At 69.4% G+C, this 230,686-nt stretch carries 208 protein-coding genes and 1 pseudogene (2 of these 209 cut by a window edge); 103 read left to right on the forward strand and 106 right to left on the reverse strand.

Annotation, left to right across the window (positions count from 1 at the left end; genetic code table 11):
* The 3 genes from ACZ6SF_RS23160 to ACZ6SF_RS23170 form a co-directional block, all read left to right on the forward strand.
* Positions 1-110, forward strand: the final stretch of a protein-coding gene (locus ACZ6SF_RS23160; protein ID WP_466064375.1) for a bifunctional o-acetylhomoserine/o-acetylserine sulfhydrylase. 1,213 nt of this gene lie to the left of the window's left edge; 110 of the gene's 1,323 nt are visible here — the last part of the coding sequence; its start codon lies off the left edge, out of view; it ends in the stop codon at positions 108-110.
* 606 nt (positions 111-716) lie between these two features.
* Positions 717-3,254, forward strand: coding sequence for a sensor histidine kinase (locus tag ACZ6SF_RS23165; RefSeq protein ID WP_466064377.1), 2,538 nt, complete (start codon positions 717-719; stop codon positions 3,252-3,254).
* Entirely contained in the window at positions 3,251-3,958 is a 708-nt protein-coding gene (locus ACZ6SF_RS23170; RefSeq protein WP_466064378.1) for a response regulator, read from the forward strand. The genes ACZ6SF_RS23165 and ACZ6SF_RS23170 overlap by 4 nt, the downstream gene beginning before the upstream one ends.
* 2 nt (positions 3,959-3,960) lie before the next feature.
* Here ACZ6SF_RS23170 and ACZ6SF_RS23175 read toward each other — a convergent pair whose 3' ends face one another.
* Together ACZ6SF_RS23175 and ACZ6SF_RS23180 are read right to left on the reverse strand one after the other, a co-directional pair.
* Positions 3,961-4,371 (reverse strand): DUF7144 family membrane protein, encoded by a 411-nt coding sequence (locus tag ACZ6SF_RS23175; protein ID WP_466064380.1) that lies wholly within the window; start codon positions 4,369-4,371, stop codon positions 3,961-3,963.
* A 227-nt stretch (positions 4,372-4,598) separates the two neighbouring features.
* Positions 4,599-6,416 (reverse strand): alkyl/aryl-sulfatase, encoded by a 1,818-nt coding sequence (locus ACZ6SF_RS23180; RefSeq protein ID WP_466064927.1) that lies wholly within the window; start codon positions 6,414-6,416, stop codon positions 4,599-4,601.
* Positions 6,417-6,701: 285 nt separating this feature from the next.
* On the opposite strand from ACZ6SF_RS23180, the gene ACZ6SF_RS23185 reads away from it, so the two are divergent.
* Positions 6,702-6,932, forward strand: coding sequence for a LapA family protein (locus tag ACZ6SF_RS23185; protein ID WP_466064382.1), 231 nt, complete (start codon positions 6,702-6,704; stop codon positions 6,930-6,932).
* 18 nt (positions 6,933-6,950) lie between these two features.
* On the opposite strand, the gene ACZ6SF_RS23190 is transcribed toward ACZ6SF_RS23185, so the two are convergent.
* The 6 genes from ACZ6SF_RS23190 to ACZ6SF_RS23215 all read right to left on the reverse strand — a co-directional run bounded on the left by ACZ6SF_RS23190 (position 6,951) and on the right by ACZ6SF_RS23215 (position 13,171).
* Entirely contained in the window at positions 6,951-8,663 is a 1,713-nt protein-coding gene (locus tag ACZ6SF_RS23190; RefSeq protein WP_466064384.1) for a SulP family inorganic anion transporter, read from the reverse strand.
* Positions 8,660-9,319 (reverse strand): GAP family protein, encoded by a 660-nt coding sequence (locus ACZ6SF_RS23195; RefSeq protein ID WP_466064385.1) that lies wholly within the window; start codon positions 9,317-9,319, stop codon positions 8,660-8,662. Before ACZ6SF_RS23195 ends, ACZ6SF_RS23190 begins: the two co-directional genes overlap by 4 nt.
* Positions 9,320-9,373: 54 nt before the next feature.
* Positions 9,374-11,065, reverse strand: coding sequence for a SulP family inorganic anion transporter (locus ACZ6SF_RS23200; protein ID WP_466064387.1), 1,692 nt, complete (start codon positions 11,063-11,065; stop codon positions 9,374-9,376).
* Positions 11,066-11,102: 37 nt separating this feature from the next.
* Positions 11,103-11,531: a DUF7144 family membrane protein gene (locus ACZ6SF_RS23205; RefSeq protein WP_466064389.1), complete on the reverse strand. Its 429-nt coding sequence runs from the start codon at positions 11,529-11,531 to the stop codon at positions 11,103-11,105.
* A 93-nt stretch (positions 11,532-11,624) separates the two neighbouring features.
* Positions 11,625-12,761, reverse strand: a complete 1,137-nt coding sequence (locus tag ACZ6SF_RS23210; protein WP_466064929.1) for an AI-2E family transporter — start codon at positions 12,759-12,761, stop codon at positions 11,625-11,627.
* A 35-nt stretch (positions 12,762-12,796) separates the two neighbouring features.
* Positions 12,797-13,171, reverse strand: a complete 375-nt coding sequence (locus tag ACZ6SF_RS23215; RefSeq protein WP_466064391.1) for an SHOCT domain-containing protein — start codon at positions 13,169-13,171, stop codon at positions 12,797-12,799.
* 222 nt (positions 13,172-13,393) lie between these two features.
* Here ACZ6SF_RS23215 and ACZ6SF_RS23220 point away from each other — a divergent pair, with 222 nt between their 5' ends.
* The 3 genes from ACZ6SF_RS23220 (at position 13,394) to ACZ6SF_RS23230 (ending at position 17,368) form a co-directional block, all read left to right on the forward strand.
* Positions 13,394-16,027, forward strand: coding sequence for a winged helix-turn-helix domain-containing protein (locus ACZ6SF_RS23220; protein WP_466064393.1), 2,634 nt, complete (start codon positions 13,394-13,396; stop codon positions 16,025-16,027).
* 170 nt (positions 16,028-16,197) lie between these two features.
* Complete coding sequence (locus ACZ6SF_RS23225) at positions 16,198-16,395, forward strand: hypothetical protein (protein WP_466064394.1); 198 nt, start codon at positions 16,198-16,200, stop codon at positions 16,393-16,395.
* A 7-nt stretch (positions 16,396-16,402) separates the two neighbouring features.
* Entirely contained in the window at positions 16,403-17,368 is a 966-nt protein-coding gene (locus ACZ6SF_RS23230; protein WP_466064395.1) for a TIGR00341 family protein, read from the forward strand.
* 12 nt (positions 17,369-17,380) lie between these two features.
* On the opposite strand, the gene ACZ6SF_RS23235 is transcribed toward ACZ6SF_RS23230, so the two are convergent.
* A complete protein-coding gene (locus tag ACZ6SF_RS23235; RefSeq protein ID WP_466064397.1) occupies positions 17,381-18,376 on the reverse strand; it encodes a polysaccharide deacetylase family protein in 996 nt (331 codons plus the stop codon).
* A gap of 135 nt (positions 18,377-18,511) precedes the next feature.
* Here ACZ6SF_RS23235 and ACZ6SF_RS23240 point away from each other — a divergent pair, with 135 nt between their 5' ends.
* The 3 genes from ACZ6SF_RS23240 to ACZ6SF_RS23250 all read left to right on the forward strand — a co-directional run bounded on the left by ACZ6SF_RS23240 (position 18,512) and on the right by ACZ6SF_RS23250 (position 22,504).
* Positions 18,512-20,092, forward strand: a complete 1,581-nt coding sequence (locus ACZ6SF_RS23240; RefSeq protein WP_466064398.1) for a putative glycoside hydrolase — start codon at positions 18,512-18,514, stop codon at positions 20,090-20,092.
* 103 nt (positions 20,093-20,195) lie between these two features.
* Entirely contained in the window at positions 20,196-21,914 is a 1,719-nt protein-coding gene (locus ACZ6SF_RS23245; RefSeq protein ID WP_466064400.1) for a cutinase family protein, read from the forward strand.
* Between the two features lie 104 nt (positions 21,915-22,018).
* Positions 22,019-22,504 (forward strand): nucleoside deaminase, encoded by a 486-nt coding sequence (locus tag ACZ6SF_RS23250; protein WP_466064402.1) that lies wholly within the window; start codon positions 22,019-22,021, stop codon positions 22,502-22,504.
* Here ACZ6SF_RS23250 and ACZ6SF_RS23255 read toward each other — a convergent pair.
* From ACZ6SF_RS23255 to ACZ6SF_RS23265, 3 genes are read right to left on the reverse strand one after another with little or no spacing between them, the layout of a single operon-like run.
* Positions 22,474-23,193 carry a methyltransferase domain-containing protein gene (locus ACZ6SF_RS23255; RefSeq protein WP_466064404.1) on the reverse strand — a complete coding sequence of 240 codons (720 nt, stop codon included), beginning with the start codon at positions 23,191-23,193 and terminating at the stop codon, positions 22,474-22,476. The two genes, ACZ6SF_RS23250 and ACZ6SF_RS23255, sit on opposite strands and share 31 nt — an antisense overlap.
* On the reverse strand, positions 23,190-23,897 hold the full coding sequence (locus ACZ6SF_RS23260) for a TIGR04282 family arsenosugar biosynthesis glycosyltransferase (protein ID WP_466064405.1): 708 nt from the start codon (positions 23,895-23,897) through the stop codon (positions 23,190-23,192). The genes ACZ6SF_RS23255 and ACZ6SF_RS23260 overlap by 4 nt, the downstream gene beginning before the upstream one ends.
* A complete protein-coding gene (locus ACZ6SF_RS23265) occupies positions 23,894-24,565 on the reverse strand; it encodes a glycosyltransferase family 2 protein (protein ID WP_466064407.1) in 672 nt (223 codons plus the stop codon). The genes ACZ6SF_RS23260 and ACZ6SF_RS23265 overlap by 4 nt, the downstream gene beginning before the upstream one ends.
* Positions 24,566-24,687: 122 nt before the next feature.
* Between ACZ6SF_RS23265 and ACZ6SF_RS23270 the strand changes: the two genes are divergently transcribed.
* Genes ACZ6SF_RS23270 through ACZ6SF_RS23280 form a run of 3 tightly spaced genes read left to right on the forward strand, consistent with a single transcriptional unit; the run spans position 24,688 to position 27,770 of the window.
* Positions 24,688-26,040, forward strand: coding sequence for a hypothetical protein (locus ACZ6SF_RS23270; RefSeq protein ID WP_466064931.1), 1,353 nt, complete (start codon positions 24,688-24,690; stop codon positions 26,038-26,040).
* Positions 26,041-26,047: 7 nt separating this feature from the next.
* The gene (locus ACZ6SF_RS23275; RefSeq protein WP_466064408.1) at positions 26,048-26,752 is read left to right on the forward strand and encodes a response regulator transcription factor; all 705 of its coding nucleotides are present in this window, start codon (positions 26,048-26,050) and stop codon (positions 26,750-26,752) included.
* Positions 26,745-27,770 (forward strand): sensor histidine kinase, encoded by a 1,026-nt coding sequence (locus tag ACZ6SF_RS23280; RefSeq protein WP_466064410.1) that lies wholly within the window; start codon positions 26,745-26,747, stop codon positions 27,768-27,770. The genes ACZ6SF_RS23275 and ACZ6SF_RS23280 overlap by 8 nt, the downstream gene beginning before the upstream one ends.
* Before the next feature lie 43 nt (positions 27,771-27,813).
* Here the strand turns inward: ACZ6SF_RS23280 and ACZ6SF_RS23285 are convergent, their stop codons facing one another.
* On the reverse strand, positions 27,814-28,860 hold the full coding sequence (locus ACZ6SF_RS23285) for an NAD-dependent epimerase/dehydratase family protein (protein WP_466064412.1): 1,047 nt from the start codon (positions 28,858-28,860) through the stop codon (positions 27,814-27,816).
* Positions 28,861-29,051: 191 nt separating this feature from the next.
* Here ACZ6SF_RS23285 and ACZ6SF_RS23290 point away from each other — a divergent pair, with 191 nt between their 5' ends.
* Positions 29,052-30,050 (forward strand): zinc-binding dehydrogenase, encoded by a 999-nt coding sequence (locus ACZ6SF_RS23290; protein WP_466064413.1) that lies wholly within the window; start codon positions 29,052-29,054, stop codon positions 30,048-30,050.
* Between the two features lie 10 nt (positions 30,051-30,060).
* Here the strand turns inward: ACZ6SF_RS23290 and ACZ6SF_RS23295 are convergent, their stop codons facing one another.
* From ACZ6SF_RS23295 to ACZ6SF_RS23310, 4 genes are all read right to left on the reverse strand, one after another.
* The gene (locus tag ACZ6SF_RS23295; protein WP_466064415.1) at positions 30,061-30,618 is read right to left on the reverse strand and encodes an SRPBCC domain-containing protein; all 558 of its coding nucleotides are present in this window, start codon (positions 30,616-30,618) and stop codon (positions 30,061-30,063) included.
* Position 30,619: 1 nt separating this feature from the next.
* The gene (locus tag ACZ6SF_RS23300; protein ID WP_466064417.1) at positions 30,620-30,973 is read right to left on the reverse strand and encodes an ArsR/SmtB family transcription factor; all 354 of its coding nucleotides are present in this window, start codon (positions 30,971-30,973) and stop codon (positions 30,620-30,622) included.
* Positions 30,974-31,054: 81 nt separating this feature from the next.
* Positions 31,055-31,894 carry a nucleotidyltransferase domain-containing protein gene (locus ACZ6SF_RS23305; protein ID WP_466064419.1) on the reverse strand — a complete coding sequence of 280 codons (840 nt, stop codon included), beginning with the start codon at positions 31,892-31,894 and terminating at the stop codon, positions 31,055-31,057.
* Positions 31,895-32,111: 217 nt separating this feature from the next.
* Positions 32,112-32,600 carry an FBP domain-containing protein gene (locus tag ACZ6SF_RS23310; protein WP_466064421.1) on the reverse strand — a complete coding sequence of 163 codons (489 nt, stop codon included), beginning with the start codon at positions 32,598-32,600 and terminating at the stop codon, positions 32,112-32,114.
* 260 nt (positions 32,601-32,860) lie between these two features.
* Between ACZ6SF_RS23310 and ACZ6SF_RS23315 the strand changes: the two genes are divergently transcribed.
* Together ACZ6SF_RS23315 and zapE are read left to right on the forward strand one after the other, a co-directional pair.
* Positions 32,861-34,327: a flavin-containing monooxygenase gene (locus ACZ6SF_RS23315; RefSeq protein WP_466064423.1), complete on the forward strand. Its 1,467-nt coding sequence runs from the start codon at positions 32,861-32,863 to the stop codon at positions 34,325-34,327.
* Between the two features lie 93 nt (positions 34,328-34,420).
* Positions 34,421-35,488 carry a cell division protein ZapE gene (gene zapE, locus ACZ6SF_RS23320; protein ID WP_466064425.1) on the forward strand — a complete coding sequence of 356 codons (1,068 nt, stop codon included), beginning with the start codon at positions 34,421-34,423 and terminating at the stop codon, positions 35,486-35,488.
* On the opposite strand, the gene ACZ6SF_RS23325 is transcribed toward zapE, so the two are convergent.
* The 3 genes from ACZ6SF_RS23325 to ACZ6SF_RS23335 form a co-directional block, all read right to left on the reverse strand.
* The gene (locus ACZ6SF_RS23325; protein ID WP_466064427.1) at positions 35,482-35,943 is read right to left on the reverse strand and encodes a hypothetical protein; all 462 of its coding nucleotides are present in this window, start codon (positions 35,941-35,943) and stop codon (positions 35,482-35,484) included. The genes zapE and ACZ6SF_RS23325 overlap by 7 nt on opposite strands.
* A gap of 80 nt (positions 35,944-36,023) precedes the next feature.
* Positions 36,024-38,333, reverse strand: coding sequence for an esterase-like activity of phytase family protein (locus tag ACZ6SF_RS23330; protein ID WP_466064428.1), 2,310 nt, complete (start codon positions 38,331-38,333; stop codon positions 36,024-36,026).
* A 123-nt stretch (positions 38,334-38,456) separates the two neighbouring features.
* Positions 38,457-39,497, reverse strand: a complete 1,041-nt coding sequence (locus ACZ6SF_RS23335) for a PQQ-dependent sugar dehydrogenase (RefSeq protein WP_466064430.1) — start codon at positions 39,495-39,497, stop codon at positions 38,457-38,459.
* Positions 39,498-39,721: 224 nt separating this feature from the next.
* Between ACZ6SF_RS23335 and ACZ6SF_RS23340 the strand changes: the two genes are divergently transcribed.
* Positions 39,722-40,246, forward strand: coding sequence for a VOC family protein (locus ACZ6SF_RS23340; protein WP_466064432.1), 525 nt, complete (start codon positions 39,722-39,724; stop codon positions 40,244-40,246).
* 81 nt (positions 40,247-40,327) lie between these two features.
* On the opposite strand, the gene ACZ6SF_RS23345 is transcribed toward ACZ6SF_RS23340, so the two are convergent.
* Positions 40,328-43,240 carry a M48 family metallopeptidase gene (locus ACZ6SF_RS23345; protein ID WP_466064434.1) on the reverse strand — a complete coding sequence of 971 codons (2,913 nt, stop codon included), beginning with the start codon at positions 43,238-43,240 and terminating at the stop codon, positions 40,328-40,330.
* A complete protein-coding gene (locus tag ACZ6SF_RS23350) occupies positions 43,237-43,788 on the reverse strand; it encodes a hypothetical protein (protein WP_466064436.1) in 552 nt (183 codons plus the stop codon). Before ACZ6SF_RS23350 ends, ACZ6SF_RS23345 begins: the two co-directional genes overlap by 4 nt.
* 265 nt (positions 43,789-44,053) lie before the next feature.
* On the opposite strand from ACZ6SF_RS23350, the gene ACZ6SF_RS23355 reads away from it, so the two are divergent.
* Positions 44,054-45,106, forward strand: coding sequence for a phosphotransferase family protein (locus ACZ6SF_RS23355; protein WP_466064438.1), 1,053 nt, complete (start codon positions 44,054-44,056; stop codon positions 45,104-45,106).
* A 13-nt stretch (positions 45,107-45,119) separates the two neighbouring features.
* Here ACZ6SF_RS23355 and ACZ6SF_RS23360 read toward each other — a convergent pair whose 3' ends face one another.
* From ACZ6SF_RS23360 to ACZ6SF_RS23375, 4 genes are all read right to left on the reverse strand, one after another.
* Complete coding sequence (locus ACZ6SF_RS23360; protein ID WP_466064440.1) at positions 45,120-45,527, reverse strand: hypothetical protein; 408 nt, start codon at positions 45,525-45,527, stop codon at positions 45,120-45,122.
* On the reverse strand, positions 45,524-46,618 hold the full coding sequence (locus ACZ6SF_RS23365) for a molybdopterin-dependent oxidoreductase (protein ID WP_466064442.1): 1,095 nt from the start codon (positions 46,616-46,618) through the stop codon (positions 45,524-45,526). The genes ACZ6SF_RS23360 and ACZ6SF_RS23365 overlap by 4 nt, the downstream gene beginning before the upstream one ends.
* 217 nt (positions 46,619-46,835) lie before the next feature.
* Entirely contained in the window at positions 46,836-48,071 is a 1,236-nt protein-coding gene (locus tag ACZ6SF_RS23370; RefSeq protein ID WP_466064444.1) for an acyl-CoA dehydrogenase family protein, read from the reverse strand.
* Positions 48,068-49,189, reverse strand: a complete 1,122-nt coding sequence (locus tag ACZ6SF_RS23375) for an acyl-CoA dehydrogenase family protein (RefSeq protein WP_466064445.1) — start codon at positions 49,187-49,189, stop codon at positions 48,068-48,070. The genes ACZ6SF_RS23370 and ACZ6SF_RS23375 overlap by 4 nt, the downstream gene beginning before the upstream one ends.
* Positions 49,190-49,425: 236 nt before the next feature.
* On the opposite strand from ACZ6SF_RS23375, the gene ACZ6SF_RS23380 reads away from it, so the two are divergent.
* Positions 49,426-50,796: an NERD domain-containing protein gene (locus tag ACZ6SF_RS23380; protein WP_466064447.1), complete on the forward strand. Its 1,371-nt coding sequence runs from the start codon at positions 49,426-49,428 to the stop codon at positions 50,794-50,796.
* A 74-nt stretch (positions 50,797-50,870) separates the two neighbouring features.
* On the opposite strand, the gene ACZ6SF_RS23385 is transcribed toward ACZ6SF_RS23380, so the two are convergent.
* On the reverse strand, positions 50,871-51,392 hold the full coding sequence (locus ACZ6SF_RS23385) for an MmpS family transport accessory protein (RefSeq protein ID WP_466064448.1): 522 nt from the start codon (positions 51,390-51,392) through the stop codon (positions 50,871-50,873).
* Between the two features lie 272 nt (positions 51,393-51,664).
* Between ACZ6SF_RS23385 and ACZ6SF_RS23390 the strand changes: the two genes are divergently transcribed.
* On the forward strand, positions 51,665-53,827 hold the full coding sequence (locus ACZ6SF_RS23390; RefSeq protein ID WP_466064450.1) for an elongation factor G-like protein EF-G2: 2,163 nt from the start codon (positions 51,665-51,667) through the stop codon (positions 53,825-53,827).
* Here ACZ6SF_RS23390 and ACZ6SF_RS23395 read toward each other — a convergent pair.
* Together ACZ6SF_RS23395 and ACZ6SF_RS23400 are read right to left on the reverse strand one after the other, a co-directional pair.
* On the reverse strand, positions 53,815-55,107 hold the full coding sequence (locus ACZ6SF_RS23395; RefSeq protein ID WP_466064452.1) for an RNA polymerase sigma factor: 1,293 nt from the start codon (positions 55,105-55,107) through the stop codon (positions 53,815-53,817). The genes ACZ6SF_RS23390 and ACZ6SF_RS23395 overlap by 13 nt on opposite strands.
* A 9-nt stretch (positions 55,108-55,116) precedes the next feature.
* Positions 55,117-55,536, reverse strand: coding sequence for a YciI family protein (locus tag ACZ6SF_RS23400; RefSeq protein WP_466064454.1), 420 nt, complete (start codon positions 55,534-55,536; stop codon positions 55,117-55,119).
* A gap of 262 nt (positions 55,537-55,798) precedes the next feature.
* Between ACZ6SF_RS23400 and ACZ6SF_RS23405 the strand changes: the two genes are divergently transcribed.
* The 3 genes from ACZ6SF_RS23405 (at position 55,799) to ACZ6SF_RS23415 (ending at position 58,071) form a co-directional block, all read left to right on the forward strand.
* On the forward strand, positions 55,799-56,272 hold the full coding sequence (locus ACZ6SF_RS23405; RefSeq protein ID WP_466064455.1) for a DUF7144 family membrane protein: 474 nt from the start codon (positions 55,799-55,801) through the stop codon (positions 56,270-56,272).
* A gap of 97 nt (positions 56,273-56,369) precedes the next feature.
* Positions 56,370-57,602 (forward strand): cation:proton antiporter, encoded by a 1,233-nt coding sequence (locus tag ACZ6SF_RS23410; RefSeq protein WP_466064456.1) that lies wholly within the window; start codon positions 56,370-56,372, stop codon positions 57,600-57,602.
* Positions 57,603-57,780: 178 nt separating this feature from the next.
* A complete protein-coding gene (locus ACZ6SF_RS23415) occupies positions 57,781-58,071 on the forward strand; it encodes a hypothetical protein (protein ID WP_466064458.1) in 291 nt (96 codons plus the stop codon).
* Between the two features lie 35 nt (positions 58,072-58,106).
* On the opposite strand, the gene ACZ6SF_RS23420 is transcribed toward ACZ6SF_RS23415, so the two are convergent.
* Both ACZ6SF_RS23420 and ACZ6SF_RS23425 read right to left on the reverse strand, forming a co-directional pair.
* Entirely contained in the window at positions 58,107-58,967 is an 861-nt protein-coding gene (locus tag ACZ6SF_RS23420) for an SAM-dependent methyltransferase (RefSeq protein WP_466064460.1), read from the reverse strand.
* Positions 58,964-59,248: a hypothetical protein gene (locus ACZ6SF_RS23425; RefSeq protein WP_466064461.1), complete on the reverse strand. Its 285-nt coding sequence runs from the start codon at positions 59,246-59,248 to the stop codon at positions 58,964-58,966. Before ACZ6SF_RS23425 ends, ACZ6SF_RS23420 begins: the two co-directional genes overlap by 4 nt.
* Before the next feature lie 240 nt (positions 59,249-59,488).
* Here ACZ6SF_RS23425 and ACZ6SF_RS23430 point away from each other — a divergent pair, with 240 nt between their 5' ends.
* From ACZ6SF_RS23430 to ACZ6SF_RS23440, 3 genes are read left to right on the forward strand one after another with little or no spacing between them, the layout of a single operon-like run.
* Positions 59,489-59,821, forward strand: a complete 333-nt coding sequence (locus tag ACZ6SF_RS23430) for a hypothetical protein (RefSeq protein ID WP_466064462.1) — start codon at positions 59,489-59,491, stop codon at positions 59,819-59,821.
* The gene (locus tag ACZ6SF_RS23435) at positions 59,799-60,320 is read left to right on the forward strand and encodes a DUF6879 family protein (RefSeq protein WP_466064463.1); all 522 of its coding nucleotides are present in this window, start codon (positions 59,799-59,801) and stop codon (positions 60,318-60,320) included. Before ACZ6SF_RS23430 ends, ACZ6SF_RS23435 begins: the two co-directional genes overlap by 23 nt.
* Complete coding sequence (locus tag ACZ6SF_RS23440; RefSeq protein ID WP_466064465.1) at positions 60,317-61,159, forward strand: helix-turn-helix domain-containing protein; 843 nt, start codon at positions 60,317-60,319, stop codon at positions 61,157-61,159. Before ACZ6SF_RS23435 ends, ACZ6SF_RS23440 begins: the two co-directional genes overlap by 4 nt.
* Before the next feature lie 189 nt (positions 61,160-61,348).
* Here ACZ6SF_RS23440 and ACZ6SF_RS23445 read toward each other — a convergent pair whose 3' ends face one another.
* The gene (locus ACZ6SF_RS23445; RefSeq protein WP_466064467.1) at positions 61,349-61,612 is read right to left on the reverse strand and encodes a hypothetical protein; all 264 of its coding nucleotides are present in this window, start codon (positions 61,610-61,612) and stop codon (positions 61,349-61,351) included.
* A 251-nt stretch (positions 61,613-61,863) separates the two neighbouring features.
* Here ACZ6SF_RS23445 and ACZ6SF_RS23450 point away from each other — a divergent pair, with 251 nt between their 5' ends.
* Positions 61,864-62,796, forward strand: a complete 933-nt coding sequence (locus tag ACZ6SF_RS23450) for an LLM class flavin-dependent oxidoreductase (RefSeq protein WP_466064468.1) — start codon at positions 61,864-61,866, stop codon at positions 62,794-62,796.
* 35 nt (positions 62,797-62,831) lie between these two features.
* Here the strand turns inward: ACZ6SF_RS23450 and ACZ6SF_RS23455 are convergent, their stop codons facing one another.
* The 6 genes from ACZ6SF_RS23455 to aztA form a co-directional block, all read right to left on the reverse strand.
* Entirely contained in the window at positions 62,832-63,611 is a 780-nt protein-coding gene (locus ACZ6SF_RS23455; RefSeq protein WP_466064469.1) for a crotonase/enoyl-CoA hydratase family protein, read from the reverse strand.
* A 10-nt stretch (positions 63,612-63,621) separates the two neighbouring features.
* Positions 63,622-66,930, reverse strand: a complete 3,309-nt coding sequence (locus ACZ6SF_RS23460) for a carboxyl transferase domain-containing protein (protein WP_466064471.1) — start codon at positions 66,928-66,930, stop codon at positions 63,622-63,624.
* An 8-nt stretch (positions 66,931-66,938) separates the two neighbouring features.
* Positions 66,939-68,225 (reverse strand): acyl-CoA dehydrogenase family protein, encoded by a 1,287-nt coding sequence (locus ACZ6SF_RS23465; protein ID WP_466064472.1) that lies wholly within the window; start codon positions 68,223-68,225, stop codon positions 66,939-66,941.
* 8 nt (positions 68,226-68,233) lie between these two features.
* Positions 68,234-69,235, reverse strand: coding sequence for a phosphotransferase family protein (locus tag ACZ6SF_RS23470; RefSeq protein WP_466064474.1), 1,002 nt, complete (start codon positions 69,233-69,235; stop codon positions 68,234-68,236).
* Complete coding sequence (locus ACZ6SF_RS23475; protein ID WP_466064475.1) at positions 69,232-69,528, reverse strand: DUF6285 domain-containing protein; 297 nt, start codon at positions 69,526-69,528, stop codon at positions 69,232-69,234. The genes ACZ6SF_RS23470 and ACZ6SF_RS23475 overlap by 4 nt, the downstream gene beginning before the upstream one ends.
* Before the next feature lie 182 nt (positions 69,529-69,710).
* Positions 69,711-70,382 carry a zinc ABC transporter ATP-binding protein AztA gene (gene aztA, locus ACZ6SF_RS23480; protein ID WP_466064477.1) on the reverse strand — a complete coding sequence of 224 codons (672 nt, stop codon included), beginning with the start codon at positions 70,380-70,382 and terminating at the stop codon, positions 69,711-69,713.
* A gap of 58 nt (positions 70,383-70,440) precedes the next feature.
* Between aztA and aztB the strand changes: the two genes are divergently transcribed.
* From aztB to ACZ6SF_RS23530, 10 genes are all read left to right on the forward strand, one after another.
* Positions 70,441-72,480 (forward strand): zinc ABC transporter permease AztB, encoded by a 2,040-nt coding sequence (gene aztB / locus ACZ6SF_RS23485; RefSeq protein ID WP_466064479.1) that lies wholly within the window; start codon positions 70,441-70,443, stop codon positions 72,478-72,480.
* On the forward strand, positions 72,477-73,394 hold the full coding sequence (gene aztC, locus ACZ6SF_RS23490) for a zinc ABC transporter substrate-binding protein AztC (protein ID WP_466064481.1): 918 nt from the start codon (positions 72,477-72,479) through the stop codon (positions 73,392-73,394). The genes aztB and aztC overlap by 4 nt, the downstream gene beginning before the upstream one ends.
* 58 nt (positions 73,395-73,452) lie before the next feature.
* Complete coding sequence (gene aztD, locus ACZ6SF_RS23495) at positions 73,453-74,610, forward strand: zinc metallochaperone AztD (RefSeq protein ID WP_466064483.1); 1,158 nt, start codon at positions 73,453-73,455, stop codon at positions 74,608-74,610.
* Between the two features lie 79 nt (positions 74,611-74,689).
* On the forward strand, positions 74,690-75,493 hold the full coding sequence (locus ACZ6SF_RS23500; protein ID WP_466064485.1) for a class I SAM-dependent methyltransferase: 804 nt from the start codon (positions 74,690-74,692) through the stop codon (positions 75,491-75,493).
* Between the two features lie 184 nt (positions 75,494-75,677).
* Positions 75,678-76,064, forward strand: coding sequence for a hypothetical protein (locus ACZ6SF_RS23505; protein ID WP_466064487.1), 387 nt, complete (start codon positions 75,678-75,680; stop codon positions 76,062-76,064).
* 24 nt (positions 76,065-76,088) lie between these two features.
* Positions 76,089-76,727 (forward strand): type VII secretion target, encoded by a 639-nt coding sequence (locus tag ACZ6SF_RS23510; protein WP_466064489.1) that lies wholly within the window; start codon positions 76,089-76,091, stop codon positions 76,725-76,727.
* Positions 76,728-83,480, forward strand: a complete 6,753-nt coding sequence (locus tag ACZ6SF_RS23515; protein WP_466064491.1) for a putative T7SS-secreted protein — start codon at positions 76,728-76,730, stop codon at positions 83,478-83,480.
* Positions 83,481-83,519: 39 nt separating this feature from the next.
* Positions 83,520-83,834 carry a hypothetical protein gene (locus tag ACZ6SF_RS23520; RefSeq protein WP_466064493.1) on the forward strand — a complete coding sequence of 105 codons (315 nt, stop codon included), beginning with the start codon at positions 83,520-83,522 and terminating at the stop codon, positions 83,832-83,834.
* Between the two features lie 53 nt (positions 83,835-83,887).
* Positions 83,888-84,556 carry an SMI1/KNR4 family protein gene (locus ACZ6SF_RS23525; RefSeq protein WP_466064495.1) on the forward strand — a complete coding sequence of 223 codons (669 nt, stop codon included), beginning with the start codon at positions 83,888-83,890 and terminating at the stop codon, positions 84,554-84,556.
* A 94-nt stretch (positions 84,557-84,650) separates the two neighbouring features.
* Positions 84,651-85,784: a TerD family protein gene (locus tag ACZ6SF_RS23530; RefSeq protein ID WP_466064497.1), complete on the forward strand. Its 1,134-nt coding sequence runs from the start codon at positions 84,651-84,653 to the stop codon at positions 85,782-85,784.
* Between the two features lie 12 nt (positions 85,785-85,796).
* Here ACZ6SF_RS23530 and ACZ6SF_RS23535 read toward each other — a convergent pair whose 3' ends face one another.
* Positions 85,797-86,621 carry an SDR family NAD(P)-dependent oxidoreductase gene (locus tag ACZ6SF_RS23535; RefSeq protein WP_466064499.1) on the reverse strand — a complete coding sequence of 275 codons (825 nt, stop codon included), beginning with the start codon at positions 86,619-86,621 and terminating at the stop codon, positions 85,797-85,799.
* 48 nt (positions 86,622-86,669) lie between these two features.
* Between ACZ6SF_RS23535 and ACZ6SF_RS23540 the strand changes: the two genes are divergently transcribed.
* Positions 86,670-87,092 (forward strand): winged helix-turn-helix transcriptional regulator, encoded by a 423-nt coding sequence (locus ACZ6SF_RS23540; protein ID WP_466064501.1) that lies wholly within the window; start codon positions 86,670-86,672, stop codon positions 87,090-87,092.
* A gap of 137 nt (positions 87,093-87,229) precedes the next feature.
* Positions 87,230-88,036 carry a FadR/GntR family transcriptional regulator gene (locus ACZ6SF_RS23545; RefSeq protein WP_466064502.1) on the forward strand — a complete coding sequence of 269 codons (807 nt, stop codon included), beginning with the start codon at positions 87,230-87,232 and terminating at the stop codon, positions 88,034-88,036.
* 1 nt (position 88,037) lies between these two features.
* On the opposite strand, the gene ACZ6SF_RS23550 is transcribed toward ACZ6SF_RS23545, so the two are convergent.
* The 13 genes from ACZ6SF_RS23550 to ACZ6SF_RS23610 form a co-directional block, all read right to left on the reverse strand.
* Complete coding sequence (locus tag ACZ6SF_RS23550) at positions 88,038-88,940, reverse strand: acyl-CoA thioesterase (RefSeq protein WP_466064504.1); 903 nt, start codon at positions 88,938-88,940, stop codon at positions 88,038-88,040.
* 71 nt (positions 88,941-89,011) lie between these two features.
* Positions 89,012-89,416, reverse strand: coding sequence for a DUF427 domain-containing protein (locus ACZ6SF_RS23555; RefSeq protein ID WP_466064505.1), 405 nt, complete (start codon positions 89,414-89,416; stop codon positions 89,012-89,014).
* Between the two features lie 34 nt (positions 89,417-89,450).
* Positions 89,451-90,035 (reverse strand): carboxymuconolactone decarboxylase family protein, encoded by a 585-nt coding sequence (locus ACZ6SF_RS23560; RefSeq protein WP_466064507.1) that lies wholly within the window; start codon positions 90,033-90,035, stop codon positions 89,451-89,453.
* Positions 90,036-90,092: 57 nt separating this feature from the next.
* Positions 90,093-90,644 carry a nuclear transport factor 2 family protein gene (locus ACZ6SF_RS23565; protein ID WP_466064508.1) on the reverse strand — a complete coding sequence of 184 codons (552 nt, stop codon included), beginning with the start codon at positions 90,642-90,644 and terminating at the stop codon, positions 90,093-90,095.
* Positions 90,645-90,675: 31 nt separating this feature from the next.
* Entirely contained in the window at positions 90,676-91,539 is an 864-nt protein-coding gene (locus tag ACZ6SF_RS23570; protein ID WP_466064509.1) for an SDR family NAD(P)-dependent oxidoreductase, read from the reverse strand.
* A gap of 10 nt (positions 91,540-91,549) precedes the next feature.
* Positions 91,550-92,083: a nuclear transport factor 2 family protein gene (locus tag ACZ6SF_RS23575; RefSeq protein ID WP_466064511.1), complete on the reverse strand. Its 534-nt coding sequence runs from the start codon at positions 92,081-92,083 to the stop codon at positions 91,550-91,552.
* Between the two features lie 30 nt (positions 92,084-92,113).
* Positions 92,114-93,550, reverse strand: coding sequence for an aldehyde dehydrogenase family protein (locus tag ACZ6SF_RS23580; protein ID WP_466064513.1), 1,437 nt, complete (start codon positions 93,548-93,550; stop codon positions 92,114-92,116).
* Complete coding sequence (locus ACZ6SF_RS23585; protein ID WP_466064515.1) at positions 93,550-95,256, reverse strand: thiamine pyrophosphate-binding protein; 1,707 nt, start codon at positions 95,254-95,256, stop codon at positions 93,550-93,552. The genes ACZ6SF_RS23580 and ACZ6SF_RS23585 overlap by 1 nt, the downstream gene beginning before the upstream one ends.
* Before the next feature lie 2 nt (positions 95,257-95,258).
* Positions 95,259-96,173 carry an SDR family NAD(P)-dependent oxidoreductase gene (locus ACZ6SF_RS23590; protein ID WP_466064517.1) on the reverse strand — a complete coding sequence of 305 codons (915 nt, stop codon included), beginning with the start codon at positions 96,171-96,173 and terminating at the stop codon, positions 95,259-95,261.
* A gap of 28 nt (positions 96,174-96,201) precedes the next feature.
* The gene (locus tag ACZ6SF_RS23595) at positions 96,202-98,025 is read right to left on the reverse strand and encodes a flavin-containing monooxygenase (RefSeq protein WP_466064519.1); all 1,824 of its coding nucleotides are present in this window, start codon (positions 98,023-98,025) and stop codon (positions 96,202-96,204) included.
* Between the two features lie 45 nt (positions 98,026-98,070).
* The gene (locus ACZ6SF_RS23600; RefSeq protein WP_466064521.1) at positions 98,071-99,447 is read right to left on the reverse strand and encodes an aromatic ring-hydroxylating oxygenase subunit alpha; all 1,377 of its coding nucleotides are present in this window, start codon (positions 99,445-99,447) and stop codon (positions 98,071-98,073) included.
* Between the two features lie 58 nt (positions 99,448-99,505).
* A complete protein-coding gene (locus ACZ6SF_RS23605) occupies positions 99,506-100,351 on the reverse strand; it encodes an SDR family NAD(P)-dependent oxidoreductase (RefSeq protein ID WP_466064523.1) in 846 nt (281 codons plus the stop codon).
* A gap of 7 nt (positions 100,352-100,358) precedes the next feature.
* On the reverse strand, positions 100,359-101,966 hold the full coding sequence (locus tag ACZ6SF_RS23610) for an SMP-30/gluconolactonase/LRE family protein (RefSeq protein WP_466064525.1): 1,608 nt from the start codon (positions 101,964-101,966) through the stop codon (positions 100,359-100,361).
* A gap of 478 nt (positions 101,967-102,444) precedes the next feature.
* Between ACZ6SF_RS23610 and ACZ6SF_RS23615 the strand changes: the two genes are divergently transcribed.
* The 9 genes from ACZ6SF_RS23615 to ACZ6SF_RS23655 all read left to right on the forward strand — a co-directional run bounded on the left by ACZ6SF_RS23615 (position 102,445) and on the right by ACZ6SF_RS23655 (position 114,911).
* Complete coding sequence (locus tag ACZ6SF_RS23615; RefSeq protein ID WP_466064527.1) at positions 102,445-104,013, forward strand: ABC transporter substrate-binding protein; 1,569 nt, start codon at positions 102,445-102,447, stop codon at positions 104,011-104,013.
* A complete protein-coding gene (locus ACZ6SF_RS23620) occupies positions 104,010-104,963 on the forward strand; it encodes an ABC transporter permease (protein WP_466064529.1) in 954 nt (317 codons plus the stop codon). The genes ACZ6SF_RS23615 and ACZ6SF_RS23620 overlap by 4 nt, the downstream gene beginning before the upstream one ends.
* Positions 104,963-105,835 (forward strand): ABC transporter permease, encoded by an 873-nt coding sequence (locus ACZ6SF_RS23625; RefSeq protein WP_466064932.1) that lies wholly within the window; start codon positions 104,963-104,965, stop codon positions 105,833-105,835. Before ACZ6SF_RS23620 ends, ACZ6SF_RS23625 begins: the two co-directional genes overlap by 1 nt.
* Positions 105,832-107,589, forward strand: a complete 1,758-nt coding sequence (locus ACZ6SF_RS23630; protein ID WP_466064531.1) for an ATP-binding cassette domain-containing protein — start codon at positions 105,832-105,834, stop codon at positions 107,587-107,589. Before ACZ6SF_RS23625 ends, ACZ6SF_RS23630 begins: the two co-directional genes overlap by 4 nt.
* Positions 107,586-108,599 carry a hypothetical protein gene (locus tag ACZ6SF_RS23635; protein WP_466064533.1) on the forward strand — a complete coding sequence of 338 codons (1,014 nt, stop codon included), beginning with the start codon at positions 107,586-107,588 and terminating at the stop codon, positions 108,597-108,599. Before ACZ6SF_RS23630 ends, ACZ6SF_RS23635 begins: the two co-directional genes overlap by 4 nt.
* A 30-nt stretch (positions 108,600-108,629) precedes the next feature.
* On the forward strand, positions 108,630-109,883 hold the full coding sequence (locus ACZ6SF_RS23640; protein ID WP_466064535.1) for an acyl-CoA dehydrogenase family protein: 1,254 nt from the start codon (positions 108,630-108,632) through the stop codon (positions 109,881-109,883).
* 5 nt (positions 109,884-109,888) lie between these two features.
* Positions 109,889-111,196 carry an LLM class flavin-dependent oxidoreductase gene (locus tag ACZ6SF_RS23645; protein ID WP_466064537.1) on the forward strand — a complete coding sequence of 436 codons (1,308 nt, stop codon included), beginning with the start codon at positions 109,889-109,891 and terminating at the stop codon, positions 111,194-111,196.
* 165 nt (positions 111,197-111,361) lie between these two features.
* Positions 111,362-114,181, forward strand: coding sequence for an FAD-binding and (Fe-S)-binding domain-containing protein (locus tag ACZ6SF_RS23650; protein WP_466064538.1), 2,820 nt, complete (start codon positions 111,362-111,364; stop codon positions 114,179-114,181).
* An 85-nt stretch (positions 114,182-114,266) separates the two neighbouring features.
* Positions 114,267-114,911 carry a pentapeptide repeat-containing protein gene (locus ACZ6SF_RS23655; protein ID WP_466064540.1) on the forward strand — a complete coding sequence of 215 codons (645 nt, stop codon included), beginning with the start codon at positions 114,267-114,269 and terminating at the stop codon, positions 114,909-114,911.
* Between the two features lie 10 nt (positions 114,912-114,921).
* Here the strand turns inward: ACZ6SF_RS23655 and ACZ6SF_RS23660 are convergent, their stop codons facing one another.
* Complete coding sequence (locus ACZ6SF_RS23660; protein ID WP_466064542.1) at positions 114,922-115,557, reverse strand: TetR/AcrR family transcriptional regulator; 636 nt, start codon at positions 115,555-115,557, stop codon at positions 114,922-114,924.
* Positions 115,558-115,696: 139 nt separating this feature from the next.
* On the opposite strand from ACZ6SF_RS23660, the gene ACZ6SF_RS23665 reads away from it, so the two are divergent.
* A complete protein-coding gene (locus tag ACZ6SF_RS23665) occupies positions 115,697-116,392 on the forward strand; it encodes an SRPBCC family protein (protein WP_466064544.1) in 696 nt (231 codons plus the stop codon).
* Positions 116,393-116,404: 12 nt separating this feature from the next.
* Here the strand turns inward: ACZ6SF_RS23665 and ACZ6SF_RS23670 are convergent, their stop codons facing one another.
* Complete coding sequence (locus tag ACZ6SF_RS23670) at positions 116,405-117,334, reverse strand: AraC family transcriptional regulator (protein ID WP_466064546.1); 930 nt, start codon at positions 117,332-117,334, stop codon at positions 116,405-116,407.
* Positions 117,335-117,467: 133 nt separating this feature from the next.
* Here ACZ6SF_RS23670 and ACZ6SF_RS23675 point away from each other — a divergent pair, with 133 nt between their 5' ends.
* Positions 117,468-118,556 (forward strand): aldo/keto reductase, encoded by a 1,089-nt coding sequence (locus ACZ6SF_RS23675; RefSeq protein ID WP_466064548.1) that lies wholly within the window; start codon positions 117,468-117,470, stop codon positions 118,554-118,556.
* Here the strand turns inward: ACZ6SF_RS23675 and ACZ6SF_RS23680 are convergent, their stop codons facing one another.
* The 4 genes from ACZ6SF_RS23680 to ACZ6SF_RS23695 all read right to left on the reverse strand — a co-directional run bounded on the left by ACZ6SF_RS23680 (position 118,557) and on the right by ACZ6SF_RS23695 (position 121,551).
* A complete protein-coding gene (locus ACZ6SF_RS23680) occupies positions 118,557-119,675 on the reverse strand; it encodes an epoxide hydrolase family protein (protein WP_466064550.1) in 1,119 nt (372 codons plus the stop codon).
* A gap of 251 nt (positions 119,676-119,926) precedes the next feature.
* Positions 119,927-120,367 (reverse strand): MarR family winged helix-turn-helix transcriptional regulator, encoded by a 441-nt coding sequence (locus ACZ6SF_RS23685; RefSeq protein ID WP_466064552.1) that lies wholly within the window; start codon positions 120,365-120,367, stop codon positions 119,927-119,929.
* Positions 120,368-120,442: 75 nt separating this feature from the next.
* Complete coding sequence (locus tag ACZ6SF_RS23690; RefSeq protein ID WP_466064554.1) at positions 120,443-120,967, reverse strand: DUF1990 family protein; 525 nt, start codon at positions 120,965-120,967, stop codon at positions 120,443-120,445.
* The gene (locus tag ACZ6SF_RS23695; RefSeq protein ID WP_466064555.1) at positions 120,964-121,551 is read right to left on the reverse strand and encodes a TetR/AcrR family transcriptional regulator; all 588 of its coding nucleotides are present in this window, start codon (positions 121,549-121,551) and stop codon (positions 120,964-120,966) included. Before ACZ6SF_RS23695 ends, ACZ6SF_RS23690 begins: the two co-directional genes overlap by 4 nt.
* A 142-nt stretch (positions 121,552-121,693) precedes the next feature.
* On the opposite strand from ACZ6SF_RS23695, the gene ACZ6SF_RS23700 reads away from it, so the two are divergent.
* Entirely contained in the window at positions 121,694-124,171 is a 2,478-nt protein-coding gene (locus ACZ6SF_RS23700; RefSeq protein WP_466064557.1) for an FAD-dependent monooxygenase, read from the forward strand.
* A gap of 13 nt (positions 124,172-124,184) precedes the next feature.
* Here the strand turns inward: ACZ6SF_RS23700 and bla (ACZ6SF_RS23705) are convergent, their stop codons facing one another.
* Together bla (ACZ6SF_RS23705) and bla (ACZ6SF_RS23710) are read right to left on the reverse strand one after the other, a co-directional pair.
* Entirely contained in the window at positions 124,185-125,138 is a 954-nt protein-coding gene (gene bla / locus ACZ6SF_RS23705) for a class A beta-lactamase (protein WP_466064558.1), read from the reverse strand.
* Between the two features lie 102 nt (positions 125,139-125,240).
* Complete coding sequence (gene bla / locus ACZ6SF_RS23710) at positions 125,241-126,194, reverse strand: class A beta-lactamase (protein WP_466064560.1); 954 nt, start codon at positions 126,192-126,194, stop codon at positions 125,241-125,243.
* Between the two features lie 163 nt (positions 126,195-126,357).
* On the opposite strand from bla (ACZ6SF_RS23710), the gene ACZ6SF_RS23715 reads away from it, so the two are divergent.
* The 3 genes from ACZ6SF_RS23715 to ACZ6SF_RS23725 all read left to right on the forward strand — a co-directional run bounded on the left by ACZ6SF_RS23715 (position 126,358) and on the right by ACZ6SF_RS23725 (position 128,702).
* The gene (locus ACZ6SF_RS23715; RefSeq protein ID WP_466064562.1) at positions 126,358-127,233 is read left to right on the forward strand and encodes a LysR family transcriptional regulator; all 876 of its coding nucleotides are present in this window, start codon (positions 126,358-126,360) and stop codon (positions 127,231-127,233) included.
* Entirely contained in the window at positions 127,230-128,126 is an 897-nt protein-coding gene (locus ACZ6SF_RS23720) for a serine hydrolase (RefSeq protein WP_466064564.1), read from the forward strand. The genes ACZ6SF_RS23715 and ACZ6SF_RS23720 overlap by 4 nt, the downstream gene beginning before the upstream one ends.
* Positions 128,127-128,231: 105 nt before the next feature.
* Positions 128,232-128,702, forward strand: coding sequence for a DIP1984 family protein (locus ACZ6SF_RS23725; protein ID WP_466064566.1), 471 nt, complete (start codon positions 128,232-128,234; stop codon positions 128,700-128,702).
* Between the two features lie 378 nt (positions 128,703-129,080).
* Here ACZ6SF_RS23725 and ACZ6SF_RS23730 read toward each other — a convergent pair whose 3' ends face one another.
* Together ACZ6SF_RS23730 and ACZ6SF_RS23735 are read right to left on the reverse strand one after the other, a co-directional pair.
* A complete protein-coding gene (locus ACZ6SF_RS23730; protein ID WP_466064568.1) occupies positions 129,081-129,917 on the reverse strand; it encodes a mycofactocin-coupled SDR family oxidoreductase in 837 nt (278 codons plus the stop codon).
* 63 nt (positions 129,918-129,980) lie between these two features.
* Positions 129,981-131,249, reverse strand: a complete 1,269-nt coding sequence (locus tag ACZ6SF_RS23735; protein ID WP_466064570.1) for a cytochrome P450 — start codon at positions 131,247-131,249, stop codon at positions 129,981-129,983.
* A gap of 390 nt (positions 131,250-131,639) precedes the next feature.
* On the opposite strand from ACZ6SF_RS23735, the gene ACZ6SF_RS23740 reads away from it, so the two are divergent.
* The 5 genes from ACZ6SF_RS23740 (at position 131,640) to ACZ6SF_RS23760 (ending at position 138,195) form a co-directional block, all read left to right on the forward strand.
* Positions 131,640-132,224, forward strand: coding sequence for a TetR/AcrR family transcriptional regulator (locus ACZ6SF_RS23740; protein WP_466064571.1), 585 nt, complete (start codon positions 131,640-131,642; stop codon positions 132,222-132,224).
* 219 nt (positions 132,225-132,443) lie between these two features.
* Positions 132,444-134,006, forward strand: a complete 1,563-nt coding sequence (locus ACZ6SF_RS23745) for an AMP-binding protein (protein WP_466064933.1) — start codon at positions 132,444-132,446, stop codon at positions 134,004-134,006.
* 35 nt (positions 134,007-134,041) lie between these two features.
* Positions 134,042-135,238 carry an amidohydrolase family protein gene (locus tag ACZ6SF_RS23750; protein ID WP_466064573.1) on the forward strand — a complete coding sequence of 399 codons (1,197 nt, stop codon included), beginning with the start codon at positions 134,042-134,044 and terminating at the stop codon, positions 135,236-135,238.
* Positions 135,239-135,254: 16 nt separating this feature from the next.
* Entirely contained in the window at positions 135,255-136,685 is a 1,431-nt protein-coding gene (locus tag ACZ6SF_RS23755; protein WP_466064575.1) for a FadD3 family acyl-CoA ligase, read from the forward strand.
* 250 nt (positions 136,686-136,935) lie between these two features.
* Positions 136,936-138,195, forward strand: a complete 1,260-nt coding sequence (locus ACZ6SF_RS23760; protein ID WP_466064577.1) for an amidohydrolase family protein — start codon at positions 136,936-136,938, stop codon at positions 138,193-138,195.
* Positions 138,196-138,352: 157 nt separating this feature from the next.
* Here ACZ6SF_RS23760 and ACZ6SF_RS23765 read toward each other — a convergent pair whose 3' ends face one another.
* The 5 genes from ACZ6SF_RS23765 to ACZ6SF_RS23785 all read right to left on the reverse strand — a co-directional run bounded on the left by ACZ6SF_RS23765 (position 138,353) and on the right by ACZ6SF_RS23785 (position 146,379).
* Positions 138,353-139,882: an alpha/beta hydrolase gene (locus tag ACZ6SF_RS23765; RefSeq protein WP_466064579.1), complete on the reverse strand. Its 1,530-nt coding sequence runs from the start codon at positions 139,880-139,882 to the stop codon at positions 138,353-138,355.
* Positions 139,883-140,079: 197 nt separating this feature from the next.
* Entirely contained in the window at positions 140,080-141,468 is a 1,389-nt protein-coding gene (locus ACZ6SF_RS23770) for a serine/threonine-protein kinase (RefSeq protein WP_466064581.1), read from the reverse strand.
* 79 nt (positions 141,469-141,547) lie between these two features.
* Positions 141,548-143,287: an ABC transporter ATP-binding protein gene (locus ACZ6SF_RS23775; RefSeq protein ID WP_466064583.1), complete on the reverse strand. Its 1,740-nt coding sequence runs from the start codon at positions 143,285-143,287 to the stop codon at positions 141,548-141,550.
* On the reverse strand, positions 143,284-145,107 hold the full coding sequence (locus tag ACZ6SF_RS23780; RefSeq protein WP_466064585.1) for an ABC transporter ATP-binding protein: 1,824 nt from the start codon (positions 145,105-145,107) through the stop codon (positions 143,284-143,286). Before ACZ6SF_RS23780 ends, ACZ6SF_RS23775 begins: the two co-directional genes overlap by 4 nt.
* A gap of 78 nt (positions 145,108-145,185) precedes the next feature.
* Positions 145,186-146,379: an erythromycin esterase family protein gene (locus ACZ6SF_RS23785; protein ID WP_466064587.1), complete on the reverse strand. Its 1,194-nt coding sequence runs from the start codon at positions 146,377-146,379 to the stop codon at positions 145,186-145,188.
* An 80-nt stretch (positions 146,380-146,459) separates the two neighbouring features.
* Here ACZ6SF_RS23785 and ACZ6SF_RS23790 point away from each other — a divergent pair, with 80 nt between their 5' ends.
* On the forward strand, positions 146,460-147,221 hold the full coding sequence (locus tag ACZ6SF_RS23790; RefSeq protein WP_466064589.1) for a MerR family DNA-binding transcriptional regulator: 762 nt from the start codon (positions 146,460-146,462) through the stop codon (positions 147,219-147,221).
* Positions 147,222-147,286: 65 nt separating this feature from the next.
* Here ACZ6SF_RS23790 and ACZ6SF_RS23795 read toward each other — a convergent pair whose 3' ends face one another.
* The gene (locus ACZ6SF_RS23795; RefSeq protein WP_466064591.1) at positions 147,287-147,769 is read right to left on the reverse strand and encodes a (R)-mandelonitrile lyase; all 483 of its coding nucleotides are present in this window, start codon (positions 147,767-147,769) and stop codon (positions 147,287-147,289) included.
* Positions 147,766-148,788, reverse strand: coding sequence for a zinc-dependent alcohol dehydrogenase family protein (locus tag ACZ6SF_RS23800; RefSeq protein ID WP_466064592.1), 1,023 nt, complete (start codon positions 148,786-148,788; stop codon positions 147,766-147,768). The genes ACZ6SF_RS23795 and ACZ6SF_RS23800 overlap by 4 nt, the downstream gene beginning before the upstream one ends.
* 263 nt (positions 148,789-149,051) lie before the next feature.
* Between ACZ6SF_RS23800 and ACZ6SF_RS23805 the strand changes: the two genes are divergently transcribed.
* A complete protein-coding gene (locus ACZ6SF_RS23805) occupies positions 149,052-149,927 on the forward strand; it encodes a helix-turn-helix domain-containing protein (protein WP_466064594.1) in 876 nt (291 codons plus the stop codon).
* 33 nt (positions 149,928-149,960) lie between these two features.
* Here the strand turns inward: ACZ6SF_RS23805 and ACZ6SF_RS23810 are convergent, their stop codons facing one another.
* The 3 genes from ACZ6SF_RS23810 to ACZ6SF_RS23820 form a co-directional block, all read right to left on the reverse strand.
* Positions 149,961-150,398 (reverse strand): TIGR03667 family PPOX class F420-dependent oxidoreductase, encoded by a 438-nt coding sequence (locus tag ACZ6SF_RS23810; protein WP_466064596.1) that lies wholly within the window; start codon positions 150,396-150,398, stop codon positions 149,961-149,963.
* Positions 150,399-150,660: 262 nt separating this feature from the next.
* Positions 150,661-151,869 (reverse strand): CaiB/BaiF CoA transferase family protein, encoded by a 1,209-nt coding sequence (locus ACZ6SF_RS23815; RefSeq protein ID WP_466064598.1) that lies wholly within the window; start codon positions 151,867-151,869, stop codon positions 150,661-150,663.
* 109 nt (positions 151,870-151,978) lie between these two features.
* Positions 151,979-153,445 (reverse strand): aldehyde dehydrogenase family protein, encoded by a 1,467-nt coding sequence (locus ACZ6SF_RS23820; protein ID WP_466064599.1) that lies wholly within the window; start codon positions 153,443-153,445, stop codon positions 151,979-151,981.
* Positions 153,446-153,683: 238 nt separating this feature from the next.
* On the opposite strand from ACZ6SF_RS23820, the gene ACZ6SF_RS23825 reads away from it, so the two are divergent.
* The 8 genes from ACZ6SF_RS23825 to ACZ6SF_RS23860 all read left to right on the forward strand — a co-directional run bounded on the left by ACZ6SF_RS23825 (position 153,684) and on the right by ACZ6SF_RS23860 (position 161,122).
* Positions 153,684-154,391, forward strand: a complete 708-nt coding sequence (locus tag ACZ6SF_RS23825; protein WP_466064601.1) for an SDR family NAD(P)-dependent oxidoreductase — start codon at positions 153,684-153,686, stop codon at positions 154,389-154,391.
* A gap of 47 nt (positions 154,392-154,438) precedes the next feature.
* Positions 154,439-154,633 carry a ferredoxin gene (locus ACZ6SF_RS23830; RefSeq protein ID WP_357237425.1) on the forward strand — a complete coding sequence of 65 codons (195 nt, stop codon included), beginning with the start codon at positions 154,439-154,441 and terminating at the stop codon, positions 154,631-154,633.
* A gap of 17 nt (positions 154,634-154,650) precedes the next feature.
* Entirely contained in the window at positions 154,651-156,003 is a 1,353-nt protein-coding gene (locus ACZ6SF_RS23835; RefSeq protein ID WP_466064604.1) for a cytochrome P450, read from the forward strand.
* Positions 156,004-156,146: 143 nt separating this feature from the next.
* A complete protein-coding gene (locus ACZ6SF_RS23840) occupies positions 156,147-157,832 on the forward strand; it encodes a thiolase C-terminal domain-containing protein (RefSeq protein ID WP_466064606.1) in 1,686 nt (561 codons plus the stop codon).
* Positions 157,833-157,874: 42 nt separating this feature from the next.
* Positions 157,875-158,846: an alpha/beta hydrolase gene (locus tag ACZ6SF_RS23845; protein ID WP_466064607.1), complete on the forward strand. Its 972-nt coding sequence runs from the start codon at positions 157,875-157,877 to the stop codon at positions 158,844-158,846.
* A gap of 2 nt (positions 158,847-158,848) precedes the next feature.
* A complete protein-coding gene (locus ACZ6SF_RS23850; protein ID WP_466064609.1) occupies positions 158,849-159,370 on the forward strand; it encodes a DoxX family protein in 522 nt (173 codons plus the stop codon).
* A 21-nt stretch (positions 159,371-159,391) separates the two neighbouring features.
* Positions 159,392-160,231: an NAD(P)-dependent oxidoreductase gene (locus ACZ6SF_RS23855; RefSeq protein ID WP_466064611.1), complete on the forward strand. Its 840-nt coding sequence runs from the start codon at positions 159,392-159,394 to the stop codon at positions 160,229-160,231.
* A gap of 90 nt (positions 160,232-160,321) precedes the next feature.
* Positions 160,322-161,122 (forward strand): NAD(P)-dependent oxidoreductase, encoded by an 801-nt coding sequence (locus ACZ6SF_RS23860; protein WP_466064613.1) that lies wholly within the window; start codon positions 160,322-160,324, stop codon positions 161,120-161,122.
* A 47-nt stretch (positions 161,123-161,169) separates the two neighbouring features.
* Here ACZ6SF_RS23860 and ACZ6SF_RS23865 read toward each other — a convergent pair whose 3' ends face one another.
* Entirely contained in the window at positions 161,170-161,772 is a 603-nt protein-coding gene (locus tag ACZ6SF_RS23865) for a TIGR03086 family metal-binding protein (RefSeq protein WP_466064615.1), read from the reverse strand.
* A gap of 67 nt (positions 161,773-161,839) precedes the next feature.
* Here ACZ6SF_RS23865 and ACZ6SF_RS23870 point away from each other — a divergent pair, with 67 nt between their 5' ends.
* On the forward strand, positions 161,840-162,286 hold the full coding sequence (locus ACZ6SF_RS23870; RefSeq protein ID WP_466064617.1) for a MarR family winged helix-turn-helix transcriptional regulator: 447 nt from the start codon (positions 161,840-161,842) through the stop codon (positions 162,284-162,286).
* Positions 162,287-162,372: 86 nt separating this feature from the next.
* Here ACZ6SF_RS23870 and ACZ6SF_RS23875 read toward each other — a convergent pair whose 3' ends face one another.
* From ACZ6SF_RS23875 to ACZ6SF_RS23890, 4 genes are read right to left on the reverse strand one after another with little or no spacing between them, the layout of a single operon-like run.
* On the reverse strand, positions 162,373-163,224 hold the full coding sequence (locus ACZ6SF_RS23875) for an SDR family NAD(P)-dependent oxidoreductase (protein ID WP_466064619.1): 852 nt from the start codon (positions 163,222-163,224) through the stop codon (positions 162,373-162,375).
* Between the two features lie 11 nt (positions 163,225-163,235).
* Positions 163,236-164,153 (reverse strand): LLM class F420-dependent oxidoreductase, encoded by a 918-nt coding sequence (locus tag ACZ6SF_RS23880; RefSeq protein ID WP_466064621.1) that lies wholly within the window; start codon positions 164,151-164,153, stop codon positions 163,236-163,238.
* A 31-nt stretch (positions 164,154-164,184) separates the two neighbouring features.
* Positions 164,185-165,414, reverse strand: a complete 1,230-nt coding sequence (locus ACZ6SF_RS23885; RefSeq protein ID WP_466064623.1) for an acyl-CoA dehydrogenase family protein — start codon at positions 165,412-165,414, stop codon at positions 164,185-164,187.
* Positions 165,415-165,448: 34 nt separating this feature from the next.
* Positions 165,449-166,600, reverse strand: a complete 1,152-nt coding sequence (locus ACZ6SF_RS23890) for an acyl-CoA dehydrogenase family protein (protein ID WP_466064624.1) — start codon at positions 166,598-166,600, stop codon at positions 165,449-165,451.
* Positions 166,601-166,742: 142 nt separating this feature from the next.
* On the opposite strand from ACZ6SF_RS23890, the gene ACZ6SF_RS23895 reads away from it, so the two are divergent.
* The 4 genes from ACZ6SF_RS23895 (at position 166,743) to ACZ6SF_RS23910 (ending at position 169,467) form a co-directional block, all read left to right on the forward strand.
* Positions 166,743-168,032 carry a cytochrome P450 gene (locus tag ACZ6SF_RS23895; protein ID WP_466064626.1) on the forward strand — a complete coding sequence of 430 codons (1,290 nt, stop codon included), beginning with the start codon at positions 166,743-166,745 and terminating at the stop codon, positions 168,030-168,032.
* A 5-nt stretch (positions 168,033-168,037) separates the two neighbouring features.
* Positions 168,038-168,241: a ferredoxin gene (locus tag ACZ6SF_RS23900; RefSeq protein WP_450003663.1), complete on the forward strand. Its 204-nt coding sequence runs from the start codon at positions 168,038-168,040 to the stop codon at positions 168,239-168,241.
* A gap of 140 nt (positions 168,242-168,381) precedes the next feature.
* Positions 168,382-168,978, forward strand: a complete 597-nt coding sequence (locus ACZ6SF_RS23905) for a sugar O-acetyltransferase (protein ID WP_466064628.1) — start codon at positions 168,382-168,384, stop codon at positions 168,976-168,978.
* Between the two features lie 75 nt (positions 168,979-169,053).
* Positions 169,054-169,467 (forward strand): TY-Chap domain-containing protein, encoded by a 414-nt coding sequence (locus ACZ6SF_RS23910; protein ID WP_466064629.1) that lies wholly within the window; start codon positions 169,054-169,056, stop codon positions 169,465-169,467.
* 4 nt (positions 169,468-169,471) lie between these two features.
* Here ACZ6SF_RS23910 and ACZ6SF_RS23915 read toward each other — a convergent pair whose 3' ends face one another.
* The 3 genes from ACZ6SF_RS23915 to ACZ6SF_RS23925 are packed head-to-tail and all read right to left on the reverse strand — an operon-like array spanning position 169,472 to position 172,674.
* Positions 169,472-170,242: an enoyl-CoA hydratase/isomerase family protein gene (locus ACZ6SF_RS23915; protein WP_466064631.1), complete on the reverse strand. Its 771-nt coding sequence runs from the start codon at positions 170,240-170,242 to the stop codon at positions 169,472-169,474.
* The gene (locus tag ACZ6SF_RS23920; RefSeq protein ID WP_466064633.1) at positions 170,243-171,514 is read right to left on the reverse strand and encodes an acetyl-CoA hydrolase/transferase family protein; all 1,272 of its coding nucleotides are present in this window, start codon (positions 171,512-171,514) and stop codon (positions 170,243-170,245) included.
* On the reverse strand, positions 171,511-172,674 hold the full coding sequence (locus ACZ6SF_RS23925; RefSeq protein WP_466064635.1) for a CaiB/BaiF CoA transferase family protein: 1,164 nt from the start codon (positions 172,672-172,674) through the stop codon (positions 171,511-171,513). The genes ACZ6SF_RS23920 and ACZ6SF_RS23925 overlap by 4 nt, the downstream gene beginning before the upstream one ends.
* Positions 172,675-172,755: 81 nt before the next feature.
* Between ACZ6SF_RS23925 and ACZ6SF_RS23930 the strand changes: the two genes are divergently transcribed.
* The 10 genes from ACZ6SF_RS23930 to ACZ6SF_RS23975 all read left to right on the forward strand — a co-directional run bounded on the left by ACZ6SF_RS23930 (position 172,756) and on the right by ACZ6SF_RS23975 (position 185,349).
* Entirely contained in the window at positions 172,756-174,309 is a 1,554-nt protein-coding gene (locus ACZ6SF_RS23930) for a class I adenylate-forming enzyme family protein (RefSeq protein WP_466064637.1), read from the forward strand.
* Positions 174,306-175,082 carry an SDR family NAD(P)-dependent oxidoreductase gene (locus ACZ6SF_RS23935; RefSeq protein WP_466064638.1) on the forward strand — a complete coding sequence of 259 codons (777 nt, stop codon included), beginning with the start codon at positions 174,306-174,308 and terminating at the stop codon, positions 175,080-175,082. The genes ACZ6SF_RS23930 and ACZ6SF_RS23935 overlap by 4 nt, the downstream gene beginning before the upstream one ends.
* Positions 175,083-175,252: 170 nt before the next feature.
* Positions 175,253-176,236 (forward strand): acrylyl-CoA reductase (NADPH), encoded by a 984-nt coding sequence (acuI, locus tag ACZ6SF_RS23940; protein ID WP_466064640.1) that lies wholly within the window; start codon positions 175,253-175,255, stop codon positions 176,234-176,236.
* A 12-nt stretch (positions 176,237-176,248) separates the two neighbouring features.
* A complete protein-coding gene (locus tag ACZ6SF_RS23945; protein ID WP_466064641.1) occupies positions 176,249-177,442 on the forward strand; it encodes a MaoC family dehydratase in 1,194 nt (397 codons plus the stop codon).
* Positions 177,443-177,494: 52 nt separating this feature from the next.
* Complete coding sequence (locus tag ACZ6SF_RS23950; protein WP_466064643.1) at positions 177,495-179,195, forward strand: class I adenylate-forming enzyme family protein; 1,701 nt, start codon at positions 177,495-177,497, stop codon at positions 179,193-179,195.
* A gap of 119 nt (positions 179,196-179,314) precedes the next feature.
* Complete coding sequence (locus ACZ6SF_RS23955; RefSeq protein ID WP_466064645.1) at positions 179,315-183,181, forward strand: RHS repeat-associated core domain-containing protein; 3,867 nt, start codon at positions 179,315-179,317, stop codon at positions 183,179-183,181.
* Positions 183,174-183,539, forward strand: coding sequence for a hypothetical protein (locus tag ACZ6SF_RS23960; RefSeq protein ID WP_466064646.1), 366 nt, complete (start codon positions 183,174-183,176; stop codon positions 183,537-183,539). Before ACZ6SF_RS23955 ends, ACZ6SF_RS23960 begins: the two co-directional genes overlap by 8 nt.
* 76 nt (positions 183,540-183,615) lie before the next feature.
* Entirely contained in the window at positions 183,616-184,140 is a 525-nt protein-coding gene (locus ACZ6SF_RS23965) for an AAA family ATPase (RefSeq protein ID WP_466064648.1), read from the forward strand.
* Between the two features lie 106 nt (positions 184,141-184,246).
* Positions 184,247-184,738, forward strand: coding sequence for a DUF3237 domain-containing protein (locus ACZ6SF_RS23970; protein ID WP_466064650.1), 492 nt, complete (start codon positions 184,247-184,249; stop codon positions 184,736-184,738).
* Positions 184,735-185,349 carry a TetR/AcrR family transcriptional regulator gene (locus tag ACZ6SF_RS23975; RefSeq protein WP_466064651.1) on the forward strand — a complete coding sequence of 205 codons (615 nt, stop codon included), beginning with the start codon at positions 184,735-184,737 and terminating at the stop codon, positions 185,347-185,349. Before ACZ6SF_RS23970 ends, ACZ6SF_RS23975 begins: the two co-directional genes overlap by 4 nt.
* Positions 185,350-185,358: 9 nt before the next feature.
* Here the strand turns inward: ACZ6SF_RS23975 and ACZ6SF_RS23980 are convergent, their stop codons facing one another.
* From ACZ6SF_RS23980 to ACZ6SF_RS24005, 6 genes are all read right to left on the reverse strand, one after another.
* Positions 185,359-186,474: an acyl-CoA dehydrogenase family protein gene (locus ACZ6SF_RS23980; RefSeq protein ID WP_466064653.1), complete on the reverse strand. Its 1,116-nt coding sequence runs from the start codon at positions 186,472-186,474 to the stop codon at positions 185,359-185,361.
* Positions 186,474-187,670, reverse strand: a complete 1,197-nt coding sequence (locus tag ACZ6SF_RS23985) for an acyl-CoA dehydrogenase family protein (protein WP_466064654.1) — start codon at positions 187,668-187,670, stop codon at positions 186,474-186,476. The genes ACZ6SF_RS23980 and ACZ6SF_RS23985 overlap by 1 nt, the downstream gene beginning before the upstream one ends.
* 11 nt (positions 187,671-187,681) lie before the next feature.
* Positions 187,682-188,461, reverse strand: coding sequence for an enoyl-CoA hydratase/isomerase family protein (locus ACZ6SF_RS23990; RefSeq protein ID WP_466064656.1), 780 nt, complete (start codon positions 188,459-188,461; stop codon positions 187,682-187,684).
* Positions 188,462-188,467: 6 nt separating this feature from the next.
* The gene (locus ACZ6SF_RS23995) at positions 188,468-189,412 is read right to left on the reverse strand and encodes an acyl-CoA dehydrogenase family protein (protein ID WP_466064935.1); all 945 of its coding nucleotides are present in this window, start codon (positions 189,410-189,412) and stop codon (positions 188,468-188,470) included.
* A 292-nt stretch (positions 189,413-189,704) separates the two neighbouring features.
* Entirely contained in the window at positions 189,705-190,931 is a 1,227-nt protein-coding gene (locus tag ACZ6SF_RS24000; protein ID WP_466064658.1) for an acyl-CoA dehydrogenase family protein, read from the reverse strand.
* An 85-nt stretch (positions 190,932-191,016) separates the two neighbouring features.
* The gene (locus ACZ6SF_RS24005; protein WP_466064660.1) at positions 191,017-191,694 is read right to left on the reverse strand and encodes a TetR family transcriptional regulator; all 678 of its coding nucleotides are present in this window, start codon (positions 191,692-191,694) and stop codon (positions 191,017-191,019) included.
* A 36-nt stretch (positions 191,695-191,730) separates the two neighbouring features.
* Here ACZ6SF_RS24005 and ACZ6SF_RS24010 point away from each other — a divergent pair, with 36 nt between their 5' ends.
* The 4 genes from ACZ6SF_RS24010 to ACZ6SF_RS24025 are packed head-to-tail and all read left to right on the forward strand — an operon-like array spanning position 191,731 to position 195,798.
* Positions 191,731-193,032 (forward strand): acyl-CoA dehydrogenase family protein, encoded by a 1,302-nt coding sequence (locus ACZ6SF_RS24010; RefSeq protein ID WP_466064661.1) that lies wholly within the window; start codon positions 191,731-191,733, stop codon positions 193,030-193,032.
* A 26-nt stretch (positions 193,033-193,058) separates the two neighbouring features.
* Positions 193,059-194,051, forward strand: coding sequence for a phosphotransferase family protein (locus tag ACZ6SF_RS24015; RefSeq protein ID WP_466064937.1), 993 nt, complete (start codon positions 193,059-193,061; stop codon positions 194,049-194,051).
* Entirely contained in the window at positions 194,048-194,824 is a 777-nt protein-coding gene (locus ACZ6SF_RS24020) for an enoyl-CoA hydratase-related protein (RefSeq protein WP_450000958.1), read from the forward strand. Before ACZ6SF_RS24015 ends, ACZ6SF_RS24020 begins: the two co-directional genes overlap by 4 nt.
* Positions 194,821-195,798 (forward strand): NADPH:quinone oxidoreductase family protein, encoded by a 978-nt coding sequence (locus ACZ6SF_RS24025; protein WP_466064663.1) that lies wholly within the window; start codon positions 194,821-194,823, stop codon positions 195,796-195,798. Before ACZ6SF_RS24020 ends, ACZ6SF_RS24025 begins: the two co-directional genes overlap by 4 nt.
* On the opposite strand, the gene ACZ6SF_RS24030 is transcribed toward ACZ6SF_RS24025, so the two are convergent.
* The 4 genes from ACZ6SF_RS24030 to ACZ6SF_RS24045 are packed head-to-tail and all read right to left on the reverse strand — an operon-like array spanning position 195,795 to position 200,610.
* Positions 195,795-196,520, reverse strand: coding sequence for an ABC transporter ATP-binding protein (locus tag ACZ6SF_RS24030; RefSeq protein WP_466064664.1), 726 nt, complete (start codon positions 196,518-196,520; stop codon positions 195,795-195,797). The two genes, ACZ6SF_RS24025 and ACZ6SF_RS24030, sit on opposite strands and share 4 nt — an antisense overlap.
* On the reverse strand, positions 196,513-197,358 hold the full coding sequence (locus ACZ6SF_RS24035) for an ABC transporter ATP-binding protein (protein ID WP_466064666.1): 846 nt from the start codon (positions 197,356-197,358) through the stop codon (positions 196,513-196,515). The genes ACZ6SF_RS24030 and ACZ6SF_RS24035 overlap by 8 nt, the downstream gene beginning before the upstream one ends.
* Positions 197,355-199,343: an ABC transporter permease gene (locus tag ACZ6SF_RS24040; protein ID WP_466064668.1), complete on the reverse strand. Its 1,989-nt coding sequence runs from the start codon at positions 199,341-199,343 to the stop codon at positions 197,355-197,357. Before ACZ6SF_RS24040 ends, ACZ6SF_RS24035 begins: the two co-directional genes overlap by 4 nt.
* Before the next feature lie 25 nt (positions 199,344-199,368).
* Complete coding sequence (locus ACZ6SF_RS24045) at positions 199,369-200,610, reverse strand: ABC transporter substrate-binding protein (protein ID WP_466064670.1); 1,242 nt, start codon at positions 200,608-200,610, stop codon at positions 199,369-199,371.
* 399 nt (positions 200,611-201,009) lie between these two features.
* Here ACZ6SF_RS24045 and ACZ6SF_RS24050 point away from each other — a divergent pair.
* Both ACZ6SF_RS24050 and ACZ6SF_RS24055 read left to right on the forward strand, forming a co-directional pair.
* Positions 201,010-201,222: pseudogene (locus ACZ6SF_RS24050) on the forward strand (LLM class F420-dependent oxidoreductase); the annotation flags it as partial.
* A gap of 28 nt (positions 201,223-201,250) precedes the next feature.
* Positions 201,251-201,895, forward strand: coding sequence for an LLM class flavin-dependent oxidoreductase (locus ACZ6SF_RS24055; protein WP_466064672.1), 645 nt, complete (start codon positions 201,251-201,253; stop codon positions 201,893-201,895).
* Positions 201,896-201,903: 8 nt separating this feature from the next.
* Here the strand turns inward: ACZ6SF_RS24055 and ACZ6SF_RS24060 are convergent, their stop codons facing one another.
* From ACZ6SF_RS24060 to ACZ6SF_RS24115, 12 genes are all read right to left on the reverse strand, one after another.
* On the reverse strand, positions 201,904-202,443 hold the full coding sequence (locus ACZ6SF_RS24060) for a hypothetical protein (RefSeq protein WP_466064674.1): 540 nt from the start codon (positions 202,441-202,443) through the stop codon (positions 201,904-201,906).
* Between the two features lie 181 nt (positions 202,444-202,624).
* Positions 202,625-203,773 carry an acyl-CoA dehydrogenase family protein gene (locus ACZ6SF_RS24065; RefSeq protein WP_466064676.1) on the reverse strand — a complete coding sequence of 383 codons (1,149 nt, stop codon included), beginning with the start codon at positions 203,771-203,773 and terminating at the stop codon, positions 202,625-202,627.
* A gap of 7 nt (positions 203,774-203,780) precedes the next feature.
* Positions 203,781-204,944 (reverse strand): thiolase family protein, encoded by a 1,164-nt coding sequence (locus ACZ6SF_RS24070; protein ID WP_466064677.1) that lies wholly within the window; start codon positions 204,942-204,944, stop codon positions 203,781-203,783.
* A complete protein-coding gene (locus ACZ6SF_RS24075) occupies positions 204,945-205,751 on the reverse strand; it encodes an enoyl-CoA hydratase/isomerase family protein (RefSeq protein ID WP_466064939.1) in 807 nt (268 codons plus the stop codon).
* Positions 205,752-205,791: 40 nt separating this feature from the next.
* Entirely contained in the window at positions 205,792-207,042 is a 1,251-nt protein-coding gene (locus ACZ6SF_RS24080) for a CaiB/BaiF CoA transferase family protein (protein WP_466064678.1), read from the reverse strand.
* Positions 207,042-207,809: an SDR family NAD(P)-dependent oxidoreductase gene (locus ACZ6SF_RS24085; RefSeq protein ID WP_449999598.1), complete on the reverse strand. Its 768-nt coding sequence runs from the start codon at positions 207,807-207,809 to the stop codon at positions 207,042-207,044. Before ACZ6SF_RS24085 ends, ACZ6SF_RS24080 begins: the two co-directional genes overlap by 1 nt.
* Positions 207,809-208,975, reverse strand: coding sequence for an acyl-CoA dehydrogenase family protein (locus ACZ6SF_RS24090; protein WP_449999607.1), 1,167 nt, complete (start codon positions 208,973-208,975; stop codon positions 207,809-207,811). The genes ACZ6SF_RS24085 and ACZ6SF_RS24090 overlap by 1 nt, the downstream gene beginning before the upstream one ends.
* 193 nt (positions 208,976-209,168) lie before the next feature.
* Positions 209,169-209,546: a hypothetical protein gene (locus tag ACZ6SF_RS24095; protein WP_466064680.1), complete on the reverse strand. Its 378-nt coding sequence runs from the start codon at positions 209,544-209,546 to the stop codon at positions 209,169-209,171.
* The gene (locus ACZ6SF_RS24100) at positions 209,543-210,250 is read right to left on the reverse strand and encodes an ABC transporter ATP-binding protein (RefSeq protein WP_449999602.1); all 708 of its coding nucleotides are present in this window, start codon (positions 210,248-210,250) and stop codon (positions 209,543-209,545) included. Before ACZ6SF_RS24100 ends, ACZ6SF_RS24095 begins: the two co-directional genes overlap by 4 nt.
* Positions 210,247-210,960 (reverse strand): ABC transporter ATP-binding protein, encoded by a 714-nt coding sequence (locus ACZ6SF_RS24105; protein ID WP_449999604.1) that lies wholly within the window; start codon positions 210,958-210,960, stop codon positions 210,247-210,249. The genes ACZ6SF_RS24100 and ACZ6SF_RS24105 overlap by 4 nt, the downstream gene beginning before the upstream one ends.
* Complete coding sequence (locus ACZ6SF_RS24110) at positions 210,938-213,064, reverse strand: branched-chain amino acid ABC transporter permease (RefSeq protein WP_466064682.1); 2,127 nt, start codon at positions 213,062-213,064, stop codon at positions 210,938-210,940. The genes ACZ6SF_RS24105 and ACZ6SF_RS24110 overlap by 23 nt, the downstream gene beginning before the upstream one ends.
* Before the next feature lie 6 nt (positions 213,065-213,070).
* Complete coding sequence (locus ACZ6SF_RS24115) at positions 213,071-214,447, reverse strand: ABC transporter substrate-binding protein (RefSeq protein ID WP_466064683.1); 1,377 nt, start codon at positions 214,445-214,447, stop codon at positions 213,071-213,073.
* 346 nt (positions 214,448-214,793) lie between these two features.
* Between ACZ6SF_RS24115 and ACZ6SF_RS24120 the strand changes: the two genes are divergently transcribed.
* From ACZ6SF_RS24120 to ACZ6SF_RS24150, 7 genes are all read left to right on the forward strand, one after another.
* Positions 214,794-215,324 carry a carboxymuconolactone decarboxylase family protein gene (locus ACZ6SF_RS24120; RefSeq protein WP_449999817.1) on the forward strand — a complete coding sequence of 177 codons (531 nt, stop codon included), beginning with the start codon at positions 214,794-214,796 and terminating at the stop codon, positions 215,322-215,324.
* A 4-nt stretch (positions 215,325-215,328) separates the two neighbouring features.
* Positions 215,329-216,591 carry an aromatic ring-hydroxylating oxygenase subunit alpha gene (locus ACZ6SF_RS24125; protein ID WP_466064685.1) on the forward strand — a complete coding sequence of 421 codons (1,263 nt, stop codon included), beginning with the start codon at positions 215,329-215,331 and terminating at the stop codon, positions 216,589-216,591.
* On the forward strand, positions 216,581-216,916 hold the full coding sequence (locus ACZ6SF_RS24130) for a hypothetical protein (RefSeq protein ID WP_466064687.1): 336 nt from the start codon (positions 216,581-216,583) through the stop codon (positions 216,914-216,916). Before ACZ6SF_RS24125 ends, ACZ6SF_RS24130 begins: the two co-directional genes overlap by 11 nt.
* Before the next feature lies 1 nt (position 216,917).
* Entirely contained in the window at positions 216,918-218,132 is a 1,215-nt protein-coding gene (locus tag ACZ6SF_RS24135; RefSeq protein ID WP_466064689.1) for a metal-dependent hydrolase family protein, read from the forward strand.
* Positions 218,116-218,532, forward strand: a complete 417-nt coding sequence (locus ACZ6SF_RS24140; RefSeq protein ID WP_466064691.1) for a nuclear transport factor 2 family protein — start codon at positions 218,116-218,118, stop codon at positions 218,530-218,532. Before ACZ6SF_RS24135 ends, ACZ6SF_RS24140 begins: the two co-directional genes overlap by 17 nt.
* A 146-nt stretch (positions 218,533-218,678) precedes the next feature.
* Positions 218,679-219,782 carry an acyl-CoA dehydrogenase family protein gene (locus tag ACZ6SF_RS24145; protein ID WP_466064693.1) on the forward strand — a complete coding sequence of 368 codons (1,104 nt, stop codon included), beginning with the start codon at positions 218,679-218,681 and terminating at the stop codon, positions 219,780-219,782.
* 50 nt (positions 219,783-219,832) lie between these two features.
* Positions 219,833-220,654 carry an acyl-CoA dehydrogenase family protein gene (locus tag ACZ6SF_RS24150; RefSeq protein ID WP_466064941.1) on the forward strand — a complete coding sequence of 274 codons (822 nt, stop codon included), beginning with the start codon at positions 219,833-219,835 and terminating at the stop codon, positions 220,652-220,654.
* 119 nt (positions 220,655-220,773) lie between these two features.
* On the opposite strand, the gene ACZ6SF_RS24155 is transcribed toward ACZ6SF_RS24150, so the two are convergent.
* The 4 genes from ACZ6SF_RS24155 to ACZ6SF_RS24170 all read right to left on the reverse strand — a co-directional run bounded on the left by ACZ6SF_RS24155 (position 220,774) and on the right by ACZ6SF_RS24170 (position 224,244).
* A complete protein-coding gene (locus ACZ6SF_RS24155; RefSeq protein ID WP_466064695.1) occupies positions 220,774-221,316 on the reverse strand; it encodes an MTB12 C-terminal domain-containing protein in 543 nt (180 codons plus the stop codon).
* Between the two features lie 305 nt (positions 221,317-221,621).
* A complete protein-coding gene (locus ACZ6SF_RS24160; RefSeq protein ID WP_449999808.1) occupies positions 221,622-222,131 on the reverse strand; it encodes an MTB12 C-terminal domain-containing protein in 510 nt (169 codons plus the stop codon).
* Between the two features lie 203 nt (positions 222,132-222,334).
* A complete protein-coding gene (locus tag ACZ6SF_RS24165; protein ID WP_466064697.1) occupies positions 222,335-223,123 on the reverse strand; it encodes an enoyl-CoA hydratase in 789 nt (262 codons plus the stop codon).
* A gap of 122 nt (positions 223,124-223,245) precedes the next feature.
* Positions 223,246-224,244, reverse strand: coding sequence for an acyl-CoA dehydrogenase family protein (locus ACZ6SF_RS24170; RefSeq protein ID WP_466064699.1), 999 nt, complete (start codon positions 224,242-224,244; stop codon positions 223,246-223,248).
* A gap of 184 nt (positions 224,245-224,428) precedes the next feature.
* Here ACZ6SF_RS24170 and ACZ6SF_RS24175 point away from each other — a divergent pair, with 184 nt between their 5' ends.
* The 6 genes from ACZ6SF_RS24175 to ACZ6SF_RS24200 all read left to right on the forward strand — a co-directional run.
* Positions 224,429-225,085: a TetR/AcrR family transcriptional regulator gene (locus tag ACZ6SF_RS24175; protein WP_466064701.1), complete on the forward strand. Its 657-nt coding sequence runs from the start codon at positions 224,429-224,431 to the stop codon at positions 225,083-225,085.
* A gap of 48 nt (positions 225,086-225,133) precedes the next feature.
* The gene (locus ACZ6SF_RS24180; RefSeq protein ID WP_466064702.1) at positions 225,134-225,985 is read left to right on the forward strand and encodes an acyl-CoA thioesterase; all 852 of its coding nucleotides are present in this window, start codon (positions 225,134-225,136) and stop codon (positions 225,983-225,985) included.
* Positions 225,986-226,021: 36 nt separating this feature from the next.
* A complete protein-coding gene (locus ACZ6SF_RS24185; protein WP_466064704.1) occupies positions 226,022-227,098 on the forward strand; it encodes an NAD(P)H-dependent amine dehydrogenase family protein in 1,077 nt (358 codons plus the stop codon).
* Between the two features lie 2 nt (positions 227,099-227,100).
* Positions 227,101-227,514, forward strand: a complete 414-nt coding sequence (locus ACZ6SF_RS24190) for a nuclear transport factor 2 family protein (protein ID WP_466064706.1) — start codon at positions 227,101-227,103, stop codon at positions 227,512-227,514.
* Between the two features lie 456 nt (positions 227,515-227,970).
* A complete protein-coding gene (locus ACZ6SF_RS24195; RefSeq protein WP_466064708.1) occupies positions 227,971-229,566 on the forward strand; it encodes a GMC oxidoreductase in 1,596 nt (531 codons plus the stop codon).
* 11 nt (positions 229,567-229,577) lie between these two features.
* A protein-coding gene (locus tag ACZ6SF_RS24200; protein ID WP_466064710.1) for a GDSL-type esterase/lipase family protein crosses the window boundary here: on the forward strand, positions 229,578-230,686 show its 5' portion. Its footprint extends 241 nt past the window's final position; only the first 1,109 of its 1,350 coding nucleotides appear in the window; it begins with the start codon at positions 229,578-229,580; the stop codon falls past the right edge of the window.

Here is a 230,686-nt window from a genome sequence, read left to right on the forward strand (position 1 = left end):
AGCAGCTCAGCTCCGGGGTCACCCCGGGCCTGGTGCGGCTCGCCGTGGGGATCGAGGGTATCGAGGATATCCTCGCCGACCTGCGCGCCGGATTCGACGCCGCCGGATAACCGCGGCACAGCCCTCGTCCGGAAGCCGGGCCCGCCACCGCGGCGGGCCCGGCTTCTTCGCTGTCACCGGCCGGGCGGCGGGGTCCCTCAGACGGGCACGCAGGGGGTGCCCGAGGAGTAGACGTGCAGCACGCACCGCACGGCCAGGATCACGGCCTGGATCAGGTCGAGCGGCTGATAGTCGAATGGGTGCATGGACGGTCCTCCGCGGGCTGTCGGCGGATCCGGACCGGTGCCGGTCCGGTGCGAGCGGGTCTGGCCTACAGCGTGCGCCGCCCGATGCCACCGCGGCCGCGATTCGAGGTCACGATCCGGCCATGCCCGCGAACCGGAGAACGCGGCCGGTGTGCGCAAGGAACGCGTCAAGGCCGGAGGCGAGGACGTAAAGGAGCCGTCAAGGGCGGCGATGCCGGGGTCGCGCGGCTCGTAGTTTCGATCCGGTTCGGCAACCGCAGCCGGTTCGATCGTGTCGTGCTGCCGCTGCCGCGGATTCTCGGAACGGAGGCGAAGTGTCGATCCCGGCCCCTCGCGTGGTCACGGTCGCGGTATCCGGTGTCCGGCAGCGTCGCCAGGCGTGTGAACCGTGCTCGGTGACATGATGCCGGAGTGAGCACCACACACGACCGCACCCCGGGTGAACTGCGCATCTATCTCGGCGCCGCCCCCGGAGTCGGGAAGACCTACGCCATGCTCGGGGAGGCGCACCGCCGCCTGGGCCGCGGGCAGGACGTGGTGGCCGCGGTGGTCGAGACGCACGGTCGCGCGCAGACCGCGGATCTGCTGGAGGGCATCGAACAGCTGCCCCGCCTGACCATCCCCTACCGCGGCACGGTGCAGTACGAGCTGGATGTGGACGCCGTGCTGGCGCGCCGGCCCGATCTGGTGCTGGTGGACGAACTCGCGCACACCAACACCCCGGGCAGCCGCAACGCCAAGCGGTACCAGGACGTCCAGGAACTGCTGGCCGCCGGGATCGACGTGGTGTCCACCGTGAACATCCAGCACCTCGAGGGCCTCAACGATGTGGTGGAGCAGATCACCGGCGTCACCCAGCGCGAAACCGTGCCCGACGCGGTGGTGCGCGCCGCCGGCCAGATCGAACTCGTCGACATCACCCCGGAGGCCCTGCAGCGCCGGATCTCGCTGGGCAATGTGTACGCGCCCGAGAAGGCCGACGCGGCGCTCGCGCACTACTTCCGGCGCGGCAATCTCACCGCGCTCCGGGAACTGGCCCTGCTGTGGCTCGCCGACCAGGTGGACGCCGCGCTCGCCAGATATCGTGCCGACCACCGGATCACCGAGACCTGGGAGGCCCGGGAGCGGGTGGTGGTGGCGGTGACCGGCGGCCGGGAATCGGAAACGCTCGTGCGCCGGGCGGGGCGGATCGCGGCCAAGTCCAGCGCCGAGCTGATCGTCGTCCATGTGGTGCGCGGCGACGGCCTGGCCGGGGTGGCGGCACCGCAGATGGCCGCGGTGCGCGCGCTGGCCGCCCATCTCGGCGCGGAACTGCATACCGTCGTGGGTGACGATGTCCCGGCGGCCCTGCTGGATTTCGCCCGCTTGGTCAACGCGACCCAGCTGGTGCTGGGAACATCGCGGCGTTCGCGCTGGGCCCGGATGTTCGACGAGGGTATCGGCGCCGATGTGGTGCAGCGCTCCGGGGCGATCGATGTGCACATGGTGACCCATGAGGAGGCGGGGCGACGACGACGACGGTGGCGGCCGGTGCGCCGCCGCACCGCCGCCTGGATCGCGGCACTGGCCGTGCCCTCGCTGATCGCGGGGCTGATCGCGGTATGGCTGGACCCCTACCTCGATCTGGTGAGCGAGGGCGCGCTGTTCTTCGTCGCGGTGCTCGCGGTCGCGTTGTTCGGCGGGGTGCTGCCCGCGATCGCCGCGGCGCTCATCGCGGGCGTCCTGCTCAATGTCCTGTTCACCGATCCCCGCTACAGCGTCAGCGTGTCCGAGCCGAACAGTTTCCTGCCCGCATTGCTGCTGCTGGTCGTGGCCGTCGCGGTCGCGGTACTGGTCGATACCGCCGCCCGCCGGGCCGAACAGGCCGGACAGGCCTCGCGCGAGGCCGAGTTGCTCGCGTTGTTCGCGGGTTCGGTACTGCGCGGCGCCGATCTGACCGCGCTGCTCGAGCGCCTGCGCCAGACCTACGGCCAGCGCTCGGTATGCCTGCGGCACGGCGACGGCTCGGTGATCGCGTCCGTCGGCGACGACCCGCCCGGCGGCAGCGGCGAAGCCGATACCGCGGTGGAGGTCCACGACGGTGACTACCGGCTGCTGCTTGCCGGGCCGACCCTGCGGGCACGCGACCGCCGGGTGCTGGAGGCGGTGGCCAACCAGGCCGCCGGACTGGTCCGCCAGCAGCAGCTGGCCGAGGAGGCGAACAAGGCGGCCGCATTGGCCGAGGCCGACCGGCTGCGCCGCGATCTGCTGTCGGCGGTGAGCCACGATCTGCGCACCCCGCTGGCGGCGGTGAAGGCGGCGACCTCGAGCCTGCGGTCCGACGATGTGGAGTTCTCCCCCGAGGACCGGGCCGAATTGCTGGCCACGGTGGAGGAATCGGCCGATCAGCTCACCGCGTTGGTGGGTAACCTGCTCGACTCCTCTCGCCTGGCCGCGGGCGTGGTGCGCCCCACGCTGCGCCCGGTGTACCTGGACGAAGTGGTGCACCGGGCACTGGTCAGCGTGGGGGTCAGCCCGCGCGGCGCGCGGCGGGGAGCGCTCGACCGGGTGACGGTGCGGGTGGGACCGGCGGCGGTACAGGCCGATCCGGACCTGCTCGAGCGCGTCCTGGCCAATCTCGTCGACAACGCCCTGCGCTACGGTGCGGAATCGGAGGTGCGTATCGACGCCGCGGCCTCGGACGGGCGGGTATTCGTCCGGGTCGTCGATCACGGTCCCGGCCTCCCGGGCGCCGACCCCGAGCGGATGTTCGACCCGTTCCAGCAGCTGGGCGACCGCGACAACACCAGCGGACTCGGATTGGGCCTGTCGGTGGTGCGCGGTTTCGCGGTCGCCATGGGCGGGTCGGTGGCCGCCTCTCCCACCCCGGGCGGTGGGCTCACCGTCACCGTCGACCTGGCCGCGGCCGGAGTCGGCGGAGATTCGACCCCCACGGAGGTATCACGATGAATACCGGACCGCAGCCGGGTCGGGGGACCACCGTTCTGGTGGTCGACGACGAACCGCAGATCCTGCGCGCCATGCGGATCAACCTGTCGGTGCGCGGCTACGACGTGGTCACCGCGTCCACCGGGGCGGGCGCCCTGCGCGCCGCCACCGAACGCAAACCCGATGTGGTGGTGCTGGATCTGGGCCTGCCCGATATCGACGGGATCGAGGTGCTGGCCGGATTACGCGGCTGGACCCGGGTCCCGGTGATCGTGCTCTCGGCGCGCACCGATTCGGCGGACAAGGTGGACGCCCTCGACGCCGGCGCCGACGACTATGTCACCAAACCCTTCGGGATGGACGAGTTCCTGGCCCGGCTGCGCGCCGCGCTGCGCCGGGCCGCGGAATCCGCGGAGACCGGCGAACCCGTGGTGGTGACCGATTCGTTCACCGTCGACCTGGCCGCGAAGAAGGTGGTGAAGGCGGGCCGGGAAGTCCACCTCACGCCCACCGAATGGGGTGTGCTGGAGATGCTGGTGCGCAACAGCGGCAAACTGGTCGGCCGCCGCGAACTGCTGCGCGAGGTGTGGGGTCCCGCGTATCAGGCCGAAACCCACTACCTGCGGGTCTATATGGCCCAGCTGCGCCGCAAACTCGAGGACGATCCCTCCCATCCGCGGCATCTGCTCACCGAACCCGGGATGGGACACCGCTTCCGGGAGTAGCGCTACATCTGCTCCGGGCGCCACGCGGTGACCGCCCAGATCGTGAACGCGCACCCGGCGATCACGATGATCGACCAGAGCGGCGCCCGGGGCAGCCACAGGAAGTTGATCGCGATGGTCACCACCGCCAGGACGACGGTCGCCACCCGGGCCCAGGTGATCCCGGCGATCAGCCCGATACCCACCACGGTCAGCACGATGCTGTCGACGATATGGATCCAGGTCCAGGTGGTCGTGGAGAAACGGTAGCGATACCGCGGTACCGAGGAAAGCCAGTCGGCGCCCCGGGCCACCGCGATCCCCTGCACCAGTTCCAGCACCGCCAGGCCGAGCAGCAGCACCGCGACCGCCACGGAACCGGCGGCGGCGAAAGCCCGTCCGGTCGGTGGCCGCTCCCGGAACTTCGACTGCATCTGGGCGCCTTCCTCGTGTGCGCTGCCGTGGACTGCACCGGCGCGCCAGGACCTGGGCACCGGCGCGCCGGGTGCCCTCAGCCTGCCGGGAGGGACGGCGGAGATGATCACCCGCCGGGGGTGAAGCCGCGTCCGCCCGGCCCGGCGCGACACCGCCCGCGCGCGACCGGGGCCCGCGCTGCCGCCGGGGCGGGACGCGGCCGGGCGCGCGGGCACCGCCCCGCCTCTCACGGGGTGACGATCGGGAAGCGCGGATCCGGGGTGTCGAGCAGCCCGACGAACCACTCCAGCAGGCTCTCCTCGCCCTTCATGGTGATCCCGTCGAATCCCTGCCCGGCCACCGCGCCCAGCAGTTGCTGTTTGGTGAGCGACAGCGTGAGATCCGCGGGTTCCGGGGCGGGCGTTTCCGGGGTCGGGGTGCGATGGGTGAGCGCGCCCCGCGACACCGTGAGCCGGTGCACCCGGTTCTCGTCGGTGAGATCCCAGTCCATGACGAAATCGCGTTCGGCCGCGCGCAGCCCGTCCAGGCGGACCGCCAGGGAATCGACGATCATGTCCAGGGTCAGCGCCGACAGCATCTCGGCACTGGCCGTCTGGGCCGCGATCGGGCTGGGCCCGCCCCGTAGTTCCGCGGCGCCGACGAGATAGAAATTGCGCCAGGTACCGTTCTCGGCACCGTGGCCGAGGGTCTCGTACACCCGCGCCAGCGCTTCCTTGGCGCCGGTGTGGCCGGGTTCGGCGAAGACCGCGTGCCCCAGCAGGGTGGCGGCGAACCGCGTATCTCCGGCGCCGGCGTACTCCCGGCCCTTCGCGACGATCGCGTCGATACCGCCGTAGTCGGCGACATAGCGCCGGGCCTGTTCGACCGGCGGATGCTCCCACAGATGCGCCGGGTTACCGTCGAACCAGCCCATATAGCGCTGGTAGATCGCCTTCACATTGTGGTTGGTGGAACCGTAGTACCCGCGATTGGCCCACAGCTTGTCGAGCGCGGGCGGGAACTCCAGCTGTTCGGCGATCTCCGGTCCGGTGAAACCCTGGTTGGTCAGGCGCAGCGTCTGATCGTGCATATAGGAGTACATATCCCGCTGCCCGGCGAGCCAGGCCGTCCAGTTCTCGCGGCCCCAGGTGGGCCAGTGGTGCGAGGCGAAGGCGATATCGGCCTTGTCGCCGAATCGCGCGATGGCCTCGTCGAGGTACCGGGCCCAGATCCGGGAATCACGCACCACCGCGCCGCGCAGGGTCAGCACATTGTGCATATTGTGGGTCGCGTTCTCGGCCATGCAGAGTGCGCGCCGATCGGGGAACAGGAAGTTCATCTCGGCCGGTGCCTCGGTGCCCGGGGTGAGCTGGAAGACGATCCGCACCCCGTCGATCTCCTCCTCCTGGCCGGTATGGGTGATATCGACCGTGGGCGGGATCAGGGTGACGGTGCCGGTGGATGTCGTCATCCCGAGGCCGGCGCCGATCTGCCCGTCGGGAGCCTTCGCCAGGACCGCCCCGTACATGAAGACCGCGCGCCGGCTCATCGCGTTACCGGCGTAGACGTTCTCGGAGACCGCGTGTTCGAGGAAACCCTCGGGCGCGAGGATCGGCACCGCCGGATGGCCCTCCGGGAGGATCCCCTCGGCGCCGCCGAAATGGTCGACATGCGAATGCGTGTAGATCATCCCGGTCACCGGTTTGTCGCCGCGATGACGGCGGTAGAGGGCCAGGCCGGCGGCGGCGGTCTCGGCCGAGATCAGCGGATCGATGACGATCACGCCCTCGCGCCCCTCCACGAAGGTCATATTCGACAGGTCCAGGTTGCGCACCTGATAGATGCCCTCGGTCACCTCGAACAGGCCCGCGATATTGCAGAGTTTGCTCTGCCGCCACAGACTCGGGTTCGCGGTCGGCGGGCAGTCCCCGTCCAGGAAGCGGTAGGCGTCGATATCCCAGATGACCCGGCCGTCGGCCGTGCGCACCTGGGGACTCTCGAGTCCGGCGACGAAACCGCGTGACGCGTTGTCGAAATCGGTGGTGTCGTCGAAGTCCACCTGCATGGTCATCGTTACCTCACTTCGCGAGATCGGCCGGCCTTCCGGTCGCCGGCGTGGGATCCGGCCGCCGCCCGGACGGGTGGGGGCGGCGGCGGCACACCGGTTGCGGCCGACGCTAACCATCCGGCGTGCTCCGGCAATCGCCTGTTGCGGGTGATATCCCGCCCCGCCGCCGCCGGGATGGCCAGGGCGGCGGCACCTCATCCGCCGCGGGTGAGGTACCGGCGTGCCGCGGCGGCGCACACTTCGGGCAGTCCGCACCATCCGAGACGTACCCGGAGGACCGCCATGACCGACCAGCCCGCGCCGAAGAAGTCGCTGCTGTCCCGGATCACGCTGAATCAGTGGCTGGCACTCGTCGTCACCGTTCTGGCGGTGGTGTTCATCCTCGCGAACCGCGACCGGGTGAATATCGAATTCCTGCTGGTCACGGTCACCTCGCCGATGTGGCTGATCCTGTTGATCATGTTCCTGGCCGGTATGGTCGCGGGCTGGCTGTTCCGGCGTTCGCGCCGCTGAGGACCGGGCTGTTCAGCCCTACCCGCCCGGTGTGGTGGTATCCCCCAGCGCGGCGGCGATGGTCGGGTACACCGCGATGCTGTGGCTCCCCGCCTCGGCGGCCGTGAGTTCCTCGCCGAACTGCCCGATCGAGCGGGCGATCCGGAAGTCGATCCGGCGCCGGGCCAGGGTGTCGCGCAGGTCCAGCAGCATGGTCGCCGCCGTCACGTCGATCGCCGGGGAGGTTTCCGCGTCGAGCACCACCAGCCGGGTCCGGTCGGTGCACAGATGCTCGACTCGGTGGCGCACGAAATCGGCGTTCACGAAATACAACCCCGACTCCACCCGCACCACCAGGACATCGGGCCGTCCGCTCAGGCCGGGATGCCGGGCGGTGTCGAGCCACAGCCCGTCGCTCGGCGCCAGCGTCGCGATATGCGGCTGCGAGGTGCGGTATACCAGCAGCAGGATGGCGATTCCCGCGCCGATGAGCAGTCCGGGCAGCGTATCGAAGAGCAGGACGCCCAGCATCGCGGCCAGTGCGGCGACGAAATCCGCGCGCGCGGCCCGGCCGTAGATACTGCCCAGCCACCGCGACCACACCCGGTAGAGCCGGCGCAGCGCCGCGATATCGACCAGTTCGATCACCGCCGCGATCACCACCGCGGCCAGTGTCGCCTCGGGCAGTTGTTCGAACAGGCCGGTGAGCAGCAGCAGGGTGACTATCGTCAGGGCCGCCACCACCAGCCCGCTGACCTGACTCTTGGCGCCCGCCGCACCGTTCACCGCGGTTTTGGACAGACTGCCGTTGACGACCATGCCGGCATTGAGCCCCGATCCCAGGTTGGCGGCGCCCAGGCCGATCAGCTCCCGGTTGGGGTCCACCTCGTAGCCCTCCCGGGCCGCGTAGGTCTTGGCCGCGCCCAGCCCTTCCGCGAAACCGATCAGCAGGACACCGACGGCGGGGCCCAGCAGATCCAGGTAGTCGTGGAATCCCGCGTCGGGCAGGCCGGGAACGGGCAGCCCGGATTCGATCGTCCCGACGATCTCGACCCCGTGGTCGTCCAGATCGAACAGCGCGACCGCCACGATCCCGGCCACCACGGCCACCAGCGAACCGGGAACCAGCGGCAGCCAGCGTTTCAACCCCAGCACCAGCGCCAGGCTCAGACCGCCGACCAGCAGTGTCCGCCACCGGGTATCGCCCAGACCGGTCAGCACACCCCACGTCTGTGCGAAGAAATCACCCTCGTGTTTCTCGATTCCCAGCAGTTTCGGCACCTGCCCGATGATGATCACCAGCGCCAGCCCGATGATGAACCCTTTGAGTACCGGTTCGGAGATGAACGCGGCCACGAACCCGAGGCGCAGCAGTCCCGCGATCAACCCCACCACCCCGGTCGCGATGGCCAGCGCGGTGGTCAGCGCGATATAGCGCCCACCGTCCGCCCCGGCGAGCGGGGTGATCAACGCCGCCGAGAGCGCCGCGGTGGCCGACATGGGCCCCACCACGAGATGGCGCGAACTACCCGCCAGGGCGTACAGCACCAGCGCGGGCACCGCCGCGTACAGCCCGACCACCGGTGGCACTCCGGCGATCGTCGCGTAGGCCAGTGCCTCGGGTACCAGAACGGCCCAGACGGTGAGCCCGGCGATCACATCGGGCCGCAGCCATGCTCTCCGGTACCCGCGCAGCGACCCGAACAGCTGCCACCGCGAGCCCGCGGCGGGTGCCGCCCGCCCCTCGCTCACAGCCCGCCGATTCCCTTGCCGAACACCACCGCGCCCATGACCAGCAGCACCATCGCCATGACCATCCGGTTGTTGGCCTCCAGCCAGTCCCGGGTCCGGTCGAGCACCGGCCGCAGCGGTTCAGCCGCCACGGCATAACCCAGGACCACGGCCAGCACACTGCTCGCGGCGAGCACCGTGAACACCACCAGGGCGACGACCTGCCCGCCCGCGCTCAGCCCGGCGGCGCCGATGACGACACCGGCCGAGGCGCACAGCAGCAGGTTCTTCGGGTTCACCCCCGACAGCAGCGCACCCAGCCCGACGGCCTTACCGGTGGTCAGTTCATCGAGACCCCGCATCCAGCCGGGGGTCGAGGTCTCGGCCCGCTGCCGCCACTGGACGAACCCCGCCGCCAGCAACAGCACCCCGAGAACGATCTCGGTCCAGGCCGCGGCGGCGCCGGGCCCGGTATCGGAGTCCAGGCCGAACAGAGCGGCCAGCACGATGAACACCTCGGTGGCCACGATGATCCCGAGCGTCCAGCCGAGGGCGAACCCGCCCGCCGCCGCCGACGCGTGCTTGGACAGGAGCATGAGAATGGCCGCCACGATCGGGATGGGTGAGATCGCCACTCCCACCGCCAGGGGAAGAAGATCACCGATCACTGTGCCCATACCCGTCACGCTAGGCAGTCCGGCCGCGGCGACCGTCATACGTAACGGGTGAAATCAGCCCGGATCCGCCGGGCGGTCATGATCCCGCAACCAGACCCGCGCCTGGGCGTAGGCGGCCAGCGTCGATTCACCGATCGTCGCGGTGGCCGGGAAGAACTCCAGCCGCACCCCCTGCGCCGCCAGCAGATCATCGGTCCAGAAGTCGCGGACCCGTGGGTCGACTCCGCTCAGATAGAGCCGGCCGTCGTGTTCGGCCAGCCGCCGCGCGTACGCGGCCACGACCACGAAGAAGGTGGCACTCACCGTGGTACGGCCGCGCAGGCGCAGAATCACCACCGGAGCGTGGGCGCCGGCGGGATCGGGTAACTGGGCCTGCAGGGTCCGGGCACCGGCGTAGAACAGGCTGCCGTAGACATCCAGGATCACGATCTCGTCGTCGGAGACCGTCGCCGGCAGCGGCGCTTCACGGAGCCGGTGGCCCTCGGCGCGCAGCCGTACCACTTTCAGATCCATGGCCTCCCGGTTGAGCTGGAGCAGGAGCGACAGTGCCACGCCCACGCCGACGGCCGCGGCGACCGGGAGCACCAGCGTGGCGACGAAGGTCGTTGTCAGCGCGATCCGGGAGGTGGAGCCGCTACTCCAGATGGCACTGATCCGGGCCTGCGAAATCGACCCCACCGCCGCGACGATCAGGACGGCGGCCAGGGTCGGCATGGGCACCCGGCCGACCGCCGGCGCGAACGCGGCCAGGATCGCCAGGCCCCAGATCCCGGACCAGATCCCGCCCCAGCGGGTGCGGGCGCCGGCCACCTGATTGAGCGCGGTCTGCCCCATCGAACCGCCGACGGGCATACCGCGTACCAGCGCGGCGGCGATATTCCCCACCCCCTGCGCGGTGAAGTCCCGGTTCACGTCCACCCGCGACCCGTCGAGGTTCGGTGCGGCCTCCGCCACCCCGGTGCCCTGGACCAGCACGATCACCGCCACCGCCAGCGCACCGCTGATCAGGGCGGGACTGAGCAGGGTGAGATCGGGTGGGCCGAGGCTCGGCAGGCCCGCGGGAATCTCCCCGCTGCTCGACACCCGTTCCACCGAATCCCAGCCGAAGGCGACCACCAGCGCCGTCGGTACCGCGAGCGCCGCCAGCGCCGCCGCCATCCGCAGGCGCGTGCGGGCGAGCCCGAGCATGAGGGCGATCGCGGTGAGGCCGGTGATCAGCGACGGCAGGTCGATCCGGCCCGGATGCACGAAAACCTGAACGGCCCGCGCGACGGCGATATCGGCGTCGGTATCGGACCCGGTGAGGTCGGCGAGCTGGCCGAAGGCGATATTCGCCGCGATTCCGGCGAGGAACCCCGTCATCACCGAATGCGAGACGAATCGCGTGTAGCGGCCCAGCCGCAGGACCGCCGCCAGGATCATGAACATCCCGGCGAGCAGCGTCAGCAGCGCCAGTCCCGCCGGACGGTTGTCCTCCGGGACCGCCAGCAGCGCCGAACCCGCCGCCAGCGCGGACGCGCTGGTCGCGGTGACGACCATCCGCCGGGTGCCGGTGGCGAATCCACCCGCGATCCGGCCGGCGATACCGGCATAGAGCCCGTGCACCGGGCTGACCCCGGCCAGCACCCCGGCCGCCATACCGTCCGGGATGCTGCCGATGGCGCCGGCCAGCCCGGCGAACACATCGTCGCGCCGCATCCGTTCGTCGGGCAGGACCGCGCGCAGCCACCGGGCCCGGCGCTTCATGGATACCGGCGGTCCCGGCGGGCGCCGGAGTACCGGATCAGGTGGTCCGTGGCCGCCACGTGGCGATGGCCCAGATCACGACGATATCCAGCACGATGACCAGCGTCGACCACCACGGGTAATAGGGCAGCCAGAGGAAATTCGCCAGGATCGACAGCGCCAGGATGCCGATGGCCAGACCGCGGCCCCAGGCCGTACCGGTCATCAGGCCGAGCGCGCTGATGATCAGGACCGCGCCGAGCACGATATGGATCCAGCCCCAGGTGTTCAGGTCGAATTCGTAGATGTAATCGGTCCCGACCACGAACAGCCCGTTGTCGGCGAGCGCCGCGATACCTTGCAGCAGGGACAGCACGCCGACGGTGAGCAGCAGGATCGCGGCCCCGATCGAGGTGCCGGCGGCCACCCCCTGCCGGAGCGGCGATTCGACGGAGGTGCGTGCCCTCTGGTCCGGTGCTGTTGTCATCTCCACTCCTTCCGAGCACAGGTGTGGCACGACTCTCGCGCCCGGCGATACCGCCGCGCCTCACCCGGCGCGGGTGAATCCGGCCGTCCCGGCTCAGGCGTCCGGCTTCGCGGGCGGGCCGTCTCCGGGGCTCCCGCGCCCGGGGCCGGCGCTCTTTCCCGGCTCGGGCTCGCCGGTGTCCTCCCGCCGGGGCCCGGAGGTGTCCGGGTGATCGGGGGCGCGATCGCTGATGAGCACGGTCAGCCAGCGGGTGGACGGATCGATATCGATCAGCAGCGCCTTGGCCAGCAGGGTCAGCGGGATCGCCAGCAGCGCGCCCAGCGCGCCCAGCACCCAGGTCCAGAACACCAGGGACAGGAAGGTGACCGTGACGCTGAGGCCGACCGCGTCGCCGACGAATTTGGGCTGGATCACCGATTGCACCACCACGTTGAACACGCAGTACAGCACGATGACCCAGATCATCTTGGTGAACCCGCTGTCCAGCAGCGCCAGCAGCGCGGGCGGCACCAGGCCCACCACGAACCCGATATTGGGGATGTAGTTGGTGATGAACGACAACAGCGCCCACAGCAGCGGGAACGGGACCGCCAGCAGCCACAGCGCCACCCCGTCGAGCACGGCGACGATCAGCCCGAACACGGTGGACACGATGAGGTACTTCCGGGTGCCGGCGGCGAAGGCGCCCAGCGCCCCGGCGATATCGGGCCGCATGGTGGCCAGCACCCCGGTGCGGCGGCCGATACTCATCCCGTCGAAGGCCATGAACAGCAGCAGCGCGAGGATGAACACCAGATCGGAGAAGATCCCGCTGAGCCCGACCAGCAGCGTTTCGAGCAGGTCGATCGCCTTGGTGAAATCGAAACCGCTCAGCGCGTGCTCGATCCGCTCCTTGTCGATATCGAAGTTGTGCAGCAGGGTCCGGATCTGATCGAGCAGATCGGCGAACCGATCGGTGTAGTCCGGGAGCGAGGTGGCGAGCTGGGCCACCGATACCGCCAGGGCGGCCACCAGTCCCAGCAGTACGAGGTACACCACGACCAGGGCCGCCAGCATGCCCAGCCAGGGCGGCACGCCCCGGCGCTGGAGCCGGGTCTGGATGGGCTGCACCGCGACGGCGAGCATGAGCGCCAGGAACACCGGGCCCAGTACCCCGGAGAAGATCTTGGTCCCGCCGATCGCCACGACCCCGGAGGCCGTGGCGAGCAGCACGATGAGTCCGCGCGGCATCGACCATCCCGACGCCGCGCCTGCGGCGGAATCGGTCACGACATGGCCTTGGCCTTGAGTCGTTCGTATTCGGCCTCGGTGATCGTGCCGTCGGCGAGAAGCCGTTTCGCGTCCGCTATCTGCGTCGCCGGGTTGGTCCCGGCGGTCTGCTGGATGTACTGCTTCTCGGCCGTCTGCATCTGTTCGGCGGCGGCGATCGTTCGCTGGGTCATGCCGCGGCCCCGCACGATCAGGTACACCAGCGAGGACACCAGCGGCAGCAGGATCAGCAGCACCACCCACAGTGCCTTGACCCACCCGGAGGTCTCCCGGTCGCGCAGCAGGTCACCGATGATGTGGAACAGCAGGAGCAGATACGCGATGAACGCGAAGCTCACCACGACCAGCCAGAGCGCTTCCCAGAACGACATGGCCCACCTCGTTTGCCTCGGATACAGGGGTCCCCGCGGGCGGCGACAGCCGCCACGCTAGGTCGCGCGCACCGGCTTCCGGCTCACCCGTCACGGATGAATCCGGCCGGATACGCCCTGGTAACAGGTTGGTTCAGGACCGCTCGGCCCCGGTCTCGCCTCGGGTAGGCTCCCGCTGAGTGCGTGCTAGTGCTGTTTCGGACATCTTCGTCGGGAGGCACCGTGACCACTTCGCCAACACTGGATCTGACGGGCCGCCCGGTATCGCGAGCTCGGTCGCGATCACCTATCCCGCTCTTCCCGTTCACCCCGGTCGCCCGGCACCGATTGCATACCGCGCTGGACTCGGTGGTCGATCGCGGTCACGGCGGGGTGCTGCTGATCCGCGGAGCGGTCGGTATCGGCAAAACCGTCACGGTGGCCGACTGGGCGGCGAGCCATCTGCCGCGGACACACCCGGATACCCGCACGGCGTGGATCACGATCCGCGATCAGATGTCGCTGTGGGCCGAACTGCGGACGCGCCTGCACCTGCGCGGTATCGTCGCCGCGCGGCCCGCGGCCGGGATCGGCGAAGCGGACGCGCTCCTCGCGGCCCTGGCCGCCCAGCCGACGCCGACCGTCCTGGTCATCGACGACGCGCATCTGATCACCGACCCGCTGGCACTGGCCGGGCTGGAGTACTTCCTGCAGAACGCGCCCGATTCGGTGACGACCGTGCTCTGCGCGCGGTTCGATCCGCCGATCCGCTGGCATCTGCTCGATCTGCATTCCCGGCTCACCCGGTGGAGTGCCCGGGATCTCGCGCTGTCCCCCGGTGAGGCCGCCCAGCTCTGCGACGGCCACGACTGCGCACTCGACGACGGCGATCTCGACACCCTCATGTCGCTGACCGAGGGCTGGGCCGCACTGGTGCGGATCGCCGCGATCTATCTGACCACCAACACCGTCGACCACACCGACGCGCTGGCCGCGCTGGCCCGGCCCCCGCACGCGTTCGCCGATATCCTGGTCGGTGAACTCATCGACACCCTCTCACCCTCACTGCGCCAGTTCCTGACCTGCACCAGCATCCCGGAGGAGTTCACCGAGCAGCTCGCCGACGATCTGGTCGGCGGCGGTGCGGCACACCAGCTCTACGAGCTGAACCGGCTCGAGTTCCCGATGACCTCGCTCTCGCGCGGCGGCACGGTCTGGTTCTCCTACCATCCGATGTTGCGGGCCTACTTCCTGGCCGAGGCGAACCGCCTCGGCCAGGATCTGTGTGCGGACCTGCATCTGCGGGCCGCCCGCCAGCTCACGGCCACGGGTGAGTTGTGGGCCGCGCTGCGGCATCTGCTGGCCGTGCCCGACCGGCGCCCACTGGCCTCGTTCCTGGCCGACCACGCACTGGCACTGGTCCTGGCCGACCACGGCGAGGCGCTGTTCGACGCGCTGGCCGGGACCGTACCCGAGGTGCTGACCGACCCGTTCCTGCGATTGCTGCAGGCGACCGACGCGCTGCTGCACGGCGACAGCGGATCGGCGCTGGCCTACCGCGACAGCACCCGGCTGCAGGCCGACGACGAACCGGTATCGCTGGCGGGCCCGTACCGGCTCGAGGCGCTGGGCACTGCCGTGGACGCCGAACTCGCGGTGACCACCGGGGTCGCGCCGGAATCGATCGTGCTGCCGGAGCGGCTACCGCCGGCCGACCGGCCCGATCTGGACGGCTATCTCGCCGTCACCACCGGAACGGTGCTGGTGCTGCGCGGCGAACTCGCCCGCGGCGAGGAGCGGTTACGGGTCGCGCTGACCCGCACCCGGTCCCGCTGCCATCCACGACTGCGGCTGATCGCGGTGACCCGGCTGGCCGTCACCGCCGGACTGGCCGGATCGATCACCACCATGCGGCAGCGGGCCGAACGCGCCCGCGCCATCGCCCGCGACCACGATCTGCTGGATCTGCCCGAGGCCGTGCACGCCACCGCTCTCGAGGCCTACGGCGCCTACCTGCAGGGCACCGATCCGCAACCGGGCCGGATCGAAATCCTGTGCGCCGAACGGATCCGGCGCGACGGAACACCGGGCCCGGTGGCGGGCTGGCTACCGCATACCGTCGGCACGCTGCTGCATTGCCAGTGCGCCACCGACCGGGCCACCGCCACCGACCGGCTGCGCCGCAGTATCGGCCGGGTGCTCGACGCCGATCCGCCGCCGGCGCTCAGCGGCGGTCTGCTCGGCGCCGCGGTGTGGACCCTGCTGGGCGTGAACGAGGCGCCCACCGCGCAGCGGCTGGTCGAACGGGCCCGCGCGGTCCTGGGCCGGACACCCGACACCGTGCTGGCCGGCGCGGCGCTGGCCGCGTTCGCCGGGAACCATCAGGCCGTGGTGACCCAGGTGGAACCGCTGCTGACGGCCACCCCCGCCGCCCATCCGGTGAGCCGGCTGACCGCGCTGCTACTGGATGCCCGCGCCCATCACCAGCTGGGCAACGACCCCAAATCCCGGGAGGCGGTGGAGCAGGGGTTGCGGCTCGCCGCCAGCCACCAGATCACCCGGCCGTTCTTCGATGTGCCGGGCGCGGTCGAACTGCTCGACTACTACGCCGGATGCTTCGGTCACCACAGCGCGTTCGCCGATACCGTGCGGGCCAGCCGGCACGCGCATCGCCGGGCCGATCACCCGCCGCTGACCGCGACCGAGGCGACCATCCTGCGCCAGCTCCCCTCGGGCCGCACCACCCAGCACATCGCCGACGATCTCGGCGTTTCCATCAATACGGTGAAAACCCATCTGCGCGGGATCTACGCCAAGCTGGGGACGAGTTCGCGGATGGAAACGCTCGAAGAGGCCCGCCGCGCCGGCTTGCTCTGACGGCCCGGACCGGCCGCGGCGGCGAGTTCCCCGCGCCGCGGCCGTCTTTCACCCGATGCGGACGAGGTGCCCGCCCCGGGCGCCGGGCGACACTGGATCACCGGCACCCGGACCGCTTTCTCCACGCCCGGAACGCCGCCCACCCGAGCCGCGACCAGCAGGAGATGGCGATGCGATACCAGTTCACCATCGACGGCGAACTCTCCGAGCGTGCGCTCGCCGCCTTCCCCGAACTCACCGGGAACCTCGACCAGGGCACCACGGTGCTGTCGGGCCCGGTCACCGATTCCACCGGTGTCCGCACGATCCTCGCCCGTATCGACAATCTCGGCCTCACCGTGCTCGAGATGCACCGGCTGCCGGACTGAGACGGCGATGTCCGCGCTGGTCCCCGCGAGCCAACGCCGCACCCTCGACGAGGTCACCGAACGACTGAACCTCTCGACCGGCGATTCGCGCGCGAAACGGTCGGCGTTCTGGATCATGCTGGTGCTGTCGGGGGTGATCGCGGTATCCGGGGTGGTGGGCGATTCCACCGCCACCGTGATCGGCGCGATGATCGTGGCGCCGCTGTCGGTGCCGATCCTGGGCGTGGGTCTGGGTATCGCCACCAGCGACGCCCGGCTCGTCGCCCGCAGTCTGCTCCTGGTGGCGGCCGGCGCCGCCACGGTGATCCTGCTGGGATTCCTGGTCGCGCAACTCCTGCCGATTCCGACCGATGTGCTCGGCAACTCGCAGGTCCTCGGCCGCACCTCGCCCCGGATCGTCGATCTGTCCGCGGCCCTGGCCACCGGGCTCGTCGGCGCGGTGGCCATCACCCGGCGCGATGTGGGTGATGTGCTGCCGGGGGTCGCGATCGCCATCTCGCTGGTGCCGCCGCTGGCGGTGGTGGGAGTCTGCCTGGGTTCGGGGGCGCCCGCGCTCGGCCTGGGCGCGTTCGTGCTGTTCGCCTCCAATATGGTGGCGATGATGATCACCGCCGCGGTGGTCCTGGTGTTCACCGGGTATGCCCACGAAGCCGGGGCGGGCGCCGCGCGGCGCGGGCGCGCCTACGCGGTCCTGGCCGCGGCGCTGGTCGTGGTCGCGATTCCGATGGTGGTCAATTCACTCACCTCGCTGTGGGCCGACCAGATCGCCGACGCGACCCGGCAGTGGTTGCGTGATATCCCGGGCGCGCAGGTCACCGACGTGACGCTGCACAGCGATACCGCCACCATCGAGATCCGCGCGCCCGAGGAGCTGCCGCCCGTCGACGAGCTGAAACGGTCCGTCGATTCGCTGGTGCCGTGGAGCCCGGAGGTGGTCCTCGTGCACACCGTCGGATCCCGGGTCACGGACTGAACCGGCTCCGGGTCAGTAGGGCCGCGCCTGCCCGGCCCACCGGCCGGCGGGCCGGTCCGCCGACTCCGCGGGGAACGAGATACGGTCCGGATCGCCGTCGGAGGTGTAGCGGGCACCGGGATCCGCGGCCAGCTGATCCAGCCAATACGCGCTGTCGAACGGCACCGCGCCCAGACCGGACCTGATCCGCGGCACCTGACCCGGGTCCACCGCGCCGAACGGCGACGGCGCCGGATTCGCGCCGACCAGCATGACCGCGTCGAACCGGTACGACGTGCCGCCGGAACTGCCGGCCCGCGCCAGTGCGGGATCGCCGGGCGCCATACCCAGCGGCAGGGCCAGCGTGGTCACCGCGGTTCCGGGCGCGGCGGCGCCGATGGCGGCCACGTTCGATGCCAGTTCGCGCTGGATCCGCGCGGCGTCGGAGTCGGCGAGATTCGCGTGGCTCGCGGTATGCGAACCGATCTCGTGACCGTGCGCGGCCAGATACGGCAGCGCCCGCGCCTCACCGCCGAAGGCGTCGTTGGTGACGTAGAAGGTCGCCCGGGCCGGGAAATCCGGATGGGCGGCGGCGAACTCCTCCAGGATCGCGACGGCGCAGTCGCGGGCGGGTCTGCCGTCGGGTCCGAATCGCAGCTGGCTCGTGGTCGAATCGTCGAAGGTGAGCACCACCGGATGGGTCCCGGCGGGGATATCGATATCACCGGCGATGTACTGGGCGGCGGTGATCGGGCGGTAGCCCTCCCGGTAGAGCCGGTCCAGTTCCGCTCGGAACTCCGCCGGCGTCTGGTCGTATTCGCCGGCCGGGCGCGCGAACAGCTGGTGGTACATCAGGATCGGGACCTGCCCCAGTTCGTCGGCGCCGACCGCCGCGGGATCGGGTCCCGGGGTGGTGGTCACCGTGGGCGGAGGCGGCGGCGGTGGGGCGGGCGCGGTCTCGGCCGTCGCACCGCAGGCCGCGGCGCCCACCGCGCACAGCGCCGCCACGACGACCCGAACAATGCTCACCGGGTATCGAACCATCGGACGAATGTTACGTGCCGACAACGATTTACGGTTCATCTCCACGAAACAGATTGGTGACGCCGCGCACTGGCCATCCTGTCCGGGAACGGTGTTGTCGGAAGTTGGTGTGCTGTGCTCATGCGGGTACGGGGCCTCGGCCGGAAGCGGTCGGTGGTCCTGGTTTTCGGTGTAGTCCTCGCGGTTGTCCTGGTGTCGGTGGGGGTCGGCGCCGCCCGGCAGCCGGTCGAAAGGCTCCCGCTGAGCGGGTTACCGCCCGGTCCGGTGGGTGCGGCGGCGCTACCGGATCTCACCCTGCGGGTGGACGCCGCCGGACACGATCCCGGTGCGGTCCGGCTGACCTTGGACGGCGCGCCCGTCGAGGGCCGGGTGGAGGGCGAGAGCGTGCTCTACCACCCGGAGAACCTGGCCGACGGTGAGCACACCTTCGCCGCGGAGATCCCGGCCGGCTGGCTCCGGCGCGACCCCGCGGCCGCGGCGACCTTCACCGTCGATACGGCGGCCCCGGAACTCGAGGTGGCGCAGCCGGAGACCGCCGGCTCCTACCGCGACCCGGTGACGGTGCGCGGCCGCGCCCCCGACGCCGCGCGGGTGTCGATCGGCGAGCACGCGGTGGCCCCCGGCCCCGACGGCAGTTTCGAGACCGAACTGCCGCACAGCCCGAGCGGTTCGGAGGTGGTCGCGGTGGACGCCGCGGGCAATGCCACCACCCGGGCGCTCACCACGGGGATCGATCTGCCGCGGATGCGCGCCGTGCATGTCACCGCGCACGCCTGGTCCCACGACGGGATGCGGGAGGCGGTGCTGGACCTGGCCCGGCAGGGCCGCATCGATACGGTGCAACTCGATATCAAGGACGAGGACGGGGTGGTCGGCTACGACTCGAAGGTGCCGCTGGCCCGCACCACCGGCGCCGCGTCGCCCATCTACGACGCCCGGGCCGCCCTGCGGCGACTCCACGATATGGGCGTGCAGGTGGTGGGCCGGATCGTCGCCTTCCGCGATCCGGCACTCGCCGAATGGGCCTGGCATCACGGCCGGCCCGACTGGGTGATCCAGAACCCGGCGGGACAGCCCTACTCCAGTCACTACGGCGCGATCGCGTTCACCAATTTCGCCCATCCCGAGGTCCGCGGCTACAACATCGCGCTCGCGGTGGAGGCCGCCGAACTCGGGTTCGACGGCGTCATGTACGACTATGTCCGCCGCCCCGACGGCCCGCTCACCAGTATGCGGTTCCCCGGGATCAAGGGTCCCGCGACCGTCGCGGTGGCCGAATTCCTGCGGCAGAGCCGGGCCCCGGTCCAGGCCGCCGGCGCCCATCAGAGCGCGGCGGTCTACGGGATCGCCGCCACCCGCCCCGATCAGATCGCGCAGGACATCGGCCTCATCGCGAAGCAGGTGGACTATGTGGCCCCGATGATCTATCCGTCGCACTGGGGCCCCGGTGAGTACGGGGTGGCCGATCCCAACTCCCAGCCCTACGACATCGTGGCCGCCTCACTGCGCGACTTCCAGACCGTGACCGAGGGCACCGGCGCCCGGGTGATTCCCTGGCTGCAGGATTTCAGTCTCGGCGTCGACTATGGAGACGCGCAGGTCAGAGCACAGATCGATGCCACCGCGAAGGTGGGGATCGATAGTTTCTTCCTGTGGAGTCCGTCCGTGAGCTACCACGGCGGGGCCCTGCCTGTGAAGTGACGCCGTAACGCCGCGGACCCGCGCGGCGACGTCTCCGGTGACGTAATGGCCCGTCGGGGGGCCGGCCCGTCCATTTATCGGGTTGTGGAATGGAGCTGGGGACATGGCTTTCCGGAGTGGTTACCTCGTGCGCTGTCGCGACTATCTCGCGCAGCATCGTCTCGCCGCGGCGATCGCGGCACCGGCCACGCTGGGCGTGGTCGCGGCCGTGGGCGCGGCCTACTCGGTGACCGCGCCGCAGCAGGTGGACACCCAGCTGCGGGCCTCGGTCACCGAATGCCACGATATGGTCACCATCTCGGTGGCCGGCCGTGGCGACACACCGGCCGCGGGCACGACGAAACTGCTGGTGGACGCCAACGGGAACCCGCTGCCCGCGGCCCTGTCCGGCGACCACAGCAGCGAATGGGTCGACCCGGTGGTCAACGCCCCCTCCGACGATGTGGCCCCGGGCTCCTATGCCGCCGTCTACATCGCCTATCCGGCGAATATGGCCACCTACGAGGACGCCGTCACCACCGGTGCGGCCAACACCAAACAGGTGATGCGCGAGATCGCGCAGGCCTGCCCGGACACCCGGTTCGCGATCGTCGGCTACAGCGAGGGCGCCGATGTGGTGCGCCGGGTCGCGATGGAGGTCGGGCATCAGGAGCAGACCGACGGCGGCTACGCCATCGTCGACCCCGGCAAGGTGACCGGCGTGGTCATCCTGGCCGACGGCGGCCGCACCGCCGGCGACGGCCCCTTCCCCGGCGCGGAGAACCCGTTCGGCAACCCGGACGGATTCGATCAGGTCTATCAGAACGGCAAGACGCCGGTCCCGGGACAGGGCGCGCTGCCCGGCACCTCCGGCGATTTCGGCTCGCTGAACGGCAAGATCGCCTCCTTCTGCTCCGACGGTGACCTCACCTGCGCGGCGCCGGACAATATCGCGCTGCTGCAACTGGTGGTCAATGTGGCGCGGCAGGTGAACGCCGACGCCCTGGAACGCGAAGGCCTGACCCCGGCCACCGGACAGGATGTCGCGGTGGCGCTCAGCCGGGTCGCCCTGCTGGCGCTGGCCGATATCCGGTCGCAGCCGAACTGGATGGCCAGTGACGAAACCTTCCTGGAGGTGCTGCTGCGGGTCTCCGATCCGGCCTACGACCCCGCCGCTCCCGCGCCGGCCCCGGAGCAGCCCGCGGAGAACATCTCCACCGACGAGATATCGCCGCTGGCCTATTTGCCGCAGAAGGTGCTCAACGAGATCGTGGGTCTGATCGTCACCAACCAGAACACCATTCCGGTGATCCTGTCCGACCCCTACAAACTCACCCTCGGCCCGAACGCCACCGGACACCACTTCGACTACTGGCGTGATGCCGACCCCGGTAACGGCAAACCGCTGACCTCGGCCGAGTACGCGGCGGCGTGGCTCACCCATCTGGCGAAGCAGGCGCAGGCCGGCGAGCCGGTGAACACGAAGTCGACGCCCACCGCCGAGGATCTCGACGACGCGTACCGGGCAGCGGCGGAGACCTCCACCACGGCCGTGCCCACGACCTCGGAGATCGCGCCGGCCGGTACCACCACGCCGTCGGCGTCGAGCACCACGACCCGCGGCACCACGACCGAACCGTCCGGCACCACGCCGAGCACCACCGCGGGAACGAACGCACCGTCGGAGGTCGCGGCGCCCGGACCTGCACCGGCCACCCCGTCCAGCACGGAACCGGCCGCGCCGACCACCTCGGCGGCCCCCACCACCACCAGCGAACCTACTCGGACCACCGAGCCCACCGCGACACCGTCGACGGGCTCACCGGCCGAAACGGCTCGCTGATCCGGTGGACGCGCCCGTCCGCCCGGACGCGTCCACACGCCGCGCGGGCGGTGATCCCCCACCGGGTCACCGCCCGTCGCCGGTTCATGGGCGAGGATGCGTGCATGACGATCACCTCGCACGATCTCGACCATCTGCGCCGCTGCGTCGCCCTGGCGCGCGAGGCACTCGCCGCCGGGGACCAGCCGTTCGGGTCGCTGCTCGTCGGCGCCGACGGCTCGGTGCTGTTCGAGGACCGCAACCGGGTCGCGGGCGGTGACGCGACCCGGCATCCGGAATTCGAGATCTCCCGCTGGGCGGCCGCCCATCTCGACCCGGAACAGCGGGCCGCGGCCACCGTCTACACCTCCGGCGAGCACTGCGCGATGTGCTCGGCGAGCCACGGCTGGGTGGGCCTGGGCCGCATCGTCTTCGCGGCATCGGGCCGTCAGCTCGCGGACTGGTTACACGCCTGGGGCGCACCGGCGTCCCCGGTCGCCACGCTGTCGATCCGGGAGGTGGTACCCGGCGCGGTCACCGACGGTCCGGCGCCCGAGCTCACCGCGGAGATGGAGTCGCTCTACCGCGCGAGTTTCGCACCGACCCGGTGATCCCCGGCCGCGGGGTCCGGCGCCGGAACCGGGGCGGTATCGGCCGGGCCCGCACCGGTCCGGCGCAACCACGCGAGATGCCGGCCGGCGATCTCGGCGACGGTGAGCAGTTCGAACCCGGTCTCGGCCGCGAGCGCATCCGCCCGGTCGATACCGGCCTCGGCCCACGGGAACCAGTCCCCCGCGTGATCTCGCGTCTCGAGCCGGATCTGCCTGACCACGATTCCCTTTCCCGGACAGTCGAATTCGACCACCGCCAAACCGTCGGGCCGTAACAGCCGGGCCACCCGGCCCAGTAGCCGGCGGGGATCGCCGCCGATTCCGATATTGCCGTCGGCGAGTAACGCGTAGTGCCAGCGCCCGTCTCCCGGCAACGGGCCGAAGACATCCCGCGCCACCGCCGGCGCGCCGCGGTGCCGGGTGACCGCGATGGCGACGGGTGAGATATCCACGCCGAGCGCCATCACCCCGCGCCGGCACAGCGCCGTGACGAGCCGGCCGGGGCCGCAGCCGAGATCGACGGTCGGCCCGTCGCAACAGCCGACCAGCGCCGAATCCACCTGCCGGTCGGCCTCGGTGATGCGGCCGCCGCCGAGCCAGCGGCGGGTCGGCAGCCGGGTCCGGTCGCCGTCGGCACTGCGGATCCAGCAGTCGCCGCCGGTGAGAGCGGGATCGAAGCGCCCGATCACCGGATCGTCTGCCCGGCCGTCAGCGCGGCCATTTCCGCGGCGAACCGGCCGGCGCAGTCGCCCGCCACCCGCAGCGCGTCGTCGTAGTGGTCGACGTCGGTGAGCAGCGGGAGCGGCCCGACGCGGTACCCGCAGGTCCGCAGAGCGCGCCGGGTGTGGTCGCCGGTATCCGGAGTGGACATGGGCACCTCGGCCAGTAGTCGCGCCGCCCGGGGATCGGGCAGCCCCAGCCCCCACCACCCACCGTCGGTGGCCGGGCCGAGAAGAGCGTCACCACCGGCCACCAGGGCGCGGGATGCCTCGGTGAGCATGCGGGAGGTGAGCTGGGGGGTGTCCATCCCGATCTGCAGCACCGGCAGCCCGGCCCGGGCGGCATCGGCGTGCGCGTTCGCCAGGCGCACCCCGAACCCGCCGCCCCGCTGCGGCCGCACGTCGAAGGCCGCCAGTGCCGCGGCGATCTCGTCACCGTATTCGGCGGCGCCCAGATCCCCGGTGAGCGCGACCATCCGGTGCGCGAGCGGGCACTCCCGGACCGCGGTCAAAGTGTCCAGCAGGGCGGCGGCGGCCAGCCGGGCCGCCTGCACTGCCGACAGCGGCGGTGTCAGGCGGGTTTTCGCGAATCCCGCGACCGGCGCCTTGGCGACGATCAGCACGGTCGCCGGCAGCACCCCCCGGGCACGACCATCGGCCCCGGTGCGGCTCACCGCAGCACCGCCAGGAAATCCCGGGTGGCGCGCAGCGAACCCCGCGCCGAACCGGACACTTTGGAGGTCCCGCCGGCCCGGGGGTGATAGCTGATATCGATCTCGCGGACCTCCCAGCGCGCGTCCGCCGCGCGCACCAGCAGTTCCAGCGGATAACCGAACCGGTCGTGCAGGCGGCCCAGGGATTCCAGCCGCTCCCGGCCCGCGACCCGCATCGCGCCGATATCGTGCACCGGCAGTCCGTAGCGGCGCCGCAGGCGATGGGCGACCACCCGGTTGCCGAGCCGGGTATGCCACGGCCACACCCCGCGCGCCACCGGACGGCGCCGCCCGACGGCGAGATCGGCGCCCGCGCGGACCGCCGCCACCAGCAGCGGGAGTTCGGCCGGATCCATCGATCCGTCGCCGTCGAGGACAGCGACGAGCCCGCTGCCCGCCGCCGCGATCCCGGCCTGCACCGCGGCGCCGTAGCCGGGGCGCGTCTCGTGGATCACCCGCGCCCCGCAGGAGGCGGCGACGGCGGCCGTGCCGTCGGTGGAGCCGTTGTCCACCACGATCGGCCGGTATCCGGGCGGTAGGGCGGCCAGCACGCCGGGCAACGCTTCGGCTTCGTTGCGGCACGGGATCACGACGGTCACACCGGCCGCGTCGGGAGGGTCAGTCGCCATGGGTGTCACGCTAGGCCGGAATCCGCCGGAAACCTGTGACAAAAGCATGACGTCGTGTCCCGGGTCGCGATGAATCCGCTGTTCACCGGGCCGACCGGCATAGGGTGGCCTCTGTGCCGGATCTGATCGACCTCACGAAACCCCGGACCCGGGTCCGCGGCGAACTGCTCGGCGCGGGCCTCGCCGCCGCGCTGGTGACGACGGCCTTCCTCGTCCCGCAACTGGCGAGCGAATCCTGGCGGGACAAGGTTTTCGCCGCCGCGGCCCCGATATTCGGGCACTGGGCCCCGCGCCTCGGCTGGGGCACCGTCCCGGCGCTCGTCCTGGCTGTGGCGGTGGTGCTGTGGGGCCCGGACCTCGCGCGCCGCCTGGCCTGGCCGCGGCTGCTGGCCGTCGGCTACCTGACCGCGCTCGCGTGGGCATTCGCCCTCGCGTTCGTCGACGGCTGGAAGCGCGGAATCACCTCCCGGCTCGCCGACGGGCACGAATACCTCGCCGAGGTGCCCGGTGTCACCGATATTCCGGCCATGCTGCGCGGATTCGCCGATCGGATCCTGGACGGACAGCCCGATTCCTGGACCACGCATGTCTCGGGGCATCCGCCCGGAGCACTGCTGTTCTTCGTGCTGCTGGACCGCCTCGGCCTGAGCGGGCCGGCCTGGGCGGGGGTCGTCTGTGTGCTGATCGGCTGTACCGCGCCGATCGCGGTGGCGGTGGCGTTGCGGGCCCTGGGCAGCGCGGACCGTGCTCGCGCCGTGCTGCCGTTCCTGGTGCTCGCACCGGCGGCGATCTGGATCGCGGTCTCGGCGGACGCGGTGTTCACCGCCGTTACCGCATGGGCGGTCGCGCTCCTGGCGGTCGCGGCGGGGCGCGCGAAGGCGGTATCGGGCGACCGGCACAGCGCGGCGACGGCGTTCGCGGCGGGAATGCTGTTCGCCCTGGGGATGTACCTGAACTACGGGCTGGTCCTCATGGGTTTCCTCGCGATCGCCGTCCTGCTGGCGGCGCGGACCGCCCGACCGCTGGTCCCCGCGATCGCGGGCGCGCTGGTGGTGGTCGCCGCGTTCGCCCTCGCGGGTTTCTGGTGGTTCGACGGGTATCACCTGGTGGTCGAGCGCTACTACCAGGGGATCGCCCTGGACCGGCCGTACGGATACTGGTGGTGGGGCAATCTCGCCGCCACGGTCTGCGCCGTCGGTCTCGCGACCGCGGCCGCGCTGGCGCACGCGCTCGCGCCCGCCCGGCTCCGCGCACTGGAACCGGGGTCGCTGCTGGTGGCCGCCGCGCTGTGCGCCGTCGCGGCCGCCGATATCAGCGGGCTCAGCAAAGCCGAAACCGAACGGATCTGGTTACCGTTCGATATGTGGCTGCTCGTGGCGACGGCCTTCCTGCCGGCGGCGCGAACGCGCCCCTGGCTGGCGGTGCAGGCCGCCGGCGCCTTGGTCCTGGTCCATCTGCTGAAGACGAATTGGTGAGGCGCCCATGTGCATTCTCGTAGCCGACGACGACCCGGTGGTCCGGGAAGTGGTGCGCCGCTATCTCGAACGCGACGGCCGCATCGTGCTGGAAACCGGTGACGGCCGCACCGCCCACGACGCGCTGACCCGCGGCGCCGGCCAGGTGGAACTGGCCGTCCTCGATGTGATGATGCCGGCCCCCACCGGAATCGACCTGTGCCGCACCATCCGCGCGGGCGAGCACCCGGACACCCCGATCATCCTGCTCACCGCGCTCGGCGACGAGGACGACCGGGTTCTCGGCCTGGAGGCCGGCGCCGACGATTACGTCACCAAACCGTTCAGCCCCCGCGAACTCGCCTTGCGCGTCGCCTCGGTCCTGCGCCGCTCACACCGCGGCCCCGCCACCGACCGGCGGGTTCTGCGCGACGGCCGGGTGACGGTGAACCCGGCGGCCCAGCTGGCCTTCGCCGGCGAGCATCCGCTGCAACTCACCCCGCGCGAATTCGATCTGCTGGCGTTCCTGCTGCGCAATCCGGGCCGCGTCTACAGCCGCGAGGAGCTGCTGGACCGGGTGTGGGGCTGGGATTTCGGCGATCTGTCCACCGTCACGGTGCATATCAAACGGCTGCGCGCCAAACTGGGCGCCGACCACCGTATCGATACGGTCTGGGGACGCGGATACGCTTGGGGGCGCGACGATCTCATCGCGGAGCCCGCCGATGCCTGAGAATCTGCTGGAGATCATCGGCTACACCCTGGCGTGTTCGCTGCCGGTGGTACTGGCCGGCGCACTCGCGCTGCGCGCGCTGCGAGACCGTTCGCTCACCGCGAGCATGGCCGTGCTCGTCCTCATACCGACACTGGCGACCCTGGCCGGAATCACCGGTGTCAGTGGATTGATGTTCACCGCGGAGTTCCGCCGCACCTCGCTGGTCCTGCTGCTGGTGGCCGCGGTGACCGTGCCGGCGGCCATCCTGCTGGGCCGCGAGCAGGCCCGGAAAACGGTGTGGGAGAAGCAGATCCGGGAGCAGGAGCGCGCGGCCGAACAGTCCCGCCGGGAGCTGGTGGCCTGGGTGAGTCACGATCTGCGCACGCCGCTGGCCGGTATCCGCGCGATGACCGAGGCGCTGTCGGACGGTGTGGTGAACGATCCGGCCGATATCGCCCGCTACGCCGACCAGATCGGCCGGGAGACCCACCGCCTCTCCCGGATGGTCGACGACCTGTTCGAGATGTCCAAGATCTCCGCGGGGGCACTGCGGCTGGACCTCGAACCGCTGGATCTGCGCGAACTGATCGACGAGATCTATTCCGCCCACCGGGCCACCGCCGACCGGGCGGGTGTGGGGTTCACCGCCCGCCAGCCCGCCGCCCCGCTCCCGGTCTCCGCCGACGATCACGCGCTGGGCCGGGTCCTGGCGAATCTGGTGTCCAACGCCATCGCGCACACCCCGCCCGGCGGGGAGGTGGTGATCACCGCCGGGCATACCGACGGCCAGGTGTGGACGCGAGTCGACGATTCCGGTCCGGGGATCGCCGCGGGCGATCTGCCGCGGATATTCGAGGTGGCCTATCGCGGCACCGCGGCGCGGTCGCCGGTCGCGGACAACGGTGTGCCGACCGGCAGCGGGATGGGCCTGGCCATCGCCGCGGGCCTGGTCGAGGCGCATCGGGGTGCGATCACCGCCGCCAACCGGGATGTGGGCTGCCGCTTCGAGATCCGGCTCCCGGCCCAGCCGGGGTGAGGACCCGGCGGAGTGGCTCGCGGCGCGGCCGAGACCGCAGCGGTCAGCCGATAGGCGCGCCCGCCGCGGTGCCGCGCAGTGGCGCCGAGGCGAATTCCACGAGGCCTTCCTCCGGGCGCACCCGCGCGGTGAACCCGAGCGTCGCCCGGGCGCGGGCGGGGTCGGCGACGATATGCCGGACATCGCCGGGCCGCGCCCCGCCGGTGATCACCGGATCGGGACCGCCGTGGGCGGCGGCCAGGGTCCGGGCGACGGCCCCGATGGTGATGGGCCGCCCGGAACAGATGTTGAGCGGGACGAACCCCGGCAGCCGGGCCTCCACCGCGGCCAGGTTCGCGGCGGCGATATCGGAGACGTGCACGAAATCCCTGGTCTGGCCCCCGTCCTCGAACACCTGCGGCGCCCGCCCCGCCGCCAGCGCCGACCGGAAGATCGCCGCCACTCCGGAATACGGGGTATCCCTGGGCATTCCGGGACCGTACACATTGTGGTAGCGCAGCGCGGTGACGGCCGAACCCGTCGCCGCGACCCAGGCCGTCGCGTAGTTCTCCTGTGCCACCTTGCTCGCGGCGTACAGGCTACGGGGCCGCGACGGCGTGTCCTCCGGCACCGGCGCCCAGTCCAGGTCCTCGCCCGCGTACCGGTGCTCGTACCGGCCCGCCGCGAGATCGGCTCCGGTACGCGGCCCCACCGCGACCACGCCCTCGCGTCCGCGGTACAACCCCTCCCCGTAGACCACCATCGACGAGGCCAGAACCAGCCGGGCGCACCCGGCCCGGTCCATGGCGGCCAGCAGCACCGCCGTGCCGTAGTCGTTGTGTCCGGCATAGGCGGGCGCGTCCTGGGTGTTCACCCCGGCGCCGACCACGGCGGCCTGATGGCAGACCACGTCCACCCCGCGCAGCGCCGCGTCCAAGGCGACCGGATCGCGAATATCGAGGCGGGCGACTCCGTCCGGCGGATCCGCGTCCGGGCCGTGCGCGGCGGGCAGCATCAGATCGGCGGCCACCACAGCGTGTCCGGCCGCGAGCAATGCGGTGTGGATATGGGATCCGATGAATCCGGCGGCGCCGGTCAGCAGTACTCGCATCCTCCCGATCCTGCCCTCCCCGTGGCGCCGGGAGTGGGACGCGGGCGCCGATGTCACGGATTCGTCATACCTGGTCATCGCAGGCCGGAGCGGGCGGCGCGGGACGGTCCGGAACCCGCCCTTGACCTGAACCTAACTAGAGGTTCAAGACTGGTGGACATTCGACGGAGACGAACCGGAGGAGGTTCATCGTGCGAGCGGTGCAGGTCAGGGAATTCGGCGGACCCGAGGTCCTGGAACTACACGAACTACCGGATCCGGAGCCCGCGGCCGGCCAGGTCCTGGTGCGGGTGGAGGCGGCCGATGTCATGTTCCTCGACACCCGGTTGCGGTCGGGGTGGGGAACCGATTTCTTTCCCGTGCGCCCGCCCTACGTACCCGGTGGCGCGATCGGCGGTGTGATCACCGCCGTGGGACCGGATGTCGATCCGGCGGTGCTGGGCACCCGGGTCGCCGCCCGCACCGCCGCGAGCGGTATCGGGGGCGGACTGCCCATCGGCGGATACGCCGAATCGGCGCTGACCGAGCTCGGGTATCTCACCGAGATCCCCGGCGGCGTCACCGTCGCGCAGGCCACCGCCCTGGTCCACGACGGCCATACCGCGTCGGCGGCCTTCGACAGCGCCGCCGTCCGCCCCGGCGAGACCGTGCTGATCACGGCCGCCGCGGGCGGTCTGGGCACGCTGCTCACCCAGCTGGCCCGGCAGGCCGGCGCCGAGGTGATCGCCGCGGCCCGTGGCGAGGCCAAGCTCGCGCTCGCCCGGCGGCTCGGCGCCGGGACGGCGGTCGACTACTCCGAGGACGGATGGGCCGAACGGGTCCGGGCCGCGACCGGCGGCCGCGGCCCGGATGTGGTGTTCGACGGCGCCGGCGGGCAGCCGGGCGAGGCCGCGCTGGCGATCACCGCCGATAAGGGCCGGTTCGTCGGCTACGGCGCCGCCGCCGGGGAATTCGCCGGAACGGGCGCGGAGCGGGCCCGGGAACGCGGGGTCGAGGTGCTGGGCCTGTTCGACCTCCCGACCGGCGGCGACCACCGGGGGTCGTATGCCACCCGCGTACTCGGCGAGGTCGCTGCCGGGCGGCTGGAGGTCGTCGTCGGCCAGACCTATCCGCTGGCCGAGGCCGCCCGGGCGCATACGGCCGTCGAGAACCGTTCCGCCCTGGGCCGCACCCTTCTGACCACGGAATAGAGCCCCGGACTCAGGACGAGGCCCGCTCGACGAGTTCGCGGTAGCGACCCTCGAGTGCCGCGATCCGCGCGGGGCCGGGAATCCCACCCGGTCCCGCGTCGAGCGAATCCCGCAGCGAATCCAGGCATACGTGGTATCCGGCGGCGGTTCCGGAATGCCCCCGCGGCCCCGGTCGCCCGAACCGGACGGTGCAGAGCAGCCGGGTGCCCGCGCCGTCCTCGAACAGATCGAACCGCAGGTGTTCGTCGTCCCAGAGGAATTCGAAAATTCGAGGCGGGTCCCAGGTGAGGATGCGGCCCGGCAACTCCGGATCCTCGAGGTCCAGGCCCACTTCGGCGATTTCGGCACCCGCGCGTTCGACCGATTCCGGCCAGAACCGCAACCGGATCTCCGCACCCGTACGACGCTCGCCGACGATATCGGCCGGAAACCAGGCCCGCAGGTGCTCGGATTCGGTGAGTGCCCGCCAGACCTCGGCCGGCGGATGCGCCAGGCGGCGCTCGTAGCGAACACCCAGCCGATCACCGTCGCGCAGTACCTCGCCGAGACGGTCGGTCGTTTCGGTCATATCACTCCTCGTTGTCGCTGTTCGGAGCGTCCCCGGGAGTTTCCTCGCCGGGCATCGCGTCCAGATACCGCTCGAGTTCGTCGAGCCGGTCGGCCCAGATCTCCCGGAACGGGGCCAGCCACGCGTCGAGTTCCCGGAGCCGCGCCGGCGCGAGACCGTAGTGCCGGCGCGGGCCCTCCACCCGCACCCGCACCAGCGCCGCCGCGTCGAGCATCTTCAGATGTTTCGACACATTGGGTTGCGCGGTGCCGAGCGCATCCACCAGATCACCGACGGTTCGTTCACCGTCCCGGAGCAGGTCCAGGATCCGCCGCCGGGTGGGGTCGGCGAGAACCTCGAATACATCGCGTGCCACGGGTTCATAATTCCCCTTGAGGAATATTCCTGTCAAGGCATATCAGGAACCGATCAGGATCCGAATCCGGGTCTGCGCGTATCAGTCGCTCGCGGCCCGGGCGGCAGCCACGACACTCCCGACCCAGAGAAAGAAGTCGTACAGCTCCGCGGGCGGGAGGTTCTCCGCCTCGGCGCGCGGCCGCTCGAAACTACGGAGCGCCGCCGACACCAGCGGCCGGAATCGCGGTTCCGAGGCGGCGATCACCCGGGCGGCGGCCCGTTTCGCCGTCCACCCGCCGGTGCGGCAGAACACCACCGCACGGCACCCGTTGAGAACCCGGTTGTCCGCCAGATGCCCGGCCCCGGTGGCGTGTTCGCGCACCGAATCTCCGATCGCCGTGAGCACCGCGTCGCGCCGCGGCGCGGCCAGCACCTCGCCTATCGGAGGACCGGCCAGCACCAGTCCGCACCGGGACGCGATGGCCCGGTCGATGACGAACCAGAAATCCGGCGCGCGGCCGGAATCGGTATCGGCCACCTCCGGCAGCCCGGCGCCCGTGTTCAGGTTCAGCAGATATCCCGCCCGCGACGACGGCGTGGCGGCGAAGTCCGCGTCGTAGACCACCAGTTCGAGTCCGGCCGCCGGACAGGGCAATCGCGTATGGTCCAGTACCCGGGCCAGGTCGCGCACCGCTTCCCCGGATACATCCGGCGATACGATCACCGTGATATCGATATCGCTGCGACCGTGGCGGTAATCGCCCAGTGCCAGCGATCCCACCGCGAACACGCCGACCGGGCCGGGCCCGCAGACCGTCACGGTCCGGCGCACAAGCGACTCCAGATAGGCGCGCACCTCGGGCGGGATCGCCGATACCCCCGGCCCGGGTGACCGTCCGGGATCTCCGGAAGCCGCCCGGTGGCGCTCATATCGGGTCATACCGCCCAGGCTAGCCACCGGAGCCGGTCCGGAACGGTCCGTGCGGCGCTCCCTCCCCGGCCGGCACGGCCCGGATACCGGACCTTCCCGGCCGGGGAGGGAGCACGGTGTTCCGGATTCCCGCGGGACGGGAAGTCCGGAACACCGGTGACGGGTCTCGAGTATCGGCGCATGGCCTCGACCTCTTTCTGTGCTGTGGGTGTCATTGGGGAATCGATCAGCCGCGGACCCGGGCCAGGAACGCGGTCACGTTCTCCCGGACCTGCCGGATCCGGTCCTCGGAATCGAAATCGTCGCGATAGGCGCGGCCCATCGCCGGGGTCTTCTTCCGCCGGGCATACAGCGAACAGGCCAGGTCGTCGCAGATATAGGTACCTGTCGAGTTACCCCGCCGCCCGGCTTCGCCGGCCTTACGCGCCGTCATCAACACGACCCCGCCGTTGGAATGCGTGGTCGAGCAGATCGTGCACATCTGGGAGCGGCGCGGTCCGCCGGTCTCGTAGCGCAGCGCGATTCCGGCGAACCCCTCCTCCTCGGGAACCACCAGGTAGGCACGTCCGGGGAGTCCGGGGTCGGGCCAGCCCAGGAAGTCCAGATCCGCCCAGGGGCGGTCGGCCAGGTCGGGGGGCAGGGTCAGCCGCTTGGCATCGCCCTTCGAACAGTTCACGAACGATGCCCGGATCTCGGGCTCGGTCAGGGGTTGCACGGAGAGTCTCCTTCCGTTTGTCGGACAAACCGCGACAACCTATCGGGTAGCCGCCGCCCGGGGCAATCGCATTTCCGCAGCCACGCGGGCCGGCCGCGGTCCCGCCACCGGCCCGTCCACGCCCACGGCCGTCGAATTCACCCCGGGCACGGTTCCGTACACACCCGGCGGAGGGCCGTGGATCTTTGGCCGAAAGTATCGATCCACCTCCCCGATCGCGTCCTAAAGTGAGATAGACCACACAGCGAACAGGAGTGCGTATGAGTGCGGGACGCCCGGTGTCGGTTCTCGTCATCGGCGCCGGATTCGGCGGGATCGGCGTAGCGATCGAACTACGCCGCCACGGGTTCGACGACATCACCATTCTGGAGAAGGCCCCCGACCTGGGCGGGGTGTGGCGGGAGAACACCTACCCCGGCGCGGCCTGCGATGTGCCGTCACCGCTGTATTCGTACTCTTTCGAACAGAAACCGGACTGGCCGCAGCGCTACTCGGGGCAGGCGGCCATCCACGAATACCTGCGCGGTGTCACCGAACGGCACGGACTGCGGGACCGGATCGAATTCGGCGTCGAGGTCACCGACGCCGAATTCGACGAGCAGGCGGGCCGCTGGACCGTCCATTCCGCCGACGGCGCCACCCGTACCGCGGACGTCCTGATCTCGGCGGTCGGCCAGTTGTCGCGGCCGCAGCTCCCGGATATCCCGGGCATCGCGAGCTTCACCGGTCCCGCCTTCCACTCCGCGCTGTGGGATCACGAGGTCGACCTCACCGGTAAACGGGTGGCGTGTATCGGCACCGGCGCCAGCGCAATCCAATACGTGCCGGCGATCCAGCCGCAGGTGGCGCAGCTGACCCTGTTCCAGCGCACCGCCGCCTGGGTGCTGCCCAAATTCGATACCGACTACTCCCCCGTCCAGCACAAACTCTTCGCGAAGATTCCCGGCATGCTGTTACTGGAACGTCTCGGGTGGTGGCTCACCGCCGAGGTCTCCTCCCTGGGACTGGTGGAACTGCCGATCATCAGCCGGCTGGTCTCGCGGATCGCGGCCCGTAATCTCACCAAGAACGTCGACGACCCCGGGTTACGCGCGAAGCTGACCCCCGACTATCCGATCGCCTGTAAACGCACCCTCTTCTCCAGCGACTACTACCCCGCCCTCACCCAGCCCAATGTCGAGGTCACCACCTCGCCTGTCACCGAGATCACCCCGCGGGGCGTCCGCACCGGCGACGGCACCCTGCACGAAGCCGATGTGATCATCTACGGCACCGGGTTCAAGGGCACCGAATTCCTGTGGCCCATGCGCATCCGCGGGCGCGGCGGCCGCGAACTCGCCGAGACCTGGGCCGACGGCGCGCACGCCTACTACGGGATGACTGTGCCGGAATTCCCGAATCTGTTCCTGGTGTACGGGCCGAATACCAATCTCGGTGTCGGCTCGATCATCTACATGATCGAATCGCAATCGCGCTATATCCGCCAGGCCGTACAACTGCTCGACAGGCGGCCAGGTCATACGCTGGAGGTCCGCGCGGCGACCGAACGCGCGTTCAACGAGGAACTGCAGAAGCGGCTCGACCGCACCCCGTGGAACTTCTGTTCGAGCTGGTACCGCAATGCGGCCGGCAAGATCACCAACAACTGGCCCGGCACCGTTACCCGCTACCGTCGCCGGGTCCGCACCCTCGACCCGGACGACTACACCCTCACCCGCGCCGCCTGATCCGCCGCGACGATCCTCACATGTGCGACTCGTCTCTGGGCTCGGACGCGCCCGCCTGCCAGGCTGGCTCCGAGACCCGGAGGAGGGACGGCCGTGGGGAAACCGAGTGGTTGGGCGCCGGATGTTTTCGAGTCGGCGGCGCGGCGCCGCGGGTACACCCTCGACGACCCGCAACGTGCCGCGGCGGTCCGGCTCTCCCGGCTGGGCGCCGAACTGTCCCGGCGCCGTGGACTGTTCGGCGCGGCCCCGCGCGGGGTCTACCTCTGGGGTCCGGTGGGCCGCGGTAAGAGCTGGCTCGCCGACACCTTCTACGACGCCGTACCCACCCGCAAGCACCGGGTGCATTTCCACGAATTCTTCCGCGAGTTCCACGCCCGCTACGCCGCGCACCGCGGTTCGGTCGACGCCTGCGGCCGGGCGGTGCGGGATCTGCTCGGCGACTACCGCCTGGTGTGCTTCGACGAATTCCATGTGCACGATCCCGGTGACGCCACCATCATCGGCCGGGTTCTGGGTTCGCTGTTCGCACAGCGGATCACGCTGGTCGCCACCTCGAACTACCCGCCGTCGGGTCTGCTGCCCAACCCGCTGTTCCACCATCTGATCCGGCCGGTCGCCGAGGCCCTGGAGCGGACCCTCGATATCGTCGCCGTATCCGGCCCGCGCGACTACCGCCGCGCGCGCCACACCGGCCCGCCGCCGTCCGGTTTCCGCGGCGGCCGCTACCTCTGGCCGGGTACCGGCGCACAGCTGACCGCCGCCGGCCTGCACACCCCAGCGCCGTCCGAACGGCAGACGATCATGGCCGGCACCCACCCCGTCACCGCTCGCGCCGTCCGCGGCGAGGCGGTCTGGTTCGATTTCGCCGACCTGTGCGAGCGCCCGCATTCCACCATCGACTATCTGGCGCTCACCGATCGCTTCCGCCGCTGGACGCTCGCGGGAATCCCGGTGCTGTCCGGCACCGACCGGGACGCCGTCCAGCGCTTCGCCAATCTCGTCGATGTCCTCTGCGATCGCGATATCACCGCCGATCTCATCGCGGCGGCACCGGTGACCGAATGCCTCACCGGCGATCACCTGCCTCCGGATATCCACCGCACCGCCAGCCGCCTGGCGCTGCTCGGCGCCGGCCCGGCCGCGGACCGGGTGGCTCAGTAGTCCGGGAAGAACCAGAGATCCTGGTCGGTCGCGACCCGCAGGAACTCCGCGAACGCGCGCACCCGTTCCATAGCGTGCCCGTCATCGCTGTCGTGCCCGAACAGCGGGATCTGGACTTCGCCGGACTCGGCGCGATCGAACCATTCGTCCACCCGCTCGAGCAGTACCCGCACGTCATCCGGGTCGAACAGGTCGTAGAGGCTCATCCGGAACTCGTCGGACACCCACTTCTCGTACACCTGCCCACGGAACCCGGTGGGATCGCCGTCGGACGGCCAGAACAGCCCGCCCTCGGCGAAATCCCGTGGTAGATCCCGGAACGGCGCGAGATCGGCCGGATGCAACCATCCGAACTCCCCGCGTTCCTCCTCCGGAGTCGCCTGCAACTGCTGGAAGGCCGCCATATCGGTCACCCGCCCCTGGCTGGGCCGGACCGCATACACGTCGAGTCCCATGGGTCAGAGCCTAGAGCGTGCGCGACCGGCGCGCCGCCGGGAACGCCGGATTCCGGCCGGGCCGCCGGGTGCGCACACCGTCAGTTCCCGAGTGCGGCGCCGGCCGGGCCGAGATCGAGGAATACCGTTTCGCCGTTGGCGTCGTCGAGGCCGTCGTTATCGGTGACCACGAACAGGTTTCCGTTGCCGCCGATGGTGAGACCCTCGACCTTCTCCTGGACGAACCCCCGGGTCGACCGCAGATCCGGCAGTAGATCCCGGACCAATGTCTTCGGCAGGACCTTCGGAGCCTGCCCGGCGCCGGTCACCCCGGCGGCGGTGGGGATCTCGACCCGATAGACCGCCTTGAGGGCGGCATCCGGCCCGTTGAGCTTGTCCCGTTCCACGATCAGCAGGCCGCCCTCGTGCACGGCGATTTCGGACAGCCCGATCCAGTCGCCCCGCACCGCGGTCTGCTCCAGCCGGTAACCGAACCACTGCCAGGTGCGGTCGGCCGGGGTGTAGCGCCCGATCCGGACCACACCCTTCGGATCGGTCCCGAGTTCCCGCTGCAGCACCACCCAGATCGCGTCGCCGTCGACCGCGACCCCTTCGAGCCCCTGGCCTCCCAGTTCCGCCGCGATATCGGCGGGCAGCGCCACCCGCTGTTCGATCGCGCCGTCCGCGGCCACGGTCACCAGCTCGTTGCCGGGTCCTTCCTTCCCCTCGACCGCCAGGACGAATCCGCCGCCGGGGCGCGCGGAGAGCCCTTCGATATCGAGCGTGACCGGAGCGCCGTTCTCGGTGATCGGGAGCTCGCGATCGATCACCGCGGGCGAGTTCCGCACATCCACACCGAGGATCCGCGCCGGGCCGTAGGCGATATCGGTGGCGGTGAACAGCCGTCCGGTATCGGCCGGGTCGGCGGACAACGCGCCGAGCGCGCCCCACCCGATCGGTGTTCCCCCGGTCTCCGCCGAGACGATCGACGGGAAGGCCGGTGAACCCCCGCCGTCGGCGAACGCGGCGCCGAATCCGTAGATGTTCACCGCGGCCCGGACCCGGGCCTCCGGATCATCGGTTTCCGAGGCGATCACCAGCAGATCGCGTTGCGGGACGGGCACGATCCCTTCCGGGCCCGGCGTCGTCGGCAGGATCTGGACGAATTCCGGAGCCGCCACGTCACCGATGTCGTACACCGCGACGAAATTGCTGCGCTCGGAGGCGACCAGTGCGACCGGCCGGCCGCCGATCTCGGTGATGGCGAGACCTTCGGGCTCCGGGCCCTTGGCCTCGGCACGGCCTTCGGTGTGCAGGCCGGTCCGTACCGCGAGCCGCTCGAACGAGTTACCGGCGTCCCACACCACCGCGCCGGTCGCGGCGTCGAAGATCGACCAGCCGCGGGTGCCGCCCTTCCAGTCGCCCTCGTTGGCGGTGGCCAGATGGTCGTCACCGATCCAGCCGATCGCATCCGGCTCCCGGGGCGTCTCGGGGATCGCGCCGGTCTGGTCGAGGACGCCGTCCTCGGCCGTGTCGATACCTGTCACGGCCACCGATCCGGCGTCGAAGATCGACGTCACCGTCGCGGTGGTCCCGTCGATCACCGCGATTCCGTTGTTCTCCTGCAGCGTCACCGCGACCTGACCGCGCGAGTTGATGCTGACGTATTCGGGTTCGAGATCCTCGGGAGTGTCCAGACCCGCCGCCCGGGCCTGCTCCACATCGAACTCGACCTTCCGGGCCGTCCACGCGTCCGGTACGCCGGCAAGGCCGATGAGCTGGACGAACCCGGTCGGCGGTTGCGGCAGATCGCCGTCCTCGCCGCCGGCCGGCGCGAACTCCTCGTCGCGCTGATTCTCCATCGCGATCGCGGCGAAGGCACCGTCCGGACTGACGGCGATGGAATCCGGCTGGCCACCGAGGTCGATACTGCGCACCCGGGTGCGGTCGGCGACGCGCACGATATCGAGGCGGCCCGACGGTTTCATGAGGTCACCGCCGGTGGTGTCGACGACGACCAGGACATATCCGCCGTAAGCGACCACCGAGGTCGGCTGATCGTCGGCGTGGCCGAGTTCCTTCAGCGACAGTGTCCCCAGCCCCGCGGGTTTCGCCGGATCACGGATGTCCAGGAACCCGATCCGTTTGGCGGCGGCGTCGGTGTAGACCATGGTATTGCCGTCCGGCGTGACGGTCGAGATCTCGGCCACCGTTTCGGAATCCGCGGACTCACCGGCCGGCCGGTTCAGGTACACCGGATAGGTCGCGGCCCGGTGATAGCGCTGCGCATCCGGCAGTTTCCACTCGATCGAGGAATCGGTGGCGTCGTTCCCGTCGCCCGAGCATCCGGCCACCAGCAGGGCCAGGGCGGCGGCCACCGCCACCAGTCGACTCGTCTTCGCCGTCGTCATAGGTCCTCGAACTCCGCTCTGCCGGACAGTCGAGTGAGCTTGACGCCGGTAGGTGAGCCACCGGGGACGATTCGGTGAAATCAGGGAAACGGACAAGCGTCCAACAACGGTGGCGCGCCGGCCTCATGGGCCGGAGACGAAGCGCAGCACCCGGTCGTCGCCGGAGCGCGGGTCACCCCGGCCGTCGGTGTTGTTGGTGAGCACCCAGAGGGCGCCGTCCGGGGCGATCACCACGTCACGCAACCGCCCGTACTCGCCGACCAGATGTTCGGCCGCGGCCGCCGGGTCGGACAGCGGGATCTCGCGGAGCCGCTCGCCGCGCAGGTTGGCGACGAAGATCGCGTCCTCGGTGACCGCCACGCCGCTCGGGCTCGCGTCGGCGGGCGCCCACTGCTGCACCGGGTCCCGGAATTGCGGGCGCCCCGCGACCCCCTCGGCTTCCGGCCAGCCGTAGTTACCGCCGGGCTCGATGATATTGAGTTCGTCCCAGGTGTCCTGGCCGAACTCGGACGCGTACAGGGTGCCGTCCGCGGCCCAGCCGATACCCTGCGGATTCCGGTGCCCGTAGCTGTACACGAGCGAACCCGGGAACGGGTTGTCCCGCGGCACCCGCCCGTCCGGTGTCATCCGCAGGATCTTTCCGGTCAGCGCATTCCGGTCCTGCGCGCTCGCGCGGTCACCGGCGTCCCCGACGGTCGCGTACAGCATCCCGTCGGGCCCGAAGGCGATCCGCCCGCCGTTGTGGTAGCGCGCCGAGGCGATTCCGTCGAGCAGCGTGTCGCCCGGCCCGATCCCCAGCGACCCGGGCCGCCCCGTGATCGGGAATCGCTGGATGCGGTTGCCCTCCGGCGTAGTGGAGTAGACGTAGAGGATTCCGTCGCGTACCGCGATCCCGAGCATCCCCCCTTCGCCCGTTCCGGCCACCCCGGGGATGGTGGCGACCTCCCGCGTACCGCCCCGGGCGCCGAGTTCGAGAACGCGGGCGGAGTCACGTTCCCCGATCAACGCGACACCGTCGTGGAACGCGATCGCCCACGGGGCCGCGAGCCCGTCCGTCACCACGGCCGGAGCGCTGAATCGGGCCGGCGACGGGTGCGGTGTCGATGCCGCACCCAGCAGGCCGGCGGGTTCGTCCGCACAGGCCACGAGAGCGACCGCCGACATCACGGCCCCCGCGACCCATCCGGAAAGCCTCCTTCGAGGCGGCCTCGCACGCATACCGAACCGCTTTCGTCGCCGACGTCACGGATTCGTCCAGGCTACGCGGCCGGGCTCACCGGAGCGCGGGTCCCACCGGGCGGAAGACGCGCAACCGCGCAGCGCGGGGGAACGTAGTGTCGGAGTTGCCCGGCACCGAGCCCGACGCCCTCGACCTTCAGGAGAACCGCATGTCCATCCGTAGCCTGAATCACGCGGTGCTGTTCGTCTCCGACGTCGAGCGCAGCGTCGACTTCTACACCCGGGTGCTGGGCTTCGAGCGTATTCCCGCCGATTTCCCGGGCGCCGCCTTCCTCCGCGGCACCGCCTCCGGCAACGACCACGATCTCGGCCTGTTCCAGGCCCGCGGCGACCGCGCCCCCGACGGCTCGGTCGGCCTCTACCACCTGGCCTGGGAGGTGGAAACCCTCGCCGCCCTGGCCGACGCGCGAACCCGCCTCCGCGACGCGGACGCGCTGACCGGCGCGGCGAACCACGCCGCCACCAAGGCCCTCTACGGCCGCGATCCGGACGGTATCGAATTCGAGGTCACCTGGCTGGTCCCCGACCACCTGGTCTCCGCCGAACTCGGCCCGGGCGTCCCACCCACCCGTCCCCTCGACCTCGACGCGGAGATCACCCGCTACGGCGCCCACACTTCCGGCGGCCCCCGCACCGACCGCCACCTCTACGCCCGCCACGGCAATCCCTCCTGATCAGCGCTGGGCAGCGCAGCCACTGCGCGGGCAGACCTCTCGATTCGGAGGGCACTGCCCATCGTGATCGGAGGATTCTGGTCATCGGAGCGCGGCGACAGCATCCATCTCGCTGATGGCGCCGTCGATCACTGCGAAAGCGCGCGCCAATTGTCCGGCCGATTGCTCCATGGAACGCGAAAAGTTCGGGGGTGTCCGACCTGGGGTACGACTCGCCCCGGCGCCCGACCTCCTTGCTTCCTCCTTGCATACGATGCTGCCGAGTTCGGCGTCGAAAAGGCCTCGCCGCCATGATTCCTGGATTTCGGGTTCCGGTATTCGGAAGAAGAACTGCGCATCTCGAATGGCATCCTGCAGATCATCGCATGCGGAAATAACAAGTGTGGAGGGAAATCCACCGGCACCGAATTCCATCACGCTCAGCGATGCGAAACCTGCGCCCGCGGCGCTTATTCTGCCGATAACCGCCTCACCGCCGACTTCGGACCAGGCAAGGACGCGGTTCGCCCTGACCGAATCGGGAACCGGACGCGGATCCCGGGCGGCAGCCAGTGCCGCCCCTTCGTCCTGTACCGGCCGACCGGCCTTCTTCCACTCGTGGGTCGCTCCTACGACGCAGAGGGAAACGGCGGCTGCCAGAGCGGCGCAGGCCCACATCGTGTGCCCGGCTCGACTCGGATCGGTGCGGGATACCCGCGACCGTGTAGCAGGCGAATCCTCTCTCGACCGCCGGCGCGGCAGCCGCCGGAATGCCCCTCTCGCCGATGACAGAATCGCCACCACCACAACACCGAGCGCGGCGCCCGGCGCCACCATCGGCACAAGTATCGAGAAGCCCAACTCGGGTGCCCACTGACATGAGCCGGCGAGCGCATCGACACCCGGGATACATCCGTCCAACGACAGCAGGAAAAATGCCCCGAAGAAGCTCACAGCCAATCCGAACTCCACGGAAATCAGCATGTGCAATAACCGGAACGGGCCCCGCCGAGTGCTCGCGACCGCAGCCGCAAACAAGGAAATCAGGACAGCGACGAAAACCTCCGCGACATAGAGGAGAACATACCAATCGATATCGGTCTGGGTTTCCACCGTTCGCGTGCTCATCCCTATTTGTACGCAAACCAGCGCAACCCAGCCTCCGGCTCCACCAATTATTCCCGGCAGCAGAGCTGTTCGCAGAGATGGCGGGTAGACCTCCTTCTCCGTAACTTCCGTTACCCCCGAATTCGCCTGTTCTACCCGCCCTTTGCCGCGCCGAGCGGGGTGAATCGTCCACATGGCTACAGGAACCGCCCACAGAGCAACGATCGCACAGACAGTAAACGGCGAATTCGGCAGATAGAAACCTTGCGTCAAATAGAATTCCACTACACGCAATTCGACGGGATGTCCCGGGAATGTGCTGCCATCGAGATCCAGGCCGTCCAGCACACCGTAGACCGGAGAGATGGGCGACCATGCCATTTTCCCGACCCGGGGCCACCAGATGAAAAAGGCCCACATCGCCAATGCAGCGGGTCCGAGAACGATCCACGGGGCCGCTGGAACGAACCCGACCGGACGCCGGCCGATCCACAACTGGGCGCACCGGGTCGTCCACGAGGTCCACAGGACTCCAGCGGGAATCGCGACCAGCAGCACGGCAGAACGGCCGGCAATCCAATCGACGGAGCTTCCAGGGTGACCAGCGATCTCACCGAGGATCAATCCCGCCCCCAGCCACAATCCGGGCACCAGGCCGGAATAATCGATTCGCGCGGCATCGGCGGAGAACAGGGCCCTGCGCCACAGCGCAGTACCGACGGCAGCCGTGACGAACAGCGCCGGAACAATTCCCCGGAGTTCAGGGCTCCACAACTCGCTCAGGCCACCGACGATGGCATACTTCCAGGGCTCCGCCTCCAGCATCCTCGTCAGCAACGCCGCGGCGAGCCCTGTCAGGAACATCGCAGGGGCCGAGATGTCGAGTAGGCGCTCTGGATTCGACAACGCCTCGCGACGTTTCGACCATCGCGGATGAGTCTGCCACACCTGCTCGAATGCCTCGAGGGCTCGGCGAGCCGGATGTTCCGATATGACGGGATTCTGAGCATTCCAATAGGCCGGGTCGGCGCCCGCGCGCACCGCGGCCCTATCGGCGTAGAGCTCCCTGTTGCGCAGGATATCGGCGCGGGCGAGGTAGACGAGCGCGATCATCACGCCGACCAGCGCCAATCCCCTCACGAACGACGGAAGGTCGGACGCGTGTTCACGACCGCCGGTTGCTCGGTCGACAAGAGAAACGACATTGATGAGTGCATACGGCAGCAGGACCACAACCAGGAACACCCGCCACAGCGCAGCCGTGAGATAAGTGATCGTGAGGTCCCGGTTGCGGACATGCGCGAGTTCGTGGAGAACAACGGCACGGTATCGATCCGGATCGGCATTCCGGCATACGAGCAGGCCGCCGTGCAAGCAGATCACTGGCCGCGCATTTCTCCCGAAGACCTCGGCGCCGGCCGAGATGACCGCCGGGTTCACGATGAGACGTGGAACGCGCGGCAAGCCGCTGATCCGGGAGAGTTGTGCGAGTTCGGAGATTATCGAGCCGTCGGCGATCGACCGCAGATCGGCGAATCGTCTCCGCCGGGACTTCCAGACGGGCATCACGAAGAACAGGGCCACGGCGGATACGAACACGGCGACCGACCACACGAGGCTCAGCCACCAGAGGGGTACAGCGGTGAACCACCGCTCCGAACAGGAGCGGACCGCCCCCGGTTGCTGAAGCAACGTCTCGACGATCTGCTGCCGCCCACCCTCCGGATCACCGCCCGCGGCGAGTAGGCACTTCAACCCGATCGGGTCGAAGTAACCTGCGATGGTCTCGGACACGATCCAATTGGTGGCCACAAGGATCAACACCGCCAGAAGGAGAAAACGAGCCTTGCTGCCGTCCGGGATCCTGGACTCGTCAACGGTTGGGTAGCCGCCCGCCCGCTCCATCATCCATCGGATGCGGTATCCGGTGGCCTCGGGGGATCCACAGGTAGTTGCGGATCGGCCGCACCGAGCGCTGCCAACGCGAGGCGGCCCACGAGCGCGTCTGCGATCGCGGCGGCCCGGGCCGCGTCGAGACCGCGGTCCGCCGCCAACTCGAGCACATGCTTACGCACTTCACCCAGCTGCTCGACAGTCAACGGCGGGATCTCGATTCGATCCGATTGCCGACGCCGGAACCGACGAGACCACCGGCCCATTCCGCCTGTCGCCCGGTCCACACCCCACTCACCGAAGCGTTGCGCCGCACCCTCCAGGGCCAGCCACACGATGGGCGTAGCGAGGACCACCACCTCGGTGATTCCGAACCCCAAAGGCACCGGCCGGCGCGAGCGCCGCGACCATCCTCCCGACCCGGAGTCCTTCAACTCCAGCACGGCGTCGACCAGCAGTAGTTCATCCTGCGCGACTTCAGCGACAACATCGCGGAGGATCGCCCGGAGGTGCAGTTCGGATTGCGCCGCGTCGACAAACGAAGGAGGGGAAGTGCTGGACAAATCGAACCTCTGATCTAGGGCTGGTGTCTGTTCAGGCTCGGCAAGATTACCCCCCTTGTCACGCCCTTACGGCCGACAAATTTTCGGGTGACGCCTTTGAGCCTCCGTCCCTCTGAGCCTTCCTTTGCTCGCTACCGGCGAGCTGCCACGGTCGCGCCACCCGGCTATGAAACACTGGCATAAAACGTCTCATTTATAGGAGACTGGCCTCGTTGGACAGGCCGCGATACGCCGCGATGGCAGGACCCGAGGAGATGGCGCACAGATGACCCCCGACGAGTACGACGACACGGCCCCCGGGGCCACTCCCGCCGGTATCGACGTGGAGCGGGTCACCGCCTGGTTCGCCGAGCACGTCCCCCGGGTCGCGCCACCCCTGCGTTTCGACCTGATCACCGGTGGCCGGTCCAATCTCACCTACCGCGTCCAGGACGAATCCGGAACCCGCTGGGTGCTGCGCCGCCCGCCCACCGGCCACGTACTCGCTTCCGCGCACGATGTCGTCCGGGAGTTCCGGATCCTCGATCTGCTCGCCTGCAGCCCGGTCCCGGTACCGCCGGTCCTGGGCTGCTGTACCGACCACGCCGTCACCGGCGCGGACTTCTACGTCATGGAGCATGTGGACGGCATCGTCCCCGACGACGCCGAATCCGCCGCCGGTATCCCGCGCGCGCGCCGCGCGGCCGCCTCCCGCCATATCGTCGATACGCTCGCCGCGATCCACGCCGTGGACACCAGCGCCGGCCCGCTGGCCGAACTGCGCAAACCCGGAAGTTACCTGGAACGGCAGTTGCGCCGCTGGCACCGCCAGCTCACCGCCGGCGGAGTCGGACCGGGCCCGCTGTGGGATGTGCACGAACTGCTCACCCGGAGCATGCCCGCCGAACGCTGGACCGGTATCGCCCACGGCGATTTCCGCCCGGGCAATCTGCTGATCGGCACCGACGGTACGGTCCGCGCGGTCCTCGACTGGGAACTCTGGACAGTCGGCGATGTGATGGCCGATATCGGCTGGCTCGCCGCCTCCTGGTCGTCGGCCGAGGTGTTCGGCTGGGCGCCCGAACCCGCCGAGGGCTATCTCGACCTCGACACCGTACTGTCCCGCTACGCCGACGCCACCGGTCGCGCTCTCGACGATCTGCCGTACTACCAGGCCTTCGCCCTCTGGCGGCTGGCCGCCATCGCGGAGGGGGTGGCGGCGCGCTTCCGCGCCGGGGTGATGGGTGACCAGGATGTCGATGTCGACGAACTCTCCCGCCGCCCGGCCCGGCTCGCCGAAGCCGCCCGCGAGATCCTGGCGACCGGCGCAACGCACTGAGGCGCGGGCTCCTTCACACTCGCGGGCGCGATCGGTACCGGCTCATCAGGTACCCGCACACCGCCACTGTCCAGCACACAGCCACCGCGACCACCAGACCGGCGGGATAGTTCCGGTCCAGCAGACTGGAATTCCCGGTCGCCGGTGACATCAGCATCGGCAGCGCGACCAGTACCAAGACGACGGTGCACACCGCGCCGCAGGTGAGGACACCCCACCGGGTCGCGGGCACGAACCGGCCGACCGTGTATCCGGCGGCCGCGCACAGCGGCGCGAACACCGCGTCGTGCGCGACGATCGCGACCACCGACCACAGCGCGATCTCGCGCACGACCTCGGGACCCAGGTCCACGAGCAGTGTGATGCCGTAGCCGCCGAGCGCCAGGCCGGCGAGCAGGAGCAGAACGCGGGTGGTGGTCATCCGAGCACCTCGATCCGGGACAGCCATTTCGTCTGCAGTACACCGGGGCGGTTGGGTGCGATGAGGCGGCACGGGTAGCCGTGATCGAGATCGAGGGTTTCGCCGTTGAGGGTGAGCGCGACCAGCGTGCGGTCGTCGACCACGTGCGGATGCGGGAGTCTCGACACCCGGTACAGCCCGGCGGGTTCCAGTGATTCGAAGCCGACATCGCCGATCCGGGCCGGTCCCACCGCGGCGAGGAGATCCCGTAGCCGGATACCCGTCCAGTGGGCGGTGGCACTCCATCCCTCCACGCAGGCGATGGGAAGGCGCACGGCGGTCTGGGGGAGCGCGAGCAGTTCGGTCCGGGTGAACTCGCGCCGTCTGTCGCCGACGATCACGGTCAGCCGGTAGGCGGGGTCGCGGGCCGGTTGTTCGATACCGGCGCGGGCCGCGGTGCGATTCACCGGAAGTCCTTGCGGCCCGTTCCCGCTGCGCGGGGCCAGCACCGCGAGCGGCCGGAGAAACCCGGCCGACTGCCCGGCGACGGAGAGGACCGCCGCGACGGCCGCGACGCCGGCGCCGGTGAGGGCGGCGCGGCGTGACATGAGGGTCGCGGAATCGGGTGGCGCCGCCGGTCGCGCGCGCAGCGCGTCCCGGATCACCGGCAGTTTCACGGCGAGATGGACGGCCAGCGCGCCCACCGCGATATAGGCCATCGCGTAGTGGGCCGACGGGAAATAGAAATCCCACCAGTAGAACTGCGCGATATTCGACAGTCCGGTGGCGAGCTGGAACAGGACCGATCCGACCAGGACCGCGATGGACAGCCGTTCGAGGGCCCGCCGCGGCCCACCCAGGATCGGGCGCGCGAACAATCGCGGGTACACCGCCCACAATTTCACCAGCACGAGCGGGATCGCCGCGATACCGGACAGCACGTGGACGCCCTGGGTGACCCGGTACAGCCATACCGGATTCGCCGGCCACCGGAACCATTCGGGCGGATGCTGGATCAGATGGCTGAGCAGTCCGGTGAGGAAACAGACGGCGATCGCGGCGCCCAGCCACCGGCCGACCTTCGCGGCGACCTCGGGTCCCCGGCCGCTCACGGCCGGGCCCGCCCGCGCGGACCGGGAGCGGCGCCTGCCGCGCCGCTGCGCCGGACCGTCGCGGCGGTCTCGTTCCGATCTGGGGGCATCTCTTCACGCTAGGCCCGCGAGCGCCGAAACCCGCGATGAAACACCAGGTCAGGAGATTAATTCTCGGGTAGCGTCAGCCACGTGGCGCCGGAAGCGGGCATCGATCGGCGGATCGGACCGCCGGGCGTCACCCGCCGCGTCGGCCGCCCCGGGGCACATCCCGGAACGGGATATTGTGATCGGAGCGCGCCTCCCGCGGCATCCCGAGCACTCGTTCACTGATCACATTGCGCGCCATCTCGGTGGTCCCGCCCCCGATACAGCTCACCTGCCGCATCAGGAACGTGTCCCCGATATCGCCGAGCTCCTCGGTCCACACCGCACCACCGGAACCGGCGATCTCGAATTCGATCGTGGCCCGGCGCGATTCGGCGAGCCCGCGGAACAGGCGGCCGATGGCGGCCGAATGATCGGATATCGCGCCCGACACCATCCCGGCGCCGAGCCGCCGCTGCAATTCGGTGCCGACGATATCGAGCATCTCCGATTCACCGATGAGATCACGGACCGCCGGATCGTCCAGGGTTCCGGCGTGGTGCGCGATCTCCACCGGGGTGCGGTCGGAAATGGCGGGCTTCTCCGGCACCGTGGTGTACGGGGATTCCGAGAGCAGGCGTTCGTGGAACATCCAGCGGGTCCCGACCGTCCAGCCGTCGTCCACCGCACCGATCCGGTCGGAATCGGGCACGCGGACGTCGGTGAGGAATTCCTGGCAGAAATCCTGGGCGCCGTTGAGCATCTCGATCTGGTGCACCGCGATACCGGGCTGCTGGATCGGCAGCATGAACACGGTGAGCCCGCGATGTTTGGGCACATCCCAGTTGGTCCGGGCCAGGCACAGCGCCCAATCCGAGTACCAGGCGCCGGTGGTCCAGATCTTGGCGCCGTTGAGCACCCAGTCGTCGCCGTCGCGGACCGCGGTGGTCACCGCTCCCGCGACATCGGAACCGCCGCTGGGCTCGGAGAGGAACTGCATCCAGATCTCCTCACCGCGCAGAATCGCCGGAATATGGCGGCGCTTCTGCTCATCGGTCCCGAAATCGAGCAGTACCGCCGCGCACGGCGACATGGTGGGTACCTGGAACCGGGACGGATACTCGTAGCCGGCCAGTTCGTCGGTGAAGGCCCGCTGATGGCCGGCGGTGAGTCCCTGACCGCCGTACTCGGCGGGGATGGCGATCCCCGCGAAACCCGCATCGTAGAACCTGCGCTGGAGCCGCCGGTCGTACTCGACGGCCGCCAGTTCGTCGGCGCGGGCCGTTTTCCGCAGCCCGGAGACGGCCTCGGCACGATACGGGCCGAGTTCGGCCCGTATCCAGGCGCGGGCCCGCAGCCGGAAACTCTCGACGGATTCGGCGGTCATACCGGCAGCTCCTGTTCGATGCGACGGTCGGCGAGGCGGCGGCGGTGTTCGGCCGGCGTGCCGTACAGCATGCGGTTGACGGTGGCGCGGCGCAGGAACAGATGCAGATCGTGTTCGAAGGTCAGGCCGATCCCGCCGTGCAACTGCACACAATCCTGGAGCAGTTCCGGCCCGTGATGGCCGAGGAACGCCTGCGCGGCATCGGTCAGCGCGCCCGCCGCCGGGCTCCGGGCGTCGACCGCGCCGGCGGCGCTGTCGGCGACGGCGTGCCCCGCCTCCAGCCACGATTTCAGATCCGCGATCCGGTGTTTGAGCGCCTGATACGACGCCAGCGGCCGCCCGAACGAATAGCGGTCGGAAACCCAGTCGAGCACCATCTCGAACCCGGTCTGCATGGCCCCGGTCGTCTCCGCGGACTGTACGGCGAGCGCCAGTTCCAGTTGCCGCTCGATCTGCTGCTCCCCCGCGCCGAGTTCCCCCACCAGCGCGGTGCGGGGAACGCGGACACCGTCGAAGGCGACCGCGGAGAACCGGCGGGTGATATCGGGAGAACGCAACGCGGTCATCGATACCCCCGCGGCGTCCGCGGGCACCAGCACCTGGGTGAGCCGGCCCTCGTAGCGGCCGGTCACCAGGAGATGCCGGGCCGCGGCGGCCGACTCCACGGGTTGTTTGACGCCGTCGAGCACCAGATCCGGGCCGTCGGCGCGGATCTCCAGCCCGACCGCCCCGAACGCGTGATGCGGGGCGGGTTCGGCATGACACCAGGTGGCCACGGATTCACCGGCGACCACTTCGCCCAGGATCTCCGGATGGGTGCCGGTGTCGTGCAACGCGGCGGCCACGATATTCGCCGGGACCAAGGGGCCGGGGGCGGCGTGACGGCCGAATTCGTAGGCGATGAGGGCGAGGTCCACGACCGGGCGCCCGCTGATCGAGTCCTCCCCGGCCAGCAGCGCGGTCCAGCCGAGTTCGGCGCCGCGACTCCAGTACTGCGCCTCGAACCCGTGGTCGTCGTAGCGGAGTTCGCGCAGCTGGGCGGCCGGGGCCCGCGCGCTCAGGAACTTCGCCGTCGTGGAACGGAAGAACTCCTGTTCAGGCGTGATATCGAACAGCATGTGGTCCTCCGATGCGGCCTCGGTCTCGGCTGCGGTGCAGCGGTGCACACCGTGACGGCACGAAGCCGACGAATCGGCGCAGCCTCCGATGGCGCTCCCCTAATTCGAATACCGCACGGTATGCCGTTTCCGCAATAGCCGGCAGGAACGGTGCAGGTGGGCAAGGGGATTCGTTCACCGGTTCACGGCGGCGGATATCGTGTTCGCATCACCGGCGACAGGGAGGGGTGGTCGCGATGCTCGTCATCGCCGACAAGCTCAGATCGGGCGCGGAGAAACGCGTGGCCGGATGGCTGCGGCGCTGGGAGGGGGACTACCGGGTTCCCGGTGTCGCGATCATGAACTGCTACCTCGCCGGGCAGGAGGTCGATCTGGTGGTGGTCACTCCGCACACCACCGTGGTGGGCGAGATCAAGGGCCTCGATCCGCGCGTGACCGGCGGTGTGCTGCAGTGCACCACCAACAGTCCGTGGCGGATACCGGAGTTCGAGGGCGATCCGGTCGGGGTCCGCGACGGCGATACGACACCGTACGACCAGGTCCGCGACGGAGTTTTCAAACTCAAGGCGGAAGCGGAGCAACTCGACGGCGGCGGGTTCGTCAAGGGCCTCGTGGTGGTGGTGCCGCCGCGCGGGTCCAGGCTGCGGCTCGAGAAGAAATCCGCACCGCCCCAGGGTTGCGATGTCCTGCTGTGCGGCACGCAGAATCCGCTGCGCGCCTGGTTCCACCGCGCGCATCATCGCAGCGCCGTGGTGTGGACCGCGGAGCAGGCGTACTCGCTGGTGGCCGCGCTGGAATACGGCGGCCGGACCACCGTCGACGCCCTGGCCGACCAAGGTTTCCCGCTGGAGTCCGCCCTCCCCTCGCCCTCGACTCCCGTGCCGGACCCGGCGAAGCCGGAGACCGGACCGGCACCCGGTGACGCACACCCGGAACCCGCGGTCTCCGCGTTCGCCTCTCCGGCGCCCGCGCCGAGTCCGATCTCCGTACCGCAGACTCTCGTCCCGATCCCGATCTCGGCCCCGCCAGCGCCCCGGGGGTCCGAAACCCCGGGATCGCCACAATCGGCGACCCCGCGCCGGAGTGCCGCGGGCGCGGCGTCACCGTCCCCTCCCGCGAGCGCGGGCTCCACCGCCGCGGCTTCCCCCGCACCCCCACCGTCCCGCGCGAGCTCGTCGGAGGCCGCTTCCCGGACGAATCCGCCGGAGGCGGCGTCCCGCACTACGCCTCCGGATCCTGCCTCCCCCATAGATCCGCCCTTGGGGCACAGGGGTACGCCGGGCGCCATTCCGCCCGATCCCGGACCACGAACGCCCGCACCCGAACCCGAGGTACCCGCCGAGCCCGCCCCGGCACAGTCCGCCGACCGCCGCCCCCACTATCAGACCGCCGCCGCCTTCGCGGTGATCGCCGTCCTCGGCGCCGGACTGTGGTTGCTCGGCCGGGTCGCGGGCGGCGAGCCCGCGCCCCGGGAGACGGTTCCCTCGCACCAGATCAGTTCGGTGGCCGAACAACCCGCCGCGCCACCGCCACCCGCCGTCGCGCCGCCGCGGGCCCCGGCCCCACCACCGGCCCGGACGTGTTTCCCGTTCCAGCCGAACTGCTGAGCGCCTCCGCACCGCGCCACGCCGTTACGCGGCGATCGCGTGCGGTGCCGTCGCCCCACCCCGGCGTTCCGGGGTCACCTCGGTTGTTGTCCACCCGACGGGGGGCCGTCGGCGTCTCCCGAGCACCCGGCCGACGCGTACGGGCCGGTGGAGGTCTGTTCGGAGAGCACCCGTCCCGCGACCAGGATGCGACAGGTGATGTCACCGCCGTGGGCGCTGTTGGTCGCGGTCAGGGAGACGATCTTGCCGAGATCCAGGATCGGCACGTCCTTGGTCCACGGCACGGCGGCCGCGATCTCCCGGGCCATGCCGAGGTCGCGACCCAGATAGGTGATGGAGATACCGGTGCCCGTTCCCTCGACCCGGTAGGTCACCGTGAGCGCCGGCGCGGCGTCGCGGACGACCAGGTTCCGCAGACCCTCCACTGCCGCGGTGCCGCCACCCGCCAGCAACCCGCACACCAGCACGGCGCCGCCGGCGATCCACGGCCATCTCGGTCTCTTGCGCGCCCCCTCCGGCGAGACGTCCCCGGCGGGCCGCTCCCGATGGTCCCGCGGCCCCCGGTGCGGGGTCTGGTCGCCGGGAGGGTTGGTCACTGTGACTCCTCTGGTCGAAGGACATGAGTCATCGCATCACTGGGAGGTAGATCACAACTGCGCCAATTAATGTTACATAGCTATTTTTCCTGTTCAGGAGGCTACCGCGTGCCGCGCGATACGGCTACCGCTACGGCATGAGCACGCTCGTGACGTGCCCCGAGACACTGCCGTGACCGCAACCGGACACCCTGGCGCATGGACCCCGGACGCCGCGAGTGGGAAGCTCGAAGAGACAGCGCGAAGACAGTTCCCGAGGACGGTGAGTCACGGTGGACAGAGCGAATGGCGCCCGGCGCCCGGCGGACATCCGGAATGTGGTGTTCGTCGGAGGCAGCGGGGCGGGCAAGACCACCCTCGTGGACGCGCTCGCGCTGGCCACGGGGGCGGTGAACCGGGTGGGCCGGGTCGAGGACGGGACCTCGCTGTCGGACTACGACGACATCGAGCGGCGGCGGCACCGATCCGTGCAGCTGTCGGTGGTGCCGGTCGAGTGGGACGGGGTGAAGATCAATCTGATCGATACCCCGGGATACGCGGATTTCCTCGGGGAGGTACGAGCCGGATTGCGGGCGGCGGACGCCGCGCTGTTCGTGGTCTCCGCGGCCGAGGGCGTCGAAGGGGTCGGCGGGGTATCGCGGGCGCTGTGGGAGGAATGCGCGAGTGTCGGGATGCCGCGGGCCATCGTGCTCACCCACCTGGACACCGCCCGGGCGGGCTTCGACGAGATGACCCGGACCTGCCAGGCCCTACTGGGCGGCGGCGCCACCGAGAACGTCCTTCCCCTGCACCTGCCGGTCTACGGACCCGCGAGCGCCGACGGGCATCGCCCGGCGACCGGGCTGACAGCGCTGCTCGAACAGCGTACGGCCGGCTATTCGACCGGTGAACGCGTATGGGCGGATACCTCCCCGGGCGAGGAGACGCTGTTCGACCGGGCCCGGGAACGGCTCATCGAGGGCATCATCGCCGAGAGCGAGGACGAGACCCTGATGGACCGGTACCTGGGCGGGGAGGCGATCGAACTCGCCACGCTGGTGGCGGATCTGGAGCGCGCGGTCGCGCGGGGCAGCTTCCATCCCGTGCTGTTCGCGGCACCGGCCGCCGCGTCCGGACGGCAGGGGCTGGGCACCGTCGAACTGCTCGAACTCGTCACCGCGGGTTTCCCCGCACCGCCCGAGCACGAGGTCGCGGCGGTACGCCCGGGCGACGGGCAGCGGCCGGTGGCAGTGCACTGCGATCCGGCGGCCGAACTCGCCGCCGAGGTGATCCGCACCTCCTCGGACCCCTACGTCGGCCGGGTATCGCTGGTGCGGGTGTTCTCCGGAACCCTGCACGCCGACGATACGGTCCATATCAGCGGGCACGGCTGGAATACCGACCACGATCTCGAGGAACGCGTGGGCGGTGTGACCGCGCCGTTCGGCCGGGAGCAGCGGCCGCTGAGCGAAGCGGTGGCCGGCGATATCGCCTACGTCACCAAACTCGGCCACGCCGAAACCGGCGACACCCTCTCCGATACCGATTCGCCGCTGCTGATCGAACCCTGGAAGCTACCGGAACCGCTGCTGCCCACCGCGGTCCGGGCCCGTACGAAGGCCGATGAGGACAAACTGCCGCAGGGTCTGGCGCGCCTGGTCGCCGAAGACCGTGGATTGCGCGTGGAGAACAACGACCACACCGGCCAGCTGGTGCTGTGGAGTCTCGGGGAGGCGCAGCGGGATGTGGCGCTGGAACGACTACGCGAACGGTTCGGCGTCGAGGTCGAGGTGCAGGAATGCCGGGTCGCCCTGCGAGAGACGTTCGCGAGCAAGGCCACCGGGCGGGGCCGCCATGTGAAACAGTCCGGTGGGCACGGCCAGTACGCGGTCTGCGCGATCGAGGTGGAACCGCTGCCGGAGGGGTCGGGGATCGAGTTCGTGGACAAGGTCGTGGGCGGCGCCGTGCCGCGCCAGTTCGTCACCTCGGTGGAGAAAGGGATCCGGGCGCAGGCCGGACGCGGTGTGGCGACGGGTAATCCACTGGTGGACGTGCGGGTCACGCTCGTCGACGGGAAGGCGCATTCGGTCGACTCCTCCGACGCCGCCTTCCAGACCGCGGGCGCGCTGGCGCTGCGCGACGCCGCGTCCGGTACCCGGATCGACCTCCTCGAACCCATCGCCCGGGTCCGGGTCCGGGCACCGGACGAACAACTGGGCGCGGTACTGACCGACCTCTCGGTGCACCGGGCCCGCATCCTGGGTACCGAACCGGCCGATTCCGGACGCAGCGCGGTCCACGCGGAGGTGCCGGAGTCCGAACTCACCCGCTACACCGTGGAACTGCGTTCGCTGACCCACGGCGTCGCCCAGTTCACCCGCGCCTACCTGCGCCACGACCGGATGCCCGTGCACCTGGCCGACCAGGTGCGCCGGGAGTCCGCCTACGACCGCTGATCCCGGCCGATCGACTCGACCTTGCGTATCAGCACCGCCCGTTCCCGCTCGTTACCGCAGCGGGCCACCGCTTCGACCAGCTCGGCGCGGGCCTCGTCGTCCCGGCCGAGCCGCAGCAGCAGTTCACCGCGCACACTCGGCACCAGATGGGAATTCGGGAGCGCCCCGGCGGCCACCAGTTCGTCGACGATCGCCAGCGCCGCGCCGGGACCCTGTGCCATGGCGACCGCGACGGCACGATTCACCTCCACCACCGGCGACGGTGCCAGCCGTCCCAGGGCCTCGTAGAGGACGACGATCCGGGACCAGTCGGTCTCGGCCACCGACGGGGCGACGGCATGGCATTCGGCGATCGCGGCCTGCAACCCGTAGATACCCAGGCCCCGCCGGGCCCGCTCGGCACGGGCCAGGGCGGCACGGCCGCGGGCGATCGCCGCCCGGTCCCAGCGCCGCCGGTCCTGGTTCTCCAGCAGGATCGGCTCACCGTCGGCGCCGGTGCGGGCCGGGAACCGGGCCGCGGTCAGCTCCAGCAGCGCCAGCAGGCTGTGCGCCTCCGGCTCGTCGGGCACCAGCCGGGCCAGCACCCGGGCCAGCCGCTGGGCTTCGGCGGCCAGATCGAACCGGATGAGATCGGCGCCGGAACTGGCCGACGACCCCTCGGTGAAGATCACGTAGATCACCCGCAGCACCGAGATCAGCCGGTCGGCCCGCTCGGCCACCGGCGGGATCTCGAACGGGATCCGGGCCGCGGCCAGGGTCTTCTTCGCACGGGTGATCCGGGCCTGCACGGTGGCGGTCGGCACCAGGAACGCGCGGGCGATCTCATCACTGGTGAGACCCCCGATCACGCGGAGGGTGAGGGCCACTCGCGCTTCCGGGGCCAGCACCGGATGACAGGACAGGAACATCAGGGCGAGGACATCGTCATCGATACGGTCCGGATCCCACAGCACCTCCGGTTCCGGTCCGGTCGCGGCGCCACCCGCGGCGAGGCCGCCCTCGCCCAGATCCCGGGCGAGGGCGGCGTAGCGGTCGTCGAGGGCCGAACGACGCCGGAATCCGTCGATGGCGCGCCGCCGGCCCACGGTGAGCAGCCAGCCGGCGGGGTTTCGCGGCACCCCCTCGCGGGGCCAGGTCACCAGTGCCTCGGCCAGCGCCTCCTGGGCCAGATCCTCGGCGAGCGGGAAATCGCCGGTGTAGCGGGCGAGGGCGCCGACGATACGCGCCGACTCGATCCGCCACACCGCGGCCACCGCCTCACGGCCCGTGTATTCGGCCACCGCGAGCACTCAGAGCTGACCGGTGGCCTCGCGCCACGCCCGCTCCTTCTGGATCCAGATGTTGTCCTGCGGGAATTCGTCGATGGCCGGCACCCGGCGGACCTCGGTCTTGAAACCGGCGCCGGTCACCGGCATCCGCTTCGCCCATTCCACCGCCTCCTCTTTGGAGGCGACGTTCAGGATGTAGAACCCGTTGAACAGTTCCTTCGTCTCACCGTAGGGGCCGTCGGTGACCACGGGGTCGGTCGAGGAGTAGTCGACGACCACGCTGTCGCCCGCGTCCTCGAGGCCCTCCGCGGCGAGCAATACACCGGCCCGGATCAGTTCGTCGTTGAACTTACCCATGGTTTCGAGCATTTCGTCGAAATCGATCTCGCCCATCTGCGCGAGAGCTTCGTCGGTCGCGCGCATGATCAGCATGTATTTCATCGTTTCTCCTCGTTTCGGCGGGTCCGGGTGACCCTTTCACCCATAGGTCGAACGGGCGGCCCTCCGGATCGACAGCTCCGCGAAAAAATCTTCCCGGAAAATTCCGACGCGGCCCGGGCTCGGCTCCATTCTGGGAGAAACACCTGGACAGTGGCATAATTTACGGTCTGAACAAGGGAATCGAAGTGTGGCGTATGAGGGCGTCGCCGGCGATCAGTTCTCAGGGTCCGGTGTGGCCCCTCCCATCCTGAAGGGAGCAGTTATGACCACCCAACCCGCCGCGCCCGGCGCCGGCAGACCCACCGCGACGAGCGCGACCACCACCGGCGCCCACGCCGCCCACGCGGACGATACGACCAAACAGGCCGTGGCGACCGGCGCCTCGATCGCGGCCGCCGCGCTGTTGCTCACGGCCGGCATCATCACCCTGTTCCAGGGCATCGCCGCCCTCGCCGAGGACGAGGTCTTCGTCTCCGGACCCGAATACGTCTACGAACTCGACCTCACCAGCTGGGGCTGGGTCCATATCGTGTTCGGCATCCTGCTGATCCTCACCTCGCTGGCCCTGATGACCGGGGCGACCTGGGCGAAGATCGTCGCCATCGGCCTGGCCTGCCTGTCGATCGTCGCCAATTTCCTGTGGCTGCCGCACTACCCACTGTGGTCGATCCTGATCATCGCGATCGATGTCGTGATCATCTGGGCGCTGGCCACCTGGGATCCCGCCCGGAGCTGATCCGCCACCCCACCGCGAAGCGCCGGCACGGGAACGGGATCGATCCGCGACCGTGTCGGCGCGCGCCGGGACGTCCGGCGAATGCGACCATGAACCGATGACGCTGTCGGCGGCGCCCGTGGACACCGAACCGTCGGCGATCGTCTCACTGTGCTGGATCGCGGCCGTCGCGGTCATCGCGCCGCTGTTGTCCCGGCTGCTCCGGGGCCTGATACCCGATGTGGTGCTGCTGCTCGTCGCCGGTATCGTGCTGGGCCCGCACGCGGCGGGCCTCGCGGGTACGGCCGGCGGAGTCGAACTGCTGAGCGAACTCGGGCTCGGCATGCTGTTCCTGCTCGCCGGATACGAACTGGATCCGCGGCTGCTGCGCGGCCGCCCGGGGCGCACCGCGTGGTTCACCTGGCTGGCCGGGTTGGTCCTGGCGCTGCTGCTGGTGTGGTTCGCCGCTCCCCATGCCGGTTTCACCGCGCTGATCGCGGTCGCCATCGCCCTCACCTCGACAGCGCTGGGCACACTGCTGCCGATCGTGAAACAGGACGGCATCCTCGAACAACCCCTGGGCCGCGCCGTCCTGGCCCACGGCGCGGTGGGCGAGCTGGGGCCCGTGCTGGCGATGTCGCTGCTGCTCTCCGGCCACAGCCCCGTCGCCGCGCTGGTGGTCCTGCTGCTGTTCGGGGCCGCCGCGGCGGTGCTGGCCTGGGTTCCGCAGCGCATGCTGGAACGCCGGCCCGGCGCCGAACGCCTGATCGCCGCCCTCGCCGCCGGGACCACCCAGCTCCCGGTGCGGCTGGTCTTCCTGCTGCTGCTGATCCTGATGACGGTGGCCGAGGTCTTCGACCTCGATGTGGTGCTGGGCGCGTTCGCCGCGGGCCTGATCCTGCGCGGGCTGGTCGCCGAGACCCATCCCGGAATCCAGGGGTCGCTCGAGACCATCGGGTTCGGAGTGCTCATTCCGATCTTCTTCGTCGTCTCCGGAATGGGCATCGATCCGGCCGCGGTCGCCGGCGCGCCGGTGACCTGGCTGGTGTTCGTACTCGCCATCGCGCTGGCGCGCGGGTCGACGGTATGGGTGAGCGAACGGTTCGTGCCACACGGCGCCAATCTCGAATCTCCGCACGAACGTCTCCAGCTGGCGCTGTACGCGGCGACCGGATTGCCGATCATCGTCGCGGTCACCCAGGTGGCGACCCGGGCCGACCTCATCACCCCGGAACTGGCATCCACCCTGGTCGCCGCAGGTGCGACCACGGTCCTGCTCTTCCCGCTGATCGCCAAGAGGGTCGGCGGGCGGGCCCGTCGCCTCGAAGCGGGCCGTCCGGCCGACGGCTGACGCGGGTTCCCTCCCCCATACGGCGTCACGGTGGCGCGCAACACATTACGCGAAGTCGACAGAGCGGATCATGCCCGATCATGCGGGGCTGCACGGATTACGACGGCCGGGCAGGCGCCGCAGCGGGCTTATCGGGTGATCCGGGGGCAATAATCGAGGATACGAGGAAGGATGCGCGGTGAGCGACGACATGTACGGCCTGGACTGGGATGCGGCCCCGATCGGCGACGACTACGAGGTGCTGCCGGACGGTCGGGTGCCGGTCTACGTGGCCTTGACCGTCGGAGACAAGGCGTACTGCGTGACGCCGTGGCACAAGCGCCGGGACTCGCTCGTCCTGTCGGCTGCCGAGATGGGCCGGGACTGCGATATCCCGGCGGGTGAGGTGGTCGGCCGGGAGTTCACGGCTGCGGGAGGCCGGCACGAGCGGCTGCACGACTTCCGTCTGGTGCACGATCCGCGTCTGTAGGTCGAGACACGGACAGGATGCCTCGGCGCAGCCACCTACGCCTCCGGTTTCCGAGCAACCCCAGACAGCACCAGGCTTTCTGCCGTACTCGGGAATTTCCCTGCCGGACCGGTCGGCCACCACGCCCCTGGCCTGACAAGCCCGGGGTCGAGCAACTCCAAGCCGTCGAAGAGGGTGGAGATCTTCTCGCGGCTGCGGAACCAGCCCGACCCCATCAGGTCGCAATACAGATCCTGGCACCTCGCGGCCGCCTCGGCCAACGGTGACTCGCGGCCGGGATTCCACTGGTGCGTGATCACGAAATACGAACCGGCAGGGACCGAGTCGACCCAGCCGCGCACCACGGCGGCCGGATCGGTCTCGTCGTCGACGTGGTGCAGGACGCCGCACAGCAGCACACCGACGGGCTTCTCCGGTTCGAGGTATGTCGCAGCCTCCGACCCGGTCAGGTCCGGGGTGAGCAGATCGCCTTGCACGTAGTGGGATTGGTCGGTGGTTTCCAGCAGCACCCGACCATGCGCGAGGCACACGGGATCGTGATCGACGTAGACGACGGTCGGGCGGTCCGCGTCCGGCATATACGCGGTCGCCTGGTGGGTGTTCACGTCGGAGGGCGCGGGGAGCGGAAGGCCGGCGCCGATATCGAGGAACTGACGCAGCTCGGCGTGCTCGATCAGGTAGCGGAGGGCGCGCTGCTGGAACTGCCTCGACTCCCATGCGGCCGCTGTCTGGCTGGGCGCGATGAGGTCGAGTTGCTCGCCGACGGTTCGGTCCTGCGGGTAGTTGTCCTTGCCGCCGAGCATCCAGTTACAGACCCGCGGCATGCTCGGGCGGGTGGTGTCGACCCCGACCGGCGTGTGCACCCCGGCCGGGCGGGCAGTCTCAGTCCGGGTCATGTCGTCACCGCCCCGATGAACCGGACCGCTTCGGTGTAGCGGTCGCAGCGGTGCCGGGCGTGGATCGCCATCAACTGGTGGGCATGCGCGTGCCCACGGATCGGCACGGTGCTGCGGCAGTGCGACGACGGGAACTCATCGGGTAATGCCCTTAACCCCCGGGCGACCCGTTCCAGTAGCGAGCGGTCGCGGGCACGGCTGCTGTGCCGGTAGCGCAGCGCCGCAACCATCGCGCGATTACGTGGCGGCCGGACAGGAAGCGGCGGCAGGGTCTCGCCCATGCGGGTCACCTCACGGGTTCAGGGGTTGGCTCCGGAAGGCCGCCCGGCGATACCGGCGACATTGGGCGTTCGGCGGTCGTCGGGCGGCTGTCACCGACGCTAAGGAATCTCAGCTATGCAGGTCCAGATTCATGCTCCACCATGCTCGAAATCATTCCTCGCACAGCAAGCCCCACAAAACTGAGGGATCATCAGAGTAGTGCGAGCATAAGCACGCATGAACCCATTGGAGGCCACATCATGCGGTTACAGTTCCTCGGCAAAGGCGGATCAGAGGGCGGCGACTGCCCGAGCCTGTATGCCACCGACCAGCACAGTTACCTCGTCCAAGGATGGAAGACCGACCAGACCGGAACCGTCGAAATCCCCCACCTTCTGACCGGCTTCGCGCTGCCCGACACCTACCTCGGCGCACCGCTGACCGACACCGGGCGAGGGACGTTCACACTGGCCGGGCGGACAGTCGCCGAGGCCGGAACGCTGGAGCAGCTTCGCCTGGCCGACAACGAAACCGCGATCGAGATACCGATGCTGGAGAGGACCTTCTACGGTGCGACTGCGACCGAAGGATGAGCCAGACCTGTGGCCCGACCTGTTCCGGGAGCTGCGGCGCAGCGCGTTCCATCTCGAAGTCCGCGACACCTACCACGTTCCCGCGGAGGCTGAACGCCTGCGACGGTTCCTGAACGGCGAGGAACCTAAACCCTCCGCTCCGGTGCCGTGGCACGACCTGGTCCGGCAGGCGACAGGGCGCGGTGTCTCGATCAGCCGCGTCCGGGTAGTCACCGTGCCCCACAGCGACTACCAACGTTGGCTACTGTCAGTGACGCAAGGCAACCAGGACGCAGGCGAGGACATCCGGTACCTGCCGAGGCACCAGGCCGGCCGAGTGCCGACCGACGACTGGTGGCTGCTGGACGACCGGGAAGTTGCCTTCAACGTCGTCGACGGAGACAGTGCACCGGCCGGGGTCGCTGTCACCTCCGACCCCGGCATCGTCGAGTACTGCCAGGCTGTTCGGGACCGGCTCTGGAACCTGGCGATCCCATACGCGGAGTATGTCCACCTGTGACCAGCGGTATTCACGACGTCCGGGAAGCTCTCGGGGCACGGCTCCGGGAGCTTCGCCAAGACGCCGGGCTGTCCGGCACCGAACTCGCGCGACGCGCTGGCTGGCACCAGACGAAGGTGTCGAAGATCGAGTACGGGAAGACGAAGCCCACCGAGGCCGATATCAGAACCTGGTGTGCGGAAACGAGCTCGGGCGACCAGCTCTCGGACCTCATCGCTACGGTCCGCAATCTGGAGTCCGCATACCTGGAGTGGCGGCGGCTGCTCGGCTCGGGCACGAAGCGCCGACAGCAACAATCGCTGCGGATCGAGGCCGAAACCGAGTTCATGCGGGTGTTCAACCCGCTGCTCGTCCCCGGGTTGTTGCAGACCGCGGAATACGCGGAGGAGATCCTGCGGAACGTGGTCACGTTCCAGGGCATCCCGAACGACGTCGACGCGGGTGTGTCGAAACGGATGGAACGGCAGCAGATCCTCTACCGGCGCAACCACAAATTCCACTTCGTAATCGGCGAGCAGGCGCTGCGGACCACCGTCGGTGACGACCGGATAATGACCGGGCAGTTGGACCGCCTGCTCGCCGTTCTCGGTATGCCGCGCATCTCGTTCGGGATCGTGCCGGGCGAAGCCAACTATCGCGTGCCCAGCTACAACTTCGTGATGTTCGACAACCGGATGGTACGGGTGGAGAACGTGACCGCGGAGTTGACCATCACGCAGCCGCGCGAGGTTGCCACATACGGGCGGGCGTTCGATGCGCTGGCGAATCAGGCCAAGACCGGGCGTGACGCTCGCGAGCTGATCACGAGGGCTCTCGCTCGCCGGGCGGGCGAGCAGTAGTTTCCGCGGGCTCTCCCCGTTCGTCGATCCAGGCGTGCCGCGCCTCCGCGGTATCTGCTGACACGCTGCGGTCACCGGTGAGGGGGAGCTCGTAGGTCGGGATCGGCTGCATATCGAATGTCATGCGAGGTCGGATGTCTCAGGGCTGCGGGTGGTTCCGCTGGCTACCGCTCAGCAGGCACAGCGAGGTCACTGAATGTCCGTGAGCCAAAGTCCCCCGCTGAAGATCAGCAGGCCAGGGATGATGATGACAAACAGGGTAGACGCCCACGCAGACGGTACGACGAGTACGCCCACTATCCCGAATATGACTATGCAAATCCCGACGGCAAATAGGAACCAGCCAAAGCCGCGGAGGGCTTTCTTCGGCTCGATTTGAGAGAACTGGAGCAGGGCGACAACGAGTGCTCCTACGCCTGAAACGGTTCCGATGACCGCGAGCGCCTTGTCCACGGAGCAATGATGTACGAGAAGTCCGGTCACGGCTAGAAGTTCCTGCGGCGGCGATGATTCCGGGCGCTACCTCGATGCAGTGAGTTCTGTGCCCGTGCCGGCCTGGCGCGCGGCAGGCTATCCAGCCGGCCGTGGCGCGGCCGCGACACGGAGGGTGGCCGTAGCAGCAGGTGGTCGGGGCGATTCTTCCCATTCGCGAAATCCGGGCAACCCGGCCGTACGGACCGCCCACGGCTGGCAGAATCCCCGGCGTGAGTGTGCCGGAATTCGGGATCTATGTACCGCAGCTGGTTTCGGACTATGCCCGCATGCGTGAGCTGGCCCGCACCGCCGAACGCACCGGATTCGGCAGTTTCTGGCTGTTCGACCATCTCGCGGCGCCGGGGATGCCCGATCATCCCGCGCTGGAGGCCTGGACCACCGCGACCGCGCTGCTCACCGACACCACCACATTGCGGGTGGGCGCCCTGGTGCTGTGCAACAACTTCCGGCATCCGGTGGTGCTGGGCCGGATGGCGACGACCCTGGACGTGATCTCCGGCGGCCGGTTGGAGTTCGGGCTCGGGAGTGGGTCGATCGCCGAGGAGCATCGGCAGGCGGGCCTGCCGTTCGGCGGGGCCGCCGAGCGTTCCGGGCGGCTGGGCGAGGCGCTGGAGATCATCACCTCCATGTTCGCAGGGGACCGCACCACCTTCGAGGGCACCCACTACCGGGTGCGCGATATCGCCAATGTGCCCGGCCCGGTGCAGCGGCCGCGCCCGCCCATCCATATCGGCGGCGTCGGACCGAAGTACACGATTCCGCTGGTCGCGCGGTACGCCGACGTCTGGAACGTGCCCACCTACGGGCTCCGGGACCACCGCCGCCTGACCGGGCTCCTCGAAACCGAATGCGCCCGGATCGACCGCGATCCCGCGACGATACGCCGCTCGCACCAGGCCGTCCTCGCACTCGCGGCGAACGAGGACGAGCTCCCCGCGGTCCGGGAACGCGCGCAGCGCCATTACGGCGCCGAGGCGTTCGGCCTGGACGAGGGTTATGTGGGTACTCCGGAGATGGTGGCGGATCGGCTGTCCGATCGTGCGGGACAGGGGATCGATTCCGTGGTCTTCATGGTCGGCGCGAAACAGGCCGCCGCGACCATGGAGCTGTTCGCCGCCGAGGTCGCGCCGCGGCTGCGCTGATACCGCCCGGGCCGGCGCGATCTCGCGATGCGGCCCTATCCGAGGTCCGAGAACGACCCTCCACGCCCGGCCCCGGAGGCGAAACGCCGCGCGCCGTCGGCCGCCCCGGCGGCGAACGAGATCATGCCGTGCTCCCATTCGTTGGCCATCGCCTCCCGCTCGGACAGGCCGTCCTGTTCGAGCAGCGACAGCCGGTCGTGGCGCTGGCAGGCCTGCGGGAAACGGGCCAGCTCGGCGGCGAGCGCTTCGGCCGCCGCGCGTTCCTCGCCGCGCGGTACGACCCGGTTGGCCAGGCCCATCGACAGCGCTTCGGGGGCGGTGACGGCCCGGCCGGTGAGCACCATATCCATGGCGTGGCTCGTCCCGATCAGCCGCGGCAACCGCACCGTACCGCCGTCCACCAGCGGAACACCCCAGCGGCGGCAGAACACCCCGAAGACCGCGTCCTCGGCGGCGACCCGCAGATCACACCAGATCGCCAGTTCCAGCCCCCCGGCCACGGCATGCCCGGCGACGGCGGCGATCACCGGTTTGCTCAGCCGCATCCGGGTGGGCCCCATCGGCGCGCGACCGTCGGCGGTGAGCGGATTGGCGCGGTCGGTGCCGACCGATTTCAGATCGGCTCCGGCACAGAATGTTCCGCCTTCACCCCACAGCACGGCGACCGCGGCGGTCTCATCGGCCTCGAACTCGGCGAAGGCGTCGAACAGCGCCGTGCCGGTCGGGCCGTCCACGGCGTTGCGGGCGTGCGGCCGGGACAGGATCACCGTGTACACCGGGCCGTCCCGTTCGACCCGAACCGCGGCAGTCGTCATCTCGTTTCTCCTACCAGGTGTCGATACCGGTGCGGCGGGCGGTGTTGCGCCAGCCGTCGCGGGGCGGCCCGGGCCGGGCGAGCAACGCGGCGCGCAGTACGTCGCGGGTGTCCGCCGGATCGATCACATCGTCGATCTCCAGATGGGCGGCGGTATTGACCGCACTCCCCTGCCGATAGGCCAGGGCCACCAGTTCGTCGAAGCGGCGGGCGCGTTCGTCCGGGTCCGGGATGGCGGCCAGCATATCCCGGGAGGCCAGATGGACCGCGCCCTCCAGACCCATCCCGCCGAATTCGCCGGTGGGCCAGGCGACGATCATATCGGTCTCGTGGAAGCCGCCCCCGGCCATCGCCAGCGCGCCCAGCCCGTAGCCCTTGCGCAGAACCACGGTCACCAGGGGGACGGTGAGATGCCCGCCGAGCACGAACAACCGCGGGAAATGCCGGACCGCGGCCTGCTGTTCCGAATCGGGACCGACCATGAAACCCGGTGTATCGCACAGGGATACGACCGGCAGGCCGTAGGCGTCGCACAGTTGCAGGAAGCGGGCGAGCTTATCGGCGCCCGGCGCGTCGATCGCACCGCCCAGCAGAGCCGGGTTGTTCGCGATGACGCCGACCGGCCGCCCGTCCACCCGGGCCAGGGCGGTGAGTACGGTGGGCGCGAAATCGCGACGCAGTTCCAGGACGGAGCCGATATCGAACAGCGTGTCGAGCACGGCGCGGATGTCGTAGACGCGTTTGCGATCCTCGGGCACCAGATGCCGCAGGAGTCGCTGATCGGCCGCCTCGTGATCGGGGACCGCACCCTGGAAATACGCCAGGTACCGCCGGGCGACCTCGGTGGCCTCGGCCTCGTCGGCGACGACGATATCCACCACGCCGTTGTGGCGCTGCATCCCGATGGGACCGACCTCTTCGGGCGCGTACACCCCGAGGCCGCCGCCCTCGATCATGGCAGGGCCCGCCATACCGATGGTGGAGTTCTCGGTGGCGATCACGACATCACAGGTGCCGAGCAGGGCGGCGTTCCCGGCGAAACAGCGCCCGGCGGCGATTCCGACGGTGGGGACCACCCCGCTGAGCGCACCCATCGCGGCGAAGGTCGGATAGTGCAGGCCCGCCACCATCGGCGGATCGCTGTCGCCCGGGCGCCCGCCCCCGCCCTCGGCGAACAGCACCACCGGATAGCCCCTGGCCCCGGCGAGCCGCAACAGCCGATCGGTCTTCTGATGGCTGAAATAGCCCTGGGTACCGGCGAGCACGGTGTAGTCGTAGGCGAGCACGGCGCAGGTGCTGCGCTCGGCGGGGAACAATTCGCCGTTGACGCGGCCCAGCCCGGTGACGATCCCGTCCGCCGGGGTGCGCTCCTCGAGTTCGGTGAGATCACGCCGGGCCCGCTGCGCGGCCACCGCCAGACCGCCGTATTCGACCAGTAATCCGCCGTCGGTGAGCGCGTCGATATTCTCCCGCGCCGTGCGCATCCCGAGGCGGTGCCGTTTGGCGACCGCTTCGGCGCGGGCGTCGTCGTACAGTGCGGCCCGCCGTTTCCGCAGCGCGGCGAGATCGCCGCGGATATGGTCCACCGCGACACCGGTTCCGGCGTCCTCGGCCGCCGATTCGTCGCCGGTCAGCGGGCCGAGCCGCAGCAGTGGGTGCCCCTCGGTGAGAAAATCGCCGACCTGTACCAGTACCGCTTCGACCGTGCCCGCGCGTTCGGCCCGCACCGGATAGTGCATCTTCATCGCCTCGACCACCGCGACCGTCGCCCCCGCCGCGACGACCGTCCCGGGTTCGTATTCGACCGCCACCACGACCCCCGCGGTGGCGGTCCGGATCACCCGGTCGTCGCCGTTGTCCGGCGGCTGCCGCGGATTTCCACCGGCGGCCGGGGTCGCCTCGTGCCCGGCCGGCCTCGGATACGACCCGGTTGTCTGTTCGAACTCCCGGGCGCGGGCGGCCAGCCGGGCGAGATCGCGATCCACCCAGGTGGTGTCGAACTCACCGGCCGCGAACGCCGGATCGGTCAGCAGGGCGCGCTGGAACGCGAGATTCGTGGCGACACCCGTGACCGAGGTCTCCGCCAGCGCCCGTACCGCGAGCCGGTGCGCGGCGGCGAATCCCTCGCGGTGGTGTGTCACGATTTTCGCCAGCAAGGTATCGAAACGCGGGTTGACCGGGGCGCCGGTCCGCCCGGCGGTATCCACCCGGACGCCCGCGCCGCCGGGCATCTCGAACCCGGTGAGGGTGCCCGCCGTGGGCGCCAGGGTTCCGTCCAGCCGGACGGTTTCGGCATTCACCCGGATCTGGATCGCGCAGCCGGTGTACGCGGGCGGCCGGTCGAGGCCGAGATCGGCGAGGGTCGCGCCCGCCGCGAGCCGCAACTGGGTGAGCACGAGATCGGTGCCGGTGACCATTTCGGTGACGGTGTGCTCGACCTGCAGCCGCGGATTGACCTCGAGGAAGAAGAACGTACCGTCGGACAGCGCCAGGAATTCCACGGTGGCCACTCCGCGCAGGCCGGCGGCCCGGCCCAGCGCGACGGCCGCCTCGAGCATGCGGGTGCGGGCGTCGCCCGCGAGGGCGGTAACCGGCGCGATCTCCACCAGTTTCTGGTGGCGGCGCTGCAGGGTGCAGTCGCGGTCCCACAGGTGGGTGACGCCGCTACCGTCACCGACGAGCTGGACCTCCAGATGCCGGGCGCCGGTGAGCACCCGCTCGACGTAGAGGTCGCCGTTGCCGAAAGCGCTCAGCGCCTCGGCCCGGCAGTGCGCGAACGCGTCCGGCGCCTGTTCGGCCGACCGCACCACCCGGGTACCGCGCCCGCCGCCCCCAGCCAGCGCCTTGATCATGACGGGCGCCTGCTGCGCGGCGAGGAAATCGGTCACCGCGGCGAGTGTGGTCGGTCCGGTGGTACCGGGCAGGACGGGCACTCCCGTATCGAGCGCGAGCTGCCGGGCGCGGCCCTTGTCGCCGAACAGTTCCAGCGTCTCCGCCGACGGTCCCACGAACACGATCTCCGCCTTGCGGCAGGCGCGCGCGAAAGCGGCGCTTTCGGAGAGGAACCCGTAGCCCGGGTGCACCGCCCCGGCGCCGGATTCCACGGCGGCCGCCACCATCGCCTCGATATCCAGGTAGGCGGCGGGCCCCGCGCCGGGCAATACGACCAGATCGTCGCAGCGGTCCGCGTGCAGGGCGCCCTCGTCGTCCTGCGACCGCACCCCCACCGTGGCGATCCCGAGCGATTGGGCGGCCCGCAGGATCCGCAGCGCGATCTCGCCGCGGTTGGCCACCAGTATCGTGCGCGGCTCTGCGCTCATCGGTGCGTCTATCCCTGCGCCGGCTGCCCGGAACCCACACCCTTCACGACCGCGCGGTCCATGAACCCGAACAGATAGCCCGCGACCCGGCGCATCTGGATCTCCTCGGCGCCCTCGGTGATGCGGTACCGGCGGTGGTGCCGGTAGATGTGTTCGAACGGTGTGTAGCGGGAGTAGCCGAGTCCGCCGTGGACCTGCATGGCGCGGTCGGCGGCCTCACAGCACAGCCGGTTGGCCCAGTAGTTGCACATGGAGACCTGTTCGGAGACCGCGAAGGTGCCGTAGGTGTCCATCGACCAGGCCGTCTTGTGCACCAGCGCGCGCAGCATTTCGCATTGGGTGTGCAGTTCGACCAGCTGGAACTGGATCGCCTGATTGGACGAGAGCGGTTTCCCGAATGGTTTGCGCTCGTTGGCATAGGCCACCGCGCGGTCCACACAGTACTGTGCCGCGCCCAGACTGGACGCCGCCTGCCGGATGCGGTTCTCGTTGAAGAAATGCTGCACCACGCCGAGCCCGCGCCCTTCGCGCCCGAAGATCGCCGAATCCGGGACCCGGACATCGGTGAGCGAGACCCGGGCGTGGTCGGTGGGCATATTGAAGGTCCACAGATATTCCTCGACCGTGAACCCGGGGGCATCGGTGGGCACCAGGAACGCGGTGATCCCCCGCCCGTCGCCCGCCGCGCCCGAGGTGCGGGCGAAGATGAGGTCGGCGTCGGCGATATGCACGCCGGTATTCCAGGTCTTGGTGCCGTTGATGATCCAGTCGTCACCGTCGCGGACCGCCGTGGTCTCCATATGGGTGGCGTCGGACCCGTGTTCGGGTTCGGTGATGCCGAAGGCGAAGAACCGGGTGCCGGCGGCGAGACCGTCCACCCACACCTTCTTCTGCTCCTCGGTGCCGTACTCCAGCATCAGCAGCAGACCGACATTGTTGGCGACGATGGCGTGCTCGTTCTGCAGATCGCAGTGCAGGCCCAGCCCGCGCCGGGCGAGATGTTCCCGGATGACCGCCATACCGAGATTCGTCCCGTCGCGGCCGCCGAATTCCTTGGGGAAGGCGTAGCGGTAGTGGCCCGCGGCGTCGGCCCGCCGCCGCGATTCGCCGAGCAGCGCCTCCCAGTCCGCGCTCGGCAGACCGCCGCGGTCCCAATCGGTGCGCGCGTCCTCACGCCGGTGGTCGAAGAACCGGATGTTGTCGTCGGCCTGTTCGAGCGGCGTGATCTCGCGGTCGATGAATTCGTCGAGTTCGCCCAGGTAGGCGCTCAATTCGGCGGGCAGCTCGAAATCCACGGTGACTCCTATGCTTTCGCTTGTGGCCGGATCTGCATGAGCAGATCCCATTCGATTTCCGAGACCCGGCGCCCGCTGGCGGCCATGACGATATCCCGGACCGTTCCGTCGAGGTGGGCAGCCGCCTGCTGGGCCAGCCCGGCACCCCAGGAGAGGGTGCCCATGACCTTCCACCAGCGGTAGCGGTCCAGGTCGAAGACCCCGCCGGCCTGCTCGTATCCGCGCACGAAGGTATCGCGATCGGCGAAGCCGCCGAATTCGTGGGCATCCTCCCGGAATCGCCACATCCGCAGGGCCGGCCAGGCGATATCGCGCATGGGGTCGCCGAACCGCTGGGCGCCCTCCCAGTCTAGTACGGCCCGCAGCCCGTCGCCGTCGACGATGAGGTTGCCGTTGCGCATATCGGTGTGGATCAGCGCCGGCCGCTCGGGTGGTCCGGGCAGCCGTTTCTCCAGCCAGCGCAGGGCGAGCGCGAAAACGGGACGGTCCGGTAGCAGGGTGTCGACGACGGATCGCACCTCGTCCAGCTGCTCGGCGGCCGGATCGGCGCCGGCGGCGGGGACCGCGTCCGGGGCGGCGGCCGGGTCGATTCCGTGCAGGCGCGCCATGGCCGCACCCCACTGCTCGGCGGTCCGCTCCGCGTTCCCGGAGGCGGCGAGGGCGCGTAATACTCTGCGGGGCACTGTCTCCCCGTCGATATGCTCGGAGATCAGGAACGGCTCACCGATATGGGTGGTGCCGGGGCACACCGCGATCACCGCCGGTACCGGAACTCCGTGCGCGCGGGCCAGTTCCCGGACCCCGGCCTCCGCGTCGACGGGCATCAACTCGACCGCGGGCGGTACCACCGTGGCGACCATCCGGCGCGCGGTATCCCCGATCGTCGCGGTGAAGGCGATATTGCGCCGCCGCGCCCCCGCCGACAGGAACTGGAAATCCGAGATGGCGACCGGTTCGCCGAACTCGGCGGTGAGATAGTCGGTGAGCCCGCGGGCCGGGTCGGTACTCATGAGTCCTCCCAGCTGTCGTAGCCCGGTTTGGCGATCGCCAGATCGGCGCGCACGATCTCGGTGAGCGCCTGCCACAGCGCGGCGTCGTCCCCGGCCGGGACCGCCGCCAGCAGTTCCTTTTCCCGGGCCGCCGCGGCGGGTCCGTATTCGGCCTCGCGGCCGAGGATCCGCGCGAGATTGGCCCCGACCCGCGCACGGTGCTGCAGATCGGGCGGCAGCGCCGGCAGCAGGGTCTCCTCCAGCAGCTCGGCGAGTGATTCCAGCAGTTCGGCTGCGGTCGGTCGGTTCTGCACTAGGGCTCCCGTCGATGGATTCCGGCTCGGCGCGGTACAGCGGCCGGCGGCGGCAGCCGATGGGCATCCACTATCCGACCTCCTCGTCGTCGCCACGGGTGAGCGATGAGACAAACAGTAGAGGATGTTCTCATCGTCGCACCAGGGGTCCACGGCACGGGCCCGGCCACCCGCACCCGGGGTCACCGAGCAGTCGCCAGCACCTCTTCCGGGATTCCCTCGCCGACCAGGCGGCCACCACGCAACAGCACGCAGTGATCGGCGCGGCGAGCGTCGTCGCGGTCGTGTGTGGCGTGGACGACCGTCACTCCGGCGGTCGCGGCCTCCCGGAGCGCGGCGCCGACCGCCGCGTGCGAGGCGGAGTCGAGCCCGGTCGTCGGCTCGTCGAGCAGCAGCAGATCGGATTCCTGAGCGAGCGCCCGGGCGAGCAGGACCCGTTGCCGCTGACCACCCGACAGCGTGTCCAGCCGCCGTGTCGCGAGGTCGGCGATTTCCAGGCGGTCGAGGCAGTCCGCGATCACCGCGCGGTCGGCGCGGGTGAGCCGGCGCCAGAGTCCCCGGTGCGCCCACCGGCCCATCGCCACGGTCTCCCCGACGGTGATCGGCAGCGTGGGCGGTATCGCCTGCTGCTGGACCACCAGCGCGGGCCGGCGGGTACCGGCGCGCGTGATCGTGCCGCGCACCGGGGCGATGATGCCCGCGAGCACCGCGAGCAGAGTCGATTTCCCCGACCCGTTGGGTCCGACGAGAGCGGTCACCCCGCCGCCCGGAACTGTCGCCGAGACCTCGTGCAATACGGGCGTGCCCTGGTAACCGGCCGATAGACCGGCGATCTCGATATCCGCCGTACGCATCCCACAACTCCCGACACCAACTTGTAATGACAATCGTTATCAGTTTACAGTTCTGCTCATGGATTGGCTGATCGCCCCGTTCGAGGTGACCTTCGTACAACGGGCTCTCTGGGGCGGACTGCTCGTCTCGTGCCTGTGCGCGCTCGCCGGCACCTGGGTGGTCGTGCGGGGGATGGCATTCCTCGGCGAGGCCATGGCGCACGGAATGCTGCCCGGGGTCGCGGTGGCCGCGCTGCTCGGCGGGAATCTGCTGCTCGGAGCACTGGTCAGCGCCTCGGCCATGGCCGCCGGCGTTTCGGTGCTGAGCCGGAATCGGCGGCTGTCCACCGATACCGGGATCGGCCTGTTGTTCGTCGGCATGCTCGCGGCCGGGGTGATCCTGGTATCGCGTTCGCAATCGTTCGCGGTCGATCTGACCGGATTCTTGTTCGGCGACGTCCTGGCCACCCGTCCCCGGGATCTGCTCTTCCTGCTGGCCGCACTGCTGGTCGCGCTGCCCGTGACGGTGCTCGGACACCGCGCGTTCGTCGCGCTGAGTTTCGATTCGCGCACCGCGCACACCCTGGGACTGCATCCCCGGCGGGCGCAGATCGCCCTGCTGGCGCTGCTGACCCTGGCGATCGCCGCGTCCTTCCACATCGTGGGCACCCTGCTGGTATTCGGACTGCTCATCGCCCCGGCCGCGGCCGCCACCTACTTCACGCACCGGATACCGCGGATCATGCTGCTGGCCGCCGGATTCGGCGCCCTGTCCACCGTGACGGGTCTGCTCGTCTCCTGGCACGCGCGCACCGCGGCGGGCGCCACCATCGCCGCCACGGCGGTGGCGATCTTCTTCCTGTCGGCGTTCGCGAGCCGCGTCCGCACCACCCTGCGACACCGCACCGGCGGCGGTACGGGAATGGGCCGGACGCCGAGACGGACGTGGGCGTTCACTCGGAGAAACGCCGCGCGCGCGGGACTGTCGGCGCTACTGCTGATCCCGGTCGCCGCGTGTGGGAGCGAGAACACCGGGTCCCCGGCCGAGCCCACCCCGCACGGTTACGTCGCCGGCGCGGAAGAGAGCGCGAGCGCCCAGCCGAGGCTGGTGCTGGCCGATCGCGGCTCCGGTGAGGTGCGGATTCTGGATCTGGTGACCGAGGAGGTCCTGTCGCAGGACCCGGTTCCGGGCGTCACCCGGGTCTCCGGCGACGGACGCTACGCCTATCTCACCGCCGGGCAGCGGACCACGGTCCTCGACAGCGGCAGCTGGGTGGTCGATCACGGCGATCACGTGCACTACTACCGCGCGCAACCGCGCCGGACCGGCACCCTCGACGGGGCGGCCCGCAGCGCGCACAGCGATACCGTGCTCGCCGCGGCCGTCCTGGACGACCACACCACCGCCCTGGCCGATCGGCCGGCGCTCGACGAGGGCGAACTGCGCCCCGGACCGGTATTGGACGGCACGGCGTTCCCCTACGGCGGCCATCTCCTGGTCGCGGCCCCCGGTGCCGATCGCATCGAAGTCCGGACCCGGGACAACCGCCCGGTACGGACGCTGGCGCCGCCCTGCCCGGACCCGGGCGGGCAGGCGCTGACGCGACGCGGCGCGGTGTTCTCCTGCGCCGACGGCGCCCTCCTGGTCGACGAGGAGAACGACGCCTTCACGGCCGAGAAGATTCCCTACCCTGCCGGCACATCCGGGAGCGCCGGCGAATTCTTCCACCGCAGCGGCAGCGACGTCCTGGTGACCGCCCGGGATTCGCGGGTCCTGGTCCTCGATATCGGTGAGCGGTCGTGGCGGCCGATCGGAACCGGCCCGGTCACCGCGGCGACCACCGCCGGGGCCGGCACCGCGATCCTCGCGCTGTCCCCCGACGGTGTGCTGCACGCCTACGACCCCGAGTCCGGCGCCGAAACCGCCCACAACCGGATCCTCGCCGGGCCGGTGGATCCCGCGGCACCGCCGGTGCTGCAGGTCGATACCGACCGCGCCTACGTCAACGATCCGGCCGCCCGGCAGATCCACGAGATCGACTACGCCGACGGACTGCGGATCGCCCGCAGTTTCCCACTCGATATCCGACCCGACCTGATGGTGGAGACCGGCCGATGACAAGGATTCTCCGGCTCTGCGCCGCTGTGCTTCTCGGCGCGTTCACACTGACCGCCTGCGGGACCGGCGGTTCCGGCGGCGACGGGGTCGTCGTGACCACGAACATCCTCGGTGACATCACCCGCGCCGTGGTGGGCGATACGGCGCCGGTCACCGTGCTGATGCCCCCGAACTCGGACCCGCACTCCTTCGCCCTGTCGGCGCAGGAGGCCGCGGTCCTCGACGGCGCCGATCTGGTCGTGGCGAACGGTCTGGGCCTGGAGGAGGGACTGGCCCGGCACGTGACCACCGCTGCCGACGCCGGTGTACCGGTGCTGTCGGTAGGTGAGCATATCGAGGCCCTGCCCTACCGCGCCGGTGACGGCGCCGGACAACCGGATCCACATTTCTGGACCGACCCGCAGCGGGTGCGCCGTGCGGTCGAGGTGATCCGCGACAGGGTGATCGACACGGTGCCCGGTATCGACGCCGCGGCGGTCCGCGCGAACGCCGACCGGTATCTCGCCGAGATCGACGGCCTCGGGCAGTGGATGGGCGACCGGTTCGCCACCCTCGCCCCCGAACGCCGCAAACTGGTCACCAACCATCACGTCTTCGAATATCTCGCACAGCGTTTCGGCTTCGAGGTGGTCGGGGCGGTGATCCCCGGCGGCACCACTCTCGCCTCGCCGAGCGCCGCCGATCTCGCCGACCTCGCCGGCGCCATCCGCGCCACCGGCGTCCCGGCGATCTTCGTCGACTCCGCGCGGCCCGACCGCCTCGCCCGGGCGCTCGCCGAGCAGGCCGGCGTCGAGGTCCGGATCGTCGGGCTGTTCTCGGAATCGCTCACCGCGCCCGGCGGGGGCGCGGCCACCTACCTGGAAATGATGCGCGCCAACACCACCGCCATGGTGGACGGCCTGGCGCCCGCGTGACCCGGACCGCCGCGCGATCACGCCGCGGCGGCCAGCACAGGAAAGATGAGGGAATGTCATGCACATCCGCACCGGCACCGTACGTGCCGCGACCCTGACCGGGCTGCTCACCGCGGTCGTCGCGCTGAGCGGCTGCGGCGAGGACGGCGCGACCACCGCGGCGGCCACGATCGCCGATCCGCTGGCAGTGACCTACGACGGCGGGATCCACCTGCTCGACGGCACCACTCTGGAGCGGGGTGGCGGGGTGGAACTGCCGGGCTTCCTGCGGGTGAACCCGGCCGGTGACGACCGGCACGTCATCGTCTCGACCTCCGACGGATTCGAGGTACTGGACGCCGCCGGAGCACGTTTCACCGGTATCGAGTTCCCGGCCACCAAACCGGGCCATGTGGTGCGCCACGCGGGCCGTACCGTGCTGTTCGACGACGGCACCGGCACCGTGACCTCGTTCGACCCGTCCCGGCTCGCCGACGGCGCACCGGAAACCGCCGGGTACGAGGCCGCCGCACCGCATCACGGCGTAGCGGTCGAACTGGAGAGCGGCGAACTGGCCGTCACACTGGGTACCGAGGAGGAACGGGTGGGCCTGGCGATCCTGGACGCCGATCGCAAGGAGATCACCCGCAACGAGGAATGCCCCGGTGTGCACGGCGAGGCGACCGCCGCCGGTGACACCCTGGTCGTCGGCTGCCAGAACGGCGTATTGGTCTACCGCGACGGCAAACTCACCAAGGTGAAGAGCCCGGACTCCTACGGCCGGATCGGCAACCAGGCGGGCAGCGAGGAATCGCCCATCGTGCTCGGCGACTACAAGAAGGACGAGGACGCCGAACTCGAAAGGCCCGAGCAGGTCTCGCTGATCGACACCGAGAAGGGCACGATGCGGCTGGTCGATACCGGCACCAGCTACACCTTCCGCTCGCTCGAACGCGGACCGCACGGCGAGGCGCTGGTCCTCGGCACCGACGGCGGGCTCCGGGTGATCGACCCGGAGACCGGTACCGTGACCCGCACCATCGATGTCCTCGACCCGTGGCAGGAACCGATCGAATGGCAGCAGCCGCGGCCGGCGCTGTTCGTCCGTGACCACACGGCCTATGTGAGTGATCCGGCGACCGCGCGGATCCATCGGATCGATCTGGACTCCGGCACGATCGCGGCCTCGGTCACCCTGCCCGATGCGCCGAACGAGCTCAGCGGCGTCGTCTCCTGAGCGGGATCGCCCGCCCGGTCGCACGACAGTCGCCGGGCGGGCGAACCCATCCATAGCTGAAAACCGTTATCGTCAATACATGTCCGACGAAGAACAGCGCATCCGGGCCTTCGATACCGCCAGCAGCGATTTCGATCGTCTCGGCGTCCATCTCTGGAACCCGATCGGGGCCGCGACCGTGGCCGCGACGGCACCGAGTACCGGCGATCGCGTACTGGACGCCTGCTGCGGGACCGGCGCCTCGGCCCTTCCCACGGCCGGCCGGGTGGGAAGCACCGGCCATATCGACGCCGTGGACCTCTCCGCCCCGATGATCGAGCAGCTGCGCCGGAGCGCCGCCGAGGTACCGCAGCTGCATCCCTGCGCCTCGGATGTCACCTCGTGGCCGGATACCGGATACGACGTGGTCCAGGCGGTACTGGGCATCTTCTTCTTCCCGGATATGACCGCCGGAACCGAACATCTGATCACGCGCGCGCGGCCCGGCGGTCGGGTCGGGTTCACCATCTGGCGCCGCGGTTCCATGGAAGAGGCGGGCCGGTATCTGCACACCGCGCTCGCCCGGGTAACGGGAAAGGCGCCCGAGCCCCGCCCGAAGCATCCGCTCGACGGCATCAACGAATCCGGGGCGTTCCGGGACTGGCTCACCGCCCGGGGCCTCACCGAGGTGGCCGTGACCGAGCACGAATTGCGCCTCACCATGACCCCGGAAACGGCCTGGCTGGTCGTGACCGGTTCCGGGTACGTCGCCGCACTGTCCGGCCTGGACACCGCACAGATCGCCGATGTCCGCACGGCCTATCTCGAAGAGCTCGACGCGGCAGGTGTGGCCGAACTGGAAGCGACCACCCTGATCGGAGTGGGTACGCGTCCTGCCGGTTAGCCGGTAAATCGTTGCCGGCCGGGCTGTTCCGATTCGGCTCCCGCACAGCTCCCGCATGCCGCGGCACCCCTCGACGACCATTGGGCGAACACCCGTTAACGGATGGGCGCCGAATCGGGATGGGTACCATGAACGTATCCGTCGATCGGGCCGGGGATCCATCACGCGGGAGGGAGGTGCGGGGATGCCGGAAGACGACGGACTCGCGGTTCTGCGTGACGAGATCAGATCGTATTACGCCGGTTTCGGGCAGCCCGCGAGTCTGCGGGCCGCGTTACGCGCGGCCGCGCTGCTGGTACCGGTGACCGAGGACGACCGGGTGTTCCTGCTCCGGTCGGGCGGACTGCGCTGGCTGTGCGCCTTCACCAACGTCGAGGAATACGCGCGGTACACGATGGCGCGCGAAACCATGACCGCGGGCGGAGTCGTGGCGGACCGGGAATACCGATATCACACGTTCCGGGGTGCGCGCCTGCTCGGATACGCCGGGCGGCAGGAGGATCCCACCGGTATCGCGGTGGATATCGCGGGGAAGGCGCCGATGGCCTTCCCACCGAACGTCATGGAGTAGGGACAACCACGGGAGGGGCGGGGAATGACACAGCAGGTGCAGGTCGATCCGGCGGTGCTGCAGCAGGCCGCGGACGGGATCGAGGCCACCATCGGGGAACTCACGGAGCTGGGGATCGGGGAGACCGGCAATATGGGCCGCGGTTTCTCGCTGCTGACCATGTCGACCCTCGAAATCGGCAAACACACCGTGCAGAAATCCTTCGAGGAGTTCACCGAACGCTGGTCGTGGGGGGTGCGCGCGCTGGTGCAGGCGGGCAATTCGATCGCACAGACCCTCGGGCTGGCCGCCGGCCGCTACGACGAGATGGAGAACCAGGCCGAGGGCACCCTCAAGCAGATGTGGACCCATATGCTGGGCAATCCGCATCTGTCGGAGGAAGAGATCACCAGCCGGTCCTGGGGCGATACCTTCGCCGACAACCCCATCAACCATGTCCTGAACCCCGACTACAGCCCGGAATCCTTCGACCGGGCCTTCCAGACCATCGAGACCAACAACCAGATCATCCAGGAGGTCGGGCCGCAGGCACTGGCGAATCTGAGTGTCCTCAGCCCGGTGAACATGCCGTTGACCAGCGAGGTCACCGGTGAGACGCCGGGATGGAATACGGGGGCCGCGCAACGCGCCGCGGAGATCGCGCAGGAGTCCGGGGGGCAGTAGGTGGGGGTTTTCGATTTCGTCGACGATATCGGCGAGGCGATCGAGGACGGTGTCGAGAACGTCGTCGAGGGCGCCGGTGAACTGATCGACGACGGGCTGGATCTCGTCGCCGACGGCGCGGATGCCATCGGGCTCGACGGCGCCGCCGAAGCACTCGACGATTTCGGCGACGAGATCGCCTCGGCCACCGGCGGTGACGTCGAGGAACGGGAACTCGGGGAATCCGAGGACCCCACCGAGCTCGTTCTCGGAAATCCCGCCGAGATCGGTTCCACCGCCCAGACATTGAACGATATGTCCGCGGCCCTGGAATCCACGGGCGAGGCCCTGAAACAGATCGATTCGGCGAATTGGGTGGGCGAGGGCGCCGACGCGTTCAACGAGGTCTACGACAAACAGCCGAAACTGTGGTTCGACGGCGCCGACGCCATGGCCGACGCGGCCGAGGCGATGACCGCCTGGCACAACGTGGTGAAAACCGCGCAGGGTAAGGCCGCGGACGCCATCGACGAATGGAAGGCCGCGGCCCGGGAGGAACAGCGCCAGATCTCCTGGTGGAATTCGCTGACCGCCGAACAGCAGTCGCAGACCACTCTGATCGACACCTGGACCCCGATGCGCAACAACGCCCGGGCGATTCTGCGCAACGCCCGGATCGCGCGCGACAACGGCGCCACCGTCGCGGTGAATGCGATCTCCGCCGCCACCGAGCTGGCCCCGGCCGAACCACCGTTCACCGATCGCTGGCTGGCCAACCTCTCCGATCTCGGCGGCGTCCTCGAACACGGGGCGCTGAATTTCATGTCCGGACTGCTGACCAGCCTTACCGGCCTCGTCCAGTTCGTGCGCCAGATCAACCCGTTCGACACCTACAACATGACCCACCCGGCCGACTACCTGGAAGGTCTGTCGAACCTCGGCACCGGACTGGTGGTCGCGGCCGCGGATCCGGGCGCCGCGGTGTCGGCGATCCTGGAGGACGCCCGCCGCAATCCCTTCGAATTCATGGGCGCGCTCACCGGTGACGCCCTGCTCACCGCGGCCACCGGCGGCGGAGGCAGCGCCAAGGTCGCGATCAGCGCGTTGCGCCGGCTCGCCGACGCGGGCCAGGCCACCAGGAGGCTCGACGATCTCGCCGAACTCGGCCGCCACCTGCCCGATACGCACGCTCCGAACCCGCACAACCCGCCCGGCCATCCCAGCCGGCCACCGGACCAGGCCGGACCGTCGCCCGACTCGGGGCACACCCCCGATACCAACCCCATGGACACCGGCAGCCGTCCCGAATCGGAGGGTCCCGGTAGCGGCGACCGCACCTCGGACGATCCTCCGGCCCACTCGGATCCGCCGCGCGACCGCGATACCGACGACGACCCCGGCGGCGGGCAACTACCCGACCACACGCCCGATGATCCGCCCGCCGCCCGCCCCGACAACGACCCACCCGCGCACACCGATACCGACTCCCCGCCATCGCAATCCCACACCCCGGAGCCCGATCGCCACCCCGATCCGGACCCGCAGGGCCCCGGCGACGATCCCGACCCACCGCTACAGCGCACCGAGCCGCGCCCCGACGCGGCCGACCCGTCCGCCCATACCGACCCACCGTCCACGACACCGGGCGATTCGAGCCCGACCGCGCACACCCCCGGCGATTCCGGCCCGCATCCGGCGGCACACGACGATCCCCAGCGGCCACCGGCCACCCAGCCCGACACCGACCCGCCCGCTCGTCCCGACCACACCCAGGACACGCCCCGGGATTCGGCGCCGGAGGGCGGAAACGACCGGCCCGGAACGCATCCCGAAGCCGAATCGCCCGCCCCGCGCGACGACACCGGCTCCCGCGCCGACGATCCCGGCTCCCCGGCCCATCCCGACAGCGAAACCTCCGCCCCGCGGCCGGACCCGGATATCGAGGACACGCCGGCCGTCCGGCCGGACGGCGACCAGCCCGCCGCGCGGACGGATTCCGGACCACCCGGCGTCCGCGACACCGACCGGCCGGACGCACCCGACTCCGACGGTTCGCCCGATGCGCACACCGATCCGGGTCCGGACGGGGGACCCCGGTCCGGCCCCGAATCCCGTCCCGGCGACGCCACGAACACACCCTCGCCGTACCTCGCCCCCGGCACCCATACCGGGCCCGGTTCGCCGCTGCGCCCGGACCCCGGCCCCGACACCCGCACACCGGACCCCGGCAACCGGGCCCCGCGACCCGACACCTCGTCGCCGGCACGGAACCCGGAATCCGGACCGGCTTCGCGGACGCCGGACAACACCTCACCCGCGCGCACCCCCGACACCACGCCGCACAACCGGGCCCCCGGAAACACACCGGGCCGTTCCGGGCCGACCACGCGACCGGATCCCGACGCGTCGTCGCGGTCCAGGACCGACCCGGACTCGGCACCGTCCACCCGGCCGGATCACGACGCACCCGCGCGGCGACCGGAGTCCGGCGATCCGACAGGCCGTCCCGGGTCCCGGCCCGACTCTCCCGACGGCCGGGGACCGCGCGACGGGACCCACCCGCGCACCGGCGAGCACGACGCACCTCACTCCCCCACGAGGCGCGACGATCCGGACCCACCGAACGACCGGCCCCGCCGCGATACCGACGACACCCCGGGCGACCGGCACCCCCGCGAACGCGATCCGGACCAGCGCGACCGCGATCCGGATTCCCGCGAACGCGATCCGGACCACCGCGATCACGACACCCCCACCGACCGCGACACCCCCACCCCGCGCGATCGGGCCGATGCCGACCGCGACGCCCACGACCACGCCCGCGAATCCGGCGCCGACCACAACCGCACTCCCGAACAGAAGACCTGCTCCACCGACCCGGTGGATATCGGCACCGGCGAATTCCTGCTTCCCGAAACCGATATCGAGCTGGTCGGCGTGCTGCCGCTGCTGCTGAAACGAGCGCACCATTCGAACTACCGATTCGGACGCTGGTTCGGACCGTCGTGGGCCACCACACTGGACACCCGGATCGCCGTCACGGCCGAGGGCGTCGTCTTCTTCGGTGAGGACGGCATCCTGCTCGCCTACCCGCACGCCGAGGCCGGGTTCCCGGCCCCGCCGCTCACCGGGGGCCGGCAGTGGTCGCTGACCCGCACCGATACCGGCGGCTACCGGGTGTGGGACCGGGAGCGGGAACTCACCTGGCATTTCGCGCCGGAACCGGTACTCGGCGGCCTGGACACCGCCCTCGGCAACTACGCCGTATCGGCCGTCACCGACCGCCACCACAACCGTATCCGCTTCCACTACGACGCCCGGGGCGTACCGGTCGAGGTCTCCCATTCCGGCGGGTACCGGATCCGCGTGGATACCGCAGGCGGCCGCATCACCCGGCTGTCGCTGCGCACCGGCGGCCCGGATTCGCCGACGGCCGTCCCGCTGCGCACGTTCGGCTACGACGCCGGGGAACTCGTGGCCGTCACCAACGCGGCCGACGCCACCACCCGCTACACCTACGACGCCGGGCACCGGTTGACCTCGTGGACCGATTCCAACGGCAACCGGATGGTCAACACCTACGACGAGTCGGGGCGGGTCGTCCGCCAACGCGGTAGCGACGGCATGCTCAACTGCGATTTCGAGTACCTGGACCTACCGGACGGTACCGGCCGGCTGACCAGGGTCACCGATTCGCTGGGTGCCGTCACGACCCACGGATTCGACCGCGATCTGCAACTGCGCGACCTCGTGACACCCGGCGGCGGGCGATTCCACTACGACTACAACATCGACCGCAAACCGCTGGTGGTCACCGGTCCCGATCGCGCCACCCGGACCCGCTACGTCTACAACTCCGACGGCGATCCGACGACGATCACCCGCCCGGACGGGTCCGTTATCGGTATGGACTACGCGCTGCCCAATCGCGTGGCCACCATTACCGGCGCGGACGGGGTGGTGCGGCGCCGCGAATGGTCCGAGAGCGGCGATCTGACCGCTGTCCTCGACGCCGCCGGCACCCGGACCGAGTTCACCCATCACCCCGACGGCGCCGTCGCCTCCTTCGGCTCCGGCGGCGGCACCACCGTGGTACACAGCGATGCCGCCGGACTACCGATCCGGATCGTCGATCCACACGGCGGGGTCATCCGGATAGAACGCGATGCCGCCGGGCGGCCGGTCCGGAGAACTTCCGCCGACGGCTCCACAACGCACTACGAGTGGTCCGCGGCCGGAAATCTCATCCGCAGAACGGATCCCGACGGCGCCGAACAGTCCTGGTCCTACGACGGTGAAGACAATCTCACCTGCCATATCGACCGTGCGGGCGGTGTCACGGAATACAGCTACGGGGCTTTCGACCTGATCCGGTCACGGACGGATCCGGACGGTTCGGTCACCCGCTACGCATGGGACACCGAGCGTCGGCTCACCGCCGTGCACAATCCACTCGGGCAGCGCTGGACCTACGACTACGATCTCGCCGGGCAGCTCATCGCCGAAACCGACTACTCCGCGGCCACCACCACCTACACCCGGGATGCGGCCGGACGGGTCGCCGCCGTCACCCCCGCCACCGGCATCACCCGCTATCACCGGCACGACATCCTGGGCCGGCTCACCGAGATCGGCACCGACGCCGGCGAATGGGTCCGCTACACCCACGATGCCGCCGGCCGCGTTCTCGTCGCCGCCACCGGTTCCGGGAGCGACACCACCCACACCCTCGACTATCACTACAGCGCGACGGGTCTGCTCGTCACCGAACAGATCGACGATCGCCCACCGTTGCGCTACGCCTACGACCCGCACGGTCGCCGCGCGGGACGCACCGCCCCCACCGGCGCCGAAACCGGGTGGCATCTCGATCCCGCCGGCCGTATCGACCGGATCGGTGCCGGCGACCACGATATCGCCGTCGAATACGATCCCCTCGGCCGCCGGACCGGCTGGCGCACCGGCGAACTAGCGGTCACCCGAACACTCGACCCGGCCGGCCGCGTCACCCGCCAGGACGTGACCGCCTTTCCCGCACCGCTGCTGTCCCTCGGTCTCGGTGAGGGAACGAGACCGGCCCCGCGTCGGCTCCACCGGGACGAATTCGACTATCGCGCGGACGGCCACCTCACCGCGCACACGGCTGACCGGCCCGGAAGCCCGCCGCTGCAGCGCTATTACACCCTCGACGCCGTGGGCCGCGTCACCACCGCCACCGGCGGCAATCAGCCCACCGAGCACTACGACTACGACGCGCTCGGGAATATCACCGGCGCCCGGCGAACGCCTCCGCCGCACGATCCCGCTCCGGCCACCGGCCGTCCGGATTCCGGATCCACACGCGTGTACGACAACAACCTGCTGATCCAGGACGGCCGCCACCGCTACGGCTACGACCGCGCCGGCCGCCTGACCCGCAAGACCGCGATCGGCCGCACCGAGGAATGGTTCTACCGCTACAACGGTTTCGACCAGCTCACCGACGTCTACACCCCGGAGCGGCACTGGTGGCAGTACACCTACGACGCGCTCGGTCGCCGCACCACCAAACAACGACTCGACATCACCGGTGCGGTTCTGCGGCGCGTCGACTACGCCTGGGACGGTGACCGGCTGATCGAATGCGCCGAGCCCGGAATCACGACCTGCTGGGAGTACCTCCCGGACTCCCCGGTCCCGCTCACCCAGACCATCCACCGGGACGGCTCCGACCCCGAACTCACCGTGATCGTCACCGATCTCGTCGGCACCCCGACGCATCTCGTGGACCCTCGCACCGGTGAGACCCTCGCCACCGCCACCACCGATCTGTGGGGCGCGACCATCTGGTCCGGTCCCACCGCCACCCCCCTGCGCTTCCCCGGCCAGTTCCACGACCCCGAAACCGGTCTGCACTACAACCGCTACCGCTACTACGACCCCGCCACCGGCCGATTCCTGACCCGCGACCCCCTCGGCCTCTCCCCCGCGCCGAACCCCCACAGCTATCCACACAACCCGACCGTCTGGAGCGACCCCCTGGGTCTGCTCCCCCGATCCTGCGATACCGACGACACCCCCGATCCCGACTCCGAACCCACACCGGACCCCGACAACCCCACCCCCCACGACCCCACTCCCGCACGCCCGACCGCCGACACCGACCGAGTCCCCGACACCGACCCGTCCACGGTCCGGGACCCCGACCCCGAGACCGGACGGCCGGGTAGCGAGGAGACGACCCCGGCAGACGGCGAGGCGCCGAAGAACGAACCGCTACCCGACGGAACAGTCCTGCCGGAAGGCGAGTTCCGACGGGTGACCAGAGGAGGATCCACCTACTATCTCGACAGTGCCGGCCGGCCGCATACCGCGGTCGCGAAACTCGATCCCCCCACGAACTACAAGAAACGCGGAGTCGGCCACCTCGAACATCCCGCGGGCTGGATCGAGGACCTCGACAACCGAGGGCATCTGATTCCGGAGGCCGGCGTCCAGAACCATCGGGATGTCAATGTACGAGAGAACATCTTCTCCCAGCAGGGCAATGCGAATACATCGCTGAAGAAAAGGTGGGAGAACGCGGCCATCAAGTATGCGAAGGCCCATCCGGGAACAACGATGCAGGCGACCATCAACGGGCGGGACTCTAACGGCCGCCCGACGAGTTCGACCTACTCGCTATACGATAGCGCCGGCAAGGAAATCCCCGGTTTCAGAGTGACGATCAACAATCCGGACACCGATCAGCGAGGGGTGACCACTCCCGCGAAGCCGAAATACCCACGTCCCTAGAACTTCCGGATCGGCCGGCGACAGGAACAGGAGATACGAGTGCCCGAGGTGCCTCTGGACGAACAACACGCAGTGGATGGAACCATCGCCAGGCTGGTGCTGGAAGAGATGTACGAGGACGACACCGCCGCACAGTTGGCGATCTCGCTGGGCGCCGATGGGATCCGCGTGACGCTCACCGCCAGCACCCAATCGATGGTGGTTCCATCCGACGACCTGTATCAGGCAGTCGGGCAACTCGCGAATCTCCACGAGCGGGCGAACTCCGGACTGTCGCAGGCGACCTACCGATACACCAAGGACCCCGGCGGAAGCTGGAGCATGGCCGCCGACTTCTCGTATTCGGGCACGTGACCGCCTCGCCTCGCGACCCGGCCGCCGGATATCGGATCTGATAGGTTCGCACCATGGCTGCAGTGGAAACCTTCGAGGCCTATGTTTCCTGGCTCCGCGAGAATGTGCCGTTGGCGTACGAGAATCTCGCTCCTCCGGCGACTTCCGCCCAACTGGATGAACTCGAATCCGCGATCGGCCGCGAACTACCGGCCGACGTCAAGGCGGTCCTCTCGATTCACAACGGTCAGCGGAAGACGATGACCTCCTCCCATTCCGCATACGCGATCCCCTGCCTGCCCACCCTCTCATTTCTGTCCACCGCTCTCATCGGGGAATGCTGGAATGAATGGGAGGAGATACGCCGAGATCCGGATATCGAAGACCTACAGGAAATGGGAGATGTTTTTCCCGGTGCCGAAGGGCGGGTCAAGACGCTCTACACTTCGCCCGGCTGGATTCCACTGTGGTCCGACCCGCAAGAATCCGACTACATAGGCCTGGACCTCGACCCGGGCGAAAAAGGTGACCCGGGTCAGATAATCAACTTCGGGCGGAACGAGGAGCAGCATTTCGTCGTATCTTCCGACTTCGGCGAATTACTGACGATCCTGCTGGAAGAAGTCGGCGCCGATGCCTGGCGGGCCACCGAGATCAGCGATGGTACGCAGTTGCTTCCGTGGTTCGGAGATCCGGAGGAGAACCTCTTCAATGCACTCTACGAACGATTCGAGCAGCGATAGAGTAGCGGGGCGGCCGGCTCGGGCGGATCGGGCCGGGAACCGCAGGGGCGACCTGGTCTGAGGGCCAACAGGATCGAGCGTCGGCGGAGTGCGGATGGCCAAGGTGATCGGTAAGGGCGGCAATGCGGCCGTGCGGGGTGGGAGAGTGCGGATCTCGGCCACCCCGGCGGGGATCGACCTCACCGCCCTGTGCCTGCGAAGTGACGGCAAGGTCGGCGGGGACGAGGATTTCGTTTTCTACAATCAGCCGAGGTCACCGGACGGCGCGTTGCGGGTGAGCGGCGCGGAACTCGAGATCGACCTGCCCGCCGTGGCGGTGAGTACCGACCGGATCGTGGTGGCCGCGTCGATCGACTCCGGGACCTTCGGCGATATGGCACTCGGCGTCCGGGTCGTCGAGGACGGCGCGGATACCTTCGAGTTGCCGATCACCGGGCTCACCTCGGAGACCACGGTGATCCTGGCGGAGGTCTACCGGCGCGCGGGCACGTGGAAGATCCGGAATGTGGCGCAGGGATACGCCACGGGTTTGGCGGGTCTGGCCACGGATTTCGGGATCACGGTGGACGATCCGGCACCGGCCGACCCCACACCCGCCCCGGCCGTCGATTTCGCCAAGGGCGCGGTGACCCTCACCAAAGGCGCACCCCCGGTGCTGCTGCGCAAGACGCCGCTGGTCCGGCTACGGGTGGCGTGGGCCAGCGGCACCGACTACGAGGCCTACGCCCTGGTCGTACTGACCAGCGGTGAGGTCGTGCATGTCGCCACCTTCCCGGCCGCCGGGACCCCTGCCGACCCGGTGTATCGAGATCTGGTGCGACATCTCGGCGACCGCGGACGCGGCGATGTACGGCGCGGCGGCGGGCAGGCCGAGGAGATCATCGAGGTCCGGTTGGCTCCCGAGATCCTCGCGGTGATCCCGGTCGCGTACTCGGCGATCAACAACGGCACCGGGTCGTTCCACAAGTACCGGGTGACGCTCTCGATCGAGAGCGGCGCCGACAGCGTCACCATCCCCGCCGACCAGGCCAAGAAGTCCGCCTGGATCTTCACCTGTGTGCCGGGCATCGTCTACAACCGCCCCGAGGGCGTCCTCATCGAACGGCTCGAGCTCTACAGCAAGCGGTTCTCCGAGCGCCGCCCGGAGGTGGTCCTGCGTCCCGATGGCGGAGTGGAGGTCCGGATGGACAAGGGACCGGTGAACCAGTTCAAAGCCGACCACACCTGACCCGGACAGCGGTCAGAGGGTCCGGAGCAGATCGTCGGTATAGGCAGCGAGCCGGCGGGCCGCGGCCGGGTCCAGTGTCGGGAAAGCAGCGTCGAGGACTTTTCCCCTGTCGACGGCGGTCAAGGCGGCGGCCGGCGGCCGGTCGATGAAATCGAGAATCGGCGCCACGGACGCCTCCACCGGCCGGGCCCGGAACCGCGCCAGGGTGCGAATCATGGTGCGGACCAGCGGATTCAACGGTGACAGATCACCGCTGCGGGTGAATCCCGGGTGGTACATCACGAACGGGACCGCCGCGCCGCCGCGCTCGGCGTAGGCGACCCCGAGCAGGTCGTTGGCGCGCCCGGCGTGCAGTTGGGCGCGGACCGTTCCGTAGCGGCGGGTGAGCTGCATATCGTCCCACCGCACGGCCCCCGCGGTGGCGCCCACACCGGCGACGCTCACGATCACCGGATCGGACGCCGCCTCGAGCTGCCGCCGCAGGCCGTGCGCGAGCAGATACCGGCTCAGGTAGTAGAGCGCGAAGACCGATTCCAGGCCCTCGGCGGTTTCGCGGCGGCGGGGCGAGGGCCGGTTGGCGAACAGCGCCAGCGCGTCGATCGAGGGGTAGCGACCGGTGAGATGGTCGAGCACCCGCCGGTTCTCGGCGACCAGGGAGAGGTCGGCGCGCAGGAATTCGACCCGGTCGCCGGTTTCGTCCCGCAGCGCGCGGCCCTTCTCCGCGCTGCTGCCGATCACGACCACTCGGTCGCCGCGGGTGAGACGGGCCAGGGCCAGGGCGCGGCCCATCCCGTCGGTGCCGCCGCTGATCACGACGGTCTTCGTATCATCGCTCATGAGGCCGATCGTCGGGGCGTCCGGCGGCGGGCACAAGGAGGCAGTTTCATGTCCGGTACGCACACCGATGTTCCGGTCCTGCTCACGGCGGACCTGCCGGTACCGGTTCCCCGCGCCGAGTACGAGGCCTGTCCGGTGACCGAGATCGCGCGCCGGCTCGGAGACAAGTGGACGGTGCTGATCCTGACCCTGCTCGGCCGCGGGCCGCAGCGGTTCAACGCACTCGAGCGGTCGATCGAGGGGATCAGTCAGCGCATGCTGACCCGCACCCTCCGGCAACTGCAGGCCGACGGGCTCGTGGTGCGGACGGTGTTCCCGACGGTGCCGCCGAGCGTGGAATACTCGCTGAGCGCCGCGGGGCGGGATCTGCTCGGACCGGTGTCCGCGCTGGCCGGGTGGGCGGTTACCTGGTCGCGCGAGCCCGACCGCGCGCAGGGGCGCGGACCGGAATCACGGGAGCGTTCCGGATAGCTCACTGGAACGGCCGCTGTCCGGTCCGGTTGTGCGACCGGCAGGCTGTCCTTGCAAATATTGCAATCATTGATGAACTAAACGTGTCGCGATAAACTCCAGTTCATGGTGTACCCATCCGGCCGTAAGCGGCTGTCGTGACGGCCCCGCGGCGGGGACGGGTCACGCAGCATCGCGTGGCGCAGACGGTCGCGGCGGAGCTGCGCACCCGGATCCTCAACGGCACCGACGACTACCGGCTCCCCACCCAGGATCAGCTGGTGCAGGAGTTCGGTGTCTCCTACCCGTCCATCCGCGAGGCCATCCGGATCCTGGAGACCGAGGGCCTGGTCACCGTCCGGCGCGGCAATGTCGGTGGCGCGGAGGTGCACCGCCCCGACGAGACCTCGGCGGCCTATCATCTCGGGCTCGCCCTGCAGGGCGGTCGGGTGACGCTGGGCGATCTGGCCACCGGCCTGCAGATGCTGGAACCGATGTGCGCGGCCGAATGCGCGCGCCGCGAGGACCGGATGGACGCGGTGGTACCGGCGCTCACCGAGAACATCGCGAAGTCGATGGAACTGATCGACGACGGTGTGGCCTTCACCCAGACCGCGCGCGAATTCCACGACCTGGTGGTTTCCTTCACGCCGAATGCCACGGTCCGCTATGTGGTGAGCAGCCTGGTGGCCCTGTGGTCGGCCCAGGAGGAGGCGTGGGCCGAGGCGCTGACCGGACGCGGCGAATACCCCTCTCCGGAGCAGGCGCGGGCCGCGGTGCGTACCCATCAGAAGATCGTCGACGATATCGCCGCGGGGCAGGCCTCCGCCGCCGAGCATATGGCGTGCGCGCACCTGGCCGCCACGCAGGCGCTGCTGCTGAAGCGTTTCGACGACGGGATCGTCAACGCCTCGTCGACCATGGCGCAACAGGCCATCCGCGGCGACCGGGGCGCGCGCCGCTGACCTACAACCGGGCCGCGCTGTGGATCTCGGTCACCGGCCCGGGCTCGAACCCGCGGATCATGGCGTCCTGGGCGAACGAGGCGATGAGCACCCCGCTCTCCGTGCTGATCTGGCCGCGGATATGGGCGCTGCCCGCACCCAGGAACGCGGCCTCGTGGTGGTAACGCAGCCAGCCGTCCCATTTCACGGGGTCGTGGAATGTCACGGTGATACCCATGGGCGCGGTCGACAAGGTGTGGTGCGCCTGCGCGGTGCCCAGGCCCGGATGTGGGCGCAGGGCCGTGGAAATGCCCAGGTGCCCGGTGAAATGCGCCAGGATCGCGCGGCGCAGTTCGTCGGCGGCGGGGACCTCGTCGTAGCGCAGCCACGCATCGACCACGGGCGGGCCGACCTCGTCGGGGTCGTTGATATCGGCGCAGTCGACGATCCGGACCTCGCGGCCCGGCAGCGGCAGGCTGTCGGCCGGGACGGCCCGCTCCGGCCCCGCCACCGGTAGTCCGGCGGGTGTATCCAGGCGGACCAGGTCGGGCTGCGGGCTGTCCAGCAGCACCGTACAACTCGTGCGAACCCGCAGTTCCTGGCGCACGGTCACGGTGGCGCTGGCGTAGCTGCGGCCGGTTTTGATCGGCGTGACGGTGAAGTCCAGCGGGATATCGGGATCGGCCGCGCCGACGAACAGCGCATGGGCGGAGCGGACGGTCCGGCCGGGCAGGGCCCGGGTGGCGGCCACGATGCTCTGGCCGAGGATCTGGCTGCCGTCCACGACGCGTCTGCTGCCGCCGTCGCTGTCACCGAAATACCGGGCCGGGACCACCGGATCGGCACGCACATCGAAGATCTCGATCATCCGCGCCATCGAGGATTCCGAGGATTCCGCTACCTCCTCCGGACTTGACTCGCTCATGCTGTGTCCATGGAGCATGTGCGAGGGCCCTGCGTGGTGACGCTCCGCTACCTCCTCCGGGCCTGACTCGCTCATGCCCGGACCCCCGTGTAGCGGCCTGCGCCGACGGTCACCGCCACGGCGCTCTGGTCGAAGGCGATATAGCCGGCCAGGCGGGCGACCGGCGGATGGGGCCGCGGATAGGTCCAGGCGATCCACTGCCGGTCGCTGCCGGGCAGTGTCCAATACGACGCCTCACCCTTGAACGGGCAGACGGTGTGCAGATCGGCGACGGGCTCGAGCCGGGTCAGGTCCACCGCGTCGGGCGGAAAGTACACGACCAGACCGTGATCCTGCTCGTCCACCAGGAGACAGGCATCGCTGGAGGCCAGCTGCTGCCCGCCGGCGACCGCGGTCATCACATTGGTGCGGGCGAGCAGATCGACACGGTAGTCGGGATGCCGGTCGTAGCCGGAGGGTGCGGGTTGTTCGCTCATTGCTGCTCCGAATCTGTACGTTTCCCCCCCGGATTCACTGTGCCACAGGCAGATACGGCAGGAGTCCGGGTTCGGGCCGGACCCCGAAGGAACGCAGCGCCATGGCCAGCATCGCGTAGGAGCCGACGGTGAAGACGATATCCATCAGCTGCTGTTCGTCGAACTCCCCCGCGAGCGCCTGCCAGGTCTCGTCGCCGATCGCACCGTCGGTGCGCAGTTCGTCGGCGGCCCGCAGCAGCGCGGCGTCCTCCGGGGTCCAGCCGGCCGCGTCCGGTCCGGCGGCGATCCGGGCGATCTCGTCGTCGGACAATCCGGCGTTACCCCCCAGCACCACATGCTGGGCCCACTCGTACTCGCTGCCCCAGAGATCGGCCACACGCAGGATCAGCATCTCCCGCTGCCGGTCGGAGAGTTTGGTGCCGTAGAGCAGATGACCGTTGAACGGCAGGAACGCCATGGTGAAGGCGGGATAGCGGGCGAGAGTGCCCAGCAGGTTCGTGCCGGACTGGGTGTTGGACGGCGCGGGACCGCCGTGATGCACCTGGGTCCGGAACTCACGGAAGAAGGCCAGCAGCTCCGCCGACCACTCCGCGGGTTTCAGCGGGGGGATCCGCTCCATATCCGACTCCTTTTCTCTGAGGGCTGCCGCCCGCCCGTACGGCTGCGCGTTTTCCGGTCAGCCCGGGATGTTCGGCGCCCGCAGATTGCGCAGCGGGCGGGTATAGGACGGATCGCCGGTATCGCGTGACGGCGTCCCGTTGGCGTACAGATCCGCGACCTCGGCGAACGGGAGGGGCATGGTGGGGACCACACCGGACCATTCGATGGCGTTGGTCCGCAGCGCGATCCGCCATTCGCCGGCGCGGCGTTCCAGCCGGTCGAGGTAGCGTCCGCCGGCGAGCCAGTTGCTGTCGTCGCGATTGCGCGCGGCGAACAGATAGTAGGTCTCGGTATGCGCGAGATCGCCGTCGATATCGCAGGTGTGGTTGAGCAGGTTGTGATGGGTGGCGGACTGTCCCTGTTCGTGCATGGCGGCGGCCCAGTCGTAGAGATCGGCGGGGCTGCCGACGAAATCACCTGCCGCGATCACCGCGTCGGGATGGAATGCCGACAGGAAGACCTCACGGTCGAACCGGTCCATACCGCGGGAGAAGCGGGTCAGGCAGTCGATGATGTCCTGGCGGTCCAGCAGAGCGGCCAGCCGGCCCTGATGATCGGTGGTGGTCATGGGTTCCTCGGTGATTCTGTGCGGCCCGTGGTCACGGGATCGGCGCCCAGATCGGTGCGCCGCGGGTGGCCCGCAGCGACGGGATCGCCCGGCCGTCGGTATCGGTGATGCCGTAGTCACGGCCCAGTTCCGCGGTGATGAAGGTGCCGCCGGACCGGCTCATGAGGGCGGGATCGGCGGCCAGGGCCGCGATCACCCGGCCCGGGTACTCCGGCGAGCATCCGTCGGCCGGTGTGGTAGCCGCGCCGCCGGACAGGCCGGGAATAGTGGCGAGGTTGCGTTCGGCGCGTTCGGTCAGCGTGAGACCCTGCCACAGCGAGATCGAGGCGATACCGAACGGTTTCAGCTCGACGGCCATATCGCGGGCCATCCGGTCCACCGCCGATTTCGCGGTGCCGAACACCACCCCGTAGGTGTAGGCGACCCCGGTGTAGCCGGAGATCGCGACGATCAGCCCGGATCTACCCGGCACCATGAGGGGAACGGCACAGCGGGCGGCCACGAAATTCGACCGGACGCCGATATCGACCATCTCCCAGTCCGCGAGCGGTTTCTCCCAGAACGGCGCCGGATCGGTGAGATTCTCCGGCAGGGCGAACGCGTTGTTGACCAGGATGTCCAGCCGGCCCTGTTCGGCGCCGACGCGCTCGAAGAGAGCGGCGACCTCGGCATCGTCGCCGTGGTCCACTCGCACCGGGATCCCGGTGCCGCCGCGGCGCCCGCATTCGGCCGCGGTCTCACCGATCGTGCCCGGTAACGGGTGATCCCCGGACGCGACCGTACGGCCGGTGACATACACCGTGGCGCCCTGCTCCGCCAAGGCCAGCGCGATCCCCTTACCGATCCCGCGGCTGGCGCCGGTGACCACGGCGACCCGGCCGGTCGGTGACCCCATCCCGTACCGCCTATTCGCCGAAGAACTGTTCGCTGAAGTCGCCGTGGGCCCGGCCGATGAACCGGTCGTCGCGCAGCGGCGCGCCCAGCACGCCCTGCGACCAGTCCACCGAGACGCCCTGATCCTGCGCCCAGTCGTAGAGCATGATGCGTTTCGCGATCCGCCACCGGCCGTCACGCCGTTCGAACCGGTCGAGGTAGCGGCCGCCGAGCACCGAATCACGGTGCTCGGCGCCGGTATCGAGCCGGTGGTAGGCGATGAGCTGCGTTTCCGACAGCGCCACGGCGTCGCGCAGATCGATCGAGGTCTGTCCCAGCAGATGCTGGGTCGCCACCACGGCCGGGGACCCGGGGATCACCCAGCTCAGGTACTGGTCGAAGGTGCCGTCGAAGATACCGAAATCCACGGTGGCATCCGGCCAGAAGGCATCCTTCACCAGGGTGGCGTCGCGGCGGTCCTCGCCCCGCGCGAGCCGGACGATACAGTCCCGGATGCGCGCGTGGGCGAGTACGGTCGCGATCTCCTCGGTGCCCTCGGTGGTCATAGCTCGGTGCCCTCGGTGGTCACAGCGGATCTAGGCCTGGGCCGCGTCGGGTGCGTAACCCTGGATGCCCTTGACCTCGAGATACTCGTCGAAACCGGCCTCACCCCATTCGCGGCCGTTACCGCTCTTCTTGTAGCCGCCGAACGGGGAGGCGAAATCGAAACCGCCGTTGATGGCGATCGAGCCCGCCCGCAGCCGCCGCGCGATGGCCCGCGCCTGCTCCAGATCCCGGCCCGCCACGAATCCGGACAGGCCGTATTCGGTGTCGTTGGCGATATCGATCGCGTCATCGATGCTGTCGTAGCCGATGATCGCCAGGACCGGTCCGAAGATCTCCTCGCGCGCGATGGTCATATCATTGGTGACCTCCGCGAACACCGTGGGCTTGACGTAGAAGCCCTTCTCCAGGCCGTCGGGCCGGCCGGGACCGCCGGCCACCACGGTGGCGCCCTCGTCGATACCCTTCTGGATGAGCGCCTGGATCCGGTCCCACTGCGAGCCCGCGACCACCGGTCCGATGGCGACCTCGCCGGTGGGGTCGCCGACCGTGACCCCTTCGGTGGCGGCCCGGGCCGCGGATACCGCCTCCTCCATGCGGGCGGTGGGCACCAGCATGCGCGACGGGGCGCTGCAGGTCTGACCGGAGTTGCCCATCATATCCGCGACGCCCTGGCCGACATTGGTGGCGAAATCCTCGTCGTCGAGGATGATGTTGGGGCCTTTGCCGCCGAGTTCCTGCGCCACCCGCTTCACCGTCGGCGCCGCGTTGCGCGCGATATCGATACCGGCGCGGGTCGAGCCGGTGAACGAGATCATGTCCACGCCCGGATGCGAGGCCAAGGGGACACCCACGCTGGGCCCGTCGCCCTGGACGAGGTTGAAAACCCCGGCCGGGACCCCGGCGGCGTCGAGTACCTCGGTGAAGATCTGCCCGGTGAACGGCGACCGCTCCGACGGTTTGAGAATCATGGTGCAGCCGGTGGCGAGCGCGGGGAACACCTTCACCGCGATCAGGGCCATCGGCCAGTTCCACGGGGTGATCAGACCGCAGACCCCGATGGGTTCCTTCACGATCAGGGTCGCGCCCTGCTGGTCCTCGAACCGGTAGCTCCGCAGCACCTCGGTGGCCTTCTGCAGATGTCCCAGCACCAGATCCACCTGGAATCCGCCGGCCAGCGCACTCGGAGCGCCCATCTCCTCGGTGAGGGCGGCGGCGAGATCACCGGTGCGCTTCTGGTATTCGGCGCCGATGGCGCCGAACAGGTCCAGCCGATCGGCGATACCGGTCGCCGCCCAGCCCGGGAAGGCCTCCCGGGCCGCCGCGACAGCCGCGTCGACATCCGCGGCCGAACCCTGGGCGACCTTCCCGCAGACCGCTTCGGTCGCGGGATTGATCACCTCGAAGGTCCGGTCGGAGACCGGATCGACCCACCGGCCGCCGATATAGAACTTCGGATACTCGCGCATCACTGCATCCCTTCCGCGTACCAGGTGCGGAACTCGTCGTAGCTGGGCATTTCCTCGGAGTTCGCCTTCGGGTCGACCGCGACGTGGATGACGCCGGGCTTTCCGCTGGCGAAGGCGCGCTTGATGGCGGGCGCGATCTCGGCGTCGCTCTCGACGTATTCGCCGTAGCAGCCGAAGCCCTCGCCGACCTTGTCGAGGCGGGTCTCCTTGCTCCAGTGCACCGCGGTTTCACGCGATCCCTGGCCGAAGGTGCGCTTGTAGACGCCGACCTCGAGACCCCACGCGTAGTCGACCGCGACCACGCACACCAGTGGCAGATTGTGCCGGACCGCGGTTTCCAGTTCGGCGATCTGGAACTGGAAGGAGGAGTCGCCGGTGATCATCAGGACCGGGCGTTTGCCGCCGTCGGCAATGGAGGCGCCGACCGCGTAGGGCAGGCCGGTGCCGAGGTGGCCGAAGTTCTGGTTCCAGATCACGTCGTGCGGTTTGCACTGGGTGTAGGTCCAGCCGAAGATCGTGGTCGCGCCGCCGTCGCGAACCAGGATGCCGTCGGTGGGGAAATCCTTGGTGGCCTCGACGACCAGGCGCGCGGGATGGACCGGGGTGCCGCCCGAGGGCGCGGTCTCGGCCAGTTCCCGCAGCCGCGACGCGTCCTGTTCTATCCACTGGGCGAGTTCGGGAGTCTCGGTGCGCGGCGTGTTCTTCAGCGCCTCGGTGAGCTGCGGCACGATCGCGCGCAGATCACCGACCAGCGGTACGTCGATGGGCCGGTTGACACCGATGGCGCTGGGGTCCTGTTCGACCAGGATCCAGTTCCGGTTCTCCTCGCCGGCCACCCAGTGCCGGCCCTTCCCGTAGTGCACGGGTTCGCCGAGTTCGGTGCCGATGGCCAGGCACAGATCGGATTTCACCACCGCGTCCACCGCCGACGGCGAGAAGCCGTAGGGGAAGGTGCGGTCCTCGAGGCCTTCGATGAAGGAGGTGCCGCCTGAGGTCTGGATGACGGGGCAGGCCATGAGATCGGCCAGCGCCTTCACCGAGGCTCCGGCCCGGGCGGTGTGCACGCCGTGCCCGACCAGCAGAATCGGCTGCTTCGCCTGCCGGATGAGGTCGGCGGCGGCATCGATCCGGTCCTGGCCCGCGGTCTGGCCCACCAGCCGGTACCGCTCGGGCGGCAGCGCGGCGGGCACGTCGAGTTCCTCCTGGATCACATGGGAGGGGTACTCGATGTAGACCGGGCCCGGCGTCCCCGACAGCGCCTTGCGCAGGCCCTCCCGGATGACCTCGTCGGTCTGATCGGCGTATTCGATACTCGCCGCGTATTTCACCGACGGCTCGAACAGCCCGGACTGTTTGATGAACTGGATCCGCCCGCGGCGCACCCGCTGCTCGGTGATCCGCGCGCGCTGCCCACCCAGGAAGATGACCGGGGAGTTCTCCACCAGGGCGCACATCATGGCGCCCGCCAGATTCGCCACGCCGGGGCCGAGGGTGCCGATGCACACCGCGGCCTTACCGGTCATCCGGGAGACGGCCTCGGCCATGAACCCCGCGGATTCCTCGTGATGCGGGGCCACCACATTCCAGCCGCGTTCGTCCGCGAGGTGGAACAGGTGCACGAAATTCGGATCCGGGATGCCGAAGATGGTGTTGATACCTTCGGCTTCGAAGAGATCCAGAATCCGTTCGTAGACTTTGACCGCCATACTCACTTTCCTCCCATGGCCATTGCGAAACTCCGACCGATATGGTCGCTGTGGGCCGATGGAACGACCGGCAGCAGCCATGAATCCTTGGTGTCACGTATTTCGTCGATACGGGCGCCGACGTCCTCGGGCGTCCATTCCTTCTGGTACACGCCGGGGGTCTCGGCGATATAGGCCCGCGCGACCCGGCCCGCGAGCGCCACCAGCATTTCACCGCTGACCGAGCACGATTCGTGCGCGAGCCAGGCCACCGCCGGGGCGACCAGTTCCGGTTCCATCGGCGGATACTTCGACGTATCGAGCCCGTCGGCGAGCCGGGTGACCGCCGCGGGCACGATCACATTGGATTTCACACCGAATTCGGCGCCCTCGAGCGCCACCACATTCGACAGCCCGATCACACCCGCCTTGGAAACCGCGTAATTGGCGACGTTCTGATTGCCGTAGAGGCCGCCGATGGACGAGGTCAGCACGACCCGCCCGTATCCGGCCGCCCGCATCACCGGGAACGCCGCCCGCACCACGTGGAACGCGCCGCGCAGATGGACGTCGAGCACGGAATCGAAATCCTCGTAACTCATCTCGGTGAGCGGCGCGTACCGCACGTTGCCCGCGTTGTGGACGACCACGTCGACGCGGCCGTAGGTGTCGATCGCCTTCGCGACGATCGCCTGCCCGCCTTCGGGGGTGGCCACCGAATCGGCGCTGGCCACCGCCCGCCCGCCGGCGGCCACGATCTCGTCGGCCACCGACTGCGCGACCCCGATATCGGAGTCGCCGCCGGGGATACCGCCGCCCACATCGTTGACCACGACCGCGGCGCCGCGGGAACCGAGCAGCAGGGCGTACGCACGCCCCAGACCGCGACCGGCCCCCGTGATCACCACGACCCGTCCGTCGAACCGCATTTCGGACAACGCTTCTCCTAACCTTCGCCGCGGCGAATCATTCGCCGAGCGCCAGACCCTCCAGCTCGCCCGTTTCCCGCCAGCTCTGCAGAATGTCCTCGAGAGCGTAGAAACCCGGCCAGTACGGTTCGCCGAGATGCGACCGGATGTTCTGCTCGCCCTCGTTGTTGTAGTAACCGGGTGTGCATTCCCGCTGGAAGTTGCTGTTGTCGACCGCGGTTTCCTTGATGGTGGCGCACCACTGGTCGACGGCCTCGACGGTCGGCTCCACGGTGTGCGCGCCCCGGTTCAGGGCCTCGCCGATGATGTAGGCGGCGTGGGTGGCCTGCTGGTCGAACATATCCGTGGTGCTCGCGGTGACGCCGCCCTGGATGAAACCGGTGAAGAACAGGTTCGGGAACCCGTTGCTCGTGAGCCCGTGCAGGGTGCGGTAGCCGTTCGCCCAGTGCTCGTAGAGCGAGAGCCCGTCCCGGCCGGCGAAGGGATGGATTCCGTAGCGGCGGTCGAGTTCGGTGGTGATCTCGAAACCGCTGGCGAAGATGATGCAGTCCACCTCGTGTTCCACCCCGGCGGCGATGATCCCCTTCGCGGTGATCCGCTCGACGCCCTTGGTGGCCGCGACGTCGACCAGGGTCACATTGTCACGGTTGTAGGTGGGCAGGTACTCGTCGTTGAAACAGGGCCGCTTGCACAGGAACCGGTAATACGGTTTCAGCGCCGCCGCGGTCGCCGGATCCTGCACGATGGCGTCCACCCGCTGCCGGACCCGTTCCATCGCCCGGTAGTCCTGGTTCTCCCGGATCTCCATGAACTTCTCCGGGGTCACCTCGGCCCAGAGGTTGTTCTCGTCCAGATAGGACTGCACGTTCCGGCTGACCTCGGTCCAGCCGTCGCACACCAGATCCGGCTGACCGGGCGCGAAGGCTTCGAAGGCGGCGGTGTGGAAGTTGCGACGCCGCTGCAACTGCCAGCCCGGCTGCAGGGATTTCACCCATTCCGGATCGGTGGGGACATTGCCGCGCTCGTTGATATAGGAGGGCGTGCGCTGGAATACGTACAGATGTTCGGCCGACCGGGCGATATGCGGAATCACCTGGATACCGCTGGCGCCGGTGCCGATCACCGCGACCTTCTTGTCCTCCAGGCCGGTGAGCCCGCCGTTCATATCGCCACCGGTATAGGCGTAATCCCAGCGGGCCGAATGGAATGTATGGCCGGTGAAATCGCCCAGCCCGGGGATACCCGGCAGCTTCGGCTTGTTGAACGGTCCCTGCGCCATCACCACGAACCGCGCGCGGATATCGTCGTCACGGTTGGTGCCGATCCGCCAGCGCTGGATGGCCTCGTCCCACTCCAGCGATTTCACCATGGTCGAGAAGACGGCCTTCTCGTACAGCCCGAAATGCTTGCCGATGCGCTGCGCGTGTTCGAAACATTCGTCGCCGCGGGCATACTTCTGGGTCGGGATGTAGCCGGTTTCCTCGAGCAGCGGCAGATAACAGTAGGCATCGGAATCGCATTGGATACCCGGGTACCGATTCCAGTACCAGGCGCCGCCGAAATCGCCGGCCAGCTCGATCACCCGGAAGTCCTCGACGCCGGCCTGGACGAGCCGCGCGCCGGCGGTGAGCCCGGCCCAGCCGCCGCCCAGAACCGCGACGTCGATATCCTCGGACAGCGGTTCGCGGGGGACGACCGGGGTGTAGGGGTCGCCTTCGAAGAAGTCGGTGAACCCGTCCTCGGACGCCACGTACTGCTTCTGCCCCTCCGGACGCAGCCGCTTATCGCGTTCGGCCAGATATTTGGCCCGCAGCGCGGCATGGTCGATATCGGGGGTCTGCGTGGGTGCGCAGTTGTTCATTCGGATTCCTCGGGGGGATGGAGAGGGAGGCCGGCGGCGCCGGGGTCAGGTGAGGTCACGCGGCGCGCCGGTGCCCATGTACTCGGCGAGGTTGTGATGCAGATTCACAACACTGCGCTCGCGATACGGATTCGGTTTCGGGCCGGAGAAGCCCAGGGTCTTCATGCCCTGCTGCACCGCGGCCATATTGTCGAAATCCTGCGGCAGGACGGTGCGCCAGGCCGGATCGCCCTCCGGGGTATGGATCCATTCCGTATCCGGCGCTTCGCCTTCGGGGAACAGTTCGTACACCGCCGCTTCGAAAATGCATTTATCGGGGTCGTAGCCGTAGGGCCGGGCGCTGTAGCACAGCATGTTGTTCACGGCGTGGCCGATCTGGAAGTTCGGGAAGATCTGCCAGGCGGTGCCGGCGGCCGCCACATCGGCCGGGGTGACGGTCGGCCAGATGACGCCGCGCTTCTCGTCGTCGGCACGCGCGGAGGCCAGCCAGTGCGCCATGACCTCCGGTCCCGGGGTGCCCTCGGGCAGTTCGTCGGTGAGCCGCCGCGCCGCCTCCACCATGGTCCAGGTGGTGTTGGTGTTGGCGTTCTCCCAGGTGAAGTTCTGCAGTTCGATGGTGGATTTGCGCGCGTCGGGGCCGTGGCCGAGGCGGATCTTGCCCTGGCTCTCCTCCTGGCCCTTCGGCGCGTCGTAACCGATATTGCTGTGTTTGCCCTGCGCCCGCGCCCAGCCCAGGAACATGCCGAAGTTCATGAACTCCGGATGGGTGTAGGGCACGTGGTAGGTCTCCATGAAGGCCTCGAGCGCGACCTTCCAGTTGCAGTCGAACACCAGCCACCGGCGCCACCGGTATCGCATGTTCTCGAGCTGGAACGGATCGAGCAGCGAGGCGGCGGGTTCCAGGTATTCGCGCAGGGTTTCCGACGGAGCCGGATCGAGGTTGACGAAGATCCACCCGCCCCAGGTGTCGACGTGCACATCGACGAGCCCGTCCCGGCCCTCGGTGAGACCGCACGGCCAGTCCTCACGCTCGGGCACGAAGGTGTTGCGGCCTTCGAGGTCGTAACGCCAGCCGTGGAATCCGCAGACGAACTGCTTCTTCTGGCCGTGGGCGTTACGTTCCCCGGGCGGGGTGTCGACCAGGCGCCGGCCGCGGTGCGCGCACACATTGTGATAGGCCCGGATCTTGTCCGGTGCGGTGCGCACGATGATGAGCGAATCGTCGAGGATCTCGTAGGTGAGGTAATCGCCCACCCGGGGGATCTCCTCCACCCGGCCGACCTGCTGCCACACCTTACGCCACAGCTTGTCGCGTTCGGCCTTCACGTATTCGGGGCTCAGGTACGCCTCCACCCCGATGGTCTTCGGCGAGGACAGCGGTTCGGTGTTCGTGGCGGCGATATCGTCGACGGTCTCGCTCATGGCGTTCTCCCACCCCGGGTCCGGGGACAGTCGGTGTCGGTGCAATACATTTCGGTGATCAGCTGGTGATGGCGGCCCGGAACCCCTCGTCCTTCAGGAACAGCGAGGTGTTGTCGGCGCCGAGATGTGTCCATTTCAGGTTCAGGCCGCCGTCGACCAGGATCGTCTGCCCGGTGATATAGGACGACAGCTGCGAGAGCAGGAACAGCACCGCGCCGGCCTGTTCCTCGGGCCGGCCGCGCCGGCCCATGGCGATGGCAGTGCGATCACGCTGCGGGTCCTCGTCCACGTAGGTGCCCGAGGCGGGGGTCTCGGTGACGCCCGGCGCGATCGCGTTCACCCGGATATCGCTGAGCGCCAGTTCGACCGCGAGCGTGCGGGTCGCGGCGACCAGTGCGGCCTTGGCGGTGCCGTAGGCGATATGGAACGGCGCGGTGTTCATCCCGCTGATGGAGGACAGCGAAACGATCGAACCGGCCCGCCCCTGCTCTTTGATCTCCGCCGCCACCGCCTGGCTCATGAAGAACATCGATTCCAGGTTCTGGTGGAACAGTGCCCGCCAGTCCTCCCGGGTGACCCGGGTGGCGGGCATCCAGGTGGCGGGCGCGGCGCCGCCGGCGATGTTCACCAGGCCGTAGAGATCGCCGTCGGCCTGCCGCGCCGCCTCCAGGACGGTCGCGACTCCTTCGTCGGTCGCGGCATCGGCCTGCACCGGGATCACCTTCAGGCCTTCACCCGCCAGGGGTTCCACGTGCTTCGCCAGGTTCTCCGCGCCCCGGCTCACGCCGAGCACGGTGGCCCCGGCCCGGGCGACCAGCCTGGTCACCGCGGTGCCGATACCGCCGCCGCCGGCACCGGACACGATCACCACGCGTCCGTCGAGGCCGAAGAAGTCGTTCGTCATGGATTTCTCACCCGTCCTTCCGGAACGCGAGCACACTGCCCTCGGCGTCGGCGGCGAGATAGAGGGTGCCGTCGGCGCCCGCGGTGATCCCCGCGAACGGTCCCTGGGGGCCCGAGAAGGGCGGCATGCCCAGCAGTGGTTTCGGTGTCACTCCCGGGGGCGCGCCCACCGGCAGGTTCCAGGCCAGTACTTCGCGGGCCTTCGTGTCCAGGTCGATGGAGACCAGATTCTTGGCCCCGGAGTCGACGACCAGCAGTTCGGAGCCGCGGACCAGAATGCCCTGCGGGGTGTCGAGACCGTCGACGACGGTGTCCACGCCGGCCGGGGTGACCGAGACGATGCGGCCCGCACCGGATTCGGCGACCAGGCAGGTGCCGCCGGTGGTGAAGGCCACGCCGATCGGCTTGTCCAGACCCGAGGCCAGGACATCGACCCCGCCGCTGCCATTCACCCCGAGCACCCGGCCGGTGCCGAATTCCGTGGTCACGATGACCCCACCCGGCCCGACCTCGATCCCGTAGAGCTGATCCAGCGGCGCCTCGGCGCCCGCCAGGAATTCGCTCTCCCCGGCGGCGGGCCGCCAGCGGGCCACCTGACCCCCGGCGGTGGCGACCACGAACTCGCCCGGCCCGGTGGCGGTGGCGCCCCGGACGAAGCCGGGATAGCCCGGGCTGAACAGCATGCCCTGGGTTTCGAGCCCGTCCGGGCCGACGGCGTAGAAGTAGGTGCCGTCGGCGACGAACAGGGTGCCGTCCGGACCCACCGTGAGGTCCAGGGGCCAGTTCAGGCCCCCGGGCAGAGTGGTCCGGGTTTCGCCACCGGCCAGGATCTCGGTGATCTCGCCGGTGAAGTTGGAGACGAACAGGCGCCCGTTCACCAGGGTGCAGTTGTCCAGCCCGGGGTTAAGCTGGGCCAGCAGGGTTTTCTCGCCGTTGCGCGGATTGATCCGCAGCACCTGGCCGGAGGCCACCTGGGTGGAGACGATGTAGCCCTCGGAATCGAACTTCACGGAATCCGGTACGCCGAGGTCACCGGCCACCCGTTCGGGTTCGCCGCCGTCGGGGTGGATACGCCAGATCTCGTTGAGACCCATCACGGGGTAGTAGAGCAACCCGTCCGGCCCGACCTCCATGGCGTTGGGCTGCTCGATGTTCTCCAGCAGGATGCGGGGCGCGCTGCCGTCGAGCGGCATTTCCATGAGCCGGCCGCCGGGGCGGCATTCGTTGACGAACAACCGGCCCTGATGGACCGTGATGCCGTTGGCGCTGGGCAGATCCGCGCGCAGCAGCCGGGTGGTGCCGTCGGCGTGCCGGGCGCTGACCCGGCCGTCCATCACCTCGGTCGCGTACAGGGTGCCGTCGGGGCCGAAGGCGCAGTCGTCGGGGGCGATGATATCGCCGCCCTTGGCGCTGATGGTTTCGATCGCGCCGGTATCGATATCGAGGGCGCTGATCTGGCTCCCGGTGACCTGGGCGATGTAGATCCGGCCGTCCGGGCCGGTCCGTAGACCGTTGGCCCCGAAGAGCCGGCTGGGCGCGGTGATCCGCCGCTGACTCCAGCCCGCCGCGAGACCGATCGCCTGACCGCCCTGAAAGCGCGCCTCTTGCTGCAACATTCCGACTGACTCCCAACCGACCCGGCCGATAGCGCTGATCCGCCTCGATGTCGAGGACTTGTAAGGAATCTAACGCTCCATCCAGGCAAGCGCAATAAGTATTGCAATCTTTATAAGGATGGATCGGGGCGCGTGTCAACCAGGCCGCCCGGGCACCTCCGCCGGTCGGGTCCCGGATGCTCACACTCCGCCGATCACAAATGAGAATACCATTCTCCGATTGGGAAACAGGCAACTCCGCAGAGTTCGAGGAACAACTTTCTTCGCAGCTCAGGCCACCTATCGCCCGACGCCACGGCCGAGACGCCTCCGGTATGCCGCGAGGAGCCACCCCGCGCGGCGCCGCCGCCGGAACCCGTGCCCGGCGTCCATGTCCCCAAACGAATCACGGCGATCGGATGCCGTGATCGGCAGCGCGGTCCGGGATACCTTGCCCGGTCGGAGGACAACGATCCCGGACGGAAAGTGTGCGACTGAAGTGCGTAGGAACAAACGCAACGCGATCATCGCGGCGGGGCTCGCGGCCGTGGTGCTGCTCACCGGTTGCTCGTCCGGCTCGCCGGCGCCGGCCGGCGGCGAGCTGATCACCGGCCTGTACCTGGAACCACGCGGGCTCGATCCGCACCGGCAGACCTACTGGGAGACCTACCGCGTCTCACGTCATATCTTCGAACCGCTGGTCGGGGAAGATCTGACCACCACCGACGGGGTGCCCGGGCTGGTCCCCGTCCTCGCCACCGAATGGACCCACAACGGTGACGGCCGGATCTGGAACTTCCGGCTCCGCGAGGGCGTCCGGTTCCACGACGGCACCCCGTTCGACGCGGCCGCGCTGCACAAGAACGTCCGCCGGGTCTGGGATCGCTCCTACGAATCCTTCGACGAGCAGAGCGCGGGCCGGGTGAAGGTCTGGTTCGGCAACCTGCGCGACGCCCACCCCACCGGCGACCACACCTACACCTTCGTCTTCGACAAACCGTTCCTCGGCTTCCCGCGTATCCTCGCCCAGTCGATGTACACACTGCCGGTGGGAAATCCGGCGGTCTGGGAGAAATTCGGCAACGACGAGTTCGCCCGGCACCCGGAGGGCACCGGCCCGTACCGCTTCGGCTCGCGCGCGATCGGCGATCGCATCGTGCTGCAGCGCAATCCGGACTACTGGGGTGAGCGCCCCCGGTCCGACACCCTCACCTTCCGGATCATCCCCAACAACCAGACCCGGGTGGCCTCGCTGCGCAGCGGTGAGGTCGATCTGATCAGCTACGTCCCGCCCGACGATGTGGAGGGGCTCGAGAACGCCGGCTTCCAGGTGCCCGAAGGTACCGGCGCCGAACTCGTCTATTTCTCCTTCAACCGCCGCAACCCCGTCTTCGACGACGACCGGGTGCGCCGCGCGCTGATCCACGGACTGAACCGGGAGGCGCTGGCGAAAGAGGTCTTCAACGGCTACGCCACACCGCAGTACTCGTTCCTGCCGCCCGGGAACGAGGCCTACGATCCGGCGGCCCGCGATTTCCCCTACGACCCCGACCGTGCCCGGCAATTGTTGTCCGAAGCCGGTTTCGGGCCGGGCGAGCTGCGGTTCAACCTGGTCATCGATGTGGCCAACGAGAACCTCGGGCAGTGGCTGCAGGCGCATGCGAAGGCCATCGGGGTCGAGGTGGATATCGTGAGCCTGGACCGGGTGAACTATTCGGCGCGGATCGTCACCCCGCAGCCCGGTGACGGCCTGAGCATCGACGAGTTCGGCGAGACCGACGCGGAATGGCTGTACAACGGCTATAACGGTCTGCGCAACCGCGGACTGGATCCGTCGAAGTACCCGGACGTGACGGCCGCGATCGAGACCGCGTTGTACAACCCCGACCCGGCCGCCCGCATCCGGCTGTGGCAGCAGGCGGAGGCGAAGCTGCGCGCGAACGCGCTGGTGATCCCCGTGGTGAACCAGAACCGCTTCTACGCCGCCGGACCGAACGTCGAGGGCTTCGTGTTCCCCGCCACCAACTGGTACGACCTGGCACCGGTCGGGCTCTCGGGTTCGCGATGAGATCGCTACGCCCCCTCGGGTTCCGCCTCGTGAACATGCTGCCGATCCTGTTCCTGGTCTCGGTGCTGGCGTTCCTGCTCGGTGTGCTGACACCGGGCGATCCGGTGGAGGCCCAGTTCGCCTCGCGCTACACCCCCGAACAACTCGACGAACTGCGCGCGACCTACGGACTGGACCGCCCGCTGTGGGAGCAGTACTTCGTCTGGCTGAAGAATCTCGCGGCCGACGGCGGCGGTCTGTCGCTCACCCTGGGCACGCCGGTGTTCGATATGTTGATCCCGCCCTTCCTCAACACGCTGATCCTCACCGTCGCCGGCACTCTGGTGTGCCTGGTGTTCGGCACCCTGATCGGCGGGCTGGCCGGGGTCTTCCACGGCACCTGGATCGACCGCGCGGTGATGCTGGTGGCGCAGGTCGGCAGCAATCTGTCGGTGTACTGGTTCGGGCTCGTGCTGATCAGCGTGTTCGCCCTGCGGCTGGGGTGGCTGCCGGTGGGCGGGATGGAGTCCCGGGGCGGCGGCGGATTCGGTGATCTGCTCCGGCACCTGGTGCTTCCCGCGGTATCCGCCGCACTGATCTCCACACTGGTGCTGGCCCGGTTCGTGCGGATCGGGGTGATCCGCGAAGCGGCCGGGGACTACGTGCGCACCTTCCGGTCGCAAGGCGTGCCGCTACGGATCATCTACGGCCGCAATGTGTTCCGCAATATCGCGCCGAGCATCGTCAATGTCACCGGGCTCGAGATCGGCACCCTCATCACCGGCGTGTTCTTCGTGGAGATCGTCTTCAACTGGCCCGGTATCGGGACCCAGCTGGTGAACGCGGTGAACGGTAAGGACTATCCGGTGATCCAGGGCGGGATCGTGCTCGTGGCACTGTGCTACCTGCTCGTCAACCTGCTCACCGATATCGTCGTCGACGCCCTCGATCCACGATTGCGGGGGGTGTGATGGTCTTCGCGCTCCCCCGGGCCTCGGCGATCACCTCCGGACCGCGCCGGCGCTACAGCGCTCAGTTCGCCGCCGCGGTGGCCGTGATCGGCGCCGTCGTCCTCCTCTCGCTGTTCGCGCCCCTGATCGCGCCCTACGATCCGCTCGCGACCGATCCGTCCGCCAAATTCCTGCCGCCCGGCAGCGACGGCCATCTCCTCGGTACCGACGACCTCGGCCGGGATCTGCTGAGCCGGGTGCTGTGGGGCGGCCGGACCTCCCTGTTGCTGGCCGTGCTCTCGGTGGCCGGGGCCACCGCCGCGGGTTCGGTGGCGGGCCTGCTCGCCGGGTTCGCCGGGCCCCGGGTCAGCGGGGTGGTGATGCGGATGGTCGATATGCTCTTCGCCTTCCCGGTGGTGCTCGTGGCCGTCGCGCTGGCCGCGCTGTTGCGGCCCGGTTCCGCGGTCGTGGTGGTGGCGATCGTCTTCCACGTCGTCCCCTATGTCACCCGGGTGGTGTTCGCCGAGGTCAAGCAGCATACGCGCCGTGAATACGTGGAAGCCGCGACCGCGCTCGGGGCGAGCCGGTGGTCGCTGATGGTGCGTGAGGTGCTGCCGAATGTGCAAGGCCGGATCGTGGTCTACGGGACCGGTCTGGTCGCCGCCATGGTGGTGTTCTCCGCGAGCCTCAGCGCGGTGGGGATCGGCGTGCAGCCACCCACACCGGACTGGGGTCAGATGATCGCGTCGGGAGCGAAAGTGCTGCTCTCCGGCCATATGTACGTGGCGGTGATCCCGGGCGTCACCGTCGCGCTCGTCGCCCTCGCCTTCAACTGGCTCGGCGACGCCCTGCACGATCTGTCCGATCCCCGGATCCGAGGCGAGCGCCGATGACCGCACTGTCCACCCACGACACCGAGACCCGGCGGCCGGCGCCGTCCGCGCCGCCCGTGCTCGAGGTCGCGGATCTCGGCATCGGATTCCCCGGAGACGGCACCGGCGAGCCGACCGTATCCGGCGTGTCCTTCGCGCTGGCCGCCGGGGAAGTACTCACCCTGGTGGGGGAATCGGGGTCCGGGAAGAGCCTCACCGCGGCCGCGATCATCGGCCTGCTGCCCCGGGGCGCCCGCGTACTCGGCGGCGCGGTGCGCTTCCACTCCGGCAGCGGACCGGCGGTCGAACTCACCTCGCTGCCGGAGCGCAAGCTCACCCGCTACCGCGGCACCGGCATCGGCATGGTGTTCCAGAATCCCTTGGGCGCACTCGATCCCGCCCACCGGATCGCCGCCCAACTCGACGAGGTACTCGTCCGGCACCGCCCGGATACGCCGCGCGCCGCGCGCCGCGTACTGGCGGCGGAATGGCTCACCAAGGTCGGCTTCGACAACCCCGAGCGCGTCGCGGCTTCCTATCCGCACGAGTTGAGCGGCGGTATGCGCCAGCGGGTCGCGGTGGCACTCGCGGCCCTGTCCGAACCCGCGGTCCTCATCGCCGACGAACCCACCACCGCCCTGGATACCGTGGTCCGGCGCCAGATCCTGGATCTGCTCCGCGATGTCACCCGCACCACCGGATCCGCCCTGCTGCTGATCACCCACGATTTCGATGTGGTGGCCCATATGGCCGACAGCGTGGTGGTGCTCGCGCGCGGGCGCGTCGTCGAACAGGGCCCGCGCGACACCGTGCTGACCGCGCCCGCCCATCCGTACACTCGCGAGCTGCTCGCCGCGGTCCCACGACTGGGCAAACGGGCGGCACTGCCGCACTGGCACGGCCCCCGGACGCTGTCGTCGGGCGCCCCGGAACCGGAGGCCGCCGCCCCGCCCGCCCAGGAGGAGACGGTAGAACCACTGCTGCGGCTGGAGTCGGTGACCAGACGGTTCACCGTCGGCGGTTTCGGCACCGGTCTCCCCAGGCGCGATCATCTCGCCGTCGACGAGGTATCCCTCGCGATCCGGCCCGGCGAGGTCTACGGCCTCATCGGACCCTCCGGTTCCGGAAAGTCCACCCTCGGGCGGGTGATGGGCGGACTGCTGCCCGCCTCCGCCGGAACGGTCGTCTTCGACGGCCGCCGGATCGACGGCGCACCGGCCGCCGGTCGGCGTGATCTGCGCGCACGGTTGCAATACGTCTTCCAGGACCCGGTCGGTTCGCTCAACCCCGGTCTCCGCGTGGGCGAACAGATCGCCCGGCCGCTACGCCGGTTCGGGCGGGTCCGCAACCGTGCCACCGCCGCCGAGGCGGTGGCACAGGCCCTCGAACTCGTCGGCCTCCCGGCCGGATTCGCCACCCGCTATCCGCACGCGCTGTCCGGCGGCCAGGCCCAGCGGGTCTGTCTCGCCCGGGCACTCGCCCTGGAACCGGACCTGCTGATCCTCGACGAACCGACCTCCTCGCTGGATGTCTCCACCCAGGCCGAGATCATCGACCTGCTGCTGGGGCTGCGGGAACGGCTGAACCTCACCTGTGTGTTCGTCGGGCACGATCTCGGTCTCGTCGAATGGGTCAGTGACCGGATCGGCGTCCTCTCCGGCGGCCGGCTGGTCGACGAATTCGCCACCGAGCACCTCTACGACAGCGCCCGCTCCCCTGCCACGCGGGCCCTGCTCGACGCCGACCTCGGCCCGACGAAAGCGCTGCGCCCATGACCCCTCCGGACTCCCGCGGCCCAGTCGTCGCCGCGGCCTTCACCACTGCGGAGGTAGCGGCGATCCTGGGCGATCGGCGACTGGCGCGGAGCTGGGCCCACCACCCCGCGGCGTTCGCGGTGATCGGTATCGACCGGCTCGCCGGACCCGGCGGTACCCCGGCCGCCACCGATCTGGATCCCAGCCTCCTGGCCACGGCGCTGGCCGCCGGTGGCGGTCCGGCGGTCGTCCTCGCCGCGACGGCGCATATCGATCTGCCCTACAACCTGGCCCGCCGGGCGCTGTCGGTGGACCATCTCACCCGGGGCCGCTCCGGTGTACTGCTGGGCAGCCGCGACCCTCGCGGCCGCACCGAGAACGCCTGGGGTGGAGCCGGATTGGGAACGTCGGCCGCACTCGGGCCCGGCACCGCGGCCGATACCGCCCGCGCGGTGGCCGGACTGTGGCAGAGCTGGCCCCGGGACAGCATCGTCGGTGACAAGGAATCCGGGATCCTGGTGCGTTCGGAACGTATCCGGCGGGTCGATCACCGCGGCGCCGCCGTCACCGCCGGCCCGCTGAGTATCCCCGGCACGATCCAGGGCACGCCGGTACTGGCGTGGTACGAACCCGATCCGGCGGCCGGGGCGCACCGCACCGGCGTCTACGACCTGACCGTGCTGGGCGGGTTCCCGGACGGCGAGTCCGTCGCCGCCGCGGTTCGGCATGACCCGGACGAGGGCGCCGGACCGGTGCTGGCCGAGGTACCCGCCCACGATCCGGCGGCCGCCTCCGCACTGCTCGCGACCGGAGCGTCCGGAATCCTGCTGCGCACCGCGGTCGACGAGCCGCCGTCCGCCACGGCCGAGACGTTGCTGCGCACCGCCGCCGGACTCACCCCGGCCCTGGGCGCCGCTGTCCCCGATCCGGGCGCGACCCTGCGCGACATCCTGGGTCTGCCGCCGCCCGCCGATCTGCTGACCGCTGCCGCACCGGCGTTCGCCGCGCCGTCCACCGGGGTCTACCGCTGATACCGCTCATCCACCGAAGGAAGGACCCTCATGGCAGCGCCCACCACGGCCGATCTCCGGTCACTGCTGGCCCGTCCGGAGGCCGGTTACGACGCACTGGCCGGCACCTACCGCCCGCATTTCGACCGGATCGCCGCGGGCAACGCGGCCCGGGAACGCGCGCGGGAGTTCCCGTTCGAGGAGGTGCGGCTGCTGGTGGAGGCGGGATTCTCGCGGCTGCGGATTCCCCGGGCGTTCGGCGGCGACGGCGCCACCCTGCAACAGGTGTTCCTGCTGCTCGCCGATCTCGGTACCGCCGATCCGAATATCGCCCATGTCTTCCGCAACCATCTCGCGTTCGTCGAGGACAGACTGAATTCCCCGGACCATCCGGCCACCGCGGTCTGGCTCGACCGTTTCCGGCGCGGTGATTTCGTGGGTGGCGGCTGGACCGAGGCCGACAATGCGAAATTCGGCGATATCGGCACCCGGCTGACGACCACCGCCGGGGTCACCCGGCTCACCGGGAACAAGTACTACGCCACCGGCAGCCTCTACGCCGACTGGCTCGACGTGATCGGCCGCGACGAGGACGACCGGCTCGTCACCGCGCTCGTCGCCCGCGACCAGGACGGCGTCACCCTGACCGACGACTGGGAGGGATTCGGTCAGCAGACCACCGCCAGCGGATCGGCCCGCTATCGCGACGCGGTAGTGGACGAACACGGACTCTTCCCCGCCGAGGAGCGGTTCGCCTATCAGGGCCTCTTCTATCAGACCGCCCTGCTCGCGGTGCTGGTCGGTATCGCGCGGGCGGCGTTCCGAGACGGGACGGAGTCGCTGCGCCGGCGGACCCGCAACTACCCGCTGGGCACCGACGAGATCCCGGCCCGGGACGCCCTGCTGCAGCAGCGGATCGGCCTGCTCGCCACCCGGGTGTTCCAGGCCGAGGCCGCGCTCGAGAAGCAGTCCGCGACATTGGATTCCGTGGCCGCGGCGCATCTGCGCGGCGACGACGCGGCCGAGCGGGACGCCCTCATCGAGGCCACCGTGCGCACGCACGAGGCGCAGACGGTGATCGTCGAATCCGCGCTCGAGGTGACGGCCGCGGTGTTCGACGCCCTCGGCGCCTCCGCGACCGCCGTCTCCGCGGGCCTGGACCGGCATTGGCGCAACGCACGGACCCTGTCCTCTCACAATCCGCGCGTCTTCAAAGAGCGCGTACTCGGCGACTACTACGTCAACGGCACCCCGCCGCCGGGCGGGTCGAACACCTTCCTGCGGCCGCAGGGCCAGGGCGCGTAACCGCCATGACCGAACCCCGTTCCGGTCATGTGCTGCTCGGCGTAAATGTGCTCGTCTACGGCTACCTTCCGTCGGCCTGGCGCTCGCCGCTGCTCGGCACCCTGGATTTCGTCTCCGCGCCCTACTGGGAGCGCATCGGCCGCCTGGCCGAACGCGCCCGCCTCGACGCGGTGTTCCTCGCCGACGGCCTGGGCCTCGGTGACCCCGCCTACGACGCCAACCCCATCCGGCTCGACCCGCACATCATCTGGGCCCACGTCGCCCGGGCCACCGAACACGTGGGCCTCATCGCCACCGCCTCCACCACCTTCAACGACCCGGTCGACCTCGCCGCCCGCATCCTCACCCTCGATCACCTCTCGCACGGACGCGCCGGCTGGAACCTGGTGACGACCCGTGACGACCGCTCCGCGGCCAATTTCGGGCTCGAACGGGTGGTACCGCGGACCCAGCGTTACGAACGCGGCGCCGAATTCGCCGAACTGGCCCGGGCCCTGTGGTCCGCGGCGGGAACCGGGAAGCCGGTCCGGCACCACGGCGCGTTCTTCGACTACGACGGCGATTTCCGCGCCCCGGTCTCCCCACAGGGCCTGCCGGTGCTGTTCCAGGCCGGCGGTTCACCCGGCGGCCGCGATATCGCCTCCCGCTACGCCGACGGCGTCTTCACCGCCGAGATCACCCCGGAAACCGCCCGCGCCCACTACCGCACGGTGAAGGACGGCGCGGTGGCCGCCGGCCGCGCCGCCTCCGATGTCGCCATCATGCCCGGCCTGCTGCTGACCCTCGGCTCCACCGAGGAGGAGGCCCGCCGCCGGGTCGACGAACTGTACGAGTCCAGCCCCGCGGCCTATTCGGCGGCGTGGCTGTCGCATGCCATCGGGGTCGACGTCTCCGTGCTCGATCTCGACGAGCCGTTCCCCGCCGAGGTGCTGGGCGGCCCGGCCGACCCCGACCTGTTCACGGGCAGTATCGGTTTCCGCGAATCCATCCTGGAACAGATCCGCCAGACCCGCCCCACCGTCCGGGAGTACCTACGCCAGACCCGCTATTCCGGGTCCGGGCACGGCGGTTTCGTGGGCACCCCGGAACAGCTCGCCGACCGGATCGAACACTGGTATCGCACCTACGCCTGCGACGGGTTCAACCTGCAGCCCGATATCCTCGTCGACAGCCTCGAGGTGATCGCCGACGAGGTGGTCCCGCTGCTCCGGGCCCGCGGATTGTTCCGCGACGACTACGAATCCACCACCCTGCGCGGAAACCTCGCCGCCGCCGGAACCCGCGGTCTCACGGTGCGGGGCGCGCGGTCGTGATCCCGTTCCGCCGCGCGGTGCCGTCGATCCCGCGGTAGCCCCGGTTTCCCGGATCGTGCGCGCCCGTTTCCGGAAAAGACCGGGCGCCACGGTCCAAATCCGCACATCGGGCGCCGGCAACCCGCACCATCGAGGAGACGAATCCCGACTACCGGACAAGAGGGCATGACGGATACCGACATCTCCCGCGACCACCGGCACCCGGACCGGCTCACCCGGCTGCTCGCCGACCTGCGTGAAACGGGCGTCGCCGTGGACGATTCCACGCTCACCCGCGCGCTGTACACCAGCGACGCGAGCCTCTACCGGGTGGTGCCGCAGGCGATCGCCTATCCCCGCACCGCCGAGGAACTCGCCACCACCGTGCGGACCGCGCTGCGCGACGATATCGCGATCACCCCGCGGGGCGCGGGCACCTCGTGCTGCGGCAACGCCATCGGACCGGGCCTGATCGTGGACACGCGCCGCCACCTCGACCGAGTTCTGGGTATCGACCCCCAGGCCCGTACCGCGACCGTGCAACCCGGAACGGTGCAGGCGGTGCTGCAAGGGGCCGCGGCACCGCACCGCCTGCGCTTCGGACCGGATCCCTCGACCAGCAACCGGTGCACGATCGGCGGGATGATCGGCAACAACGCCTGTGGCCCGCGAGCGCTGGGTTACGGGCGCAGCGCCGACAATATCGCCGCCCTCGAGGTCGTGCTCGGCACCGGAGAACGGCTGCGGCTGGAGTCCGGGACCCGGACCGCCTCCCCGACCCTGGACGCGTTGGAGCAACTGGTCCGCGACAACCTGGCGATCATCCGCACCGAGTTCGGCCGCTTCGGCCGCCAGGTCTCGGGCTATTCCCTCGAACATCTGCTGCCGGAGAACGGGTTCGACGTCGCCCGCTTCCTCGCGGGCACCGAGGGGACGCTGGCCGTGATCACCGAGGCCACCGTCCGCCTCGCCGCCGACGCGGCACACAAGGCGATGATCGTCCTCGGCTACCCCACCATGCCCGAGGCCGCCGACGACGCGCCCGCCATTCTCCGGCATCGCCCGACCGCCGCCGAGGGACTGGACCGCCGGATCGTGGATGTCGTCGCGCACCAGCAGGGCGCCGGGAGCATTCCCGCGCTCCCCGCGGGCGACGCCTGGGTTTTCGTCGAACTCGTCGACGACGATCCGGATCTGCTGCGGGAACGGGCGCACGCCCTGCTCGCCGGCACCGGCGCCCGGGACGGCCGGATCGTCGAGGACACGCGGGCCGCCGACCGGCTGTGGAAGATCCGGGCCGACGGCGCCGGGCTCGCGGCGCTGAGCCTGGACCGGCCCGCCTACGGCGGCTGGGAGGACGCGGCGGTGCCGCCGTACCGGCTGGGTTCCTACCTGCGGGATTTCGATCGGCTGATGAGCGGCCACGGGGTCCGGGGACTGCCCTACGGGCATTTCGGGGACGGCTGCGTGCACTGCCGGATCGATTTCCCGCTCGACGCACCCGACGGGCCCCGGGCCTACCGCCGTTTCGTCGAGGAGGCCGCCGAACTGGTCGGCAGTTACGGCGGGTCGATATCGGGTGAACACGGTGACGGCCGCGCGCGCTCGGCACTGCTGCCCCGGATGTACTCCGCCGAGGCCATCGCACTGATGGCGCGGGTGAAGGCGATCTTCGATCCGCGGGATCTGCTCAACCCCGGAGTCCTGGTCGATCCGCGGCCGGTCGAGGCCGATATGCGGATCCCGCTCGCCCGCACCAGGCCGCTGGCGCTGAGCGAACCGCTGCTGGTGGAATCGATCCACCAGTGCTCGGGGGTGGGGAAATGCCTGGCGAACGGCAATTCCGGTGGTCAGGTGATGTGCCCGTCGTATCAGGCGACCGGGGCCGAGAAGGATTCGACGCGCGGCCGCGCCCGGGTGCTGCAGGAGCTCGTCAACGGCGAACTGGTCACCGGCTGGGACGCACCCGAGGTCGCCGCGGCCCTCGACCTGTGCCTGTCGTGCAAGGGATGTTCCCGGGATTGTCCCAGCGGCGTGGATATGGCCTCGTACAAATCCCTCGCCACCGACCGCGCCTACGCCGGGAAGATCCGGCCGCGCAGCCACTACGCGCTGGGCCTGCTCCCCCGCTGGGCCCGGCTGGTCTCGGCGCTGCGGCTGGGTCCGGCGCTCAATGCCGGAACCCGGGTTCCGGGACTGGGCAACCTGATCCGCTGGTCCGCCGGTGTGGACCGGCGCCGCAACCTGCCCGCCTTCGCCCGCCGGTCCAATCGACGCGCCACACGCATACCCCACACCACGGGGCGGCCCGTGGTCATCTGGGTCGACTCCTTCACCGACGGTTTCGAGAACGACCACCTGGACGCGCTGGTGCGGGTGCTCGCCGCCGCCGGTTACCGGCCCCGGTTCCTCGACCGCACGGCCTGCTGCGGACTGACCTGGATTTCCACCGGCCAGCGCGCCGGGGCGCGCCGGCAGCTCGAGGCCGCCCTCGACGTGCTCTACCCGATCATCGCCGATGGCACCCCGGTGATCGGTGTCGAGCCCTCCTGTGTGGCGGTGTGGCGCAGCGACGCCCGCGAGTTGCTCGACGATCCGCGCCTGCCCGTCGTCACCGCGGGGGTCCGCACCCTCGCCGAGATCCTGGCCGACACCCCCGGCTGGCAGCCGCCCGATCTCACCGGCATCGAGATCCTCGCCCAGCCGCACTGCCATCACGCCTCGGTCCTGGGCTGGGACACCGACGCACGACTGCTCGAACGGACCGGAGCCACCCTCACCACCCTCGGCGGATGCTGCGGGCTGGCCGGTAACTTCGGCGTCGAGAAGGGCCACTACGAGGTATCGGTCGCCGTCGCCGAAACCACCCTGCTGCCCGCGGTGCGGGCGGCCGGTCGCGAAACGGTGATCCTCGCCGACGGTTTCTCCTGCCGGCTGCAACTCGCCGAGCTCGCCGGGCGGACGGGATCGACCCTCGCGCAACTCCTGGCCCCGGAGCAGGAGTGAGGCGCCGGGCGCCGGCGTGATGTGTCGGGCGGTCGGTGTAGCGTCCACCGGCGTAGCATCGACCGCCCGTCCAGTGAGGAAGAGAATGCCCCGGGAGCTCGCCGATCTGCCGTTCGCACAGTGGCTGGAAACGGCCGGTGACCTGGGCTCCGACGAAGAGTACGACTGCGCGCTGTTCGAGCCGGCCGAACACACCGCCGCCGATATCCGGCACGCGGTATTCGGCGAATGCGCCTTCCGCTCGGTGACCTTCTCGGGCGGTTCGGCCCACAGCGCCCGGTTCGCCGATGTCTGGCTACACGGCGTGCGGTTCACCGGTACCGAGATGCCCGACGCCGTGTGGATGGACGCCGAGGTGATCGAAGGCGCCTGGTCGGGTGTGGAGGCCAGCGGCGCCGAATTGCGGCGAGTGGTGTTCCACAACTGCAAGTTCGACTCGGTGAACCTGCGCGGCGCGAAGTTGTCGAAGGTCCGCTTCGTCGATTGCGTACTGCGGCATGTCGATTTCGGCGGGGCGAACCTCGCCGAGGTCGAGTTCCCGGGCACCGAGATCGCGGCACTGGTGGTGCGGGACGCGCAGCTGAAGAAGGTCGATTTCCGGCAGGCGGCGATCCTGGGAATCGGCGACGGGGTGAACGCCCTGCGCGGCGCGATCGTCACCCCGGACCAGCTCCTCGACCTGGCCCCGGCGTTCGCCGCGGCCGCCGGTCTCGAGGTGAAGGCGCTCTAGCCCCGGCGTTTTACGACAGCTCGCCGACCTGGTCGGCGAACAGTTCGGCGGGGTCGAATCCCATTCCGGCGAAATGGCCGGCGAGTTCCAGGGACAGGATTCCGTGCAGGCGGGTCCAGAACACCAGGGCGCGGTGCAGGGTCGCGGCGGATCGCGGGGGCGGGCCGATCAGCGGGCTGTGCTCGTCGAGGTGGGTGTCGAAGGGGGTCGCCGCGGGCGGGGGGAGGCGGTCGTGGACTTCGAGCAGCACGGCCAGGATCTCGTCGGAGATGGCCGTGGTGTCGCCGGGCGCGCGGTAGCCGGGAACCGGTGTGCCGTAGATGAGGAAGTATCGCTGCGGATCAGCGAGCGCCCAGGCCCTGATCGCGTAGGCGAGGCCGGTGCGGTCGGCGCCGGCCTCGGAGGCCGCCCGGGCGGTATCGGCGAGACCGCGGTAGGCATCCCGGATGAGTTCGGTGATCAGCGCGTCCCGGCTCGCGAAGTACCGGTAGAGCGCGGGTCCGCTCATTCCCACCTGTTTGGCGATCGCGTTGAGCGATAGCGAGGACGCGCCCGCGTCGGCGATCTGCTCCCACGCACGTTCCTTGATCTCTTCCCGCATCTGCGCGCGATAACGCTCGCGCGGGCTCTTCGCCTCCGCAGCCATGGACCGCCTCTCTCCGCGCCTATTTCGTTAGAGGCTATCACTTTCGTACTTGACTCTCACCATACTGAGTTATAACTTCTAACCAACGCGATAACTGATAACAGAACGGGCCACGGCCCGGCGACACAGGAGTAGAACCATGAACCACATCCACCACACCGGAGCGCCGAAAGTCGCCGGCGACAACCGATCGGGACGGGTCGCACTGGCAGGCGCCGCACTCGTCGCCCTCGCCCTGGGCACCACCGCCTGTGGAACCACGCCCGACAGCACCGCTACACCGGCGGCCACACCCTCGGCCGGCAGCACTGCCGCGCCGGACTCGGCGCCGCTGAGCTGCGGCGGACAGACCATCGACACCGAGGCCCCGATCCACTACCGGACCGAGGCGCTGATCGCGGCGCCGCTGGACACCCTCTGGAACCTGCAGACCGATGTGGCGAACTGGCCGTCCTGGCAGCAGGCCGTCGCCACCCTCGACCGCCGCGATTCCGGGCCGCTGCGCCCCGATTCGCAGTTCCGGTGGACCACACCGGTCCCCGCCACCGCGACCACCCCGGCGACCACGCTCTCCATCACCTCCACCGTCCGGGATGTGGAGGATCACCGGTGCCTCCGCTGGAGCGGCCCCGCGACCGGCGAGGGCCTGGGTATCGACAACGGCATACACGTCTGGACGTTCACCGAAGTCGCGGGCGGCGTCCTCGTCCGCACCGAGGAGAACTGGAACGGGGCCCAGGTCGAAGTGGATGTGCCGACCTCCACCCAGTTCCTCGGCGCCGGACTGGAGGCCTGGCTGGCCGATTTGCGGACCGCCGCCGAGAAGCAGAAGTAGGCGCGGTCCCGTTCATCCCTGCCCCGCCGACCGCAATCGCACGGCGTCGCGGCCGGGCGATATCCCGAATGTCCGGTGGTACTCGCGATTGAACTGCGAGGCGCTCTCGTAGCCGACGCGATACCCGATCTCGGCGACAGCGGCCGCCCCGGCGCCGAGCAGGATCCGGGCCTCGTGCAACCGGATCGCCCGGCGGAACTCGATCGGCGTCATCGACGTGGCCGCCCGGAAGTGCCGCCGGAACGCCGACTCGCTCATACCGGCCGCGGCGGCCAGGTCAGCCACCAGTAGCGGCCGGTCGTAGTGGGCCCGGATCCAGCGGACGGCGCGGGCGATATGGGCGAGGTTGCCGTCGGCGCGGCCGATGCGGCGGACGAGCGCACCCTGGTCACCGCTGATCAGCCGCCACAGGATCTCCCGCTGCAGTCCGGCGGCGAGCACGGTGAGATCGTCCGGATGATCGAGCAGGCGCAGCAGCCGGACAACCGGATCGAGCAGGTCCGGCGGCGCGGTGCTCACGGCGAGACCGGCGGGGCGGGTGGCGCGCGGGGCGGCAGCGGACTCCATCAGCAGCGGTGCGATCGACTCGGGACGCAGCCGCATACTGAACACCGCCAGGGGTTCGTCCGCATCGGCGCGCAGCGCCTGGCCGGTCACCGGTAGATCCACCGGGACCACCAGGTATTGCCCCGCGCCGCAGTCGAACGGCGTCCCGTTCAGCGTTGTCCGCTTCACACCACCGCCCACCAGCGCGAACGTCGGCTCCGCCATGGTGCCGATCGGCTGGGTCGGCTCGCGGACCGTGGTGAGAAAGATCCCGTCCAGCACGGTCGGCGCGTGGGCGGCGGTGAGCGGAACACCGCCGGGAACCCGAACCGCGCGCCGGCCACCGGACCCCGCGTAACGCATCACCAGCGCCCGGAACTCGTCGAGGAGGGTCACTATCCGAGTGCAGCACCCCGGTTCCGGCCGCGCAACGCCGCCCGGCCCGATCCGGGCGATCGCGACCGGATCGGGCAAGCCGCGTACGGGATCGGCGTCACGGTCACCGGCGTTCCCGCGGTCTCATGGCCGTATGGAAACACGCACCCTGGGAAGAACCGGGATCGAGGTCGGCGCGCTCGGCCTGGGCACGATGATGTTCGGCGCGTGGGGTAACCCGGACCACGACGATTGCGTCCGCATGATCGGCCGGGCGCTCGACGCCGGGATCACTCTCGTGGACACCGCCGACGTCTACTCGGCCGGGGAATCGGAGGTGATCGTGGGCAAGGCCCTGGCCTCGGTGGACCGGTCGCGCGTGGTGCTGGCCACCAAATTCGGTTCGCCGATGGGTACCGGCCCCGACACTCGCGGCGGATCCCGGCGCTGGATCGTGACCGCGTGCGAGAACAGTCTGCGCCGCCTCGGCACCGACTACATCGACCTCTATCAGATCCATCGTCCCGATCCGGCCGCCGATATCGACGAAACGCTGGGCGCCCTGAGCGATCTGGTCCGGCAGGGCAAGATCCGGGCCTTCGGCAGTTCGACGTTCCCGGCGGAGCAGATCGTGGAAGCCCAGTGGGTGGCGGAGAAACGCGGACGGGAACGGTTCACGACGGAACAGCCGCCGTATTCGATTCTGGTGCGCGGAATCGAGGGTCATGTGCTGCCGGTCGCCGAGGCCTACGGGATGGGGGTGGTGTCGTGGAGCCCGCTGGCCGGCGGCTGGCTGTCCGGGCGGTTCGGGGCGGGCCGGGCGAATACCAGCGAGCGGGACCGGCGTCTGCCCGCCCGGCCGGGAGCCGGGGGTCGCTACGATCTGTCGACCCCGGCCAACCGGCGCAAGCTGGAGATCGTCACCGAACTGGCGGCCCTGGCCGGCGAAGCCGGGCTGACCCTGATCGATCTGGCACTGGCCTTCGTCCTGGAACACCCCGCCGTCAGCTCCGCGATCATCGGGCCGCGCACACCGGAACAACTGGAGGCACAACTGACGGCGCCGGAGATCCGGCTCGATCCCGCCGTCCTCGATCGCATCGACCGTATCGTCGCGCCCGGCACCGACGTCAACCCCGAGGACACCGCCTGGCAGCCGCCCGTCCTCACCGACCCGGCCAGTAGGCGGCGCGGCCGGGCCACGACCCGCCCGGGACCCCGCGCGGTCTCGCACCCGCGGTGATCATTCCAGGGTGCGGAAGAACTCCCGGACATCCTGGGCGAACAGGTCCGGAACCTCCATGGCGGCGAAATGGCCACCACGGTCGAATTCCGACCAGTGCGTGATGTTGTACAGCCGCTCCGCCAGCGGCCGCACCGGCTGGGTGATGTCGTGGGCGAATACCGCCACCCCCAACGGCACCCGGCAGGGCGCGCTGCCGCGCGCGGTCTCACGGGTCAGGCGCGCCGACGACGCCGCGGTGGCGGTGAACCAGTACAGCGAGATATCGGTGAGCATCCGTTCGTCGTCGACCGGCGTGCGCGGATCGGTCCACTGCGCGAAACGTTCGGCGATCCAGGCCAGCTGGCCCACCGGCGAATCGGTCAGCGCGTAGCCGAGGGTCTGCGGGGTGAGCGCCTGCAGCGCCTGGTAGGGCGGACGGTCGGCGAGCAACTGCCGGACCTTGTCGAGCCTGGCCTCGTCGGTCTCCGACAACGGGATACCGGCGTCCGGGTCCGGCCGGGTGGGCAGGTAGTTGACGTGCACTCCGACTACGTGGCCGGGCGCCAGCGCCCCGAGTGCCGTGGAGATACCCGCCCCGAAATCGCCGCCCTGCGCACCGTAGCGCTCGTACCCGAGCCGATGCATCAGCTCGGCCCAGGCCCGCGCGACCCGGGCGACATCCCAGCCGCGTTCATGGGTGGGGCCCGAGAAACCGAATCCGGGGATCGACGGGATCACCAGGTGGAAATCGCGCGAGAGCGGTTCGATCACGTCCAGGAATTCCAGGAACGAACCGGGCCAGCCGTGGGTCAGGATCAGCGGGAGCGCATCCGGCTTCGGCGACCGCACGTGCACGAAATGGATGTTCTGGCCTTCGATCTCGGTGGTGAAATGCGGGAGCCGATTGAGCTCGGTCTCGTGTTCGCGCCAGTCGTAACCGGTCCGCCAGTATTCGGCCAGTTCCCGCAGCCGCCCCAGCGGGAAGCCGTAGTCCGATCCGGCGCCGTCGATCTCATTGGGCCAGCGGGTGCGGGCGAGCCGGTCGGTCAGATCGTCGAGATCGGACTGGGGGATATCGATATGGAACGGGGTGACGGCGGTCGGGTTCACGGCGGCCTCCTGGGTGGTGGGGTGCATGACGGGGGATGCGGGCGACGCGCATCCGGCAGCGCCGATAACGAGGGTTACCGCGGCGAGACCGGCTGCGGCGCAGCGGAGAGATGCGGAGATGACGACTCCCAAATAGTTGGTGTGGCCAACATTAACAAACGTTGGCGTAACCAACAAGATGGATTACGGACGACCCATTCCGGCGAAACTCGTGCGACCACCTCCGGGGAATTCCGGACCCGGACAGCCGCCGGAGACCGCGATCCCCCCGCGCGCTCCTACCCCTGCTGATGGTGCGTGAGCAACCGGGCGAGCAACCTGCCCAGCGCCTGCCGGTCCCGGTCCGGGAGCGGCGCCAGCAGATCGTCCTGCACCCGATCGAGCTCCCGGTCCAGGCGCCGCAACTGCCGGCGGCCCGGCTCGGTGAGACTGATCAGGTTGCGCCGGCGATCACCCGGATCGGGCGACCGTCGTACGAACCCGGGTTCGGCCAACTCGTTGATCGCCGCCACCACATCGCTGCGGTCCATATTGCAGCGGCGGCCGATCTCGGCCTGACTGGCGACCCCGAACTCGTCCAACGCGGCCAGAATGCGGTAGTGGTACCCGCGCGCACCCGCCGCCGCGAACGCCTCCGTGGCGAAACGATGGGCGTACACCGCCACCTGGGTCAGCAACCAGCTCGGTTTCTCGGTCAGGCGGGCGGGCGTCTCCTCCATGACCTCACGGTACATCCATTGGCTGCGCCAACAGAAGTAAGGCGGATCGGCTCGCCCGGACGGGTCACGCGGTGTTCAGGCGCGCGGGGTACGCCGCAGAACGGCCAGGTAGCCCCGGGCGACAGCCCATTGCACCGGCACCGTCGCCGGTCCGGCGAATCGGGTCAACCGGCTCGCGGGGCGCGAAAACGCGGTGACTACGCCGAATACGGTATCGGAGTCCCGGTCGTACTCGACCGCGAACAGTTCCTCACCGCATTCCGGATGGCCCGGCAGGGTGCCGTAGGCGAAACCGATCCGGTCCGGCTCGCGCAGGACGTAGACGATCCGGCACGGCGCCCGCAACCCGAACCGGCCGATACCGAGTTGCACCGTGATATCGGCACCCGGCTCGGCCACGGGACTCTGCGCATCCCGGAGGATGCCCAGGCCGCGTTGCATCCGGTAGCCGAGCACGGCCTCGCCGAGCCGGTGGAATTCGGACTCACCGCGGCCGATCTCACGACGCAGCCGCAGGTGGTGGTAGCCGGGTGGTAGTTCGTCACGGGTCGCGCCGACTTCGGAGTAGGTGAATTCGGGGCGTTCGGGCGAATCGTTCATACCGGCCCGCCGGCTTCTCCGGGCACCCGGGTGATCGCACGGGCGACCGTACGGGCGACCTCCTCGTCGGTGAGAGCGCTGTCCTGGATCAGCGCGTGCGACAGCACCGTACGCACGACCACCTCCGCGGCCTGCCGCGCGGGCAGGGCGAGGGTGGGATCCGCGCGGCCCGCGATGAGCGGTTCGGCGAAGGCCGCGACCGTGCCGACCAGGGTCAGCCGCGAATCCCCCTCTTCGATGGCGACGGTGAGCAGCCAGGCGGGTTCGTGCACCCGGATGTACTGGAAGGCGCGGTGCCCACGGAGATAGCGGAGCGCGAAAAGAGTGGCCGAATAGGCGATCTCGCCGACCGGCGCACCGGGATCGAGGGCGGTGAACGCGGCGGCCACCATGGTGCCGACCTCGTGGCGGCCCACCGCGGAGACCAGACCGTCCTTGTCACCGAACTCCCGGTAGGCGGTCGCCCGCGAGACTCCGGCCCGGGCGGCGACGGCGGTGTGGGTGAGCGCGTCCAGACCCCCTTCCGCGATCAACGCGACCGCCGCGTCCAGCAGCGCGTCCGACGACCGGGTCGAAGAGGTCATGGCTCTTTGTACCTCGAAACAGCCGGAAAGCGGTCACCGCACCCGCTGTTCTGAGACTAGTTTGCCAATTAGTCTCAGTATCGGTAGCGTCCGAACCGGCGGCCGGCCGCCGCGGAACCGGGCAACGACGTCGGAGGCACAGATGAGCGCTACCGGGCAGTACACGGAACCGCGCGGACATGCCGTCGTGCTGGGAGCGAGCATGGCCGGACTCCTGGCCGCCCGCGTCCTGAGCGAGAGCTTCGCGCGGGTGACAGTGGTCGAACGTGACGATCTGTCGGCCCCGGGAGACCGGCGGGGAGTCCCCCAGGGCCGGCATGTGCACGCCCTCCTCGCCCGCGGCCGGCAGATCCTCGAAGAGTTCTTCCCCGGCCTCACGGACGACCTCCTCGCCGCGGGCGCCGTGGAATGCCGCTCGCTCACCGAGATGCGGATGACGATCTCGGGTCGTACCCTGCGGCAGTCCGACGCCGGATACTCACTGCTGCAGGCGAGCCGGCCCTTCCTGGAATGGCAGGTACGCCAACGGGTCCGGGCGCTTCCGGGCGTGGAGATCACCGACGGTACCGCCGCGGCCGGCCTGCTCACGGATACCGCCCGGACCCGGGTCACCGGGGTCCACCTCGACACCGGCGCCCGGGTCTACGCCGATCTGGTGGTCGCGTGCACGGGCCGGCACGGGCCGATCCTCGACTGGCTCACCGATCTCGGCTACGACCGCCCGCCCGAGGAGGGCGTGCGGATCGATATGAAGTACGCCAGCCGCTATCTCCGGCTCCCGGCCGGTTCGGCCGGGGGCGACAAGGAGATCGTCGTCGCGAATCAGGATCCGGCCCGGGGCCTGGCGCTGTTCGCGGTGGAGGACGACCGTCACATTCTCACGCTGATCGGCTACGGCACGGACCACCCACCGGCGGATCCGGACGGTTTCTGGCGGTTCGCGGCCTCGGTGGCGCCCCCGGATGTGCGCGCGGCGCTGGTGGACGCCGAACCGCTCACCGATATCGCGACCTACCGCTATCCGGCCAACCAGCGCCGCCGCTACGAGCGGCTGACACGTTTCCCGCACGGGCTGCTGGTCCTGGGCGACGCCGTCTGCAGTTTCAGCCCGGCCTTCGGCCAGGGGATGACGGTCTCGGCCCTGCAGGCGCTGCGATTACGCGAGGTCCTCGCCGCCGGCGACCACGCGCTCGCCCAGCGCTTCTTCCGCGCGGTCGCGGCGGCCGTCGACGATCCCTGGGCCATCACCCGGCTGTTCGACCTCGCCATGCCGCACGTGGGCACTTCCACCGCGTCGCCGTCGCGGGCGCTCGGGCCGCTGACCGGCCTGGCGATGGCGGTCGGGGAAGCCGACCCCGCGATCGGCAGGCAGGTGGCCCGGATCGCCGGGCTCCTGGACCCACCGGTATCCCTGCTACGCCCGGACCTGATGGGCCGCGCCGCAGTCACGCTGGGCAGCCTGGGCGCCCGGCACCTGAGCCGGATCGCGAACCCGCGGACGGAGCCCCCGGCGCCGCTGTTCGATCCACTGCCGCACGGCCCCGCTCACGGTTTCCACCGGCTGACCGTGCGGTCGGTGGTCCCCGACACCCCCGACAGCGCCGTCCTGGAGTTCGAGATTCCCGAGAATCTCCGGGACCGCTTCGCGTTCACCGGCGGTCAGCACGTGATCATTCGCGGCACCCGGCACGGCGAGCCGATCCGCCGCAGCTATTCGCTCTGCGACGCGGCGGATCCGGCCCGCCTGCGCATCGCGGTCAAACGCGTGCCCGGCGGCGCCTTCGGCGCCTACACCCTCGACGACCGCATCGTCGGGTCGGCGCTCTACGTTTCCGAGCCGACCGGCACCTTCACCCCGGGGCTCGATCCGGAGGCCCGCCGGACCTACGCGGCGGTCGCGGCGGGTAGCGGCATCACACCGATCCTGTCGATCCTGGCCACTGTTCTCGAATCCGAACCCCACAGCCGCTGCACGCTGTACTACGGCAGCCGCGACCGAGCCCACATCATGCTGGCCGCCGGCACGGAAACCCTCCTGGCCCGATACCCGGACCGGTTGCGGGTCGTCCACCATCTGTCCCGGGAACTCGCCGGCGGCGCGCGGACCCGTACCGGCCCGGACTCCGGTTCGGGTGCCGCCGCGGAGTACCGATCCGGCCGGATCGTCCCCGCGGACCTCGCGGAGCGGGACGCCGATCACTGGTTCCTGTGCGGTCCGCGTCCCCTCGTCACCGACACGGTCGCGGCACTCACTGCGCGCGGCGTCCCGAGGACACGAATCATGGTGGAACTGTTCGATACCCGGCCGCCGGCCCCACCCGCGCCCGCCGACGGAGCCCGCACCCGGGTCACCCTCACCGGGCACGGCCGCCCGCTGACTTTCGATATGGCGCGCGACCGCGCGATCCTCGACGCCGCGCTGGACCGGCGCGAGGATCTCCCCTACTCGTGCCTGGGCGGTTCCTGCGGCACCTGCCTGGCGACCGTGGAAGCCGGGGAGGCCCGGATGGAACCCGATCCGCTGGCCGCGATCACCGACGACGATCTGGCCGCCGGCCGGGTCCTGCCCTGTCGCGCTCGCCCGGTGACCCCGGAGCTGACACTGCGCTTCGGCGGGTGACGAACCGGACGCTCTAGCGGGAGAACGCGTCCACGATCGCCACTGTCGCGTCGGCGATGGCCTGGTTGTTCGGAACCGCGGCCTGATCGTCGGTGGCCGACCGGGTGAGTATCACCAGCACGAGCGGCGTGCCGGCGGGATTCCACACGACCCCGGCGTCGTTGACCGAACCGTAGGCGCCGCCGCCCGTCTTATCGGCCGCGGTCCAGCCCTGCGGCAGCCCCTTGCGGATCCGCTGTTCGGAGGTGACGCTGGCGCGCATCCAGCTCGTGAGCTTCGCGCGGCTGTCGGCGTTCAGGCCGTCTCCGAGGATCAGACGCTCGTAGCCGGCGGCGAGTGCGGCGGGTGTGGTCGTATCCCGCGGATCTCCGGGGACCGCCTCGTTGAGTTCGGTTTCCCAGCGGTCCAGGCGGGTTTCGCCGTCACCGACCGTGCGGGCGAACTCGGTGATCGCGCCGGGCCCGCCGATCCGGCGCAGCAGCAGATTGCCGGCGGTGTTGTCGCTACGTTCGAGGGCCGCGCGGCTGATCTCGGTCCAGCTCAGAGTGGAGCCGACCGCCGCGCTCGTCACCGGCGAATTCTCCTTGATGTCCTCGGCCGCCACTGGCACCCGCTCGTCGAGATCGAGTTCACCTCGCTCGGCCAGCCGGAGCACCGCCGCCGCGGCGTATGCCTTGAACGTGGAGCACATCGCGAAGCGCTGATCGTCGTTGCGGCCGAAGACGCCGTCCGAGCCGGGGACGAAGGCGGTGATGCCGTACCGGATCCCGTGTTGCTGCTCGAGTTCCGACAACCGGGTGTTCAGCGCGCCGAAATCCTGCGCGCCGGCCGAGGCCGGGGCCGGTACCGACGTGGTCGCGTCACCGGACTCGGCACCGGCCGCGCAGCCACCGGCCGACAACGAGGCGGCCACGAGCAGCAGGGTCAGCGACCGGCGGGCCCGGAGCGTGGAGAGGTTCGTTTTCACCACCGCAGCACACACGCGGGACCACGCCCCGCGCCAATATCCGATTCGCCCGGTTCCGAGTTCGATTCGATATCGACGCAGGTGAGCACCGAATGTATTGCCTCACCGTGCGGTGGTCATCGCCTCCAGGACCGCGGTGGTCGCCTCCGCGACGGCGGTGTTGCTGGGTGCCGCGATCGGGTATCCGGTGGTCGAACGGCTGAAGATCACCAGCACCACCGAGGTCCCGGCCGGACTCCAGACCACACCGGCATCGTTGACGGTGCCGAAACCACCGGCGCCGGTTTTGTCCGCCGCCACCCAGCCGACCGGCAGCCCCTTGCGCATCCGCTCCCCCGAGGTGACGCTGCCGCGCATCCATCCGGTGAGCATCCGCCGGTACTCGGGAGCGAGGCCGTTGCCGAGGATCAGCCGGTGGTAGCCGGTGGCCATCGCGGTCGCGGTACTGGTGTCGCGGGTGTCGCCGGGCAGCGCCTCGTTGAGCGCGGGTTCCCAGCGGTCCAGCCGGGTTTCGGTATCGCCGACGGTACGCGCCAGATCCGTGACCGTGCGCGGACCGCCGATCCGGCGCAGGATGAGATTGGCGGCGGTGTTGTCGCTGCGCACGATGGCGGCCTGCGCGAGGCTGTACCAGGTGAGGGTTTCACCCACGCGATAGCTGGTGACCGGTGAGTTCGGCACGATCTCGTCCTCGGCGATCGGCACCCGCTCGTCCAGTTTCAGTTCCTCGCGTTCGGCCAGCCGCAACAGCGCGGCCACCGCGTACACCTTGAATGTCGAGCACATCGCGAAGCGGTCGCCGGCGTTCCATTCGACCGTGCGGGCGCCGGTCGGACTGTAGGCGGCGATCCCGTAGATCACGTTGTGCCGTTCCTCGAGTTCCATCAGCGTGGTGGCCAGCGCGGAATTCCCCGGTACGTTCAGAGTGGGGAGTGCCGGCGGCTCGCTACCCTTGTCGGTGCTGCAGCCCCCGGCCGTCAGCGCGAGGACGGCGAGCGCGGCCAGCATCGTTCGCCCGCCCGCGGGCGCACGCGATTCGGATCGGTGAGGGTTCACCCCGGCAGCACACACGCATCCTCGTGGCAGACGCCAATATCCAACACTCCCGCCTGCGATTCATATTTGATATGAAAGCTGGTCAATGGGCATTTATTTGCTCTGATCGGCGTGTCGACCGACTACCGGAGGGCCCCTGGAGAGCCCCTGGTTCAATATCGCTATGGACCTCATCCGCCATCTCGGCTATTTCGTCGCCATCGCGGACGAGGGTCATTTCGGCCGGGCGGCCACCGTACTGGATATGACGCAACCCCCGCTCTCCCAGGGGTTGCGGCGGCTCGAGACCCGGCTCGGGGTCGAACTCGTGCACCGCACCCGGCAGGGCGCCGTCCTCACCGCGGCCGGACGGCAACTGCTGCCCCGGGCCCGGCTACTGGTCGACGACGCGGCCCGGCTGCTGGCCGAGGCCGAGCGCATCGCCCGGACCCGCGGCACGGTGCACTGGGGAGCCACCTCGGCGCTGCCCGACCGGCTCGTCACGGCCTGTGTGACCGTTCTGCGCAGCGGGAACACCTCCGGCGAAGCGGTATCCACCGATGTCGGCGGCACGGTCGACCTCGTCGCCGCGGTGCGATCGGGACTCTGCGACGCGGCGGTGATCGAACATCCGGCACTCGTCGACGGTGTCGAGTGCCGGCCGGTGGTGAAACTGCCGCGCTGGATCGTCGTTCCCGCCGACCACCGCAGCGCGACCACCGAACGCCCGGTGTTCCCGATGCTGGCCGGCCTCACCCATGCCACCTACCCCCGGGCCGCCAATCCCCCGGCCTCCGATACGGTCCGGGATCTGCTGCGCGAACGCGGCCTGGACGTACCCACCCGCACCGTGCACGACGACCGCGCGGTACTCGCGGCGGTGGCCGCCGGCAGCAGCTTCGGACTCACCACCACCCCGCCCGCCGATATCCCGGGGGTCGCCTGGTTGCGGATCGCTCCGCAGGCCGTGGCATTGCGCTGCCGGGTGATCCACCGCCCCGGCGCCGAGGACCAGGCCGACGCCCTGGACCGGGTTCTCTACCGGGAGCGCCTGCGGTGACCGTCGCCGACCGCATCCGCGCGGTGTTCGCCGACGCCGGATGCACCGGACGATTGCACGCCCGCCGCTGCGACGGCAGCGCGCAGGAGATCTCGGTCGGCGGCGCCGAACGGGTGGTCACCGCCTCGGTGTACAAACTCCCGCTGCTGCTGGCCTACTGCCGCGCGGTCGATTCGGGCCGGATCGATCCACTGTCGCGCCTCACCGTGGACCCGGCCGGCTGTACGCCCGGGCCCACCGGCCTGTCCACACTCCACGATCCGGTCACGCTGAGCCGCCGCGATCTGGCGACCTCCATGATGACCGTCTCCGATAACGCCGCCGCGGATCTGCTGCTCGGTGAGATCGGGCTCGCCGCCGTGCACGAACTGCTCGAATCGGCAGGGCTGGAACACACGCGGCTGGTCGGCGGGACCGCCGATATCCACGCGAGCCTGGTCCGGGACACCGATACCCACGACACCGCGGCGGCGTTCGCCGCGCTCGCCGACAACGACGAGGCCTGGACCGTCTCCGCCTACGACCCCGCCTACACCAGCGCGACCACCCCGGAGGAGATGACCCGGCTGCTCTCGGCGCTGTGGCGCGGCACGGTGGTATCGGACGCGCAGACGGACTTCGCCCGATCGGTCATGCGCCGCCAGGTCTGGCCGCATCGGATCGCGGCGGGATTCCCGCACCACGCGGTGACGGTCGCCGGGAAGACGGGCACGGTCGGCATCATCCGCAACGAGGTCGCGGTGGTCGAGTTCCCGGGCGAATATCCGGTCGCTGTCGCCGTTTTCACCCGGGCCGCCCGCGCCGACCCCGCACTCCCCGCCGTCGACGCGGCGATCGCCGAGGCCGCGCGGATCGCGGTCACCGAACTGCGCCGCGCGCTACCGACCGAATAATCGCTCATCCGGCAGCCGGAGCCCGGAATTCGGAAATCGAGATGATCTTCCGGGCGATCCGGTCCATACTCGGAACCTCGTGATCCACGACCGAAGGGGTGGGGTATGAAGCTGGCAGAGGCATTGTCGTTGCGCGCCGACGCGGCACGCCGGGTCGAGCAGTTGCGCGCCCGCATCGTCGGTAACGCCCGCTTCCAGGAAGGCGAGGAGCCCGCCGAGGACGCGGCGGCCCTGCTGCGGGAGGCCGGAGAAGTGCTGACGGAATACGAGGCCCTGATCCGCCGGATCAATCGCACCAACGCCGCCACCGGGATCGGCGCCGACGGCACCCTCACCGACGCGCTCGCCCGCCGGGACGCGCTGCGACTGCGGCATTCGGTACTCACCGACGCCGCCGATGCCGCCGCGGGCAAGAACCGGCCCGGATACGCGCGCCAACTCCGGTCGGAACTGAAGATTCTGTCCGCGTTGCCGGTCGCCGATCTCCGGGCACAGGCCGACCGGCTGGCCACGGAACTGCGGGAACTCGACGTCCGGATACAGCGGACCAACTGGGAGGTCGATCTGCTGGACTGACCGTGGAGAGGGAGCAGGTAGTCCTCACGAAGGCGCGCACAACCCGCTGACCGACGGGCAATCGGTCACCTCCTGGCGCACGAAGGGCAGTGCGGGGGTTCGACTCCCCAACCGACAGCGCAGCCCAGCAGCGTGCACAGGTGAGTGCGCACAGCGCATAATTCACCACCGGGTGCGGATTCGTGACGACGAGGGCGGGTACGGGGTACTCCCTGTTTATCGGCGCGGCTTCGCCGCGCGGGGGTTCGGCCCCCGAAGCGTCTGCCCTTTGTGGGCCTCGCTGAACTCGGCGCCCGGTGTCGAGGCGTTGTACGGGCACGGATGCACTCGCGGCCCGTACGGTATGCCGTACGGGCCGCGCGCGTGAGATATGTCCGGCTACTTCAGCATCGACCCGCAGTCGACCGGCAGCGTCACACCGGTGAGGTAGCGGGCCTCGTCGGAGGACAGGTACAGCACCGCGTTGCTGATATCGATCGGATCCACCCACGGCACCGGCAGGGTGTGGAACATCTGGCAGATCGGCGCCATATCGTCGGCGGTCGGATTCTCCAGATCGGGCCGGAACATCGCGAAGGTCTTCTCGTTCATGATCATCGCGGTGCTCACATGCGTCGGGTGCACCGAGTTGACGCGGATCATATGCTGACCCAGCTCCACCGCGAAGGCCCGCATCAGGCCCACGACACCGTGTTTGGCGGATACGTAGTGACCGGTCTGCGGGTAGGCCTTGAGCCCGCCCACCGAACTGGTGAGCACGATCGACCCGCCGCGGCCGCCCTCGAGGATATGCGGGACACCGGCCTTCACCGATTTCCACACACCACTGAGATTGACGTCGATCATGTCCTGCCAGACCGTTTCGTCGGTCTCGGCCAGCGTATCGCCGCCGCTGGCGATCCCGGCGTTGGCGACGATGATGTCGAGCCGGCCCAGCTTGCCGACGGCCTCGGCGAGGGAGGCCTTCAGCGCGTCGGAGTCACGGACGTCGACCTCGGCGGTCACGACCTTGCGGCCGGTGGCCTTGACCAGTTCCTCGGTTTCGGCGAGATCGTCGGGGGTGGCCAGCGGGATCTCCACCGAATCGATCGGCTTGCAGATATCGATCGCGATGATGTCGGCGCCCTCTTCGGCCAGCCGCACCGCGTGGCTGCGGCCCTGGCCGCGCGCCGCGCCGGTGATGAAGGCGACCTTGCCTTCGACCCGTCCGGTCATGTCTACCTCTTTCCTCGATCCGGCCGGCCGGATCGTGTTATCGCTTCGTGTGTTGCGGGTTCGTCAGCGTTTGGGCGTGTAGGTGATGTGCAGATCGGTCAGGCCGCGCAGGATGAAGGTCGGCTCGAAGTTGAAGGTCGGGTTGTCCAGGGAGCCGTGCTTTTCCGGGTCGATCCGGATATCGAGCATCCGGTCCAGGATCCGTTCCAGTGAGACCCGGCCCTCGACGCGCGCCAGCGGGCTGCCCGGGCAGGTGTGCACGCCGCGGCCGAAGGCCATGTGCTCCCGGAAGTTCGGGCGGTCCAGATCGAAATCGTGCGGGTTCTCGAAACGCCGCGGATCCCGGTTGGCCGCACCGGGGCAGACCATCACCAGCGAACCCGCGTCCAGCGGGACCTCGCCGATCTCCACCGGCTTCTTCGCCAGCCGGAAACCGCTCTTCACCGGCGCCTGCATCCGCAGGGTCTCCTCGATGAACACCGGGATACGGCTGCGATCGGCGCGCAGCGCGTCCTGCAGGTCCGGGCGGGTGACCAGGAACTGCATGGAGCTGCCCAGCAGTTTGGCGGTGGTCTCCTGGCCGGCGCCGAAGAGGAAGGTCGCGGTACGCACCACGTCGATCACCTCGGGCGTCGAGCCGTCGGGGTACTTCGCCTGGGCCAGGGAGGTCAGGACATCGTCCTGCGGGTTCTTGCGCCGATCCGAGATGAGCTTGCTGAACAGGTTGTCCAGCCACTCCAGGGGATTGACCGGCACGATCTCCTTGTCGATCGATCCCACGGTCGGCCCGCCGGCGAGGTTGATACGCAGTTCCTCGTGATACTCCTCCGGCACACCCAGCAGGTCGGCGATCACCAGCAGGGTGAACACCTTGGCGTAGGCGCCGAGGAATTCGCATTTCCCGTCGTCGATGAATTCGTCGAGCTGTTTGTCGGCGAGCTTCCACATGAACTCCTCGTTCTCCTTCAACCGGGAGGGAACGAGCAGTTTGTTCAGCAGCGAGCGGGCCGCGGTGTGATCCGGCGGATCCATGGTGACCATATGCTCGTGCATCGGCAACTGTTCACGGTGCGAGGCGATCTGAGCCGTGATGTCGTCGCCTTCGGGGGTGAACGGTAGCGGGGGGAACGGGCCGCCGACCGCGATGCAGGAGGAGAAGGTGTCCGAATCGCGCAGGACCTCGATGGCCTCCTCGTATCCGGTGACCGCCCAGACGCCGTAGTTGGGCTCCCGCGTCACCGGGCACTTCGCGCGCAGATGGTCGTAGTAGGGATGCGGGTCGGGTACCAGCGCAGGGTCGGTGAAGTAGTCGACCGTATCGAAATCGGTCACGGGAACCTCCTGATATCAACAGAATCGTGTTGCCAACCGTGGATCACCGGTTGATACGGCTCGTGCGCTCCGCTGCCCGCGCGGGCATATTCGCTGGCGCCCGCTCGGGCAGTCGCCGCCGTAGGTCGTTGCCGACGCGCACTGCCGCTCCGGGATGTCCACAGCCGCCTCCTCGCGCCGTCGCGCACTCCATCCGAGGTCACAGCCGTATCCCGGTACCGATCCGGGACGACCCTTGCTGAGCGAGCGCTCAGATGTGATGCTGAGCACATGCTTAGCATGGCCGGAGGTAGCACGTCAACAGTGGCCGCCCGCGGGATACCATCCCGGGTGATCCCATGACCGGCGTAGCTGCGCGGACATCGCGGATATCCCAGAGGAGGCCGGAACATGTCATCCCCCCGTCGGCTCGGTGCGCCCGACGCGAAGAACCGCGGCGTCCTCTTGGACGCCGCGGAACGGCTGATGATGGAACAGGGCTGGGCGGCGGTGACCTCGCGGCGGATCGCCGAATACGCCGGTCTCAAACCGCAATTGGTGCACTACTACTTCCGGTCGATGGACGACCTGTTCCTCGACGTGTTCCGGCGCCGCGCCGATCAGGGCCTGGAGGCCCTGGCCCAGGTGCTGAAATCCGATCGCCCGCTGCACGCGCTGTGGGAGTTCAGCACCGACACCACGGCGGCCCGGTTCACCATGGAATTCGTCGGGCTGGCCAACCACAAACCGGCCATCCGGGCCGAGGTGGTCCGCTACTCCGAGCAGTTCCGCGCGGCACAGACCGAGGCGCTGGGCCGGCTGCTCGAGGGCTACGGGGTGGATACGAGCCGCTTCCCCGCCGATGTGCTCTCGGTGCTGATGACCAGCGCGGCCCGGATGGTCGTCCTGGAGGAGGCCCTCGGGATGACGGCGGGGCACGCCGAAACGTTCGCGTTCGCCGAACGCGAGATCGGCTTCCTCGAGAGCGGAGCATAGGCGGCTCATCCCGACGAATACTCCCGCTCGCCGCCCCGCGCCCTCCCCGGCTCGATCATGACTTGTTCTCCTCGGCGGAAATATGATTCTCTTGCATAGAGAACCATATACTTTCCCGCCGGTCTCCGGCGGTGGGATCGGGAGTTCCACATGCCTCAGCAACGACGCACCGGCGAGAGCCCAGCGGGATCACGCACCGCCCCCGGGCCCGGATCAACCCTGCGAGAAATCCCCCCCGAGCTGGCCCGGCGCTATCGGGAAGCAGGGTGGTGGGCCGACGAAACGCTCGGCGAACTGCTCGCCCGCAGCCTGAGCGCCGCACCCGGGGCGATCTTCCGGGTGCACTCCCGGATCCGCCCGTGGTCGGGGACCTTCGCCGAGGTGGAGCGCATCGCGCGACGGCTGGCCGCCGGATTGCGGCGCCGCGGCGTCGGGCCGGGCGATATCGTCGCGTTCCAGCTGCCGAACTGGATGGAGGCGGCGGCCACCTACTGGGCCTCGGCGCTGCTCGGTACGACGGTGGTCCCGATCGCGCATTTCTACGGACGCAAGGAACTCGGCTACATCCTCGGCGCGGTGACGCCGAAGGTGTTCATCACCTGCGAACGCTTCGGCCACAACGAGTTCGATCCGCGGGTCGGCGAATCGGTGCCGGTGGTCGGTGTGGTCGGCCGGGATTTCGACGATCTGCTCGAACCCGAGCCGATGAGCGGGCTACTGGTGACCGATCCGGACGCGCCGGCCTGCATCGCCTTCACCTCCGGAACCACCCGCGCGCCGAAGGGTGTCGTACACAGCCACAACACTCTCGGCTACGAGGTACGCCAGCTGGCCGGGATGTACCCGCCCGATCGCGGCGATCAGCTCACCGCGGCGCCGGTCGGGCATTTCATCGGCATGCTCAACGCCCTGCTCATCCCGGTTCTCGACGGCGCGCCGATCCATCTGCTCGATACCTGGGATCCCGGATGGGTGCTCGAGCTCATGGAGACCGAGAACATCTGCGTCGGCGGCGGCGTGAGCTATTTCATGACCAGCCTGCTGGACCATCCCGATTACCGACCCGTGCACCAGTCGCGATTGCGCTATGCCGGGCTCGGCGGCGCGGCCGTCCCGGTGGCGGTGAGCACCCGGCTCGAGAAGCTCGGCATCACCGTGTTCCGCTCCTACGGCAGCACCGAACACCCGTCGATCACCGGCTCCCTCGCCACCGCCGCGGCGGATAAGCGGCTGTTCACCGACGGTAACGCGCTACCGGGGGTGGAGTTCCGGCTGAGCGAGGACGGCGAGATCGTCAGCCGGGGCCCCGATCTGTGCCTGGGCTACACCGATCCCGAACTCACCGCCCGCACCTTCGACGACGAGGGCTGGTACCACACCGGCGATATCGGCGTGGTGGACGACGACGGCTATCTGACCATCACCGACCGCAAATCCGACATCATCATCCGGGGCGGGGAGAACGTGAGCGCCCTCGAGGTCGAGGAGGTCCTGCTCACTCTCCCGGGCGTGGCCGAGGGGGTGGCGGTGGCCGTGCCCGACCCCCGCCTGGGCGAGCGCACGGCCGCGGTGGTCCGCTGCCTACCCGACCGGCCCGAACCCGATATCGAGGCCCTGCGCGCGCATTTCGCGCAGGCCGGGCTGGCCAAGCAGAAATGGCCCGAGGAACTGCATATCGTCGCCGACTTCCCGCGCACCCCCAGCGGAAAGATCCAGAAATTCGTCATCCGGCGCGAGCTGGCCGCAGCGCGCAACGAGGCCGTTGCAACCGAACCCTTATGAGAATACGATTCTCATAAATAGCCAAGGAGGATTCCATGAGCAAAGTCGAGCTGCCGTACCAGCTCTTCGACGCGGACAACCATCTCTACGAGACCAAGGAAGCGCTCACCCGGCACCTGCCGGAGAAGTACCGGGGCGCCATCCAGTACGTCGAGATCAACGGCCGCACCAAGATCGCGGTACTCGGCCAGATCAGCGAGTACATCCCCAACCCCACCTTCGAGGTCGTGGCCCGCCCCGGCGCGATGGAGGATTACTTCAAGAACGGCAATCCCGAGGGCAAGAGCCGGCGCGAGATCTTCGGCAAGTCGATGAAGGCGATCGACGCCTTCCGCAACCCGGAGGCCCGGCTTCAGGTCATGGACGACCTGCAGCTGGAGCGCGCGCTGATGTTCCCGACCCTGGCCAGCCTGGTCGAGGAGCGGATGCGCCACCATCCCGAACTGATCCACGCGGTGATCGAATCGCTGAACCGCTGGATGCTCGACGACTGGGGCCAGGACGGCAGCTTCGTGCACTCCGGCCGTATCTTCACCGTTCCGGTGATCACCCTGCCGATCGTCGAGCGGGCCATCGCCGAGCTGAACTGGGCCGTCGTCGAACACGGCGCCAAGGCCATCCTGGTGCGCCCGGCGCCGGTGCCCGGATTCAAGGGCATGCGCTCGTTCGCGATGCCGGAGTTCGATCCGTTCTGGAAGCGCGTTCAGGAACTGGACGTGCTGGTCACCATGCACTCCTCGGACAGCGGCTACTCGCGTTTCGACGCCGAGTGGGACGGCAGCGATTCCGAGATGCTGCCCTTCCAGACCAACACCTTCGCCATGACCAACCAGTGGCGGCCGGTGACCGACGCGGTCGCTTCCTGGGTGTGCCACGGTGCGCTGAACCGCTTCCCCGATCTGAAGATCGCCGTGATCGAGAACGGTTCGGCCTGGCTCGAGCCGCTGTTGCAGCAGCTGTCCGATGTCTACAAGAAGGCCCCGGAGGGCTTCGGCTTCCGCGATCCGATCGAGGCCATCAAGCAGAGCCTCTACGTGAGCCCGTTCTGGGAAGAGGATCTTGAGCGCCTGTCGCAGGTCATGGGCGAAGACCATGTGCTGTTCGGCTCCGACTGGCCGCACCCGGAGGGCCTGGCCGAGCCCGCGCGCTACATCAACGAGATCAAGGATATGCCGGAAGCGAAGCAGGCCAAGATCATGGGCGGCAACCTGGCGCGGCTGCTCAAGGTATGAGCGGGCAGACCATCCCATGAGCGAATGGCAGACCATCCCGCAGTTGGCGCTGTCGGCGGCGGACCGCTTCGGTGATGCCGAAGCGGTCGTCGACGGCGAACTGCGGTGGAGCTTCGCCGAACTCGGGGACCGGGTGCGCCGGGCCGCCGGAGCGTTCGCCGAGGCCGGTATCGGCAAGGGCGATCGCGCGGCGGTCTGGGCGCCCAACTCGGCGAATTGGATTGTCGCCGCCCTGGGCCTGATGACCGCGGGCGGCACCCTGGTCCCGGTGAACACCCGGTTCAAAGCCGACGAGGCCGCCGATGTGATCCGGCGCAGCGGCGCCAAGGCCCTGCTGGTGCAGAAGGGATTCCTGGGCGGCGACTATCCCGCGCCGCCCGGGGTACCGGTCTACGACCTCGAATCCGATTTCCTCACCTCCGGTGAGCCTTTCGAACGCGAGGTCGCGGGCACCGATATCGCCGACATCATCTACACCTCGGGCACCACCGGTCGCCCGAAGGGCGTGATGATGAACCATCTGCAGACGCTGCGGCTCTACGCGGAATGGTGCGATCTGGCCGATCTGCGCCGCGGCGACAAGTACCTGATGGTCAACCCGTTCTTCCACACCTTCGGGTTGAAGGCCGGCATCGTGTCCTCGCTGATCCGGGGTGCGACCATGCTGCCGGTTCCGGTGTTCGACATCGACAAGGTGCTCGAACTCGTGGAGACCGAACGGGTCACCATGCTGCCCGGGCCACCGACGCTCTACCACTCCCTGCTGGAATATCGCGGCGCGCGCGATATCTCCTCGCTGCGCGCGGCGGTGACGGGTGCGGCCGATATCCCGGTCGACCTGATCCGGCGGATCCGGGAGGACCTGCCGTTCCGGTCGATCATGACCGGATACGGGCTCACCGAGGCCGGGACCGCCACCGCCTCCCGCCCCGGTGACACCTTCGAGCAGATCGCGACCACCGCGGGCAGCGCCTGCGACGGGATCGAACTGCGTATCGCCGGCGACGGTGAAGTGCTGATCCGCGGATACAGCGTGATGCAGGGGTATCTCGACGACCCGGAGGCCACCGCGGCGGCCGTGGACGCCGAGGGCTGGCTGCACACCGGCGATCTCGGCAGCCTCGACGACGGCGGCCGGCTGAAGGTGATCGGGCGCAAGAAGGATATGTACATCGTGGGTGGGTTCAACGCCTACCCCGCGGAGATCGAAGGTTTCCTGCTGGAGCATCCGGCGGTCGCCCAGGCCGCGGTGATCGGCGTCCCGGACGACCGGCTCGGCCAGGTGGGCAAGGCCTTCGTGGTGAAGCGCGGCGAACTCGGTGAAGCCGAACTCCTCGCGTGGAGCAAGGACCGGATGGCCGGGTACAAGGTGCCGCGGTCGGTGGTATTCCTGGACGAGCTGCCGCTCAACGCCACCGGCAAGGTGGTGAAGGACCAACTGCGCTGACCTCGGTGGATATCCGGCGGCCGTCGCGGCGGCCGCCGGAATCCGGTGCGCGTCGTCCGCGGCCGGGCGTCCCCGCCCTCCGCCTCGTTTCTCTTTTCCCGACCCGCGGCCGTATCGGCCGGATCTCGACCGGGGCACCCGCCACGGTGTATCGTCGGACACAAAAGAGAGTGCGATTCTCATAATTAGAGACTTTCGATCTCCTGAGCCGGGCCGTGCCCGGCGTCGACCTTGAACAGCGAGGAGTCCGGTGAATATCGACGACATGATTCTGGTCAGCATCGACGACCACGTGGTCGAGCCGCGCAATATGTTCGACAACCACGCGCCGAAGAAGTACGCCGAGTACGTGCCCAAGGTCGTCGTCGACGACAACGGGATCGATCGCTGGATCTACCGGGACCGGCCGACCGGCGTCACCGGTCTCAACGCCGTCGTCTCCTGGCCGCCGGAGGAATGGGGCTACGATCCCGCCGGCTACGCCGAGATGCGGCCCGCCGTCTACGACATCCACGACCGGGTCCGCGATATGGACGCCAACGGCGTGTTCGCGTCCATGTGCTTCCCCACCTTCACCGGGTTCAGCGCCGGGCATCTCAGCCGCGGCGGCATGGACGAGATCACCGTCGCGATGATCTCCGCCTACAACGACTGGCATATCGAGGAATGGGCGGGCGCCTATCCGGGCCGGTTCATCCCGCTGGCGATCCTGCCGATGTGGGATCCGAAACTCGCGGTCGCCGAGATCGAACGCGTCGCCGCCAAGGGCTGTCATTCGGTGACCATGCCGGAGCTGCCGCATATCGACGGTCTGCCCAGCTACCACGATATCGACTACTGGGGCCCGGTCTTCCAGGCGCTCAGCGATAACGACACGGTGATGAACCTGCACATCGGACAGGGTTTCGGCGTGCTGAAACTGGCGCCGGACGCCCCGATCGACAACCTCATGGTCCTGGCTCCCAGTATTTCGCTGATCGGCACCCAGGACCTGCTCTGGGGTCCGGCGATGCGCACCTACCCGAAGCTGAAGATCGCCCTGTCCGAGGGCGGCGTGGGCTGGATCCCGTTCTTCCTGGACCGCTCCGACCGGCACTACACCAATCAGCGCTGGCTGCGCCGCGATTTCGGCGGCAAGATGCCCAGCGAGGTGTTCCGCGAGCATGTGCTCGCCTGCTACGTCACCGACCCGACGTCGCTGAAACTGCGGCACGAGATCGGTATCGACAACATCGCCTGGGAATGCGACTACCCGCATTCGGATTCGCTGTGGCCCGGTGCGCCCGAGTTCGTCCTGAACGAGCTCGAACAAGCGGGCGCCGACGATTCCGATATCGACAAGATCACCTGGCAGAACGCGTGCCGCCATCTGAGCTGGGATCCGTTCCAGCACATCCCCCGGGAACAGGCCACGGTCGGCGCGCTGCGCGCCGCCGCCAAGGATGTGGATCTGTCCACCACCACCCGCGCGGAGTACGCCGAGCGGTTCGCCGCCAAACACGCGAGCTGACGGCACGGGCGGCAGGGTCACCACGCGTCCTGCCGCCCCGCCAACCGCCGGACCCTCGGCGAGCCCGCGCCGACCTCGCGGAGCGTCCCGCAGGCGTCGGAGTGACCGGAACGGATTGCCGAGCTTCCCACCGCATCGACCGCACGGCATACGCCGGTCAGCCGAAGGGCGGGCCGTCGATCGGACAGCGGGTACCTTCGGGCGGCAGGACACCGGTGAACAGGTAGTCGCGTTTCACCCGTTCGGTACAGCCGCTCGGCACGTACATGCTGCTGTGGCCGGCTCCTTCGGTCACCACCACCCGCGCGTCGGCCAGCTGCGCGGCGCCGGATTCGGCGCCCGCGAGTGGTGTCGCCGGATCGAATCTGCTGTTGAGCACCAGTATCGGCGCCGCCGTGCGCCGGTTCCACGGCCCGGTGTACCGATCCTCGTCGTGGCCCTGCCAGAAGGCACAGGAGATACTGCTGAACACGGCCACGCGCCCGAAATAGGGCACCCGCCGATCTTCCGATACCGCGGCGCGACTGTAGTTCCCGATATCCTCGGGCACCGTGCTGTCCGCGCACTGGACGGCGTGGTAGGCCTCGGTGCGGTTGCCGGAATAGGACGAACCGGCGGCCGGTAGCGGTCCCGGAATCGCGGTGCCCGCGTCGAACAACGTCTGGAGCAGAACCGCCAGGTCGGCGTATCCGGACGGCTGGGACAGACTCGCCGCCGCGTTGACGATCGCCGAATAGGTCCACTCCCGGCCGTCGACCCGGATGGGCGCCACGCGCGCCCGCTCGGCCAGAGTCGTCCATTTGAGTTTCGGGTCACCGGAGGAGAACGCGCAGCGCGGACCCGCGGCGGCGCAGTCGCGCAGGAAGGCGTCGAAGGTGGCGGCGATCGCATCGGCGACGTTCTGCCTGGTGTCCAGGGGTAGCGAGGCACCCTGTGCGGCATGTCCGTTGATATTGCCCTCGAAGTCCAGCGATCCGTCGAGCACCAGGGCCCGGACCCGCCCGGGGAACATATTCGCGTAGTCGGCGCCCAGCTGGGTGCCGTAGGAGATGCCGTGATAGCTGAGCTTCGCATCGCCGACCGCGCGCCGCAGCAGATCCAGATCCCGGGCGGTGTTACCGGTCGACGCGTGATCCAGGATCGGCCCGGCCTGTTGCGCACAGCGCTCGGCGAATCGGCGGGACCAGTCGTAGAACGGAGCCTCGGCGTCGGCCGCGGCGGGCATCTCGGGTGCGGATGTAAGGAAGGCGAGCTGTTCGTCCTCGGACGGGAAGCAGCGCGCCGGGGCGCTGCGGGCCACCGCGCGTGGATCCCAGGAGACCACATCGAACCGCGCCCGCAATTCCTCGGAGAACAGCCACGGCCAGCGCGCCCGCTCCCGCAGCCGGTCCACGCCGGAGGCGCCCGGTCCGCCGAAGTTCACGAACAGGGTGCCGAGACGGTGTGCCGGATCGGTCGCGGGCAGTTTGATCACTGCCAGTCCGATTCGATCGCCCTGTGGCCGGTGGTAGTCCAACGGCACTTCCGCGGTAGCGCACTGGAAGCCGTCCTGGCAGTCCGACCATTCCAGCGCCGGAGTCGCCGCGCCCTCGGCGAGGCGATCGAGATAGGGGTCGATACCCTCGTCCGCCGCTGCCGGGCCCGGCGCGCCGAGCACCCCCAGGCCGACCGCGACCACCAGCACCACACGCCGGATCCGACCGAATCCGTTGGGCCCGAATCGAAAAACCAAACCAGAGCCCCTCAGCGCAGCGACGACGAACTGAACGATCCTGTCACACGCGCGGTCCCGGTACGGAGCCGACGGCCGTCGACTGCCCGGATTCCCGCGAGCTCACACAACACCGCCGTTCGCGAATGTGCGGGATCACCGTGGCGCGAACCTCAGGCCGGCATATCGGCCCTACCGCACAGCCACCGGCCGTCGACGTATTCCAGTCCCATCGTCATGGTGATGTGCTTGGGCGTTTCCGTGGGATTCGCGGCACTGGTGGTCAGCTGGGTTCCGGTGACCAAGACGTCGGCGCGCTGATCGTCACCGGATTTGAAAAAGCACTCCAGGTCTTGTGCCCGCGTGGTGACCTGCTGCTCTTGTAGGAGGTCGGCCAGTGTGCCCGCGCTTCCGTCCATACTGGTCTTGAACTGCCCGGTCGAATTATCGGAGATCGCCTTCATCGCGGTATCGGCATTCCGATGGTCCACGGAGAACAGCAGTTCGCCGATTTCGCACGCGCGCGCTTCCAGCGCCCGGCGGCCTTTCTGGTCCTCTTCGACCTCGCGGGCGTTGTCCACGGCCACCAGTACCGCCGTGGCGGCCGCGCCGAGCATCGCCAAGACGCCGACCACCGCCCCTGCGAGCAGTACTTTCCTGCCCCGCTTTCCACGAGGCGGGACGCGTTGGCCGGGAACCGCGGCCATGGACGGTCCGGCAGCCGGCCCCCGCAGCACATCGGAGGCGGCCGCGGCCAGTTCACCGCAACTGCCGAAGCGCTCGTGCCGGTTCTTGGCCATGGCCCTGGCGATCACCGCGTCGAAACCCGGTGGGAGCGTGGGGTTCTGCGCGGACGCGTACGGAACGGGCAGGTTGAGGTGACTGTGGATCAATTGCGCGCTGGTCGTCGCGGGGAACGGGTAGGTCCCGGTGAGCATGTGGTAGAGAGTTCCGCCCAGCGCGTAGACATCCACCCGTGGATCCACACCGGAGGCGGGGTCGAACTGTTCCGGCGCCGCGTAGCGGAAGCTGGCGAAAACTTCACCGGTACGGGTGATATTCACGGATTCGTCCAGCGCCTTGGCGATACCGAAATCCGCCAGCAGCACCCGCTCGTGCGCACCGCTGGTGAGCAGGATATTGGCCGGCTTCACATCCCGATGCAAGATGTGGTGGTAGTGGGCGTAATCCAGAGCTCGTGCCACTTCGGTGACCACCCACACCGCGTGGTCCGGCGAGAGCGGCCCGTGCCGCAGCAGCGCCCCGACGTCTGTGCCGTCCACGTACTCCATGGCGATCCACAGATGCCCCTCGTGCTCACCACGGGCGTACACGTTCACGATACCGGGATGCGCCAGCCGGGCCGCGGTATCGGCTTCACGCTGGAACCGGGCTCGCACATCGGCATCGTGGGTCACCGCCCCACCCAGGAGCTTCAGCGCGACCCAGCGCGGCAGATCACGATCACGGGCGAGGTAGACCTCGCCCATTCCGCCGGCGCCGAGCAGCCGTTCGATGCGGTAGCCCGCGAATTCCCGGCCGTCCGCCAGCACCTGCCCCACCCGGGTCTCCCTCCCCTCGAATGAGGGCAACCCTACTGGAACCCGGAATGGGCCGCCGGTCCACCGCGGGCGCGCGGCATCAGGCCCGGGCCGCCGCGGTGAGCCGCCACCCGGCCGCCCGGCTGCGCTCGGACCAGAACGCCGCGTAGCGCCCGCCGGCCGCGAGCAGTTCGTCGTGGGTGCCGCGTTCGACGATCCCGCCACCGTCCAGGAAGAGGATCTGGTCGGCATGGCGGATGGTGGGGAGGCGGTGGGCGACCACGAGTACGGTTCTGCCCTCGGTGAGTTCCCGGATGCCCCGGACGACGGCCGCTTCGTTCTGCGGGTCCAGGGCGCTGGTCGCCTCGTCGAGAAGGACCACGGGAGCGTTCTTGAGCAGGGCGCGAGCGATCGAGATCCGCTGCCGCTCACCGCCGGACAGCGCGGTGCCGCCCTCGCCGACCCGGGTGTCCCAGCCTTCGGGCAGGCGCGCGACGATCTCGTCCACCCGCGCGATGCGGGCCGCTTCGCGCACCTCGTCGTCGCTGGCATCGGGGCGGCCGACACGGATGTTGTCGAGCACCGACTGGTCGAACAGGTACACATCCTGGAACACGAGGGAGACCCGGTTCAGCAGGGTTTCCGAGGTCAGGTCGCGCACATCGCGGTCACCGAGCGCGATGCGGCCGGCACCGGCGTCGTAGAACCGGGCGGCCAGCCGCAGCACCGTCGTCTTACCCGCGCCGCTGGGGCCGACGATCGCGGTGGTCGTGCCGGGGGCGGCCACGAAGGACACACCGTTCAGCACGGTCTCCTCCGGACGGTATCCGAAGGTGACGTCCTCGAACCGGATCCCGGCATCGACCGGTTCCGCCGCGTCGGTCGGTTCGGTGACAACCGGTCCGTCCAGGAACTTGTTGATCTTGTTCACCGCGACCATGGCGCGCCGGATGGCGGTCGACAATTCGGCGGCCTGGTTGAGCGGTTCGACGAACCGGGAACTGACCACGATCAGCGCGATCGCCACCGGCACCGAGATATCGCCCGAGGTCGCCAGGGAGATCACCAGCCACACCAGGGGAATGAAGGTCAGCTGGACGACGAAGGAGAACAGCACCAGCCCGGGGACCGACGCACCGATGGCGCTCTTGGTCGCGCGGCCCTGCTCGTGCAGCGCCGCGCGCAGCGACCGGGTGCCCGAGTCGTCGGCGCCGAACGCGCGCAGTACCGGCTGGGCCTGGGCGAACTCGATCACGCGGGAGTTGGCCACGGCCGCGGCCTGATGCTGGCCGTGGGTAGCCCGGGCGAAGAGCGCGCCGCCCCACCGGTTCACCAGGTACAGCACGGGCGCGCTGGCGACCATCGCCAGGGAGATCCGCCAGTCGATGAACAGCATGCCCACCGCGACGGTCGCCGGTACCAACACGGCGGTGACCAGCGGGGTGAGCAGATGCGCCGGAACACCCATGACCTCGCGGGTGCTGGAGGTGATCAGGCGGGTGGCCTGGCCCGAGGTGGAGGCGCCGAACGCGCCGAGCTGCATGGCGGCGAGGTGATCGCCGAGCCGCATCTGCAGATGCCGCATCAGGGCCACACCGATGCGCAGGCCGATCTGGGCCTGCAGGAAGCTGGCGGCGGCGACCACGGCGAAGGCGCCCACGATCGCGGCGAGCCACCAGCCCGCGCGGCCGAGCCGGTCGGCGAAAACATCCTCGAGCAGCGGTGCCAGCAGGACGTAGGCGATACCCTGCGCGACCCCGAGCACGATCAGCGCCGCGGCGTAGCGGGGCAGCAGCGGCCGGTACCGGTCCGGGACCAACCGGACGATCTGGCGGATCATCGTGCGACTCCCTCGATTTCGCCGAGGTCGCGGACCGCGGCCTCGTTCGCGTCCCACAGCGCGCGGTAGGTGCCGCCCAGTGCGAGCAGCTCGTCGTGTGTGCCCCGTTCGACCGGCGTGCCGTCCGCGAGGACCAGCAGTTCGTCGACTCCGGTGATGGTGTGCAGCCGGTGCGCGATCACCAGCACCGTGCGCCCGGCGACGAGTTCGGCCAGGGCGTCCTGGATCGCCGCCTCGGATTCGGGGTCGGCGAAGGCGGTCGCCTCGTCGAGCACCAGGATCGGCGCGTCGGCCAGGAGGGCGCGCGCGATGGAAAGCCGTTGCGCCTCACCGCCGGACAGTCGCGCGTCGTCGCCGATCACGGAGTCGTAGCCGCGCGGTAGTTCCAGGATGCGGTCATGGATCTGGGCGGCCCGGGTGACGCGGTGGATCTCCTCGTCGGTCGCCTCCGGCCGCGCCAGTGCCACATTGGCGCGCACCGTCTCGTGCAGCAGGCGGACGTCCTGGAACACGAACGCCACCCGCCGGTACAGATCCTGCTGGGGCAGTGCGCGGATATCGCGCCCGTCGATGGTGATCCGCCCCCGGGTGACGTCGTGGAACCGCGGCAGCAGTTTGGCCATGGTCGATTTTCCGGAGCCGCTGGGGCCGACCAGCGCGGTGATCGTGCCGGGACGCAGGGTCGCCGTCACGCCTTTGAGCACATCGTGCCCCTCGTGGTATCCGAACCACACGTCCTCGAACCGGACGGTCCCGGCCGGCTCGTCACCGGCCGGCCCGGACTCGGCGAGCTGTTCCAGCTCGGCGACCTGCTGCTGCTCGTAGAGCCGCAGGCACGCCGCGTCCGCCTGGCTCAGCGATTGCGCGGAATAGCCGACCGTCAGCACGGTGGTACCCAACCCCAGGCCCAGCAGCAGGAACGGCAGCAGATCCAGTGCCGGCATCCCGCCCGAGACCAGCGGAAGGCCGACGGCCAGTACCGCCACCAGCAGGAACACCGGATTGAGGAACAGGCCCGCCGCCGCCTCGATACGGGTCATCGGCGTGGTCCAGGCCGTGAAGTAGTCGGTGAACCCCTCCACCGCCTCGCGGTAGCGGTGATGCGCCCGCCGAGCCTGCCCGAACGCGCGGACCACCTGGATACCGTCCACGAACTCGACCGTGGCCGACTCCGATTTCTTCTCCCACTCGGTGTATTCGCGCAGCTTCTCGCTGTAATTGCGACCCATCATCGCCGCCAGCGCCACGCCGTACAGCGCCAGCGGCGCCAGCAGTACCAGGGCCAGCCGCCAATCGACGAGGAACAGGTAGCCCAGGGTCAGCACCGGCGTCACGATCGCCGCGGTGAACTCCATCTGCGCGTGGGCGACCAGATAGTGGATGGACTCGACATCGTCCTGGAGGAGTTTCTTGACCTCACCCGAGGAACGTGCCCCGAACCAGCCCAGCGGCACCCGGCGCAGCTTGTCCGCGAGCGCCTCCCGCAGCAGTAACTGGTTGTCGGCATCGATGACATGGGTCCACAGCAGCGCGCCCGAATACAGCATGCCGCGCAGGCCGAGCAGGATGAGCGCCACCAGCACCGGCTGCCAGACATCGCTGCGCGCGTCGTCGAGGAGGCGGCGGGCCGCCTCGACGATGAGCACATAGGGCAGCACCGCGCATACCGCGGAAACGAAAACGATGGCGCTCGCCAGGGTCAGGCGCCCGCGCACCGGTGCGAGCACCGCACGGCGCGCCGCCCTCTCGGCTTGTTTCGCCTGTTTGGTGGCGGCGGCCGCCTCGCGGCGGCCGTCGCCGGCCGGGCTGTCTTCGGGCACGGAGGATCCCCTACACATGATTTCGGGTGGTAGTCACGCGCAGTCTATCCAGAACAACCGAACACAGGAAAGCCTTGCCTAAGGAAGGTCGGCAGCCGTCGTGCGCGAGCCGTCGGCCCAGGTCGCGCCGCGCCGCACGGCCGCACCGTCCGGGATGTGCAGGATCAGGTCCGCGGCGTCGACAGCCGCCCGGTCGAGCGGGAAGTAACCGTGCGCGGGTGTGTGATCGGCACGGACCTCGCGGGCGGGGATCTCGCCGGGCGCGATGGTGCCCACGGTGGTCATCCGGGTCTGCAGGAAACTCTCGAAGGTGCCGGGCCGCGGTTCGGGCAGATCGATCAGCTCGTCGCGACCCAGGCTCCCGAGAATCACGGCATAGCGAGCACCCACCAGAGACGCGACGACGGCCCCGGCGCCGGACCACTCGATGGACATCTCCCCCATCCGCATACTGCTCGGGTTGCGCTGGAGATGGAGATTGTGGGCGAACACCAGCGTCGGGCCCCGGCCGGCCTCGATACGGCGGATATCGAGCAGGTTCCGCGCCATCGACGCGTCCCGGGTGGCGCACAGGACGGTCCACCGGGCGGCCGGTTCCCCGGGCCGCGCGGCCCGGCGGTGGTATCGCAACAGGCCGAGGCCCGCGGTGAGATGGGTTTCGGCCCGCAGCCATTCACCGAGCGAGGTCGCCGCGATGAGCTCCGGCGCTCGCCGGTAGAGCTCGGAAAGCATATCGTCGGCGCGGGCGCGGACGACGACGGCGCCCGCATCCGCGCCGGGCGATTCGGCCGGATCCAGCAGCGCCTCGGTGCGATGCCACCGTTCGTCGGCGCCGAGCAGATCGGCCGTATCGTCGGCGAGTCCCAGGTAGTCGCGCGCGTATTCGAGAAAACGGCGCGGGGAGGGCGCGCTCATGGTCTCCATCGGGCCATCGAAACCGTGGATCGCCAGCCGCTGCTCCGGCGGCCGGTTCTCGTTGTACTCCCGCATCCAGGCGACGAGCGCCCGGTTGATCTCCAGATCACCGAAGCCGTGCGAAAAGCCCTCCGCCATCACGGTGTCGAGGGAACCCACCCCGGCCCGCACATAGTCGTCGACGACGAGTGCGGCCACACGGTCGGTCTCCAGGGCGATGGACCGGAAACCGCGTCGGACCAGACCGGCGAACAGATCGTTGCGGACCCAGCCGAAGGCGGGCTCCAGGTGGGTCGGTTCGCCGAAAGCGAGCAGATCGGCGGAGGAGGACAGGACGGAGTCGAGGGCGTATTCCATTTACTCGATCGTATCTTTGAAGGTTCGGTGGAAGCTTTTCTCTCGATTCGCCAGAATTCCTCGAATAAAGTCTCAAACCGATGCCCACACTGCGCCCCGCCGACCTCGCCCGCGAGCACGGCCTCTCCACGCAGGCCGTCCGCAACTACGAGCGGGACGGCTACCTCCCGGCGGCCGAGCGCACGCCGAGCGGTTACCGGGTCTACAGCGAGGTCCACGCGGCGGCGCTGCGCACCTACCTGGCGCTCATCCGGGCGTACGGACACACCCTCGCCGGCCGGATCATGACCGAGATCCACCACGGCGACCTCGATCACGCGCTCGAACTCCTCGATCGCGGACACCACCGGCTACTCCGCGACCGGGAGACCCTGAGCGCCGTCCGCGCGGCCATCGGCCACCTGACCACCGCGAACGAAGACCTCCACGATCCGGGGCCGGACCCCACCTACACCGTGGGCGAACTCGCCCGCCGACTCCGCGTCACCCCGGCCACCCTGCGGGCCTGGGAGAACGCGGGAATCCTCGCTCCCGCGCGGGATCCGGCCACCGGATATCGCGTCTACGGCCGCGCCGATATCCGAGACGCCGAACTCGCCCATCTGCTCCGGCGCGGCGGCTACGGGCTGCCGTATATCGCCGGGGTGGTCGAGCGGATCCGGATCGCGGGCGGCACCGACGCGACGGCCGCCGCGCTCGCCGGGTGGCAGCGCGCGCTCACCGCGCGCGGAGTCGCCATGCTGGACGCGGCGGGACCGCTCGGGCAATACCTCCGCCGCACCCCGCCGCCCGCGACCGCCGGCGCCTCAGAAGCCCGGGCGAACACGGTCGACGGTGCGTGAGGCACGAGCCCACCCCTCGTCGATGCGAAAAGCATCGGCCCACCAGGAGTCCGCCGCCACGCTCGCTACCGGCCGGTGCCGGGGCGTCGGATCCGCGCGGCCGCGCGGTTGTATTCGGCGGCGGTGACCGGTTCCGCCCAGTCGACGTCGTCGCCCTCCCAGAGCGCGAGATGGGTCATGAAATGATCCGGCGCGGCGCCGTGCCAGTGCTGCTCGCCGGGCGGGCACCAGACGGTGTCGCCCGGGCGCAGTACCGCCACCTCGCCGGCACGGGTGACGACCAGTGCGATGCCCTCGGTGACATGCAAGGTCTGCCCGAGCCCGTGGGTATGCCAGTTCGTACGGGACCGGGGAGCGAAATGCACCGCGTTGAGCCGGGCCCGGGCGGGGTCCTCACCGCGGTAGAGGGTGTCGAACCAGACGGGACCGGTGAAGATCTCCGCGGGCGCCTCGGTGGTGGGCGGTTTGCTCAGGATGTCCATCGGGTCCTCCACGATCGGGTGGTCGGTGGCCGCGACCGCGGCCGGCGGTAGCGGCCGCGGTGTCATACCGTCAGCAGGACCTTGGTGGCGCGTCGCTCGTCCATCGCCGCGTAACCCTCGGCGGCCCGCTCCAGCGGCAGGGTCAGATCGAATACATCGCCGGGGTCGATCTCGCCGCGCACGATGAGGTCGATGAGATCGGGCAGGAAACGGCGTACCGGCGCGGGCCCGCCGTGCAGGTGGACGCTGGAGAAGAACAGCCGCGAACCGTCGAGTTCGACATCGTGGGCCACCCCGACGAAACCGATATGCCCGCCGGGCCGGGCCGACCTGATGGCCTGCGTCATCGATTCCTGGGTGCCGACCGCTTCGATCACCGAATGCGCGCCGAGGCCGCCGGTGAGCTCCTTGATCCGGGCCACACCCTCCCGGCCGCGTTCTTCGACGATCTCGGTGGCGCCGAATTTGCGGGCCAGCGCCTGGCGGTCGGCATGGCGGCTCATGGCGATGATCCGGTCGGCGCCGAGTTGTCGCGCGGCCAGCACAGCGAGCAGACCGACCGCGCCGTCGCCGACCACCACCACGGTCTTCCCGGGTCCCGCCTCGGCCGCGACAGCGGCGAACCAGCCGGTTCCGAGCACATCGGAGGCGGCGAGCAGGCTCGGATACTGCTCCGGCGACGGAGCAACCGGTACGGCGACCAGGGTGCCGTCGGCGAGGGGTATACGCGCCCGCTCGGCCTGGGTACCGATGGAACCCATCGGTACGGCGTGCACGCAGCGGCTCTGGTAACCGGCGCGGCAGATCTCGCAGGTGTTGTCCGAGGCGAAGAACGATCCGACCACGAAATCACCCACCGCGACGCCCTGGACATCCGGGCCGATCTCCTCCACGACACCGATGTACTCGTGCCCCATCGGGGCCGGTCCGTCCACCTCTTCCACGCCCCGGTAGGGCCACAGATCCGAGCCGCAGATACAGCTGGCGGCGACCCGGATGACCGCGTCGGTGGGCTCGACGATCACCGGGTCGTCGCGGTCTTCGACCCGCACATCCCGGGGGGCGTACAACATGACTCCACGCATGATCAGGTTCTCCTTCGCCGTTGTCGGTTCGGATCGTCGCGCGGGTGGGTCACGATCCCACCGCGCCACGCGCAGCTGTGACGGAGCGGAGACCGCAGGGCAACCCGGCCGGTCCGCTCGGGCCGGCGGAGCGTCGCGCTCTGCGGGCCCGTTCCCACCAGCGATATCCAGTGAACACTTCTCCCGCCGGCCCGGGGAGTCCCCCACGAGGGGTGTACCGGCAGGGCGCCCCGGCCGGGTCCGGCTCGTCCTACGCTTCGGGTATGGGCAACCGGGACGAAGTACGCGAGTTCCTGATGTCGCGGCGCGCAAAGATCACCCCCGAACGGGCCGGAATCCCCGCGGCGCCGAACCGCAGGGTGCCGGGACTGCGGCGGTCGGAGGTCGCCGCCCTGGCCGGGGTGAGCGTCGAGTACTACGCCAAATTGGAGCGGGGCGCCATCGCCGGGGCCTCCGCGTCGGTGCTCGACGCCCTGTCCCGTGCCCTGCAGCTCGACGACACCGAACACGCCCACCTGCTGGACCTCGCCCGCGCGGCCGACGGTATCCCCACCTCCGGACGGACCCGCCGGCGAACCACCGGGCGCGCTCCGGCGCGGCCGAGCCTGCAATGGGCGCTGGACAGCATCTACGACGCGGTCGCCTTCGTCCGCAACCCGCGGCAGGACCTGCTGGCGACCAACGAGCTCGGACGCGCTTTCTACTCGCCCCTGCTCGGCACGGGCGGACGCCCGCCCAACCTCGCCCGTTTCCAGTTCCTCGACCCCGCCGCCCGCGACTTCTATCCGGACTGGGACACCTTCGCCGAGATGTGCGTGGCGATCATGCGCGCCGAAGCCGGCCGCGACCCGCACGACCGGGGCCTGCAGGACCTCGTCGGAGAGCTGTCCACCCGCAGCGAGACCTTCCGGCGGTTGTGGGGGACCCATGATGTGCGGACGCACGGTACGGGCACCAAACGGTTCCACCATCCCGAGGCGGGAGAGCTGGTCCTCGCCTACGAGGAACTCGCGATCACCGCCGAGCCCGGCCTGATCCTCATGGTCTACACGCCCGAGCCCGGCTCCCCCTCCGCTCAGCGCCTGCGGATCCTGGGCTCGTGGGCCCGCTCGGCGCATCCACCCGAACGCGCTCGCTGACCGCCACCGCTGGGCCCCGGGCCCGGCCGACGCTCAGAAACCGCGCAGCCGGTCGGGGACGATGCGGATCGGCACCGAGTAGTCGGCGCGGAATTCTTCCGCCGTCAGGGCGAGTCCCCGCAGTCCCTGTTCGTACTTGGCGAGATAGGCGGCCTGTTCCTCCGGGTCGACCGTGACCTCGAGCCGGGCGGCGCCGCCGAAGACGACGATATCGCCACCGCTGCCGGTGCTGTTGAAATGCAGGGCCACCCGGGGGTTGCGGGCGATATTGCGGAGTTTCGGGCGGTCGGGCTCGCTGAAGATCAGGAAGGAGTCGCCGCCCCAGTGAAACCACACCGGGTTCGGCTGCGGGGCGCCGGAGGCCCCGACGGTGGTGAGCCAGACGATCTCCTCGCCGGTCAGGCGCGCGGCGACGCGGGCTCCGAATTCGGTACCGGTATCGAACAGCTCGTGGATGCCGGGTGTGGTCATCAATACCTCCGGGGGCTGCGGTCCAATGCGCGGGCAGGTCTCGGGGAAGAACAGCGTGGCGATCGTGACGATTCCCCGCTTCACCCGATCCGGGTGGTTTCGGCGGAGCGGAGCGGGACGATTTTATAGGTCACGTTTGCATTAAATCCGCCCGGGTCGCTCGCCCCCGCGTGCGAGACTGCAGCGGCTTCGTCGGCTGAGCGCACGACAACGGGCCGGAGCATACGCCCCGGCCCGGTCGCTTCGGACGCGGTGACCCGGTTCAGGCCACCGCCCCACTGGTTTTCAATTCGATGATCCGGTCCCAATCCCAGCCGAGTTCGAGCAGGACCTCCTCGGTCTGGGCCGCGAATTCGGGTCCCGGCCGCAATTGCGGCGCCTGGACGTCGAACTGCACCGGACTCGACACCAACTCCAGCTCGCCCGCGGGCAGCAGGTATTCGTTGGACCTGATCTGATCGTCCTGACCCACCTGATAGGAGTCCTGGACCGGAGCCCACGGGCCCTTCAGGGTCGCGAACTTCTTCGTCCACTCGGCGAGGGTGCGTCCGGCGATGGCCTCGCGCAGAATCTCCACCCCGGCCTCGGTATTCGCCGCGATCTGCGCCGCGTCGGCGAACCGCGGATCCTCGGCCAGCTCCGGGCGATCGATATGGCGGCAGACATCGGCCCAGAACTTGCCGGGCTGCAGCATCACGAACGACAGGTACCGGTCGTCGGCGGTGCGGTAGAGCCCGGACAGCGGATTCGACATGGCGCCGTGTGTTCCCGGCGGCGGCGCGAGCATCGGTTCACCCTGGTACGCCGAGAGCGCCACGGTGTGACCGAGCGACCACAGACCGCTGCCCAGCAGGGAGACATCCACGACCGAGGGCTCCCCGGTGCGCTCCCGCTTCAGCAGCGCCGCGGCGATACCGCCGGCCAGGTTGGTACCCGAGATGGTGTCGCCGAAGGCCGGGCCGGGCGGCGAGATCATGCCGTCGGTCCCCTCGGGGGTGATCGTCGCGGCCACCCCACCCCGGCACCAGAAAGCGGTCATATCGTAGCCACCGCGGTCGGATTCCTGACCCCGCGGACCCAGCGCGCTGCCGCGCGCGTAGACGATGCCCGGGTTCACCTCCCGGATGTGCTCGACATCGATACCGAACTTCTGCCGGTGCGAGGGCAGGAAACTGGTGAGGAACACATCGGCCCGCTTGGCGAGTTCGTAGATCACCTCACGGCCGCCCTCGACCGACATGTCCACGCCGATACTGCGTTTGCCCCGGTTGGCGTGTTCGATATTCGGGTTGGGATCGCCCTCGACCTTGAATTTGCCGATCTGGCGCAGACCCCGCTGCGGATCGCCGGTCACCGCGTGCTCGACCTTGATGACGTTCGCGCCCCAATCGGCGAGCACCGCACCCGCCGACGGCACGAACCCGTACATGGCGACCTCGAGGACCGTGATCCCCTCCAGCGGCCCACTCACGAGACGCCTCCATTCGGCATGAGCGAGATTCGGCAAACCGTCCGCATACCTTCGCGGAGGCCGTAGCGAATGCGGAGGTATCGCACTCCCGCCTCCGGGCCCGACTCGCTCATGCCAGCACCTCCGCGAGGGTCTTGCGCTCCATGAACTCCTCCATCCCGACCACGCCCATCTCGCGGCCGACACCGGACTGCTTGTAGCCGCCGAACGGGGCGTCGGGATGGAAGTAGTTGCCGCCGTTGATGCTGAAGGTGCCGGTGCGGATCCGGCGCGCCACCGAACGGGCCCGTTCGGCGTCCGCGCCGAAGACTCCGCCGGACAGGCCGTAGATGGAGTTGTTGGCGATCGCGACGGCGTGGTCGATATCGTCGTACGGGATCAGCGCCAGCACGGGCCCGAAGACCTCTTCCTGCGCGATTTCGCTGTCGGGGTCGACATTCGACAGCAGCGTGGGCTTGTAGAAGAAGCCCGGATCGACCTTCTCGCCGCCGGTGACCAGCGTGGCGCCCGCGGCGACCGCGCGCTCGACCAGACCGTGCACCTTGTCGCGCTGGCGCTCGCTGATCAGCGGACCCATGTAGTTCTTGGGGTCGGCCGGATCGCCGTAGGTGATATTCGCCAGATTCCCGGCGACCAGTTCGGCGACCTTGTCGTGATCGGCGCGCGGTACCAGCAGCCGCGTGGTGATGGCACAGCCCTGACCGGCGTGCGAGCAGATGCTGAAGGCCGCGAACATCGCGCCCATGTTGTAGTCGGCATCGTCGAGCAGGATGGCGGCGGATTTACCGCCGAGCTCGAGGAACACCTTCTTCAGCGTTTCGCTGGCGGCGGCCATGATCTTGCGGCCGACGGGGGTGGATCCGGTGAACGACACCACGTCGACATCGGGGTGGGTGGTCATCCGCTCGCCGACGGCCACTTCGGAACTCGTCAGGATGTTGACCACGCCGGCCGGGATATCGGTGTGCCGGGCGATGAGTTCGCCGAGGGCCAGGGTGATCAGCGGGGTGTCGGGAGCACCCTTGAGGACCACCGTGCAGCCCGCGGCGAGCGCCGGCGCGAGCTTGGCGAACGCCAGCTGGTACGGGTAGTTGTAGGCGGCGATGGCCGCGACCACGCCGGCGCCTTCTTTCTCGACCCACCGCTGGTGCTGGGCGCCCCGGATCTCCACCGGGCCCAGATCCTCGGTCCAGGTGTAGTCCCGCAGGACGCCCGCGTAGTACTTGACGATCTCGAACGGCGTCTCGAGCTGGTTACCCTTGGTGAGGATGAAGCTCGCGCCGACCTCGGCGATCATCAGGGCCCGCAGCTGTTCCACGTTGTCCTGCAGCGCCTGGTAGAGCTGGTCCAGGCAGCGGGCGCGGAATTCGTGGTTCGTCGACCAGTCGGTGGTGTCGAACGCGCGGCGGGCGGCGGCCACGGCGGCGTCGACCTCGGCGACGCCGGCTTCGGGCGCATAGCCGACCACATCGCCGTTCGCGGGATTGATCGAGGCCAGGGTGCTCCCGGTCTCGATCAGCTGCCCGTCGATGAGCAGCCGTTGGGTGGCAGTCACCGCCTCTTCCTGCGTTGACATCCCGCCTCCTCAGAAGTTCGTGGAAATAGCATTCTCGCTTGAGGAGAATAGTACATTTGGCAAGGGCACTCCCGCTGCCGATTCGGTGAGCTGGGGCAATCCCGGAAAAAGCGCCGGAAGCGGCCGATTCGGCGGGTTGGCCCAGATCTTGCGCAGCCGATCTCGCCGAGAGTACGGTTCTCGTATTCGGAATGCATGTTCTTGCGCCACCGGGCGCGAGAGGTGAGGAGAGGCAAGCGTGAAAACCGCAGTTGTCACCGGCGGCGCCTCGGGCATCGGACTGGCCATCGCGCAGCGCCTGCGCAGCGACGGATTCCACGTAGCGGCACTCGACCGGAATGCCTCCGCGGACGACGATTCCGCCTACCGGGCCGACGTCACCGACCCGGACAGTCTCGCCGAAGCGCTCGGTAGCATCCGCGAAAAACTGGGCCCCGTCACCGTCCTGGTGAACGCCGCCGGCGTGGACGGTTTCAAACGCTTCCAGAACATCGAATTCGCGGAATGGCAGCGGGTGATCGAGGTCAACCTGCACGGCGTCTTCCACACCGTCCAGGCCGTACTGCCGGATATGCTCGAGGCCGGCTGGGGCCGGATCGTGAACATCTCCTCGTCGAGCGCGCAGTCGGGTCAGCCGTTCATGTCGCACTATGTCTCGTCGAAATCGGCGGTCAACGGGCTCACCAAATCGCTGGCGCTCGAACTCGGCCCCTCCGGAATCACGGTCAACGCCGTACCCCCCGGTTTCATCGACACCCCGATGCTGCGCCGCTCCGAGGAACGCCGGCTGCTCGGCGGCAGTGTCGAGGACCATATCCAGCGCACCCCGGTGCGGCGCGTCGGCAAACCCGAGGATATCGCCGCCACCTGCGCTTTCCTGATCTCCGAGGAGGCCGGTTACATCACCGGCCAGATCATCGGCGTCAACGGCGGACGGAATACCTGAATCAGCCCCAGGAATCCGCCGACCTCATCCGAAGGGAAGTGACAACCGTGAAGGTCCATGTCGATCAGGATCGCTGCCAGGGACATACCCTCTGCTCGATGATCGCCCCGAAAGCGTTCGAACTCAGCGAAATCGACGGTCATTCGTCGCCGGTGGACGAGAATGTAGCGCACGACCAAGAGGACCAGGTGCGCGAAGCGGTGCACTCCTGCCCCGAGCGCGCCATCTCGCTCACCGAGTAGCACAGAGGGGGCATCCGATGTCCGCCATCGAACCCACCGACCGCCTGCATCCCCGTTTCGATTTCGACCGTTACGGTCCCGGTTACCGGGAATCGTTCCAGTCGATCACCGAGCAGATGCACCGCCACTGCCCGATCGCCTGGACCGACAACCACGAGGGATACTGGGTCGCCGCGGGGAACCGGGAGGTCTTCGAACTCGCACGGTGCCCGCACGTCTCCAACGACCGTGATGTCGCGGGCGTTCGGCGCGGGTACCAGGGCATCACCATCCCCTCGACCAATCAGGCCGCCATCCGCAACGGCATCCTGGAGATGGACGATCCCGAGCACCGCGAACTCCGCGCGGTGCTCAACCCCTACCTCTCCCCCGCCGCGGTGCAGCGGTGGATCCCGTTCGTCGACGAACTCGTGCGGGCGGCGCTCGACGAGAAGATCGCCACCGGGCATATCGATTTCGTCGACGATCTGGCCAATATCGTTCCGGCCGTACTGACCCTGGCGATGCTGGGCATACCGCTGCGCAACTGGGCGGTGTACAGCGAACCCGCGCACGCCACCGTCTACACCCCGCCGGACTCCCCGGAGTTCGAGCGGGTGCACCGGCTCCATCAGGAGATGGGCCTGGACATGTACACGAATCTCACCGAGATCCGTGAACGTCCCCGGCCCGGCCTGATCCACGCGCTGGCCACCGAGGCGACCCTCGGCGGCGAACCGCTGGACGATATCGAGATCCTGGGCATGCTCGGCCTGCTCATCGGGGGCGGTTTCGACACCACCACCGCGCTCACCGCGCATTCCCTGGAGTGGCTCTCGGAGCATCCCGCCGAGCGCGAAACCCTCAGCCGGGAACGAGATCAGCTGCTCGACTCGGCCACCGAGGAGTTCCTGCGGTATTTCACCCCGGCCCCCGGTGACGGCCGCACCCTCAACACCGATGTGGAGCTGGCCGGCGCCCGCTTCGCCGAGGGCGAGCGGCTGTGGCTGTCCTGGGCCATGGCCAACCGGGACCCGGCGGTGTTCGAGCAGCCCGACGCGGTGGTTCTGGACCGGAAGGGCAACCGGCACTTCAGTTTCGGGCTGGGGATCCACCGCTGCATCGGTTCCAACGTGGCGCGGGCGGTGTACAAGCGCATGCTGATCGCGGTGCTGGACCGGTTGCCGGACTATCGGTGCATACCGGAGGACGCGGTCCACTACGAGACGATCGCGGTGATCCAGGGGATGCGGCATCTGCCCGCCACGTTCACCCCCGGCGAACCGCTGGGTCCCGGCCTGGACGAGACGTTGCAGAAGTTGCAGACCATCTGCGATGAACAGCGCCTGGCCGAACCGGTGACCGTGCGCCGCGGCGCGGCACAGATCTGAGGCCGGCGTCATCGGCGGCACAACGGATCATCGGCGCGCGGCGGGTGGCCGGACAACCGGTCACCCGCCGCGCGCGTGAAGTACTGGACAGAGTCGCCGGCGACGGGTGCCGTCCCGGCCGCACGACGACACGAGGAGGCGATATGGCATCGACGACCGGCGACGATCCGGCACCCCGCTCCGGACGACCGCTCCCGCTGCTGTCCCTGGATACCGAGTTCTTCTGGACCTCGGGCGCGGACGGGCGCCTCCGCATCCAGGAGTGCCGGGCCTGTTCGGCGCTGATCCATCCGCCGCAGCCGATCTGCCGGTACTGCCGGGCCCGCGATCTCGCGCCCCGAATCGTCTCGGGCAGCGCGATACTGGCCTCGTTCACGATCAACCAGCGCTTCGCGCTTCCCGGTCTGCCGCCGCCGTACGTGGTGGCCACGGTGGCCCTCGAAGAGGACGACCGGGTCCGGCTCACCACCAATATCGTCGACTGCGATCCGGCGGAACTCACCCTCGGTATGCGGCTCGAGGTGGTGTTCCAGCAGGACGACGACGTCTGGCTGCCGCTGTTCCGGCCCGCCGCCGAACAACCCGGCCCGGCCCCGCTGCCGGTGGACGAGATCGCGCCGCAGGAATTCGGGCAGCATGTCGCGCCCCTGCGGAGCCGCGCCAAGTTCGAGGACAGTGTCGCGCTCACCGGTATCGGCATGTCCGATATCGGGCGGCGGCTCATGCGGCCGCCGCTGGAACTCACCGTGGACGCGTGCGAGCGGGCCGTGGCCGACGCCGGTCTGACCATGGACGATATCGACGGCCTGTCCTCGTACCCGGGCGGCGGGAATCTCGGCGGCTTCGGTGAGGGCGGGGTCACGGCGCTCGAAGCCGCCCTGGGCATCAAACCCACCTGGCACAACGGCGGTATCGAGACCTTCGGACCCGGCGGTTCGGTGATCGCGGCCATGCTCGCGGTGCACGCCGGGCTGGCCACCCATGTGCTGTGTTTCCGCACGGTCTGGGAGGCCACCTTCAACGAGTTGATGAAACGCGGCACCATCACCGCGTCCGGCGGCGGGCGGACCACCAGCTGGATGAACCCGTTCGGCGCCACCTCCGCGGCCCACACCCTGGCGCAGAAGGCGCAGCGGCATTTCCACGATTACGGCACCACCCGCGAAACGCTGGGGTGGGTGGCCCTGAACCAGCGTGCCAACGCCGCCCTGAACCCCACCGCCGTCTACCGCGACCCTCTGACGATGGACGACTACCTGGGCGCGCGGCCCATCACCACGCCCTTCGGGCTCTACGACTGCGATGTGCCGTGTGACGGCGCGGTGGCGGTGATCGTCTCGGCGGCCGAAGCGGCCGCGGACCTGCCGGTTCCCGCGATCCGGGTGGAGGCCGTGGGCACGCAGATCGCCGAACGGATCGAATGGGATCAGAGCACCCTCACCCACGAGCCGCAGGTTCTCGGGCCCGCCGCGCATCTGTGGACCCGCACCGATCTGCGGCCCGACGATGTGGACGTGGCCGAACTGTACGACGGATTCACGATCAACTGTGTGTCGTGGATCGAGGCGCTGGGCTTCTGCAAGATCGGCGAGGCCAAGGACTTCCTGGACGGCGGTAAGAACATCGCGCGCGACGGCATCCTGCCGCTGAACACCCACGGCGGCCAGCTCTCACACGGCCGCACCCACGGTATGGGCCTGCTGCACGAGGCGATCGTGCAGTTGCGGGGCACCGCCGGCGAACGCCAGGTCCGCGACGCCCGGGTCGCGGTGGTGTCCAGCGGAGGTCTCACGCCCGGCGGGGCCATGCTGCTGCGGAGCGATTCCTGATGAACCCGCCGCCGCGGGGTACGCGATGACCCGGGAGATATCGTGACCCTGACCGATTCCGAACTGGCGCCCGCCGATGCCGGCGGGCCGCTACCGGTCGTCGCCGACGCGCCCGAGGCCGGTGGTATTCCGGTCTCCGGCCTGCTCGCCGAGGCGGCCGCACCGCGCGCGGTGGTGGTCGCCCTGCACGGCGGCGCGGTCGATTCACGCTATTTCGACTGCCCGGGTCATCCGGAACTGTCGCTGCTGCGGCTCGGGCAGCGGCTCGGATACACGGTGCTGGCGCTGGACCGCCCCGGGTTCCGGAGTTCGGCGCCCCATGCCGACCGGCTCACCGACCCGCATCGCCGGGTCGATCTGATGTACGGCGCCGTCGACGCCCTGCTCGACGGATCACCGCGCGGCGCCGGGGTTTTCCTGCTGGCCCATTCGGCGGGCTGCGAACTCGCGGTCCGGATGGCGGCGGCCGACCGTGGCGCCGATCTGCTCGGGCTGGAACTGGCGGGGACCGGGCGCCGGCATCAACCCGCCGCGCAGGAACTGCTGTGGGGTCCGGCCCGGATGGCCGGGCAGCGGCCGCAGGGTGTCGGACGGCTGATCTGGGAGGAGCCGCGCCTCTACCCGCCCGATGTACTGGGCGGGGCGAGCGTCTCCGCGCGCGGTTCCGCCCTGGAATCACGCAATCTGCACGAGTGGGCGGAACGGGATTTCCTCGGACTCGCACCCCGGATCCGGATCCCGGTGCGCTACAGCCTCGGCGAATACGAACGGGTGTGGCGAAACGATCCCGGGGAGATGACAGCCGCCGGCGCCCTGTTCACCGGCGCGCCGCGGGTCGTGCTGAACCTGCGGCCCAATACCGGGCACAACATCAGCCTCGGCCATACTGCCACCGCCTACCACCTCGATGTGCTCTCCTTCGCCGAGGAATGCCGTATCGCCCGCGAGACCGGACGGTTCTCCGGGCCCACCCTGCAATTCGACGGCGGCGCGGCGGCGCCGCCGGAAAGGTAACGATGGACGTCACCGATATCGCACTGCTGCTGCTCCGGCTGGTCGTAGGAGCGACCATGATCGCGCACGGGGTCAACCACTGGATCGGCGGCGGCAAGATCGCCGGGACCGGACGCTGGTTCAGCAGTCTCGGACTGCGCAACGGAGTCCTGCAGGCCTGGCTGAGCGTGATCACCGAGATCGGCGCCGGAGTCCTGCTCGTCGTCGGTCTGCTGACACCGCTGGCCGCCGCGGCGGTGGTGTCGGTGATGCTGGTCGCCGCACTGCTCGCGCACCGGAAGAACGGGTTCTTCGTGATGAAGGACGGGTACGAGTACGTCCTCGTGCTGGGGGTGGTCTGTGTGGTGATCGGCCTGCTGGGCCCCGGATGGCTCTCGCTGGACCATGCCGCCGGAATCGAGATCACCGGGTGGGCCGGCGGCGGTATCGCACTCGGTGTCGGCGTCCTCGCGACGGCCGGGCTGCTGGCGGTCTTCTGGCGGCCGCAGGCGCCCGAACCCGCCTCGCCGGGCACCGAATCCTGAACTGTACGAACGGAGAGTCATATGCGCGTCGGATTCATCGGACTGGGAAGTCAGGGCGGGCCGATGGCCCGCCGCATCGTCGAGGGCGGGTACCCGACCACGCTGTGGGCCCGCCGCGCGGCGAGTACCGACCCCTACGCGGATACCGCGGCGAAGGTCGCCGAGAGCCCGGCGGCGCTGGCGGCCGACAGCGATCTGGTGTGCCTGTGCGTGGTCGGCGACGCCGACGTGCGGGAGGTCCTGGAACGCGAGGACGGTGTGCTGGCCGGTTTCGCCGCGTCGGCCTCGGGCCGGAGCGCGCCGCCGATCATCGCCATCCACAGCACCGTGCACCCCGATACCTGCCGCGCTCTCGCCGCCGCGGCCGCCGCGCAGGGCATCGCGCTGATCGACGCACCGGTGAGCGGCGGCGCGCCCGCGGTCGAGGCCGGACGGTTGCTGGTGATGGCCGGTGGCGATACCGCGACACTCGAGCGCTGCCTGCCGGTGTTCGAGACCTACGCGAACCCGGTGGTGCACCTCGGCGAGGTGGGTGCCGGGCAGACCACCAAATTGCTCAACAATCTGCTCTTCACCGCCCATATGGCCACCGCGGTGAGCACTCTGGAACTCGGCGAGCGACTCGGCGTGAGCCCGCAGCGCCTCGGCGAGGTGATCGGCAACGGCAGCGGGAACAGCTTCGCGCTCGGCCGGATCCTGGCCGGGGGCGGCTCGCTGGACCAGATCGCCACGCATGCCGGTGATCTGCTGCGCAAGGACGTCCGGCTGATCGGTGAACTGGCCGCCGCGGCCGGTATCACCCCGGGCGCGGTACTCGATACCGCCGACGCGACGCTGGCCCTGATGGGCCGGCCCCGCTGAACCCGCGCCGCACCGGCCGCCCGTCGCGTGCCCCGGTGCGCCCCACCGGGGCACGGTGATTCTCCGCGCCCACGAACGAAGGAGAACCGAGTGCGTATCGGATTCGTCGGCGCCGGCCGGATGGGCGTCCCCATGATCCGGCGGCTCGTCGCCGCCGGCCACGAGGTACGCGGCGTCGGCCGCACCCCCGCCGCCCGCGAGGCGATCACCGGCGCCGGCGCCACCGCTGTCGGCGCCGCCTCCGAGGCGGGGCGCCACGCCGAGGCGGTGGTGATCTGCGTATTCACCGACGAGCAGGTGCGTGAGGTCTGCCTGGACAGTGGTCTGCTGGAAACCATGCCCACCGGATCGGTGCTGATCCTGCACACCACCGGCAGTCCCGATACCGCGACCGCGATCGCCGCCGCGCCCGCCGCCGCCGGGCGGCTGGTGGTGGACGCCCCGGTCAGCGGTGGCCCGCACAATATCGCCGACGGCGCCCTGACGGTTTTCCTGGGCGGCGCCCCGGCGGCGGTCGAGCGGGCCCGTCCCGTCCTGGCCGCCTATGCCGATCCGGTGCTGGCGGTCGGCGCCCTCGGCAACGGCCAACGGGTCAAACTGGTCAACAATTCGCTGTTCGCCGCTCAGATCGGGCTGGTCACCGAGGCGGTGCGCCTGGCGGAGCAACTCGGGCTCACCGAATCCGAGGTCCTCGCCGCACTTCCGCACGCGAGCAGTTCGAGCCGGGCCGTCCTGAGTGTCGCCGCGAAGGGCTCGGTGGCGGCCTTCTCCGAATCCGTCGGCGATTTCCTCCGCAAGGATGTCGCGGTGGCCCGGGAACTCGCCGGGCGGCTCGGCAGTGATCTCGGCCTACTGGATCCGGCGATCCGCGCGGCGGTCGAACCCGCCTGACGGCTACCGGTTCCGGCCCGGACCGCGGCGGAGTCCGGCCGCCGCGGTCACCCGGCCGCCGGCCAGTCCGGGGATCGGCCCAGCATCCGCAGGATCCGCTCCATCGGTGAGCCGGTCTCGGCGCCCGGTAGCGCCCGCGCGAAGGGTGATCCCGGATTCTCGCGCTCCGGGCCGTCGGGCACGGCGGCGGCGATGGACAGGACGGCGTCGGCGCAGGCCGCGGCCGGTTCGTAGTCGAGTCCGAGGGCACGTGCCAGATCCCAGCCGTGCACAACGTAGTCGACCAGGTGGAAGCCGAGGGCCTGCTGTCCGGGCACGGTGACGTCGGGGCCGAATTCCGGGAGCGCGAACATCCGTTCGGGAACATCGGCGGGTTCGAAGGCGCGCAGCACCTCGGCGGCGGATTCGGTGTATTCGGCCGGAGTGTGCGGGCCGGGGGCGCGGGGATGCCACAGCGCGAGATCGGCCCCGTCGCCGCGGGCCGCCGCGGCGAACCCACGATGCTGCGCCGCCATATGCGCGAGGAGGTCGCCGACGGTCCAGCCGGCGCAGGGTGTCGGCAGCGAGAAATGCGCGGAGGTGACGAGTTCGGCGGTTTTCACGGTATCGAGGACCGCGGTGCGGTCGAGTTCACGAAGGTCTGCAGTCATATCGCAATAATAAGCAGGTGCATATCATATGTCCATGCCCATTATTTTGGGTCGGTAGGTTCTACCCATGGGATCAACGGACCGGCCGGATCTGGCGGCAATGCTCGCGCCGCTGACCCGCAGTCTCATCGCCATGGAACGCCCCGTACTGGACGACCACGGGTTGAGCATGTGGGCCTACGCCGTTCTCACGGCACTGTCCGCGGGACCGGCCCGCGGTCAGGGCGTACTCGCCCAGGAGATCGGCGCGGACAAGACGCGCATCATCGCGACCCTCGACGATCTCCAGGCCCGGGGCCTCATCGAACGCACCCCGGACCCCGCCGACCGGCGCGCGCGCCTGCTCGAACTCACGGCCGAGGGACGCCGTCTGCACGCGGCCGCGCAATCGGAGATCCGGGCGCGGGAGCAGGAGCTACTACGACGACTCCCCGCCGGCGACCGGCGCGGTTTCCTCAACGCACTGCGAATACTCGGCGCGGCCGGTCCGGACGGCGCCGAGACGAGCGGCTAGCCGGGATTCAGCCAGTCGAACGGCGCGGAGGCGCGGCCCGGTCGCCGCACCGACGGGGGCCGATCCCCCCGGGCGCGAGCAGCGGGTCAGTTTCCCCGCAGCACGCGCAGCGGTGCGTGGTTCGCCCAGCCCTCCTCCGGCCAGTTGAACCAGCCCGCCGACGCCGAGGTGCAGCCGTCGGGATGCAAGGTGGTGCCGGTCAGATAGGACGACAGCCGCGAGGCCAGGAATACCGCGCAGCCCGAGATATCGCCGAGTTCCCCGGCGCGGCCCATCGGTATCGCGACCCGCACCCCTTCGGGATCGAGCATCGCGTTGTCGCCGGTGCCGATCCGTTCCAGATTCGGGGTGGGGACGAAATCGGGGGCGATGTTGTTGACCCGGATACCGTCGGGCGCGACCTCGACGGCGAGCGTGCGCGCGAACTGCTCCACCGCTGCCTTCGCCGCCGCGTACACCGCGAACCCCGGTGCGGCGCGATGCGCCTCGATGGTGGAGATATTGATGATGCTGCCGCCGCGGTCACCCGCTCGCATCCGCGGTACCGCCAGATGGCAGGCGTGCAGAACATGGGTCAGATTGGTGCGGAGCAGGGCGTCCCAGCCCTTCGGCCGGGTCTCGGTGAACAGGCTGCGGAACGTCCCGCCCACCACGTTCACCAGGATGTCGAGCCGGCCCCAGCGTTCGTCCACCGCGGCGAACAAGGCCGCGAGCGCTTCCGGATCGCGGGCGTCGCCGTGCACCACGAGGGCGTCGATGCCCCGGGCGCCGAGAAACTCCCCAAGCTCCGCCACGGCGTCGGCGTCGATATCGAGCACCGCCGGCCGGACGCCGTTGTCCGCCAGATCCGTGACCACCGCGCGGCCCAATCCGCCCGCCCCGCCGGTGACCACCGCGACGGTGCCGGCCAGCCCGGCCCGCTCCTCGAACCAGCCCATCGTCGTCCCTCTCAGTCGATATAGGTCGTGCCGAAGGCCGACAGGAAATCGAAGGTCACGGCCGGATCCAGGGTGTCGTGCACAGCGGCCCGGGTGGAGACGACGATCCAGTCCACCCCGGCCCGGGCCAGCGCCTCGAACGCCTTGCGGTGCGGTTCCGGATCCTCGCCGGGACCGGTGAGGCCGGTGTGGCTGTAGGAGTACACCAGATCGATATGTTCGGTGCGCCCGGCGTTTTCGGCCGCCGACCGCACCTCCGCGATCTTGCGGGCGAGGTCGTCGATGGAACCGAGTTCCGGGGTCCGGGCCGTGGTACTCAGTTCGGCCCCGCCCGACATCGGTATCCAGCCGTGCGCTGCCCGCGCCACACGGCGCCGGCTCAGCGCGGAGTTGCCGCCGATCCAGATCGGGATCGGCTGCTGCACCGGCGTCGGCCGGGCCTGCACATCGCGGGCGCTGAAATGGGTGCCGGTATAGCTGAACGGCTCCCCCTTCCAATGCAGGGGGAGCACGTCGAGCGCCTCGTCGAACAGCGTATTGCGCTCCTCGAAATCGACACCCATCGCGTGGAATTCGCCCTTGAGATAGCCGGTGCCGATACCGAGGATCGCGCGACCTCCGGACAGCTTGTCCAGCGTCGCGGCCGCCTTCGCCAGCAGCATCGGATTGCGGTAGGGCGCCACCGACAGATAGGTGATCAGCCGGATCCGCCGGGTGAGCGCCGCGGCGTAGCCGAGCGCGACGAACGGGTCCAGCGTCTGATGGCCGCCCGCGCCGAGCCAGCGCGCGCCCGGCGCCGGATGCTCGCTGAGCGAGAACCCGGCGAACCCCGCCGCCTCGGCGGCCACGGCCACCTCGCCGAGCGGTCCGGGATCGAGAACATCGGCGTCCACACCGCCGGTCTCCGGATAGTGGAAGATGAACCGCACTGTTACCTCCGCGAATTCGGGACGGTCCGGTCTACCGGCCGCGCTTGACCTCGTTGAACGGCACATCGCGATCGGCGGCGTATTCGCGCGGCATCCCGAGCACCCGCTCGCTGATCACATTGCGGGCCATCTCGGTACTGCCGCCGGCCAGGCTCCAGGCCGCGCGGAACAGGAAATCGGTCCCGATCTTCGCGGTATCGGCCGGATCGCCGGGGGCGTGCGTGGCCGCCGCCGAGCCCGCGATCTTGACCGCCATATCCGTTTGCAACCACGAGTACTCGGCACTGAACAGCCGGGTGATCGAACCGGCGGCGGGCGGCAGCTCCCCGGCCATGATGCTGCGAGTGATATGCGTGATGAGCTGATCACGCACCACGGCCATGGCGCGCGCCTCCCCCACGTCCTCGCGGACGCGCACATCGTCCAGCTGGCCGGTCTCGCGGGCCAGGTCGAAGATCGGTGAATCCTCGCCGCCCATATGCGGCCGGGCCCCGCTGGTGTAGGGCGAAGTACCACCGATCGCGGACCGTTCGTGATACAGCAACCGGGACGCGGCCTCCCAGCCGTTGTCCACCTGACCGAGCACCGCGTCGTCGCCCAGGCTCACATCGTCGAAGAACTCCTGGCAGAACTCGGTGGACCCGGTGACCTGCTTGATCCGCTGCACGGTGACGCCGGGGGCCTCCAGGGGCACCAGGAACATGGTCAGCCCACGGTGTTTGGGCACCTCCCAGTTGGTGCGGGCCAGGCACAGGCCGTAGTCGGCCGCGTACGCCCCCGAACTCCAGATCTTGGAGCCGTTGAGGACCCAGCGGTCGCCGTCCCGTTCGGCACGGGTGGTCAGCCCGGCCAGGTCCGAGCCGCCGTTGGGCTCGGACAGCAACTGCACCAGCAGTTCGTCTCCGCGCAGCACCGCGGGCAGATGCTCGCGCTTCTGCTCCTCGGTGCCGAGATCCAGCAGGGTCGCCGCGCAGATCGACAGCGTGGGCACATTCAGGTTGACCGGCATCTCGTAGCCGTAGGACTCCTTGCTGAAGGCCTGCTGATGCGCCGGCGTGAGCCCCAGGCCGCCGTATTCCTCCGGAAAGCAGATCCCCGCGAAACCGCCGTCGTAGAGCATGCGCTGCAACTCGCGGGTCCGGTCCCATTCCTCTTTGCTGTCGGGCGGGCCCTGCTCCGGCGGCGCGGGCGGAAGATTGTCGCGCAACCAGACCCGGGCGCGTTCCCGGAATTCGGCGACGGGTTCGACTTCGGTGGTCATAGCGGTACTGCCTTCCACGAGGTGATCGGCCGCGTCAGGCGGCGGCGACGAGCAGATCGGTGATCCGGCGCCGGTGCTCCTCCGGGGTGCCGTAGAGCGCGCGGCCCAGACCGATCCGCCGCAGGTACAGATGCAGATCGTGTTCCCAGGTGACCCCGATCCCGCCGTGCAACTGCACGCAGTCCTGGCCGATCACCGGGGCCTTGGCGCCCACATAGGATTTCGCGACGCTGACCGCCTCGTCCGCGCTCGCCGGATCGTCGTCGCAGGCCGTGGCCGCGGCCGTCGCGGTGGCCCGGCAGGCCTCGAGCCAGGTCTTGTTGTCCGCCATCCGGTGTTTGAGAGCCTGATACGAGGCGAGTGGCCGGCCGAAGGTGAAACGGTCGTTCAGCCAGCCCAGGGTCGCGTCCAGGGCCTTGTCGGTGGCGCCGACCGTTTCCGCGGCGGTGAGCACGGCCGCGGTGTGCAACTGGGCGCGGACCGCCGCGGTCGCGTCCGCCCCGCGGTGGGTGACCGCCTCGGCGGGTACCGCCACCGCGTCGAAATCGACGCGGGCGGTGCGCCGGACCAGATCCAGCGTCCAGGTGGGGGTGATCGATACGCCGGGGGCGTCCGCGGGAACCAGCACCTGGACGGGCCCTTCCGGACCGCGCGCGGTCACCAGGAAGGTATCGGCGCGGTCGCCGGATTCGACGCGATCCTTGGCTCCGGTCAGGCGGTAACCGGTGCCGTCGGCGACCGCCGTGACCGTATCGGCCGCCGCCGGCCCGGTGAGCGCGGCGAGGACATCCAGCCCGCGTCCGGGTTCGTAGATCGCCCACGACGCGAGCCGGGTACCGGCGGCGATCTCGCCCACCGTCTCGCCGAATCCCTCGCCCGCGCCGGCCAGACCGGCCAGCACCGCGTTGGTGGTCACGAAGGGCCCCGGCGCGCACGCGCGCCCGAGTTCGGTGGCCACCAGGGCCAGTTCGGTGAGCGGGCGCCCGGAAATGGTTCCGCCGCCGTATTCTTCGGCGACCAGCATCGCGGTCCAGCCCAGTTCGGTCGCCGAGCGCCACCAGTCCGCCTCGAATCCGGACCCGGACTCGCCGAGCGCGCGCACGGTCGCGACCGGCACGGTCCCGGCCAGGAATTCCCGGGTCGTCTGCTGGAAGAGCCGCTGGTCAGCGGTGAGATCGAGGTTCATGATGTCCGGTCCTCCGGTTGACGCACGGCACGCCGTGTGGAAATCTCATACTCACAGATGAGAGTTATATTCTCAAATGCGAAAGTCAACCGGCGGAGCTGCTCGTGGCGGTAGGAGCCGGCGAAGCGAAGGGACCCGTCACGTGAAAAATTTCGAGGATCTCGATTTCTTCCTCGGCCAGGAGCTGGTAGCCGACCCCTACCCATACTTCCAGGCGCTTCGCGATAAATGTCCGGTTACCCGGGAACAGCACCACAACGTCATGATGGTCACCGGTTACGACGAAGCGCTCGAGATCCTCAACGACGCCGAGCAGTACTCCTCGTGCATCTCGGTGACCGGCCCGTTCCCCGGTTTCCCGGTGCCCATCGACGAAACCTCCGATGTGGACGCCCTCATCGCCGAGCACCGCGATACGCTGCCGCTCAGCGATCAGCTGCCCACCCTGGATCCGCCCACCCATACCGCGCACCGCGGCCTGCTCATGCGGCTCATCACCCCCAAACGCCTCAAGGAGAACGAAGAGGCGATGTGGGATATGGCCGATAAGGTCCTCGACGACTATCTGGCGCCCGGAAAGGGCGATCTGATCCGCGATTTCGCCGGTCCGTTCACTCTCTACATCATCGCCGATCTCCTCGGCGTCCCCACCGAGGACCAGGAAGAATTCCTCAACGCCCTGCAGCGCGACCCGCATCGCACCGAAACCGTGGGCAGCACCGAGGGCGAAGGCGGGATGTCGCACAACCCCATCGAATTCCTCTACGCGAAGTTCTCCGCCTATATCGACGACCGGCGCGCCAACCCGCGCGCCGACGTGCTGACCAGCCTCGCCGAGGCCACCTTCCCCGACGGCAGTCAGCCGGAAGTACTCGATGTGGTGCGGGTGGCGGCCAACCTGTTCTCGGCCGGCCAGGAGACCACGGTCCGGCTGCTGTCCTCGGCGCTGAAGATGATCGCCGAGGACGCCGAACTGCAGCGCTGGCTGCGCGAGGACCACGAGCGGATCAACAACTTCATCGAAGAGATGCTGCGGATGGAGAGCCCGGTCAAGGGCGACTTCCGGATGGCGAAGAAGACCACCACGGTCGCCGGGGTCGAGGTACCCGCCGGGACGGTCCTGATGCTCGCCAACGGCGGCGCCAACCGCGACCCTCGCCGGTTCGAGGATCCGGACACCTTCGACGCCCAGCGGTCCAACGCCCGCTCCCATATCGCCTTCGGCCGCGGTATCCACACCTGCCCGGGCGCGCCGCTGGCGCGGGCCGAGGCGAAGGTCGCGATCAAACGCCTGCTCGAGCGCACGACCGATATCCGGATCGACGAAAGCGCGCACGGCCCGGCGGACAACCGCGACTACACGTATCTGCCGACGTTCATCCTGCGCGGAATCACGTCGCTGCACCTGGAATTCGACCGCACGGAAGGGTAGGTCCCATGAAGGTCATCGTCGACGCGGACTCCTGTAAAGGCCACGGTATCTGCACCACGCTGTGCTCGGAGGTCTTCACACTCAACGACTACGGCTATGCCGAGGCCATCGATACCGAGATCCCCGCGGATCTCGAGGAGGCGGTGACCACCGCCAAGGACGCCTGCCCGGAGTGGGCGATCAAGATCGTCGACGAAACCGCCGGGTAGCGGGATCACCCCTCGTCGCCGACCGGCGGACTCGATCACCGGGTTCGTCCGTCGGCGACGATCGCCTGCGCTCGATCCGGCCCCACGCGCTACCGGATCGAGCCGATCGGATCCGCGCCGGGTCGGGCAGGATTGCCACCATGGGGACGCAGAAAGCGCGCATGCTGCGCGGAGAACCGTACCGGGACAACGACCCCGAACTGGTCGCCGAACGCCGCGCCTGCCAGCGGCTGCTGGACCGGTTCAACGCGACACTGTCCGATGACGACCACGAGCGCCGCGAGATACTCGGCGCGCTGCTCGGATCCCTCGGCGCCGGATCGTGGATCATGCCGCGTTTCCAGTGCGACTACGGCTCGCTGATCGACATAGGCCGCAACAGCTTCCTGAACTACGACGCCATCGTCATGGATTGCGCCCCGGTCGTCATCGGAGACGATGTCTCCATCGGCCCCCGCGCCCAGTTGCTGACGGCCCTGCATCCGATGGACGACCACGAACTGCGCAGGGAACGCTGGGAGACCGCGGCGCCGATCACCATCGGCGACAATGTCTGGCTGGGCGGCGGCGTCATCGTCTGCCCCGGGGTCACGATCGGCGCGGACACGGTGGTCGGCGCCGGAAGTGTCGTCACGAAGGATCTACCGCCGCGGATCTTCGCCGCGGGCAATCCCTGCCGGAAGATCCGCGACCTCCCGCATCGAACACCGAGCGCCGGGCCGCGCGGAGCCGAGTAGTTTCCCGGATGCGCCCGGCGGCCGCGATACCGATACTGGGCGATAACCGAACTGCCACTGTCCCGGGAGTCGTGTATGTCCGCGCTCGACGATGAGATCGGCCGATTGGTGACGGACTCGACGCGAGAAAGGGATCGCGGGGCCACCGGACACCGGACCGTCGTCCTCACCACGGACCGGGGGATCGTGCAATGGCTGGCGGTACCGGGAGGTGTATTCCATCTCGAGGTCGTGGATCCCGCGCGACACCGCCGCCGCGGATGGTGGCGACGTGCTACCCGCCCTGATCCGGCCGCCCCGGCGGGGTTCACCGAGCGGCAGATCGCGACGCTGGCACAGCTCGGGTTCCGCCCCAGCGAACCGGACTACGAAATGCGCCCGGACGAAACCGGGGACGACGACCGGCGGGTGGCCTCGATCGTGACCGCTGTGCTCCGCGAGGTGCTGGGCGTCCGGGATCCGGGAGATTTCGCATCCGAATCCTTCTGACCGGCTATTCGCCGCTCCAGCGCGGCCGCCGTTTTTCCGCGAACGCCGCCGGACCTTCCTGCGCGTCCGCACTGCGATAGGCGCGTGCGGCGGAATGGCGGGCCGCCTGCAGTGCCGCCGATCGGCCCATCTCCGTGGCGAGCATGACCGTCTCCCGGGCGGCGCGCACCGACAGCGGCGCCCCGGCCAGCACCTTCCGCGCGAGTTCCAGTGCGGCCGGGAGCAACTCGCCGGGCTCGGCCAGCCGGTTCACCAGGCCGATCTCATAGGCGCGTTGCGCGGTGATCGGGTCGCCCGTGAGCAGGATCTCCATCATGATCCGCTGCGGGATCATATGGATCAGCGGCGCCGCCCACGGCGAACTGCGCCCGACCTTCACCTCGGTGACCGCGAAGGTGGCGGTGGTGCTGGCCACGCAGAGATCGCAGGCCTGCGCGATCATCCAGCCGCCGGCGAAAGCGGCGCCGTTCACCGCGGCGATGGTGGGTTTGGACAGTTCGATGGTGTCGTAGGGCAGCGGGAACATCTCCCGCGGCGGTTCGGCCATCCGGGTTTCCACCATCTCCGCGAGATCGCCACCCGCGCAGAACGCCTTGGGCCCGGCGCCGGTGAGGACGGCGATCCGCAGCGCCGGATCGTGCTCGAACCGGTCCCACGCCGCGAACAGGCCCTGCCGTATTTCCTTGTCCAGGCAATTGCGGCGTTCCGGGCGATTCAGGGTGATGACCGCGATCCCGTCGGGGCGGGCGTCGAACAGCACGGCGTCGTCGGTCATTCAGAATCCTCTTCGCTGGATCTCGTGGGCGTCCCGGGACAGGCCCTCCCGGAAGTCCGGGTGGGCGATCGCGATCAGCCGCCGGGTCCGTTCGGCCAGATCGCGACCGGCGAGTTCGGCCGCGCCGAACTCCGTGACGATCACATCGACATCGCTGCGAGCGGTGGTCACCGGACCCGACAGGCGGGCGGTGATCCGGGAGACCGTACCGCCGCGCGCGGTGGCGGGCAGCGCGATCACCGAACGGCCGCCGCGGGACCTGACCCCGGCCCGGACGAAATCGACCTGTCCCCCGGTGCCTCCGAGGTAGGCCGCGCCGCTCTGTTCGGCGTTCACCTGACCGGTGAGGTCGACCTCGAGCGCGGAGTTCAGGGTTACCAGACCGTCCACCTGCGCCAGCACCGCCGCGTCGTGGGTGTAGGAGGTGGCGCACAGGCGTAGCTCGGCATTGCGGTGGGCGAACCGGTACAGACGGTCGGTGCCGATGAGCGCGCCGGTCACCGAGACCCCCGGGTCGATTCGTTTACGCGCGTTGGTGATCACCCCGGCCTCGACCAGATCCACCAGACCGTCCCCGATCATGCCGGAGTGCACGCCGAGGTCACGGCGGTCGCCCAGCTGGCGGAGTACGGCGTCGGGGACCGCGCCCACCCCGGTCTGCAGGACCGATCCGTCCTCGATATAGGAGGCGACGTATTTCGCTATGGCCTCGTCGAGGGGACCGATCGCGGCCGGCGAAACCTGCACCGGCGGCCTGGAAACCGTGACCGCGCAGTCGATCTCGTGGGCGCCCAGGCCCTCTCCGGGGACATCCGGCACGCGGTCGTTCACCTCGGCGATCACCACCCGGGCCCGGTCCACCGCCGCCCGGGTGTGATCGCCGATCAGCCCGAAGCTGTGGCGGCCGTTCTCGTCGGCGGGACCCACCTGGACGAAGGCCACATCGCAGCCGAGGGTCCCGTCCTCGATCATGGGACCCACCCGGCTCACATGGCACGGCACGATCCCCAGTTCGTGCGCCTTGGTCAGCGCGCGCAGGGCGCCGATGGCCCCCATGCTCGACAGGGCGAAGCCGGCCACGGATCCGGGGGTGAAGATGCCGGAGAAGCTGGTCGCGACGAACGCCGACAATCCGCCGATCTCCCCGCCCTGGGCGATCAGCGCCTCGATCAGCGTGCTGGGCTCACCGCACGCCTGCCCGATTACGATGCGGTCCCCCGGCCGCAGGAACTGCCGCAGGTCGAGGTCGGCGGCGTCGGTGTACACGGTCATCCGCGGCCGCCGTCCGCCGTCGCGGCGCCGGAACCGCGCAGCACCTCCTCGGTATGCGCGCCCAAGCGCGGCGCCGGACCCGCCACCCGGCCCGGGGTCCGGGAGAACCAGGTGGGTGGTCCGGGGAATCGGATCGGGCCGTCGGGGGTCTCGACGGTTTCGAAGAACCCCGCCGCGTTCAGATGCTCGTTGTCGAAGAGTTCGTCGAGGGTCCGCACCGGCGCGGCCGGGATCTCCAGCGAGTTCAGCAGTTCCAGCCATTCGGCGGTCGTGCGGGTGGCGAAGGTTTCGCGTAGATGGGCGTAGACGGTCCCGATCTGTTTCGCACGCTGGGCCAGGGTGGCGAACTCCGGTCCGGCCCAGGCCGGGCGGACCGCGTTCACGAACGCGGTCCACTGTTTGTCGTTGTAGACCAGCGCCGAGATATAGCCGTCAGCGGTGCGGTAGGGCGCCCGCTCGGAGGTCACCGCCCGCGGATAGGCGGCGGTACCCAGCGGCGGATCGAACATCGCGCCGTTGGCGTGTTCGACGAGCATGAACGAGGCCATGGTCTCGAACATCGCGACCTCGACCTCCTGCCCCTCGCCGGTGCGCTCCCGATGGAACAGCGCCATCATGGTGGCGTAGAGCGCGGTCATCCCGGCCACCTTGTCGGCCATGATGGTGCCGACGTAACCGGGTTCGCCGGTGAGCAACCGCTGGACATGCGGCAGACCGCATTCGGCCTGGATGGTGTCGTCGTAGGCGGTGCGGTCGGCCTCCGGGCCGCGCCGGCCGTAGCCGTAGCAGTTGGTGTAGACGATCCCCGGATTCACGGCGGCCACCTGCTCGTAGCCGAATCCCAGGGCGGTGACCGCGCGCCCCCGCATCGAATGGATGAACACATCCGCGCCCGCGATCAGCTCCCGCAGCGCCGCCTTGCTCTCCTCGCGGCGCAGATCCAGTACGACACTGCGTTTCCCGCGGTTGACATTGACGAAGACCCCGGCCATCCCCTCGCCGGGGCCCACCGATATGTAGCGGGTGTTGTCACCCGCCGGGGGTTCGATCTTGATGACCTCGGCACCCATATCGGCCATGATCTGGGTGCAGTACGGGCCCATCACCATGGACGTCAGATCGATCACCCGCACTCCGGCCAACGGCCCTGTGTGCTGCATACGCCCTACCTTCACCGGGCCACCGGAACAAATCAGCGGCTATCTGATGAATCTTTGTAAGGATAGTGATATCAAGGAGAGGTGCCCAGTTTCAATGGCGACAGCGGCGGCCACCTCAGCACCGGGCCCCGCGACGACACCGCCGCGCCCCGGCTCCCGGCGTCCATCGCCGAGGTCCTGGATCCCGCACTCGCCCGGGACCCCGAGTCCATCGCCCTCGAAGCGGTCTCGGGTACCTGGACCTACCGTGAACTCGACGCCCGCGCCGATGCCGCGGCCGCCGCGCTGTGGTCTCTCGGCGTCCGGCCCGGCGACCGGGTCGGGGCCTGCCTACCCAACGACCTCGATATCGTCGCCGCCTTCCACGGCGCGCAGCGTATCGGCGCGATCTGGGCCGGCATCGGAGAGGCCCTGGCCGCCGGCGAACAGCAGTACCTGCACGATCTGATCGAACCCGCGGTGGTCTTGGCCGGCGACCGCTATCAGGTCGACTCACCGGCTCGCGTGGATCCCGGCCGATGGGCCGCGGCGCTTTCCGCGCCCGCGGTCCCGGCGGTCGCCGCCGATCTCGACGCACCCGCGGCGATCGCGTTCACCAGCGGCACATCCGGCCGCCCGAAAGCCGTGGTGCACAGCCAGCGCAACCTGCTCCTGCCCGGCGCCGCACTGGTGGCCACCCGCGGCTACGGACCGGATCTGCGCAAGGGCGACAGCTTCCCGTTCACCATCCTCAACTTGATGGTGCTGTCCACCCTGCTCACCGCCCAGGCGGGCGGCCGCGCGGTGATCATGAACCGGCGCGACCTCACCGGCGTGGCGGAATGGATCGCCACCCGCGGGGTCACGGTCTGGAACGGCGCCCCGGCCCAGCTCTACGATCTGGCCGCCCGGCCCGATCTCGATCTGAGTTCCCTGCGCGAGGTGTGGAGTGGCGGCAGCGATACCCCGGATGCCGTGCGGACGGCGTTCGCCGACGCGCACGGCATCGTGCCCCGGGTGACCTACGGGCTCACCGAGGCGCCCACGGTGGTCGCCATCGACCCGCCGGATGCACAGTGGCGTCCCCGGTCCAGCGGCCGGGTGCTGCCACAATTCGATGTGGCCGCCTACGACGACGACGGGAACCGGCTCGCCCCGGGCGAACTCGGCGAATTGTCCCTGGCCCCGCGCACGGAAGGCCCGTGGGCCGGGCTGTGGCGACCCCTGCTCGGGCATTGGTCCGACGGCGGGATCACACCCCCGCCCGAGGGACCCGTGGCCACCGGGGATATCGGCACGGTGGATGCCGAAGGCTGGCTCACCGTGCTGGACCGCAAGAAGATGGTGATCATCCGGGGCAGCGCCAATATCTACCCGCTCGAGGTCGAACGGGTACTGGCCGGATATCCGGCCGTGGTGAAGGCGGCGGTCTGCGGGGTCCCGCACGAGCGGCTGGGCCAGCAGGTCGCGGCGGTGATCGAAACCGGGGGCGCGGAGATCGATTTCGCAGCGCTCGCCGAGTTCTGCCGCGCCGAACTGGCCGGATACAAGGTGCCCGAGGTCTGGGCCGTGGTGGACAGTCTGCCGATCAACGCGATGGGCAAAGTGGTGCGCACCGAACTGCCCGCCCTCGCCCGCCGGGGCGGTGCGGTATGAGCGCCGATCGCGCGGCGGCCGTACGCCCGTTCGAACTCGACGGCCGGGTCGCGGTGGTGACGGGCGGGTCGTCCGGGCTCGGCGCCGCGGTGAGCCGTGCGCTCGCCGGGCTCGGCGCCCGGGTGGCCGTGGTGGCCCGGCGCCGGGACCGGCTGGAAGCGCTGGCCGCCGAGATCGACGGGCTGGCACTGGGCTGCGATCTGTCCGACCCGGCCGGGATCGCCGAGCTGGTGCCCGCCGTCGCCGACGGGCTCGGCCCGCCGGAGATCCTGATCAACGCCGCGGGCAACCGGTTCGGCACCGAACGTGCCGAATCCGAACCGCTCGACGATATCCGCAGCACCCTGGACCTGAATCTGGTGGCGCCGCTGCTGCTGGCCCAGCAGGTGTTCCCGCATATGCGCGAGCTGGGTCGCGGGTCGATCGTGAACGTGTCCTCGATCAGCGGACTGGTGGGGGTCCCCGGAATACCGCAGGCCTCCTATGCGGCGAGCAAGGCCGGGCTCTCCGGTCTCACCGCCGAACTCGCGGTGCAGTGGGCGCGCCATAGCATCCGCGTGAACACGGTGGCGCCGGGTTTCTTCCGCAGCGAGATCACCGACAGTCTCTACGACAGCGATAAGGGCGGGCAGTATCTGCGCCGCAATACCCCGTTACCCACCGAGGGGACGGCCGAGGACATCGTCGGGGCCATCGTATGGCTGGCCGGCGACGCGGGCCGGTACGTCACCGGCCAGACCATCGTGGTGGACGGCGGCTGGACCGCGCGCTGATCGCCCGAGGGTGTTGACAGCGCATAACCCGGGTGGAAATATGATTCTTGTTTCAGAGAATCAAATTCTCACCCGTTATCGCGGAACCGGCGACCGTCCACCGGCACATCACCGTTCGAGATGCTGGAACGGCACATATCCGAATGGATCGAGGAAGGACCACATCACCGATGTTCTCCGCAATTCTCATCGACAAAGGTGAGACCGGACCGCAGGTCGCACTGTCCGAGATCGACGAAGCGCAGCTGCCCGAGGGCGATGTCGAGATCGAGGTGGCCTACTCCACGCTCAACTACAAGGACGCGCTCGCGATCACCGGCGCCTCGCCGGTGGTCCGCAAGTTCCCGATGGTCCCCGGTATCGACCTCGCCGGCACCGTTCGCACCAGCGGCCACGCCGACTGGAAGACCGGCGACAAGGTGGTCCTCAACGGCTGGGGCGTGGGCGAAACCCACTGGGGCGGGCTCGCGCAGCGCGCCCGGCTCAACGGCGACTGGCTGATCCCGCTGCCCGCCGCGTTCACCGAACGCCAGGCCATGTCCATCGGCACCGCCGGCTATACCGCCGCGCTCTGCGTGGACGCGCTGGAGAAGTTCGGCCTCACCCCCGGCTCCGGGGAGATCCTGGTGACGGGCGCGACCGGCGGTGTCGGCAGTGTGGCCATCGCCCTGCTCACCAAGGCCGGTTTCACCGTGGCCGCCGCGACCGGGAAGGCCGACGAACACGCCTACCTGAAGCAGCTCGGCGCCACCACCGTCATCGACCGGGCCGAACTCACCGAGAAGGGCAAACCGCTGCAGAAGGAGCGGTGGGCCGGGGTGGTCGACACCGCCGGCAGTCACACCCTGGCCAACGCGGCCGCGCAGACCCGCTACGGCGGCGCCGTCGCCGCCTGCGGTCTGGCGCAGGGCATGGATTTCCCCGCGACCGTCGCCCCGTTCATCCTCCGCGGCGTCTCGCTGCTGGGCGTGGACAGTGTGATGGCGCCCAAACAGAAACGTCTCGACGCCTGGAACCGGCTCGCCCGCGATCTGGACCCGGCCGTTCTCGATTCGATCGCCGCCGAGATCACGCTCGGCGAAGCCGTCGGGGCGGCGAGCGGGTTCATCGACGGCACCGTTCGCGGCCGCATCGTCGTCGACGTGAATCGCTGAGCAGGAGTTCTCGTGAGCAAGAAACCGGACGAAGGCACCGTCGAGCTGGATCTCAGCGATGTCGACCATCGCGTGGGCAAACCGATCGGCGGCGGCCAGCTGTGGGATCCGTGCAGCACCTCCGATATCCGCCGCTGGGTGATGGCGATGGACTATCCCAACCCGCTGCACTGGGATCAGGAGTTCGCGCGGGAATCGCGCTACGGCGGACTCGTCGCGCCGCAGTCGATCGCCGTCGCCCTGGACTACGGACACGGCGCGGCCCCGGCCTGTGTGGGTCATATCCCGAACAGCCACCTGATCTTCGGCGGCGAGGAGTGGTGGTTCTACGGCTGCCCGGTCCGCCCCGGCGACCAGCTGTTCCAGGAACGGCGCTTCCACGACTACAAGGTGGCCCAGACGAATTTCGCCGGGCCCACCATGTTCTCCCGTGGCGACACGATCCACCGCAACCAGCACGGCGCGCTCGTCGCCAAGGAGCGCTCGACCGCCATCCGCTATCTCGCCGAGGAGGCGAACAAGCGGGGTATGTACGAGAGCCAGCTCGGTGAGATCAAGAAGTGGACGGCCGCCGAACTCGCCGAAGTGGACGCGCTGCGCACCGAATGGCTGATGTCCAACCGGCTCGGGGTGTCCCCGCATTTCGACGAGGTGAAGGTCGGCGACAAACTGCCGCGCCGGGTGATCGGCCCGCACAGTATCGCCAGTTTCACCACCGAGTACCGGGCCTTCCTCTTCAATATCTGGGGCACCTTCCGCTGGACCGCCCCCGAAGGCGTCGAGGATCCGTGGGTCTACCAGGATCCGGGCTGGACCGAGGGATTCGGCTTCGACGAGGAAGGCGCGAAGATCGATCCGCGGTTGCGTGACGGTCTCTATGTCGGGCCCTCGCGCGGTCATATCGACGCCGAGAAGGCCGGTGACGTGGGTATGGCCCGCGCCTACGGCTACGGGGCGACGATGGGCGGCTGGTGCACCGACTACCTGGCCTACTGGGCCGGGAACGACGGACTGGTGCGGCACACCAAGGCCGATTTCCGGCTGCCGGCGTTCGAGGGCGATGTCACCTACTTCGATGCCGAGATCGTGGACAAGAACCCGGAATCCACCTGGGGCGTGCCCCTGGTGCAGGTGAAGCTCACGCTCACCAATCAAGACGGCGGCAAGCTGGTCTCCTGCACCGCCGAGGTCGAACTCCCGCTGTAGCGGCGGATTCCGCGGACCGTCGCGGCAGCACTGTCAGAGAGGACAACCGGCGATGAGCACCGGGACCCAGTACACCCCCGACCGGGCCGCGATCGTCGCGGGACCGCCGCTGAGTGAGGAACCCGGGCTCGGGACGCTCACCCTCCCGGGCTTCCTCCGCGAGGTGACCGAGAGCTACGGCGACCGCACGGCGCTCGTCGCACCCGACGACGGCACCGAATGGACCTACGCCGAACTGTGGGACCGGGCGCACGCGGTGGCGCGGTCGCTGCGGGCCTGCGGGGTCGGCAAGGACAGCCGGGTCGGGGTGCTGATGACCAACCGCGCCGAATGGCTCGCGGCGGTTTTCGGCACCTCGCTGGCCGGTGGGGTGGCGGTGGCGCTGAGCACCTTCTCCACCCCGCCGGAACTCGACCATCTGCTCCGTATCTCGGGCGTCTCGGTGCTGCTGTTCGAACGGCAGGTGGCGAAAACGGATTTCGGCGCGGTGCTCACCGGCCTGGAGCCCGGACTGTCCGGCGCCGAACCGGGCCGGGTCGATTCGACCGCGTACCCCTTCCTGCGGCATCTGGCCTCGGTCGGCGATCCGGTACCGGGCACGGCGGTGGAATCCTGGGACGCCTTCCTCGGACGCGGCGCCGATATCGACCCCGCGCTGATCGATGCCTCGGCCGCGACCGTCCAGCCCAGCGATACCGCCGTGCTGTACTTCTCCTCCGGTACCACCAGCAAGCCCAAGGGGATCCGCAGCGCGCATCGCGGGGTCGCCATCCAGATGTGGCGGTTCCGCCGGATGTTCGGGTTCGGCCCGGACGACGAGGTGCGCTGCTGGACCGCCAACGGTTTCTTCTGGTCGGGCAATTTCGCCCAGGCCCTCGGCGCGACCCTCGCCGCCGGCGGCACACTGATCCTGCAGCCGCTCTTCGACGCCACCGCGGCGCTGGCACTCATGCAGTCGCACCGGGTGACCTTCCCCGTGGCCTGGCCGCACCAGCACGCCCAGCTGCAGGGCGCGCCGAACTGGGACACCGCCGATCTGAGCAGTCTGCGATTCGTCGACCGCGATCTGCCGCTGGCCACCCACCCCACCATCGATACCGACTGGACCGAACCCGGCCACGCGTACGGCAATACCGAAACCTTCACCATCACCACCTGTTTCCCGGCCTGTACGCCGGAAGAGGTGATCGCCGGCAGCAGCGGCGTCCCGCTGCCCGGGGTGACCGTGAAGATCGCCGATCCACTCACCGGCGCGGCACTGGGCCGCGGCGATCACGGCGAGATCTGCGTCAAGGGCCCGACCCTGATGCTCGGCTACCTCGGCATCCCGCTGGACGAAACCCTCGACGCCGACGGCTACTTCCACACCGGTGACGGCGGCTACCTCGACGAGCAGGGCCGGCTCTACTGGGAAGGCAGGCTCACCGACATCATCAAGACCGGCGGCGCGAACGTCTCCCCGCTCGAAGTCGACGATGTGCTCGGCCAGTACCCGGGCGTCAAGATCGGCCGCACGGTGGGCGTGGCGCACGAAACCCTCGGGGAGATGGTGGTCGCCTGTGTGGTTCCGCATACGGGCCGCGACCTGGTGGCCGGGGAGATCCGCGAACATCTGCGCGCCCACCTGGCCAGCTACAAGGTTCCCCGGGAGATCCTGTTCTTCACCGAGGACGATCTCTCCCTCACCGGCAGCGCCAAGATCAAATCCGCCGATCTCCGCGCGCTGGCCGCCGCACGACTCACCCCCTCGTAACCGGCCTGGTCCGCGATAGCCGGTGACAGCGGCCTCTCGAACGCGGAACGCCCTCTCACCGGATCGACCGCCGCACCGGGCCACCGTGCGATGATGCCAGCGGCCGGGAGGAGGAGGTCGTGTTCGTATCGAAGGCGTTCGTCGCGGCGGGATCGCGGCTGTCGAGCGTCGCCAAGGATATCGCGACCGGCTGGGGCCGGAGATCACCCAACCACGAGGGTGCACTCTCGGGCGCGGCGAAGACCCATCTCGACGCCCAGGACCGCGGCGACGCGCGGATCCGCAGCGCGCCCCACACCCCGAGCGATACGCCGGGCCGACCCCGGCCGGCGGTGCGGACCGGGCAGCGGGACCGCACCGATGCCGACCGCCGGCTCGCTCATACAGCACTGGCGAATCGCGCCGAGACGAACCGGACCGCGGACCAGGTGACCGTCTGCAACGACCCGGTCGACGTGGCCACCGGCGAATTCGTACTCCCGGACACCGATCTGCGGTTGCCGGGGGTGCTGCCGCTGGTGTTGCGACGGCGGCACCGCTCCGGTTTCCGGTTCGGGCGCTGGTTCGGGCCCTCCTGGTCGGCGACCCTCGATATGCGCGTCGTCGTGGACATCGCCACCGTCACGTTCGTCGGCGAGGACGGCCTCCTGCTGGTGTATCCACACCCGGAGCAGGAGCGACCGGTGCTGCCGGTCAACGGCGGACCGCGGTGGTCGCTGCGGGCCGTCGAGGGCGGGGGCTACTCCGTGACCGATCCGGATCGCGAATTCGTCTGGCTTCTCACCGCTCGTGAACCGGGAACCGTCGATCACCGCGGCGGCGGCTACGCGCTGTCCGCCCTCACCGACCGGCACGGAAACCGGATCACCTTCCACTACGACGCCGACGGCGTTCCGGTCGAGGTCGAACACTGCGGCGGTTACCGGGTTCTCATCGAATGCGAGAACGACCGTGTCACGGCCCTGCGGGTGCCGGGGTCCGAGGACGCGGACAGCACTACCGTGCGGGAATTCGGATACGACTCCGGAGAACTGGAGACCGTGGGCAACGGGGTCGGCGCGACCACGCGCTACACCTACGACACCGAGCACCGGATGACATCGTGGACCGATTCCAACGGTAACCGCATGCGTAACACCTATGACGCGGCCGGCCGGGTGGTGGCGCAGCACGGCACCGCCGGCATTCTCGACGCCCGCTTCGAATACACGGCGGACCCGGAGACCGGACTTCGCCGTACCGTCCACATCGACTCCACAGGCGCGGCCACGGAATACGTCCTCGATCGCGAATTCCGGCTGTGCGAGCACATCGATCCGCTCGGCGGACGGACCCGGACCGAATACGCGAACGACCGCCGCCCGGTTCGGGTCGTCGCCGCCGACGACGCCGTGACCGCCTACCGGTACAACGCGGACGGCGATACGGTCGAGGTCGCCCGCCCCGATGGCAGACATATCCGGATCTCCTATACGACCCGGCGGCGACCCGCCGCTGTCACCGCCGCCGGACAGGAGCCGCACTACCAGGAGTGGGACGACGCGGGCACGGTCTCGGCGGTGGTCGGCGCCGGTGGCGCACGAACCGAGTTCGGCCATCACCGCTGCGGTGCAGTCGCGACCGTCACCGAATCCACCGGGGCGCGCACAGATATCGAGGTCGACCCGGCGGGGCTACCCGTCCGGGTCACCGATGCCCACGGCGCGGTCACCACCATCGCACGCGATCATTTCGGCCGCCCGGCAGTCGTCACCGACGGCCTCGGCGGTGTCACGACCTACAGCTGGTCCGGCGACGACCGGCTCGTACGGCGCGCCGACCCGGACGGCCACGGCGAAAGCTGGGAATACGACGGGGAAGGCAATCTACTCACCCATATCGGCCGCGCCGGCGGCCGGACCCAGTACACCTACGGCGCGTTCGACCTGGTGAACAGCCGGACCGATCCGGACGGCGCCACCACCCGCTACACCTGGGACACCCAGCGCCGGCTCGTCGGAATCACCAACCCGGTCGGTGACACCTGGCATTACACCTATGACGGGGCCGGCCGGCGCACTTCCGAAACCGACTATTCCGGTGCGCTCACCCGCTACAGCCACGATTCGTGTGGCCGGATCGCGACCGTGACACCCGCGACGGGTGTCACCCGGACCCACACCTACGACATCCTCGGGCGGCCGACCGCGGTGACCGCCACGACGGGCGAATGGCTGCGGTACGACTACGACACCGCGGGCCGGATGACGACCGCGACTTCCGGTATCGCCGAGCTCGTGACACACACACTCCGGTTCACGCACACCGCGGACGGCCGACCGGCCGGCGAGCAGCTGGACGACCGCCCTCCGAGCCTCTTCGAATACGACCGGCACGGCCGCCGCATCTCGCGCACCGCACCCGGCGGGACGGTCACCACCTGGCAGTACGACCCGGCCCATCGGATCACGGCGCTGCAGACCGGCGGTCGCCGTCTGAACTTCGTCCACGACCGGCTCGGGCGTGCCACCGGCTGGCGAGTGGGCGCTCTCACGGTCGACCACGTCTACTCGCCTGCCGGGCGGACCGTTGCCCGGACCGCCGGCACCGTTCCCTCCGGACCGGGTACCGGCCTCCCCATCGTCCGCGACGACTACGTCTGGCGGGCGGACGGGTACCCCACCGCGCAGGTGACCACGGAAGGTACCGGTCCGGCGACCCGCCGCGAATACGATCTCGACGAGGTCGGGCGGATCACCGGAATCACCGTCGGCGGACAGGTCGCCGAGCGATACAGCTACGACCGGCTCGGAAATATCCTGTCCGGCGGGGCGGTTCCGGCGGCCTCGGGGGCGACAGCGGATTCGCCGAGCGGGCCGGATGCGGTATCCGTGCGGAACTACCGGAACGCCGCGCTCGTCCGGCGCGGCCGCACGCGATTCCACTACGACGAGAGCGGCCGGCTGGCCCGCAGCGTCACCGGTCGCCCCTCCCGCCGGCCGGAGGTCCGGCACTACCGGTACAACGCCTTCGACCAGCTCGTCGAATTACGGACCGCGAGCGGCGAGCGCTGGCGCTACACCTACGACGCGCTCGGAAGGCGTACATCGAAATATCGCCTCTCGGCCGGTGGAGAGGCGATCGACCGAACGGACTACACCTGGGACGGCACCCGGCTGACGGAACAGACGGTCCGGGGCGCGACGACTCAGTGGTCGTATCACCCCGGCACCCACGTCCCGCTCACCCAGACCGTCGAGCAGGACAGCGTCGACCGCGAATTCGTCGCCATCGTCTCCGATCTCGTCGGGGCGCCGATCCGGCTTCTCACCGAATCCGGGCAGGTGGCCGCGACCGCCACCAGCACACTGTGGGGGGAGACCACCTGGTCGGGGACGAGCCGGACGCTGTTGCGTTATCCCGGCCAGCAGTACGATCCGGAGAGCGGTCTGCATTACAACCTGCACCGCGTCTACGATCCCGCCACCGGGCGGTACCTCACCCGGGATCCGCTGGGACCGGGTCCGGCCACGAACCCCGTCGCCTATCCGCACAATCCCCTCACCTGGTGCGATCCATTGGGGCTGGTACCCAGAGAATGTGCGACGGGCCGCACCCACCGGGACTTCGCGCACGGTACCTCGGCAGATCACGCCGACTACATCATGACCTACGGTCTCAACCAGCAGGTGGCCTCGACGGCCTCGCGTGGCGGGTCGATGAGCCGGCGCGGATCGTTCTTCACCCACGAGGTGGACAGCGGCGCATCGCCGGGCTTCCAGGCCGCATACGAATGGGGTCTGCGGCACAGCCAGTACTCTCCGTCCACAGTGCTCGTGGGACGGCTGCCGGAATCGACCTATCAGGAGCTGGTCGAGAAGGGGTTGGTGACGGTGCGGCAGGTCGGCGACGGGGTGCCGGACGAAACCATCTTCGCTCCGGGTTCGTTCGCCACCTTGAACGACAAAATGGATTGGAAGTGGAAAGTGACTCCCAACGTTGACTGACGACCCCTCCGAGTACTCCGCCGCGAACCTGCGCCCGACGGTGTGGGGAAGCCGTGCGCGACGCGACGACGGGCAGTGGGAGACGGTCTGGCGTCTGACCTTCGCGGCGCCACGGCCACCCGGGTCACTGGAGATCCACACGGACGTGGCGGCCGGGTTCCGGGCGACACTGGAGACGACCGGCGGAACCCATGCCGAGCTGCGGGTGCTGACCCGGGACGACGCCATGTCGGCGGCCTATTATCCGCTGACTTTCACCAGCTTCGCGAAGGTCGACGATTCGATCGGCGAGCTCCGGGAGATCCAGGAACGCCCCCGGGATTGGTACGCGCCTTTTCGCGATCGGGCCGGCGACTAGGGCGAGTGCACGCGCGGCGGCCGGTCGCGGCCGAATTCGATTGCGGGCGGCCGCCGGATCGGCCAGCCTGGCGGGCATGACAGGGACCGTCTACCTCATCACCGGAATCCAGGCCGCCGGTAAATCTACCGTCGCGCAGGCGCTCGCGCAGCGGCTGCCGCGGTCGGCGCATATCCGCGGCGATACCTTCCGCACGTTCGTGGTCAACGGCCGGGCCGAGATGGGCCCCGAACCGTCGGCGGCGGCCGTCGAACAGTTGCGATTGCGCTACCGGCTCGCGGCCGCGAGCGCCGACGCGTATGCCGAGGCCGGTTTTTCGGCGGTGGTGCAGGACGTGGTCCTGGGCGAGCATCTGCCGTGGTTCGCCGAACGGATCCGGACCCGGCCGTGCCATGTGATCGTTCTCGTACCGCGACCCGAGGTGGTCGCCGCCCGCGAGGCGGGCCGCGCCAAGAAGGCCTACGGCGTGTTCACCGTCGCGGATCTGGATTCCGGCCTGCGTGGCACCACACCGCGGATCGGATTGTGGCTCGATACCTCCGACCTTACGGTCGAGGAGACCGTGGACGCCATCCTCGATCGGTCGCAGCCCCTCCCCTGACGACTCGTCCTCACGCCCGGGCCTCTCCCCGACCCTTGTGAATACATACGGTCGTATGTATTCTTTGATCGAGGCTCGCACCCCCACGGGACAGAGGAGAACGGCGATGGCCACGGACACCCGAAGCAGACCCGCCGAGTCGATCCGGACCGAACCCCTGTTCGATATCACGGTCGACCTGGAGAAACCCCTGAACTTCGAAGACGGGCCCATCGGCCGCCGGGTTCTCCACCGCGCCGCGGGCGGTTCGTTCGACGGGCCCGGCCTTCGCGGGGAGGTGGTGCCCGGCGGCGGGGACTGGGCGCTCTATCGTCCCGACGGGACGATGCTGCTCGATGTCCGGCTGACCCTGCGCGCGGACGGCGACCTGGTGTACATGACCTACCAGGGCCGGTGGGTGATCCCGCCGGAGGTGCAGCGCACGATCACCGGTCTCGCGGACCTCTACGCCGTGGATCCGGCGCGGTATTACTTCCGCACCGCCATCCTGTTCGAAACCGGTTCCGCACAACACTCCTGGCTCAACGATATCGTCGCCGTGGCGTCGGGGCGCCCGGTCGACGGTGGCGTCGCCTATCACGTGGAACGGGTGTTGTGACGGCGACGGAACACCCGCGGGACCGGCGGCGCGAACGCGGCGCCCGGTCCCGGCATATGGTCACCCGCCACGCGGTCGATATCGCCTCACTCGACGGTCTGGCCGGGATCAGTTTCGGCCGCCTCGCCGAGGAACTCGATATCAGCAAGGCGGGTATCCAGACCCTGTTCCGCACGAAGGAGTCACTGCAACTGGCCACGGCCGAGACCGCGGGCGAGGTGTTCGCCGAGACGGTCGTGGCTCCGGCACTGCCGGCGCCGGAGGGCGCCCCGCGGTTGTACGCGCTGATCGATCGCTGGATCGACTACGCCGCCCGGCCGCTCTTCCCCGGCGGCTGCTTCTGGGGCGCCAACCGGCCCGAGTTCGACAGCCACCCGGGACCGATACGCGATCTGCTGGAACGGCAGCACCGCGGATGGCTGGACACGCTGACCGGTCGGCTCGAACAAATCGCGGCCGCGGGGCGGCTACGGTGCGGCGACGCCGAATTGGCGGCCTTCCAGATCGATGCCGCCCTCAACGCGGCCAATATCGCCCTGCGGCTGGGCGATTCCGGAAGTGTGGACAAGGTGCGCCGGATGGTCGGCGAACTCGTGCGCACGGGATCGTGAGCGCTACCGTCAGGGCGCCAGGTAAGCGCGCGCGATCTCGCGACGGTGGTCGGCGGGGCCGCCGAAGAGCGCCCGGTTCAGGGTCGCGCGTTTGAGATAGCGGTGGAGACCGCTCTCCCAGGTGTATCCGATACCACCGTGCAGTTGCATGGCCTTACCGGCGATCCGCACTCCGGCCTCACCGGCGTACGATTTCGCCGCCGCCACCGCGCGACTACTGTCCGGCGACGAATCCCCGGCGACCGCCAGCGCCTCGGCGAGCAGCCGGCGCGCGATCGTGAGCTCGACCAGCATATCGGCGCAGGCGTGTTTGACCGCCTGGAACGATCCGATGGGCCGGTCGAACTGCTCACGGACACGGGCGTAGTCGACGGTCGCGTCCAGCACGGCCGCGGCGATGCCCACACTGTCGCAGGCGACCGCGAGCACGGCCCGGTCGTAGAGAACCCGCGGGCCGCGATCCGGATCGGCCCGGAACGGGCGCAGTTCGTCCGGTGCGAGCGGCACCGCCGAAGCGTCCACCCGGCCCACGGTCCGGGTCGCGTCGACCACGGGTTCCGCGGTGATCCGCAGCCCGGGAGCGCCGGGCGCCACGAAGGCGAGGCGAATCGCCCCGGCCGGGTCGAGGGCGGGGATCAGCAGCGTGGTCGCGGCCGGAGCGTCCGGCACGAACGCCGCGGATCCGGACAACTCGAACCCCTCGGACGTTTGGGTCAACCGGAAGCCGGGTACTATGCCTCCGGTGCCGGCACAAGCCGATTCGCCGCCGGCCGCCGGCACCATATTTCCTTCCAGCACCGTGATCGGTACCGCGGTACCCGCGACGGTGTCCCGCAGGAGTGCGTCGCGGCGGGAGTCGGAATCGAGCAGCGACAGCGCCCCGATACCCGCCGCGGCCACACTCGGGTACGCGGTCCGCGCCGCCGCCCGGCCGATCTCCTCCAGCAGGATCGCCACCTCGGTGAAGGTGGCGCCCGCACCGTCGTACCCGTCCGCGATCTCGAGCCCGGGCCATCCCGCGCCCACCAGCACCGGCCACCCGATCTCGGCTTCCCCGCCCTTGCCCAGCAGTTCCCGTGCGACAGTGCGCAGTTCGTCGTGGAATTCGCCGAATTCGCCGCTCATCACGCTCCCGCCGGTTCGCGGGGCAGGCCCAGGCCGCGTTCCCCGATGATGGTCCGCTGGATCTCGCTGCTGCCGCCGGGAATCGTCCATTCCCAGGAGCCCAGGAAGTCCAGCACCCAGGCTCCCGACTCCCAGCCGCCCGACATCGGCTTCCGCAGAACCGTCTGGCCCGGCAGACCACTGATCTCGGCGCCGAAATCGGTGATCCGCTGCAGGAGTTCGCTGTAGTACAGCTTCACGATCGAGGCGTCGGCCGGGCCGACCGTCCCGGCGGCGTGCCGTTCGACCAGATCCCGGCACAGCGACCGCAACCCGGTCAGTTCGATCTCGAGCCGGGCCAGCCGGTCGGCGGTCACGGCGTCGTCGACGGGCCGGCGGCCGGTGGGTCCGGGCCGGCGGCATTCCGCGAGCAACCATCCGAATCCGGCGTGCCCGAGACGCTCGGCGAGTTCCAGCATGGTGAGGCCGCGCTCGGCGCCCAGCGTCTGCTGGGCCAGCTGCCAGCCCCGGTTCTCCTCGCCGAGCAGATTCGCGGCCGGGATCCGCACCTGATCCAGGAAGATCTCGCAGAAATGCGATTCCCCGGTGGCCTGCCGGATCGGCCGCACCTCGATTCCCGGGCTGCGCATATCCATCACGAAATACGAGATGCCCTTACGTTTGGGCGCTTCCGGATCGGTGCGGGCCAGCAGCAGGCACCAGTCGGCGTACTGCGCCCCGCTGGCCCAAACCTTCTGCCCGGTGACCACGTAGTCGTCGCCGTCGCGCCGGGCGGTAGTGCGCAGGGCGGCCAGATCGGAGCCCGCACCGGGCTCGGAGAAGCCCTGCACCCAGAGTTCCCCGTCCAGGATCGCCGGTAGATGGCGTTCCCGCTGCGCGGCGGTTCCGCCCGCCAGCAGAGTGGCGGCGGCGTGATGGATCGCCACGAACGCCAGTACCAGCCGTGGTGCGTCGTGTGCGGCGAGCTCCTGATACAGCACGATCTGCTGCGGTATCGGCATACCGCCGCCGTACTCGGCCGGCCAGTGCGGCACCGCGTAGCCGGCCGATCGCAGACGCTGGAACCACTCCTGCTGGAACGCCACGAAATCGGCGTCGGTGGCTCCGGTCTGGGCCGCACGCCACCCGGCCGGGACATTGGCCCGGCACCAGTCCCGCACCGCGGCGCGGAACGCGGTGAGATCGCTGTCGGCCATCACCGGCAGCCTCACCGCCGCGCCCGGTCGCGCAGCGCGTGCAACCGGTCGCGGTGTTCGTCGGACTGCATGGTCACCACCTCGGCCGCGAAACCGGCCTGCAGCGGCCCCGCCAGCGCCTGCGAAAGATACATGTTCACCACCCGTTTGGTGCTGCTCAGCGCGCCCTGTGGCTGTTTCGCCAGCCGGCCGGCCAGCAGGCGGGCGGCCTCGGCGAGTTCGCCGGCGGGCACCACCCGGGTCGCCAGCCCGAGCTCCACGGCGGTCGCGGCGTCGATCCGGTCACCGGTGTAGAGGTATTCGCGCGACCGCAGGATCGGGGTGAGCAGCGGCCAGAACGCCGCACCGCCGTCACCGGCCACCAATCCGACCGCTACATGCGGGTCGGCGAGGTGCGCGCGGTCGGAGATGAGGACGATATCGCTGAGGATCGCGATACTCGCGCCCAGTCCCACGGCCGGCCCGTTCACGGCGGCGATCACCGGCAGCGGGAAGCGCAGCAGTTCCTCGATGATCTCCGCACCCTCGCGGATGCTCTCGTCGCGGGCCACCGGATCGTCGAGGAAGGAGGTGATCCAGTCGAGATCACCGCCGGCGCTGAACGCCCGGCCGGCCCCGGTCAGGATCACCACCCGCGCCTCGGTATCGGCGGCCAGCTGCCGCCACACCTGGGCGAGCGCACGGTGCAGATCGGCGTTCACCGCGTTCAGCTCGTCCGGGCGGTTGATGGTCACGGTGCGGACGGGGCCGTCACCGGTGACGGTCAGCACTTCGGGCAGGTCGTATCGCACAGCGCCTCACACTCCCGCCGGATCGGAGAACAACCCCGCCAGACCGCGACGGCCGATCCGGCCGGACAGCAGTTCCTCGGTCCCCACCGGACCCACCGGCAACCGCCGCAGCGGCAGACTGTACCGCGACAGCCACGACAGCGTGGTCTCGTCGCAGAAACCGGTCGCACCGTGCAGTTGATGGGCGATCCGGAACACGATATCGGCGGCCTCCAGCGCCGCCAGCCGCAACGCGAGCGCGTCGTCGACCGCCTCCGGACGACCGGACTGGATACTCCACAGCGCGTACCGGGCCAGCAGATCGACCCCCCTGCGTTCGACCTCGGCGTCGGTGAGCTGGAACTGCACCCCCTGGAATTCGCTCAGCGACCGCCCGAACTGCTCGCGGACCTGCACATGGGCACGGGCGAGCTCCACGGCCCGGTCCAGCATGCCCAGCAGCGTCCAGCACGGCAGGGTCAGCGCGAGCGCGAGATCGGCGGAGCCGTCACCGGGTAGCGGCCGGATCTCGAACCGGGTCACGAAGGCGGCGTTGCGGGTGTACTCCCGCGGACCGATCGGCACGGCGACTCCGCGCGCGCCGTCGGTCGAGACGGTCGCCCACCGCAGATCCACTTCCGCGACCTGCCCGGCGGGCTCCGGTCCCGACACCACGATCAACCCGTCGAACTCCGGATCCTCCGGCCGGGCCAGCCGCTCCGCGACCGGGTAGGGCGTCGCCCAGTACCCGGCGCCACGGCACAGCGCCGCGGCGGCCTCCAGTTCGACCGGGTCGCGCCGCGGCGCCAGATCCCAGGCGCCCAGATTCCCGAGCACCGGCTCGATCAGCTCCCGGCGGCGCGCGGGTTCGCGTTCGGCCCGCTGCACCAGGTCGTCGCCACCGGCCGCGCGCAGCGCGCGCACCACCTCGCGGCCGAATTCCTGTGCCTCGGCGGCGAGTTCGAGCCGCACCTCGTGCTCGGATCCGGCCGGCCCGCTCGACGTACTCACACTGTCCTCCTGCGGCGGCCGCGGTATCCCCTGCGGTGGTGTGCCGCCGTCGCGGCGCCGGCGACCGGGGCGGCCGGCCCGATCGCGGCCGTCACCGCCGGCGGTTCGGATGGTCCGGCCTCGTCCGGGCCGGTGGTGGTGCGGGCTCGGGGCCGGATCCGCACGCGGCGCCGCTCGACCCGCCGGATAGCGGCGGACGGTACGGCAGGACCGCCGGCGATCTCCGCGGCCGGTAGCGCACGTGGCGCGGGTTTCACGATGCCGCCCGCCCGGATGCCGGTGGGCGGCTCTCCCGGCGGTCCGGCGTGCCCGGTGCCCGACGGGCCGAATCGCCACGCGCGGCGAGGAGTTCGCGCGCCAGCAGGATCCGTTGCACCTCGATACTCCCCGACGCCACCGTGGCGGCATTGGCGTAACGCCAGTGGTCATCGACCGCGCTCCGGAACCGGCGGCGCTCCGGGGAATCTCCCGGCACGGCCGCGGCGAGTTCCACCAGCACCTCCGCGCTCTCCTGATCCAGCCTGGTCACCGCGATCCGGTAGGCGGCGGCATCGCCCGGCGCGACGGTGCCCGAATTCTGCAGCGACACCACCTGGTACGCGAGCAACCTGGCCCGGCGGCACCGGGTGAGCATCCGTGCCCAGCGACCGCGCAGGGCGGAGGGAACCTCGTCCCAGGCCGCGCCGAGCGCCTCCGGCGCCGCGTGCAGCAATCGCTCACACCGGGCGTAGCGGGCGATCCCGACCCGTTCGAAGGCCAGCACCTCCTGCACGACCGACCAGCCCTGGTCCACCTCGCCCAGGACATCGGCCTCGCTCGCCCGGACGCCGTCGAAGAACACTTCGTTGAGGTGGTGCGGGCCGAGCATCGCGTCGATCGGCCGCACTGTGATGCCGGGGTCGGACATGGGCAGCAGGAACACGGTGAGCCCCTGTTGTTTCCGGCCCGCGTTCGAGGTCCGGGCGAGCAGGAAACACCATTGCGCCATGGTGGCGTAGGAGGTCCAGATCTTCTGGCCGGAGATCGACCAGCCGTCACCGTCGCGCCGGGCGGTGGTGCGCAGCGAGGCCAGATCGGACCCGGCGTCCGGCTCACTGAAGCCCTGACACCAGATCACCTCACCGCGCGCGATCGGCGGCAGGTGTTTGCGCTGCTGTTCGGGGGTGCCGTGCCGCATAATGGTCGGACCCACCCAGTTGACGCCCATGTACTGCGCCCCGCGCGGTTCGTGCTGCGCCCACATCTCCTCGCGCACCACGGTCTGCTCCCAGATCGAGGCGCCGCGGCCGCCGAATTCCTCCGGCCAGGCCAGGCAAAGCAGACCGCGCTCGGCGAGCGTGGCGCAGAAGCGCTGGGCGACGGCGAGGTCCGCGGGGTCGTCGGTGAAGGCACCGAGAAAGTCGGCGGGGACCTCGTCGGCGATCAACCGGCGCAGCTCGCCCCGGAGCTTCCCGGCGGTCGCACCCATCGTGAAGTCCATGGGCGTACCCTACGGCAATCCTCATAAGGATTGCAATGTTTGCTGGTTTGGCTCGCGGGCATTCCAGAGCCCGCGCCCGCACGGCTCACACCGGCGGCACCCCACCCGCCTCCGCGGCCGACGCGACGACCAGGCAGTAATCACCCAGCCGCGCCACCTCTTCCGCTGTCGGCTCGACGCCGGACCACAGGTATTCCGACAGTTTTCCCACCGCCGAATAGGCCAGCAGACCGGCGACGTATTCCGGATCGCGCACCCCGAGTTCGGCCAGCGGCGCATTCAGCAGTTCGGCCAGCCGGCGCGGCGCCGATCCGGCCCGGCCCGACACCAGATCCACCCCCAGCGCACCGGTCTGGCACAGCACCGCCCGGGTATCGGCGGCGATCGCCGCATCGGCCTGGGCCAGGATCGCGGCGACCCAGCAGCGTATCCGGGCGGCGGCACCGGCTTCCTTCGCCATCCGGTGCGCGACATAGTCGCCCAGCCGTTCCGTGCCGTCGGTCAGCAGCGCCGCCATCAGCGCGTCCTTGGACCGGAAATGCCGGTAGAACGCGTCATTGGACAGCCCGGCCGCGGCCACGATATCGGCCACCCGCGGACTGCCCCGCGGACCGCAGCGGCGCACCTGATCCAGGGCGGCGTCCAGCAACCGGCGGATCTCGCCGGCGTATTCGGCCTCCCGTTCCGCGACCGCCTTCCGGGCGATCCGGCCCACCAGGCCCGATCCCGGATCGGACTCCGAAAGAATTGCATTCTTCTTCACAAGAAGGATATTCTCACCGGACGAGAGGAGGCGCAAATGGCGTGGGATTTCGATACCGACCCGGACTTCCAGGAGAAACTGGACTGGGCCGACGCGTTCGTCCGCGAGGAGGTCGAACCGCTCGATCTGGTCTGGCCGCATCAGCAGTTCGTGCCCTTGGAAGGCGCCCGCCGGGCGGCCATCGAACCGCTCAAGCAACGGGTACGGGAACAGGGACTGTGGGCCACCCATCTCGGCCCGGAACTGGGCGGGCAGGGTTACGGGCAGCTGAAATTGGCGCTGCTCAACGAGATCCTGGGCCGCAGCTCGTGGGCGCCGATCGTCTTCGGCTGCCAGGCGCCCGATACCGGCAACGCGGAGATCATCGCCCACTACGGCACCGAGGCGCAGAAGGAGCGCTATCTGCGGCCGCTGCTCGAGGGCGAACTGTTCTCCTGCTATTCGATGACCGAACCGCAGGCCGGCGCCGATCCGACCCTGTTCCGCACCCGGGCCGAACGCGACGGTGACGACTGGGTGATCAACGGCTGGAAGTTCTTCTCCTCCAACGCCCGCACCGCCGCGTTCCTGATCGTGATGGCCGTGACCGACCCGGATATCAGCCCGTACAAGGGCATGTCGATGTTCCTGGTCCCCTCCGACACCCCCGGTATCGAGATCGAACGCAATATCGGACTCGCCGGCGAACCCTTGAACGACGGATCGCACGCCCTCATCCACTATCGCGATGTGCGGGTTCCGGCCGAGGCCCTGCTCGGCGGGGAGGGGCAGGCGTTCGTGATCGCGCAGACCCGGTTGGGCGGCGGCCGTATCCACCACGCCATGCGCACCATCGGCCTGGCCCAGCGCGCCCTCGACATGATGTGCGAACGCGCACTGAGCCGCGAGACCGCGGGCAGCCGGCTGGCCGACAAGCAGTTCGTCCAGGGCTATATCGCCGACTCCTACGCGCAGCTCAAACAGTTCCGGCTGCTGGTGCTCTACACGGCCTGGGAGATCGACAAGTACAACGACTACAAGAAGGTCCGCAAGGATATCGCCGCGGTGAAGGTCGTGATGCCGACCGTGCTGCACGATATCGCCTGGCGGGCCATGCAGGTACACGGCGCCCTGGGCACCACCAACGAACTGCCGTTCTTCACGATGATCCACGGCGCCGGAGTGATGGGCCTGGCCGACGGACCCACCGAGGTGCACAAGATGACCGTCGCCAAACAGGTGCTGCGGGACTACTCGCCCAGCGACGATCTGTGGCCCACCGAATGGATTCCCCGCAAGCTCGAATCGGCGCGGGCGAAATACGCCGACTATCTGGAGAACGAGGTGGGCAACCTGTGATCGACTTCGCGCCACTGGGGCCTTGGATGGACGCGGCCGGACTCCCCGGTAAGGGTGAGCCGCTACAGACGAAACTGCTTTCGGGCGGGACGCAGAACGAGATCTACGAGATCACCCGGGGCGAGCACCGCAGCGTGCTGCGCATTCCGCCGACCCACGCCCCGGCCGACCGGGACAAGGGAATCCTGCGGGAATGGCGGATCATCGAGGCCCTCGACGGCTCCGATGTCCCGCATACGTCCGCGGTGGGGGTCTGCACCGATCCGTCGGTGCTCGGCCGGACCTTCTACCTGATGGGGTTCGTGGACGGCTGGTCGCCGATGGACCACCGGCGGGTGTGGCCGGCGCCGTTCGATACCGATCTCACCGCGCGCGGGGGGCTGGCCTATCAGCTCGCCGAGGGGATCGCGCTGCTGTCCAAGGTGGATTGGCGCGAACGGGGCCTGGACGATCTGGGCCGGCCGGACGGTTTCCACGAACGGCAGGTCGCACGGTGGACCGGGTTCTTCGAACGGATCAAGGGCCGCGAACTCGAGGGGATGGAGACGGCGACCCGCTGGCTGCGCGAACACCGTCCGCTGGATTTCGTCCCGGGTCTCATGCACGGCGACTACCAATTCGCGAATGTCATGTACCGCGACGGCGGGCCCGCGCGACTGGCCGCCATCGTGGACTGGGAGATGGGTACCGTGGGCGATCCGAAGCTGGATCTGGCCTGGATGGTCCAGGGCTGGCCGGAAGACACCTCCGCGCCCGAGGCGAGCGAGTCCGGCTACGTCGATATGTACGGTATGCCGTCCCGCGATCAGGTGGTCGCGCACTACGCGGAGGTTTCCGGGCGGCAGGTCGACGATCTCGACTACTACCTGGTCCTGGCCCAGTGGAAGCTCGCGATCGTGCTGGAACAGGGTTTCCAGCGCGCGGGCGACGACATCAAACTGCAGTCCTTCGGCCCGATCGTTCCCGAACTCATGCGATCCGCCGCCGAACTCGCCGAATCAACGGAGTACCGCTCATGAGCGACGAAGAATTCCTGGTGGACCGGCGCGGTCCGGTCACCGTCCTCACCCTGAACCGCCCCGAGGCGCGTAACGCCCTCAACGGGAATCTGATCGGCGCGATCGGCGCGACGGTCCTGGAGGCCGAACGCGATCCCGGTATCCGGGCGCTGGTCATCACCGCGGCCGGCGATCGGGCGTTCTGTTCCGGGATGGATCTGCGCGCGTTCTCCGGCGGAGAGGATGTGGGGTTCAGCGATACCCCGGAGAACCGGGCGTTCCAGCGGCTGGCCCGCGGCGCGGTCGAGGTCCCGGTGGTGGGCGCGGCCAACGGATCCGCGGTCGGCGGCGGTCTCGAGGTACTGCTGGGCTGCGATCTGATCGTCGCCGCCGAGACCGCGAAGTTCGGTCTCCCCGAGGTACAGCGTGGGCTCTTTCCCGGCGGCGGCGGCACCTATATCGCCGAGCGGATCCCACTCGGAATCGCCCTGCAGCTCACTCTCACCGGCGAATTCTTCTCCGCGGCGCGTGGCTATGAGATCGGCCTGATCAACGCGGTGGTCCCGGCCGATCAGGTGCTCGACACGGCACTCGGTTTCGCCGAGCGCATCGCCGCCAACGGCCCCCTCGGAGTCGCGGCCTGCAAGGAACTGGTGCGCCTGTCGGTCACCGATCCGGCGAAGGCCGCGCAGCGGCTCCGGCACTGGCAGGAAGTGGTGTTCGCGAGCGCGGACGCCAAGGAGGGCGCGATGGCCTTCATGGAGAAGCGCGCCCCGGAGTGGCAGGGCAAATGAGTTCCGGGCGGGCGGTGATCTGCCCGGAATTCGGCACCCCGGAGGTGCTGCGGCTCGAACGCCGGGAGCCGCCGCGTCCCGGCGACGGGCAGGCGCGTATCCGGGTTCGCGCGGCCGCGGCCAACTTCCCGGATATCCTGCTGATCGCCGGGAAGTACCAGATCACCGTGCCGCCGCCCTTCGTACCGGGCAGCGAATTCGCCGGCACCGTCGAAGAGCTGGGGCCGGGTTGCCAGGGGGTCGCGGTGGGCGATCGGGTCACCGGAACGGGCCTCTACGGAGCCTTCGCCGACGATATCGTCGTGCCCGCGGCGAACCTCGCCGCGATACCGGCGGCGGTGGACGACCGCACCGCCGCCGCCTCCGGTGTCGCGCACCGTACCGCCTACCATGCGCTCCGCTCGATGGCCCGGATCCGGCCGGGCGATCCGGTCGTCGTCCTCGGTGCGGGCGGCGGTGTCGGCCTGGCGGCGGTACAGCTGGCCGTCGTACTCGGGGCCGACGTGGTCGCCGTGGCGTCCTCGGCCGAGAAGCTGGCCGCCGCCCGGTCCTACGGGGCGGCGCACCTGATCGACCACCGTGCCGGTGATCTCCGGCAGGCCCTGCGCGCGGCGGTCCCTGCCGGAGCCGCCGCCGTCCTCGACCCGGTGGGTGGTGACCTCGCCGAACCGGCGCTCCGGGCGCTGCGACGAGGCGGCCGCTTCGTCACCATCGGCTACGCCTCCGGCACGGTCCCCCGCATTCCACTGAACCTGGTGCTGGTCAAGGGCGTGCATGTACTCGGATTCCAGTTCCAGGACGTCGCGCCGGACGAATTCCGGCGCAACGACGAGGAACTCGCCGCACTTCTGGAGCAGGGGCGGGTCGCTCCGCATATCGGCGCGGTCCATCCGCTGGAGGACACGGCACTCGCTCTCGGCGATATCGCCGCGGGCCGGGCGATCGGGAAGGTCCTGATCGACCTGACGCTCTAGCAATCCCTCGGGCCGGCGCCGTCGAAGTAGGCCGCTGCCAACCGGTCCCGGTCGGTACGCAACCCGGCGGCGTCCCCGGACAGCACCACCCGGCCGTGGTTCAGCACGATCGCATGATCGGATACCGCCAGCGCGAGGTCGGCGTGCTGCTCCACCAGCAGTACCGCGATCCCCTCCTCCCGGGCGGTCTCGCGGATCGCGGGCAGCATATCCCGCACGACCAGCGGCGCCAGGCCCAGACTCATCTCGTCGACCATGAGCACTTTCGGACGGCCCACCAACGCGGCGGCGAGGGCCAGCATCTGCTGTTCGCCGCCGGACAGCAGTCCGGCACGTCTGGCGCGCAACCCGTCCAGTGCCGGAAACCGGGCGAGCACCGCCTTCTCCCGGACCGGATCGGGCGTGGGGGCCGCGAGCCGGAGATGTTCGGCGACGGTCAGCGGCGGGAACAGCCCGCGATCATCGGGGACGAGCCGCAGCCCACGCCGGGCCGTCCGGTACGGCCGCCGGTGATCGACCGGTGCGCCGAGAACGGTCACGCGGCCGCGTATCGGGGGCAGCAGACCGGCGAGCGCGAGCAAGGTGGTGGTCTTCCCGGCCCCGTTCGGGCCCAGCAGCGTCGTGACCTCTCCCGCGGCGAGCGCGATATCGAAATCTCGGACCGCCGGTATGCCGTTGTGCCCGACCACGAGTCCCTCTGCCAGCAGCGCGGTCTCAGACATCGGCGTCCTCCCTCGACGCTGCGACATCGGCGTACTCCCTCGACGCTGCGACATCGGCGTCCTCCCCCGGAGCTGCGACATCGGCGTCCTCCCTGGGCGCCCCGAGATAGGCGGCGATCACAGCCGGGTCGACCCGCGCTTCGGCCGGGGTTCCCGAGAAGATGATCCGCCCGAACTCCATCACATAGATCCGGTCGCAGACGCCCAGCACCAGGGAGATGTCGTGGTCGATCAGCAGTACTCCGGGGCCGCCGGCGGCGATACCGCGTATCCGCTCGGCGAAATCGCGGCTCTCCCGGCTGTCGAGCCCGGCGGCGGGTTCGTCCAGGAGCAGGATCCGGCAGTGCCCGGCGAGCGCCCGAGCGACACCGACCAGTTTCTGCTGCCCCAGTGTCAGGTCCCGGGCCGCGATATCGCCCACCTCACCGAGACCCACTGTGCGCAGCGCCGCGGTGACCGCCGGATCGGTCCGGTGGCGGCGGCCGAAGAGATCGGAGAGGACGGTGGCGAAGCCGCCCGGGCGCAGTGCGGCCGTGACGTTCTCGACCACGGTCAGATTCCCGAACAACTCACCGGACTGCCAGGTCCGCGACAGTCCCGCCCGCCGTCTCCGGTGGGGTGCGAGCCGGGTGATATCGGCGCCGTCGAGGGTCACCGAACCCGTGCATCCGGTGAACCCGGTGATCGCGTCGACGAACGAGGTCTTGCCGGCCCCGTTCGGTCCGATGAGTCCCACGATCTCACCGCGCCGCAGGGTGAGCGAGACCGCGCTGTTGGCCACCACTCCCCCGTATCGGACGGTCAGGTCCGTGGTCGTCAGGCCTTCCGATTCGGTCACGGTTGTCCCACCACTTCTTTCGAACCGTCCGCGCCCGGCCCGGAGACCGCCGGCGCCGGAGATCTGCGGCGGAGGCGGTCCACGGTCCGGCGGGCCTCTCCCGCCATGCCGACCGGGTTGAGTACGGCGGTCACGATCAGCGCGATTCCGGAGATCAGCGCGTAGTAGTCACCGAGTTCGAGGACCTCGTGCAACACCACGTAGAGGATCCCGAGCGGTCCGAGGACACCGGCCAGCGCGGCGCCGCCGAACGAGGTGATCCCACCGAGATAGGCGACGGCGAGCACCTGCAGACCCACGAAAACCGTGAACGATTCGGCGGACAACTGGCCCGCGCTGTAGCCGATCAGGCACCCGGCCAGACCGGCGATGAACGCCGAGAACCCGAACCCGAGCAGTTTCGTACGCCGGACGTCGATACCCACCGACGCGGCGGCGCGCTCGTTCGCCCGGACCGCCAGGAAGGTCCGCCCGGTATCGCCCGAGGCGAGCCGGATGAAAACCCAGACGACAACGGCGGCGACGGCCAGCACCAGCAGCGAGAACGGCAGCCGGGCGATCTCGCTGCCCTCCCGGATACCGAGATTCAGCCCGAAAAGGGTCGGGTTCGCGATGGGATTCCCGGAGGCGGGCGTCAGGCTGTAGTTGTTGAAGACGAACCGTTCGATGGCCAGCGCGGCCGCGATGGTGACGATGGCGAGCTGCGCTCCGCGGATGCGGAACGCGGGCAGCGCGACCAGCATCCCCAGCAAGGCGGCCACCAGCGCGCCGAGAAATACCGCCAGCGGCATCGGCATGGCCCACTCGGTGGTGAACTTGGACAGCGTGAACCCCGCCGCCCCGGCGAACGCCGTCTGCGCCAGCGAGATCTGCCCGAGATAGCCGGTGATCACCACGTACGAGAGTGCGAGCAGCATCAGGATGATCGAGTAGGTCAGCCCGAAACGGTAGGTGCTCGACGATACGGCCAGCGCGACGCCCACCGCCACCAGCAGGACCGCCGCCCCGACCGGACGGAACACGGGCACGCGCACATCCGGCAGTGCGATGGTCTGCAAGGACCCGCGTGACGGCAGTCTGCCGCCGAACAGCAGCAGGATCACGATCACCACCACGAACGGCACCACCTGGTCCAGCCCCGACGCGGCCCAGACCGGCCACCATTCCTTACCCGTGAAGAGATTCACCAGGGATTGGAAAGCGCCGAGAACCAGCGCGGCGATCGCGATCACGCCGACCGATTCCATCCGGGCGACCAGCAGCACCGCCAGGGCCGGGACGACGAGCAGCGTGTAGTTCATCGGATTGAGACCGGTCAGGCTGGAGCCCAGCAGCACCCCGAGTGTGGAGACCACCGCGGCCAGTACCGTCGCGATCGCGGCGAGCCGGTCCGGCGAGAAGCCGAGCAGGACGGCGCCGCGCTGGTTGGCCGCCGCCGCGCGGGTCGCCGCACCCAGTCGGGTGAAACCGAAATACGCCCAGATCAGCGCGGATGTCGCCACCATGAGCGCCGCCATGACGAGTTCCGAGGAAGAGAGCCGGGTGCCGAGCAGTTCCACCGACCCCGGCGGGATCAACGCCTCCACCGGAATGTTGTTGGGACCGAACCGGATGACCACCAGCGCCTGCACCGTGAGCATCAACGCCACGGAGACGACCACCTGGGCCAGCGCCGGCGCGTTGCGCACCGGACGGAACACCAGGTAGTGCGTGATCAGCCCGATCACCACCGCGGAGAGCAGCCCGATGGTCACGGCCGCCCAGATCGGCGGCGGCTCCGGGAACCGCACACTTCCGATCGGCAGCACCAGCGTGCCGTCGTCACACAGCTGGGCGAAAACATAGGCGCCCCACATGGCGGTGGCGCCCTGCGCGAAGTTGATGATCCCGGTCGACCGGTAGACCAGTAGCAGGCCGTTGGCCAGGCCGATGTACACCGCGCCCAGGCCCAGGCCCAGCACCACGAACTGAAGGTAGGTCTCCATCGGCTCGTCTCCGTATCGCCGCGGCTCAGGACCGCGGCAGGACGGACAGATCCAGATCGACGTAGCCGGCTTCGTTCACCGGCGCGAGGGTGCCGTCGTCCTGGACCTCGAAGAAGATCGCCTGACCGTTGCAGGTGGTGGGCACACCGGGCCACTGTTTTCCGTCGCAGGTGACGGTCGGTCCGGCGAACGATTCGAAGCCGGCGACCTTCGTGAAGGCCGCGGTCACCGCCTCGGCCGTGACCTCGGTACCGCCCGCCGCGTTCAGGATGTTCGCGATATTGACCAGGGCGGCGAAGGTGTAGAGCGAACGCGACGAGAGTTCGTCACCGTGGCCGACCGCGTCCATCGCCTTCGCGAAGAGGTCCAGCTGTTCTCGCACTTTCGGCGGTGCCGACTCCTCGGCGAGCGGCACCCACAGGCGCGGCTGGGTGACGACGCCCGCGCCCTGGGCTCCCATCCGCTCGATGAACTGCGAGCACGAACCGGCCAGGATCATGCCCTCGTAGCCCTGCCGCCGCAGCGCCGTGAACAGGTCGGTACAGGCGTCCTCGGGTAGCGCGATGACCCCGGCGACGTCCGGATCGTCGGCTATCTGGGTGGCTGCCACGACATTCAGGTTCGCCCCCGCGGCGGGCGGATACTGCACCTTGACGTCGATGCCCAGGTTGCCGGCGATGGGACGGATGAGATCGTCCACATAGGCATGACTGGTCGGCGATTCGTTGACCGCCAGCGACGCCGACTTCTTACCCATCGAATCGAACAGCGTCATACTGCTCAGCGAGGCGAAAGATACCGGTCCGGTGAAATAGAACGCCTTGCCGTAACCCGCCTGATCGGCGAGGAACGATCCGGCCAGGGTGCCGATGATCGGAATATCCGCCGATCCGAGGATGGGCACCGCCGCACCCATGCTCTGGTCCACCGCGTCGACCACCAGGGGGACCTTGCGGGAGACGAAACCGTTCGCGCAGTTGATCGAGGTCTCCGGACTGCCGTCGCCGCTGCACACATCCACGTCGATGGGGCGGCCGTGGATGCCGCCCAGCACCTCGTTGATGTAGTACTCGGCGGCGTCGATCCCGAAACCGCTCTGGGGATAGGCCGTGGCGCCCTTCAGCGGCGCCTGGGCGCCGATGACGATCGGATCGCCGGTGGCCCGGGTGCCACTGAGTTCGGTTTCCCCGCCGGAACCACCGCAGGCCGAGAGGACGAGCGCCGCGGCGAGTCCCAGCACCCCCATCGGAAGGATCTTCTTCACCACTGCACTACCTCATCGAGATTGCTGCGCTGCCGGTTCCGAGGGAGGGGACGGCGCGGTTCCTGCCTTGCCGGACGATTGCCGGACCCGCCGGTGCGCGGCACCGATATCGGCCCGCGCGTTCATCTCGGGCACGACAGCGAGAACACCTGCCTGACAAACCTTCCCGGACGGGCAGAGACGACTTCAGTGTGACCGACATTACGTCAATCCTCGTAAGGATTGCAACGTTTGCCCGAATTGCGCGCACCGGCCGCGGGATCGCGACACCCACACCGCCTGCCGCGGCGCGGGGCGGCGACCGGGAATACCGGGCTCCGGGAACAGGTTCCGGCTGGAATCGACGGTCCGCCGGACCGGGTCCGGGCGCATCGGCACCGGGTGGGTATCGGAAGGAAGACGATGAAGTACGCCGTCAGCTACAACACCGCCTATTTCGGCACCGACCCGGATCGCATCGCGGAGTACGCGCGCCACGCGGAAGCGCTCGGATTCGAAGGGCTGTATCTCTCCGAACATCTGGTGCTGCACCCCGGCGCCCGTATGCACGGGATCGAGGTGGACCCCGCGCTGCCGTTTCTCGACCCGCTCGACACTCTGGCGTTCGTGGCCGGGGTGACCGACCGGCTACTGCTGGGCACCGGTGTACTGCTGCTGCCGTACCGGGATCCGGTCCGTACTGGCCAAACAGCTGGCGACCATCGACGTCCTGTCCAAAGGCCGGATGCGGCTGCTGACCGTGGGATTGGGCGTACTACCGGCCGAGGCCGCGGCGACAGGTGTGGATTTCCGGACCAGGGGGCGGCGCGCGGACGAGGCGATCGATGTGCTGCGGCTGCTCTGGGCCGGCGGCGAGGACGGCGTCTCCTTCCACGGCGAGTTCTTCTCGTTCGACGATCTGGTCCAGTTCCCGAAGCCGTACCGGTCGACCACCCTGCCCATCCATGTGGGCGGTTCCAGCGATGCCGCCGCCCGGCGGGTGGGCAGGCGCGGTGACGGATACTTCGCGGGCGGCGCACTGCTGCCCGATGCGCGGGCGGCCCAGTGGAACCTGGCCCGCGCGACCGCCACGGAGGTGGGACGCGACCCCGAGGCCCTGCAGTACACCCGCTGGAGCGGATTGGACCTCACCGAGGAACGGCTGGCGGCGTTCACCGCGCAAGGGGTCGGCCGGATCGTCGTCACCGCCACCACCACCGACCCCGCCGAGCAGCGCGACGAGCTCTCGGAGTTCGCCGAGCGTTTCCTCACCGCGCCGGCCCGACCCGGCGACCCGGCCGGCCGGTGATTCCGCCGTCAGACCGCGCGGACCAGCCCCTGCCTGCCACGCAGGTCGGCCAGCAGCACCTCACCGCTGTGGAAGACCTCGACATCCTCGCGGTCGAGTTCGGGGATTCCCGCCGCCCCGAGGGCGCATCGTTTGAACGCCTGGGCCGCCGAGCTCAGGCGGTGGTGCGCCGAGGCGACCCGGCAGGCGAGTTCGGCGGGCAGATCGTCGCCCCAGACCGCGAATTCGGCCAGGCCGTTGTCCAGACAGGCGATGGCGCCGGTACGGACCCATTCGTTCGAGACGAAGACGTCGGGGGCCAGCAGCACACTTTCCGGCCAGGTGTCGTGCACCGGGGAGGCCATGGCGGTGGGCAGGTCCAGGACCGTGGCGCCGAGGATTTCCAGGGGGCGCACATCGTCGTGCTCGGTGAGCACGGCGATCACCTCCCAGCCGCCCATCATGCGGTCGAAGATGAACCCGCCCGCGTAGCGCACCGCGTCCACGGTGTTCGGCGCGACGATCGCCAGCCGGTGCCGTAGCGGATGGCGGCGGGCGTGCGCCCGCATGATGTCGACGGGACGTAGGCCCGGGCCGACCGCGCAGTCGGCGTCCAGTAGGCAATCAGCCCCATGTTCATCCCGCGAACCGATCACCGGGTACTCCGTTCGATAAACCAACTGGTGAAACAGTAGGGTCGACCGAGCCCCTGTGACGCATATCTCATCAAATTATTAAGTGTGCTATACATCACAAACCGAGGTCTTTGGCAATGATAACTTTCATGACCTCGCTGGTTCCCGCGTAGATCCGCGCCACCCTCGCGTCGGTGTAGAGCCGGGCGATCGGGTACTCCATCATGTAGCCGTAGCCGCCGAACAGCTGCAGGCAACGGTCCACGACCCGGGCCTGGGTCTCGGTGGCGAACAGCTTCACCCGGGCGGCGTCGGCCCCGGACAGTTCACCGTCCACCAGATCGCGCACCGCGCGGTCCACCATGGTCTGCCCGGCCTCGACCTCGGCGGAGATGGCGGCCAGTTCGAACTTGGTGTTCTGGAACGAGGCCACCGGTGTACCGAACGCCTTGCGCTCCTTGACGTACTCGATGGTGGCGGCCAGCGCCGCACGCGCCTGCGCCACCGACCCCACCGCCACCGTCATCCGCTCCTGGGACAGATTGTGGCCGAGATAGCCGAAGGCGGCGCCCTCCTCGCCCAGGCGGTTCTCCACCGGAACCCGGACATCGGTGAACGACAGCTCCACGGTGTCCTGCACCTTGCAGCCCATCTTGTCCAGCACCCGGCCGCGTTCGAAACCGGCCATCCCGTCCTCCACCACGAGCAGGGTCAGGCCCGCGCGCCGGTTGTCCGGATCGGTGGCGGTACGGGCCACCACGACCACCAGATCGGCGAGCAGACCGCCGGTGATGAAGGTTTTCGCGCCGTTGAGCACGTAGTGGTCGCCGTCGCGGACGGCGGTGGTGCGGATCCCGGCGAGATCGGAGCCGGTACCCGGTTCGGTCATGGCGATCGCGGTGAGCAGGGTGCCGTCGGCGAGACCGGGAAACCAGCGCTCACGCTGGGCCTCGTCGGCGTACTCCAGGAAGTACGGCAGGATCACGTCGAGCTGGGTGCGCACGGTGCTGAGCGTCACCAGAGCCCGCTGCGCCTCCTCCTGCAGCACCACGTTGTAGCGGTAGTCCCGCTGGCCGGTGCCGCCGTACGCTTCCGGAAGCGCGGTACCGAGCAGGCCGAGTTCGCCCATGCGCCGGAACACCTCCCGCGGCATCCGGCCCTGTTTCTCCCAGTCCGGGTAGTGGGGGACGATCTCCTTCTCGATGAATTCGCGGGCCAGCTCCCGGAACGCTTCGTGGTCGGGGGTGAACAGATCGCGACGCATGATCTTCCTAGGAGACGAGTTCGACGACGGTGGCGTTGGCGGTCCCGCCGCCCTCGCACATGGTTTGCAGCCCGTAGCGGATCCCGTTGTCCCGCATGTGATGGATCATGCGGGTCATCAGCACCGCTCCCGAGCCGCCCAGGGGATGCCCGAGCGCGATGGCGCCGCCCAGGGGGTTCGTGAGTTCCGGGGCGGCGCCGGTTTCGGCCAGCCAGGCCAGCGGGACCGGCGCGAACGCCTCGTTGACCTCGAAGACGCCGATATCGGACAGGGCCAGCCCGGTCTTGCGCAGCACCTTCTCGGTCGCCGGGATGGGCCCGGTGAGCATGAGCACGGGATCGGAGCCGGACACCGCCCCACCGCGATACCGCACCAGCGGAGTGAGCCCGAGTTCGGCCGCTTTCTCCGTGGTGGTCACCAGCAGCGCGGCGGCGCCGTCGGAGATCTGCGAGGAATTCCCGGCGTGGATGACGCCGTCGTCCTGGAACGCCGGTTTCAGATTCGACAGCTTGTCGGCCGTGGTCCCCCGGCGGATCCCCTCGTCCGCGGTGATCCGCCCGCCCTCGGTGAATTCCCCGGCGGCCGCGTCCACCGCGACGATCTGCTCGGTGAACGCGCCACGGTCCTGGGCCGCGGCGGCCAGTTCGTGCGAGCGCGCCGAGTACTCGTCCAGAACGGTCCGGGTGAAACCCCATTTCTGGGCGATGAGTTCCGCGGAGATCCCCTGGTTGAACGAGAAATCGTCGTACCGGGCGAAAACCGACGGACCGTAGGGCTGCCCGGTGGCCCGGGCGGCGCCCAGCGGTACCCGGCTCATCACCTCCACCCCACCCGCGACCACCAGGTCCTGCTGTCCGGACAGCACGGCCTGGGCCGCGAAATCCAGCGCCTGCTGACTGGATCCGCAGGCCCGGTTCACCGTGGTGCCCGGAATCGACTCCGGCCAGCCGGCGGCCAGCACCGCGTAGCGGCCGATATTGCTCGACTGGTCACCGACCTGCGAGACGCAACCCCAGATCACGTCGTCGACCAGCGCCGGGTCGACCCCGGTGCGCTCGGCCAGGGCCCGCAGCACCAGTGCCGAGAGATCGGCGGCATGCATGGCGGACAGGCCGCCCTTACGTTTGCCGACCGGTGTCCGCACCGCGCCGGCGATCACAACTTCCCGCATCTACCCGCTCCTTTTCTCACCGCCGGCCGGCGGCAGCGACCAGGTGCCGGTGAACCGCGGCGAGCGTTTCCCGGCGAAGGCCGCGTACGCTTCCGGCGCGTCCGCGGTAGCGAAATTGACTCCCTGGGCCCGGGCCTCACCGGCCAGGGCCTCCCGCATTGTCGAATCGGCGCCCTCGTTGAGCAGCGCCTTGGTCTGGGCCAGCGCCACCGGCGGCCCGGCGGCGAGCCGGTCGGCGACTTCGTCGGTGAACGTATCGATCTCCTCGGTCGCCACCACCCAGGTCACCAGGCCGAGCGCCTCGGCCTGCGCGGCATCGATGGTTTCGGCGAGCAGGGCCAGGCGTTTGGCCTGCTGCAACCCGACCAGTTTCGGCAGCAGCCAGGAACCGCCCAGATCCAGCGACAGCCCACGCCGGGCGAAGATCTGGGCGAACGACGCCTCCGGGGTGGCCACCACCAGATCGCACCCCAGCGCGAGATTCCAGCCCGCGCCGACCGCCACCCCGGTGACCTTGGCGATCGAGGGGGTCGGCAGATCGTGCAGCTGCTGGGCCAGATCGGTGAAGATCCGCATCTTGTCCATCGGATGCCGCGCATCGGGTACCGAGATATCGGCGCCCGAGCAGAACGCGCCCCCTGCGCCGGTGAGGACCAGCGCCCGGATCGCACGGTCGCCACCGGTATCGCGCAGCACATCCGCGAGTTCCTGCCACATCGCCCAGGTCATCGCGTTCTTGCGATGCGGGCGGTTGAGGGTCACCGTGCGGACCGCGTCACGGTCGGTGACCAGCACATCGGCCGTCATGTCCGCACCGGCCGGTCCGGCGGTCACGCCCGGCCCCCGCTCACGAGGGCGAGCCGTTCGCCGTGCCGTCGTAGGCGGGCCCGATCACCGATTCCGCACGCAACTCGGCGATCTCCGCCGCGTCCCGCCCGAATTCGCGCAGGATCGCGTCGGTATGTTCGCCCAGCCCCGGCACCGCACCCATCGGCGGATCGAAACCGCCGATCACCGCCGGTGGCAGCAGCGCGGGCACCCGGCCGCCGGGACTGTCGATATCGCGCCACCGGTCGCGGGCCGCCAGCTGCGGATGGTCGAGTACCTCCGCGGCGGTGTTGTACCGGGAGTTGCCGATCCCGGCGTCGTCGGCCGCCTTCTGCACCTCCGCCAGAGTATGACGTGCACACCAGGAACCGATGGCCTCGTCGAGCAGGGGGCGGTTGCGCACCCGATCGGAGTTGGTCCGGAACCGCGGGTCCTCGGCCAGGTCGGTGCGGCCCAGGATCTCCCGGGCCAGCCGCTGCCACTCCCGGTCGTTGGTGGTGCCGAGTACGACGGTCTGGCCGTCCCCGGTCGCGTACGCGCCGTAGGGAGCGACCGCCGGTGAACTCATTCCCAGCGGTTGCTGTTCGACGCCGGAGTGCTTGGTGTAGTTCAGGTGGTAGCCCATCATCTCGGCCATGGTGTCGAACAGGCTGATACTGATCGACGAACCCGTAACGGCCGCGGAGTCCGGCTCGCCACCCGCGCGCTGCCGCCCGCACAGGGTCGCCACGATCGACAGCGCCGCATACAGACCGGTGGTCACATCGGCGACCGCCGGACCGGGTTTGGCGGGTTCGCCGGGCCGCCCGGTCACCGAGCACACCCCGGATTCCGCCTGGACGAGCAGGTCGTAGGCGCGTTTGTGCGAGAGCGGGCCGCCCGCGCCGAATCCGTCGATCTCCAGTGCGATCAGATGGGGATGCCGCTGCGCCAGATCCGCCGGGGAGAGCCCCAGCCGCGCGGTGGCGCCCGGTGCCAGATTCGATACCAGTACATCGGCGCGGGCCAGCAGATCGTGCAGAACCGCCAGGCCCCGCTCGGATTTCAGGTCCAGTGTCACCGATTCCTTGCCCCGGTTGACCCAGACGAAATGCGCGGCCTGCCCCGCCACCACATCGTCGTAGTGGCGGGCGAAATCACCACCGGCCGGATTCTCGACCTTGATCACCCGGGCGCCGAAATCGGCCAGGGTACGGGTGCACATGGGCGCGGACACCGCCTGTTCCAGCGCCACCACCAGCACCCCGGCCAGTGGGCCGGAGGAGGTCATCACATCACCATGCCGCCGTCGACGGGCAGTACCTGCCCGGTGACGAAGGACGCGGCATCGGAGGCGAGGAAGACGAACGCGCCGGCCACCTCGTCGGGTTCGGCCCAGCGGCGCAGCGGGATACGGTTGATCATCTGCTCGGCGAATTTCTCGTCGGTGCGGATGGTTTCGGTCATCGAGGTCGCGGCCAGCGGGGCGAGTGCGTTCACCAGGATGTTCTTCCGGGCCAGTTCGCGGGCCAGCGATTTGGTGATTCCGATGATCCCGGCCTTGGCGGCGGAATAGTTCACCTGGCCCAGGGTGCCGGTCAGGCCCGCGGACGAGGTCACGTTGATGATGCGGCCGGTGCCGTCGGACGGCAGGTACGGCAGCGCCGCCTGGCTGCAGTTGAAGGTGCCCAGCACATGCACGTCGAAGATCTTGCGCATGGATTCCGGGGTGGTCTTCGGGAACATCGACGGGGCGGTGATCCCGGCATTGTTGACCACGACGTTCAGCGTCCCGCCGCCCAGTTCGGCGCCCTGCCGGGCGGCCTCGACCGCCGACTCGGGATCGGCGACGTTCAGGGCGCAGGCCCGTGCCGTCCCGCCGTCGGCGGTGATCTTCTCGGCGACCGCCGTGGCGGCGTCACCGTCGAGATCGGTGACCAGTACGGCCGCCCCCTGCGCGGCCAAGGCCCGGGCCACAGCCGAACCGATACCGCCCGCGGCGCCGGTGACCAGCGCCGTACGCCCCGTCAGATCGAATAGTCCGTTCTTCGCTGCCATCAGTAACTCCTCGGCATCTTCAACACATGCGACCCCAGATAGTTGAGGATCATTTCCTGACTGATCGGCGCGATCCGCATCACGCGCGACTCCCGGAAGTACCGGGAGACGTGATATTCCTCCGAGTACCCCATCCCACCGTGCGTCTGCATCGCCCGGTCGGCGGCCTCGAAACCGGCCTCCGCGCACAGATATTTGGCGGTGTTGGCCTCCCGGCCACAGGGTTTGCCCTGGTCGTACAACCAGGTCGCTTTACGCAGCACCAGTTCGGCCGCGTCCAGGCGGGCCAGCGAATCGGCGAGCGGGAACTGGATCCCCTGGTTCTTGCCGATCGGGCGCCCGAAGACCACGCGTTCGTTGGCGTACCGGACCGCGCGGTCGAGTGCGACCCGGCCCAGGCCCAGCGCTTCGGCCGCGATCAGCATCCGCTCGGGATTCAGGCCGTCGAGCAGATATTCGAAACCGCGGCCCTCCTCCCCGACCCGGTCTTCCACCGGTATCCGCAGATCGTCGATGAACACCTCGTTGGAGGAGACCGCGTTGCGGCCCATCTTCGGGATCGGGCGGATATCGATGTGATCGCGGTCGATATCGGTGAGGAACAGCGTCATACCGCTGGTCTTCTTCTCGACGTCCTCGTACTTCTGGGTACGGGTCAGCAGCAGGATCTTCTCGGACTCCAGCGCCTTGGAGATCCACACCTTGCGTCCGTTGACCACATAGTGGTCGCCGTCGCGGCGGGCGAAGGTGGTGATGCGGCTGGTGTCCAGACCCGATCCGGGTTCGGTGACGCCGAAGCAGACGTGCAGGTCACCCTGCGCGACCCGGGGCAGGGTTCGCTGTTTCAGCTCTTCGGAACCGTGCACGATCACCGGTTGCATCCCGAAGATGGACATATGGATCGAGCTGGCGGCGTTCATCCCGCCGCCGGAGCGCGACACCTGTTCGGCCAGGATGGACGCCTCGGTGATCCCGAGACCGTGCCCGCCGTACTCCTCCGGAATACACAGGCCCAGCCAGCCGCCGTCGGCGATGGCGCGATAGAACTCCGTGGGGAATTCGTGTTCCCGGTCTTTCTCCATCCAGTACTGATCGTCGAATTTGGCGGCCAGTTCGGCCACCGCGTCCCGGATCAGCCGCTGATCCTCGCTCAGTTCGAAACTCATACCGTCGGACACATCAACTCCCTCTCGTCATAGGTCACCCGCCGCTGCCGGGTGCGCCGTGATGGCACGGCGCACCCGGCAGGGCCGCATCGCGACCCCGCCGGTTCACCCGCGGTGGTCTGCGCCGACCGCCTCGGGTGACTCCGGTGCACCGCGGTGACCACGCTGTTCACCCGAGGTGCCCGTACACCTGTCATCGCTGCGTGGCGCCGACCTCCCCGTACTGCTCGGTGGTGGCGGTGGGCAGCCGGCCGGCCAGCTGGGCCAGATCGTAGGACTGCCGGGCCATCCAGTAGCGCAGCACGCCGGTCAGCGAGTAACGCAGGAACAGCGCCGCGCCCACCACGCTCAACGCCACCCCGGCCAGGGCGATGGTGAGCGCGTCGCGCTGCACCAGCGCGTCGGAGGTGTTGTGCGACATGAGATAGGCCAGCAGCGTCACCACCGGTCCGAGCACCAGCAGCGCGACGCCGAGCCGCAGCCACAGCGCACCGCGCCCGGCGGCGGGATCGGGGATCTTCAACTCCGCGAGTTCTTGGACGAAACGGTCCGCACGGGTGGATTCGGTCATGATGAACTTCCTAGATAGAGGGTGGCCAATTCGTTGCGGAGCCCCGCGTCGGGCGGGCCCTGATACTCGACCCGGCCGCGGACCAGTACGGCCGCCGAGTCGGCGATATCCAGTACCGCGGCGGCGAACTGCTCGACGATCAGCACCGCGACGCCCTGCCGGGCGATCTCGGCGACCTGCTCGTAGAGCCGGCCCACCACCAGTGGCGCCAGGCCCATGGACAATTCGTCGAGCATCAGCACCGCGGGGTCGGTGGCCAGCCCGCGCGCCAGGGCCAGCATCTGCTGTTCACCGCCGGACAGCGTGCCGGCGGTCTGATCGGCCCGCTGCGCCAGGATCGGGAACCGGGAGAAGGCGATCTCCTCGATCTGTTCCCGCGGCCGCCCGGTGAAGGTCATCATCAGCAGGTTGTCGCGGACCGTCAGATTCGGGAACACCCCGCGTCCTTCGGGGATCAGGCAGACGCCGGCGCGCGCCAGATCCCGGGGATCGACGCCGTTGACCGGACGGCCGCCGAGCCGCAACTCCCCCTCCGACACCGGATGCACTCCGGCGGCGACGGAGAGGGTGGTGGTCTTTCCCGCGCCGTTGGGCCCGAGCAGCGCCACCACCTCACCGGCCCGCACGCTCAGGTCGACACCGTGCAGGACGGTGATCGCCCCGTACGCCGCGCGGATCCCGCGCAGTTCCAGCATGGTGGTCATGCGGCCCCCAGATACGCGGCCAGCACCTGTTCGTCGGCGCGGATCACCTCCGGTGGCCCCTCGGCGATCACCGAGCCCAGATCCAGGACGTACATGTGATCGCAGACGCTCATCACCAGACCCATATCGTGTTCCACCAGCACCACCGCGGTGCCGTCGGCGGCCACCGAGCGGAGCAGATCGGCGAACCTGTCGGTTTCCGTACTGTCCTGGCCGGCGGCGGGTTCGTCGAGCAGCAGCAGGGTCGGCCGGACGGCGAGCGCCCGGCCGACCTCCACCAGCCGGGCCAGACCGGTGGGCAGGGCGTCGGCGAGATCGTCGGCGCGCGAACCCAGTTCGAGGCGGTCGATGATCTCGTCGGCGATCTGTTTGGCGTGCCGCCGGTGCGGGCCGAGTTCGGCGGCCACGAGCAGGTTGTCCCGCACCGACAGCCGGCCGAAGAGTTCGAGCCGCTGGAACGTCCGGGCCATACCGTGGCGGGCCCGCCGCGCGGGCGCGGCACGGGTGATGTCCTTGCCGTCCAGGTGGATCCGGCCCGCCGCGGGCCGGCGCAATCCGCAGATCACGTCGAACAGCGTGCTCTTACCGGCCCCGTTCGGGCCGATCAGTCCGGTGACCTGCCCGGCCTCGGCCCGCAGGCCGGCGCCGTCGAGCGCCCGGCGGCCACCGAAGGTGACCGTGATATCGCTAACGTGCAGCAGCGATGGCATCGTCGAGCACCTCCTTGTCCCCGGTCCGCCACGGGCGTTTCACGCCCCACCATTCGACCGGTACATCCGGCTCGCCCGCGGCCGCCCGCTGTTCCCGGTTGTTCGCCCAGATCCGCACCGCGAAGACGCCGAGCACCGAACCCCAGAACAGGATCCAGCCGTCGACGGCACCGGCCAGCCGCAGCAGCCACAGCGCCACCGGGATACCGATCATCGCGGCCAGCGCGAACCGGTTGCGGATCGCGGCCTCGAAGCCCTCCCGCATCCGGGCCACCGCGCCGTGGCTCACCACACCGCCGCCGAACGCGATACCGGCCAGCGCCGGGATCACATGGATCAGGTTCTCGGTCGAGGGGAACAGCACCGGGACCGCCAGCAGCGGGCCGTAGAGGGCCACGCCGACGAACAGGCCGTTGCCGAGCGCGCCGAGTCCGGCGAACACCGCGACCAGGAAGATCGGCATCCCGGCCACGAAATTGAACTGTTCCGGGGTCACCGACCCCATCTGCATACCGAACAGGGCGCCGCCCAGCCCGGCCAGACCGGCGCTCAGCGCGAACACCGCGACCTTGGCCAGCAGCAGATTCCCGCCGAGGGTGGCGTAGGCGGCCTCACTGTCGCGCAGGGCGATGAGCCGGCGGCCGAACCGCCCGCGCCGTAGTACCGCGACACCGAGGGTGGCGACCGCGAGGCAGACCGCCGCGAAGATCGTGACCCGCTCGACGGTATCGAGGTGCAGCCCGAACAGATTCAGTCCGGCGACCTCCACCGAGCCCTGGTCGAAGAACGAGATCCGCACCCCGGCCACCTCGAAGGCGGGCAGGTTGAAGATCCAGCGGTCCATGATCACCGCGAACGCCGCGGTACCCAGCGCCAGATACACGCCCGACAACCGCAGCGCCGGCACCGCGACCAGCGCGCCCGCGATCGCGGCGATCAGCACGGCGCCTATCAGGCCCCACCACTGCCCGTCCGGCGCCAGATGCGCGTAGGCCACCGCGCCGATCCCGGCCATGGTCAGCTGGGCCAGCGAGATCTGCCCCGCGTATCCCGACAGCGGCACGAACGACAGCGCGATCACACCGAAGGCGAACATCGGCCCGTAGGCGATCAGATCCCCTTCGCCGAGTGTGGTCGCGACCATGAGTCCGAGTAGCACGATCACCCCGGCGAAGAACACCGCGCCGCCGCGGGAAGGCGTGGGCACCGGGCTGAGTTTGCGGTCCCGGCCCCGCAACCGGCCGTGCGGGAACAGCAGCAGTGCCAGCAGCAGCAACAACGCGGGCGCGGCCAGCCGCAGCCCCGGCAGGTACTCGTTCTGCGGAAGATACCCGGTCAGATAGCTTTCCATCAGGCCGATCACGACCGCCCCGAGGAAGGTCATCGGCAGGCTGCGCAACCGCCCGAAGATGGCGGCGGTGTACGCGCTGACGATCAGCAGTGACAGCGTGGAGGCATCCAGCGAGACCGTCGGGGCGATGAGGATGCCACCGATGGCGGCGAGTTCGATACCGAGGATCCAGGCGACCCGGTTGGCCCGGACCGGGTCGGCGCCGGTGAGTCCGGCCAGTGCCCGGTCGTCGACCGTCGCCCGCATCTCCGCGCCGGTGCGGGTGTTGAACAGCAGCACTCGCAATCCCACCGCCACCGCGACCGCCACCAGCATGGTCAGCAGCTGATGCCAGGTAACGGTCGCCGAGCCGAGCCGGATCGGCTCCACCTCGGCGAAGAAGGTGGGCAGAGTCCGGGCTTCCATCGGATCCCAGATCCAGCGTGCGAGGGCGATGAGACCACTGAGCAACGCGACCGTCATCACCAGTTTCTCGGCGTCGCCGAGACCCTGCACGGCCCGCAGCGCTCGTTCGACGAGCAGACCGGACAGCGGGGCCAGCACCAGCAGCACCACGGCGAGGGCTATCGGTACCGGGACACCCCAGCCGGCGGTGAGCTGCCAGTAGGAGAAGGCAGCCATCATCCCGGCGGCGCCGTGCGCGAAATTGAAGATTCCGGTGGTCGTATGGGTGAGCACCAGGCCGCTGCCGATCACGGCGTAGACGGCGGCGGTGCTCAGCCCGACGATCCCGAAGGCGAGGAATTGATCCATGATCGGTTACTTGACGTCCGCCATGGTCTTACCGACATCGGCGAGCGTCATCGGCTCCCCGTAGTTGCCGGTGTACCGGTAGGGCGGGGTCCCGCAGCGCACCAGGCCGTTGTTGGCGCCGAAATCCGCCGGTTTCCAGCCGTCCGCGGTGGCCTGCATGACGTTGAAGCAGGTCGGCGGCGCGTCGGAATCGGACAGATCGTTCGGGCTGTGCAGCCCGCCGCCGGTCCATTCGGTTTCCTTCTTCGCCGTCTCGATCAGGCAGGTGCGGGTGAGTTCGGATCCGCAGGCGCTCGCCGATTTCGCGAACAGCAGCCAGGCCGAGAAGGCGCGCACCGCGGGCAGCGTCATCACGGCGTCCGGGGCGTACTTCTTGTACAGATCCTGCAACTGCTGCATGGACGGGGACTTGTCGGCCTGCTGCGGCGGTGTCACACCGCCGAGATCCACCAGGTTGTTCTGATAGGTCGCGGACGGGCCCAGCAAGTCTACGTAATCGGGCCGGAAGGCGTTGTTGTTCGGGTCGATCCAGTCCAGTTTGTAGTCCATCGAGGTCAGTTTCTCCTCGAGTTTGGCCAGCGGCGCATCTTCGCCGTACCAGATCAGACCGCGGACCCCGCTGTTCTTGATGGCCTGCGCGTAGGGCGTCCAGTCGGTGACGCCGCCCACCGGATACAGCTGGTTGTAGATGACGTTCGCGCCCATCGCCTTCAGCGATTCGACCGCCTTGTCACCGAGGACCTTGGTGACCGGGGAGTCGCCGTTGATGATGCCGACCGCGCCGGCCGACTGCGGGTAGGCCTCCTTGGTCAGCCACTGCCGGAAGGCGTTGTAGGGGTCGTAGTGGGCGTAGGTGCTCGGGGAGGGGATCACCTGCAGGTCGGTGCCGAGGTTCGGCTGCTGGGAGACCTGCGCCGGGATATCGGGCAGCGTGCATTCCAGCCGCTCCTTGGTACCGAGACCGTCGAGGCCGGCGCCGCCGCCCACGAGAGCGAAATCGGTACGGCAGGCCTCCACCATCTTCTGGCGGACCGCCATCACCTTGGAATCGTGGATCTGGGTGGTGACGGTGCGCCCGTTGATTCCGCCCGCGGCATTGCACCAGGAGGTGAACACCTTCGCGGCATCCACGAATTCGGGGTTCTTGGAGTAGCCGACATCGGAGAAGACGCCGATGGTGATCTCTTTGTCGGTGACGCCCTGGGTCGGTGAGCCGGAGGCGTCACCGCCCTGGCAGACCCCGCTCAGATCGCCGAAATCGGCGACCACGGTGTCGTCCGAGGACGACGACTCGACTTCGCTGCCGGTGCGGCCTCCGCATCCTGCGGTGGCGAGCAGAGCAACGGCCAGCAGTGCTGCGGCGGCTGTTCGCTTCGGTCTCACGACGGTCCTTTCTGCGCTGGGCCCCATCGGCCAGCCGATCGTGATCAGGCGGGACAGCGGCCCGCCCGGACACCGAGCTCCGCATCGAGCCTTCCCGGCCGACCGGGTCGTATCCGCAGCTCTCGGTGAATGAAAACTAGCTTCTCACTTATCGAGAATCAATATCCTGTTTTTCGGGTACCCCAGCCTCCGGAGGACTGTGTTCGCGCCGGACGAGCCGCGTTGTCGCCGCGACCCCGCAGGGGCCTGCGACCTGGCCGGAAATACGTCGCGTTGACTATCCGGCCATCCCGTGGAAATCTGTTATCCGAAAGCGAGAATATCATTCTCATCGAGAGGAGGCGCGATGCGGATACCGCCGCTACCCGCGGACCGGTGGGACGAGGAGGTCGACAGCGCGCTCCGGGTGATGCTGCCGCGCCGGCTGCGCAATCCGGAGTCGGCGAGCAACGCCCTGTCGACACTGGTCCGGCATCCCGCGCTGACCAAGGCGTTTCTCACCCTGAACGTCCACCTGCTGTTCCAGTCCTCGCTGCCGGCACGGCTGCGCGAACTCGCCATCCTGCGGGTCGCTCATCTGCGCGACTGCGTCTACGAGTGGAACCACCACCGGGAAGCCGCACTCGCGGAGGGCATCACGGAACAGGAGATCGAGGCGGTCCGCCGCGGTGAGGCGGAGGCCGGGCTCGACCGCCTCGTCCTGCGCGCGGTCGACGAACTCGACGAGAAATCGAATCTGACCGACGCGACCTGGGACGCGTTGTGCGCAGAACTCGACGAACACCAGCGGATGGATCTGATCTTCACCATCGGCACCTACAACACGCTCGCCGCAGCCTTCAACACCTTCGGCGTCCGATCCGAGTACGAGAGGTAATCCCTTGGCACACTTCAACAAACCGGCAGCGGGTAGCTGGACCGAGCATTACCCGGACCTGGGCACCGAACCGGTCGACTACAGCGATTCCATCGATCCGCAGTTCTACGAGGACGAGCGCGAGGCCATCTTCAAGCGGACCTGGCTCAATGTCGGCCGGGTGGAACGGCTGCCGCGCAAGGGCAGCTACTTCACCAAGGAACTCACCTCGGCCGGGACGTCGCTGATCATCGTCCGCGGCAACGACAACGAGATCCACGCCTACCACAACGTCTGCCGGCATCGCGGTAACAAGCTGGTCTGGGACGATTTCCCCAACGAGGAGACCTCGGGCTTCTGCAAGCAGTTCACCTGCAAGTACCACGCCTGGCGCTACAGCCTCGAGGGCGAGCTGACCTTCGTCCAGCAGGAGAAGGAGTTCTTCGGCCTGGACAAGGCCGACTACGGGCTCAAGGATGTGCGCTGCGAGGTGTGGGAGGGGTTCATCTTCGTCAACCTCGACCCCGACGCCGAACCGCTGACCACCTTCCTGGGCCCGATGATCAAGGGACTCGAGGGTTATCCGTTCCACGAGATGACCGAGGTGTTCAGTTACAAGGCCGAGGTCGGCAGTAACTGGAAGCTGTTCATCGACGCGTTCGCCGAGTTCTACCACGCCCCGATCCTGCATATGAAGCAGGCGGTCAAGGACGAGGCCGACAAACTCGCCGGCTACGGCTACGAGGCGCTGCACTACGACATCCAGGCGCCGCATTCGATGATCTCGTCGTGGGGCGGTATGGCCCCGCCCAAGGACCTGAACATGGTCAAGCCGATCGAGCGCATCCTGCGCAGCGGTCTGTTCGGCCCGTGGGACCGGCCCGATATCGAGGGCCTGGATCCGCTGCCCGTGGGTATCAATCCCGCCGGCCACAAGGCCTGGGGCGTGGACGAATTCGAGATCTGGCCCAATATGTCGCTGCTGTTCTGGGCGCCGGGCTGGTACCTCACCTACCACTACTGGCCGACCGCGGTGAACAAGCACATCTTCGAGGCCAATCTCTACTTCGTGCCGGCGAAGACGGCCCGCGAGCGCCTGGCGCAGGAGCTGGCCGGGGTGACCTTCAAGGAATACGCGTTGCAGGACGCCAACACCCTCGAGGCCACCCAGACCATGATCGCCACCCGTACGGTCACCGATTTCCCGCTCAACGACCAGGAGATCCTGCTGCGCCACCTGCACAAGACCGCCCAGAAGAAAGTCGAGGAATACCGCAATGGCAACTGAGTCGAAACTGCCGGCCGAATTCGCCGATCTCGCGAAGTTCGAGGACTGGATCCTGCCCACCGAGCCCGAGCGGTACGCCAAGCGGCTGGCCTCCAGCATGCCGGAGATGCAGGAGTTCTACGACGCGGGGATGGCCCGCCTCGAGGACGCCATCGCCTACTGCGACCGGTTCGATCTCGACGATCTGCCCGACGACGCCCGCAATCTGTTCCATCTGATGCAGTCGCTGGTGATGGCCTCGTTCCCGGTGGAGGTGTGGAAACAGCCCCGGGTGCCCGACAGCGGCGCGGCCTACCTGGACATCGTGCGGGAGCCGGTGGTCTGACGTGCTTACCCTACGAGCCGCCGGCCTGCTCGACGTGGACACCGGCGAGATCATCCGTCCCGGCATCCTCCGTGTCGACGGCGACAGAATCGTCGGTGTCGGGGGTGAGGCGGAGGGGGAGGTCATCGATCTCGGTGACCTCGTCCTGCTGCCCGGTCTCATGGACATGGAGGTCAACCTGCTGATGGGCGGGCGGGGCGAAACCGGCCTCAGCTCCTCGGTGCAGGACGATCCCCCGCTGCGCATGATGCGGGCGGTCGGTAATGCCCGGCGCACACTGCGCGCCGGGTTCACCACCGTGCGAAATCTGGGCCTGTTCGTGAAAACCGGCGGCTATCTGCTGGATGTCGCGCTGGGCAAGGCGATCGACGCGGGCTGGATCGACGGGCCCCGGATCGTGCCCGCCGGTCACGCCATCACCCCGACCGGTGGACATCTGGACCCCACGATGTTCTCGGCGTTCGCCCCCGATGTGCTGAAGCTGACCCTCGAGGAGGGAATCGCCAACGGCGTCGACGAGGTCCGCAAAGCGGTGCGGTACCAGATCAAACACGGCGCCCAGCTCATCAAGGTCTGCGTATCCGGCGGCGTGATGTCGCTGACCGGCGCGCCCGGCGCCCAGCACTATTCGACCGAGGAACTGTGCGCGATCGTCGACGAGGCGCATCGCCGCGGGCTGCGGGTGGCCGCCCACACCCACGGGGCGGACGCGGTCAAGAACGCGGTCGCGGCCGGGATCGACTGTATCGAGCACGGATTCCTGATGGACGACGAGGCCATCGAGGCACTGGTTCGCGCGGGCACCTATCTGGTGCCTACCACTCGACTGGCCGATGCGATGGATGTCTCCAAGGCTGCCCCGGAACTCCAGGCCAAAGCGGCCGAGATGTTCCCCCGTGCGCGGACCTCGGTGAAGGCCGCCTACGACGCGGGCGTCAAGATCGCGGTCGGCACCGACGCGCCCGCGATACCGCACGGCCGCAACGCCGACGAACTGGTGGCCCTCGTCGAACGCGGACTCGATCCGCTCACCGTGCTCCGCGCCGCGACGGTCACCGCGGCCGAGCTCATCCAGGTCGAGGACCGGGGCCGGCTGGCCGAAGGACTGCTGGCGGACGTTATCGGCGTTCCCGGCGATCCGCTGGCCGATATCACCGTCACCCAGCAGGTGCGGTTCGTGATGAAAGGCGGAAAGGTCTATGGCGGCAACCGATGACATCATCGAGATCCAGCAGTTGCTGGCGCGCTACGCGGTCACCATCACCAAGGGTGATATCGACGGGCTGATCGGCGTCTTCACTCCGGACGGCACCTACAGCGCGTTCGGCGACACCTACACCCTGGATGTGTTCCCCGAACTCGTCGACGCCGCGCCGAAAGGCCTGTTCCTCACCGGGACACCGTTGCTCGAACTGGACGGCGATACCGGCACCGGCACCCAGCCGCTGTGCTTCGTCGAGCATTCCAGCCACGATATGCGGATCGGCTACTACAGCGATACCTATCTGCGCACCGAGCGGGGCTGGCGGCTGCGGACCCGCGCCATGACGTTCATCCGGCGCAGCGGCGAACACGACTCCGGGATCCCGCACGCATTCGAGCGGCCCACGGTATGAGCGGCTCAGGCCCGGAGGCGGAAGCGGAGCGTCACCACGCAGGGCCGCCGCTCATACCCCACGAACACAGCATGAGCGGGTCGGGCCCGGAGGCGGAAGCGGAGCGTCACCACGCAGGGCCGCCGCTCATACCCCACGAACACAGCATGAGCGGGTCGGGCCCGGAGATCGAGGGATTCCGGTCGCGATTGCGTAGCTGGCTGGACGAGCACGACCTCTCCCCCGGGCCGGAGGACGGATTCGACGCCCAGGTGGCGCAACTGGCGCGGGTCCGCCGCGCCCTCTACGACGCCGGCTGGATGCGCTACGGCTGGCCGGAGTCCGTCGGCGGTCTGGGCGGCGCACCACTGTTGCGAGCCGTGCTGGGTGAGGAGGTCGCCACCCGCGACCTCGCCGAACCCGGGATCTATTCCATGATCGAGGTCCTGGCGCCGACGATGATCTCCTTCGCGCGCCCGGAGCTGGCCGCGGAGATGGTGCCGCGGCTGCTCGACGGTTCGGAACAGTGGTGTCAGGGGTTCTCCGAACCCGGTTCCGGGTCCGATCTCGCGTCGCTGCGGACCAGAGCCGAACCGCGCGGTACGGACTGGGTGATCAACGGGCAGAAGGTGTGGACCAGCCTCGCGCAGTTCGCGTCCCGCTGCGTCCTGCTCACCCGGACCGGGCCCGGCCACGACGGGATCACCGCGTTCTTCGTCGATATGGACACCCCGGGTATCACCGTCCGCCCGCTGCGGACCATGCACGGAGTGGACGAATTCGCCGAGGTGTACTTCGACGATGTGGTGGTCGGCGCCGACCGGATGCTCGGCGATCCGGGCGACGGCTGGCGGGTGGCCATGGATCTGCTGCCCTATGAGCGCTCCACCTGTTTCTGGCACCGCATCGCCCATCTGTTCACCCGGCTCGACCGGGTGCTGGATCAGACCGCCGACGGCGACGACGCCGACCTCGGGGCCGCGTATCTGGCCCTGCACACGGTGCGCTGCCGTTCCCGGGAGACCCAGCGGCGCCTGGCCGGCGGCGCCGCGCTGGGGCCCGACACATCGATCGACAAGGTGCTGCTGGCCACCGCCGAACAGCAACTGTTCGATACCGCCCGGGACCTGCTGCCCGGGGAGATAGAACTCGACGACACCGCATGGCGTTCGGAATTCCTGTATTCCCGGGCGGCCACGATCTACGGCGGTACCGCCGAGATCCAGCGCAATATCATCGCTCGCCGCCTGCTGGATCTGGGGAAGGAATAAGGGTGGATGCCGCCGAACTGACCCTGCTCACCGATACGCTGCGCAAGACCATGACCGCGCCGCCCGGCGGCGGGCTCTATCCCGCGCTGTGCGAACTCGGCTGGCACGACCTGCTGACCGGCGCGGAGACCGCGGATATCGCCGTCCCACTGGTCTTCCGGCTGCTCGGCGAAACGGGCGCCCATGCCCCGCTCGTCAACGATGTGGTCGCGTATGCGGCCGGCCGGCCGTTCGGGGAGGCCCCCGCCCTGCCCTTCACCGGCGGGAGCCTGGTGCGCTGGCGCGCGGAAGCGGTTGCCGGAGACGATCTGCTGGACCCCGATCTGCCGCTGGTGCGGCTCGGCGGTGCCGCCGGATCCCCCTTCGCCGCGACCGGTCCGCTCCTGACGCCCGCGCGGCGGGCCATCGGCTGGTGGCTGACCGGATCGTCGCGGGCCATGCTCACCCTGGCCCGCACCCATGCGCTGGAGCGGCAGCAGTTCGGCAGGCCGGTCGCCGGGTTCCAGGCGATCCGCCACCGTCTCGCGGAGACGCTGGTCGCCATCGAGGGCGCCGAGGCCGCTCTCGGGCTCACCCCGGACGACGCGCACCACCCGGCGCATCCGGATACCCAGCGCTCGAATCCGGAAGAGTCCGACGCGCTCGCGGCGCTGCTCGCCAAGGCCGCGGCCGGGCGGGCGGCACTGCTCACCGCGCGGCACTGCCAGCAGGTTCTCGGCGGTATCGGCTTCACCGCCGAACACGAATTCCACCGGCACTACAAGCGGGTGCTGGTATTGGACGGATTACTGGGCAGCGCGCGGGAACTCACCCGTGAGGCGGGCGCGATGCTGCGCAATCTCGGTTACGCACCCCGCCTCGCCCAGCTGTGACCACATACCGATCCGCTCCGCCCCGGCGGCGCACCAGGGTGGGGATCGACGGGCCGCCCGGCACAACGACGTCGGTACGACATTCCGGCCACCGGGCTCCGGGTCTCAGACCCGGGTGATCAGGCGCACGCCTGGGAGGTCCCCCCGGAGATCGCGACCAGTCCGCACATCGTGGTGGCCGCGATCTTCCACCCGTCCGCTTCCCGGACCGCGTGACCGAGCTGATTGCTCACCACCGGATTTCCGGAGATGTTCAGGGTGAATCGTAGTTCCGCGCTGCTGGAATCGAGCAGTTTCACATCGGAGATCTGCACGGTGGTGAGCGCGGTGCGGATGTGGTTGACCATCCCGCCGATCTCGGTCTCGAAATCCTCGCCCCGTTCGACCAGAGCTATCCGGTCCGCGGTCGGGGTGGCGGGTGCGAAGAAGGTGTCGTAGACACCGTTGATGGCCGCCGCGGCCGCGGCCGGCGAATCCGACACGGCGACACCGGCGCCGGGACCCTCCGGCGCCGCGGCCGCCACCTCCTTCGGCACTTCGGTCGTCGGTAGTACGTAGCAGTTGTCGGGACCGAAGAAATTGCCGCAACCGGTGATCGCGCTCAAGGAGAGGGCGACCCCGCAGGCCGCGGCGGTTCGGGCCACCCGGCGTCTTCGTGACATCGATCTGTCTTTCTGGAGAGTGGTGATACGCCGCCCGGGAAACGGCGTTTCCACGGGCGCAGCGGAGTTTAGCCCGGGACCCCCTGGGGTATAGGCGGATTCGAGGCTTTGAGCGGATGGATATCCGGTAAATATCCGGGCACGCGAAACCGGACCGCCGGCGGCCGGATGGCATATCGATACTGCGCAACCGATACGACACATCCGGCCACCGGCCGGACCCCCTCCGCGGAACACCCGCTCCACGGAGGGTCGAGAATCCCCACCCCCGAGGAGGCGGCGGGGTACGGACACCCGGACGGGTGTCAGCTACACGCGGGAACCGCTTGGCCGCTGCCCTGAACCGCCAGCAGCGCACAGAAGGTCATGGCCGCGACCTTCCAGGTATCGCCCTCCTTGAGCGCCTGCCCGGACTGGTCCGGCAGCACGGGATTACCACCCAGCAGCAGGGTGTAGGTGACATCGGCGGTCTTGTCGTCGACGAGCTGGACGGCCGAGACGGTCACGCTGGTACCGGAGGCGCGGGGATCGGAGGCCATTCCCTCCAGGAAGGGCTTGAAGGCGTCGCCCTTCTCGACCAGCCCGGCCCGGGTCGCGGGCGGGGCTTTGCCGTCGAAGAAGGTGACATAGGCGTCGGTGATGGCCTTTTCGGTCTCCGCGGACGCGGTGGCCGGGGCCGCCGACGTGGTGGCGGCCGGGGCCGAGGTCGCCGCCGCGGCGTCGTCCTCGGAATCGCCGCAACCGATGACGGCGGTGGCGGTGAGGGCCATCAGGCCGATGAGAGCGGCGGTACGCCGCGTTCTGCTGGAGCGCATGACGGAAACCTTTCCGATGGGCACTTCGTCACCGAATTGTCCATCCGGGAAATTCAGAAACAGGGTCCCGGGCGGTCGTAATTCGGTTACGCTGCCCGTGTCAGAAAGAATCCCTGATCGCCGGTTTCCTGCTCGGCATCGATATTCTCTTCGATATCGGGGGATCGTCACCGCGGCGAACGGGACGATCCCCCGATGGACATCTACTTGATGTTCGTCTTCATCTGTTCCAGATCCACCAGGATCGGATATCCACTCACGCTCAGGGCATTTCCGTGACCGGTCGAATGGATATCGAAAACCGACTGGATCGCGGCATAGAACCCCTGGACGTCGAGCGTCTGGTTGACCGCCCGTTTCGCCTGCCGCAGCCCGAACGGCGGCATCTTCGCGATCTGCGCGGCCAGTTCCGCGGTTTTGGCGGGCAGTTCCTCGAGGGGCACCACGGTATTGACCATGCCCGCCTGTTCGGCCTCGGCGGCGGTGACCGCACGCCCGGTGAACAGGATCTCCTTGGCCTTGCGATGGCCGAGTTCCCAGGTGTGACCGTGGTACTCGACCCCGCCGATACCCATCATCGCGACCGGATCGGAGAACAGCGCGTTATCCGCGGCGATGATCAGATCGCACGGCCAGCACAGCATCAGGCCGCCCGCGATACAGCGGCCCTGCACCGCGGCGATGGACGGTTTCGGCACATTGCGCCACCGCAGGGTGTATTCCAGATACCGTCGGCTCTCGGTCTGATAGATCCAGTCGAGCGTGATCTTCTCCGGCTTCGGCCAGCTGTCGTCCTTCAGATCGTGGCCGGCCGAGAAATGTTTTCCGGCCGCGTTCAGGACGATCACCACGACCTCGTCATCGGTCGCGGCCCGGGTCCAGGCGGCATCCAATTCGTCCAGTAGCGCGGAATTCTGCGCATTGGCCGCCTCGGGCCGATTCAGGGTGATCGTCGCGATCTTGTCGGCGACCGTGTAGTCGATATACGACAAAACAGTGCTCCTCGGTTCCGGGACGCACCGGGGCGGGCCCCGATGCTCGTATTCCGTTTACTGCGCCGCCCGGCGCCGGTGGCTCCGGCGGAGAGGCGGGCGCGATCCCATGATGTCGCCGGTCACCGCCGGGACGCACGGTGTTCGGCGGCCACCACGGCGCGATGCACGGCGGCGCCGCCGAACAGCAGTTCGCCGGCCTTGGCCCGTTTGATCGCGAACTGCAGGTCGTTCTCCCAGGTGAATCCCATGGCCCCGAACAACTGGACACCGTGCCGGAACACCAGGGACTGGCATTCGCCCGCGGCGGCCTTGGCCATCGCCGCGGCCAGGGTGCGGCGGGAGTCGTTCTCCGCCAGGCACAGTGCCGCGAAGTATCCCAGCGCCCGCGCGCGTTCGATGGCGATATGCATATCGGTGGTCTTGTGCTGCACCGCCTGGAAGGCGCCGATCGGAGTATCGAACTGCCGCCGGGTGCGCACATGGTCCAGGACGAGATCCAGCACCCGCTGGCAGGCGCCCACCGTGGTGAGCGCCAAACCGGTCAGGGCGAGTTGACGGGCGCGCACCGGATCGCCGGTGCCGCGATCGGAGTCGGTGACCCGCACCGCGTCGAAGGTGACGTCGGCGATATGCAGGACCGGATCGAAAACCGCCGCCCGGCGGGTACTCACCGCGTGCGCGGGCACCAGGAACACACCGGCCTCGGTGACCACGGCGAGGCGATCGCAGCGGTCGCCGTCGAGAACCTGGCGGGCCGTACCGTTGAGCAGCCATCCGTCACCGTCGCGGGTGGCGGTGACGCCCTCGAAGATCGCGGCGCCGGTACCGTCGGCGGTGGTGGAATCCCCGGCCAGCGGCGCGTACTGGGTCATCGTGGCGAGATAGGGCGTCGGATCGGTGGCCCGGCCCAGCCCCTCCAGCACGATTCCGAGTTCGACGGTGGCCTCCGGTTCGAGGAGTTCGGTCCAGCCGAGTTCGACGTAGGTCTTCCAGAGCCGGCCGGAGTCCGCACCGGCGTCCACGATCTCCCGGATGACCGACGGCGGGCACTCCTTGGCCGTGACTTCCCGGACCGTATCGCGCAGCAGCCGTTGATCGGCATCGAACTCGAAGAGCATCCGGGCTGCCTCCTGTTGGCGGGGTTGCGTTACGTTCAGGAGAATAGCATTCTCTTGAGATGAAATTAATAGTCTCCTCAAGGGTGCGAACACGCCACGTGCCTGCCCAGACATGGGACGTTCTCCGGTACAGTGCACTCATGTTCTCCACAGATGGGATCGATGCGATCGGACGGGCGGGCCGGTGACCAGTCCGAGCGAAGAACCGGCCTGGAAGCAGCGCGCCGTCGAGCGCTCCATTCGCACTGCCAAATTACGCGCCGAACAGCGAGTGCAGCGCTTCCTCGATGCCGCCCAGGCGATCATCACCGAGAAGGGCACCACCGATTTCACGGTCCAGGAGGTCGTGGATCGGTCGAAGCAGTCCTTGCGCAGCTTCTACCTGCAGTTCGACGGTAAGCACGAACTTCTGCTGGCCTTGTTCGAGGATGCCCTGAGCCGCACCGCGGACCAGATCCGGGCCGCCGTGGCGGGTAAGGACAATGCGCTGGACCGGCTGCAGCTCGCCGTGGAACTGCTGTACGAACTGTGCCGCCCGGACCCCACCGCCCAGCGCCCGCTGTTCACCGATTTCGCGCCGCAACTGCTGGTGAGCCACCCGGCACAGGTGAAGGTGGCGCACGCGCCGCTGGTCACGCTGTTCACGGAGCTGATGATCGACGCCGACGAGGCCGGACTGCTGCGCGCGGAACTCAATCCGCGGCGGATGGCGGCCATGGTCATGCAGACGGTCATGTTCACGGCCCAGTCCAACGGCGGGATCGACGACGAGACGGCCTACCCGATCTCGGCCGAGGAGATCTGGGAGTTCTGCGCGCGCGGATTCAGCCGGCAGAAATAGGGGAGAATAGCGTTCTCCAAATCAGAGATACAGGTTTACACTCGCTGTATGCCTGATCTCTGGACCGATCTACTCTCCTGCATGGACCTCCGCCTGCGCCCGTCCACGCCGCATACCGGTGACGACGACGTCCCGGAGCCGGACCCGCAGGCCACCCTCTCGGTGTTCGAGGGCCCCAATCAGCAGCTGGAGTATCACCGGCTCTTCGGTGGCCAGCTGCTGGCGCAGTTCCTGCGCGCCGCGGTTTTCGCGTGCCCGGACAAGACCGTCAAATCGATCCACGTGATCTTCGCGCGCGAGGGTAAGAGCGACGCCCCGGTCTACTACGTGGTGCAGCCGCAGCACCGCGGCCGCTCGTTCGCCACCCTGACCATCGTCGCGCGCCAGAAGGGCGATGTGATCGCGACCGCGCTGGTGTCCATGACGGCGATGGAGGACGGCCGCGAGAACCAGGAGATCGCCCCGGTACCGGCGGTACCCGGCGCCGACCGGCAGATCGAGATCGGCCTGATCCCCTGGGAGACACGGTCACTCACCGATCTGAACGACAAGGCCGCCGGCCCCGCCGAATACGACCTGTGGATGCGCACCCCGCAGGTCGGCGAGGAACTGGCGCCCGGCCTGGTCGCCTACGCCACGGACCTGAACGTAATCGGCACGGTGCTGCGCCCGGTGGAGGGGTTCGATCACAGCGGCAACGGTACCGAGTTCACCTCGGCCACCACCTCGCACACCCTCTGGTTCCATCGGCCCTTCCGCAGCGACGATTGGCTGTTGCTGCGGCACGAGGGCCTGGTCATGGCCCACGGCCGCGCCTTCGGACGCGGCGACGTGCTCACCGCCGACGGCACCCTCGTGGCGTCGTTCGCCCAGGAAGCCCTGCTGCGCTTCCGCCCCTGACCCGCCCCGGTCCCCGCACTACGGACAGAGAGCCCGATGGACCCGAATCCCCTGACCTCCCCCACCGCCCTGGACTCCGCCGCGGGTCTCCGGGTGGCGCAGTGGGCGACCGGCACCATCGGCGCCCGGGCCCTGCGCGCGATCACCACACATCCGGAACTCACCCTGGCGGGTCTGTATTCGCACAGCCCGGACAAACACGGTCGCGACGCCGCCGAACTGTGCGGTCTGGACAGCCCGACCGGTATCCGGGCCACCGGCGATATCGGCGAAATCCTGCGTGATCCGCCGGATTGCGTGCTGTACATGCCGCAGACCCCCGATATCGACGAGATCTGCCGGATCCTGGCGGCCGGTACGAATATCGTCACCACCTGCGGCCTGTTCCACCATCCGGGCAGTATGGACCCCGAGGTCCGGGCCCGGGTGGAGGCGGCCTGCGCCGGCGGCGGCACCTCGATCCACAGCACCGGCAGCAGCCCCGGTTTCATCACCGAGGCCGTTCCCCTGGTCCTGTCGTCGATCCAGCGGCGCCTGGATCTGCTCACCATCTCCGAGTACGCCGACCTGTCCCGCCGCGATTCGCCCGCGATCCTTTTCGACATCATGGGATTCGGCAGTCCACCGGCCGATTTCGCCCAGTGGCGGCTCGACCATCTGCGCAACAGCTTCGGGCCGTCGCTGCGCCTGCTCGCCGACGGGATCGGGCTGCCACTCGACGAGGTCACCGCGACCGGCGAAGTGGCCACCGCCGGGCATACCTTCGAGATCGCGGCGGGCACCATTCCCGCGGGAACCGTGGCGGCCCAGCGCATCACGATCACCGGCGTCCGGCAGGACCGGGACGTGGTGCGTTTCCAGGCCGTCTGGCACTGCGGCGCGGATGCCGAGACCGGCTGGGACATCCGTCCCACGGGCTGGCACATCTCGGTCGAGGGCGATGCGCCACTGGAGATCGATATGGTCTTCCCGTTCCCGCTCGACCGGATGGCCGAGCATTCCCCCGCCTACACCGCCAACCGCGCCGTGAACGCCGTCCGCCACGTCTGCGCGGCGCCGCCGGGTATCCGCACGGTGCTGGATCTGCCGCCGATCACCGCGACCCTGGGATGACCATGAACGACCACGAGGCGCTGCGCAGCCTGAAAGGGCGCTACTTCCGCACCATGGACACCAAGGACTGGGACGGTTTCCGCCGGGTGTTCCACGATGACGTCGTCATCGATGTCTCCGGTTCGGGCGGGGAGGTCATCACCGGCGCCGACGCCTTCCTGGCCTTCCTCACCGAGCGGATCGGCGCGGTGATCACCGTGCACCACGGTCATACGCCGGAACTCGAGGTGACCTCCGAAACCGAGGCCACCGGCATCTGGGCCATGGAGGACCGGCTCATCTGGCCGGACGGAAGCCGGCTACACGGTTTCGGCCACTACCACGAGACCTATGTGAAGACCGGCGGGCACTGGCTCATCCGCTCGTCCCGGCTGACCCGGCTGCATATGGACTTCCGGCCCGCCGACGGTTCCTGACCGTCCGCTGCGACGGTAGCCCGCCCGGTACGACACCCGGGCGGGCTTCCGCGTACCCGCGGGTCGGCGCATCGTAGATTCACCGGGATCTCCGGTCGACGCGTCTGTGTGATGTCACAAATCCGGGCCGGAAATATAGGTGCCACAGGCGAAAACGACTCGCCGGAGCCGTTCACCGCGCCCGATCGACCGTTCACCGCAGAACTCCGCACGTCCACCGACGCCAGTAACCCGGATACCGCCGCCGTCTGTGGCACTCGCTACGTTCTACGAGCGATGTCGTACACCTCACAGACGTCGCCGACATTCCGCCACACCTCGGCGGGTCTCCGAGCGCCGGAATCCGGCGTCCCCGCCGATCCGGCGGCCGACCGGTCACGGGGTACCCAGCATCCCGATTCCCGGCCTCCGGCACGCGCACTGCTCGCCGATACCCGACACCCGAAAGTTCCACTGATGCCCCACCTTTCGCGCCGGTCCCTGCTGACCGGTCTCACCGTCGGCGGCGCCGCCCTCGCCGGCACCCGGCTTCCGCACGCCCGGGCCCAGGCCGCGCCGCAGGGCGGTAGCGTTCCGCTCACCCGGGAAGAGCATCGCGTCGTCGTGATCGGGTCCGGGTTCGGCGGCGGGGTGAGCGCGCTGCGGCTGGCGCAGGCCGGGGTGCCGGTCACCGTGCTCGAACGGGGGCTGCGCTGGCCCACCGGACCCGATTCCGAGACCTTCCCGCGCGCGACGGCGCCGGACAAGCGGCTGCTGTGGTGCCGCTCCAGCCCCAACCTCTTCGGCCAGCCCATGCTGTTCGAGCCCTACACCGGCCTGGTCGAGGCCGTGCAGGGCACCAATATGACCGCGTTGTGCGCGGCCGGTCTCGGCGGCGGATCCCTCGTCTACCAGGGCATGTCGCTACAACCCACCGAAGCGGTGTTCAACACCCATTTCCCGCAGGAACTGGACTGGGCGCTGATGGACCGGGTGCACTACCCGCGCGTGGCGAAGATGCTCGGCCTGGCCGAGGCTCCCGACGAACTGATCGCGTCCGACAACTACCGGGTGGCCCGGCTGTTCGCCGATCGCGCCCGCGCCGCGGGTCTGCCCGTATCGAAGATCCCGATGCCCATCGACTGGGACTACGCCCTGGCCGAGCTGCGCGGCGAGATGAAGCCCTCCTACACCAACGGCGACGGGGCCATGGGTGTCAACAACGGCGGGAAACATACCGTCGACGTCACCTATATCGCCGCCGCCGAGGCCACCGGACGGGTCCGGGTGGAAACCCTGCACGAGGTCACCGATGTCGAACGGGCGCCCGACGGCCGCTGGATCGTGCACGTCCGGCGGCTCGACACCACCGGCGCCGTGGTCGAGCACAAGATCCTGACCACCACCGCGCTGATCATGGCCGCCGGAAGCCTCAATACGACCCGGCTGCTGGTCCGCGCCGCCGCCAAGGACCTCATCCGCGATCTGCCCGACGGTCTGGGCGGCGGCTGGGGCACCAACGCCGACCGGATCTACGTGTGGACCGACCCGTCCGCCGAATTCGGCGCGCCCCAGGGCGGCCCGGTCGTCTACGGCAGCAAGAACTGGGACGATCCGCGTTCCGCCTTCACTGTCATCCAGGCATCCATCCCACCGCTGTCGCTGGACCCGCGCAGCACCATCATGGTCGGCTACGGCGTCAGCACCGGCCGGGGCACCTTCACCTACGACGCCGCCCGCGACGACGCCGTCCTGCACTGGCCCGCCGACGGTGACAGCGGTATCCAGAACAACCACATCGACCCCACCGTGCGCAGGATCGCCGGACCCGACGGCATACTGCTCGACACCAACGCCCTGTTTCCTTCCACCTGGCATCCGCTCGGCGGTGCGAGTATGGGTCCGGTCTGCGATCTCGACGGCCGCGTCCACGGCCAGCCCGGCCTCTACGTCCTCGACGGCGCTCTCATGCCCGGTAACACCGCGGCCTGCAATCCGTCGATGACCATCGCCGCCGTGGCCGAACGCGCGCTCGACAATATCGTGGCCCGCGATATCGACAGCCTCATCTGAAAGGTGACTCGATGCCGATAACCGAGGATTCCGGCTCCCCCGGCCGCCGGTCGACGGCCGCTCCGGCAGCCCTGGGCGCGGCGGTGACCGCGGCCGTGGTGGCGGCGACCGTGCTGACCGGTACCGCCGGAGCACAACCCGGCGATCCCGGCTGCGGCGGCGACCGTTTCGTCGCGTCGTGGACGGCGAGCCCGACCGACTCCCTGACCCCGGTGGACGCCGCCGGCACTCCGGTGCCGCTCGCCGTCGACGATCAGACCTTCCGCATGGTCGTCACACCGCATATCGGCGGAACCCGGGTCCGGCTGCATCTGACGAACCGGTTCGGGCAGGGCCCGGTCACCTTCGCCGAGGTCACCGTGGGCGAACAGACGGAGGGGGCGGCCGCGACCGGTATCCGCGCGGTCACCTTCGGCGATGACCGGTCGGTCACCGTACCGGCGGGCGGCGATATCGTCAGCGACCCACTGCCGTTCCCGGTGACCGCCGCGCGGCCGCTGGCCGTCAGTATTCATATCGGCGGTCCGGCGGGCCCGCCCACCAAGCACTGGAACGCCAACGCGACCTCCTATTACGCGCCGCCGGGCAGCGGAAACCTCACCGGACACCCGGAACCCGACCGTTTCGAGGCGCAGACCGGATCGTGGTTCTACGTGCACGCGCTGGACGTGCTCGCGCCCGCGGGCACCCATACCGTGGTCGCGTTCGGCGATTCCATCACCGACGGTTTCGTGGGCAGTACGCCCGTGGGTGTACCGGTCGACCGCGCGGTCTCCGATACCGACAGCCGCTACCCGGATTTCCTGCAGCGCCGGCTCGATGCCGCGGGGATCCCGGTCTCCGTGGTCAACGCCGGAATCGGCAGCAACCGGGTGGTCACCGGGGGTGAGCCGCTGCTGTTCGGGCCCAGCGCGGTCGCCCGGTTCGAACGCGACGCGCTGAACCAGGCGGGCGTCAGCGGCGTGCTGGTACAGGAGGGGATCAACGATCTCGGGCTGCCGCCGCCCGCGACCGCCGCCCAGGTGATCGCCGGTTACGAACAGCTGATCGACGCCGCCCGCCGTGCCGGGAAGAGGATCTGGCTCGGCACCCTGCTGCCCGCCTCGGATGCCGTGGTCGA

The organism is Nocardia sp. NPDC049935 (assembly GCF_055586645.1).

Coding starts and splice junctions, on each gene's coding strand:
- ACZ6SF_RS23170 (WP_466064378.1), top strand. CDS start 3,251: ATGAATACCGGACCGCAGCCGGGTCGGGGGACCACCGTTCTGGTGGTC.
- ACZ6SF_RS23175 (WP_466064380.1), bottom strand. CDS start 4,371: ATGCAGTCGAAGTTCCGGGAGCGGCCACCGACCGGACGGGCTTTCGCC.
- ACZ6SF_RS23180 (WP_466064927.1), bottom strand. CDS start 6,416: ATGCAGGTGGACTTCGACGACACCACCGATTTCGACAACGCGTCACGC.
- ACZ6SF_RS23185 (WP_466064382.1), top strand. CDS start 6,702: ATGACCGACCAGCCCGCGCCGAAGAAGTCGCTGCTGTCCCGGATCACG.
- ACZ6SF_RS23195 (WP_466064385.1), bottom strand. CDS start 9,319: ATGGGCACAGTGATCGGTGATCTTCTTCCCCTGGCGGTGGGAGTGGCG.
- ACZ6SF_RS23200 (WP_466064387.1), bottom strand. CDS start 11,065: ATGAAGCGCCGGGCCCGGTGGCTGCGCGCGGTCCTGCCCGACGAACGG.
- ACZ6SF_RS23205 (WP_466064389.1), bottom strand. CDS start 11,531: ATGACAACAGCACCGGACCAGAGGGCACGCACCTCCGTCGAATCGCCG.
- ACZ6SF_RS23210 (WP_466064929.1), bottom strand. CDS start 12,761: ATGCCGCGCGGACTCATCGTGCTGCTCGCCACGGCCTCCGGGGTCGTG.
- ACZ6SF_RS23215 (WP_466064391.1), bottom strand. CDS start 13,171: ATGTCGTTCTGGGAAGCGCTCTGGCTGGTCGTGGTGAGCTTCGCGTTC.
- ACZ6SF_RS23225 (WP_466064394.1), top strand. CDS start 16,198: ATGCGATACCAGTTCACCATCGACGGCGAACTCTCCGAGCGTGCGCTC.
- ACZ6SF_RS23230 (WP_466064395.1), top strand. CDS start 16,403: ATGTCCGCGCTGGTCCCCGCGAGCCAACGCCGCACCCTCGACGAGGTC.
- ACZ6SF_RS23240 (WP_466064398.1), top strand. CDS start 18,512: ATGCGGGTACGGGGCCTCGGCCGGAAGCGGTCGGTGGTCCTGGTTTTC.
- ACZ6SF_RS23245 (WP_466064400.1), top strand. CDS start 20,196: ATGGCTTTCCGGAGTGGTTACCTCGTGCGCTGTCGCGACTATCTCGCG.
- ACZ6SF_RS23250 (WP_466064402.1), top strand. CDS start 22,019: ATGACGATCACCTCGCACGATCTCGACCATCTGCGCCGCTGCGTCGCC.
- ACZ6SF_RS23265 (WP_466064407.1), bottom strand. CDS start 24,565: ATGGCGACTGACCCTCCCGACGCGGCCGGTGTGACCGTCGTGATCCCG.
- ACZ6SF_RS23275 (WP_466064408.1), top strand. CDS start 26,048: ATGTGCATTCTCGTAGCCGACGACGACCCGGTGGTCCGGGAAGTGGTG.
- ACZ6SF_RS23280 (WP_466064410.1), top strand. CDS start 26,745: ATGCCTGAGAATCTGCTGGAGATCATCGGCTACACCCTGGCGTGTTCG.
- ACZ6SF_RS23285 (WP_466064412.1), bottom strand. CDS start 28,860: ATGCGAGTACTGCTGACCGGCGCCGCCGGATTCATCGGATCCCATATC.
- ACZ6SF_RS23295 (WP_466064415.1), bottom strand. CDS start 30,618: ATGACCGAAACGACCGACCGTCTCGGCGAGGTACTGCGCGACGGTGAT.
- ACZ6SF_RS23305 (WP_466064419.1), bottom strand. CDS start 31,894: ATGACCCGATATGAGCGCCACCGGGCGGCTTCCGGAGATCCCGGACGG.
- ACZ6SF_RS23315 (WP_466064423.1), top strand. CDS start 32,861: ATGAGTGCGGGACGCCCGGTGTCGGTTCTCGTCATCGGCGCCGGATTC.
- ACZ6SF_RS23325 (WP_466064427.1), bottom strand. CDS start 35,943: ATGGGACTCGACGTGTATGCGGTCCGGCCCAGCCAGGGGCGGGTGACC.
- ACZ6SF_RS23330 (WP_466064428.1), bottom strand. CDS start 38,333: ATGACGACGGCGAAGACGAGTCGACTGGTGGCGGTGGCCGCCGCCCTG.
- ACZ6SF_RS23335 (WP_466064430.1), bottom strand. CDS start 39,497: ATGTCGGCGGTCGCTCTCGTGGCCTGTGCGGACGAACCCGCCGGCCTG.
- ACZ6SF_RS23340 (WP_466064432.1), top strand. CDS start 39,722: ATGTCCATCCGTAGCCTGAATCACGCGGTGCTGTTCGTCTCCGACGTC.
- ACZ6SF_RS23345 (WP_466064434.1), bottom strand. CDS start 43,240: ATGATGGAGCGGGCGGGCGGCTACCCAACCGTTGACGAGTCCAGGATC.
- ACZ6SF_RS23355 (WP_466064438.1), top strand. CDS start 44,054: ATGACCCCCGACGAGTACGACGACACGGCCCCCGGGGCCACTCCCGCC.
- ACZ6SF_RS23360 (WP_466064440.1), bottom strand. CDS start 45,527: ATGACCACCACCCGCGTTCTGCTCCTGCTCGCCGGCCTGGCGCTCGGC.
- ACZ6SF_RS23370 (WP_466064444.1), bottom strand. CDS start 48,071: ATGACCGCCGAATCCGTCGAGAGTTTCCGGCTGCGGGCCCGCGCCTGG.
- ACZ6SF_RS23375 (WP_466064445.1), bottom strand. CDS start 49,189: ATGCTGTTCGATATCACGCCTGAACAGGAGTTCTTCCGTTCCACGACG.
- ACZ6SF_RS23380 (WP_466064447.1), top strand. CDS start 49,426: ATGCTCGTCATCGCCGACAAGCTCAGATCGGGCGCGGAGAAACGCGTG.
- ACZ6SF_RS23400 (WP_466064454.1), bottom strand. CDS start 55,536: ATGAAATACATGCTGATCATGCGCGCGACCGACGAAGCTCTCGCGCAG.
- ACZ6SF_RS23405 (WP_466064455.1), top strand. CDS start 55,799: ATGACCACCCAACCCGCCGCGCCCGGCGCCGGCAGACCCACCGCGACG.
- ACZ6SF_RS23410 (WP_466064456.1), top strand. CDS start 56,370: ATGACGCTGTCGGCGGCGCCCGTGGACACCGAACCGTCGGCGATCGTC.
- ACZ6SF_RS23420 (WP_466064460.1), bottom strand. CDS start 58,967: ATGACCCGGACTGAGACTGCCCGCCCGGCCGGGGTGCACACGCCGGTC.
- ACZ6SF_RS23425 (WP_466064461.1), bottom strand. CDS start 59,248: ATGGGCGAGACCCTGCCGCCGCTTCCTGTCCGGCCGCCACGTAATCGC.
- ACZ6SF_RS23430 (WP_466064462.1), top strand. CDS start 59,489: ATGCGGTTACAGTTCCTCGGCAAAGGCGGATCAGAGGGCGGCGACTGC.
- ACZ6SF_RS23455 (WP_466064469.1), bottom strand. CDS start 63,611: ATGACGACTGCCGCGGTTCGGGTCGAACGGGACGGCCCGGTGTACACG.
- ACZ6SF_RS23460 (WP_466064471.1), bottom strand. CDS start 66,930: ATGAGCGCAGAGCCGCGCACGATACTGGTGGCCAACCGCGGCGAGATC.
- ACZ6SF_RS23470 (WP_466064474.1), bottom strand. CDS start 69,235: ATGAGTACCGACCCGGCCCGCGGGCTCACCGACTATCTCACCGCCGAG.
- aztA (WP_466064477.1), bottom strand. CDS start 70,382: ATGCGTACGGCGGATATCGAGATCGCCGGTCTATCGGCCGGTTACCAG.
- aztB (WP_466064479.1), top strand. CDS start 70,441: ATGGATTGGCTGATCGCCCCGTTCGAGGTGACCTTCGTACAACGGGCT.
- aztC (WP_466064481.1), top strand. CDS start 72,477: ATGACAAGGATTCTCCGGCTCTGCGCCGCTGTGCTTCTCGGCGCGTTC.
- aztD (WP_466064483.1), top strand. CDS start 73,453: ATGCACATCCGCACCGGCACCGTACGTGCCGCGACCCTGACCGGGCTG.
- ACZ6SF_RS23500 (WP_466064485.1), top strand. CDS start 74,690: ATGTCCGACGAAGAACAGCGCATCCGGGCCTTCGATACCGCCAGCAGC.
- ACZ6SF_RS23505 (WP_466064487.1), top strand. CDS start 75,678: ATGCCGGAAGACGACGGACTCGCGGTTCTGCGTGACGAGATCAGATCG.
- ACZ6SF_RS23510 (WP_466064489.1), top strand. CDS start 76,089: ATGACACAGCAGGTGCAGGTCGATCCGGCGGTGCTGCAGCAGGCCGCG.
- ACZ6SF_RS23525 (WP_466064495.1), top strand. CDS start 83,888: ATGGCTGCAGTGGAAACCTTCGAGGCCTATGTTTCCTGGCTCCGCGAG.
- ACZ6SF_RS23530 (WP_466064497.1), top strand. CDS start 84,651: ATGGCCAAGGTGATCGGTAAGGGCGGCAATGCGGCCGTGCGGGGTGGG.
- ACZ6SF_RS23535 (WP_466064499.1), bottom strand. CDS start 86,621: ATGAGCGATGATACGAAGACCGTCGTGATCAGCGGCGGCACCGACGGG.
- ACZ6SF_RS23540 (WP_466064501.1), top strand. CDS start 86,670: ATGTCCGGTACGCACACCGATGTTCCGGTCCTGCTCACGGCGGACCTG.
- ACZ6SF_RS23550 (WP_466064504.1), bottom strand. CDS start 88,940: ATGAGCGAGTCAAGTCCGGAGGAGGTAGCGGAATCCTCGGAATCCTCG.
- ACZ6SF_RS23555 (WP_466064505.1), bottom strand. CDS start 89,416: ATGAGCGAACAACCCGCACCCTCCGGCTACGACCGGCATCCCGACTAC.
- ACZ6SF_RS23560 (WP_466064507.1), bottom strand. CDS start 90,035: ATGGAGCGGATCCCCCCGCTGAAACCCGCGGAGTGGTCGGCGGAGCTG.
- ACZ6SF_RS23565 (WP_466064508.1), bottom strand. CDS start 90,644: ATGACCACCACCGATCATCAGGGCCGGCTGGCCGCTCTGCTGGACCGC.
- ACZ6SF_RS23570 (WP_466064509.1), bottom strand. CDS start 91,539: ATGGGGTCACCGACCGGCCGGGTCGCCGTGGTCACCGGCGCCAGCCGC.
- ACZ6SF_RS23575 (WP_466064511.1), bottom strand. CDS start 92,083: ATGACCACCGAGGGCACCGAGGAGATCGCGACCGTACTCGCCCACGCG.
- ACZ6SF_RS23580 (WP_466064513.1), bottom strand. CDS start 93,550: ATGCGCGAGTATCCGAAGTTCTATATCGGCGGCCGGTGGGTCGATCCG.
- ACZ6SF_RS23585 (WP_466064515.1), bottom strand. CDS start 95,256: ATGGCGGTCAAAGTCTACGAACGGATTCTGGATCTCTTCGAAGCCGAA.
- ACZ6SF_RS23595 (WP_466064519.1), bottom strand. CDS start 98,025: ATGAACAACTGCGCACCCACGCAGACCCCCGATATCGACCATGCCGCG.
- ACZ6SF_RS23600 (WP_466064521.1), bottom strand. CDS start 99,447: ATGAGCGAGACCGTCGACGATATCGCCGCCACGAACACCGAACCGCTG.
- ACZ6SF_RS23605 (WP_466064523.1), bottom strand. CDS start 100,351: ATGACGAACGACTTCTTCGGCCTCGACGGACGCGTGGTGATCGTGTCC.
- ACZ6SF_RS23610 (WP_466064525.1), bottom strand. CDS start 101,966: ATGTTGCAGCAAGAGGCGCGCTTTCAGGGCGGTCAGGCGATCGGTCTC.
- ACZ6SF_RS23620 (WP_466064529.1), top strand. CDS start 104,010: ATGAGATCGCTACGCCCCCTCGGGTTCCGCCTCGTGAACATGCTGCCG.
- ACZ6SF_RS23625 (WP_466064932.1), top strand. CDS start 104,963: ATGGTCTTCGCGCTCCCCCGGGCCTCGGCGATCACCTCCGGACCGCGC.
- ACZ6SF_RS23630 (WP_466064531.1), top strand. CDS start 105,832: ATGACCGCACTGTCCACCCACGACACCGAGACCCGGCGGCCGGCGCCG.
- ACZ6SF_RS23635 (WP_466064533.1), top strand. CDS start 107,586: ATGACCCCTCCGGACTCCCGCGGCCCAGTCGTCGCCGCGGCCTTCACC.
- ACZ6SF_RS23640 (WP_466064535.1), top strand. CDS start 108,630: ATGGCAGCGCCCACCACGGCCGATCTCCGGTCACTGCTGGCCCGTCCG.
- ACZ6SF_RS23645 (WP_466064537.1), top strand. CDS start 109,889: ATGACCGAACCCCGTTCCGGTCATGTGCTGCTCGGCGTAAATGTGCTC.
- ACZ6SF_RS23650 (WP_466064538.1), top strand. CDS start 111,362: ATGACGGATACCGACATCTCCCGCGACCACCGGCACCCGGACCGGCTC.
- ACZ6SF_RS23655 (WP_466064540.1), top strand. CDS start 114,267: ATGCCCCGGGAGCTCGCCGATCTGCCGTTCGCACAGTGGCTGGAAACG.
- ACZ6SF_RS23660 (WP_466064542.1), bottom strand. CDS start 115,557: ATGGCTGCGGAGGCGAAGAGCCCGCGCGAGCGTTATCGCGCGCAGATG.
- ACZ6SF_RS23665 (WP_466064544.1), top strand. CDS start 115,697: ATGAACCACATCCACCACACCGGAGCGCCGAAAGTCGCCGGCGACAAC.
- ACZ6SF_RS23675 (WP_466064548.1), top strand. CDS start 117,468: ATGGAAACACGCACCCTGGGAAGAACCGGGATCGAGGTCGGCGCGCTC.
- ACZ6SF_RS23680 (WP_466064550.1), bottom strand. CDS start 119,675: ATGCACCCCACCACCCAGGAGGCCGCCGTGAACCCGACCGCCGTCACC.
- ACZ6SF_RS23685 (WP_466064552.1), bottom strand. CDS start 120,367: ATGGAGGAGACGCCCGCCCGCCTGACCGAGAAACCGAGCTGGTTGCTG.
- ACZ6SF_RS23690 (WP_466064554.1), bottom strand. CDS start 120,967: ATGAACGATTCGCCCGAACGCCCCGAATTCACCTACTCCGAAGTCGGC.
- ACZ6SF_RS23695 (WP_466064555.1), bottom strand. CDS start 121,551: ATGACCTCTTCGACCCGGTCGTCGGACGCGCTGCTGGACGCGGCGGTC.
- ACZ6SF_RS23700 (WP_466064557.1), top strand. CDS start 121,694: ATGAGCGCTACCGGGCAGTACACGGAACCGCGCGGACATGCCGTCGTG.
- ACZ6SF_RS23715 (WP_466064562.1), top strand. CDS start 126,358: ATGGACCTCATCCGCCATCTCGGCTATTTCGTCGCCATCGCGGACGAG.
- ACZ6SF_RS23725 (WP_466064566.1), top strand. CDS start 128,232: ATGAAGCTGGCAGAGGCATTGTCGTTGCGCGCCGACGCGGCACGCCGG.
- ACZ6SF_RS23730 (WP_466064568.1), bottom strand. CDS start 129,917: ATGACCGGACGGGTCGAAGGCAAGGTCGCCTTCATCACCGGCGCGGCG.
- ACZ6SF_RS23740 (WP_466064571.1), top strand. CDS start 131,640: ATGTCATCCCCCCGTCGGCTCGGTGCGCCCGACGCGAAGAACCGCGGC.
- ACZ6SF_RS23750 (WP_466064573.1), top strand. CDS start 134,042: ATGAGCAAAGTCGAGCTGCCGTACCAGCTCTTCGACGCGGACAACCAT.
- ACZ6SF_RS23755 (WP_466064575.1), top strand. CDS start 135,255: ATGAGCGAATGGCAGACCATCCCGCAGTTGGCGCTGTCGGCGGCGGAC.
- ACZ6SF_RS23775 (WP_466064583.1), bottom strand. CDS start 143,287: ATGATCCGCCAGATCGTCCGGTTGGTCCCGGACCGGTACCGGCCGCTG.
- ACZ6SF_RS23785 (WP_466064587.1), bottom strand. CDS start 146,379: ATGGAATACGCCCTCGACTCCGTCCTGTCCTCCTCCGCCGATCTGCTC.
- ACZ6SF_RS23790 (WP_466064589.1), top strand. CDS start 146,460: ATGCCCACACTGCGCCCCGCCGACCTCGCCCGCGAGCACGGCCTCTCC.
- ACZ6SF_RS23795 (WP_466064591.1), bottom strand. CDS start 147,769: ATGACACCGCGGCCGCTACCGCCGGCCGCGGTCGCGGCCACCGACCAC.
- ACZ6SF_RS23800 (WP_466064592.1), bottom strand. CDS start 148,788: ATGCGTGGAGTCATGTTGTACGCCCCCCGGGATGTGCGGGTCGAAGAC.
- ACZ6SF_RS23805 (WP_466064594.1), top strand. CDS start 149,052: ATGGGCAACCGGGACGAAGTACGCGAGTTCCTGATGTCGCGGCGCGCA.
- ACZ6SF_RS23810 (WP_466064596.1), bottom strand. CDS start 150,398: ATGACCACACCCGGCATCCACGAGCTGTTCGATACCGGTACCGAATTC.
- ACZ6SF_RS23820 (WP_466064599.1), bottom strand. CDS start 153,445: ATGTCAACGCAGGAAGAGGCGGTGACTGCCACCCAACGGCTGCTCATC.
- ACZ6SF_RS23835 (WP_466064604.1), top strand. CDS start 154,651: ATGTCCGCCATCGAACCCACCGACCGCCTGCATCCCCGTTTCGATTTC.
- ACZ6SF_RS23840 (WP_466064606.1), top strand. CDS start 156,147: ATGGCATCGACGACCGGCGACGATCCGGCACCCCGCTCCGGACGACCG.
- ACZ6SF_RS23850 (WP_466064609.1), top strand. CDS start 158,849: ATGGACGTCACCGATATCGCACTGCTGCTGCTCCGGCTGGTCGTAGGA.
- ACZ6SF_RS23855 (WP_466064611.1), top strand. CDS start 159,392: ATGCGCGTCGGATTCATCGGACTGGGAAGTCAGGGCGGGCCGATGGCC.
- ACZ6SF_RS23865 (WP_466064615.1), bottom strand. CDS start 161,772: ATGACTGCAGACCTTCGTGAACTCGACCGCACCGCGGTCCTCGATACC.
- ACZ6SF_RS23870 (WP_466064617.1), top strand. CDS start 161,840: ATGGGATCAACGGACCGGCCGGATCTGGCGGCAATGCTCGCGCCGCTG.
- ACZ6SF_RS23875 (WP_466064619.1), bottom strand. CDS start 163,224: ATGGGCTGGTTCGAGGAGCGGGCCGGGCTGGCCGGCACCGTCGCGGTG.
- ACZ6SF_RS23885 (WP_466064623.1), bottom strand. CDS start 165,414: ATGACCACCGAAGTCGAACCCGTCGCCGAATTCCGGGAACGCGCCCGG.
- ACZ6SF_RS23890 (WP_466064624.1), bottom strand. CDS start 166,600: ATGAACCTCGATCTCACCGCTGACCAGCGGCTCTTCCAGCAGACGACC.
- ACZ6SF_RS23900 (WP_450003663.1), top strand. CDS start 168,038: ATGAAGGTCATCGTCGACGCGGACTCCTGTAAAGGCCACGGTATCTGC.
- ACZ6SF_RS23905 (WP_466064628.1), top strand. CDS start 168,382: ATGGGGACGCAGAAAGCGCGCATGCTGCGCGGAGAACCGTACCGGGAC.
- ACZ6SF_RS23910 (WP_466064629.1), top strand. CDS start 169,054: ATGTCCGCGCTCGACGATGAGATCGGCCGATTGGTGACGGACTCGACG.
- ACZ6SF_RS23915 (WP_466064631.1), bottom strand. CDS start 170,242: ATGACCGACGACGCCGTGCTGTTCGACGCCCGCCCCGACGGGATCGCG.
- ACZ6SF_RS23920 (WP_466064633.1), bottom strand. CDS start 171,514: ATGACCGTGTACACCGACGCCGCCGACCTCGACCTGCGGCAGTTCCTG.
- ACZ6SF_RS23925 (WP_466064635.1), bottom strand. CDS start 172,674: ATGCAGCACACAGGGCCGTTGGCCGGAGTGCGGGTGATCGATCTGACG.
- ACZ6SF_RS23935 (WP_466064638.1), top strand. CDS start 174,306: ATGAGCGCCGATCGCGCGGCGGCCGTACGCCCGTTCGAACTCGACGGC.
- acuI (WP_466064640.1), top strand. CDS start 175,253: ATGTTCTCCGCAATTCTCATCGACAAAGGTGAGACCGGACCGCAGGTC.
- ACZ6SF_RS23950 (WP_466064643.1), top strand. CDS start 177,495: ATGAGCACCGGGACCCAGTACACCCCCGACCGGGCCGCGATCGTCGCG.
- ACZ6SF_RS23965 (WP_466064648.1), top strand. CDS start 183,616: ATGACAGGGACCGTCTACCTCATCACCGGAATCCAGGCCGCCGGTAAA.
- ACZ6SF_RS23970 (WP_466064650.1), top strand. CDS start 184,247: ATGGCCACGGACACCCGAAGCAGACCCGCCGAGTCGATCCGGACCGAA.
- ACZ6SF_RS23980 (WP_466064653.1), bottom strand. CDS start 186,474: ATGAGCGGCGAATTCGGCGAATTCCACGACGAACTGCGCACTGTCGCA.
- ACZ6SF_RS23985 (WP_466064654.1), bottom strand. CDS start 187,670: ATGGCCGACAGCGATCTCACCGCGTTCCGCGCCGCGGTGCGGGACTGG.
- ACZ6SF_RS24000 (WP_466064658.1), bottom strand. CDS start 190,931: ATGGACTTCACGATGGGTGCGACCGCCGGGAAGCTCCGGGGCGAGCTG.
- ACZ6SF_RS24010 (WP_466064661.1), top strand. CDS start 191,731: ATGGCGTGGGATTTCGATACCGACCCGGACTTCCAGGAGAAACTGGAC.
- ACZ6SF_RS24015 (WP_466064937.1), top strand. CDS start 193,059: ATGGACGCGGCCGGACTCCCCGGTAAGGGTGAGCCGCTACAGACGAAA.
- ACZ6SF_RS24020 (WP_450000958.1), top strand. CDS start 194,048: ATGAGCGACGAAGAATTCCTGGTGGACCGGCGCGGTCCGGTCACCGTC.
- ACZ6SF_RS24025 (WP_466064663.1), top strand. CDS start 194,821: ATGAGTTCCGGGCGGGCGGTGATCTGCCCGGAATTCGGCACCCCGGAG.
- ACZ6SF_RS24030 (WP_466064664.1), bottom strand. CDS start 196,520: ATGTCTGAGACCGCGCTGCTGGCAGAGGGACTCGTGGTCGGGCACAAC.
- ACZ6SF_RS24040 (WP_466064668.1), bottom strand. CDS start 199,343: ATGGAGACCTACCTTCAGTTCGTGGTGCTGGGCCTGGGCCTGGGCGCG.
- ACZ6SF_RS24060 (WP_466064674.1), bottom strand. CDS start 202,443: ATGCGGGCGCACGCCCGCCGCCATCCGCTACGGCACCGGCTGGCGATC.
- ACZ6SF_RS24065 (WP_466064676.1), bottom strand. CDS start 203,773: ATGCGTCGCGATCTGTTCACCCCCGACCACGAAGCGTTCCGGGAGCTG.
- ACZ6SF_RS24070 (WP_466064677.1), bottom strand. CDS start 204,944: ATGCGGGAAGTTGTGATCGCCGGCGCGGTGCGGACACCGGTCGGCAAA.
- ACZ6SF_RS24075 (WP_466064939.1), bottom strand. CDS start 205,751: ATGACGGCCGATGTGCTGGTCACCGACCGTGACGCGGTCCGCACGGTG.
- ACZ6SF_RS24080 (WP_466064678.1), bottom strand. CDS start 207,042: ATGACCTCCTCCGGCCCACTGGCCGGGGTGCTGGTGGTGGCGCTGGAA.
- ACZ6SF_RS24085 (WP_449999598.1), bottom strand. CDS start 207,809: ATGGCAGCGAAGAACGGACTATTCGATCTGACGGGGCGTACGGCGCTG.
- ACZ6SF_RS24090 (WP_449999607.1), bottom strand. CDS start 208,975: ATGAGTTTCGAACTGAGCGAGGATCAGCGGCTGATCCGGGACGCGGTG.
- ACZ6SF_RS24095 (WP_466064680.1), bottom strand. CDS start 209,546: ATGACCGAATCCACCCGTGCGGACCGTTTCGTCCAAGAACTCGCGGAG.
- ACZ6SF_RS24100 (WP_449999602.1), bottom strand. CDS start 210,250: ATGACCACCATGCTGGAACTGCGCGGGATCCGCGCGGCGTACGGGGCG.
- ACZ6SF_RS24105 (WP_449999604.1), bottom strand. CDS start 210,960: ATGCCATCGCTGCTGCACGTTAGCGATATCACGGTCACCTTCGGTGGC.
- ACZ6SF_RS24110 (WP_466064682.1), bottom strand. CDS start 213,064: ATGGATCAATTCCTCGCCTTCGGGATCGTCGGGCTGAGCACCGCCGCC.
- ACZ6SF_RS24120 (WP_449999817.1), top strand. CDS start 214,794: ATGCGGATACCGCCGCTACCCGCGGACCGGTGGGACGAGGAGGTCGAC.
- ACZ6SF_RS24130 (WP_466064687.1), top strand. CDS start 216,581: ATGGCAACTGAGTCGAAACTGCCGGCCGAATTCGCCGATCTCGCGAAG.
- ACZ6SF_RS24140 (WP_466064691.1), top strand. CDS start 218,116: ATGGCGGCAACCGATGACATCATCGAGATCCAGCAGTTGCTGGCGCGC.
- ACZ6SF_RS24145 (WP_466064693.1), top strand. CDS start 218,679: ATGAGCGGGTCGGGCCCGGAGATCGAGGGATTCCGGTCGCGATTGCGT.
- ACZ6SF_RS24150 (WP_466064941.1), top strand. CDS start 219,833: ATGACCGCGCCGCCCGGCGGCGGGCTCTATCCCGCGCTGTGCGAACTC.
- ACZ6SF_RS24155 (WP_466064695.1), bottom strand. CDS start 221,316: ATGTCACGAAGACGCCGGGTGGCCCGAACCGCCGCGGCCTGCGGGGTC.
- ACZ6SF_RS24160 (WP_449999808.1), bottom strand. CDS start 222,131: ATGCGCTCCAGCAGAACGCGGCGTACCGCCGCTCTCATCGGCCTGATG.
- ACZ6SF_RS24170 (WP_466064699.1), bottom strand. CDS start 224,244: ATGCTCTTCGAGTTCGATGCCGATCAACGGCTGCTGCGCGATACGGTC.
- ACZ6SF_RS24180 (WP_466064702.1), top strand. CDS start 225,134: ATGCCTGATCTCTGGACCGATCTACTCTCCTGCATGGACCTCCGCCTG.
- ACZ6SF_RS24185 (WP_466064704.1), top strand. CDS start 226,022: ATGGACCCGAATCCCCTGACCTCCCCCACCGCCCTGGACTCCGCCGCG.
- ACZ6SF_RS24190 (WP_466064706.1), top strand. CDS start 227,101: ATGAACGACCACGAGGCGCTGCGCAGCCTGAAAGGGCGCTACTTCCGC.
- ACZ6SF_RS24195 (WP_466064708.1), top strand. CDS start 227,971: ATGCCCCACCTTTCGCGCCGGTCCCTGCTGACCGGTCTCACCGTCGGC.